General features: G+C 64.5%; 200 protein-coding genes and 9 pseudogenes (2 of these 209 only partly in view). 88 read left to right on the forward strand and 121 right to left on the reverse strand.

The features are described from left to right. The 14 genes from EJ073_RS06505 to EJ073_RS06580 all read right to left on the reverse strand — a co-directional run. Positions 1-525, reverse strand: partial view of a bifunctional diguanylate cyclase/phosphodiesterase gene (locus EJ073_RS06505; RefSeq protein WP_245455688.1) — the 5' end (the start) only. Its footprint begins 1,341 nt before the window's first position; 525 of the gene's 1,866 nt are visible here — the first part of the coding sequence; the start codon lies at positions 523-525; its stop codon lies beyond the left edge, outside the window. A 111-nt stretch (positions 526-636) separates the two neighbouring features. Continuing rightward, on the reverse strand, positions 637-1,164 hold the full coding sequence (locus EJ073_RS06510; RefSeq protein WP_126054998.1) for a molybdopterin-dependent oxidoreductase: 528 nt from the start codon (positions 1,162-1,164) through the stop codon (positions 637-639). A 208-nt stretch (positions 1,165-1,372) separates the two neighbouring features. Then, complete coding sequence (locus tag EJ073_RS06515; protein ID WP_126054999.1) at positions 1,373-4,318, reverse strand: nitrate reductase; 2,946 nt, start codon at positions 4,316-4,318, stop codon at positions 1,373-1,375. Positions 4,319-4,322: 4 nt separating this feature from the next. Next, positions 4,323-4,652, reverse strand: coding sequence for a nitrite reductase small subunit NirD (gene nirD, locus EJ073_RS06520; RefSeq protein WP_126055000.1), 330 nt, complete (start codon positions 4,650-4,652; stop codon positions 4,323-4,325). A 237-nt stretch (positions 4,653-4,889) separates the two neighbouring features. After that, positions 4,890-7,340: a nitrite reductase large subunit NirB gene (gene nirB, locus EJ073_RS06530; protein WP_126055001.1), complete on the reverse strand. Its 2,451-nt coding sequence runs from the start codon at positions 7,338-7,340 to the stop codon at positions 4,890-4,892. 20 nt (positions 7,341-7,360) lie between these two features. Further along, positions 7,361-8,656: a nitrate/nitrite transporter gene (locus tag EJ073_RS06535; RefSeq protein ID WP_126055002.1), complete on the reverse strand. Its 1,296-nt coding sequence runs from the start codon at positions 8,654-8,656 to the stop codon at positions 7,361-7,363. Between the two features lie 56 nt (positions 8,657-8,712). Continuing rightward, complete coding sequence (locus EJ073_RS06540) at positions 8,713-8,910, reverse strand: hypothetical protein (RefSeq protein ID WP_126055003.1); 198 nt, start codon at positions 8,908-8,910, stop codon at positions 8,713-8,715. Between the two features lie 402 nt (positions 8,911-9,312). Then, positions 9,313-10,110: an ABC transporter ATP-binding protein gene (locus EJ073_RS06545; RefSeq protein ID WP_126055004.1), complete on the reverse strand. Its 798-nt coding sequence runs from the start codon at positions 10,108-10,110 to the stop codon at positions 9,313-9,315. Positions 10,111-10,120: 10 nt separating this feature from the next. Beyond that, entirely contained in the window at positions 10,121-11,011 is an 891-nt protein-coding gene (gene ntrB, locus EJ073_RS06550) for a nitrate ABC transporter permease (RefSeq protein WP_126055005.1), read from the reverse strand. Between the two features lie 132 nt (positions 11,012-11,143). Beyond that, the gene (locus tag EJ073_RS06555; protein WP_126055006.1) at positions 11,144-12,460 is read right to left on the reverse strand and encodes a CmpA/NrtA family ABC transporter substrate-binding protein; all 1,317 of its coding nucleotides are present in this window, start codon (positions 12,458-12,460) and stop codon (positions 11,144-11,146) included. 577 nt (positions 12,461-13,037) lie between these two features. Continuing rightward, positions 13,038-13,931 carry an FHA domain-containing protein gene (locus tag EJ073_RS06560; protein WP_126055007.1) on the reverse strand — a complete coding sequence of 298 codons (894 nt, stop codon included), beginning with the start codon at positions 13,929-13,931 and terminating at the stop codon, positions 13,038-13,040. Positions 13,932-14,035: 104 nt separating this feature from the next. Then, positions 14,036-15,277: a CmpA/NrtA family ABC transporter substrate-binding protein gene (locus EJ073_RS06565; RefSeq protein ID WP_190233835.1), complete on the reverse strand. Its 1,242-nt coding sequence runs from the start codon at positions 15,275-15,277 to the stop codon at positions 14,036-14,038. 2 nt (positions 15,278-15,279) lie between these two features. Next, entirely contained in the window at positions 15,280-15,882 is a 603-nt protein-coding gene (locus EJ073_RS06570; protein ID WP_006325302.1) for an ANTAR domain-containing response regulator, read from the reverse strand. A 789-nt stretch (positions 15,883-16,671) separates the two neighbouring features. Next, a complete protein-coding gene (locus tag EJ073_RS06580; protein WP_126055010.1) occupies positions 16,672-17,448 on the reverse strand; it encodes a DpnI domain-containing protein in 777 nt (258 codons plus the stop codon). An 81-nt stretch (positions 17,449-17,529) separates the two neighbouring features. Between EJ073_RS06580 and EJ073_RS06585 the strand changes: the two genes are divergently transcribed. Next, positions 17,530-17,811 carry a hypothetical protein gene (locus EJ073_RS06585; protein WP_126055011.1) on the forward strand — a complete coding sequence of 94 codons (282 nt, stop codon included), beginning with the start codon at positions 17,530-17,532 and terminating at the stop codon, positions 17,809-17,811. Positions 17,812-17,913: 102 nt separating this feature from the next. Here EJ073_RS06585 and EJ073_RS06590 read toward each other — a convergent pair whose 3' ends face one another. Then, the gene (locus EJ073_RS06590) at positions 17,914-19,347 is read right to left on the reverse strand and encodes an aldehyde dehydrogenase family protein (protein WP_126055012.1); all 1,434 of its coding nucleotides are present in this window, start codon (positions 19,345-19,347) and stop codon (positions 17,914-17,916) included. 339 nt (positions 19,348-19,686) lie between these two features. Here EJ073_RS06590 and EJ073_RS06595 point away from each other — a divergent pair, with 339 nt between their 5' ends. Further along, entirely contained in the window at positions 19,687-20,697 is a 1,011-nt protein-coding gene (locus tag EJ073_RS06595; RefSeq protein ID WP_245455690.1) for a YeiH family protein, read from the forward strand. Between the two features lie 50 nt (positions 20,698-20,747). Here the strand turns inward: EJ073_RS06595 and EJ073_RS06600 are convergent, their stop codons facing one another. Both EJ073_RS06600 and EJ073_RS06605 read right to left on the reverse strand, forming a co-directional pair. Further along, positions 20,748-21,245: a GAF domain-containing protein gene (locus EJ073_RS06600; RefSeq protein ID WP_126055013.1), complete on the reverse strand. Its 498-nt coding sequence runs from the start codon at positions 21,243-21,245 to the stop codon at positions 20,748-20,750. Positions 21,246-21,349: 104 nt separating this feature from the next. Then, positions 21,350-21,958 (reverse strand): hypothetical protein, encoded by a 609-nt coding sequence (locus EJ073_RS06605; protein ID WP_126055014.1) that lies wholly within the window; start codon positions 21,956-21,958, stop codon positions 21,350-21,352. Positions 21,959-22,220: 262 nt separating this feature from the next. Here EJ073_RS06605 and EJ073_RS06610 point away from each other — a divergent pair, with 262 nt between their 5' ends. The 8 genes from EJ073_RS06610 (at position 22,221) to EJ073_RS06650 (ending at position 31,480) form a co-directional block, all read left to right on the forward strand. After that, complete coding sequence (locus EJ073_RS06610; RefSeq protein ID WP_245455692.1) at positions 22,221-23,117, forward strand: GlxA family transcriptional regulator; 897 nt, start codon at positions 22,221-22,223, stop codon at positions 23,115-23,117. Positions 23,118-23,293: 176 nt separating this feature from the next. Continuing rightward, positions 23,294-24,589, forward strand: a complete 1,296-nt coding sequence (locus tag EJ073_RS06615; RefSeq protein WP_126055016.1) for a Xaa-Pro peptidase family protein — start codon at positions 23,294-23,296, stop codon at positions 24,587-24,589. A gap of 280 nt (positions 24,590-24,869) precedes the next feature. Next, positions 24,870-25,547, forward strand: a complete 678-nt coding sequence (locus tag EJ073_RS06625; RefSeq protein WP_126055017.1) for an isochorismatase family protein — start codon at positions 24,870-24,872, stop codon at positions 25,545-25,547. A gap of 39 nt (positions 25,548-25,586) precedes the next feature. Continuing rightward, positions 25,587-26,630, forward strand: coding sequence for an alpha/beta hydrolase (locus EJ073_RS06630; protein WP_126055018.1), 1,044 nt, complete (start codon positions 25,587-25,589; stop codon positions 26,628-26,630). Between the two features lie 230 nt (positions 26,631-26,860). After that, positions 26,861-28,501, forward strand: coding sequence for an ABC transporter substrate-binding protein (locus EJ073_RS06635; protein ID WP_126055019.1), 1,641 nt, complete (start codon positions 26,861-26,863; stop codon positions 28,499-28,501). A gap of 126 nt (positions 28,502-28,627) precedes the next feature. Continuing rightward, positions 28,628-30,313, forward strand: a complete 1,686-nt coding sequence (locus EJ073_RS06640; RefSeq protein ID WP_126055020.1) for a hypothetical protein — start codon at positions 28,628-28,630, stop codon at positions 30,311-30,313. A gap of 81 nt (positions 30,314-30,394) precedes the next feature. Further along, positions 30,395-31,228, forward strand: coding sequence for a hypothetical protein (locus tag EJ073_RS06645; protein ID WP_126055021.1), 834 nt, complete (start codon positions 30,395-30,397; stop codon positions 31,226-31,228). 24 nt (positions 31,229-31,252) lie between these two features. Beyond that, the gene (locus EJ073_RS06650) at positions 31,253-31,480 is read left to right on the forward strand and encodes a hypothetical protein (protein WP_189347322.1); all 228 of its coding nucleotides are present in this window, start codon (positions 31,253-31,255) and stop codon (positions 31,478-31,480) included. A 110-nt stretch (positions 31,481-31,590) separates the two neighbouring features. Here EJ073_RS06650 and EJ073_RS31990 read toward each other — a convergent pair whose 3' ends face one another. Further along, positions 31,591-31,905, reverse strand: coding sequence for a hypothetical protein (locus EJ073_RS31990; RefSeq protein WP_245455478.1), 315 nt, complete (start codon positions 31,903-31,905; stop codon positions 31,591-31,593). Next, complete coding sequence (locus EJ073_RS31995; protein WP_245455479.1) at positions 31,887-32,459, reverse strand: hypothetical protein; 573 nt, start codon at positions 32,457-32,459, stop codon at positions 31,887-31,889. Before EJ073_RS31995 ends, EJ073_RS31990 begins: the two co-directional genes overlap by 19 nt. Before the next feature lie 60 nt (positions 32,460-32,519). On the opposite strand from EJ073_RS31995, the gene EJ073_RS06660 reads away from it, so the two are divergent. The 6 genes from EJ073_RS06660 to EJ073_RS06685 are packed head-to-tail and all read left to right on the forward strand — an operon-like array spanning position 32,520 to position 38,458. Continuing rightward, complete coding sequence (locus EJ073_RS06660) at positions 32,520-33,152, forward strand: DUF4129 domain-containing protein (protein WP_210211272.1); 633 nt, start codon at positions 32,520-32,522, stop codon at positions 33,150-33,152. Next, positions 33,149-34,345, forward strand: coding sequence for a DUF4350 domain-containing protein (locus tag EJ073_RS06665; RefSeq protein WP_126055023.1), 1,197 nt, complete (start codon positions 33,149-33,151; stop codon positions 34,343-34,345). The genes EJ073_RS06660 and EJ073_RS06665 overlap by 4 nt, the downstream gene beginning before the upstream one ends. Further along, positions 34,332-35,288 (forward strand): MoxR family ATPase, encoded by a 957-nt coding sequence (locus tag EJ073_RS06670; protein WP_126055024.1) that lies wholly within the window; start codon positions 34,332-34,334, stop codon positions 35,286-35,288. Before EJ073_RS06665 ends, EJ073_RS06670 begins: the two co-directional genes overlap by 14 nt. Beyond that, on the forward strand, positions 35,285-36,589 hold the full coding sequence (locus EJ073_RS06675; RefSeq protein WP_126055025.1) for a DUF58 domain-containing protein: 1,305 nt from the start codon (positions 35,285-35,287) through the stop codon (positions 36,587-36,589). Before EJ073_RS06670 ends, EJ073_RS06675 begins: the two co-directional genes overlap by 4 nt. After that, positions 36,586-37,605, forward strand: coding sequence for a stage II sporulation protein M (locus EJ073_RS06680; protein ID WP_126055026.1), 1,020 nt, complete (start codon positions 36,586-36,588; stop codon positions 37,603-37,605). The genes EJ073_RS06675 and EJ073_RS06680 overlap by 4 nt, the downstream gene beginning before the upstream one ends. Next, positions 37,592-38,458 carry an RDD family protein gene (locus EJ073_RS06685; protein WP_126055027.1) on the forward strand — a complete coding sequence of 289 codons (867 nt, stop codon included), beginning with the start codon at positions 37,592-37,594 and terminating at the stop codon, positions 38,456-38,458. Before EJ073_RS06680 ends, EJ073_RS06685 begins: the two co-directional genes overlap by 14 nt. Positions 38,459-38,721: 263 nt before the next feature. Here EJ073_RS06685 and EJ073_RS06695 read toward each other — a convergent pair whose 3' ends face one another. Continuing rightward, complete coding sequence (locus EJ073_RS06695) at positions 38,722-39,408, reverse strand: D-lyxose/D-mannose family sugar isomerase (RefSeq protein WP_126055028.1); 687 nt, start codon at positions 39,406-39,408, stop codon at positions 38,722-38,724. A 154-nt stretch (positions 39,409-39,562) separates the two neighbouring features. Between EJ073_RS06695 and EJ073_RS06700 the strand changes: the two genes are divergently transcribed. After that, positions 39,563-40,621, forward strand: coding sequence for a D-TA family PLP-dependent enzyme (locus tag EJ073_RS06700; protein ID WP_126055029.1), 1,059 nt, complete (start codon positions 39,563-39,565; stop codon positions 40,619-40,621). Between the two features lie 108 nt (positions 40,622-40,729). Here EJ073_RS06700 and EJ073_RS06705 read toward each other — a convergent pair whose 3' ends face one another. From EJ073_RS06705 to hutI, 8 genes and pseudogenes are all read right to left on the reverse strand, one after another. Then, on the reverse strand, positions 40,730-41,533 hold the full coding sequence (locus EJ073_RS06705) for a heme ABC transporter permease (RefSeq protein ID WP_126055030.1): 804 nt from the start codon (positions 41,531-41,533) through the stop codon (positions 40,730-40,732). Between the two features lie 235 nt (positions 41,534-41,768). After that, a complete protein-coding gene (locus EJ073_RS06710) occupies positions 41,769-43,538 on the reverse strand; it encodes a glucan ABC transporter ATP-binding protein/ permease (protein WP_126055031.1) in 1,770 nt (589 codons plus the stop codon). Between the two features lie 353 nt (positions 43,539-43,891). Then, positions 43,892-52,482, reverse strand: a pseudogene (locus tag EJ073_RS06715) (glucoamylase family protein). Between the two features lie 270 nt (positions 52,483-52,752). Then, positions 52,753-53,340: a HutD family protein gene (locus EJ073_RS06720; RefSeq protein WP_126055032.1), complete on the reverse strand. Its 588-nt coding sequence runs from the start codon at positions 53,338-53,340 to the stop codon at positions 52,753-52,755. A 4-nt stretch (positions 53,341-53,344) separates the two neighbouring features. Further along, entirely contained in the window at positions 53,345-55,015 is a 1,671-nt protein-coding gene (gene hutU / locus EJ073_RS06725) for a urocanate hydratase (RefSeq protein ID WP_126059096.1), read from the reverse strand. Positions 55,016-55,043: 28 nt separating this feature from the next. Then, positions 55,044-55,862 (reverse strand): N-formylglutamate deformylase, encoded by an 819-nt coding sequence (hutG, locus tag EJ073_RS06730; RefSeq protein ID WP_126055033.1) that lies wholly within the window; start codon positions 55,860-55,862, stop codon positions 55,044-55,046. Beyond that, positions 55,862-57,403: a histidine ammonia-lyase gene (gene hutH / locus EJ073_RS06735; protein ID WP_126055034.1), complete on the reverse strand. Its 1,542-nt coding sequence runs from the start codon at positions 57,401-57,403 to the stop codon at positions 55,862-55,864. Before hutH ends, hutG begins: the two co-directional genes overlap by 1 nt. Then, positions 57,400-58,635, reverse strand: a complete 1,236-nt coding sequence (gene hutI / locus EJ073_RS06740) for an imidazolonepropionase (protein WP_126055035.1) — start codon at positions 58,633-58,635, stop codon at positions 57,400-57,402. The genes hutH and hutI overlap by 4 nt, the downstream gene beginning before the upstream one ends. 96 nt (positions 58,636-58,731) lie before the next feature. Between hutI and EJ073_RS06745 the strand changes: the two genes are divergently transcribed. Further along, on the forward strand, positions 58,732-60,087 hold the full coding sequence (locus EJ073_RS06745; protein ID WP_126055036.1) for a formimidoylglutamate deiminase: 1,356 nt from the start codon (positions 58,732-58,734) through the stop codon (positions 60,085-60,087). Between the two features lie 24 nt (positions 60,088-60,111). After that, entirely contained in the window at positions 60,112-60,858 is a 747-nt protein-coding gene (gene hutC, locus EJ073_RS06750) for a histidine utilization repressor (RefSeq protein WP_126055037.1), read from the forward strand. A 46-nt stretch (positions 60,859-60,904) separates the two neighbouring features. Here hutC and EJ073_RS06755 read toward each other — a convergent pair whose 3' ends face one another. Further along, a complete protein-coding gene (locus tag EJ073_RS06755) occupies positions 60,905-61,249 on the reverse strand; it encodes a RidA family protein (protein ID WP_126055038.1) in 345 nt (114 codons plus the stop codon). A gap of 233 nt (positions 61,250-61,482) precedes the next feature. Here EJ073_RS06755 and aztA point away from each other — a divergent pair, with 233 nt between their 5' ends. From aztA to EJ073_RS06775, 4 genes are all read left to right on the forward strand, one after another. Further along, positions 61,483-62,316 (forward strand): zinc ABC transporter ATP-binding protein AztA, encoded by an 834-nt coding sequence (gene aztA / locus EJ073_RS06760; RefSeq protein WP_126055039.1) that lies wholly within the window; start codon positions 61,483-61,485, stop codon positions 62,314-62,316. Further along, entirely contained in the window at positions 62,316-63,191 is an 876-nt protein-coding gene (gene aztB / locus EJ073_RS06765; RefSeq protein WP_126055040.1) for a zinc ABC transporter permease AztB, read from the forward strand. The genes aztA and aztB overlap by 1 nt, the downstream gene beginning before the upstream one ends. Positions 63,192-63,216: 25 nt before the next feature. Then, on the forward strand, positions 63,217-64,158 hold the full coding sequence (gene aztC / locus EJ073_RS06770; protein WP_126055041.1) for a zinc ABC transporter substrate-binding protein AztC: 942 nt from the start codon (positions 63,217-63,219) through the stop codon (positions 64,156-64,158). A 169-nt stretch (positions 64,159-64,327) separates the two neighbouring features. After that, on the forward strand, positions 64,328-64,666 hold the full coding sequence (locus tag EJ073_RS06775) for a TIGR01244 family sulfur transferase (RefSeq protein WP_126055042.1): 339 nt from the start codon (positions 64,328-64,330) through the stop codon (positions 64,664-64,666). A gap of 50 nt (positions 64,667-64,716) precedes the next feature. Here the strand turns inward: EJ073_RS06775 and EJ073_RS06780 are convergent, their stop codons facing one another. Continuing rightward, positions 64,717-65,184, reverse strand: coding sequence for an Lrp/AsnC family transcriptional regulator (locus tag EJ073_RS06780; RefSeq protein WP_126055043.1), 468 nt, complete (start codon positions 65,182-65,184; stop codon positions 64,717-64,719). 137 nt (positions 65,185-65,321) lie between these two features. Between EJ073_RS06780 and hppD the strand changes: the two genes are divergently transcribed. Then, a complete protein-coding gene (gene hppD / locus EJ073_RS06785; protein WP_126055044.1) occupies positions 65,322-66,437 on the forward strand; it encodes a 4-hydroxyphenylpyruvate dioxygenase in 1,116 nt (371 codons plus the stop codon). A gap of 20 nt (positions 66,438-66,457) precedes the next feature. Here hppD and EJ073_RS06790 read toward each other — a convergent pair whose 3' ends face one another. The 5 genes from EJ073_RS06790 to hmgA are packed head-to-tail and all read right to left on the reverse strand — an operon-like array spanning position 66,458 to position 70,562. Next, a complete protein-coding gene (locus EJ073_RS06790; RefSeq protein ID WP_126055045.1) occupies positions 66,458-66,994 on the reverse strand; it encodes a DinB family protein in 537 nt (178 codons plus the stop codon). Continuing rightward, entirely contained in the window at positions 66,991-67,284 is a 294-nt protein-coding gene (locus EJ073_RS06795) for a hypothetical protein (protein WP_126055046.1), read from the reverse strand. Before EJ073_RS06795 ends, EJ073_RS06790 begins: the two co-directional genes overlap by 4 nt. A 4-nt stretch (positions 67,285-67,288) precedes the next feature. Further along, positions 67,289-68,302 (reverse strand): fumarylacetoacetate hydrolase family protein, encoded by a 1,014-nt coding sequence (locus EJ073_RS06800; protein WP_126055047.1) that lies wholly within the window; start codon positions 68,300-68,302, stop codon positions 67,289-67,291. Next, entirely contained in the window at positions 68,299-69,258 is a 960-nt protein-coding gene (locus EJ073_RS06805) for an MBL fold metallo-hydrolase (RefSeq protein WP_126055048.1), read from the reverse strand. The genes EJ073_RS06800 and EJ073_RS06805 overlap by 4 nt, the downstream gene beginning before the upstream one ends. Beyond that, positions 69,249-70,562, reverse strand: a complete 1,314-nt coding sequence (gene hmgA, locus EJ073_RS06810) for a homogentisate 1,2-dioxygenase (protein WP_126055049.1) — start codon at positions 70,560-70,562, stop codon at positions 69,249-69,251. Before hmgA ends, EJ073_RS06805 begins: the two co-directional genes overlap by 10 nt. Positions 70,563-70,688: 126 nt before the next feature. On the opposite strand from hmgA, the gene EJ073_RS06815 reads away from it, so the two are divergent. Beyond that, positions 70,689-71,165, forward strand: a complete 477-nt coding sequence (locus EJ073_RS06815) for a MarR family transcriptional regulator (RefSeq protein ID WP_126055050.1) — start codon at positions 70,689-70,691, stop codon at positions 71,163-71,165. Between the two features lie 15 nt (positions 71,166-71,180). Then, complete coding sequence (locus EJ073_RS06820) at positions 71,181-71,822, forward strand: suppressor of fused domain protein (RefSeq protein WP_126055051.1); 642 nt, start codon at positions 71,181-71,183, stop codon at positions 71,820-71,822. A gap of 47 nt (positions 71,823-71,869) precedes the next feature. Here the strand turns inward: EJ073_RS06820 and tdh are convergent, their stop codons facing one another. Together tdh and EJ073_RS06830 are read right to left on the reverse strand one after the other, a co-directional pair. Further along, positions 71,870-72,904, reverse strand: coding sequence for an L-threonine 3-dehydrogenase (gene tdh / locus EJ073_RS06825; protein ID WP_126055052.1), 1,035 nt, complete (start codon positions 72,902-72,904; stop codon positions 71,870-71,872). Positions 72,905-72,949: 45 nt separating this feature from the next. Further along, positions 72,950-74,137: a glycine C-acetyltransferase gene (locus EJ073_RS06830; RefSeq protein ID WP_126055053.1), complete on the reverse strand. Its 1,188-nt coding sequence runs from the start codon at positions 74,135-74,137 to the stop codon at positions 72,950-72,952. A 301-nt stretch (positions 74,138-74,438) separates the two neighbouring features. Between EJ073_RS06830 and EJ073_RS06835 the strand changes: the two genes are divergently transcribed. Next, a complete protein-coding gene (locus EJ073_RS06835) occupies positions 74,439-76,508 on the forward strand; it encodes an EAL domain-containing protein (RefSeq protein ID WP_126055054.1) in 2,070 nt (689 codons plus the stop codon). A gap of 128 nt (positions 76,509-76,636) precedes the next feature. Here the strand turns inward: EJ073_RS06835 and EJ073_RS06840 are convergent, their stop codons facing one another. After that, positions 76,637-77,035: a MarR family winged helix-turn-helix transcriptional regulator gene (locus EJ073_RS06840; RefSeq protein WP_245455480.1), complete on the reverse strand. Its 399-nt coding sequence runs from the start codon at positions 77,033-77,035 to the stop codon at positions 76,637-76,639. Between the two features lie 141 nt (positions 77,036-77,176). Here EJ073_RS06840 and EJ073_RS06845 point away from each other — a divergent pair, with 141 nt between their 5' ends. After that, a complete protein-coding gene (locus EJ073_RS06845; RefSeq protein WP_126055056.1) occupies positions 77,177-77,584 on the forward strand; it encodes a hypothetical protein in 408 nt (135 codons plus the stop codon). A 223-nt stretch (positions 77,585-77,807) separates the two neighbouring features. On the opposite strand, the gene EJ073_RS06850 is transcribed toward EJ073_RS06845, so the two are convergent. Then, entirely contained in the window at positions 77,808-78,545 is a 738-nt protein-coding gene (locus EJ073_RS06850) for an HD domain-containing protein (RefSeq protein WP_126055057.1), read from the reverse strand. Between the two features lie 383 nt (positions 78,546-78,928). On the opposite strand from EJ073_RS06850, the gene queF reads away from it, so the two are divergent. Then, entirely contained in the window at positions 78,929-79,390 is a 462-nt protein-coding gene (gene queF, locus EJ073_RS06855; protein ID WP_126055058.1) for a preQ(1) synthase, read from the forward strand. A gap of 19 nt (positions 79,391-79,409) precedes the next feature. Here queF and EJ073_RS32870 read toward each other — a convergent pair whose 3' ends face one another. From EJ073_RS32870 to EJ073_RS06870, 3 genes are all read right to left on the reverse strand, one after another. Beyond that, positions 79,410-79,634: a hypothetical protein gene (locus tag EJ073_RS32870; RefSeq protein ID WP_348627238.1), complete on the reverse strand. Its 225-nt coding sequence runs from the start codon at positions 79,632-79,634 to the stop codon at positions 79,410-79,412. Positions 79,635-79,991: 357 nt separating this feature from the next. Beyond that, complete coding sequence (locus EJ073_RS06865) at positions 79,992-80,471, reverse strand: DUF3828 domain-containing protein (RefSeq protein WP_126055059.1); 480 nt, start codon at positions 80,469-80,471, stop codon at positions 79,992-79,994. 112 nt (positions 80,472-80,583) lie between these two features. After that, entirely contained in the window at positions 80,584-82,620 is a 2,037-nt protein-coding gene (locus EJ073_RS06870) for an NADH:flavin oxidoreductase (RefSeq protein WP_126055060.1), read from the reverse strand. Between the two features lie 144 nt (positions 82,621-82,764). On the opposite strand from EJ073_RS06870, the gene EJ073_RS06875 reads away from it, so the two are divergent. The 3 genes and pseudogenes from EJ073_RS06875 (at position 82,765) to EJ073_RS06885 (ending at position 84,762) form a co-directional block, all read left to right on the forward strand. After that, the gene (locus tag EJ073_RS06875; RefSeq protein ID WP_126055061.1) at positions 82,765-83,394 is read left to right on the forward strand and encodes a TetR/AcrR family transcriptional regulator; all 630 of its coding nucleotides are present in this window, start codon (positions 82,765-82,767) and stop codon (positions 83,392-83,394) included. Positions 83,395-83,409: 15 nt separating this feature from the next. After that, positions 83,410-84,197: pseudogene (locus tag EJ073_RS06880) on the forward strand (pyrroline-5-carboxylate reductase dimerization domain-containing protein). A 49-nt stretch (positions 84,198-84,246) separates the two neighbouring features. After that, positions 84,247-84,762, forward strand: coding sequence for a hypothetical protein (locus EJ073_RS06885; RefSeq protein ID WP_189347300.1), 516 nt, complete (start codon positions 84,247-84,249; stop codon positions 84,760-84,762). A 70-nt stretch (positions 84,763-84,832) separates the two neighbouring features. On the opposite strand, the gene EJ073_RS06890 is transcribed toward EJ073_RS06885, so the two are convergent. The 4 genes from EJ073_RS06890 to EJ073_RS06905 form a co-directional block, all read right to left on the reverse strand. Further along, positions 84,833-85,942, reverse strand: a complete 1,110-nt coding sequence (locus EJ073_RS06890) for a mandelate racemase/muconate lactonizing enzyme family protein (RefSeq protein ID WP_126055062.1) — start codon at positions 85,940-85,942, stop codon at positions 84,833-84,835. Positions 85,943-86,042: 100 nt separating this feature from the next. Continuing rightward, positions 86,043-86,735, reverse strand: coding sequence for a B12-binding domain-containing protein (locus EJ073_RS06895; RefSeq protein WP_126055063.1), 693 nt, complete (start codon positions 86,733-86,735; stop codon positions 86,043-86,045). A gap of 97 nt (positions 86,736-86,832) precedes the next feature. Then, positions 86,833-88,482 (reverse strand): ABC transporter substrate-binding protein, encoded by a 1,650-nt coding sequence (locus EJ073_RS06900; RefSeq protein ID WP_126055064.1) that lies wholly within the window; start codon positions 88,480-88,482, stop codon positions 86,833-86,835. Positions 88,483-88,523: 41 nt separating this feature from the next. After that, positions 88,524-90,074 (reverse strand): trimethylamine methyltransferase family protein, encoded by a 1,551-nt coding sequence (locus EJ073_RS06905; RefSeq protein ID WP_126055065.1) that lies wholly within the window; start codon positions 90,072-90,074, stop codon positions 88,524-88,526. Positions 90,075-90,165: 91 nt separating this feature from the next. On the opposite strand from EJ073_RS06905, the gene EJ073_RS06910 reads away from it, so the two are divergent. Together EJ073_RS06910 and mutL are read left to right on the forward strand one after the other, a co-directional pair. Beyond that, the gene (locus tag EJ073_RS06910; RefSeq protein ID WP_126055066.1) at positions 90,166-91,068 is read left to right on the forward strand and encodes a LysR substrate-binding domain-containing protein; all 903 of its coding nucleotides are present in this window, start codon (positions 90,166-90,168) and stop codon (positions 91,066-91,068) included. Positions 91,069-91,193: 125 nt separating this feature from the next. Then, positions 91,194-93,062 (forward strand): DNA mismatch repair endonuclease MutL, encoded by a 1,869-nt coding sequence (mutL, locus tag EJ073_RS06915; protein WP_126055067.1) that lies wholly within the window; start codon positions 91,194-91,196, stop codon positions 93,060-93,062. 180 nt (positions 93,063-93,242) lie between these two features. Here the strand turns inward: mutL and EJ073_RS06920 are convergent, their stop codons facing one another. Further along, positions 93,243-94,136, reverse strand: a complete 894-nt coding sequence (locus EJ073_RS06920) for a DMT family transporter (RefSeq protein WP_126055068.1) — start codon at positions 94,134-94,136, stop codon at positions 93,243-93,245. 90 nt (positions 94,137-94,226) lie between these two features. On the opposite strand from EJ073_RS06920, the gene EJ073_RS06925 reads away from it, so the two are divergent. From EJ073_RS06925 to EJ073_RS06935, 3 genes are read left to right on the forward strand one after another with little or no spacing between them, the layout of a single operon-like run. Beyond that, complete coding sequence (locus EJ073_RS06925; protein ID WP_126055069.1) at positions 94,227-95,153, forward strand: LysR family transcriptional regulator; 927 nt, start codon at positions 94,227-94,229, stop codon at positions 95,151-95,153. A 38-nt stretch (positions 95,154-95,191) separates the two neighbouring features. Continuing rightward, the gene (locus EJ073_RS06930; RefSeq protein ID WP_126055070.1) at positions 95,192-95,824 is read left to right on the forward strand and encodes a hypothetical protein; all 633 of its coding nucleotides are present in this window, start codon (positions 95,192-95,194) and stop codon (positions 95,822-95,824) included. Positions 95,825-95,875: 51 nt separating this feature from the next. After that, positions 95,876-96,109, forward strand: a complete 234-nt coding sequence (locus tag EJ073_RS06935) for a DUF2093 domain-containing protein (RefSeq protein WP_126055071.1) — start codon at positions 95,876-95,878, stop codon at positions 96,107-96,109. 6 nt (positions 96,110-96,115) lie between these two features. Here the strand turns inward: EJ073_RS06935 and lpxK are convergent, their stop codons facing one another. From lpxK to EJ073_RS06965, 6 genes are all read right to left on the reverse strand, one after another. Next, positions 96,116-97,141: a tetraacyldisaccharide 4'-kinase gene (gene lpxK / locus EJ073_RS06940; protein ID WP_126055072.1), complete on the reverse strand. Its 1,026-nt coding sequence runs from the start codon at positions 97,139-97,141 to the stop codon at positions 96,116-96,118. A 1-nt stretch (position 97,142) separates the two neighbouring features. Next, positions 97,143-98,459 carry a lipid IV(A) 3-deoxy-D-manno-octulosonic acid transferase gene (waaA, locus tag EJ073_RS06945; protein WP_126055073.1) on the reverse strand — a complete coding sequence of 439 codons (1,317 nt, stop codon included), beginning with the start codon at positions 98,457-98,459 and terminating at the stop codon, positions 97,143-97,145. After that, entirely contained in the window at positions 98,456-99,238 is a 783-nt protein-coding gene (locus EJ073_RS06950) for a lysophospholipid acyltransferase family protein (protein ID WP_126055074.1), read from the reverse strand. Before EJ073_RS06950 ends, waaA begins: the two co-directional genes overlap by 4 nt. A gap of 5 nt (positions 99,239-99,243) precedes the next feature. Continuing rightward, a complete protein-coding gene (locus EJ073_RS06955) occupies positions 99,244-99,489 on the reverse strand; it encodes a DUF4170 domain-containing protein (RefSeq protein ID WP_126055075.1) in 246 nt (81 codons plus the stop codon). Positions 99,490-99,563: 74 nt separating this feature from the next. Next, positions 99,564-100,370, reverse strand: coding sequence for a 3'(2'),5'-bisphosphate nucleotidase CysQ (locus tag EJ073_RS06960; protein WP_126055076.1), 807 nt, complete (start codon positions 100,368-100,370; stop codon positions 99,564-99,566). Then, complete coding sequence (locus tag EJ073_RS06965) at positions 100,357-101,700, reverse strand: TldD/PmbA family protein (protein WP_126055077.1); 1,344 nt, start codon at positions 101,698-101,700, stop codon at positions 100,357-100,359. Before EJ073_RS06965 ends, EJ073_RS06960 begins: the two co-directional genes overlap by 14 nt. A 169-nt stretch (positions 101,701-101,869) precedes the next feature. Between EJ073_RS06965 and EJ073_RS06970 the strand changes: the two genes are divergently transcribed. After that, entirely contained in the window at positions 101,870-102,286 is a 417-nt protein-coding gene (locus EJ073_RS06970; protein ID WP_126055078.1) for a VOC family protein, read from the forward strand. Between the two features lie 224 nt (positions 102,287-102,510). Here the strand turns inward: EJ073_RS06970 and EJ073_RS06975 are convergent, their stop codons facing one another. The 3 genes from EJ073_RS06975 to EJ073_RS06985 form a co-directional block, all read right to left on the reverse strand. Continuing rightward, positions 102,511-103,026: a hypothetical protein gene (locus EJ073_RS06975; protein WP_126055079.1), complete on the reverse strand. Its 516-nt coding sequence runs from the start codon at positions 103,024-103,026 to the stop codon at positions 102,511-102,513. Positions 103,027-103,201: 175 nt separating this feature from the next. Next, on the reverse strand, positions 103,202-104,452 hold the full coding sequence (locus EJ073_RS06980) for an FAD-dependent oxidoreductase (RefSeq protein ID WP_126055080.1): 1,251 nt from the start codon (positions 104,450-104,452) through the stop codon (positions 103,202-103,204). Between the two features lie 7 nt (positions 104,453-104,459). Beyond that, the gene (locus tag EJ073_RS06985) at positions 104,460-105,848 is read right to left on the reverse strand and encodes a PLP-dependent aminotransferase family protein (protein WP_126055081.1); all 1,389 of its coding nucleotides are present in this window, start codon (positions 105,846-105,848) and stop codon (positions 104,460-104,462) included. A 282-nt stretch (positions 105,849-106,130) separates the two neighbouring features. Here EJ073_RS06985 and EJ073_RS06990 point away from each other — a divergent pair, with 282 nt between their 5' ends. Genes EJ073_RS06990 through EJ073_RS07005 form a run of 4 tightly spaced genes read left to right on the forward strand, consistent with a single transcriptional unit; the run spans position 106,131 to position 110,480 of the window. Next, on the forward strand, positions 106,131-107,309 hold the full coding sequence (locus EJ073_RS06990; RefSeq protein ID WP_126055082.1) for an ABC transporter ATP-binding protein: 1,179 nt from the start codon (positions 106,131-106,133) through the stop codon (positions 107,307-107,309). Further along, positions 107,306-108,361, forward strand: coding sequence for an ABC transporter substrate-binding protein (locus EJ073_RS06995; protein WP_126055083.1), 1,056 nt, complete (start codon positions 107,306-107,308; stop codon positions 108,359-108,361). Before EJ073_RS06990 ends, EJ073_RS06995 begins: the two co-directional genes overlap by 4 nt. Before the next feature lie 8 nt (positions 108,362-108,369). Then, entirely contained in the window at positions 108,370-109,650 is a 1,281-nt protein-coding gene (locus tag EJ073_RS07000) for an ABC transporter permease (RefSeq protein WP_126055084.1), read from the forward strand. Between the two features lie 2 nt (positions 109,651-109,652). Next, positions 109,653-110,480: an ABC transporter permease gene (locus EJ073_RS07005; protein ID WP_126055085.1), complete on the forward strand. Its 828-nt coding sequence runs from the start codon at positions 109,653-109,655 to the stop codon at positions 110,478-110,480. Between the two features lie 36 nt (positions 110,481-110,516). Here the strand turns inward: EJ073_RS07005 and epmA are convergent, their stop codons facing one another. Continuing rightward, entirely contained in the window at positions 110,517-111,605 is a 1,089-nt protein-coding gene (epmA, locus tag EJ073_RS07010) for an EF-P lysine aminoacylase EpmA (RefSeq protein WP_126055086.1), read from the reverse strand. 89 nt (positions 111,606-111,694) lie between these two features. Between epmA and efp the strand changes: the two genes are divergently transcribed. Beyond that, positions 111,695-112,264, forward strand: a complete 570-nt coding sequence (gene efp / locus EJ073_RS07015; protein WP_126055087.1) for an elongation factor P — start codon at positions 111,695-111,697, stop codon at positions 112,262-112,264. Between the two features lie 126 nt (positions 112,265-112,390). On the opposite strand, the gene EJ073_RS07020 is transcribed toward efp, so the two are convergent. Together EJ073_RS07020 and EJ073_RS07025 are read right to left on the reverse strand one after the other, a co-directional pair. Further along, positions 112,391-113,047: a glutamine cyclotransferase gene (locus tag EJ073_RS07020; protein WP_126055088.1), complete on the reverse strand. Its 657-nt coding sequence runs from the start codon at positions 113,045-113,047 to the stop codon at positions 112,391-112,393. Positions 113,048-113,128: 81 nt separating this feature from the next. Next, a complete protein-coding gene (locus EJ073_RS07025) occupies positions 113,129-114,349 on the reverse strand; it encodes a helix-turn-helix domain-containing protein (protein ID WP_126055089.1) in 1,221 nt (406 codons plus the stop codon). Between the two features lie 110 nt (positions 114,350-114,459). Here EJ073_RS07025 and EJ073_RS07030 point away from each other — a divergent pair, with 110 nt between their 5' ends. The 6 genes and pseudogenes from EJ073_RS07030 (at position 114,460) to EJ073_RS07055 (ending at position 122,451) form a co-directional block, all read left to right on the forward strand. Further along, positions 114,460-115,209, forward strand: coding sequence for a DUF899 domain-containing protein (locus EJ073_RS07030; RefSeq protein WP_126055090.1), 750 nt, complete (start codon positions 114,460-114,462; stop codon positions 115,207-115,209). 148 nt (positions 115,210-115,357) lie between these two features. Further along, positions 115,358-115,552: pseudogene (locus tag EJ073_RS32000) on the forward strand (hypothetical protein); the annotation flags it as partial. A gap of 336 nt (positions 115,553-115,888) precedes the next feature. After that, positions 115,889-116,983, forward strand: coding sequence for a branched-chain amino acid ABC transporter substrate-binding protein (locus tag EJ073_RS07040; protein ID WP_126055091.1), 1,095 nt, complete (start codon positions 115,889-115,891; stop codon positions 116,981-116,983). A gap of 76 nt (positions 116,984-117,059) precedes the next feature. Beyond that, a pseudogene (locus EJ073_RS07045) lies at positions 117,060-119,510 on the forward strand (adenylate/guanylate cyclase domain-containing protein); the annotation flags it as partial. 659 nt (positions 119,511-120,169) lie between these two features. Then, positions 120,170-121,629: pseudogene (locus EJ073_RS07050) on the forward strand (phospholipase D-like domain-containing protein). Between the two features lie 24 nt (positions 121,630-121,653). Beyond that, positions 121,654-122,451, forward strand: a complete 798-nt coding sequence (locus EJ073_RS07055) for an endonuclease/exonuclease/phosphatase family protein (protein WP_126055092.1) — start codon at positions 121,654-121,656, stop codon at positions 122,449-122,451. A 9-nt stretch (positions 122,452-122,460) separates the two neighbouring features. On the opposite strand, the gene EJ073_RS07060 is transcribed toward EJ073_RS07055, so the two are convergent. The 5 genes from EJ073_RS07060 to EJ073_RS07080 form a co-directional block, all read right to left on the reverse strand. After that, positions 122,461-124,440, reverse strand: a complete 1,980-nt coding sequence (locus EJ073_RS07060) for a glycoside hydrolase family 127 protein (protein ID WP_126055093.1) — start codon at positions 124,438-124,440, stop codon at positions 122,461-122,463. Positions 124,441-124,483: 43 nt separating this feature from the next. After that, positions 124,484-125,341 (reverse strand): carbohydrate ABC transporter permease, encoded by an 858-nt coding sequence (locus EJ073_RS07065; protein ID WP_126055094.1) that lies wholly within the window; start codon positions 125,339-125,341, stop codon positions 124,484-124,486. Next, the gene (locus EJ073_RS07070) at positions 125,341-126,270 is read right to left on the reverse strand and encodes a sugar ABC transporter permease (RefSeq protein ID WP_126055095.1); all 930 of its coding nucleotides are present in this window, start codon (positions 126,268-126,270) and stop codon (positions 125,341-125,343) included. The genes EJ073_RS07065 and EJ073_RS07070 overlap by 1 nt, the downstream gene beginning before the upstream one ends. 413 nt (positions 126,271-126,683) lie before the next feature. Continuing rightward, on the reverse strand, positions 126,684-127,925 hold the full coding sequence (locus tag EJ073_RS07075) for a sugar ABC transporter substrate-binding protein (RefSeq protein ID WP_126055096.1): 1,242 nt from the start codon (positions 127,923-127,925) through the stop codon (positions 126,684-126,686). A gap of 58 nt (positions 127,926-127,983) precedes the next feature. Beyond that, positions 127,984-129,024, reverse strand: coding sequence for a LacI family DNA-binding transcriptional regulator (locus tag EJ073_RS07080; RefSeq protein WP_126055097.1), 1,041 nt, complete (start codon positions 129,022-129,024; stop codon positions 127,984-127,986). Positions 129,025-129,267: 243 nt separating this feature from the next. Here EJ073_RS07080 and EJ073_RS07085 point away from each other — a divergent pair, with 243 nt between their 5' ends. Beyond that, positions 129,268-130,458, forward strand: a complete 1,191-nt coding sequence (locus EJ073_RS07085; RefSeq protein ID WP_210211273.1) for a TIR domain-containing protein — start codon at positions 129,268-129,270, stop codon at positions 130,456-130,458. Further along, positions 130,455-131,276, forward strand: a complete 822-nt coding sequence (locus tag EJ073_RS07090) for a hypothetical protein (RefSeq protein ID WP_126055098.1) — start codon at positions 130,455-130,457, stop codon at positions 131,274-131,276. Before EJ073_RS07085 ends, EJ073_RS07090 begins: the two co-directional genes overlap by 4 nt. 53 nt (positions 131,277-131,329) lie before the next feature. Here the strand turns inward: EJ073_RS07090 and EJ073_RS07095 are convergent, their stop codons facing one another. The 4 genes from EJ073_RS07095 to EJ073_RS07110 form a co-directional block, all read right to left on the reverse strand. Continuing rightward, positions 131,330-132,052, reverse strand: a complete 723-nt coding sequence (locus EJ073_RS07095; protein WP_245455694.1) for a hypothetical protein — start codon at positions 132,050-132,052, stop codon at positions 131,330-131,332. Then, positions 131,943-132,422, reverse strand: coding sequence for a TIR domain-containing protein (locus EJ073_RS07100; RefSeq protein WP_126055100.1), 480 nt, complete (start codon positions 132,420-132,422; stop codon positions 131,943-131,945). The genes EJ073_RS07095 and EJ073_RS07100 overlap by 110 nt, the downstream gene beginning before the upstream one ends. Before the next feature lie 87 nt (positions 132,423-132,509). Beyond that, positions 132,510-133,178: a uracil-DNA glycosylase gene (locus EJ073_RS32875; protein WP_126055101.1), complete on the reverse strand. Its 669-nt coding sequence runs from the start codon at positions 133,176-133,178 to the stop codon at positions 132,510-132,512. After that, a complete protein-coding gene (locus tag EJ073_RS07110) occupies positions 133,175-134,347 on the reverse strand; it encodes a nucleoside triphosphate pyrophosphohydrolase family protein (RefSeq protein WP_126055102.1) in 1,173 nt (390 codons plus the stop codon). Before EJ073_RS07110 ends, EJ073_RS32875 begins: the two co-directional genes overlap by 4 nt. 493 nt (positions 134,348-134,840) lie before the next feature. On the opposite strand from EJ073_RS07110, the gene EJ073_RS32005 reads away from it, so the two are divergent. Further along, on the forward strand, positions 134,841-134,939 hold the full coding sequence (locus EJ073_RS32005) for an Hpt domain-containing protein (protein WP_245455696.1): 99 nt from the start codon (positions 134,841-134,843) through the stop codon (positions 134,937-134,939). A 90-nt stretch (positions 134,940-135,029) separates the two neighbouring features. Here EJ073_RS32005 and EJ073_RS07120 read toward each other — a convergent pair whose 3' ends face one another. After that, positions 135,030-135,317, reverse strand: coding sequence for a hypothetical protein (locus tag EJ073_RS07120; RefSeq protein ID WP_126055103.1), 288 nt, complete (start codon positions 135,315-135,317; stop codon positions 135,030-135,032). Positions 135,318-135,472: 155 nt separating this feature from the next. After that, the gene (locus EJ073_RS07125; RefSeq protein ID WP_126055104.1) at positions 135,473-136,366 is read right to left on the reverse strand and encodes an NAD(P)/FAD-dependent oxidoreductase; all 894 of its coding nucleotides are present in this window, start codon (positions 136,364-136,366) and stop codon (positions 135,473-135,475) included. Between the two features lie 200 nt (positions 136,367-136,566). Between EJ073_RS07125 and EJ073_RS07135 the strand changes: the two genes are divergently transcribed. Beyond that, entirely contained in the window at positions 136,567-137,214 is a 648-nt protein-coding gene (locus tag EJ073_RS07135; protein WP_126055105.1) for a TetR/AcrR family transcriptional regulator, read from the forward strand. 116 nt (positions 137,215-137,330) lie between these two features. Here EJ073_RS07135 and EJ073_RS32880 read toward each other — a convergent pair whose 3' ends face one another. The 4 genes from EJ073_RS32880 to EJ073_RS07150 all read right to left on the reverse strand — a co-directional run bounded on the left by EJ073_RS32880 (position 137,331) and on the right by EJ073_RS07150 (position 143,783). Continuing rightward, positions 137,331-139,394, reverse strand: coding sequence for a hypothetical protein (locus EJ073_RS32880; protein ID WP_348627239.1), 2,064 nt, complete (start codon positions 139,392-139,394; stop codon positions 137,331-137,333). 50 nt (positions 139,395-139,444) lie between these two features. Then, positions 139,445-140,704, reverse strand: coding sequence for an adenylate/guanylate cyclase domain-containing protein (locus EJ073_RS32885; protein WP_348627240.1), 1,260 nt, complete (start codon positions 140,702-140,704; stop codon positions 139,445-139,447). Between the two features lie 73 nt (positions 140,705-140,777). Then, the gene (locus EJ073_RS07145; RefSeq protein WP_126055106.1) at positions 140,778-141,425 is read right to left on the reverse strand and encodes a class I SAM-dependent methyltransferase; all 648 of its coding nucleotides are present in this window, start codon (positions 141,423-141,425) and stop codon (positions 140,778-140,780) included. Positions 141,426-141,671: 246 nt separating this feature from the next. Next, complete coding sequence (locus EJ073_RS07150; RefSeq protein WP_126055107.1) at positions 141,672-143,783, reverse strand: ABC transporter ATP-binding protein/permease; 2,112 nt, start codon at positions 143,781-143,783, stop codon at positions 141,672-141,674. 202 nt (positions 143,784-143,985) lie between these two features. On the opposite strand from EJ073_RS07150, the gene EJ073_RS07155 reads away from it, so the two are divergent. Further along, the gene (locus tag EJ073_RS07155) at positions 143,986-144,237 is read left to right on the forward strand and encodes an Hpt domain-containing protein (RefSeq protein WP_245455482.1); all 252 of its coding nucleotides are present in this window, start codon (positions 143,986-143,988) and stop codon (positions 144,235-144,237) included. A 30-nt stretch (positions 144,238-144,267) separates the two neighbouring features. Here the strand turns inward: EJ073_RS07155 and EJ073_RS07160 are convergent, their stop codons facing one another. The 7 genes from EJ073_RS07160 to EJ073_RS07190 form a co-directional block, all read right to left on the reverse strand. Then, a complete protein-coding gene (locus EJ073_RS07160; RefSeq protein WP_189375180.1) occupies positions 144,268-145,695 on the reverse strand; it encodes a glycosyltransferase in 1,428 nt (475 codons plus the stop codon). Next, positions 145,692-146,711: a HEAT repeat domain-containing protein gene (locus EJ073_RS07165; protein ID WP_245455483.1), complete on the reverse strand. Its 1,020-nt coding sequence runs from the start codon at positions 146,709-146,711 to the stop codon at positions 145,692-145,694. Before EJ073_RS07165 ends, EJ073_RS07160 begins: the two co-directional genes overlap by 4 nt. Positions 146,712-146,731: 20 nt before the next feature. After that, a complete protein-coding gene (locus EJ073_RS07170; RefSeq protein WP_126055109.1) occupies positions 146,732-148,489 on the reverse strand; it encodes a YaiO family outer membrane beta-barrel protein in 1,758 nt (585 codons plus the stop codon). Further along, complete coding sequence (locus EJ073_RS07175; protein ID WP_126055110.1) at positions 148,489-148,875, reverse strand: response regulator; 387 nt, start codon at positions 148,873-148,875, stop codon at positions 148,489-148,491. The genes EJ073_RS07170 and EJ073_RS07175 overlap by 1 nt, the downstream gene beginning before the upstream one ends. 268 nt (positions 148,876-149,143) lie before the next feature. Beyond that, positions 149,144-149,524: a response regulator gene (locus tag EJ073_RS07180; protein ID WP_126055111.1), complete on the reverse strand. Its 381-nt coding sequence runs from the start codon at positions 149,522-149,524 to the stop codon at positions 149,144-149,146. A gap of 5 nt (positions 149,525-149,529) precedes the next feature. Further along, positions 149,530-151,971, reverse strand: a complete 2,442-nt coding sequence (locus EJ073_RS07185; protein WP_126055112.1) for an ATP-binding protein — start codon at positions 151,969-151,971, stop codon at positions 149,530-149,532. A gap of 124 nt (positions 151,972-152,095) precedes the next feature. Further along, entirely contained in the window at positions 152,096-152,383 is a 288-nt protein-coding gene (locus tag EJ073_RS07190; protein ID WP_126055113.1) for an alpha/beta hydrolase, read from the reverse strand. A 4-nt stretch (positions 152,384-152,387) separates the two neighbouring features. Between EJ073_RS07190 and EJ073_RS07195 the strand changes: the two genes are divergently transcribed. After that, positions 152,388-152,558 (forward strand): dihydrofolate reductase family protein, encoded by a 171-nt coding sequence (locus tag EJ073_RS07195; RefSeq protein WP_245455484.1) that lies wholly within the window; start codon positions 152,388-152,390, stop codon positions 152,556-152,558. A gap of 64 nt (positions 152,559-152,622) precedes the next feature. Here EJ073_RS07195 and EJ073_RS07200 read toward each other — a convergent pair whose 3' ends face one another. From EJ073_RS07200 to EJ073_RS07220, 5 genes are all read right to left on the reverse strand, one after another. Continuing rightward, a complete protein-coding gene (locus EJ073_RS07200; RefSeq protein WP_126055114.1) occupies positions 152,623-153,495 on the reverse strand; it encodes a patatin-like phospholipase family protein in 873 nt (290 codons plus the stop codon). A gap of 26 nt (positions 153,496-153,521) precedes the next feature. After that, the gene (locus EJ073_RS07205) at positions 153,522-154,892 is read right to left on the reverse strand and encodes a pitrilysin family protein (RefSeq protein ID WP_245455698.1); all 1,371 of its coding nucleotides are present in this window, start codon (positions 154,890-154,892) and stop codon (positions 153,522-153,524) included. A gap of 26 nt (positions 154,893-154,918) precedes the next feature. After that, positions 154,919-156,274 carry a pitrilysin family protein gene (locus tag EJ073_RS07210; RefSeq protein WP_126055115.1) on the reverse strand — a complete coding sequence of 452 codons (1,356 nt, stop codon included), beginning with the start codon at positions 156,272-156,274 and terminating at the stop codon, positions 154,919-154,921. A gap of 82 nt (positions 156,275-156,356) precedes the next feature. After that, positions 156,357-156,911, reverse strand: coding sequence for a 16S rRNA (guanine(966)-N(2))-methyltransferase RsmD (gene rsmD / locus EJ073_RS07215; RefSeq protein ID WP_126055116.1), 555 nt, complete (start codon positions 156,909-156,911; stop codon positions 156,357-156,359). Next, positions 156,908-158,959 (reverse strand): pseudouridine synthase, encoded by a 2,052-nt coding sequence (locus tag EJ073_RS07220; protein WP_126055117.1) that lies wholly within the window; start codon positions 158,957-158,959, stop codon positions 156,908-156,910. The genes rsmD and EJ073_RS07220 overlap by 4 nt, the downstream gene beginning before the upstream one ends. A 180-nt stretch (positions 158,960-159,139) precedes the next feature. On the opposite strand from EJ073_RS07220, the gene EJ073_RS07225 reads away from it, so the two are divergent. Then, positions 159,140-159,592, forward strand: coding sequence for a nucleoside deaminase (locus tag EJ073_RS07225; RefSeq protein ID WP_126055118.1), 453 nt, complete (start codon positions 159,140-159,142; stop codon positions 159,590-159,592). Positions 159,593-159,673: 81 nt separating this feature from the next. On the opposite strand, the gene EJ073_RS07230 is transcribed toward EJ073_RS07225, so the two are convergent. From EJ073_RS07230 to EJ073_RS07245, 4 genes are all read right to left on the reverse strand, one after another. Further along, positions 159,674-160,348 carry a hypothetical protein gene (locus tag EJ073_RS07230; RefSeq protein ID WP_126055119.1) on the reverse strand — a complete coding sequence of 225 codons (675 nt, stop codon included), beginning with the start codon at positions 160,346-160,348 and terminating at the stop codon, positions 159,674-159,676. A gap of 249 nt (positions 160,349-160,597) precedes the next feature. Next, complete coding sequence (gene ileS, locus EJ073_RS07235; protein ID WP_126055120.1) at positions 160,598-163,573, reverse strand: isoleucine--tRNA ligase; 2,976 nt, start codon at positions 163,571-163,573, stop codon at positions 160,598-160,600. Between the two features lie 231 nt (positions 163,574-163,804). After that, on the reverse strand, positions 163,805-164,572 hold the full coding sequence (locus EJ073_RS07240; RefSeq protein ID WP_245455485.1) for a MipA/OmpV family protein: 768 nt from the start codon (positions 164,570-164,572) through the stop codon (positions 163,805-163,807). Positions 164,573-164,834: 262 nt separating this feature from the next. Further along, complete coding sequence (locus EJ073_RS07245; RefSeq protein WP_126055122.1) at positions 164,835-165,068, reverse strand: hypothetical protein; 234 nt, start codon at positions 165,066-165,068, stop codon at positions 164,835-164,837. A gap of 484 nt (positions 165,069-165,552) precedes the next feature. On the opposite strand from EJ073_RS07245, the gene EJ073_RS07250 reads away from it, so the two are divergent. Further along, positions 165,553-167,064 carry an inorganic triphosphatase gene (locus EJ073_RS07250; protein ID WP_348627241.1) on the forward strand — a complete coding sequence of 504 codons (1,512 nt, stop codon included), beginning with the start codon at positions 165,553-165,555 and terminating at the stop codon, positions 167,062-167,064. A gap of 101 nt (positions 167,065-167,165) precedes the next feature. On the opposite strand, the gene EJ073_RS07255 is transcribed toward EJ073_RS07250, so the two are convergent. From EJ073_RS07255 to EJ073_RS07265, 3 genes are all read right to left on the reverse strand, one after another. Next, a complete protein-coding gene (locus tag EJ073_RS07255; protein ID WP_126059103.1) occupies positions 167,166-169,091 on the reverse strand; it encodes an adenylate/guanylate cyclase domain-containing protein in 1,926 nt (641 codons plus the stop codon). Between the two features lie 160 nt (positions 169,092-169,251). Further along, positions 169,252-170,244 carry a bifunctional riboflavin kinase/FAD synthetase gene (locus tag EJ073_RS07260; protein WP_126055123.1) on the reverse strand — a complete coding sequence of 331 codons (993 nt, stop codon included), beginning with the start codon at positions 170,242-170,244 and terminating at the stop codon, positions 169,252-169,254. A gap of 9 nt (positions 170,245-170,253) precedes the next feature. Then, on the reverse strand, positions 170,254-171,114 hold the full coding sequence (locus tag EJ073_RS07265) for a TIGR01459 family HAD-type hydrolase (protein ID WP_126055124.1): 861 nt from the start codon (positions 171,112-171,114) through the stop codon (positions 170,254-170,256). A gap of 323 nt (positions 171,115-171,437) precedes the next feature. Here EJ073_RS07265 and EJ073_RS07270 point away from each other — a divergent pair, with 323 nt between their 5' ends. The 4 genes from EJ073_RS07270 to EJ073_RS07285 all read left to right on the forward strand — a co-directional run bounded on the left by EJ073_RS07270 (position 171,438) and on the right by EJ073_RS07285 (position 177,716). Then, positions 171,438-173,354: a TadE/TadG family type IV pilus assembly protein gene (locus EJ073_RS07270; RefSeq protein WP_245455486.1), complete on the forward strand. Its 1,917-nt coding sequence runs from the start codon at positions 171,438-171,440 to the stop codon at positions 173,352-173,354. 47 nt (positions 173,355-173,401) lie between these two features. Continuing rightward, the gene (locus tag EJ073_RS07275; RefSeq protein WP_189347726.1) at positions 173,402-175,366 is read left to right on the forward strand and encodes a pilus assembly protein; all 1,965 of its coding nucleotides are present in this window, start codon (positions 173,402-173,404) and stop codon (positions 175,364-175,366) included. 321 nt (positions 175,367-175,687) lie between these two features. After that, positions 175,688-176,320 carry a LysE family translocator gene (locus EJ073_RS07280; RefSeq protein ID WP_126055125.1) on the forward strand — a complete coding sequence of 211 codons (633 nt, stop codon included), beginning with the start codon at positions 175,688-175,690 and terminating at the stop codon, positions 176,318-176,320. 172 nt (positions 176,321-176,492) lie between these two features. Continuing rightward, complete coding sequence (locus EJ073_RS07285; protein ID WP_126059106.1) at positions 176,493-177,716, forward strand: TadE/TadG family type IV pilus assembly protein; 1,224 nt, start codon at positions 176,493-176,495, stop codon at positions 177,714-177,716. Positions 177,717-177,767: 51 nt separating this feature from the next. Here EJ073_RS07285 and EJ073_RS07290 read toward each other — a convergent pair whose 3' ends face one another. After that, a complete protein-coding gene (locus EJ073_RS07290; protein WP_126055126.1) occupies positions 177,768-178,472 on the reverse strand; it encodes a glutathione S-transferase family protein in 705 nt (234 codons plus the stop codon). A gap of 112 nt (positions 178,473-178,584) precedes the next feature. Between EJ073_RS07290 and EJ073_RS07295 the strand changes: the two genes are divergently transcribed. Both EJ073_RS07295 and EJ073_RS07300 read left to right on the forward strand, forming a co-directional pair. Further along, a complete protein-coding gene (locus tag EJ073_RS07295) occupies positions 178,585-178,935 on the forward strand; it encodes a helix-turn-helix domain-containing protein (protein WP_126055127.1) in 351 nt (116 codons plus the stop codon). A 71-nt stretch (positions 178,936-179,006) separates the two neighbouring features. Continuing rightward, positions 179,007-179,522 (forward strand): CAP domain-containing protein, encoded by a 516-nt coding sequence (locus tag EJ073_RS07300; protein ID WP_126055128.1) that lies wholly within the window; start codon positions 179,007-179,009, stop codon positions 179,520-179,522. Between the two features lie 7 nt (positions 179,523-179,529). On the opposite strand, the gene EJ073_RS07305 is transcribed toward EJ073_RS07300, so the two are convergent. The 5 genes and pseudogenes from EJ073_RS07305 to EJ073_RS07325 all read right to left on the reverse strand — a co-directional run bounded on the left by EJ073_RS07305 (position 179,530) and on the right by EJ073_RS07325 (position 186,586). Next, positions 179,530-182,268, reverse strand: coding sequence for an EAL domain-containing protein (locus tag EJ073_RS07305; protein ID WP_245455487.1), 2,739 nt, complete (start codon positions 182,266-182,268; stop codon positions 179,530-179,532). A gap of 311 nt (positions 182,269-182,579) precedes the next feature. Then, positions 182,580-184,112 carry a DHA2 family efflux MFS transporter permease subunit gene (locus tag EJ073_RS07310; protein ID WP_126055129.1) on the reverse strand — a complete coding sequence of 511 codons (1,533 nt, stop codon included), beginning with the start codon at positions 184,110-184,112 and terminating at the stop codon, positions 182,580-182,582. 331 nt (positions 184,113-184,443) lie between these two features. After that, on the reverse strand, positions 184,444-185,667 hold the full coding sequence (locus EJ073_RS07315) for an HlyD family secretion protein (RefSeq protein WP_126055130.1): 1,224 nt from the start codon (positions 185,665-185,667) through the stop codon (positions 184,444-184,446). Continuing rightward, positions 185,664-186,142, reverse strand: a pseudogene (locus EJ073_RS07320) (MarR family winged helix-turn-helix transcriptional regulator). Before EJ073_RS07320 ends, EJ073_RS07315 begins: the two are co-directional and overlap by 4 nt. A gap of 132 nt (positions 186,143-186,274) precedes the next feature. Further along, positions 186,275-186,586 carry a hypothetical protein gene (locus EJ073_RS07325; RefSeq protein WP_126055131.1) on the reverse strand — a complete coding sequence of 104 codons (312 nt, stop codon included), beginning with the start codon at positions 186,584-186,586 and terminating at the stop codon, positions 186,275-186,277. Positions 186,587-186,595: 9 nt separating this feature from the next. Between EJ073_RS07325 and EJ073_RS07330 the strand changes: the two genes are divergently transcribed. From EJ073_RS07330 to EJ073_RS07350, 5 genes are all read left to right on the forward strand, one after another. Further along, entirely contained in the window at positions 186,596-187,735 is a 1,140-nt protein-coding gene (locus tag EJ073_RS07330; protein ID WP_126055132.1) for an efflux RND transporter periplasmic adaptor subunit, read from the forward strand. Continuing rightward, complete coding sequence (locus EJ073_RS07335; RefSeq protein ID WP_210211274.1) at positions 187,732-189,306, forward strand: FAD-dependent monooxygenase; 1,575 nt, start codon at positions 187,732-187,734, stop codon at positions 189,304-189,306. The genes EJ073_RS07330 and EJ073_RS07335 overlap by 4 nt, the downstream gene beginning before the upstream one ends. A 119-nt stretch (positions 189,307-189,425) precedes the next feature. After that, positions 189,426-192,527: an efflux RND transporter permease subunit gene (locus EJ073_RS07340; RefSeq protein WP_281033053.1), complete on the forward strand. Its 3,102-nt coding sequence runs from the start codon at positions 189,426-189,428 to the stop codon at positions 192,525-192,527. A 75-nt stretch (positions 192,528-192,602) separates the two neighbouring features. Continuing rightward, positions 192,603-193,013, forward strand: coding sequence for a hypothetical protein (locus tag EJ073_RS07345; protein WP_126055133.1), 411 nt, complete (start codon positions 192,603-192,605; stop codon positions 193,011-193,013). A 29-nt stretch (positions 193,014-193,042) separates the two neighbouring features. Next, a complete protein-coding gene (locus tag EJ073_RS07350) occupies positions 193,043-193,375 on the forward strand; it encodes a hypothetical protein (protein ID WP_126055134.1) in 333 nt (110 codons plus the stop codon). Between the two features lie 14 nt (positions 193,376-193,389). Here EJ073_RS07350 and EJ073_RS07355 read toward each other — a convergent pair whose 3' ends face one another. Beyond that, positions 193,390-194,889, reverse strand: a complete 1,500-nt coding sequence (locus EJ073_RS07355) for a winged helix-turn-helix domain-containing protein (RefSeq protein WP_126055135.1) — start codon at positions 194,887-194,889, stop codon at positions 193,390-193,392. A gap of 149 nt (positions 194,890-195,038) precedes the next feature. Between EJ073_RS07355 and EJ073_RS07360 the strand changes: the two genes are divergently transcribed. Then, complete coding sequence (locus EJ073_RS07360; RefSeq protein WP_126055136.1) at positions 195,039-195,872, forward strand: AraC family transcriptional regulator; 834 nt, start codon at positions 195,039-195,041, stop codon at positions 195,870-195,872. Here the strand turns inward: EJ073_RS07360 and EJ073_RS07365 are convergent. The 4 genes from EJ073_RS07365 to EJ073_RS07380 all read right to left on the reverse strand — a co-directional run bounded on the left by EJ073_RS07365 (position 195,869) and on the right by EJ073_RS07380 (position 200,591). Beyond that, complete coding sequence (locus tag EJ073_RS07365) at positions 195,869-196,804, reverse strand: bifunctional helix-turn-helix transcriptional regulator/GNAT family N-acetyltransferase (protein ID WP_126055137.1); 936 nt, start codon at positions 196,802-196,804, stop codon at positions 195,869-195,871. The two genes, EJ073_RS07360 and EJ073_RS07365, sit on opposite strands and share 4 nt — an antisense overlap. A 181-nt stretch (positions 196,805-196,985) precedes the next feature. Continuing rightward, on the reverse strand, positions 196,986-198,119 hold the full coding sequence (locus EJ073_RS07370; RefSeq protein WP_126055138.1) for an alanine racemase: 1,134 nt from the start codon (positions 198,117-198,119) through the stop codon (positions 196,986-196,988). Further along, positions 198,116-199,396: a D-arabinono-1,4-lactone oxidase gene (locus EJ073_RS07375; RefSeq protein ID WP_126055139.1), complete on the reverse strand. Its 1,281-nt coding sequence runs from the start codon at positions 199,394-199,396 to the stop codon at positions 198,116-198,118. The genes EJ073_RS07370 and EJ073_RS07375 overlap by 4 nt, the downstream gene beginning before the upstream one ends. Positions 199,397-199,409: 13 nt before the next feature. Then, positions 199,410-200,591 (reverse strand): MFS transporter, encoded by a 1,182-nt coding sequence (locus EJ073_RS07380; protein ID WP_126055140.1) that lies wholly within the window; start codon positions 200,589-200,591, stop codon positions 199,410-199,412. Between the two features lie 128 nt (positions 200,592-200,719). Between EJ073_RS07380 and EJ073_RS07385 the strand changes: the two genes are divergently transcribed. Further along, positions 200,720-201,346 carry a TetR/AcrR family transcriptional regulator gene (locus EJ073_RS07385; protein ID WP_189347653.1) on the forward strand — a complete coding sequence of 209 codons (627 nt, stop codon included), beginning with the start codon at positions 200,720-200,722 and terminating at the stop codon, positions 201,344-201,346. A 4-nt stretch (positions 201,347-201,350) separates the two neighbouring features. Here the strand turns inward: EJ073_RS07385 and EJ073_RS07390 are convergent, their stop codons facing one another. Next, positions 201,351-202,247, reverse strand: a complete 897-nt coding sequence (locus EJ073_RS07390) for a LysR family transcriptional regulator (protein WP_126055141.1) — start codon at positions 202,245-202,247, stop codon at positions 201,351-201,353. A gap of 107 nt (positions 202,248-202,354) precedes the next feature. On the opposite strand from EJ073_RS07390, the gene EJ073_RS07395 reads away from it, so the two are divergent. Then, a complete protein-coding gene (locus EJ073_RS07395) occupies positions 202,355-203,116 on the forward strand; it encodes an SDR family oxidoreductase (protein WP_126055142.1) in 762 nt (253 codons plus the stop codon). On the opposite strand, the gene EJ073_RS07400 is transcribed toward EJ073_RS07395, so the two are convergent. After that, positions 203,113-203,964, reverse strand: a complete 852-nt coding sequence (locus EJ073_RS07400; protein WP_126055143.1) for a hypothetical protein — start codon at positions 203,962-203,964, stop codon at positions 203,113-203,115. The genes EJ073_RS07395 and EJ073_RS07400 overlap by 4 nt on opposite strands. A 72-nt stretch (positions 203,965-204,036) precedes the next feature. On the opposite strand from EJ073_RS07400, the gene EJ073_RS07405 reads away from it, so the two are divergent. The 5 genes from EJ073_RS07405 (at position 204,037) to EJ073_RS31830 (ending at position 208,013) form a co-directional block, all read left to right on the forward strand. After that, positions 204,037-204,831, forward strand: coding sequence for a class I SAM-dependent methyltransferase (locus EJ073_RS07405; RefSeq protein ID WP_126055144.1), 795 nt, complete (start codon positions 204,037-204,039; stop codon positions 204,829-204,831). A gap of 232 nt (positions 204,832-205,063) precedes the next feature. Further along, entirely contained in the window at positions 205,064-205,360 is a 297-nt protein-coding gene (gene groES / locus EJ073_RS07410) for a co-chaperone GroES (protein WP_006203049.1), read from the forward strand. Positions 205,361-205,429: 69 nt separating this feature from the next. Then, on the forward strand, positions 205,430-207,073 hold the full coding sequence (gene groL / locus EJ073_RS07415; RefSeq protein WP_126055145.1) for a chaperonin GroEL: 1,644 nt from the start codon (positions 205,430-205,432) through the stop codon (positions 207,071-207,073). A gap of 359 nt (positions 207,074-207,432) precedes the next feature. Beyond that, on the forward strand, positions 207,433-207,702 hold the full coding sequence (locus tag EJ073_RS31825) for a cupin domain-containing protein (RefSeq protein WP_245455700.1): 270 nt from the start codon (positions 207,433-207,435) through the stop codon (positions 207,700-207,702). 26 nt (positions 207,703-207,728) lie between these two features. After that, complete coding sequence (locus EJ073_RS31830; RefSeq protein WP_210211275.1) at positions 207,729-208,013, forward strand: helix-turn-helix transcriptional regulator; 285 nt, start codon at positions 207,729-207,731, stop codon at positions 208,011-208,013. Here EJ073_RS31830 and EJ073_RS07430 read toward each other — a convergent pair. From EJ073_RS07430 to EJ073_RS07465, 9 genes and pseudogenes are all read right to left on the reverse strand, one after another. After that, positions 208,010-208,621 (reverse strand): LysE family translocator, encoded by a 612-nt coding sequence (locus tag EJ073_RS07430; RefSeq protein ID WP_126055146.1) that lies wholly within the window; start codon positions 208,619-208,621, stop codon positions 208,010-208,012. The two genes, EJ073_RS31830 and EJ073_RS07430, sit on opposite strands and share 4 nt — an antisense overlap. A 107-nt stretch (positions 208,622-208,728) precedes the next feature. Then, positions 208,729-209,010: pseudogene (locus tag EJ073_RS07435) on the reverse strand (YkgJ family cysteine cluster protein); the annotation flags it as partial. A gap of 89 nt (positions 209,011-209,099) precedes the next feature. After that, positions 209,100-209,258 carry a hypothetical protein gene (locus EJ073_RS31425; protein ID WP_189347697.1) on the reverse strand — a complete coding sequence of 53 codons (159 nt, stop codon included), beginning with the start codon at positions 209,256-209,258 and terminating at the stop codon, positions 209,100-209,102. Between the two features lies 1 nt (position 209,259). Further along, positions 209,260-209,667: a hypothetical protein gene (locus EJ073_RS07440; protein ID WP_126055147.1), complete on the reverse strand. Its 408-nt coding sequence runs from the start codon at positions 209,665-209,667 to the stop codon at positions 209,260-209,262. Further along, complete coding sequence (locus EJ073_RS07445) at positions 209,667-209,921, reverse strand: hypothetical protein (protein WP_126055148.1); 255 nt, start codon at positions 209,919-209,921, stop codon at positions 209,667-209,669. The genes EJ073_RS07440 and EJ073_RS07445 overlap by 1 nt, the downstream gene beginning before the upstream one ends. A gap of 293 nt (positions 209,922-210,214) precedes the next feature. Then, entirely contained in the window at positions 210,215-210,994 is a 780-nt protein-coding gene (locus EJ073_RS07450; protein WP_126055149.1) for an SRPBCC domain-containing protein, read from the reverse strand. Between the two features lie 14 nt (positions 210,995-211,008). Continuing rightward, positions 211,009-211,314 carry a metalloregulator ArsR/SmtB family transcription factor gene (locus EJ073_RS07455; protein WP_126055150.1) on the reverse strand — a complete coding sequence of 102 codons (306 nt, stop codon included), beginning with the start codon at positions 211,312-211,314 and terminating at the stop codon, positions 211,009-211,011. An 85-nt stretch (positions 211,315-211,399) separates the two neighbouring features. Then, a complete protein-coding gene (locus EJ073_RS07460) occupies positions 211,400-212,059 on the reverse strand; it encodes a glutathione S-transferase family protein (RefSeq protein ID WP_126055151.1) in 660 nt (219 codons plus the stop codon). A 99-nt stretch (positions 212,060-212,158) separates the two neighbouring features. Next, a pseudogene (locus EJ073_RS07465) lies at positions 212,159-213,291 on the reverse strand (metallophosphoesterase). 122 nt (positions 213,292-213,413) lie between these two features. Here EJ073_RS07465 and EJ073_RS07470 point away from each other — a divergent pair. Beyond that, the gene (locus EJ073_RS07470) at positions 213,414-214,001 is read left to right on the forward strand and encodes a hypothetical protein (protein ID WP_126055152.1); all 588 of its coding nucleotides are present in this window, start codon (positions 213,414-213,416) and stop codon (positions 213,999-214,001) included. A gap of 316 nt (positions 214,002-214,317) precedes the next feature. Then, positions 214,318-215,580, forward strand: coding sequence for an ABC transporter substrate-binding protein (locus EJ073_RS07475; RefSeq protein ID WP_348627243.1), 1,263 nt, complete (start codon positions 214,318-214,320; stop codon positions 215,578-215,580). Between the two features lie 164 nt (positions 215,581-215,744). Here the strand turns inward: EJ073_RS07475 and EJ073_RS07480 are convergent, their stop codons facing one another. Continuing rightward, positions 215,745-216,362, reverse strand: coding sequence for a TetR/AcrR family transcriptional regulator (locus EJ073_RS07480; protein ID WP_189347944.1), 618 nt, complete (start codon positions 216,360-216,362; stop codon positions 215,745-215,747). Positions 216,363-216,510: 148 nt separating this feature from the next. On the opposite strand from EJ073_RS07480, the gene EJ073_RS07485 reads away from it, so the two are divergent. Then, positions 216,511-217,284, forward strand: coding sequence for an NIPSNAP family protein (locus tag EJ073_RS07485; protein ID WP_126055153.1), 774 nt, complete (start codon positions 216,511-216,513; stop codon positions 217,282-217,284). On the opposite strand, the gene EJ073_RS07490 is transcribed toward EJ073_RS07485, so the two are convergent. Together EJ073_RS07490 and choX are read right to left on the reverse strand one after the other, a co-directional pair. Next, on the reverse strand, positions 217,285-218,112 hold the full coding sequence (locus EJ073_RS07490; RefSeq protein ID WP_245455488.1) for an alpha/beta hydrolase: 828 nt from the start codon (positions 218,110-218,112) through the stop codon (positions 217,285-217,287). Between the two features lie 11 nt (positions 218,113-218,123). Then, positions 218,124-219,062 carry a choline ABC transporter substrate-binding protein gene (gene choX, locus EJ073_RS07495; RefSeq protein WP_126055154.1) on the reverse strand — a complete coding sequence of 313 codons (939 nt, stop codon included), beginning with the start codon at positions 219,060-219,062 and terminating at the stop codon, positions 218,124-218,126. A gap of 110 nt (positions 219,063-219,172) precedes the next feature. Here choX and betI point away from each other — a divergent pair, with 110 nt between their 5' ends. From betI to EJ073_RS07520, 5 genes are all read left to right on the forward strand, one after another. Further along, positions 219,173-219,787, forward strand: a complete 615-nt coding sequence (betI, locus tag EJ073_RS07500; RefSeq protein WP_245455489.1) for a transcriptional regulator BetI — start codon at positions 219,173-219,175, stop codon at positions 219,785-219,787. A gap of 88 nt (positions 219,788-219,875) precedes the next feature. After that, positions 219,876-220,652, forward strand: a complete 777-nt coding sequence (locus tag EJ073_RS07505) for an SDR family oxidoreductase (RefSeq protein ID WP_126055156.1) — start codon at positions 219,876-219,878, stop codon at positions 220,650-220,652. A 262-nt stretch (positions 220,653-220,914) separates the two neighbouring features. Beyond that, positions 220,915-222,312: a class II fumarate hydratase gene (gene fumC, locus EJ073_RS07510; protein ID WP_126055157.1), complete on the forward strand. Its 1,398-nt coding sequence runs from the start codon at positions 220,915-220,917 to the stop codon at positions 222,310-222,312. A gap of 113 nt (positions 222,313-222,425) precedes the next feature. Next, positions 222,426-222,848, forward strand: coding sequence for a DoxX family protein (locus EJ073_RS07515; RefSeq protein WP_126055158.1), 423 nt, complete (start codon positions 222,426-222,428; stop codon positions 222,846-222,848). Positions 222,849-223,060: 212 nt separating this feature from the next. After that, a complete protein-coding gene (locus tag EJ073_RS07520; protein WP_126055159.1) occupies positions 223,061-223,483 on the forward strand; it encodes a DoxX family protein in 423 nt (140 codons plus the stop codon). 4 nt (positions 223,484-223,487) lie between these two features. On the opposite strand, the gene ppx is transcribed toward EJ073_RS07520, so the two are convergent. Continuing rightward, positions 223,488-225,023, reverse strand: a complete 1,536-nt coding sequence (ppx, locus tag EJ073_RS07525; RefSeq protein ID WP_126055160.1) for an exopolyphosphatase — start codon at positions 225,021-225,023, stop codon at positions 223,488-223,490. Then, positions 225,020-227,215, reverse strand: a complete 2,196-nt coding sequence (locus EJ073_RS07530; RefSeq protein ID WP_126055161.1) for an RNA degradosome polyphosphate kinase — start codon at positions 227,213-227,215, stop codon at positions 225,020-225,022. Before EJ073_RS07530 ends, ppx begins: the two co-directional genes overlap by 4 nt. 252 nt (positions 227,216-227,467) lie before the next feature. Between EJ073_RS07530 and EJ073_RS07535 the strand changes: the two genes are divergently transcribed. From EJ073_RS07535 to EJ073_RS07550, 4 genes and pseudogenes are all read left to right on the forward strand, one after another. Next, positions 227,468-227,713: a zinc-finger domain-containing protein gene (locus tag EJ073_RS07535; RefSeq protein WP_126055162.1), complete on the forward strand. Its 246-nt coding sequence runs from the start codon at positions 227,468-227,470 to the stop codon at positions 227,711-227,713. A gap of 13 nt (positions 227,714-227,726) precedes the next feature. Then, positions 227,727-228,953 carry an FAD-dependent monooxygenase gene (locus tag EJ073_RS07540; protein WP_126055163.1) on the forward strand — a complete coding sequence of 409 codons (1,227 nt, stop codon included), beginning with the start codon at positions 227,727-227,729 and terminating at the stop codon, positions 228,951-228,953. Between the two features lie 65 nt (positions 228,954-229,018). After that, a pseudogene (locus EJ073_RS07545) lies at positions 229,019-229,241 on the forward strand (BrnT family toxin). Continuing rightward, entirely contained in the window at positions 229,219-229,542 is a 324-nt protein-coding gene (locus EJ073_RS07550; protein ID WP_126055164.1) for a BrnA antitoxin family protein, read from the forward strand. Before EJ073_RS07545 ends, EJ073_RS07550 begins: the two are co-directional and overlap by 23 nt. Here EJ073_RS07550 and EJ073_RS07555 read toward each other — a convergent pair whose 3' ends face one another. Then, on the reverse strand, positions 229,543-229,842 hold the 3' end of the coding sequence (locus EJ073_RS07555; protein ID WP_126055165.1) for a TIGR02117 family protein. 366 nt of this gene lie beyond the right edge of the window; 300 of the gene's 666 nt are visible here — the last part of the coding sequence; the start codon falls outside the window, past its right edge; the stop codon is at positions 229,543-229,545. It lies immediately after the preceding gene.

The raw sequence follows: 229,842 nt of genomic DNA on the forward strand, positions 1-229,842 counted from the left end.
TTCCCGTCGGCCGATGAGCAGCACGGCGGTTCCGATCGCAAGCGCCGACAATACCGTCAAGGCAAAGGCAATCTGGTAGTTGAACCTGTTGAGGTTCTTCTCGGCCGCATAAAGATCGACGTTAACTTCTTCCCCATATTTGTAGTATTCGTCGTTCATGCGAGCGACGATCTGGTCGAGCTCAATTCCCAGTTCTTTCAGGCTGTTTTCATCGAAAGGCAAGCCGGCCGCAAGGATGGCATCGATCCGCTTCACAGCGTCATTGACCTGCGGCACGATACCGGCGTAGGCAGGGATTTCGCTAATCGTGTCGCCGCCGTCGATCCGCTCGAAACGGATGTAGACCAGATCGTTTGCGGCCGCCAATTGCTCAAGACTTTCAGGCGAACCGCCGGCCAGCTGGGCAAGTGAAACCATATCCCGCAGATGCGTCACGTCGCGTATCGCAATGTGGAACTCGCGAATGGCGAAGAAGCCGAAACGCGGCATCGCGCTCTCTATCTTGCTGACGCTCGTGAACAGCACCGCGATCAAGATAGCTGAGCAGACGGCTGCCGATGCAGCCGCGGCTACGTAGGTTACAGGAAGCCGCCAGGCTTTGCTTCTAGACCACATGGCTGGACGTAAGGCGGAAGTTCAATTGCCAGGGGCCATCGTTTTTATCAGCCAGATCCATCGAGGTTTGCGAACTGGCGTATCGAAGGCTGGATAGTCATCGAGAGGGTAGATCAGCCGCGTGGGACCTTGCGTGCGCCGCGTCAACAGCTTGCCGTCCTGGCGAGTGGCAAGAAGCAGGGGACCTTCGATCCAGTCTTCCTTCGGGATTACCTGCACATAGTCGTCCACCGCCCGCAGGACGACTGACGATTCACCCTCCAGTCCGACCAGCTTGACCACATCCCGGAACAGAACGCCCTGAAACGCAAGTTGCCCTTTTTCAAAGGGACTTGGGGTGGAAACGCTGTAAAGGCCGAGCTTTTCCAGCTGTCGCAGCGTGACCGGGATCGATTCGCCGTTCTTCTCGACATTGAAAGCAACGGTATCGGGAGGATCCGGATATTTGGCCGGTTCCATGGCGAATGCCGGCAGCATGCCGATTGCCGAAATGACCAGAACAATCAGGATCCGATCAAGTGCAGATAAACTTCTCTCGAGGATCGACACAACGCAGTCCTTTCCATTTCCATGGCCAGTACCAACCGTTGCCGGCTCGCCGATACTGTCGGCGGAGCTGCCATCCTTCCATCGAATGTTTATTTTTCAGTTAGCTTTTGGTTGCAGCGGGCGTCGTTGCTGATGGCCGATGCAGGCTAACCAACGCCCATCGAAAGCATATCAAGGAGCTGGGCGCCAAGCCGGGCCGCCTCGCACGCTACTCCGCCGCCTGCACCCTGCCCGCTCCGATGATGGCGCGAATTTCGGCGCGGCAGGAGCCGCAATTGGTGCCGGCCTTGAGCGCTTCGCCAACGGCCTTGACGGTCGAGCAGCCAGCCCCCACAGCCGCCGCGATCTGGTTGGCGCCGATGCTGAAGCAGGAGCATACGATCGCGCCGATATCCGGCCGGTCGGCGCCGGCGCGGCCGGCGACAATGCGGAAGCGCTCACGCTGGCCGGCGTGGGCGGTTTTGAGCTGCTCGGCCGCCCAGCCGCGTGAGACAGCGACTGGACCGGGTGCGACGAACAGGGCGCCGGCAAGGCGCTCGCCTTCAAAGGCGGCGATGCGGTGCTGGCCGGCGTCGCGGTCGTGATAGGCGAGCAGCTCGGCCTCAGGCGACACAAACAATGACTGGGCAAAACCCGGCCAGTCGATGTTTTCGTCGGCAAAAGCGAGTTCCACCCGCCAGCCGCCCTTGCAGCGGGCCACCGCCCAATAGTCGGCGGCGATGACCTCGGGGCGTTCTCGCATCACGGCGAAGCCGAAGGCTCTGGCGGCGAATTTCTCGATGCGCACCGCGACATGCTTCAGCGCCGGCTGGCCGGAAACAGGGTCGGCGAGCGCCGCGGTCAGGGCGTCGAGACGTCCCTTGGCCGCGAACTGGTCGGTCCAGTGCATCGGCGCGAAGACGCTGCCCTGGCGCTGGCGGGTCGTGATCAATGCGCGAACCAGGACGGCGCCGCGCGGGCTGGATAGGCGCACGATGTCGGCGTCGCCGATGCCATGGTGCTGTGCATCGGCCGGATGGATTTCGACGAAGGGCTCGGCGATGTGCTGGGAAAGACGCGGGCTTTTGCCGGTGCGCGTCATCGTGTGCCAGTGGTCGCGGATGCGGCCGGTGTTGAGGATCAGCGGGTAGTCGGGCGTGGTGCGGATGTCGGTTGAGACGCGGATCGGGATGAAGCGGGCCTTGCGGTCGGGCGTGTAGAAGTTGCCGTCGGCGAAGAAGCGAATGGGCTGGCGCCCAGTCGTACCGACCCCCTCTGGCCTGCCGGCCATCTCCCCCTCAAGGGGGGAGACTAGCGGCACTGCGGACTGCGCCCACTCTCCGACTTTGGAGATTGGCGAAGGTCGAGGTGCGGGCTGATCTCCCTCCTTGAGGGGGAGATGGCCGGCAGGCCAGAGGGGGTCGCCTGCGACAGTCTCGGCCTCGTTGGCAGAGACTGAGACTTCACCTCCGACCCCTCTCCGGCTCGCTTGTCTCGCTCCGCTCAACGCGCTCTCCGACCCTCCCCTCAAGGGAGAGGATAAGGCCGGTGCTGGCCATTGGAATGGCGCCAAATCCTCATAGCCCTCAGCATTGATCCCGGCATAAGCGCCGATATCAAAATCCCGCGCGCCATCATTTTCATAACCCGACAGCGCGGCGTGCTCGGCGAAGATCTCGCCCGGCCCGGCATGCGCAAACGCCTCGGCAAATCCCATCCGCTTCGCCACCTCGGCAACGATCCACCAGTCCGGCCTCGCCTCACCGGGCGCCGGCAGGAAGGCGCGCTGGCGCGAGATGCGGCGTTCGGAATTGGTGACGGTGCCGTCCTTCTCGCCCCAGGCGGTGGCGGGCAGCGACACATGGGCATGACGAACGGTATCGGTGCTCGCCAGCACGTCGGAAACCACCACAAACGGGCAGGCCTTGATCGCGGCTTCCACCGCATCGGCGTCCGGCATCGAATCGACCGGGTTGGTGGCCATGATCCACAGCGCCTTGACGCGCCCGTCGGCCACCGCCCTGAACATGTCGACGGCCTTCAGGCCAGGGTTCGCGGCCATTGCCGGCGCATTCCAGAAACGGCGCACGCGCGCCCGGTGCGCCGGGTTCTCGATCTCCATGTGGGCGGCGAGCATGTTGGCGAGGCCGCCGACCTCGCGGCCGCCCATGGCGTTGGGCTGGCCGGTGACCGAGAACGGCCCTGCCCCGGGCTTGCCGATGCGGCCGGTGGCGAGATGGCAGTTGATGATGGCGTTGACCTTGTCGGTGCCTTGCGACGACTGGTTGACGCCCTGGCTGTAGACGGTGACGGTTTTTTCCGTTGCCGCGAACAACGCGTAGAAGTGCGAAAGCTCGTCCTCGCTCAAACCCGTGGCGGTGGCAATGCCGGCGAGATCGAGCGATGCGATGGCCGCCAGCGTCTCCTCGAAGCCTGAGGTATGTTCGGCAATATAAGCGCGGTCGAGCGCATCGTTCTTCGCGAGATGGGCAAGGACACCGGAAAACAGCGCGGTGTCGCCATCCGGCGCGATCGCCAGATGCTGGTCGGCGATGTCGGCGGTCATGGTGCGGCGCGGATCGACCAGCACGATCTTCATCCCGGGCCGCTTCTCGCGCGCCGCCGCGATGCGCTGGTAGAGCACGGGATGGCACCATGCGAGATTCGAGCCGACCAGCACGATGAGATCGGCTAGCTCCAGATCCTCGTAGCAACCCGGCACCGTGTCGGAGCCGAAGGCGCGGCGGTGGCCGGCGACCGAGGAAGCCATGCAGAGCCGCGAATTGGTATCGATGTTGGCCGAGCCGACAAAGCCCTTCATCAGCTTGTTGGCGACGTAATAGTCCTCGGTCAGCAGTTGGCCTGACACATAAAAAGCGACCGCGTCCGGACCGTGCTCGGCGATGGTCTGCGAGAAGGTCGAGGCGACGAGGTCGAGCGCCTCGTCCCAAACGGCGCGGCGGCCGCCGATTTCGGGATGGACCAGCCGGCCATCGAGGTCGATGGTCTCGGCGAGCGCCGAACCCTTAGAGCAGAGCCGGCCGAAATTCGCCGGATGATCGGGGTCGCCGCGGACGGTGACTTCACCGTCCGCGGCGACCTTCGCCAGCACGCCGCAGCCCACCCCGCAATAGGGGCAGGTGGTCCTCACCTCGCGTGCTTCGTCGATCTCCATGGGGTCAGGCCGCGCGGCTGGCCAGCGCTTCCAGCGCCAGGAACAGGCGCTCGCCTTCCCGCTTCACCGGGATGGTGCGCACCCCGCCCTCGTCGGCACCGAGCGCCTTGCCGGTCTCGAGCGAAATCACCCAATTGTGCAGCGGGCACGTCACCGCGGCGCCATGGACGATGCCCTGACTGAGCGGCCCGCCCTTGTGCGGGCAATGGTCGTCGATGGCGAAGACTTCGTCGTCGGCGGTGCGGAAGACGGCAATCTTGCCTTGCGGGGTGGCGACGCAGCGCGCGCCACGGCGGGGGATGTCGGTGATGGTGCCTATAGCGATCCAGGTCATTGAGTGAGGGCCTTTTGCTGCAAGTCGAGCCTGGTTGATCCGACCCGTTCTGGCCTGCCGGCCATCTCCCCCTCAAGGGGGGAGATTCCCAAGCCGCCTTGCTTTCGCCAATCGCCAAGGTTGGAGGAAGGGCGCCAAGGCCGAAGCTGCTGATCTCCCCACTTGAGGGGAGATGGCCGGCAGGCCAGAGGGGGTTGGTACGACCGGATACCGACATCCTATTCGCAAGCATCTCCATCATTCCGCCGCCTCCGCGAACCCGACCGAGGCCATCGGCCGGAACTCGTGCTTGTCCTTGCCAGAAACGCGTTCCGACCACGGGTCGACCTGGGCGAATTTCTGGGAGAAGACGAAGCGCTCGTAGTAAGCCCTGCGCTTTTCGCCGTCGTCCATGATCTGGCGCTTGATCTCCTCGATGCCGACGCGCTTGGCCCATTTGTAGATGCGCTCGAGATAGCGGGCCTGCTCGCGATACATCTGCGTCAGCGCCACGATATGCTCCAGCGCCTCGTCCTCGGTCCTGACCAGGCCGAGCACCTCGGTGCCCTTGATGTCGAGGCCGGCCGCCCCGGCGAAATGGATCTCGTAGCCACTGTCGACGCAGATGACGCCGACATCCTTGCAGGTCGCCTCGGCGCAGTTTCGCGGACAGCCTGACACCGCCATCTTCACCTTGGCCGGCGTCCACGAGCCCCACATGAACTTCTCGATGCGGATGCCCAAGCCGGTCGAATCCTGCGTGCCGAAGCGGCACCAGTCGGAGCCGACGCAGGTCTTCACCGTGCGCAGGCCCTTGGCGTAGGCATGGCCTGAGACGAAACCGGCCTGGCCGAGATCGGCCCACACCGCCGGCAGGTCCTCCTTGCGGATGCCCAGCATATCGATGCGCTGGCCGCCGGTGACCTTGACCATCGGGATCTCGAACTTGTCGACGACGTCGGCGATGGCGCGCAGTTCGGAGGCGCTGGTGACGCCGCCCCACATGCGCGGCACCACCGAATAGGTGCCGTCCTTCTGGATGTTGGCGTGGACACGCTCGTTGATGAAGCGCGACTGGTAGTCATCGGCATATTCGTCCGGCCAGTCGCAGACGAGATAGTAGTTGAGCGCCGGCCGGCATTTGGCGCAGCCGCAGGAGGTCTTCCACTCCAGCTCCTGCATCACCGCCGGAATGGTCTTCAGTCCCTTGGCCTTGATCAGCCGGCGCACCTCGTCGTGGCCGAGCGCGGTGCAGGAGCACATCGGCTGCACGGCGGCCGGGTTGTACGTGTCGCCGAGGGTCAGCACCATCAGCTTCTCGACCAGCCCCGTGCAAGAGCCGCAGGAAGCCGACGCCTTGGTATGCGCCCGGACATCGTCGAGCGAGGTCAGGCCCTTGCCGGTGATCGCACCGGTGATCTTGCCCTTGCAGACGCCGTTGCAGCCGCAGATTTCCGCATCATCCGGCAAGGCTGCAACGGCCGCCATAGGGTCCAGGGGGGCACCCCCCTGGTATGACTGGCCGAAGATAAGCGTGTCGCGCATCTCCGAAATATCGGTCTGCTTCTTCTTCAGGTCGTTGAACCAGGCGCCATCGGCGGTCTCGCCATAGAGCACGGTGCCGATGATGCGGTCGTCCTTCAGCACCAGGCGCTTGTAGACGCCGGCCGAGGCATCGCGCAGCACGATCTCCTGGCGGTCGTCGCCATCGGCGAAGTCGCCGAGCGAGAACAGCTCGATGCCGGTGACCTTGAGCTTGGTCGGCGTGTCCGAATGCACGAAGGCGGCCGTCTCGTCGCCGGCAAGCTGGCTGGCGGCCACGCGCGCCATCTCGTAGAGCGGCGCCACCAGACCGTAAACCATGCCGTTGACCTCGGCGCATTCGCCGAGCGCGAAGATGTCGGGGTCGTTGCTGCGCATGCCGGCATCAACGACTATGCCGCGATTGACGGCGATGCCCGCCTCCTTCGCCAGCGCCGCGTTCGGCCGGATGCCGACCGCCATGACAACCAGCGTCGCCGGGATAATCGTGCCGTCGGCAAGCTCCACCTGCTCGACCTTGCCGTTGCCGGTGATGGCCTGGGTGTTGGCCTTGGTGATCACCTTGATGCCGCGCTCCTCCACGGCGCGCTGCAGGAGGTAGCCGGCGGCAGGATCGAGCTGACGCTCCATCAGCGTCGGCATGACGTGCAGCACGGTGACGTCCATGCCTTGCGCCTGCAGGCCGGCCGCGGCTTCCAGGCCGAGCAGGCCACCGCCGATGACCACGGCCTTGGCCCGCGACTGGGCGGCCAGCATCATGGCGCGGACGTCGTCCAGATCGCGATAGGTCAGCACGCCCGGCAGGTTGTTGCCCGGCACCGGGATGATGAACGGCACCGAGCCGGTGGCGATGACCAGCTTGTCGTAGGGTTCCGTCACGCCATGATCGGAGGTGACGGTCTTCGCCGCGCGGTCGATGGCGACTATTCTGTGGCCCTTGTAGAGCGTGATGCCGTGCTTGATGTACCAGCCGTCGCCGTGGATGATGATCTCTTCATAGGCCTTTTCGCCCGACAGGACCGGCGACAGCATGATGCGGTCGTAGTTCACGCGCGGCTCGGCGTTGAAGATGGTGACCTGGTAGCGATCCGGCGCCTTTTCCAGGAGATGCTCCAGCATGCGCCCGGGGGCCATGCCGTTGCCGATGATGACGAGTTTCTCGGTCATATTGCTGATCCGTTCCGGTTTCACTCGGCCGCGTAGGAAAGGGCTGGCGTCTCGGCCATCGAGGCGCGCTCCATGCGGCGGATGCTGAGGTGCATCCAGGCAAGGCAGCCGACGACGATGACGAAGAGCAGCATGAAGCAGCTCGACCAGACGCCGGTGAGATCGTTGAGCGCGCCGAAGGCGATCGGCAGGACGAAGCCGCCGAGCCCGCCGATCATGCCGACCATGCCGCCGACCGCGCCGACATTCTTCGGGTAGTAGACCGGGATGTGCTTGTAGACCGCGGCCTTGCCGAGGCTCATGAAGAAGCCGAGCACGCAGGCGACGGCGATGAAGGCGAGCGGGCCGATCTCGAAATGGAAGGCGATCGGCCCGCTGATGCCGCGCACGACGTAGTCTGCCGAGGGGAGAGACAGAACGAGAGTCGCGACGGCACAGACCGTGAAGGTCCAGTAGAGCACGGTGCGGGCGCCGATGCGGTCGGATAGCACGCCGCCATAGGCACGGAAGATGCTCGCCGGGATCGAATAGGCGGCCCCAATCATGCCGGCGGTGGCGATGTTGAAACCATAGACGCCGATCAGGTAGCGCGGCAGCCACAGCGACAGCGCCACGAACGCGCCGAAGACGAAGAAATAGTAGAAGGCGAAGCGCCACACCTGCAGGTTCTTCAGCGGCGCGAATTCCTGCCAGAAGCTCCTTGGCGGTGCCGCCCTGCCGGCACGGCGCTCGCGGATGACCGGATCGTCGCCGGTGGTAAACCAGAAGACGACGGCCATGACGACGAGCGCCGCCGCCCAGATTTGCGCCACCGTCTGCCAGCCCCAGGCGAGCAGCACGAGCGGCGCCAGGAACTTGGTGACCGCGGCGCCGACATTGCCGACACCGAAGATGCCGAGCGCCGTGCCCTGCCTGCCGGCGGGGAAGAAGCGCGAGACATAGGCGACGCCGACGGCGAAGGAGCCGCCGGCGAGACCGACGCCAAGCGCGGCGATCAGCATCTGCTCATAAGTATGCGCAAAAGAGAGCAGTAGGGTCGCGACCGCCGCCGAAAGCATGACGGCGGTGTAGACCAGCCGCCCGCCATAGCGATCGGTCCAGACGCCGAGCAGCATGCGCACGAGCGAGCCGGTGAGGATCGGCGTGCCGATGAGCAGGCCGAACTCCGTCTCGCTCAGCCCAAGCTCCTGCTTTATGCGCACGCCGATGATGGAGAAGATCGTCCACACCGCGAAGCAGACGGTGAAGGCGATGGTGGACATCACGAGCGCCTGCCTGGGTTCCTGGCTGGGCGCGGCTGGGAGAATTGCAGTCATGTCGGCTCCGGTTTGCGGCGTGGGAGGCGCCGCTCTTGTCTGTTCGTTCGCGATTGTCAGCGACGCGCCATCGGCGTGCCGGTCGAAACCTCGCTGTGCGCGGTCACTGCCGGCTCCTTGCCGTCCGTCTTGGTGCCGACGGGAAAGAGCAGCAGCGCGGCGGTGAACAGCGCGGCGGTCAATGCGCTGCTGGCCAGGAAATCGCGGCGGGTGAAGTCCTCGAGGGCCGCGCCAGTTCCGATCCGTTTCGTCATCGTCGTCTCCGGTTTGGCACCGCCTGGGATCGGCGCCGTCGATTGCGTGTTCGGTCAAAACAAAAAAGCTGCCGGCCAGGTCGCCCGCGTCCGTCCATCCGGGATCGCGTGTTGACCTGATCGGCAGCTTTGCCTGTGGCGCCCGCCATTGGACGCCGTGTCTCTTGGCCCCGAGGGACCTACATTCCTAAAAGCAGGAAGCGTGCCAGTTCGACAGCGCTCAAAATTATCAAATAATATCAATGCGAAACCGCAGCCGCGCGACTTTTGACGAGCCCGGCGGAGGATCAAAGATTAGTCAGAACGCCTTGCACGGCAGCATAAAATTTGTGCAGTGCGGCAGATTGCCTACTGCCGATGCATTGCCTATTGCCGACGGAAACGCGCTTTCCGGTCATGGCGCTACTCCGCGGCCTCAACGAAGCGGTGGCGCTCATAGAGGAACTTCAGCACAGCCTCGCGGCAGCGCAGGAAGGTGCGGTCCGAGGCAAGCTCGATGCGTCGGCGCGGCCGGGCCAGCGGCACCGAAAGCACCTCGCCGATGGTTGCCGCCGGGCCGTTGGTCATCATCACGATGCGGTCGGACAGAAGCACCGCCTCGTCGACATCGTGGGTGATCATGATCATGGTCGTGCCGAGCCGGGCGTGGATGTCCATCACCGCGTCCTGGAGGTGGGCGCGGGTCAGCGCGTCGAGCGCGCCGAACGGCTCGTCGAGCAGCAGGATCTTCGGCTGCATGGCGAGCGCGCGGGCAATGCCGACGCGCTGCTTCATGCCACCGGATATCTCGGCCGGGCGCTTGTCCCTGGCATGCGCCATCTGCACGAGATCGAGGTTGCGCATGATCCACTCATGCCGCTCGGCCCGGCTTTTGGTGCGGCCGAAGACCTTGGAGACGGCAAGGTTGATGTTCTCGTAAACGGTGAGCCACGGCAGCAGCGAATGATTCTGGAACACCACGGCGCGCTCAGGTCCCGGGCTGTCGACCTCCTTGTCCTCGAGCAGCACGGCGCCCGAGGAGACCCTGGTCAGCCCGGCGATGAGGTTGAGCAAGGTCGACTTGCCGCAGCCGGAATGGCCGATGATGGAGACGAACTCGCCCCTGTCGATGGTGAGCCTGATATCCTTCAGCACCTCGCTGACCTGGCCGCCGCGGGCGAAGGATTTGTCGATATGGTCGAGCTTCAGATAGGCGGTCATGGCGCCCTCCTCACTTTGCCGTTGTGCCGCGGGTGACGAAGGCGCCGACCGCCGCGACCAGCCGGTCGAGGCAGAAGCCGGTGACGCCGATATAGGCGAGCGCGACGATGATGTCGGGCAGCCGCGAGGAGTTCCACGCGTCCCAGATGAAGAAGCCGATGCCGACGCCGCCGGTCAGCATCTCGGCGGCGACGATGGCGAGCCAAGAGAGCCCGACGCCGATCCTCAGGCCGGTGAAGATGTAGGGGGCGGCCGCCGGCACCATGATCTTGACGAAGAACTCGAGCTGGTTGAGCCGCAGGATGCGGGCGACGTTGCGGTAATCCTCCGGGATGTTGCGGACGCCGACGGCTGTATTGATGATCACCGGCCAGATCGAGGTGATGAAGATTACGAACAGCGCCGACGGATTGGAATCGCGGAAGGCGGCGAGCGACAGCGGCAGCCAGGCGAGCGGCGGCACGGTCCGCAGGATCTGGAACACCGGGTCGAGACCGCGCATCGCCCACACCGACTGGCCGACCAGCGCGCCCAGCGCCACGCCGACCACCGCAGCCATGCCGAAGCCGATGGCGACGCGCTGCAGCGAGATCAGCACTCGCCAGGCAAGGCCGATGTCCTGCGGGCCGTTGTCGAAGAACGGATGCGCGATCAGGTCATAGGCCTCGTTCCACACCTGGCTCGGCGGCGGCAGGCTGGCCGTCGGCGACGAGCAGGCGACCTGCCAGACGACGAGCAGGACGAGGATGACAACGGCCGGCGGCACCAGAGCCGTCGCCAGCTTGCCGGCAACGGCCAGCGGGTCGATGCGGCGCCTCGCCTTTGCGGTGAAGGCGATCACCTCGGCGGGCTTTACGGGAAACGCCTTCACCTTGGTGTCCTCGACGGTTTGGATGGACATGTCTTCGCGAAGCTCCGTGGGGTCAGTGGCGACAACGGCGCGAGCGCCGTTGCGCTTGGGGCGGTGCCGGCGACAAACGGCGCTTTGGCGCCGTTTGCGCTTTGGCGACGACGGCGTGCTGCGCCGTCGCGCCTAAGCAGAAGCCTTGATCTTCAGGCTGTCGAGATAGGCTGACGGGTTGGCCGGGTCGAAGGTCTTGCCGTCGAAGAAGGTCTCGACGCCGCGCGACGAGGAGGCCGGGATGTCGCTTGCCGCGACGCCCAGATCCTTCGCCGCCTCGCGCCACAGATCCTCGCGGTTGACCTGGTCGACCAGCGCCTTGATGTCGGTGGTCGGCGCGAACTTGCCCCAGCGGATGTTCTCGGCGAGGAACCAGGCATCATGGCTCTTGAAGGGGTAGGAAACCCCGCCGTTCCAGAACTTCATGTGGAGGTCGGTGCCCTTGGCGACGCGGTCGTTGCCGTAGTTGATGTCGCCCTTAAGGCGGCCGATGATGTCGGCGAGCGGCACGTTCATCCATTGCCGCTTGCCGATGATGGAGGCCATCTCCTCCTTGTTCTCCATCGCCTCGCACCATTGCTGGGCTTCCATGACGGCCATCAGGATGGCCTTGGTGGCGTTGGGATATTTCTCGATGAAGGCGGCGCGCAGGCCGAGGGCCTTTTCCGGATGGCCCTTCCACAATTCACCCGTGGTGGCGGCGGTGAAGCCGATGCCCTGGTGGACGAGCTGCTCGTTCCACGGCTCGCCGACGCAGAACACGTCCATGTTGCCGACCTTCATGTTGGCCACCATCTGCGGCGGCGGCACGACGATGGTCGAGACGTCCTTGTCGGGATCGATGCCGCCGGCGGCCAGCCAGTAGCGTATCCAGAGGTCATGCGTGCCGCCCGGGAAGGTCATGGCGGCCTTGACCTCGTTGCCGGCGGCCTTCTTGGCCGCAAAAGCCTCCTTCAGCTTGGAGGCGTCGAGGCCGACGCCGGTGGCGGCGTATTCCTGGGCGACTGAAATGCCCTGGCAGTCGTAGTTCAGCCGCGCCACGATCGCCATCGGCATCGGCTGCTTGTTCTGCGTCACCTTGCCGGTATGCATGAGGTAGGGCATCGGCGTCAGGATATGGGCGCCGTCGATGCCGTTGGCCTCGCCGCCGAGCACCAGATTGTCGCGCGTCGCGCCCCAGGAGGCCTGCTTCAGCACCTCGACATCGGGCATGCCGTATTTGGCGAACAGCCCCTTCTCCTTCGCGATCATCAGCGGCGCCGCGTCGGTGAGCGCGATGAAGCCGAGCTTGGCGCCGGTCACTTCCGGCGCGGCGGTCGCCGCATAGGCGCCCGAAGGCAGGAGCTTGCGCGCCGCCACCAGCAGCCCCGCCGTCAGCGCGCTTCTGGCGAGGAAGTCGCGACGCGACATGCCCTTGAGGGTGGTTCCAGTTCCGATCCGTTTCGTCATCGTCATCTCCGGTTGGACGCCGCTTGGGACCGGCGCCGTCGATTGCGTGTTCGGTCAAAACAAAAAGCTGCCGGCCAGGTCGCTCGCGTCCGTACATCCGGGATCGCGTGTCGACCTGAGCGGCAGCTTTGCCTGTGGCGCCCGCCATTGGACGCCTGTTCCGTGACTCCGCGAGGAGCCTGGTTATTGCAATGCAGAAACCGTGCCAGTTTCAGATGAGATGACGAACACCAATTAAATCAACTGCATAGAACAAGGATCGGCACGCCGACCCGCAGGACGCACAGGCCAAAGATTGTTCATTAGCACAAGCGCACGCACAATTATTGTGCAATGCACAAGAGTGGCGCAAAAATAATCAGGTCCGCAAAACCAGCTCTCGACACGGTGATTTTGACAGATTGGGACGTCACGGCGCGGATCCTGGGATCTGCGCCGCGTCGCTTCGCTCCAGGATGACGACGACATGGCGCTTCGGCTATCTCCAAGGCGTCCGATCCGGCACCCCGCCCTATCGACATGTCAGAACGTCTGCGCCAGGGAACTAGCCGATTGCGGGTCGGCAATATAGGCAGGGTCAGCCTGAGACAATTTCGTAGTGAAGAACCTGGACGTCGCCGAGGGTCGATCTTCGTCCAGGCGAGATGACGCCGGAGCCGAAGAGGAGAATATCTTCGCGGCGCACGAATACTTCATGGTCGGGTCCCATCGACACAAATGTGCCCGACGAGCTTCGCTCGATAAGCCGGGCCTTGCCATTTGAAATGGTGAAGGTGGCGTGGTGCCTTGAGACCCAGGGCAGATCGACGACGATATCGCATTCCGGAGATCGGCCGAACGTCACGAATTCGTTGTTTCGGCAGGATCGCAACTGATCTCCATAGCCGATGACTAGCTTGATCTGCGGGGGCGGGACGGAGCGCCTATCGACAATGGTGCCCCGGCTGGCGATGTGCGTATTACTGAGGGTCCCGTCGTCGCTCCTCAGAGTATAGACATCGAAGAGTTCTTGCTTCCCCTTGAAAGCCATCTTGTCGAGGAGCCGCAGGCCACTACGGCTCCCCGCGGTAAGGCCTTCGAAGAAGCTCTGGCTGATCAGCACCTCCCCGGGGTTGGCCGTGCTGGACAACCTGGCGGTGACGTTGATAACGTCGCCGAATACCGCGCCCCGCGCGCGAATGACCGCCCCGAAATGTAATCCGATACGGGCGCGCAACGGCCCTTTCGTCAATTGGTGGCTGATTTGGCAGGCGGCCCTCAGTGCGGTCTCCGGGCTCTCGAACAGGCTGAGTACGTCATCGCCCTTCGAGTAAATGAAATCGCCGCCGTGCTGGGCGACGATCGCTCCCATTGCGTCCAGGCAATCCGAAACCTGCTGCAGAGCGGCATCGTCGCCGATGCGCTCATAGAGAGGCGTGCTGCCCACGACATCGGCCAAAAGGACTGCGGCCAGAAGTCTTTCCTGATCCATCGATCTCGTATCCGCCCGAGAACGCAGCGTATATAGCACACCAAAATTGCCTTTGACTTATCAACTTGCGCGCATTGGCGATCCGCTACCCCGGCACGTCGGATCTATTGCGCCAAGGAACCAGCGTGTTTCTGGCCGGCAATGTAGGCTTCGATCTCGTCGGGATCGAAGATCTGGCCGTCGAAGAACCCGTCCGGGCCCAGCACCAGGCTTGCGCCTGCCGAACCGACAGGGGTCGCGGCCTTCAGCGCGCCTTCGACCTTGGCATTGGCGCCGGGCAACGCCACGCCGAGCGGCTTCAGCGCCGAGCGATAGAGGTCGGGCCGGTAGCAGTTCCAGGCGATGGCGAGGTTTTCCGGCGTGTGCGCCAACTGCCCCCAGCGCACCATCTGCGTGTAGAACCACAGCGCATGGCTCTTCCACGGAAAATTCGCCGCCTTGTCGAAGGGCACGAAGAAATCCGCGATCGCCCGCTCGGCGCCGCCGCCGAGCCTGAGTTGTCCGGTCAGGATCGGCATCTGCACCGCAGCCGGCAGGCCGAGGAAGCCCGGCCCGGCCATCAGCGCCGCCAGTTCGGCATGGTTCGCCGGGTCCTGACACCAGCGCGCCGAATGATGCAATGCACGCAGCAGCGCCGCCAGCGCCTCCGGATTCTCCTCCGCCCAGGCCTTGCGCACGCCGATCACCTTCTCCGGGCTGTTGCGCCACAGCAGCGCCTTGACGGTGACGATATGGCCGATGCCGACGGCGACCGCGGCGCTGTTCCAGGGCTCGCCGACGCAGTAGCCGTCGATGCGGCCGGCGGCCAGCGCATCGGCCATGAAGGGCGGCGGCACGATGACGATCTCGATGTCGCGCTCGGGATCGATGCCGCAGGCGGCGAGCCAGTAGCGCAGTTCGTAGTTATGCCCGGAATGCGGATGCACGACGGCGAAGCGCAGCGGCTCGCTCCCCGTGGTGGCCCGCCCGCGGATCAGCGCGCCAAGAGCGGCCCCTGCCCGCGCGGGATCGAGATCGGGTTCCGCGCCATGCGCCGCCATGCCGTCCCAGACGACATTGGAGACTGTGACGCAATTGCCGCCGAGGCTGAGCGAGAACGGAACAATGGTTTCGGAGGCGATCGGCGTGAGGCCGAGGCTGCAGGCCAGCGGCATCGGCCCCAGCATGTGCGCCAGATGGAAATGGCCGATGGCGATGCGGTCGCGGATGTTGGCCCAGGAGGTCTCGCGATGCAGCGTCAGCTCGATACCCTCGCGCGCGGCAAAGCCCAGTTCGCCGGCCGCCACCAGCACGGCGCTGTCGAAAAGCGGCATGAAGCCGGCGGTGATCTGGTGCGTCGCTGCCATGCCTATTCGTCCTCCAGCGGCCCGAGCAGTCCGGCGGCGGTCACCAGGCTCTGGGCGATGTCGCTGATCTTGCGGTTCTGGTTCATCGCCGTCTTGCGCAGCAGCGTGTAGGCCGCCTCCTCGCTGAGACCCCGCGATTTCATCAATATGCCTTTGGCGCGATCGATGACCTTGCGGCTCTCCAGCTCGCTGCGGGCCTCCTCCAGTTCGCGCGCCATGCGCGAGAAGGCGTTGAAGCGGCTCACCGCCATGTCGAGGATCGGCTTGACCCGCTCTTGCCTGAGACCGTCGACGACATAGGCCGACACGCCGGCATCGACCGCCGCCTCGATCGAGGCCTGGTCGGAACGGTCGACGAACATGGCGATCGGCCTCTTCACCGCGCGCGACAGCTGGAACATGTTTTCGAGCATGTCGCGGTTGGGGTTTTCGAGATCGATGACGATGACGTCCGGTTCGATCTCGGCAATGCGCCGCGCGATGCCGGCGACATCATGGATGACCGTCACCCGCTCATGCCCGGCCTCCCGCAGCCCGGCCTCAATAATCGAGGCGCGGATGCGGTTTTCGTCGATCACAAGAACGGCGAGCGAGGAACGGACCATCGCTCCAATATGTCGAAGCGGGGGGATTGTGCAATGCGGGATGGCGAGCCGCCATGCCTTGGCAGGCCTATGGAGGCGGACGCTGGAAATGGACAGCTGTGATTTTGGAGGCATCGAAACAAACGTTTCGCGTGGTTTTTTGTTAGCCGCATCTACAAGTTGCGTGCGCCGATCGAACTCCCCTTGCGCGCGCAGATAGGTCGCGCCATGAGTGCTTTGGGGGAAATCTCAAATGAAGCTGAGCGTTGGTGGCCGCTATTTCTGTTTTCTGGCTGCGCGTCGGTAGTGCGCGGAGCTACAGAGAAGTCTCTGTAAATTCAGAACCGTCGGACGCGGGGATAAGAACGTCTGTAGGGCATTCATGCCCCCTTTTCTCCGTGCACCGTCGAAGTAAGTCGAAAAGAAGGTTTTGCGGCCTTTGAATGGGCAGCAATAGGATCGAATCGAACCTTCCTTTCGACTGTTGTTGTTCGCGGACGACGCCTTAGTTCGCTATAGCCTCGATAAATCGCTTCGCTAACGCGTCGCTAGCGAAGCGCCCGATCTCTTCGTAATCGGGGCGATCTTCTGCAATATCTGGAGACCTTAAGACGACGAAAGCACCCGCATCCGGCACAATGAGAAGCGTGAGGTCTTCACTTTCGATTGGAGCAGCATGACGAGCGCCGCAGCTTGGACAGTCGTCATCGCACATGCATGACCACTCGTCGACCCAATGTTCGCCGCAGCCGTTGCATTCATAATGGTTTGCGTACCAAGACATTTAGGCGTTGTCCCTTTGCTCGGTCTTCAAAAGCTCTCTTTCCTCAGGCGATAGCGGCCGCGGGCCACAAACTCGAGATATCCGTTGTCTCTGAGGAACTGCAATTGCTGACGAATCTTTGGTCTCACATTTCTGTTGTTTGGGTATAGAGCGCTCAGTTTCCTTTCGAACGCATAGACTTGTTCGATATCGAAATCAGTCGCACCGATCATATCGACACATCTCATTACTTCAATTAGCCAGCCACGAGCATCTGCCTTTTCCTCACGAAGAAAAAGGGTGTGCTGCCATTTTGCGACAACGACCTCTTTAGGGATCGGAATGCTGTTCCTAACCAAAAATATTCGGCCCGCATCCGGAATGCGGTCGAGCAAAATATTGGAACCAACCCAACCCGCTCTCCTCGCTGTCGGCGCCAGTGGGTTCCTTTTCTCGATGATGTCTGGTACGAAAAAATGCTTTGGAACAACGCAAACATGCCTTACTGCTTTTTGCGTCAGATCATAATTCAGCAATATCAAATTCGGGTTGGTCGATGATGCCAATCTGTCAATTTTGGTAAAATAGGCTCCGTCGGCGACCTTCGTGCCGAATGCCTTCTTTTGGCTTTTCAGCTCGAATTGATCACTGCAACTGCTGCAGAAAAAGTCGGCAACAGGTAAATTAGCAGCGAATTTTTCTAGACGGGAGCTTCCACAATTGGGGCAATAAATCCATTGGGAGGCCCACTGCTCAGTCCAAATTCTGGCTTGTTGTGATCCACTGTTATATTTTGCTTGTGTCTCTTCAAAACCAAATTTCATTCGCGATCAAAGCCATCTGTTAGCAGACGCCAATAAACCTGAACTTACAATTCGGCAATGGACGATCAAGAGCAAGCCGGAATGATCACCGCCTTCGCCGAGAAGGAAGGCTACAAGCCAGGCAGCAAATACATCGCTACCAAAATGAGTGGAAACAGTGCTGCCGGGCTCGCCGGAAACATTTTGGTCGGAGGCTTGATTGGCGTCGGTGTTGATGCGGTGACCGGCGCAACGTTGGATCATTTTCCGAACCCTCCGGTGATAACCTTGGTTCCCGTCGACGCCGTCCGCCAGAGCACCAAGGCGGTGGTGCCGCCTCCGCCGCCGCCGCGAGAAACAACAGTGCGCCGAACTGGAGTCTGAGAGAAAGGCACATGAGCCTATCCGGCAGTGGCAAAGCCGGTACCGATGACGCCGCATTGGTATCACCGGTGTTGATCACCGATCTGCAGATGTAGCCGAGTTCTACTCCGCCGCCTCGTACCCCGCGATGCCCTTGATCTCGAGAAAATCCTCGAGCCCATACTCGGCGTATTCGCGGCCGTTGCCGGACTGCTTGTAGCCGCCGAAGGGCAGGCCGGCGTCCCAGGTCGGGTAGTTGATGTAGACGTTGCCGGAGCGCATGCGGGCGGCGACGGCGCGCGCCTTCTCGATGTCCCTGGCCTGGATGTAGGAGGCAAGGCCGAAGACGGTGTCGTTGGCCTGCTCGACCGCCTGCTCGACCGTGTCGTAGGGCATGATCGCCAGCACCGGCCCAAAGATCTCTTCGGTGGCGATGCGCATGTCGTGCGTGACGTCGGCGAAGACGGTCGGGCGGACAAAGTAGCCGCGGTTGAGCTCGGCCGGGCGGCCGGGGCCGCCGGCGACAAGCGTGGCGCCCTCGTCGATGCCGCTCTGGATCAAAGCTTGGATCTTGTCGAACTGGAGCTGGCTCACCACCGGGCCGAGCTTCGAGCCCGGCGCGTCGGCCGGGCCGACGGTGAATTTCTCGGCCGCCGTCTTAGCATAGGCGGCCGCCTCGTCGTGACGGTCGCGCGGCACGAACATGCGGGTCGGCGCGTTGCAGGACTGGCCGCTGTTGCCGAAGCAGCCGGCGACTCCCTTGGTGACGGCCCTTTCGAGGTCGACATCGGGGAACAGGATGTTGGCCGACTTGCCGCCAAGCTCCTGGTGCACGCGCTTGACCGTGTCGGCGGCGGCCTTGGCGACCAGGATGCCGGCCCGGGTCGAGCCGGTGAACGACATCATGTCGACATCCGGGTGGCTGGCCAGCGCCTGGCCGACGGTCGGGCCATCGCCGTTGACGAGATTGAAGACGCCCTTCGGCACGCCGGCCTCGTCGATGATCTCGGCGAAGATGATGGCGTCGAGCGGCGCGATCTCCGACGGCTTCAGCACCATGGTGCAGCCGGCGGCGAGCGCCGGGCCGACCTTGCAGGTGATCTGGTTCAGCGGCCAGTTCCATGGCGTGATCAGGCCGACGACGCCGATCGGCTCCTTGACGATGAGCGAGGAGCCTTTCACGTGGCGGAACTGAAAACTCTTCAGCACCTCGGCCATCTTCTCCAGATGCGCCTGGCCGACGCCAACCTGGCTGTCCAGCGCCATCTGGCGCGGCGCGCCCATCTCGCGCGAGATTGCCAGCGCCAGGTCCTTGCTGCGCTTCTTGTAGACCTCGATGACGCGGTTGAGGATATCGAGGCGCTCCTCAACCGAGGTGAAGCCGAAGCTGTTGAAGGCGCGCCTGGCGGCGGCTACCGCCTTGTCGACATCGGCCTTGGTGCCGAGCGAAATCTGCGCGAAGGCGTCCTCGGTGGACGGATCGATGACATCGAGATTATTGGGCACCACCGGATCGACCCAGGCGCCGTCGATGTAGAACTGCAGATTGTGAGACATGCTTTTCGCTCCCTGTGGGCCAGCGGGCTTCGCTTGTGGCGAGTGATCGTCGTATACGGCCAGAAATAACGATGCGGCAGCCGCCCTGTCAAACGCAAGCGGCGGTGATTGAGCCAGCGTGTGGAATTCGCCATCGATACCGCCCAAGACAATGCGGCGGTTTCGGGAAAACGACGTCTATTAAGACAGGACCGTGCTCAATCGTTCGGAAAACTCGATCATTATAACTCAAACAATTCGTTGGAAAGATTGGTTTCGGAATGGCATTCCCACGACGAAGGCGCCTGGAGAACCCCTTTGCCCGTCCTGCCCGCCACCGCGAACAATCTTCCAAACGGCCTGACCTCCACCGGCAGTAGCTCTGCCCTGACTTCGATCTCGTCCGGCGTCGTCCCGGGGCTTGTGCTGGCGGCGATGATCACCAGCGTCGCCTATTCGGCGCGCAATGTCTCCGGCTTTGCCCTGCTCAGCCCGATGATCCTCGCCGTGGTGGCCGGCATGATCTATTCCAACGTGCTCGGCACGCCCGCCCATGCCAAGGCCGGCATCGCCTTTGCGCAGCGCCGGCTGCTGCGCTTCGCCATCGTGCTGCTCGGCTTCCAGCTGACGCTCGGCCAGGTCGCGGCGATCGGCATTGGCGGCGTCGGCATCATTGCGGCCACACTCGGCGCCACCTTCGTCTTCACAATCACGCTCGGCCGGCTGATCGGCGTCGACCGCAAGCTGGCGCAACTGATCGCCGCCGGCACCTCGATCTGCGGCGCCTCGGCGATCGTCGCCACCAACATCGTCACCGAGGCGCGCGACGAGGACGTCACCTACGCGGTTGCCGGGATCACGCTGTTCGGCACCGTCGCCATGCTCGGCTTCCCGCTGCTGGCGCCGGTGCTCGGCCTCGACCAGCACGCTTTCGGCTTGTGGGCCGGCGCGTCAATCCATGAGGTGGCGCAGGTTATCGGCGCCGGCTTCCAGGACGGCGCCCAGGCCGGCGAGACGGCGACCGTCGCCAAGCTGACGCGCGTCGCCATGCTGGCGCCGATGGTGATCACGCTCGGCCTGATGGCACGCCGCGGCAACGCCGACGGCTCGGCCGCGAAGCCGCCGATGCCGTGGTTCGTCGTCGCCTTCGTCGCGGTGGTGGGGCTGAACAGCCTGGTCGCCATGCCGGCCGCAGTGCATTCGGCGATTGCTTTGGCCACCCAGATCATGCTGACCATGGGGCTCGCCGCCATGGGCCTCCAGGCCGACATCTCGCAGCTCCGCTCGCGCGGCCTGCGCCCACTCGTCCTGGCCTTCTCGGCCTTCCTGTTCATCGCGGCGTTTAGTCTGACGCTGGTGAAGTTCGCCTAGTGGGCATGTTGAGATTCAGGTCAGGCCGGCCTCATCTAAATATCAATGCCCTAATCCTCGAAGGAGCTTGCCGCGACAAAGATCGCGGCCAGCTTCTCGATGCCGGCCTGGTCGTCCTTGTCGAAGCGGCCGGGCAGCGGGCTGTCGAGGTCAAGCACGCCGAAGACGCCGTCATTGTCCCTGAGCAGCACCACCAGTTCCGAGCGCGAATCCGCGTCGCAGGCGATGTGGCCGGCAAAATCGTGGACGTCCTTGACCAGCATCGACATGCCCAAATCAACCGCCGTGCCGCACACGCCCTTGCCCACGGCGATGCGTACGCAGGCCGGCTTGCCCTGGAAGGGGCCGAGCACTAGCTCTTCGTCCGATTGCAGGAAGTAGAAGCCGGCCCAGTTGAGGTCGGGCACCATCTGGTAGATCAGCGCCGAGGTGTTGGCGGCGTTGGCGATCGGGTCGCGCTCGCCGTCGAGCAGCGCCTTCATCTGCGCGGCGAGTTCATTGTAGAAGGCCGCCTTGTCCGTGCTCTCGATGGTCTTTGCCGCAAACATCGCCATGCCTCCGTTGCCAGGGCGCAGAAGTGCCCGCTCGGCTCTCTCTGCCACCAAGCGAGCGGCGAGACTATCATGAATTCCGCCGCGATTTCGGACACGTGTCAGTTTTGCCGGCGTCCAAACACGCGGGCGACGCGGGCAAACGGGCCGGACGTCGGTGCGGCCGGCTTGACTGGCGGCGGCGGCGCGGCGGGCTCGGCGGCGGGATGATTTCTCTCGTCGCCCGCCATCGCCATCAGCGCCTTGTAGATCTCGAAGCCGGATGCCGGCCGCGCGCCCTGCATTCGCTGCCGGGTCAGTTCCGAACAGGTCGGGCTGCCGTCGGCGCCGATGATCTCGCCCATGGTCAGCTTCTTGGTGAAGCCGAAGAGATCAAAGACCGCATATTTGGCGGCGTGGGCATCATAGGCGCGGCTTTCAGCCTTGGCATGGATCTCCAGCAATTGCGGGATCAGGAACTGCGCCTTTTCCGGCGAGGCTTCGCCTTCATAGGGCAGCAGGCTCCAGCCGGCCCCCAGCATCATCGTCCTGATCTTGTCGGGCTCGCGCCGAAGGGCGACGATGGTCGCGGGATCGACAAAGGCCGGGACATGGTTTCCCTGGACGTTATGGGCGATACCAACCTCGTCCAGCAAACGCTTGCACTCGGGAACGAGCCAGACGGCCTTCGGAAAAATCGATTGGAATTCGAAGTCGTAGTTCAGTTCCATCGGAAAGCCTCCGGCGTTTCATCACCTTGACCTTGCGTCAAGTCTCGCAATTTCCGCTTAAGGTTTGCCTATCTTGCTTGGTGAACGGCTGGTTGACTGGCGTCCCCGTTGCCAGCCGGCCGGGCCACCCGCTACAGTTCCAGCCGCCTCAGGAAAGAGCATCGTGACTTCCAATCCCGCCAACCGCAAACGCGACCGCGCGCAGCCGGCGGCGGGCGAAGCCCCCCTCGCCTTCGCCGTGCTGGTCTTTCCCGGCTTTCCGATGATGGCGTTTTCCTCGCTGATCGAACCGCTGCGCGCAGCCAATGTGCTCGCCAAGCGCGAGTGCTACCGCTGGGTGATCGTCGGCGCGGATCCCGGCACGGTCGAGGCCTCTAACGGCGTCGTCATCCAGCCCGGCTTTTCGGCGGCCCATGCGCCGAGGGTCGACCGCATCGTCGTCTGCTCGGGCGGCGATGCCGACCATCTCGTCGCCGATGAGGCGGTGAGCTGGATCCGCAAGAGCCTGCGCGGCGGCGCGCACATCGGCGCGGTGGCGGATGCAGCGTTCTTCCTCGCCCGCGCCGGCCTGCTCGACGGCCATGCCTGCACCCTGCACTGGACCAGCCAGGCCGCTTTCACCGAGGCTTTCCCGGACATCGAGCTCAGGCGCGATCTCTTCGTCATCGACCGCAAGCGTTTCACCTCGGCCGGCGGCGTCGGCAGCCTCGACATGATGCTGGAGATCATCACTGGCGACTATGGCGCCGAGCTCGCGGCGGGCGTCGCCGAATGGTTCGTGCACAGTCCTTTGCGATCGAGCGTCGACCGCAAGCTGATGCCGCTCAGGCTGCGCACCGGCGTGCAGAACGAGCTGGTGCTGTCGGCCATTGCGATCATGGAGGATGCGGTCGAGGAGCGGCTCGGCATGGCGGAGCTGGCGACAAGGCTCGGCGTCTCCTCCGACAAGCTCGAGCGCAATTTCCGCGCCGAGCTGGATATCTCGCCCAACGGCTATTACCGGCGGCTGCGGCTGAAGCGCGCCGCCGACCTGCTGGCGCATTCGACACTTATGGTGCGCGATGTCGCGCTGGCGTGTGGGTTTGCCTCGATGTCGAGTTTTGCGCGGGCATTTCGGGAGGAGCATGGGCACGCGCCGAAGGCGATGCGGCGGCAGTAGCTTCTTCGCTTGTGCTGAAATGGTGAGACGCTGGCGGGACCGAGGGGGCGCGAAAGGATCACGGTGCTATCGTTTCCCATCCGCCACGCCTGCGGCATCCGGCACGACATTTGCGGGAATTCGCACACACTTCCTGTGACGCATAGCCCATGTTCTCCCCTTCAGGAGGCACCGCCATGAGCATCGTCGTTTTCGACCCCGACAGCACCGAGGATGTGGACTTCAAGGATCGCATGCGCCATCCGGCGGCGGCCGATCCGGCGGGCGGCATGTGGCTCTCCGACACCGAGCCGTCCTTCATCGATGCGGATGCGCTGCGCAAGGGCCGTCTCGCCAAGCTGCGCGGCTGGATGCGCGAGGCGGGCTATGGCGCGGTCGTTTTGTTCGACCCCTACAACCAGCGCTACGCCACCGGCTCGCGCAACATGTTCGGCTACTTCCTGCGCAACTCGACGCGCTATTTCTTCATCCCGACCGAAGGGCCGGTGATGCTGTTCGAATATCCGCAGAGCTACCATGTCTCGATGGTGCTCGACACGATCGACGAGGCGCGGCCGTCGAAGCTGGTGTGGTCATCCGTCTCCGGCCGCGACGACGAGACCGCCGGGCCGTTCGCCGACGAGATCGCCGAGCTTCTGAAGAAGCATGGCGGCGGCTCGATGAAGCTCGGGCTCGACCGCTGCAGCCATCTGCAGGCGCTGGCGCTCGAAAAGCGCGGCTGCGAGGTGCGCGATTGCCAAGGCGAGATTTTGGCGGTGCGCGCGGTGAAGACGCCGGAGGAAGTCAAATGCCTGCAGGCGTCGATGGCCGGCGCCGAGGCCGCGGTGGCGGCAGTGCGCGAGGCGATCAAGCCCGGCGTCTCCGAAAACGAGCTGTTCGCCATCATGTATGGCGAGGTGATCCGCCAGGGCGGCGAGTTCATCGAGACGCGGCTGCTCACCTCCGGCCAACGCACCAATCCGTGGTTCAGCGAGGCGAGCGGCCGCAAGATCAGGCCGGGCGAGCTGGTCGCGCTCGATACCGACACGATCGGCTGCTACGGCTATTATTCCGATTTCTCGCGCACCTTCCGCTGCGGGCCGGGCAAGCCGACCGCCTACCAGAAATCGCTCTACCGCATGGCGCACGACCAAGTGCAGCACAATATCGGCATCGTGAAGCCCGGCATGGCTTTCCGCGAGATCGCCGAGAAGGCCTGGAAGATCCCGGACCGCTTCGTCGACCAGCGCTACACTTCGGTCATGCACGGCGTCGGCATGCATGGCGAGACGCCGTTCATCGCGCACTCGATGGACTACGAGACCTATGGCCGCGACGGCATCATCGTGCCCGGCATGGTGGTCAGCGTCGAAAGCTATATCGGCGAGAAAGGCGGCCGCGAGGGCGTCAAGCTGGAGGACGAGATCCTGATCACCGAGACCGGGACGGAGTTGCTGTCGCGGTTTCCGTATGAGGACGAGTTCTTGGAATGAGCGATTTGATGCCGATACGCTCTGTTGGCGCCGCCCATACGCTATCGCAGGCCTTCGAGATTGGCCGCAGCAAATGTGACGTCGTCATCCTAGGGCGAAGCAAGGAGCGAAGCGACGCGGCGCAGACCCTAGGATCCATGCCGTTACTTCGGAGCGTTGCATCGGTGCAGAATTCTGTTCCGCTGCATTTTTCGTTAGAGGTAACGGCATGGATTCCAGGGTCTTCGCAATGCCGCTTCGCGGCTGCTTCGCCCTGGAATGACGAAGCGCGAGCATCCGCATGAAAAGCCCGATCTCCATCCGGCGCGGCAAGGTGGCCGCAGTGTTCATCGATCTCCAGGAAGAGCATCGCAAGGACGAGCGCTATCTGGTCGACGGCTTCGGCGACATCCTCGCCAATGTCCAGCGGCTGCAGGCGGCGGCGCGGCGCAATTTCGTGCCGCTCTACCACTTCGCCTACATCGTCGACCTTGCCGAGGCGCGGCCGTTCCATCCGGTGGACGCCAGCGGCAAGTCGGCCTTCTCCGACAAGGACGATCCGCTGACGGCGATCTGCGCGGAAGTGGCGCCGGCCGAGGGCGAGACGATGCTGGTCAAGACCGAGGCCAGCGCCTTCGGCAACGGCGCCTTCACCGACCGGCTGAAGACGGCGGGCATCGAATGGCTGGTGATTGCCGGCGTCTGGACCGAGGCCTGCATCGACGCCACGGTGAAGGATGCGGTGGCGCGTGGTTTCCGCGTGCTGCTGGTCAAGGATGCCTGCGGCAGCGCGAGCGCCGCCATGCACCAGACCGCCATCCTCAATCTCGCCAACCGGCTCTATGGCGGCGCCGTCACCGGCACGCTCGATGCCTGCCGGCTGCTGGCGGGCGACACGGTCGATGCGTGGCAGGTCGAGGGCTCGGTGCCGCTGCGCTTCACCTACGACAATGCGGCCCGGCTCTACGACGAGCTCTGACGGCAAGCCGATGGGCACGAACCAACTCGAAGCGGCCAGGTGGGGAAATACGCCACCCTGCTCGACCCGGAGCTGTGGGACTATATCGACCAGGTCAATGCCTGGTTCCCGCCCGCGATCGTGGCGCAGCCGATCGCGGAGCAACGGGCGGTCTACAACGCGATGTGCCGGGCCTTCCATCCAGGCCGTCCGGCTGATGTCACGGTGAGTGACGGCGTGGTCGCCGCCGACGGCCGCGACATCGCGATCCGGCGCTACCGTTTGGCCGGCAAGGCGTCGCGGGCGATCGTCGTCCACTATCACGGCGGCGGCTTCGTGCTCGGCGACCTCGACAGCCATGACGACATCTGCGCCGAGATCTGCGCCGCCACCGGCTTCGAGGTGATCTCGGCCGATTACCGCCTGGCGCCGGAGCATCTGCATCCCGCCGCCTTCGAGGATTCACTCGCCGTGTTCGAATGGATGGCCGCGACAACCAGCCTGCCGATCGTGCTCTGCGGCGAGAGCGCCGGCGGCAACCTCGCCGCGGCCGTCGCGCACGCGACGCGCCACAGCCAGCGCCGCGCCGCCGGTCAGGTGCTGATCTATCCAGAACTCGGCGGCGAGACAGGCCGCTCCTATATCGAGCACGCCGAGGCGCCGCTGCTCAGCCTCAGCGATATCGAGTTCTACCGCCGCATCCGGTCCGCGCCGGGTCAATCGCTGGACGATCCGACCTTCTCGCCACTGCGCGACAGCGATTTTACCGGCCTGCCGCCGACCTTCATCATCACCGCCGAATGCGATCCGCTGTCCTCCGACGGCGAGGCCTATCGCGGCCGCATCGTCGCCGCCGGCGGCTCGGCCTGGTGGCAGGAAGAGCCGCTGCTGGTGCACAGTTTCCTGCGCGCCCGCAACAGCGTGCCGCGCGCCGGCGAGGCGTTTGCGAGGATTATTGCCGACATTGCCAGGCTGGGCGCCGGCGATGAGGCGCCAATCTCCCCCAAGTGGGGGAGATGGCCGGCAGGCCAGAGGGGGCGCGAAGGATCGCGGCCCCTCAGAATCCTTAGGATTCAAAACCATTCGTCATCGCAGCGGCGCTGAATAGCCGAGATGCTGGGCGGGACAGCGCCCCCCTCTGCCCTGCCGGGCATCTCCCCCACAAGGGGGAGATTGGCGCTACCCTCGTGCGGAACAGCGCACAAGAACTGCGGAAAAGCGAACATTTCCCGGCGTAACCCCGCCCTATCATCGCCGCAGGCCAAGGGCGCTCCGGCGGTCGCATCCGTCCCCGCACTGTGACAGGCCGGGGCGCCCAACAGGAGGGAACGACGATGAAATTCATGCTGACCGACAGGAAACTGCACCCGCGAGCCGAGCCGATCGCCGCCGACTTCCGGAAAGGCGGCATCAGCCGGCGCGAATACTTCGCCATCATGGCCGGCTTCGGCGTCAGCGCAGCCGGAGCACTGGCACTCGGCGTGCTTACCCCCTCGCCGGCCCGAGCCGAGGAGCCAAAAAAGGGCGGCACCTTGCGCGTCGCCATGAACGTCAAGGGTTTCAAGGATCCGCGCACTTTCGACGGCGTCGAGATGTCCAACGTGGCGCGCCACTGCAACGAATATCTGGTGCGCTGGAACACAGACTTCAGCTTCGAGCCGTGGCTTTTGGAAAGCTGGGAGACCAGCGACGACGCCAGGACGATCACGCTGCATGTGCGCAAGGGCATCACCTGGTCGAACGGCGACACCTTCAACGCCGACGACGTCATCCACAATCTCACCCGCTGGTGCGACGCCTCCGTCGCCGGCAACTCGGTCGCCGCGCGCATGGGCGCACTGGTCAACGCCGACACCAAGAAGCCGGTCGATGGCGGCATCGACAAGGTCGACGACTACACCGTCAGGCTCAACCTGCCCAAGCCCGACATCTCGCTGATCGCCGGCATGGCCGACTATCCGGCGCTGATCATGCACCGCTCCTATGAGGGCGACGGCGACCCGAAGAAGGCTCTAGCCATCACCACCGGCCCTTGCGAACTGGTGAGCTGGGATGCCGAGACCGGTGCGGAGGTGAAGCGCAAGGACAAGCCCTGGTGGAAAGGCGAGTTCCATCTCGACGGCATCAAATGGGTCGACTACGGCTCCGATCCCAACGCCATGCTGTCGGCCTTCGAATCCGGCGAGATCGACACCGACCACGAGACGGCTTCAGACGCCGTATCGCAGACCGAAGAGATGGGGCTCGAAAATTCCGAGATCGCCACCGGCTCGACCATCGTCGCCCGCTTCAATGTCGGCAACGCGCCCTATGACGACGTCAAGGTACGCCGTGCCGCCCAGCTTGCCGTCGACAACTCGGCCGTGCTGAAGCTCGGCATCGACGGTCGCGGCAAGCCCGCCGACAACCACCATGTCGGCCCGATGCATCCGGAATTCGCCGATATCGGCCCAGCCAAGCGTGACGTGGATGGTGCCAAGAAGCTGCTCGCCGAGGCTGGCAAGGCCGACCATGAATTCGACCTCATCTCGGTCGACGTCGAATGGCAAAAGAGCACCGGCGACGCGATCGCCGCGCAGATGCGCGAGGCGGGCCTGAAGATCAAGCGCACCGTGCTGCCGGCCGCCACCTTCTGGAACGACTGGAGCAAATACCCCTTCTCCTGCACCGAATGGCTGGGAAGGCCGCTCGGTGTCCAGGTGCTGGCGCTGGCCTACAAATCGGGAGCTGCCTGGAACGAAAGCGCCTATGCCAACAAGGAGTTCGACGAGCTCCTCGACAAGGCGCTGGCAATGCCGGACGCCAAGGCGCGCAAGGAGATCATGGCCAAGATCGAAGAGAATCTGCGCCAATCCGGCATCATCATCCAGCCATACTGGCGCTCGGTCTATCGAACCTACCGCAAGGGCGTGCATGGCTGCGAGCAGCACCAGTCGCTAGAGCAGCATTTCGAGAAGGTGTGGCTGGAGTCCTGATCCCTCCCAGGGTGGCAACCCCGGCCGGCGTGGCTCAACCGGGGCCGCGCCGGCCGTTGCCATGTGCGCCCATTCATCACAGATTGCATGCGGCCTCAGACCGGCGAACGCGAGAAACAGTCAGGGATGGATCACTTCGACCTCGGCACCTACCGCCGCCCAATCTCCACATCCTCGGCGGAGACGCAGCGCTGGTTCGATATCGGGCTGAACTGGTGCTACGGTTTCAACCACGAGGAAGGCATAAGATGCTTCGCGAAGGCGCTGCGGACTGATCCCGATTGCGCCTTCGTGCACTGGGGCATCGCCTATGCCGCGGGGCCTTTCTACAATCTGACCTGGAAGGAGCATGGCGAGGCCGAGGCCGACAGGGCCACCAGGCTTTGCTTCGACCATGTCCAGCTTGCGCTCGCCGGCAGCGCTCGATCCAGCGCTATTGAGCGGCGGCTGATCGAGGCACTCGCCCACCGGTTCCAGAAGCCGCATCGCATGGCGCCGGCGGAATTCGCGCTGTGGGACGACGCCTATGCCGCCGCGATGCGACAGGTCTATCGCGATTTCCCAGACGACCATGACGTGATGGCGCTCTTCGTCGAGGCGCTGATGATGCGCACCGTCAGGCGGCTATGGGATCTCAAGACCGGCAAGCCGGCGCCGAATTCGGACGTGCTGGAGGCTCTCGAGGTCTGCGAACGCTCTATCAGGCGCTCGGACGAGGCCGGCACGACGCCGCATCCGGCGGCCCTGCATCTGCACATCCACCTGCTCGAAATGTCGACCCAGCCCGAGCGTGGCATGCGCTCGGCCGAACGGCTTGGCACGATGTGTCCCGATGCCGGCCACATGAACCATATGCCCGGCCATATCCATGTGCTGTGCGGCGAGTATGAGAAAGCAAAACTCGCCAGCGAGAAGGCGGTGCGCGCCAACGACCGCTACCTCGCCCATGCCGGCGAGACGACCTATTACCTGCTCGGCTGCTGCCACGACCTGCATCTGATGATGTTCGCCTGCATGTTACTCGGCCAGTACCGCCCCGCGCTGTGGGCGGCCGACAAGGTGCGCGGCCTGGCGACGCGCGATGTCGTGAGCATTCCCGACCGGCCGAAGCTGACGCAGACGGTGGAAGGCTACCATGCGATGAAATCGCATGTTCAGGTGCGCTTCGGCCGCTGGCGGGAGATCATCGACGAGCCGATGGTTGTCGAGCCCGAACTCTATGTGCTGACTACCGCCATGCAGCACTACGCCAAGGGCGTCGCGCATGCTGCGCTGCGTGCGTTCGCGGCGGCGGAGCACGAGCGCGAGCGCTTCCACCAGCATCTAAGCCGCATCCCCGCGGAACGGCGCTTCCTCAGCAACCCGACGCACGCATCGCTGGCCGTGGGCGCCGCCCTGCTCGACGGCGAGCTCGCCTACCACCAGGGGCGGCATGACGAGGCCTATGTTCATTTGCGACAGGCGGTCGGGCTCGACGACAATCTCTCCTATACCGAGCCGTGGGCATGGATGCATCCGCCGCGCCATGCGCTGGCGGCGCTGCTGCTCGACCAGGGCCATGCCGAAGAAGCCGAGCAGGTCTATCGCGACGATCTCGGCCTGAGTGGCGCGGTTCAGCGCTGCGCCCAGCATCCGGACAATGTCTGGGCGCTGCACGGGCTGGTCGAATGTTTGAGGCGGCGCGGCGAGACCGACCAGTTGCCTGGGTTCCAGGCCAGGCTCGCCACCGCATTGGCAAAGACCGACTTGCCGATCACCTCGTCTTGCCTGTGCAGGACAAGCGTGCATTCAGGGCCCGACTGCTGCCATTGAAGATGGCCCGCCCCTGTGCGCCGTCACCATTCTCGCGTACACAAGTCCTGATCCAACCCGGCCCCGCGACGTGAGAACCCCATGCGATTGCTGCTAAGTAGTCTCTTCCTCGGCATCGCCGCCGCCAGCCTGTCGCCCGCCCGGGCCGCGGCGGACGATTGCGGCGATGCCGCCGCGCTGGTGCAACTGGCCTATCCCGGGGCCCAGAAGAGCGCCGACGAAAGATCGTTCACGCTGGAACCCCATACCAGCATCTCCCTGACGCTGCGGGAAGGCGACAATTCATTCGGCCTGGTCTGCAAGGTCTGGCCCGCCCATGACGACCTGCTGCTTGTCGCAGTGCCCCTGATCGACAGCGCCAAGTCCGGCGACGGCCAGCATGTCGGTGATATCGAGATTCTCGTCCTCGACATGAACAGCCTGCGGGTGCGCCAGCGCCTGCTCCAGCCCGGGCTGATGAATGATGATGCCATCTACATCCGCAAGATCGAGTTCGATACCGGCCGATACAGGCTGGCGACCGATGTAAGCGCCTTCGGCCTGCGCATCGAAATGGCAAGCGATTCTCGGCCCAATCCCTTCCGTGAAACCGACCTCAGGCTCTATGCCCTCACCCGCGATGGGCTGCGACTAGTGCTCGACGGCCTCGTCGTCGACAGTTTTGGCGGCGAAGGCGACGCCAGTTGCGCCGGATCCTTTCACTCCAGCAAGGCCAGCCTGTCGATGCGATCGGCGAGCCATCGCGGTTATCGCGACATCACCGTGGTCGAGCGGAGGGATACCGACGAGCCCGCCCTCGACAAGAACGGCGAGTGCCAGCCGCACCCCGGCAAACCGGTGAAGCGGACCTACCGGCTGCGCTTTGATGGCAGCCGCTATCCGGTTCCGGCGGCGCTCAAGGCCTCGGAGCCGTGAAAGAGCCGCTCGCGCCATGATCGGGTGGCAGCGCATCTCAAGAGCCGTGCCGGCAACGGCAGGCCGACGCGGATCGGTGAGGCGATCCTCGCCGGGCTCAGCCGCGACGGCACGCTCACTGTCGCGGCCAACGTGCCCCATGTCATCGGCCGCAAGGACGATATGCCGTGCCGATCCATGGCGACGATCGCGGCATCCCGGCCGTGCTGGTCGGGATGCGGCAGGACCTGCCGGCTGACCACCAGGGCGTAGAGGCCTGGGCCAAGCGGCTCGCCGCCGCGCTGCCGGCCGGGCAGACGGCCTGAAGCGACCCCGACGTTGCCTACTTCATGATGTGATAGGCCTGCAGACCGCCTTCCCGGTCACGAGAAGATTTCCGCCAGTTCCTCGACGCTGGTGCCTTCCTTGACCTGGCGCAGCTCGATGTAGCCGACCGCCGTGGCCGTGGACATCACCATCGAGACCACGCTTTGCACCAGCGCAGCCAGAATGGCGGCAAGGATTCCGTGGAAGAAGACGACAACCACCGCCGTGATCGACTGGATCACCATGGCTATGATGAAGAGGATCACGAACAACCCGAACAGCGCCCAGCGGCTGCCCTTGGTCAGGACACGGCTGCGCGACATAGAGCCGAACACACCGAGCCGCTCCTGGATCAGGACCGGCACCGCCACGGACCAGCCGAGCCATAGGATGATGCCCGGAACGAGCAAGGCGATGCGGCAAACCCGGCGCCAAGACCGACCAGAATGCCTATCCCCAGGGTCGGCAGCAGGTAGCGTATCGCGATCGTGATGCAATCGCCGAAGGATGGTGGCTTGCCGTTCAGATCCTCGATAGTTGCCCTCACAAGCGCCGACTGAAGCAGCAGCGCGCAAATGAAGGATACCAGTCCGGCGACGATGCTGACCCAGGAATTGCGGAACATCGCTTCAGGATCGGCCGCCGCGCCAGGGTCGGTCTGCAGCATCACGTCCACGCGCGATTCGGTCCAAAGTTGCGCGAGAAGCGCCGGCAAGCCGGAGAACAGCGCGGCAAGGCCGACATATAGTCCTATGTTGCGGCCAATCACGGAAAAGGTGTTGTTGAACACCCTGCCGATCTGGAATTTCTCAGGCCGTGTCAGTGTCGTTGAAGTCATAAGGCACCCCCTTTTAACCACCACCGCATAATGGCTGGTTCTCACGATAGTAGATGTGACAAGATTAACAGTTGGCGTCCAGCCCACTTGCAATTGTCTTGCCGCATTGCCAGTGTCGGCGCTGCGGGTTTGCAGGGGAGCAAATGGGTGGCAGTTGCACAGCCGGGCAGAGTGGACGCCGAATGGCTGGCGAAAGTGCACAAGCAGCTGCTGGCCGACACGTCCATCCAGTTCGACCTGCCGGCCTTCGCGCAGCCCCAACCTCCGGCCTGGCTGAAGCCGCTGCTGGATTTCCTGGCGCAGCTTGGCCCCTATATGATCTACTTGTTCTGGGGCGCGGTGATATCGGGCGCCGCGATTATCCTGTTCCTTATCGTCCTGGAGGTGAAAGGCGTCGCCTGGCGCCTGCCGTGGCGGCGCGCGCGCAGCGAAGCGGATACGGAAGAGCAATGGCGCCCCGATGCCGCAGCGGCGCAGATCCTGCTGTCGGAAGCCGACGCGCTTGCGGCGCGCGGCGACTATGACGAGGCGGTCCATCTCCTGCTTCGCCGCAGCGTCGCCGACATAGCCGGGCGCCTGCCCGACTTCCTGCGTCCCTCGCTGACGGCGCGCGACATCGCCAATGCTCCTTCCCTGCCGGCGCGGCCACGCGGCGCGTTCAGCGAGATCGCGCGAATCGTCGAGGCCGCGCTGTTCGCCCGCCGGCCCGTCGGCGCCGAAGGCTGGCAGCAAGCGCGCGGCGCCTATGAGCGGTTCGCCTTCGGGGATGCCTGGGCATGAGCGCGCCGGCGGCCGAAACGGCACAGGAACCGTTCAGCCGCAGGACGCTGTTCTGGGGCATTTTCGCGAGCCTGTTCGCGGCGGCGGGGTTCTTCCTGCTGTCGACCTATGCGCCGGATTTCCGTACGCCCGGCAATGGCGGCGCGACGCCGCTCTCCAAGGGCGGCTCCGGCTATGCGGCATTGGTGGAATGGGTAAGACTGACCGGCGGCCTGCCCTTCATGGCGCGGACCGAGGCGGACCTCTCCAGGCACATCTTGCTGATCGTCACCATCGCGCCAGAAAGCGATCCGGCGGCGCTCAAGAACATCATCGATCTTCGAGAAGAGCTGCCAACGCTCTTCGTGCTGCCCAAATGGCAAACCATGCCGATGGAAACGCACGAAGGCTGGGAGATGAAGATCGAGCGGCTGCCCACGCTTGTCGTCAATGAATGGCTTGGCCGCATCGCCGGCATGAAGCTTGGCGAAGGCAAGGCCGCTGTCGGGCAGCTCGACATCGAAGGCCACATGGTTGCCGCGCCGGCGGATCTGCAATGGGTGGCGGATGACGATCCGATCATCGCGGCAGGCAATGGCAAGTCGGTGCTTACGAAGCTCGCCGACAAGCCGTTCTACGTCTTGACCGACCCCGACCTGATCAACAATGCGGGATTCAAGGATCCTGAAAAGGCAATCGCGGTGTTCGAGCTGTTGGCGTCGCTGGACAGAATCGGGGTCATGTTCGACCTGACACTGCATGGCGCCGGGCGCAAATACGATCTCGCCAAGCTTTTGGTCGAGCCGCCCTTCCTGGCGCTGACGCTGTCGATCCTTGCCGCCGCGGCGCTGGCCTTCCTGCATGGTCTTGGCCGCTTCGGCCCGCCGCGCGCCGAAGGCCGGGCGATCGCCTTCGGCAAGCGGGCGCTGGTCGACACCACGGCGATGCTCTTCAAGCGCGCCGGACGTCTGGAGGAACTGGGCGATCGCTATGGCGCCCTGATGCGGCAGCGTGCCGGCGCGCTGCTTGGCGCGCCACACGGGCTGCAGGGCGAAGCGCTCGACCGCTGGCTCGATTCCCGCGACAAGGGCGAGGCCCAGGGGTTCACGACGCGGCTCAAGGCCGCGAACAATGCCAGTTCGCTGGCGGATATGCATGAGGCAGCCGAGCGGCTGCACGACTGGACGGCAAGGAGGCTCGGTGAACGTCGATGATGTGAAGGCCCTGGCGACAGCGATCAGGGAAGAAGTGGCGAAAGCGATTACCGGCCAGCACGACACGGTCGACCTGATGCTCACCGCCCTGTTCGCCGGCGGGCATATATTGCTCGAAGGACCGCCGGGGACCGCCAAGACCATGACCGCGCGCTGCTTCGCGCAGGCGCTCGGTGTCGCCTATGGGCGCATCCAGTTCACGCCGGACCTGATGCCCGGCGATATCGTCGGCTCCAACATCTACAATTTCCAGAGCGGGCAGTTCACGCTGACGCGCGGCCCGATCTTCTGCGATCTTCTGCTTGCCGACGAGATCAACCGCACCCCACCGAAGACCCAGGCCGCCCTCTTGGAAGCCATGCAGGAGCACGCTGTCACCTTCGACGGCACCACCCATTCGCTCGGCCGCAATTTCATGGTGGTGGCGACGCAGAATCCCATCGAGCATCAGGGCGTCTATCCGCTGCCGGAGGCACAACTCGACCGTTTCCTGTTCAAGCACCGGGTGAGCTATCCGGACCTGCAGGACGAGCGCGCCATCATCGTCCATCACGGCGGCGGCTCCGCCTCGCACGACATCGCGCAATACGGCATCAAGGCCCGGACCGACCGCAAGACGCTGGAAAAGGCGCTCGAAACCGTCGGCTCCGTCACCCTGGTCGACGACGTCGTCAACTATATCGCGGCGCTGGTGCGCGCCACACGCGAGAGCCCGGACCTGGAGGTCGGCGCCAGCCCTCGCGCGGGCGCCATGCTGGCGCGGGCGGCGCGGGCACGGGCCACGCTCGACGGTCGCGCTTACGTGATCCCGGACGACGTCAAGGCGCTCGCCGTGCCGGCGCTGCGCCATCGCGTCATCCTTTCGCCGGCCGCGCAGATCGATGGGCGGCTGGTGGAGCAGATCGTGTCCGATCTCGTCGACCAGACGGAAGCGCCGCGGTGATCTATCCGAGCGGCAGAGCGGTCTGGGCGGCGGCGGTGGGAGCGATCCCGGCGTTCCTGATCGCGCTTGCGCTGCCGTCCTTCTGGTATCTCGGCCTGCTCTGGATCTGCCTACTGCTTGGCTTCCTGGCGGTGGACGCGGCCGCCGGACGCGGGCGCGCCTCGCTCAGCGCCAGCCTCGACGCGCCGCCGCAGGTCGGCGTCGGCGGCCGTTTCGCTGTCCATGTCGCCGCCAGTCTCGGCAAGCAGGCGCGCAAGCTGCAGGCGCGCGTCGGCCATGATCAGCGGCTGGAGCCGATCAACGGCACCGGCGGCGTGCTGCCGGCGGATGGCGGCACGCTCGACCTCGAATTCACGGCGCTCAGGCGCGGCATGGCCAATTTCGACCGGCTATGGTTGCGCTGGCGCGGGCCGTTCGGGCTGGTCTGGAACCAGGTCGTGCTGCCGATGGACGAGAAGGTGGCGGTGCTGCCCGATGTCAGCCACGCCCGCGACGAGGCGATCACGCTTTTGCAACGCTCGGCGCAGGCCGACGGCCACGCACAAAAGCGGGCCGGCCAAGGCCGCGAGTTCGAGGCGCTAAAGGACTACCAGCCCGGCATGGGCCGGCGGATGATCGACTGGAAACGCAGCGCCCGCCACGGCAAGCTTCTGGCGCGCGAGTTCCGCATTGAGGAGAACAACAACGTCGTGCTCGCCATCGACAGCGGACGCCTGATGTGCGAGCCAGTCGACGGCGTGCCGAAGGTCGACCGCGCGGTGACGGCGGCGCTGCTGTCGGCGTTCATCGCGCTGAAGGGCGGCGACCTCGTCAGCCTGTTCTCCTTCGATGCGCGGCCGCGCGTCTCCAGCGGCGCGGTGCGCGGCTCCGCCAGCTTCCCGATGATCCAGAAGCGGGCGGCAGAGATCGACTATTCCAGCGAGGAAACCAACTTTACGCTGGCGCTGACGACGCTTTCGGGCAAGCTCGACCGGCGCTCGCTGGTCATCATCTTCACCGATTTCGTCGATCCGATCAGCGCCGAGCTGATGCTGCGCACCGTCGGCCGGCTGACCGAGCGCCACCTGGTGCTGTTCATGATGATGAAGGATGTCGAGCTGGAGAGCCTGGCCGACATGCCGCCGGCGACGCCGGAGGACGTGGCGCGCGCCGTCACCGCTGGCGGCCTGCTTAGGGAACGGCAGGTCGTGATCGGACGGCTGAGGCTGCTCGGCGCGCATGTCATCGAGGCCGATCACCAGCGGCTGGGCCCGGCGCTGGTCGAGCGCTATCTCGAGCTCAAGCAGGAGAATCTTTTGTGACGACGCCGGCCGGCACCGATGCGGTACGCCAGACGCTCGCCAGCTTCCGCCAGGAGCGCGAGGCCGACTGGCTGGCATTCGAGGCGCTCTTGGCGCGGGTCGAGAAGCGAGCGCCGCGCACGCTGTCGGAAGACGAATTGCTGTCGCTACCGCTGCTCTACCGCTCGGCGCTGTCCTCGCTGTCGGTGGCCAGGGCGACGTCGCTCTACAATGCGCTCGTCTCTTATCTCGAAGCGCTCTGCCTGCGCGGCTATTTCTACCTTTACGGCGCCCGGCGTGGCTTGCGGCAGCGCATCGGCGATTTCTTCCTGCATGACTGGCCAAACGCTATCCGCGTCCTGTGGCGTGAAACCCTTGTTGCGGTCGGACTGACGGCAGTCGGCGCCGGCGCCGGCTACTGGCTGGTGGCGTCCAACAAGGGCTGGTACGACGCCATCATCGCACCAAGCCTTGCCGGCGGGCGCAATCCGGACTCGTCGGCCGAGATGCTGCGCAGCGTGCTCTATGGCGGCGCCGACAGCCAATTCCTGTCGAGCTTTGCCGCCTATCTCTTCACCCACAACACGCAGGTGGCGATCCTGGCCTTTGCGCTCGGCTTTGCCTTTGCCGCGCCAAGCGTGCTGATCATCCTGATGAACGGCTGCATGCTCGGCGCGATATTCCAGATCTACGCCGCCAAGGGACTGGGCTTCGGGCTCGGCGGCTGGCTCGCCATCCACGGCACCACCGAGCTGTTCGCCATCGCGCTGGCTGGGGCCGCCGGCATGCGCATTGGCACGCGCATCGCCTTTCCCGGCGAGCTGACCCGCATGGCGTCCGCCGCCGAGGCCGGACGGATCGCGGCGACCGTCATGGTCGGCGTCGTCGTGATGCTGCTGTTTGCCGGCCTGCTCGAAGGCATCGGCCGGCAGACGATCAACGGTGACGGCGCCCGCTACGCCATCGGCGGCGGCATGCTGGCCTTTTGGTGCGCCTATTTCTACCTGTTCCGAATGGTGCGGCATGGCGATCACTAGACGCGCCGCGTTCGCGCCGACACGGCCGCTGATCACACCGGAAGGCGTCGATCTCAGGATCAGGCTTGCCGACGCCGGCACGCGGGCCTCGGCCTTCCTGCTCGATGTGGTGATCATCGCCACCACCGCGGTCCTCATCACCATTGTCGCCCTGTTCGGGCTACGCGGCATCGGTTTCGGCGGGCTGCAGCCGCTGTTCGTGGTCTGGATCATCCTGATCTTCCTGCTGCGCAACGCCTATTTCATCGCCTTCGAGGCCGGCCGACGCGCCGCGACACCCGGCAAGCGCATCGTCGGCATAAGGGTCGCCTCGCGCAGCGGCGCGGGTCTCACAGTCGACCAGGTTATCGCGCGCAACCTGATGCGCGAGATCGAGATCTTCCTGCCGCTGTCGATCATCGCCGGACGCGGCGGCGCCGGCGTCGCCGACACGCTGACCACCGTCTTCGGACTGGTGTGGGCGCTGCTCTTCGCGCTCTTCCCGCTGTTCAACCGCGACCGGATGCGCATCGGCGACCTGCTCGCCGGAACCTGGGTGGTCGAGGCGCCGAGGCTGAAGCTGGTCGAGGACCTGTCGCGGAGCAAGGATCCAGTCGCGGCCCGTTTCAAGTTCAGCGCTGCGCAGCTCGACGCCTACGGCATCGCCGAGCTACACAAGCTGGAGGAAGTGCTGCGCCGCGACGACTATTTCGCGATGAAGGCCGTAGCCGAAATGATCGGGAAGAAGATCGGTGTGACGATCGAAGCGCCGGATTCCAGGGCGTTCCTGACCGCCTACTACGGCGAGCTCAGGGCGCATCTCGAACGCAAGCTGCTGCTCGGCAACCGCAAGGCGGATAAGTACGCGCAGTAGGCCGGAGCGGTATTCTCGATAATCACGAGACGTTGGTGCTGCCCCTCATCCGCCCGCCGGCACCTTCTCCCCGTATAATGACGGGGAGAAGAGGGCTGATCACAATGCCGGCGCCTGTGCTGCAACGTGGCGATTGGCGAAGCCAGCCGCGACAGCGTCTTTCTCCCCGTCACTATACGGGGAGAAATGCCCGGCAGGGCAATGAGGGGCAGCGCCGGCTCACGATACACTTGAACCGAAACCTGGCTCGCCGGGCTGATCTATTACCCCACCCACTTCTCATAGTCCGACACCAGCAGATGCAGTGGCGCGACGTCCTCGTCGATATTGGAGAAGCGGCCGATCGGCTCCCGAAAAACGTTGTCGGTGAGGTCGTCATTGACGGTGGAAACCTCGCCGATCAGCACATCCTTGCCCTCGGCCCAGAAGGCGTGCCAGACGCCCGGCAGCAGCGTGACGCTCTGGCCCGGATCGAGCTTCAAGAGCCCGCCCGCCGGCAGTCTAGTGATGGTGCCGTCGACCGGCACCGACACTTCGGCCTTCGGATCGATCCCGCCGTCGCGATCGTGCATGAAGAGTTCCAGCACCAGCTTGCCGCCGCCGCGGTTGATGATGTCCTCGGCCTTGATGTTGTGGCGGTGCATGGGCGAGAGCTGGTCCTTGCGCGAGATCATGATCTTCTCGGCATAGAGCATGCCCATGCCGAGCTTCATGTCCTCGTAGCGGCCGTTGCGAACGGTGAACAAGAACAGGCCGAGCTCGTCGAACTTCTCCTGGCCGTAGTCGGTGATGTCCCAGCCGAGGCGCGAGGTGAAGATGGCTGACGAGTCTCCCTTATGCGCCTTCATCTCGTCCGGCGACCAATAAGCAAAGGGCGGCATGATATAGCCGAAGGAGCGGATGAAGGCGTCGGCTTCGCGGATGATGTCGTTGATTCTCGAGCGCTTCATGGGTTCTCTTCCTTCCGGCCGCTGCCTGCTGAAATGTGCCCATCCGAATAGCTCAATGCCGGTCCGCTGTCGACGCAAAGTGACGGCTCTGGCCCGTGACATTCGGCCGGATCGGGGCCATAACGCGACCGGTTCTTATGGTGGTGACAATCTCATGCCGAGCATAGACGACCTCGATACGCCGGCGATCGTGATCGACGCCGCCCGCGCCGAAGCCAACATCAGAAAGGCGCAGGCGCATGCCGACGCCCATGGGCTGAAGCTCAGGCCGCACATCAAGACGCACAAGCTGCCCTATTGGGCGAAGAAGCAGATAGCGGCCGGCGCGGTCGGCATCACCTGCCAGAAGATCGGCGAGGCGGAGGTAATGGCCGATGCAGGGCTGACCGACATTTTTCTCCCCTACAACATCCTCGGGCGCGCCAAGCTCGAACGGCTGAAGGCGCTGCACGGCCGCGTGACGCTGTCGGTAACCGCGGACAGCCTGGTAACGCTGGAAGGCCTTGCAGCGACCTTTGCCGATGCCGGCCACCCGCTACAGGTACTCGTCGAGTGCGATACCGGCATGGGCCGCTGCGGCGTGCAGACGGCAGATGAAGCGGTGGTGCTGGCGAAAGCGATCGACAGCGCCACGGGCCTCACCCTCGGCGGGCTGATGACCTATCCGGCCGCCGGCAAGCAGACGCAGGCAGAGAGCTGGCTGGCAGGGGCGAAGCAGGCCCTTGCCGCGGCAGGCCTCGACTGCCGGCGCATCTCCAGCGGCGGCACGCCGGACATGTGGCGCTCGGGCGAGAACAGCGTCGTCACCGAATACCGGCCCGGCACCTATATCTATCTCGACCGCTACCAGGTCGCCAAAGGCGTCGGCAGCCTTGACGATTGCGCGCTGACGGTGCTCGCGACGGTGGTCAGTCATCCAACGCCGACCCGTGCGATTCTCGATTCAGGCAGCAAGGCGCTGTCCTCCGATACACTGGGGCTGTCCGATTTCGGCGAGTTGCTCGGGGTGCCGGGCGCGAGGGTCACCGGCCTCAGCGAGGAGCATGGCAATGTCACGCTTTCCGACGGCGCGAAGCTTCGCATCGGCGAGCGCGTTCGCGTGGTGCCCGATCACTGCTGCGTGGTGACGAATTTGTTTGACCAGGTGCATCTTATCGACGGCGACAAGGTGCTGGAGACGCTGCCGGTGGCGGCGCGGGGGCGGATGGGGTGAGTGGCCTTTCCTTCTCCCCTTGTGGGAGAAGATGGATCGGCGCGCAGCGCCGAGACGGATGAGGGGTGTTCCAGCGGAGTGTACCGTTGGCGTTACCTGGAACACCCCTCATCCGTCGCCTTCGGCGGCACCTTCTCCCACAAGGGGAGAAGGGGGAGCCCGCTCCGCCTGCCTGGCGGCAACCCTGCGCATGGCGATCACCCGGCGGCGGAAAATCTCCGTGCGCATCGCCATCAGGTGCAGCGCAAAGAACAGCACGGTGAAGCCGAGCGCCATCACCAGCAGCGGCCTCAGCATGGAGGCGTCGATGGTCGAGCCGCCCATGCGGAATACCGAGGCCGGCTGGTGCAGGGTGTTCCACCAGTCGACCGAAAACTTGATGATCGGGATGTTGATGAAGCCGACCAGGGTGATGATGGCGGCGGCCCAGGCGGCGCGGCTGACGTCATCCAGCGCACGCGTCAGCGCGATGATGCCGAGATACATCAAAAAAAGTACGAAGACCGATGTCAGCCGCGCGTCCCACACCCACCAGGTGCCCCACATCGGCTTGCCCCAGATCGAGCCGGTGATCAGCGCAAGTGCTGTGAAGGTGGCGCCGATGGGGGCCGCCGATTTCAGCGCGACATCGGCCAGTGGATGGCGCCACACCAGCGTGCCGAGCGCCGAAACCGCCATCAGCGAATAGCACATCATGGCGAGCCAGGCGAAAGGCACGTGGATGTACATGATGCGCACGGTGATGCCTTGCTGGAAGTCCTCCGGCGCGGTGAAGCTCATATAGAGACCGGCGGCAAGCAGGAGCACGGCAGCCGCGGCCAGCCAGGGAACCAGCCTGTCGGCCAGCCCGACGAAACGCGTCGGGTTGGCGAGGTCGGCCCAGCCGCTCAGGCGTGAAGTGGTGTCGCTCATGCGGCCCTACATAGACCGGCGGCGCGTTTGCGGCAATCGAGCGGTTGTCGCAGCCTTCCCTTCTCCCCTTGTGGGAGAAGGTGGATCGGTGCGCAGCGCCGAGACGGATCAGGGTGTTGGAAGGCATGAGGCGGTTCACCGCAAGGCTATGCCAAGGTGGAACACCCCTCATCCGAACGAGCTTCGCTCGGCCACCTTCTCCCACAAGACAAGGGGAGAAGGAAAGACCTTGAGACTACGCGGCCTCGTTCACAGTACGGCTGAGGCGGCGGACCTCCTCGTCGTTGAGCAGGCCACCGGCGCGCAGCAGGCTGGCGAAGCGGCCATTGCGCAGCGACAGCTCGGCGAAGCCACCCTGCTCGACCACCCTGCCCTTGTCCATGAACACGACCAGGTCGGCGTCACGCACCGTGGTCAGCCGGTGGGCGATGATGAAGGTGGTGCGGTTGCGGCGCAGCTCATCGATCGCTTCCTTGACGCGATCCTCGGTCTCGACGTCGAGCGCGCTGGTCGCCTCGTCGAGCACCAGGATCGGTGCGTCCTTGAGCACGGCGCGGGCAATGGCGATGCGCTGGCGCTCGCCGCCCGAAAGCTGGCCGCCACGCTCGCCGACGACGGTGTCGTAGCCGCTGCTCTTCGACAGGATGAAATCCTGCGCGGCGGCGGCGTTGGCGGCGGCGTGCACCTCGTCATAGGTCGCCTCGGCGCGGCCGACACGGATGTTGTCCTCGATCGAACGGTTGAGCAGACCGGCATCCTGGAACACGGTGGCGATCGAGTGGCGCAGCGACTTGCGGGTCACCGAACGGGTGTCGATGCCGTCGATCAGGATACGGCCGCTCGAGGGCGTGAAGACGCGCTGCAGCAGGTTGATGAGCGTCGTCTTGCCGGCGCCGGTCGGACCGACGATGGCTACCGTCTGGCCGGCCTGAACCTCGAAGGAGACGTCGTCGACGCCCTGCCCCGAATTGGCGAATTCGAAGCCGACATTCTCGAAGCGGACGTGGCCGGTGACGTTGGCCAGCTCACGCAGACCTTCCGGCTCGGCAGTGTCGGCGGCCGAATCTTCGAGACGATAGAAGTCCTCGAGCTTGGCCCGCGCCTCTGAGATCTGGGTGGAGAAGGCCGACATCTGATCGAGGCGGGCGATCAGCATCCCTGCAAAGCCGATGAAGGCAACGACGTCGCCGACGCGGAGCTCACCGCGAGTGACGAGGTAGGCGCCGATCGAAAGCACGATCATCATCGAGATGGTCGACGACAGCCGGTTCAACGCACTGGCGATCGCCCACCAGTCGAGCACCGGATTCTGCGCGTCGAGCAGGTCCTTGACGTAACGCTTCAGCGTCGCGGTCTCATGGCCGATGCGGTTGTAGCTCTGCAGCACGGCGACATTGCTGACGCTATCGGTCACATGGGCAAACACGGTGTGGTAATGGCGCTCGACAGCGGTCTGCCCGGACTTGGTGCGGCGCATGACGATACGGCCGATGCCGACATAAAGCACGCCAAGGCCAAGCAGCACCAGCGACATGCGAATGTCCATGGCAAGCGCGGTCGGCACCAAAAGCACCAGCGCGATGGCCGTCGAGAGATGCACGCGCATGAATTCGAGCCACAGGCTGAACAGGGTCTCGACGGCGCGCAACAGCGTTTGTAGTGAATTGGACGTGCCGCGCTGATGATGCCAGGCGAGCGGCATGGTGATGACGCGCTCGAAGGACTGGCACAGCACCTCCGAGCGGCGGGCATGGGCGAAGCGGTCGGCGCCACGCGCCACCAGCACGACAGCAACGACGTTGAACGCGCCGAGAGCTGCCCAAACGGCGAGCGTCGAAAACACCGGGCCTTTTTCAGCGATGGCACCGATCACCCGGCCCAACAGGATCGGCTCGAGGATCGCGATCGCGGCGAGCGCGACATTGGCGCCGCAAATCAGAGCGACGCGCTTCTTGTCGGCAGCCAGATAACCCAGAGCTCTCCAGTAGATCTGCAGAAGTGACACTTCAGCTACTCCGCCAAACTTTCATTGTGCAGTGCACCATTTCTTGACACGTACCGGTTAACGGGTCGCAAAACAATGCCCGTCTAGCTCTTCCGTTCCCATTCTGCGAACAAAAGATGACGACGTTGCGAAATCTGCCGTGATCACCTAACGGTTTGAGATAAAAGGTGAAATGTCAGCCTTGCGGCAAAATCATGGCAGCGGCCAGGAGCTGCCACATTTTTAATCACCTAGAGCTTGCGTAGCGGAAGCTAATGCGCCCGGCCGGATGCCGGCAAAAAGCATGCGCAAATAACGCTCCAACATAACACGCGCCCCGAAGGGCGCGCGCAGATGGCTTCAAGTCATTGATTTTACGCAGGTATCTTGACGACAACCTCGGCCATCTCACCGGCCTTCGGCTCGAAAGACGAGGATTTTGTCTTGGTTCCATTGACTTCGAGCGAGATGGATTTGGTCTTTTTGTCGCGGATGACACGAACCTTGACTTCCGCCCCCAGCATCTTGAGCGTTGCCGCGTAGCCATCCCAGTGGCCAGGCAGTTTCGGCCGGAATGTGATCTGCTTGCCGCGCCGCTCGATGCCGAGAATGCCCTCGACCGCCGCGCGGTACAGCCAGCCGGCGGAACCCGTGTACCAGGTCCAGCCGCCACGCCCGCCCTTGCCTTCGCCGGCATAGATGTCGGCTGCCACGGCATAGGGCTCGACCCTGTAGTGCTCGGCTGCCGCCTCGTCCGACGCGTGATTGACCGGGTTCAGCATCGAGAAGCAGCGATAGGCGTCGTCGGTGCGGCCCATTTCGGCGAGCGCGATGACGAACCAGGTGGCCGCGTGGGTGTACTGGCCGCCATTCTCGCGCACGCCGGGCGGGTAGCTCTTGATGTAGCCGGGATCCTTCTCCGTCTTCGAGAAGGGCGGCGTGAACAGCTTGACGATCTTGAGCTCGTCGTCGACCAGCATCTTGGTCGCCTGGTGCATGGCCGTGGTCGAACGCGCCGGATCGCCCTCGCCCGAAAGTACGCTCCACGACTGGGCGATGGAGTCTATCTTGCATTCCTTGGCGTCATGCGAGCCGAGCGGCGTGCCGTCGTCGAAGCTGCCGCGCCGGTACCACTGCCCGTCCCAGGCGGTGGCCTCCAGCGCCCGCTTCAGCACGTCGGCATGCTTGTTCCAGGCCTGCGCCCGCTTGGCGTCGCCTTGCGCCTTGGCCACCGGGGCAAAGTCGCCCAGCGTCTTTAGCAGGAACCAGCCCAGCCATACGCTCTCGCCTTTGCCGCCCTCGCCGACGCGGTTCATGCCATCGTTCCAGTCGCCGCCGAGGATCAGCGGCAGGCCGGCGGGGCTGCTGCGCTTGATGGCGAGATCCAGCGCCCGCGCGCAGTGATCGTAAAGCGAGGCGGTGGTCTTGGAGACCTCCGGCGTGAAGAAGGCATCGTGCTCGCCCTCGCCGAGCGGCTGGCCGTCGATGAAGGGAAGCTGCTCCTTGAGGATCGCCGCGTCGCCGGTCACGTCGATATAGCGGGCCGTTGCATGGGCCAGCCAGACGACGTCATCCGAGATCATGGTGCGCACGCCGGCGTCGGTGCGCGGCAGCCACCAGTGCTGCACGTCGCCCTCCGGGAACTGCCGGCGCGCCGCGTTGAGGATCTGGTCGCGCGCCAGCTTCGGATCATGTGCCAGCAAGGCCAGCGTATCCTGCAGCTGGTCGCGGAAGCCGAAGGCGCCGCTCGCCTGGTAGAAGGCGGAACGAGCGCGGATGCGGCAGGCAAGGCTTTGGTAAGGCAGCCAGTGGTTGACCATGGCATCCATCGCCTTGTCCGGCGTCTCGACCTGGATGGTGTCGAGGAAGCCGCGCCAGACGCGCTCGTTGTCGGCCAGCCGCTGGTCGAAGTCCTTGCCGCGATGGGCCTGCACCAGCGCGCTCGCCTCGGCGGGCGAAGCCGCGTCGCCGAGCACCCAGAGCAGCGTCACGTCGCCGCCGGCGGGGATGTCGATGTCGCTGGCGATCGCCGCGCAAGGGTCGTCGCCCGCCTCCACCCGGCCGGACAGGGCGGCGCCCGCAAGCACGGCCTGCGGATATTCGCCGCTGCCGTGGCGGCCGATGAACTCGCCCCGGTCGGTCGTCGCCGACTGGACCTCGGTCGAGGCCGCGAGGAACGCCACCCGCTCACTGAAGTCGAGCCCGTAGGGGTTCTGGGCCAGTAGCGCGCCAGTCGCAACGTCCCGCGCCGGCACGATGGTCGCCGCCGTGCGCGAGCGATGGCCGCCCAGCACCCATTCGGCATAGGCATAGACGCGCAGCCTCGCCGGCACCGGGCCCGCATTCTGGATGCGCAGCCGGGTGATCTTCACCGGATCGGCCGGATCGACCACTTGGGTCAGGTCCATCGACAGCGGCCCGCGCTTCGTACGGAAGGTCGAAAAACCCTGGCCGTGCCAGGTCTCGTAGGTCATGGCGGGGTCGCGCACCACCGCGGCCATCGGCGAGAAGGCCTTGCCGCTGGCGTGGTCGTAAATGTAGATGCCCTCGCCCGGCCGGTTGGTGACAGGATCGTTCGACCACGGTGTCAGCTGGTAGTCGCGGCTGTTGCGGCTCCAGGTGAAGCCGGCGCCTTCGGCCGAGACGTGGAAGCCGAACGAGGCGTTGGAGATGACGTTGATCCAGGGCTGCGGTGTCGTTCGCCGGCCGGTGAGACGCGTGACATAGTGGCGGCCGTCGCCATCGAAACCACCAAAGCCGTTCCAGAGATTCAAGCCGCTGCCGTCGGCTTTTGCGCTGGTTGAGGCCGGGGCGGCAAAAGCCGGTTGCGCAATGGCCGGCAAGGTTGACACGGCCGCGACGCCGCCGGCCTGCTGCAGGGCGTCTCGCGCCTGCAGGGCAGCCGCTTCGGCGCGCTCGATCTGGTCGAAGATGGTGCCGTTGCGCGTATGCAGCGCGACGCGGGCGACCGCCAGCAGGGTCTTGTAGGTCGCCTCGTCCATGAGGTCGCGGCGCACGGCGAAAATGTGCTGGCGCGGACCGAGCTCCTTGCCGCGCAGGCGGCTGTTCTCGCACAGCGTCTCGACCGCGCGCTGCAGGTCCTGAACATAGGACGATGCCTGCTCGTTGACGACAACGAAGTCGATCATCATGCCGCGCGCTCGCATATACTCCTGGAAGCGCAGCGCCTGGGCGACGATCTCCAGGTCGGCGACGTCGCCGATGCGGACCAGGAAGATCGGGAAATCGCCGGAGATGCTGGTCGGCCACAGGCTCGACTGCTTGCCGAGCCCGGAGGCGATGGAGTCCGCCGGCAGGCGCAGGAACGGATCGGGATAGATCAGGTAGCGCGCCAGCTTCTGTACATTGGCGGCGTCGGTCAGGCTGAGGCCGAGATGGCGGGTCTGCACCTGGCTGCGGGTCCAGGCCAGCATCGCCTGGCGAGCGAAGCTTTCCGGATGGTCGAGCCGGGCAACGGCTTCGTCGAGTTCCGCGCGGTTGGCGCCAACGATGGTCCAGAAGGTCAGCGAGATCTTCTTGTTGGCGGGCACGCGCACCTGACGGCGCAGCGAGGCGATCGGGTCCAGCGTGAAGCCGGAATGGCCGCCGAGCTTGGCGCCGGGATCGAAGGCGGCTGCGTCGACGATGGTGCGGCCGCGGCCGATGAAGGCGCGCCGGTCGGTCTCGGCCTCGGCATCGCGCGACGGCCCCGACGGATCGGTGACGAAATGCGCCACGGCGATATCGGGGTCGTTTTTGTCGCGCTTGCGCCTGACGGCGAAGATCGCGCTGTTGTTCGAGGCGATCTCGGTCTCGACGAACATCTTCGAGAAGGCCGGATGGGCATTGTCGGAAGCTTCGTTGCCCAGCACCAGCTCGGCGAACGACGTCACCTCGATGTGCCGGTCGGTGGCGCCGTCATTGTAGAGCGTGACGCGGCGGCCCTCGCCATTGCCTTCCGAGATGACGATGCATTCGACCTCCGAGCGCAGCGACCCGACCGATTTGATGAAGCTCGCCTTGTCGTCGGAGAACAGGGTCTGGACGCGCTCATGGTCGGTGCGCCGCGGCTCTGAGGTCGCCGACCACCAGTCGCCGGTGCCGGCATCGCGCAGGAAGATGTAAGAGCCGAGCCGGTCCTCGCTCGGGTCCGGCTGCCAGCGGGTGACGGCAAGTTCGCCGAAACGGCTGTAGCCGGAACCGGTGGCGGTGACCATGACCGAATAGCGGCCATTGGACATGACGTTGGTCGCACGCAGCGCCTTGGCCGGGTCGAGGATGATGCGCGTGTCCGGGCTCTCTGTCTCGGTCTCGTCCTTGGAGCGCTCGTCGGCTTCGGTCCTGACGGTGGCGGTCGGGATGTCGCGCGGCGCCCTCTCCTGCAGCAGGAGCTCGGCCGACTCGATCACCGGGTCGCTGTGGAAACGGTCGCGCAGGCGGCCTTCGAAGATGGCGTCGGCGACGGCTGCGATCGACATGCCGGAATGGTGCGCCATGTAGTTCAGCACTACGGCGTGGTCGGTGCCCTCGGGCACGCGCTGCGGGGTGAAATCGACGGCATCGTAGAAACCGTGCCGGCCAAGCGCGCCGATCGCCTTCAGCCGGGCCAGATTGTGCACCGCCTCCCGCGGATTGAACTGCGCCGCCAGGATCGTGGCGTAGGGCGCAATCACGGTGTTCTGGCCGAGACCGCGCTTGAGGCCGAGGCCGGGTACGCCGAAATTGGTGTACTGGTAGGTCAGCTCGCGGTCGCGGGCATTATAGGCCGCTTCCGAAATACCCCAGGGCACATTCTTGGAGCGCGCGTACTGGATCTGGCGCCTGATGATCAGCTTGCTGGTCTGGTTGAGGATCGAGCCATGCGGCTCCTTCATCACCAGCGGCGGCATCAGGTATTCGAACATCGAGCCCGACCAGGACATCAGCGCGCCCCGGAAGCCGATCTCGACGATCGGCCGGCCAAGCCGGAACCAGTGCTCGGTCGGCAGGTCGCCCTTGGCGATGGCGAACAGGCTGGTGAGCCGCGCCTCCGAGGCGAGCAGGTCGTAACAACTCTCGTCGAGCTGGTGCTCCTCGACCCGGTAGCCGATCGACAGAAGCTTGCGCTCCTGCCGCATCAGGAAGGAGAAATCCATCTCGAAGGCGTAGCGGCGGGCACGCTCGCGCAGGGCCAGAAGCTTGGCGCGCAAGGCCTCGACCGCGTTCTCGTCGTTGTGCGAGTCGTGCACATGCGCCTCGCAGGTGGCTTCGAGCCGCGCCGCCCAGTCGGCGATGACGTCGCTCTTCGGCGAGGCCGCCTCGGTGTGGATGGCGGCGGCGAGCTTGCGTATCTCTCCGGCCAGCACCGCCAGGTTGATGGTGCGGATCGACGCCATCTCGGGCTGTGCCTTGATGGTCATGACGGCGCGGCGCATGCCGTCGAGACGGTCGGCAAGTCGCTGGCGCAGCGGCCTCAGCTGCCGGCGGTCGTCCGGCAATTCCTCAAGGCTCTCGTCGAGGATGGTCACCGTATCGAGGATGCCCTCGAAATCGCCCTGCAGACGGAAGGCGCTTCCGCCCATTCGGCGCAAGCCGCGGCGACCGCCACCAGATGGCCGGCGAGATTGCCGCTGTCGACGGCCGAGATGTAGAGCGGATAGAGCGGCTTCAGCGTCGTCGTGTCGTACCAGTTGTAGAGATGGCCGCGGTCGCGCGGCATGCTCTCGATGGTCGTCATCGTCGCGTCAATGCGCGTGATGGCGTCAGACAGGCTGATCCAGCCGAAGTCGCGCGCCGACACCACCGACAGCAGGTAGACGCCGATATTGGTCGGCGAAGTGCGCGGCGCCACCACCGGCGCCGGGCTTTCCTGGAAATTGTCGGGCGGCAGATGGTGATGCTCGGCCGTCACGAAAGTCTCGAAATAGTGCCAGGTGCGCCGCGCGATGGTGCGCAGCGTATGGATGTCGGCGGCCGAGATGCGCAGCCGGTCCTCGGTCTCGGCCGAGCGGCTGATCCAGCAGGCGACAGCCGGCGAGCCAATCCAGAAGATGGCGAAGAAGAAGGCGACGAAGGCGCCGGTGGAATCGGCCAGCACCGGGATGGCAAGGCCGACGACGCCGATGATCACCGCGCCATACATCATGCCGTAATAGGCGCCGAGGTCACTGCCGCCGCTCTTGTGCGCCTGCGAGGCGGTGCGCCATTCAAGCAGGTTCTGCCGGCTGACGAACAAGCGATAGAGGGTGCGGATGATGGCATCGCCCATCATCCAGGCGAGATGCGCCATCAGCAGCACCTTGAGCGCGACCAGGGCGGTGCCGAAGATGGTGTCGCGCGCCAGCGCCGAAAAATGGCCGCGCGGGGTCTGGTCGCCGCTCTTGGGCAGGATGCCATTGACGATGTCAAAGGTGGGCGCCATGAACAAAGTGAGGATCAGTAGCGCCTGCCATTGAGCGGCTTGCGTGAAGGGCAGCAGGGTCCAGCCGGCGATCGCCGCCATCACCCAGAAGATCGGCGTGAGCGAGCGGCGCAGATTGTCGACCATCTTCCAGCGCGACAGCGCCGGCACGCCGGAGCGCGGGTCGAGGATGAAGCCGAGAAGCTGCCAGTCGCCGCGCGCCCAGCGGTGATGGCGTGATGCGTCTACCGAATAGCGGGTCGGGTAGTCCTCGACCAGTTCGACATCGGTGACCAGCGCCGAGCGCGCCAGCGCCCCTTCGAGCAAATCGTGGCTGAGGATGGTGTTTTCCTCGATGCGGCCCTTCAGCGCCGCCTCGAAAGCGTCGACATGGTAGAGGCCCTTGCCGGTGAAGGAGCCGTCGCCGAAGACGTCCTGATAGACGTCCGAAACGGCAAAGACATAGGGGTCGAGGCCGCGGTTGGCGGAGAAAACGCGCTGGAAGAAGGAGGCGTCGTCGCCGCTGGTCAGCGAAGCGGTGATGCGTGGCTGCAGAATGGTGTAGCCAGCGGTGACGACGCGTTTTGAGGCGTCGAAATGCGGCCGGTTGAGAGGGTGGCTGAGCTTGCCGGCCAAGCTGGCCACTGCATCGCGTGTGGTGCGCGTGTCGGCGTCCAGCGTCATCACATGGACGACGTTTTCCGGCAGCGGCACGTCAAGCGGCAAATAGGTGGTGTCGCTGTCACCGCGCAGCAGAAGGTTCAGCTCATGCAGCTTGCCGCGCTTGCGCTCCCAGCCCATCCAGCAGCCCTGCGCGGCGTTGTAGAGCCGGCGCCGGTGCAGGACATAGAAGAGCGGCGCACCTTCGGTCGGATAGCGGGCGTTGAGCCTGGCGATCTCGTCGCGGGCAAATTGCAGGATCTCGATGTCGGCGGCGTCGATCTCGGTCTTCGAGTCCGGCCAGTCCGAAAGCAGCGCGAAATGGATTTCGCCCGCCGAATTGGCGAGGTGATGTACCTCGATGTTGCGGATATTCTCCTCGACATCGTCGCGCGAGCCGATCAGCGAGGGCACCACGACCAGCGTGCGCGCCTCGGCGGGCACGCCATGCTTGTAGTCATAGCCGACGAGCCGCGTCGGCTTCAGGAACAGCGAGACGACGGTGTTGAAGAAGGCGAGCGCGCCTTCCGAGGCCGGCACGGCGAACAAGGCCAGCATCAGGACGATCGACGGCAGCGCCAGGCCGAGGTGGTCGAGCGCGTTGCCGGCGAGCGCCAGCAACAGCACCGTCAACGCAAAGACCGGCACGACGACGCCCAGCCAGCCGGTGGCGGAGAAAGCGCGTTTGACCGTGACGCTGATGGTTGGCCGATAGCCGATCGCCTTTTCCAGCTCCAGCCGGCGCGGGCCGACCAGAAAGAAGCCGACATCGGTATGCACCGTGGCATCGGTGTCGGGCGCCTCGGCCTGGGGAACCTCAGCGCCGGAGGCATCGGCGATCAAAACATGGCCGGCAAGCTCGATCGCCTTTTCGGCGACGCGGAATTCAGAGAGCTCCGACCGGCGCGCCAGTTCCTCGATGGCGGTGCGGTACTGGTCGCGTGAGAAGAAGTCGAGCGCGGCGAAGTCGGTCTTCTCGCGCAGCAGCGTGTCGATGCGGCTGACGCCCTCGAACCAGACCGTCCAGTCGACGTCATTGATGAGGCGCAGGCCGCGGATGATGTTGCCGGTGGTGACGTTGCCGCTGGACAGTGTGTGATGCTCGGAGATGATGATCTCCTCGGCATCGGAGCCGGTCTTTTCCAGCTCGCTTTCCAGCCATTCCAGCGCCCGGCCGGCGTTCTGCGAGCCGTCGCGCAGGCGGTAGAGCAATTGGGTGGCGAAAGTGGTGTCCTGCGCGTGGCTGCCATAGTGCGACAGGATCTTCTGCCGGTCGGCATTGTCGTCTGTCGCCAGCACCCGGTCGGCGACCTCGTTGGCGATCTGGCGCATCTGCCTGGTGCGGTTGACGCGCACGGCGATGCGGCGGAGATTCTCGATCAGCACGAAGCGCAACAGCGACGGCAGCGCCCAGAGCTCGCCGATCTTGAGCGGCTCGACCGACTGGAAGCCCTCGACGATCGCCTTGAACATGGTGGCCGAGACCGAGCTGTCGGAATGCGCGACATAGGTCCAGGCCAGCGCCAGCGCGCGCGGCACGGTGGTTCCGTCGGCCAGCTTCAGCGTCGGCAGCTGGCGATAGAAGCGGCGCGGCAGGTCGCGCTTGACCTGGAAGATGGTCTCCTCGACCAGGTAGTTGTTGTCGAGCAGCCATTGCGCCGCCGGGGTGATGGTTTCGCCCTTGGCCTGCGCGGCATTGGTCGAGCGGTAGACTTCGAGGATTCGCTTGGCGCTGTCGCGGATGCGGGCCTGGAACTCGAACGGCGCCAGACCGAACAGATCCTTGACGTCCCCTTTGGCAAGGCCGGCACCCAACTCGCGTAGCCGGTCTTCCGGCATGAAATTGGAACGTATCGGCGCTTCGGTGATGACCGGGAAGCTGGCGCTCGTGAGTTCGATCTTGGCGGGATTCGTCTGTATGTTCATTTATATTTCCGTATGGCGGGCACGGTGCGGCGTCCCCGCCACGGCAATGGCCCTAAAACCTGCTCAAATGCAATTGGTTGCATGTCAACTTAGGCCGAAAGTTCGTTCTCCGCACCACGACAGGGCGTCATCTCTCAGCAACTCGATGGACGAGCGCCCCACGCTCCCCGTCCCATATCTGATCGATGGAAGGAATCCGGCTTTTTCGTGATGCGGGCAAGAGCTTACGCCAATTTTCGCCGGCGCCGCGATCATGTTTGGCAACAGGCGTTAATGGTTGCTGCCAGCCCGATCGATGCGGATCACGAACAGGATCGTGCCGGCGGCCGGCTCCAGGCGCTGTCTCGGGGTGCCCAGATCCAGCACCAGCGCATCGAGCGGGCCGAGGCGCTCGGGCGCGTCGCCGGCAAGCACGATCTCGCCATCGAGAGGCAGGACAAGGGTCGTGTCCGCCCTGGCCTCGATTTCCAGAGGCGCCGCGACCGTCAGGCGCTCGACGGTGTGCGTCATGCGGCCGCGCCGGGTCATGACATTGAGGTCGGTGATCGGGCCGGAGATCAGCGCGGCCGCGGTCGGCACATCGGCTGCAAAGGAAAAAGGGGCGGAGGCCGCGGTCAGTTCGGCCGGCGCGCGGCCGGCGACGTCGAGTACGATCCCCTGCCCTGCCAGCACGCAAAGCGTGCGGTCGATGCCGGCGAAGCTGGAGAACGGGCCGCCGGCCTCGACGCGCGCCATCGAGATGCGCCAGTCGAAATTGTCGAACCCGGCGCCGCCGGGCGAAACAGTGATTTCGGTCGTCGTGCCGCCGCCGTTCTTCCACGGCATGACGCGGTAGCCGGCGGCACGAAGGATGCGCATCGGCTCAGCCCAGGATGCCCGGCAGGTTGAGCTGGTGCTCTTTGGCGCATTCGATGGCGATATCGTAGCCGGCGTCGGCGTGGCGCATGACGCCGGTCGCCGGGTCGTTCCACAGAACGCGCTCAAGGCGCTTGGCGGCCGCCGGCGTGCCGTCGGCGACGATGACCATGCCGGAATGCTGCGAGAAGCCCATGCCGACGCCGCCGCCATGGTGCAGCGACACCCAGGTGGCGCCCGACGCGGTGTTGAGCAGCGCATTGAGCAGCGGCCAGTCGGAAACGGCGTCGGAGCCGTCCTTCATCGCTTCGGTCTCGCGGTTGGGCGACGCGACCGAACCGGAATCGAGGTGATCGCGGCCGATGACAACCGGCGCCTTGAGCTCGCCCCTGGCCACCATCTCGTTGAAGGCGAGGCCCAGCCTGTGGCGGTCGCCGAGCCCAACCCAGCAGATGCGCGCCGGCAGGCCCTGGAACGAGATGCGCTCGCGCGCCATGTCCAGCCAGTTGTGCAGATGGGTGTTGCCGGGGGTCAGCTCGCGCACCTTGGCGTCGGTCTTGTAGATATCCTCGGGATCGCCCGAAAGCGCTGCCCAGCGGAACGGGCCGATGCCGCGGCAGAACAGCGGCCGGATGTAGGCCGGCACGAAGCCAGGGAAAGCGAAGGCGTTCTCGAAGCCCTCTTCCTTGGCGACCTGGCGGATGTTGTTGCCGTAGTCCAGCGTCGGCACACCGGCGTTCCAAAACGCGACCATCGCCTCGACATGCTCGCGCATCGACGCGCGCGCCGCCTTCTCGACCGCCTTCGGGTCCGAGACGCGCTTCTCGCGCCACTCGGCCATCGTCCAGCCCTTGGGCAGATAGCCGTTGATTGGGTCATGCGCCGAAGTCTGGTCGGTGAGGATGTCGGGGCGAATGCCGCGCTTGAACATTTCCGGTACGATCTCGGCAGCGTTGCCGAGCAGGCCGACCGACTTCGCCTCGCCGGCCTTGGTCCAGCGCTCGATCATTTCCATTGCTTCATCGAGCGTCTCGGCCTTCTCGTCGACATAGCGGGTGCGTAGGCGAAAATCGATCGAGTCCGGATTGCATTCGATGGCCAGGCACGAGGCGCCGGCCATGACGGCGGCCAGCGGTTGCGCCCCGCCCATGCCGCCGAGGCCGGCGGTCAGGATCCACTTGCCCTTGAGGTTGCCGCCATAGTGCTGGCGGCCGGCCTCGACGAAGGTCTCGTAGGTGCCCTGGACGATGCCTTGCGTGCCGATATAGATCCAGGAGCCGGCCGTCATCTGGCCGTACATCATCAGGCCCTTCTTATCGAGCTCATTGAATTTCTCCCAGTTCGCCCAATGCGGCACGATGTTGGAGTTGGCGATCAGCACGCGCGGCGCATCGGCATGCGTGCGGAAGACGCCGACCGGCTTGCCGGACTGCACCAGCAGCGTCTCGTCATCGGCGAGCGTCTTCAGCGAGGCGACGATGCGGTCGAAATCGTTCCAGGTGCGCGCTGCGCGGCCGATACCGCCATAGACAACCAACTCGTTGGGGTTTTCGGCGACGTCGGGATCGAGATTGTTCATCAGCATGCGCAGCGGCGCCTCGGTCAGCCAGCTGCGAGCGTTGAGTTCGGCGCCGCGCGGGCTGCGGATCTCGCGGATGTTGTGGCGAGGATTGGTCATCATTGTCCCTTTCGAGTAAGGCGGCGCGTCAGCGCCCGGCCCAGTCAATGGTGGTTTCGAGGATGGTCTTCAGCGTGGCGCGGATCGGCGCCGCGTATTCGGGATCGTAGGGCACCGGCCAGTTGTCCGGCGCGCCCCTTCCTTCGGGCTCGCGCATGTAGCCGCGGTTGGAAAGCTCCATCTGCAGCGCATGGACACCGTTTTGCGGATGGCCGAAACTGCGCGTGATCCAGCCGCCCTTGAAGCGGCCGTTGACCACCCATGTCTGACCGGTTGCGGCCATGATCTCGGCGACCTTGGCCTGAAGGGCCGGATCGGTGCTTTTGCCGTCATTGGTGCCGAGGTTGAACACCGGCAGCGTGCCCCCGAACAGGCGCGGCAGCACCGAGCGGATCGAGTGGCAGTCGTAGAGGACGATTCTTCCGTGCATGCCGTGCAGGCGGTCGATCTCGGCCTGCAGGGCGGCATGGTAAGGCTTGAAGTAGGTCTCGCGGCGCTCGTCGATTTCCGAAGGCGTCGGCTCCTCACCCATATGGTAGAGCGGATCGCCGTCGAAGGTCTCGGTCGGGCAAAGGCCGGTCGTCGCCTGGCCGGGATAGAGCGAGACGCCGGACGGGTCGCGATTGACGTCGATGACGGTGCGCGAGATCGCGGTGTGCACCACCGTCGCGCCGAGGTCGGCCGCAAAATCGTAGAGCTTGTCGATCCACCAGTCGCAGTCGCGGCGGCCGAGCCAGGGCGAGACCAGCCGGCTGTCGAGACCGGCAAGGTCGATGCCGGTGTGCGGGATCGAGACCAGCAAGGGTGCGGTGCCTCGGGTTACGGTGAGCCAGGAAGGCGCGGCCATCACACCGCTCCCGCAATCGCCGGCAAGGCCACGGCGCTCGCCGCACTCACCGCGGCGCCGCTGCGCACCATGGCGATGGCCTTTTCCATGTCGGGATGGAAATGGCGGTCATTGTCGAGATGCGGCACTTCGGCCCGGACCAGCTTGCGCACCGCTTCAAGAGCTTCGCTCGACGCCAGCGGCGCATGGAAATCGCAGCCTTGAGCGGCCGCCAGGAGTTCGATGCCGATGACGGCGGTCGCATTCTCGATCATGCCAAGCAAGCGGCGGGCGCCGTGCGCGGCCATCGAGACATGGTCTTCCTGGTTGGCGGAGGTCGGGATCGAATCGACGCTTGCCGGATAGGCCTTCTGCTTGTTTTCGGAAACCAGCGCCGCCGCCGTCACCTGCGGGATCATGAAGCCGGAATTCAGTCCCGGCTTCGGCGTCAGGAAGGCCGGCATGCCGGACAGCGCCGGATCGACCAGCATGGCGATGCGGCGCTCCGACAGCGAGCCGATCTCGCAGACGGCAAGCGCGATCATGTCGGCGGCGAAGGCCACCGGCTCGGCGTGGAAATTGCCGCCCGAAAGCGCCGTATCGTCCTCGGCGAAGATCAGCGGATTGTCGGTGACGCCATTGGCCTCGGTCTCAAGCGTGTCGGCCGCCTTGCGCAGCACATCGAGGGCGGCGCCCATCACCTGCGGCTGGCAGCGCAGGCAGTACGGATCCTGCACGCGCTCGTCGCCCACGCGGTGCGATTCACGGATGGCGCTGCCGGCCATCAAATTGCGCAGCGCATCCGCCGTCTCGATCTGGCCGCGATGCTTTCTGAGCAGATGGATGCGCGGGTCGAAGGGCGCGTCCGAGCCCTTGGCGGCGTCCGTCGACAGCGCGCCGGCGACCAGCGCCGACTGATAGAGGGTCTCGGCCTCGAACAGGCCGGCCAGCGCGAAAGCCGTCGAGAACTGCGTGCCGTTGAGCAGCGCCAGGCCTTCCTTGGCACCCAACGTCACCGGCTCCAGCCCGTGCGAGACGAAAGCGACCTTGGCCGGGAAACGACCGTGCGGGGTAAAACATTCGCCGACGCCGATCATCGCTGCCGTCATGTGCGACAGCGGCGCGAGGTCGCCGGAGGCGCCGACCGAGCCTTGCGCCGGCACCACCGGAATGACGTCGTTGGCGAGCATCGCTTCCAGCAGCGCGATGGTCTGCGGCCGCACGCCGGAGGCGCCCTGCGCGAGGCTGGCGAGCTTCAGCGCCATCATCAGCCGGGTGACGGCAACCGGCATAGGCTCGCCGACGCCGGCGGCATGCGACAGCACGATGTTGCGCTGCAGGGTTTCGAGATCGGCGGCGGGTATGCGCACGCTGGCCAGCTTGCCGAAGCCAGTGTTGATGCCATAGACCGGCTCGCCCTTGGCGACAATCCGCTCAACCGCCTCGGCGCTGGCCTTGATCCTCGGCTTGCAGGCGGCGTCCAGCTTCGGCACCGCGCCGCGGTAGATGGCGCGCCAGTCGGCCAGCGTTGCGTTGCCGGGCTTCAGAACGAGTTCGGTCATTGTCCTCTCCAGATGCGGGCATGCAGCGGGTTGAAACCCATGCGGTAGACGAGTTCGGCCGGGCGCTCGATGTCCCAGATGGCGAGGTCGGCGGACTTTCCCGCCTCCAGCGTGCCGGTGTTTTCCAGCAGGCCAAGCGCACGCGCGGCTTCGCGGGTAACGCCGGCAAGGCATTCCTCGACAGTCAGCCCGAACAAGGTGGCCGCCATGTTCATGGTGAGCAGCAGGGACGTGAGCGGCGAAGTGCCAGGATTGCTGTCCGTGGCGACCGCCATCTTCACGCCATGCCGGCGGAACAGCTCGACCGGCGGCCTCTTGGTCTCGCGGATGAAGTAATAGGCGCCGGGCAGGATCGTCGCCACGGTTCCGGCCCTGGCCATCGCCGCCGCGCCCGCCTCGTCGGTGTATTCGAGATGGTCGGCCGACAGCGCGCCGTAACGCGCGGCAAGCTCGGCGCCATGCAGGTTGGAGAGCTGGTCGGCGTGGAGTTTTACGGGCAGACCGAGCGTCTTGGCCTTGTCGAAGACGCGCGCCATCTGCTCCGGTGAAAAGGCAATGCCCTCGCAGAAACCGTCAATCGCGTCGGCCAGGCCTTCCGCGGCCACGGCGGGCATGATCTCGCTCGCGACGAGATCGATGAAGGCGTCCTTGTCGCCCTTGGCCTCCGGCGGCAGAGCATGGGCGGCGAGGCATGTCGTGCGGACCGTCACCGAGCGTTTGTCACCGAGTCGCCGCGCGGCACGCAGCGACTTCTTCTCATTGTCGACGTCAAGGCCATAGCCCGACTTCACTTCGATCGTGGTGACACCCTCGGCGATCAGCGCGTCGAGGCGCGGCAATGTCTGGGCTACCAGTTCGTCCTCGCTGGCGGAACGCAATGACTTCACCGAGGAAACGATTCCGCCGCCGGCTTTGGCCACCTCTTCATAGGTGGCGCCGGCCAGCCGCATCTCGAACTCGTTGGCGCGGTTGCCGGCGTAGACGAGATGGGTGTGGCAATCGACCAGGCCGGGCGTGACCCAGCGGCCTTCGCAGTCGGTGATGTCAGCGCCCTGGGCAAGCGCCGCCGGCAGATCGGCTTCCGGCCCGGCATAGGTGATCAGGCCGTCGCGCGCGACGACTGCGCCCCTTTCGGCGATGCCCAGTCCCGGCGCGCCTTCGGCCATCGTCGCCAGGCGCGCATTGCGCCAAAGGTGAAGGCCCCCTGCCCGGCTTTTGATTTCTGCCGCCATCATCTTTTCCGTTTGATTGGATAACAATTATGTATATACATATTGAAGCGCACTGCAAGTGCTATTGTCATCGGAAAGCGGGATTCGGAGAAAATCGTGACGGCGATCTTCGCGGAACAGGCACTTCTGCCGGACGGCTGGAACAACAATGTCAGGATCACGCTGGCGGGCGGCCGCATCGCGGCGGCCGAGCCCGGCGCCTCACCGCTGACCGGCGACGAGCGCCATGCCATTGTACTCTCCGGCATGTCCAATCTGCACAGCCACGCGTTCCAGCGCGGCATGGCGGGGCTCGCCGAACTGCGAGGCCCCTCGACCGACAGTTTCTGGAGCTGGCGCGAGGTGATGTACCGCTTCGCTCTGTCGATGACGCCGGACCAGGTCGAGGCGGTGGCGGCACAGCTTTATGTCGAGATGCTGGAAGCGGGATTTTCGCGCGTCGGCGAGTTCCACTATCTCCACCACGACCGCGACGGAAAACCCTATGGCAACATCGCCGAGATGGCGGAGCGGATCGCGGCGGCCGCGGCTGAGACCGGCATTGGGCTGACGCTGCTGCCCGTCTTCTATGCCCATTCCTCCTTCGGGGGTGCGGCACCCAATGAGGCCCAGCGGCGATTCATCAATGATGTCCAACGATTCGGACGCTTGCTTGAGAAAAGCCGCGAAAGCGTTCGCTCGCTCGATCAGGCCGTTGTCGGCGTCGCCCCGCACAGCCTGCGCGCCGCGACGCCGGAGGAACTCGACGCGGTAACCGCGATGGCGCCGGACGGCCCGATCCACATTCATATCGCAGAGCAAACAAAGGAAGTGGAAGACTGCATCGCCTGGTCGGGCGCGCGGCCGGTCGAATTCCTTCTTGACCATGCCAAGGTGGACCGGCGCTGGTGCCTGATCCACGCCACGCATATGACCGAGGCCGAGACGGTCCGCATGGCCAGGAGTGGCGCGATCGCCGGCCTCTGCCCGATCACCGAGGCCAATCTCGGCGACGGCACCTTCACCGCGCCGCTGTTCGTCGAACATGGCGGCCGCTTCGGCGTCGGCTCAGACTCTAATGTGCTAATCGGCCTGCCGGACGAGCTCAGGCAGCTGGAATACTCGCAGCGCCTGACGCACCGCGCCCGCAACGTGCTGGCGGTAGCGGGCGGCTCGGCCGGCCGCGCCTTGTTCGATGCCGCGCTCGACGGCGGCAGCGCCGCGCTCGGCGCCGGCCCGGCGCGGATCGCAGCCGGCGCCCCGGCCGATTTGGTGTCGCTCGACCCGAACCATCCGTCGCTCGCCGGCAAGACGGGAGACTCCATCCTCGATGCCTGGATCTTCGCCAACGGCGCCAGCGTCGACAGCGTCTGGGTGCACGGCAGGAAGCAGGTCAGCGGCGGCCAGCATGCCAGGCGCGAGCCGATCGCCGAGAGGTTCCGCGCTGTCATGACCGCGCTGTCGGCAGCCTAGCTCGTTCAACAGGCGAACCGCGACATGAGCATGATCGAGACAATGGAAGCGGAAGGTGGCGAGGCTGTTTCGCTGCACCAGCGCATCCTGTCCGACATTAGCGAAAAGATCCTGTCCGGCGCCTGGGCGCCCGGACACAGGATTCCGTTCGAGCACGAGCTGACAGCTGAATACAATTGCTCGCGCATGACGGTAAACAAGGCGCTGTCGCAGCTGGCCAAGGCCGGGCTGATCGAGCGCCGCCGCCGTTCCGGCAGTTTTGTCCGCCAGCCGCAGTCGCAGGCGGCGGTGCTGGAACTGCACGACATCCGGATCGAGGTCGAAGCGCTCGGCCTGCCCTATCGCTATGAAAGGATGGCTCGGCTGAAGCGGCGCAGCAGCGCCGAGGACCGGTCACTGCTGGGGCTTTCCGCCCCAGGCTTGGTGCTTTCGCTGGAATGCCTGCATTTCGCCGGCCAGCGGCCCTTCGCGCATGAGCAGCGGCTGATCAATCTCGCCGCGGTCGCGGAGGCCGGCGAGGAGGACTTTTTGGCCATCGCGCCCGGCCCCTGGCTGATCGGCCGCGTGCCGTGGAGCGAGGCCGAGCATCGCATCCGCGCCACCGCCGCGGACGACCATGTCGCCGACACGCTCGATATAGACCCCGGCGCGCCGTGCCTGGTGGTCGAGCGTCGCACCTGGAGCGCCGAGCACCCGGTGACGCATGTGCGCTTTATTTATCCGGCCGAGAGCCACACGCTGGTGGCGCGGTTCACGCCGTCGCAGGGATGAGTGATCTCCCCCTCGTGGGGGAGATTGGCAGTTCGGGCGCCGCGCCTTAAATCGCCGCCGTAATAATAATCTCGACCAGATATTCCGGGCCGGCCAGCTTGGCCTCGCCGGTGGCGCGGGCGGGCGTATGGCCCTGCGGCACCCACTTGTCCCATTCCGCGTTCATCTCGGCGAAGGTGCTCATGTCGGCCAGCCAGATGATGGTCTGCACGATCTTGGTCTTGTCGGTTCCGGCCTTGGCCAGCAATTCGTCGATGGTCTTCAGGATGTCGCGGGTCTGCGAGGCGACATTGCCGCCGGGCTCGCCGACCTGGCCGGCCAGATAGACGGTGTTGCCGTGGATGACGATCTGGCTCATGCGCGGGCCAACATCGATGCGACGAATGCTCATGGGGCGTTCCTTCCTATTATCGGTCGCGCCTCTTTAGAGTCCGCGCCGGTTTCGGGCAAGGCCGGCAGGGACGAAACCAATTGAGCCAATTGTGTGGCCCCTGCCCGTTGCGTACACGGCGAGTTGACCGGCCGTGACCAAATTGCGTCGGGCCATCTTGTTGACTAATGTAATAACATCACATATCGAGTTGAACCGCTCGAACAATGGGCTACCGCCCCAACGGACCACCGATGACCAATGCCTGCCTGACCTTTCGCGACCTGACGCTCGGCTATGGCAGCCACCCGGCGATCCATCACCTCGATGGCGTCATCCGCAAGGGGTCGCTGACGGCTGTCGTCGGCGCCAACGGCTCGGGCAAGTCGACGCTGATGAAGGGCATTGTTGGCGTGCTGAAGCCGATGGAAGGCGCGGTCACCCGCGCCCCCGGCGTGCGCACCGCCTATCTGCCGCAGCAGTCCGAACTCGACCGCTCTTTCCCAGCGCGGGTGGTCGACCTGGTTTCGCTCGGCTTGTGGCCGAAGCGCGGCCTGCTCGGCCGCTATACGAAGGAGGACCGCGAATCCGTCAGCAAGGCGCTGTTGGCGGTCGGCCTCGGCGGCTTCGAGACGCGCCCGATCGACACGCTGTCCGGCGGACAGCTGCAACGCACGCTGTTTGCGCGCGTGCTGCTGCAGGACGCCGACCTCATCCTGCTCGACGAGCCGTTCAACGCCGTCGACGCCAAGACGGTCGGCGACCTGATCCAGTTGATCAAGCGCTGGCATGGCGAGGAGCGCACGATCATGGTTGTCGTCCACGATCTCGACCTCGTTCGGCACAATTTCCCCGAGACGCTGCTGCTTGCGCGCCAGCCGGTCGCCTGGGGCGAGACCAAGGAAACGCTGCGGCCGGAAAACCTTCTCAAGGCGCGGCGCTTCCATGAAGCATGGGAAGAGAACGCGCCCTGGTGCGAGCCCGACGACCATCATCACGACCATCACGGGCACGACCATCACGGCCCTGCCCATACCCATGCGCATGATCACCATCATGACCACGGCTCCGGGCCGAGGGCCGCCTGATGGACTTTCTCTACGGCCTCTTCATCGCGCCCTTTGCCGATTTCGCCTTCATGCAGCGAGCGCTGTTCGGCTCGCTGCTGCTGTCGCTCGGCGCCTGTCCGGTCGGGGTCTTCCTGATGCTGCGGCGCATGAGCCTGTCGGGCGACGCCATGGCGCACGCCATCCTGCCGGGTGCGGCCGCAGGCTTCCTGCTCTACGGGCTGGAAATCCTGCCGATGACCATAGGCGGGCTGATCGCCGGCATTATCGTCGCGCTCGGCGCCGGCGCTGTCTCGCGTTTCACCGTCCAGCGCGAGGACGCTTCGATGGCGGCCTTCTATCTGATCTCGCTCGCCGTCGGCGTGCTGATGGTGTCGATCCGCGGCTCCAGTGTCGATCTCATGCATGTGCTGTTCGGCACGGTGCTGGCGCTCAACAACGAGGCTCTGACGCTGATCGGCGGTATCGTGCTGGTCACGCTGGTCGCCCTCACGATCTTCTGGCGGGCGCTGGTCGCCGAATGCCTCGACCCGCTGTTCCTGCGCTCGGTGAGCCGCATGGGCAGCCCGGTGCATTTCATCTTCCTGGGGCTGGTGGTGCTCAACCTCGTCGGCGGCTTCCAGGCGCTAGGCACGCTTTTGTCGGTCGGGCTGATGATGCTGCCGGCCGCCGCCGCCCGCTTCTGGACGGTGCGCGTCGAGCCTATGTGCGTGCTGGCGGTGCTGATCGGCTTCGCCTCCTGCACCGCCGGACTGCTGCTTTCCTACCACGCCTCGCTGCCGTCCGGCCCGGCCATCATCCTGTCGGCCGGCGTCGTCTACTTCTTCTCGATCGTGTTCGGCTCGCGCGGCGCGCTGCGCGCCCGCATCGTCCACCATCGCCACCGGACCGCCTGATCCCCCAAGCAAGGAGACCTGCCCAATGCTGAAATCCTTCCGCGCCGCCCTGGCCCTGAGCGTTATAACATTTACCGCGCTTGGCGCTTCTTCGGCCTTCGCCGCGCCGCTCAAGGTGGTGGCGAGCTTCACGGTGATTGCGGATTTCGCCAAGAATGTCGGCGGCGACCGGGTCAGCATCACCACCATCGTCGGCCCGGATGGCGACGCCCATGTCTACGAACCGAGCCCGGCCGACGCGGTGGCGATGGCTGGCGCTGATGTGGTGCTGGTCAACGGGCTGCAATTCGAAGGCTATTTGCAGCGCCTGGTCGACGCCAGCGCCACCAAGGCCTCGATCGTTACCTTGACCAAGGGCGTCACCCCCATCGACTTCAAGCCGGAATTCGCCGATGCGGACGCGGCGGAAGGCGCCGCCACCGGCGGCGGCAAGACGGTCACCGACCCGCATGCCTTCCAGTCGATCGCCAATGCCAGGATCTATGTGAAGAATATCGCCGAGGCCTTCTGCGCCGCCGACAGCGATGGCTGCGTCGGCTACCAGACCAATGCCGCGGCCTACACCAAGAAGCTGGATGCGCTGGAAGGCGAGGTGAAGGCGGCGATCCAGTCGATCCCCGAGGAGAAGCGCGTCGTCATCACCTCGCACGATGCCTTCGGCTATTTCGAGCACGAATATGGCCTGGCCTTCCTGGCGCCGCAGGGCATTTCCACCGACTCCGAGCCATCGGCCGCCGACGTCGCCAAGCTGGTCGAGCAAGTGAAGCAAGACAAGGCGGCTGCGATCTTCGTCGAAAACATCACCAATCCGCGGCTGATCGAGCAGATCGCCAGCGAGACCGGCATCAAGGTCGGCGGCACGCTCTATTCGGATGCGCTGTCGCAGCCCGACGGACCAGCCTCGACCTATATCGACATGATGCACAACAACATCGCCCAGATCAAAGGCGCGATCCTCGGCAGCTGAGGTCCGCTCATCCAGCCGGATTGTGATGGTCCGGCTGGATTTTCCGCCGCGAATGTCTATCTGCAAAGACGACGCCGGCGGCGTGCGACGATACGCGATCGGCGGGAGCAGTTGCCGGCTCGCTCCGGGAGTGGCAAGACTGCCGCGCGACCAGATTGCGAGGACGACCATGGAATACCGAGAGATCAGCGACGACTATTCGGTCTCGGGCCAGATCCAGCCCAGCGATATCACCGCCATCAAGGAAGCCGGCTTCAAGAGCGTGATCTGCAACCGGCCGGACAACGAGCAGCCCGGCCAGCCTTCGGCCGAAAGCGTCAAGGCAGCGGCCGAGGCGGCCGGCCTCGCCTTCCGCTTCATCCCGGTCATCAGCGGCCAGATCACCTTCGAGAATGTCCAGGACCAGGCCGCGGCGCTCGACGAGCTCGAGGGCCCGGTCTTCGCCTACTGCCGCTCCGGCGCCCGCTGCACCAATCTCTATGGGTTGATTCAGCAGTCGAGGGGCTGAAGTGTGCTGAGATTCAGGTCAGGCCGGCCTGACCTGAACATCAGCGCACCCTAGATCGGCAGCGCGCCGGTCTCCTTCAGCGTCTCCAGCACGATTGCCGTCTTCACATGCTGGACGGATTCGTGCGGCAGGAGCACGCCGTTGACGAACTCCGACAGTGATTTGAGATCGGGCGTCACCACTTTCAGAATGTAGTCCATCTCCCCGGTCAACGCGTGCGCCTCCTGAACCTCAGGCAGCCGCGCCACCAACTCGCCGAAGCGCCGGGCGTTGTCACGATTGTGGGTGGCCAGTGTCACCGAGATGACGTTGACCAGCGAGAAGCCCAGCCGGTCCCGGTCGAGCACCGCGCGGTACCCCTTGATATAGCCGTCCTCCTCCAGCCGCTGGCGGCGGCGCGAGCATTGCGAGGCCGACAGGTTCACCCGCTCCGACAAATCGTTGTTGGTGAGCCGCGCGTCGCCCTGCAGCAGAGCCAGTATCTTGCGATCGAATTGATCAAGGCGCGCATTATCCACGGATTTTCCTCCAATCATGCACGTTCTACGCATGACATGAGCATTTCAGGCGTTCGAATGCAAGCACCGTGCGGCCCTCCGGCGTTATCATGAGCGAAGATGGCCAAGACCGGCCGCAACAGCTTCGGAGAACCGCCATGGGCCCCTTCCCGCACGACGCCCCGCCCGCCAGGATCAGCAAGGCGAACCCCGCCGGCACCGACGGTTTCGAATTCGTCGAGTTCGCGCATCCCGAGCCTGCCAAGCTCGCCGAGCTCTTCGCCCGCATGGGCTATGTCGCGGTGGCGAAGCACCGCACCAAGGCGATCACCGTCTGGCGGCAGGGCGACATAAACTACATCGTCAATGCCGAGCCCGGCTCGCATGCGATGAAATTCGTCGACAAACACGGCCCCTGCGCCGCCTCGATGGCGTGGCGCGTTGTCGACGCCAAGCACGCCTTCGACCATGCCGTGTCGAAGGGTGCCACGCCTTATGAAGGCACCGACAAAGCGCTCGACGTGCCGGCCATCGTCGGCATAGGGGGCTCGCTGCTTTATTTCATCGAGACCTATGGGGAGAAAGGCTCGGCCTATGACGCCGAGTTCGAGTGGCTGGGCGAGCGCGACCCGAAGCCGGAGGGCGTCGGCTTCTACTACCTCGATCACCTCACCCACAATGTCTATCGCGGCAACATGGACAAGTGGTGGGACTTTTACCGCGACCTGTTCGGCTTCAAGCAGATCCACTTCTTCGACATTGACGGCAAGATCACCGGGCTGGTCAGCCGCGCCATCACCTCGCCCTGCGGCAAGATCCGCATTCCGCTGAACGAGTCCAAGGACGAGACCAGCCAGATCGCCGAATATCTGAAGAAGTACAATGGCGAAGGCATCCAGCACATCGCTGTCGGCACGGACGCGATCTACGAGGCCACCGACCTGCTTGCCGCCAACGGGCTGAAGTTCATGCCTGGCCCGCCCGACACCTATTACGAGATGTCGCAGGACCGTGTGCATGATCACGACGAGCCGATCGGGCGGATGAAGAAGCACGGCATCCTGATCGACGGCGAAGGCGTCGTCGACGGCGGCATGACCAAGATCCTGCTGCAGATCTTCTCGAAAACCGTGATCGGCCCGATCTTCTTCGAGTTCATCCAGAGGAAGGGCGACGAGGGCTTTGGCGAGGGCAATTTCCGCGCCCTGTTCGAATCGATCGAGCAGGACCAGATCAAGCGCGGCGTGATCAAGCTGGACGGCAAGGCGGCGTAAGGCCGAGGAGGGCGAGCGGTTCAAAGACCGAGCCGCTCGACCTCGTCCTTCCGCAGCTTGATGTCGTAGTCGAGCAAAAACTCATCCAGTTGCGGCGGCGGAACGGAAGTGCCGGAGAGCATCGCGTGCACCTGCCCGCGGTGGTGGATGTCGTGCAGGAAGACATGGGCGAGGATGTCGCCGATGCGCTCGGGGATCATACCGTCTTCGCGTCTATCGGTGATGACACGACGGTCTAGATCGGCCTCCGACAAAGCATCGCAGAAGGCGATCAGTTTGCGGTCGAAGGTGATCTGCGCCACTACCAAATCGGCGACATTGTCGAACGGCACGAAATCATCATAGGCGGCAGCGCCGACACCACCCTCCGTCAGGAAGTCGAGATAGAGATGGTCGACCGCGAGGATGTGGTTCAGCGTCTCCTTGATCGACGGAAAGAAGCTGGTGCGCGCGGCCTCAAATTCTCCAGGCTCGAGGAACAGCACGGCGCGGTACAGGCGGTCGTTCGACCAGCGATTGTTGCGCGCCATGCGGCGCAGGTGATCAATCAGCGTCATGGCGTCCTGTCGACAAGGCCGATGCCGACCGCCAGAACCAGGAAGCCGCCGACAACGATCAGCAGCAGCCGGATCATTTTTCGCCGCAGGCCTTGTGTTTCCTCGTCCCGCGCGACGCTGAGATTGGTGACGGTGTGGAACAGCATCGCCTTGCGCGGAACGCCGCTGCGGTTGGCGAGATCAGGCGAGCGCGCCTCGATGCGGTAGCTCAGCCGGGTTGCCTGGACGAAGACCACCAGAATGGCCAGCGCCCACACGCCAAACAGCAAATAGACGGCTTCGCCTGGCATCCCCTCACCCCGCGTATTTCTCGACCTTCTGCTCGATGGCGCCGAAGATCGAATGGCCGGCCTTGTCCTTCATCTCGATGCGCACCGTGTCGCCGAAATGCAGGAATGGCGTCTTCGGTTCGCCCGCCTCGATGGTCTCGATCATGCGCAGTTCGGCAATGCAGGAATAGCCGGCGCCGCCGGCCGAGACAGGCTTGCCCGGCCCGCCGTCCAGCTTGTTGGAGACGGTGCCCGAACCGATGATGGCGCCGGCGGCGAGCGGCCGCGTCCTCGCGGCATGCGCGATCAGCGCCGGGAAATCGAAGGTCATGTCGACCCCTGCGTCCGCACGGCCGAACGGCTTGCCGTTGAGATCGGCCAGCAGCGGCAGGCTGACCTTGCCGCCGTCCCAGGCGTCGCCCAACTCATCCGGCGTCACCGCGACGGGCGAGAAGGCGGAGGACGGTTTCGACTGGAAGAAGCCAAAACCCTTGGCAAGCTCGGGGCCGGTGATGGCGCGCAGTGTCACGTCGTTGACCAGCATGACCAGCCGGATCGCGTCCCGCGCCTGGTCGGGGCCGGCGCCCATCGGCACGTCGTCGACGATGACGGCGACTTCCGCCTCCATGTCGATGCCGAAGGCCTCGTCGGCCATGCGGATCGGATCGCGCGGCGGAATGAAGCTGTCCGAGCCGCCCTGGTAGATCAGCGGATCGGTCCAAAAACTTGCCGGCATTTCGGCGCCGCGCGCTTTGCGCACCAGTTCGACATGGTTCACATAGGCCGAGCCGTCGGCCCACTGATAGGCGCGCGGCAGCGGCGAATGCGCGTCATGCTCGTGGAAGCGCGCCGAAGGCACCGCATTGTTCTCCAGCGATTCCGCCATTGCCGCGAGGTGCGGCGAAATCCGCCGCCAGTCGTCGAGCGCGGCTTGCAGCGTCGGCACCAGGAAGGAGGCGTCGGTGAACCGCGTCAAATCGCGCGAGACGACGACCAGCTTTCCGTCGCGGGTCCCGTTCTTCAATGTGGCAAGCTTCATGCGGTTTCCTCTCCTTGCGCGGCTTGTTCGCCGCTTTGGTCTTTGTCTGTCGCATGATCTTTTCCGAAAACCGGGTCCCACTTTTCGGGATCATGCCCTAACCCCACAACAAGGCCGTCGCGGGCGATCGTCAAGTCGCCGGCCCAAGTTTTCCTGACGGCGGCGATCCAGTCGGCCTCGCCGATCGCGGCATCGTCGGCCGGAATGAGGTGGTTCAACACCAATCTGTTGACACCGGCATCGCTGGCGATGCGGCCGGCCTCCTCGGCGAAACTATGGCTGGCGAGCAGATGTTCGCGCAGCCGCGCGCCGTTGCCGGTCTTCGCCACCAGCCGCTCGATCCCTTCCTCCAGCATCGCTTCATGGACGAGGATATCGGCGCCTTTGGCGAAGTCGGCCAGCGGCGGGAAGAAGGCCGTGTCGGCGGAGAACACGATGCTCCTGCCGCCATGCTCGATACGCAGCGCAAAGCAGTCGGTCACCGGCGGATGGTCGACGCGCAGCGCCGTCACCTTCAGCCCACCCTCCTCCACAACCAGTCCCCCGCCGAACTCCCCGACCGAGACCAGATCCCTGATATCCGGCCGGCCTTCGTCGACGATGCGGATTTCGATGTCGAAATCCATCGCCTGGCAGAAGCGCTGCCAGTAGTGGCCGGTGCCAGGCGGACCGAAGATGGTCACCGGCGTGGCGAGGCCCGCCGTCCAGGCGGTGTGGATCAGCGGTCCGAGTTCCAGCACATGGTCCGAATGCAGATGCGTGATGAAGACTAGGTCGAGCGTCTTCAGGCTGAGCCCGGCATCGGTCAGCGCGCGGGTGACGCCCAGCCCGCAATCGACGACGATTGCGCGGCCGCCGATCTCGAGCAGCGAGGAACTTGGCCACGGCCCACCCGGCCGGATCGCCGGGCCGCCCTTGGCGCCGAGAAGAACGAGGCGGTCCAAATTCAAGACCAGTCGCCCTCGGGCGTGCCGTTGAAGCGTTTTTTCAGCCCGGCCCAGCAGTCGATGTAATTGTCCTGCCTGGTTTCGACCTCGGCGGCGTAGCGGGTCAGCATCTGCGGGAATCGGGTCTCGAACATGAAGGCCATGGTGTTGTCGAGCTTGACCGGTTTCAGTTCCGTGCGCGAGGCCTTTTCGAAACCAGTCGCGTCAGGCCCGTGGGCCAGCATCAAATTGTGCAGGCTGATGCCGCCGGGGACGAAGCCCTCCTCCTTGGCGTCGTACTGGCCGTGGATCAGGCCCATGAACTCGCTCATGATGTTGCGATGGTACCAGGGCGGGCGGAACGTATCCTCGGCCACCAGCCAGCGCGGCGGGAAGATGACGAAGTCGATGTTGGCGGTGCCTTCCTCGCCGCTCGGCGCCGTCAGCACGGTGAAGATCGACGGATCCGGGTGGTCGAACAGGATGGCGCCGACCGGCGAAAACGTCGCCAGATCATATTTGTAGGGCGCGTAGTTGCCGTGCCATGCGACCACGTCGAGCGGCGAATGGCCGATCTCTGTGACATGGAAGGAGCCGCACCATTTGACGATCAGCCGGCACTGCGTCTCCTTCTCCTCGAACCAGGCGCAGGGCGACTTGAAGTCGCGCGGATTGGCGAGGCAATTGGCGCCGATCGGCCCGCGGTCGGGCATGGTCAGCTTGGCGCCGTAGTTCTCGCAGACATAGCCGCGCACCTCGGCATCGGCGAGCTCGACCTTGAAGACGAGGCCGCGCGGCAGCACGGCGATCTCGCCGGGCCTGAGCTCGATGACGCCCATCTCGGTGACGAAGCGCAAGGCGCCGACCTGCGGCACGACAAGCATCTCGGCGTCGGCGTTGAAGAAATGATCGTCGGTCATCGAGCGGTTGGCGACATAGACATGCGCCGCCATGCCGGACTGCCCGAGCACGTCGCCGGCGGTGGTGATGGTGCGCATGCCCTCGATGAAGTCGGTCGGCTCCTTCGGCATCGGCACCGGGTTCCAGCGATACTGGCCGAGCGCCAGTTCGTGGTCGCCGAGATTGGGTGCGGTCTTCCAGAGCGGATAGAGGGTGGACTTGAAGCGCCCGGTGTGGCGGACGCTCGGCCGGATCCGATAGAGCCAGGAGCGCTCGTTGGTGCCGCGCGGCGCGGTGAAAGGCGAGCCCGAAAGCTGCTCGGCATAGAGCCCGTAGGCCGGCCGCTGCGGCGAGTTTCGCCCCTGCGGCAGCGAGCCGGGCAGCGTCTCAGTCTCGAAATCGTTGCCGAAGCCCGGCATGTAGGAAAAGCCCATCCGATCCTCCCTGATCACCGTCTTAGCCTCGCATAGCGCGGCCTGCCGGCGATGTTGACCAAACTGGTTTCATTTGTAACCATCGAAAATGTAACTATCAACGGCTGACGCGACAGTGGTGCGCCTATGGAACCGGAAATCCTCGAGTTGGAAAACTTCCTGCCCTACCGGCTCTATCGGCTGGCCGACGCGGTCAGCCGCGAATTCTCGAAAATCTACCGGGATCGCCATGACCTGACCCGGCCGGAATGGCGCACGCTTTCGGGCCTCGGCCAGCACGGCACGATGACGGCGACGGCGCTCGGCGAGCAGTCGGCCATGCACAAGACCAAGGTCTCGCGCGCGGTGGCGGAGTTGGAGCGGCGGCGCTGGCTGACGCGCACGCCCGACGAGAAAGACCGCCGCGTCGAGCATCTGGCGCTGACCAAGGCGGGGCTTGCCGCCTATCGCGAGATGGTGCCGCTGGCGAAGGCGTTTGAGAGGGAGTTGCTGGGGAAACTCGGAGCGGAAGAGCGAGGAGCGATTGTGAAGGGCGTAGCGGAGCTCGAAACTTGTTTGGGACCAGACAAAGTTGGTGCTAATCACGTTGGGCTAAAGGGCTGAATCAGGAGCATATGGATGGCTTGGCTTCCAAAGAGATTTCTCGCCGGAGGGCCGCCCGGATCCGGTAACTCCAACAACCTCTATCGAAAATCGGTCTACACCAAAGAGCTCGGCGAGCCCGATCAACTCTTTCCAAGCAAAGGGCCTGACGATGTTGAGGTTCTTGCGTTTCGTAGAGACTTCTCGCTCATTGATCCCGCCGGCAACGGCTTTGTACTCCTAACCAACGGTATGAGCGACCGGCGCATGGCTACCCCGTCAACGGCAGGCGAGAACATTGAGCGGCGAGCCGAACTGATGTGGTATGTTCGCGAGCCTGACTCAAACATCATCAGCAATCTCAAATGGCTGGCGGAGTATCCCTTTATCGACAATACATGGTTGGGCTTTGGTCACCGCATTGAAATGCCTTGGTCGCCCGTCTCGGGCACGGATTTCAGAATTTTCATGTTTTTGACCCCTGTCATTGCACCCGATAAACGCATTGCAGAAGCGCTGACCATTGACCACGATGACGTCACCATCCTTTGCGCCCATTTGATCTCCGCTGCCGAGTATGAATTCATCAAGACGGTCGGGTTGGACCCATTCTTGGACATGCTCGACGAGCGTCATTATCCCACCGTTTTAGACCCCAAACGGACGTCCTATGTCTAGCGGCAGGTGCCTGCGGCGCTTTGCTTTCGCTTTCGCCCCGGTAGCGCTCACCAGTCCATCACAACCTTACCCGAATTGCCGCTCCGCATCGCATCGAACCCGACCTGAAAATCGTCGATGCCGATGCGGTGGGTGATCAGGCCCGAGACGTCTAGCGGCCCCTGCACCAGGGCGATCATCTTGTACCAGGTCTCGAACATCTCGCGGCCGTAGATGCCCTTGAGATGCAGCATCTTGAAGATGACCTTGTTCCAATCGATCTCGAAGCCGGTCGGCGCGATGCCGAGGATGGCGATCTTGCCGCCATTGTTCATGGTGTCGATCATGTCGCGGAAGGCGGGGGCGGCGCCGGACATCTCCAGGCCGACGTCAAAGCCCTCGGTCATGCCGAGCTTCGGCATGACGTCGCGCAGCTTTTCCTTCGAGGCGTCGACGACGTGCTGGACGCCGAGCTTGCGCGCCAGGTCCAGCCGGACCGGATTGATGTCGGTGATGACCACCTTTCGCGCGCCGACGCATTGCGCCACCAGCGCGCCCATGATGCCGATCGGCCCGGCGCCGGTGACCAGCACGTCCTCGCCGACCAGATCGAAGGACAATGCGGTGTGGACGGCATTGCCCAAGGGATCGAAGATCGCCGCGATCTCGTCGGGCACGTCGTCGGGGATCGGCACGACATTGTGCTGCGGGATCGCCACGTATTCGCCGAAGGCGCCGGGCCGGTTGACGCCAACGCCGAGCGTGTTGCGGCAGAGATGCCCTCGCCCCGCCCGGCAGTTGCGGCAATGGCCGCAGACGATGTGGCCTTCGCCCGAGACGCGCTGGCCGAGCTTGTATTCGGTGACCGCGGCGCCGAAATCGGCGACCGTGCCGACGAACTCATGGCCCGTCACCATCGGCACCGGCACCGTCTTCTGCGCCCACTGGTCCCAATTGTAGATGTGCACGTCGGTGCCGCAGATCGCGGTCTTCCTGACCTTGATCAGCACGTCGTTGGGACCGATCTCCGGCACCGGCACCTCTTCCATCCAGATGCCCGGCTCGGCCTTGGCCTTAACCAGCGCCTTCATCATGTTGGACATTCTTTTGTTCCTTGAATCTCTTGATCCGGAATCGTTTTTCGGCGCTCAGGAAATCACGCCGAGCTCCCGTCCCACTGCGCCGAACGCCTCGACCGCGCGATCGATATCAGCGATGGAATGGGCGGCAGACATCTGGGTGCGGATGCGCGCCTGACCCTTCGGCACCACCGGGAAGGAGAAGCCGATGACGTAGATGCCGCGCTTCAGCATGCGCGCGGCCATCTCCTGTGCCAGAGCCGCATCGCCCAGCATCACCGGGATGATCGGATGGTCCGCGCCGGCGAGCGTAAAGCCGAGCTTGCCCATTTCGGAGCGGAACCGTTCCGCATTGGCATAGAGGCGCTCGCGCAAGGCGCCGCCATTGCGGATCATGTCGAACACCTTGATCGAGGCGCCGGCGATCGCTGGCATCAGCGTGTTGGAGAACAGATAGGGCCGCGAGCGCTGGCGCAGCCAGTCGACCACCTGGGCTTTGCCCGAGGTATAGCCGCCGGACGCGCCACCCAGCGCCTTGCCGAGCGTGCCGGTGATGATGTCCACCCTGCCTTCGACGCCGCAATGCTCGGCCGAACCGCGGCCATGTTTGCCGACGAAGCCGACCGCATGGCTGTCGTCGACCATCACCATGGCATCGTATTTCTCGGCCAGGTCGCAAACCCCCTGCAGGTTGGCGATGATGCCGTCCATCGAGAACACGCCGTCGGTGGCGATCAGCCGGAAGCGGCAATCTTTCGCCTCCTTCAGCCGGGCCTCGAGATCAGCCATGTCGTTGTTGACGTAGCGGAAGCGCTTGGCCTTCGACAGCCTGACGCCGTCGATGATCGAGGCATGGTTCAGCGCGTCGGAGATGATGGCGTCCTCCTCGCCGAGCAGCGTCTCGAACAGGCCGCCATTGGCGTCGAAGCAGGAGCCGTAGAGGATGGTGTCGTCCATGCCGAGGAAGGACGAGATCGTCGCCTCCAGCTGCTTGTGCTCCTCCTGCGTGCCGCAGATGAAGCGCACCGAGGCCATGCCGTAGCCGTAGCGGTCGAGCGCATGCTTTGCCGCGTCGCGCAATTCGGCGCTGTCGGCGAGACCGAGATAGTTGTTGGCGCAGAAATTCAACACCTTTTGGCCGGCAACCTCGATCTCGGCCGATTGCATCGAGGCGATCACCCGCTCGGACTTGTAGAGTCCGGCCGTTTTCAGCCCCGCAAGTTCGCTGTCGATGTGGGAAAGGAATGCTGTGGTCATGATCCAACCCTGTTCGGTTTGACGCGGACTGTCGCCCCGCGTGGCTGAAAAATCCACCGCAAAAGCGACGGCTTCGGTGGTGCGGCGAAAGCTGGATGACATCCCGTTTTGGCGGCGCGTTCGACGATGCGTTCAAATGCATGGTTGCGGCGAAAGGACATGATAACCATTTCCGCAGCTTTCCCCCTCTGCGGGCGCAACAGGCGGGGCTGCTTGCCTGCCTGTTAACCCTTTCAAGTCAATGGTCTTCGCATAACGAAAACGAGGGCGGGAATCCGTCGGCGGGAGGGGTCACCCACACATGTCGCAGCAGCCGGTGCAAAGCGTTTCGCGCAAGCTGACACTGCTGATCAAGAGCGGCTACTGGCTGGCCCTGTTGATCATCGCCGCCATGGTGATGGGATCGTTCGTGCTCTTGCAGCAGATGATGGCGGCGCAGCAGAACAATGACACGCTGCTCAACATCGTCAGCACGCAGAAGGCGCTGTCGCAGCGGATCGTCTTCCTGGCCGGCGCGACGGGTGCGGCCTCGCGCGACAAGCAGCCGGCCCTCGTTGCCGCGCTCAAGCAGGCGACCGCGGAATTCGAAACGAATTACGATTTGCTCCTGGACAAGACGGGAGCCGATCCGATGTCGCCGGCGCGCTTCAATCCGAAGTCGATCGAGAACGTGCTGTTCGCCAAGCCGTTCCATCTCGATTACTTCTCCGTCGGGCTGATCGCCAATGGCAAACGCCTCATCTCCTCGTTCGAGACCAAGCTGACGACCGGCCTCGACGGCTACAAGGGCGGCGCCGACCGCGTCGATCTCGACGCCTCCGTGGCCAATGCCACGCTGTCGGGCTATGCCGCACTCGGCCAGCGCATCAGCGCGTTTGCCGACGAGCGCTCGGGACAGCTGCTCGATCTCCACCGCACCCTGTTCTTCGCCACCATCGGCGTCATAGTGCTGGTGGCGCTGTTCATCTTCCGGCCGATGTCGAAGGCTATCCTGCGCAAGACGCATGAGCTGGTCGACGCGCGCAACTCGATGGCCTTCATCGCCGTGCATGACGGGTTGACGGGCCTCCACAACCGAACCTTCCTCACCGATCATTTCGACACGCTGATCAAGGGCGCGCATCGCCGGCGCGAGCGGCTGGCGGTGATCCAGCTCGACCTCGACCGTTTCAAGCAGATCAACGACACGCTGGGCCACGCTGCCGGCGACTATGTGCTGGTCGTCACCGCTCAGCGCATGCGCGACTCCTGCCGGGCCTCGGACCTGTGCGCCCGACTCGGCGGCGACGAATTCGTGATGATCCTCAACGGCGCCGGCGGCACCGAGGACATCAACATGCTGGCCCGGCGCATCCTCGAGCAGATCAACGAGCCGATCACTTTCCAGGGCACGACCATTCTGCCGGGAGCTAGTGCCGGCATCGCGGTCTACCCGGTCGACGCCGACAATGCGGCGGACCTTTTGGTCCATGCCGATCTTGCGCTCTACTCGGCCAAGAAGCTCGGTGGCGGCAATTTCTCGTTCTTCTCCGAGGAACTGCGGCGCGAGCTCGACTACCGCAAGCAGCTCGAGCAAGACATCCGCTCGGCCATCGCCGACAAAACGTTCGAAGTCTATTTCCAGCCACAGGTGTCGCTCACCAGCGGCAAGATCAGCGGCATCGAGGCGCTGGTGCGTTGGAAGCACGCCGAACGCGGCATGATCTCGCCGGGCGAGTTCATTCCGGTCGCCGAGAAATGTGGCTTCATGCCGGACATCGGCCGCATCGTCATCACCAAGGCGATCAACGAGGCGGCGGAGTGGGACCGGGCCGGCATCGATTTCGGGCGGCTCGCCGTCAATGTCTCCGGCACCGAACTGCGCGAGCCAGACTTCGACAGGTTCCTGTTCGGCACGCTGGAAAAGGCTGGGCTGGCGCCGCAGAAACTGTCGCTGGAGATCGTCGAGTCGGTCATCCTCGACGATGAAAAGACCGGCATCGCTGCCAAGCTCAGGCAGATCCGCGCGGCCGGCGTCCATCTAGAGCTCGACGATTTCGGCACCGGCTATGCCTCGCTCAGCCACGTCAACCCGAACGAGATCGACCGACTGAAGATCGACCGCCGCTTCGTCCAGAACATCAACGAGAACGGCGACAACTCCAAGATCGTGCGCGCCATCACCGAGCTTGCACGAGGACTGGGCATTTCGATCGTGGCGGAAGGTGCAGAGACCGAAGCCGAGCTCGATTCGCTGATGGCGATCGGCTGCGACCAGGTGCAGGGCTATTCCATCGCCTTCCCGATGCCGCAAGACAAGGCGCGCGAATGGCTGACGGCGCGCAGTCCGAAGAAGGCGAAGCTGAAGGTGCTGCAGGGCAGCCTGGCCTGAGGTGCATTGACATTCAGGTGATGCGGGCCGGCAAATGGCGGCTTCCTGCGCTGATCACCGCGCTCAAGCAGTGCCGCTACGCCTTCGGCGCGATCGCCGGCTATGACCGGTGAGGCGGCGGCGCTCCGCTAGCCACCCACATTCGCCCGCAACGCCGCAAGCACCTCCGCGAATTCGGCCAGCCGGTCGTCCGGCAATCCCGCCCGCAACCGCTTGTCGAAGGCGACGGCCGCCAATCGCAATTTCTCGAACATCGCTTCGCCGGCCTCGGTCAGCGCCACCTGATGGACCCGGCGGTTTTGCGGATCGCGTCGCCGCGTCAGCAACCCCTGCGCCTCCATGGCGTTGAGATGATGGGTCAGCGTCGCGCCCTGGATGCCGATCATGCCGGCAAGCTCGCGCTGGTTGGCGAGTTCCTTCGACTTGACTGAAAGTAAGGTCACCCAGACCGGCAGCGTGCCACCAGCCTCCACCAGCGCAGCGTCGAAGGCTTGCGCCACCAGCTTGGAGGTGCGGGCCAGATTCATTCCGACGGGCGGGCGGTCAAAGGGTGTCATGATACGACAGTAGAACAAGGGATTGGGCGTTGGAACGTGCCATCATAGATTGACATCAAATCATTTGATATCTAACTATTTGGCCAGCGGTGGGAAGGAAGGAATGCGGTCATGCAATATGTCTACATCATCGTCATCGGCCTTCATGTCATGGCCGGCGTGTTCTGGGCCGGCACCACCATCACGCTCGCCCGCGATCCCGAGATCAGGGCTGAGCGCTTCATCCGGCCGCAACTCGGCGCATCGGGCATGGTGTTCCTGACCGGCGCGCTGCTCTGGTATTTCTTCCACGAGGGCAGCTTCGGCTCGATGGAGATTGTGCTGGCAATCGGCATCGTGGCGGCCATCGCGGCCGCCGGCGTCCTCGGCGCCATGGTGCGCCGGCCGAGCAGCCAACTTGCCGGTGCCGATGCAGCCACCGAACCAATGCTGCGCGCGAAGATGGCCAACGGCGAACGCATCGCCGCCTGGCTGCTGGTGCTCACCGTGCTGTGCATGGCCACCGCAAGGATGTTCTAACTCGGAAAAATCGCTCGGCGCCGGCGCCAAGCCGGTGTCGGGCGTGGCGCGCACCGGACCGGCGCGGCAGGTGGCTCTCCTTGCGAAGATCCGGTGCGCGTGCCTCGCTAGAGCGGTTCATCGTTTCACGGAAACGCAGAACCGCTCTATCTCTTTGTTTGGCGCAACTCCGGACGGAAAACCGCTACGCACTTTTCCTGGAATTGCGCTGGTGGCGCGGCCGTCAAAGCACCTCCACCCTACCTCCGCGCAACTTGTCCCGACGCAGCTTGAGGTAGTTGCGCACATTCGGCGCAATGCGAAAACCTTCCAGCCTGGTATCCTCGAGTGCCGCCGCCCACCCCAACGCCCCGTAGCGGCTGCCATAGGCTTCGATCGTGGCCGCAAGGCTCTCGCGGCCGATGCGCCGGGCCAGAATGGCGCAGGCAGCAACCCGCGATTCAATCGACCGGCCATATTTGGGCGCGAATGCCAGCCCGCCATCCGCCAGATCGTCGACATCATGCGCAAGGACAAGGAAAAGGATGTCCTCATCGCCGGCTGGCACGCCTTTCTCCACAAGGCGCTCGGGGTCTCCGGTGTCGAACTTCATCGCCCCTACCCTGGCGACAAGACCTTCTACCCGGGGTCCGAGCTTCTGCTCCAGCCACTTGCGGTGGGTTTCGGTGCGCCGACTGGATTTGCCGTCAGGATATTGGGCGCTGTCATAGGAGGCGTGGAACATCGCCGCGAGAACAAGATCCAGATCCTTGTCGAAATGCGCAACCGATGATGCGGCGCCGACGGCATGGCAGATGAAGGGCCGCCCCGTTTTGCGGTAGCGGCCATTGAACATCGCGCAAGCCACGCGGTAGGCCTTCTGGACGCGAAGGATATCGTCTACCGCATGCCCGGCGTCGTGCAGTTGCATGTAAAGCGCCGTATTGGTCTGGCGCGGAACGAACAAGTCTTGTGCGGTCAAGCAAGCCCCCGACTGTGCGGACCCTTCGGCACGGGTTGTGCCGCCCCCGGATCGGCGACAGAAAATTGCAAATATGACCGGCCAAGTCCAGTCAGGCCGACTTGGCGGCCGCGGTCAGATCCGCAAGCCGAATCGTATGCCGTCATTGATGGCGGCGTGGATGGAGAAGCGGACCCTGCTGGTCTTTGTCTTCCTGCGCATTCAAGTCGCGGGGGAGCGTCGTCCCGCTTCCATTTCACGCATCGGATTGGTCCGAAAACCGCTGCGCGGCTTTCAGTCCGGTGCTAATGAGCGGCGCAAATCCGCCGCGTCCGAGGGACCGCGGCGCTATTTCCGTTTTTGTTTGCGCCTCCGGAGCATCCGGCGGCAGCAAGGAGCCCCCAATGACCGACACCAAGAACCTTAGCCAGCTCGGCAAGCACGTCGAGACGCCACAGAGCCCGGAACAGGCGGTGCTGGAGACTGTGCCGTTTTCGCGCGGTGACGGGCCGCCGGCGATCGTGCGCTTCACCTGCCCGGAATTCACCTCGCTCTGCCCGGTCACCGGTCAGCCGGATTTCGCCCATATCGTCATCGACTACGCGCCCGATGCCTCGCTGGTGGAATCGAAATCGCTGAAGCTGTTCATGACCTCGTTCCGCAACCATGGCGCCTTCCACGAGGAATGCACGGTCATGATCGGCCGCCGCATCGTGGAGGCGACCAAGCCGCTCTGGCTGCGCGTCGGCGGCTACTGGTTCCCGCGCGGCGGCATCCCGATCGACGTGTTCTGGCAGACGGGCGCGCCGCCCAAGGACGCCTGGCTGCCCGACACCGGCGTCGCGCCCTATCGCGGCAGGGGCTGAGCAGGCTCGATGATATCGCCTATTCGCACTGGTATTGGCTGAGAGCCCATTCGCCGGTGACCGACAGAAGGTCCGATATCTTCCAGGCGCCGCCGACCTTCCTGAGCTTCCATTCGAGCCGGTGCGCATTGTTGGCGACGACGAAGGCGACGACCACCTTGGCGTCGTCACCCTTGACCGCCTCGATGGTCTTGAGGCTGCCGTCGATCGCGGGCTTGTCGTAGTCGGCATTGTCCAGCGCCATGTTGGGATCGAGGCACTCCCCTGCCCCGACTTGCGCAGCGCATCGCTCTTGTCGAGCACGGTCCTGGCCGGATCGATGAAGTTCTTGCGCTCAGCCGGATCGAGCTCCAGCCCGAGATGCTCGTAGAAAGGTTTTACAACCGCCGTCGGCGAACCCGGCAGCACGGGTGCTGCCGGCGCACTTTCAGCTGGCGGCGATGCGGCCGCCGGGGGTGCTGGCGATGTGTCGTCGGAAGGCGCATTGTCGGCCGGAGCATTTGCCGGTGGCGCGCCGAACAGGCCCTGGGCGCTGACGCTCAAGCCAGTCGCCAGCATCGAGATGGTCGCAAGCGCCAGGGCAATACGGCGAACCATCGCTTCACTCCGGCGCCTTGCCGGGCATGCATTCCAGCGCGCTCAGCGTCCAGCCACCGGTCTTGGAGGCGATGTCGGCGATCTTCCACTTGCCGTCGACCTTCTTCAGCGACCAGACCATTTCACGTTTGGAATCATCGCCTTCCGGGAAAAGGCTGAAGGTCGCCGTCACTTCGGCGCTATCGCCGTTGACGGTCTCGGCAAGCTTCAGCGTCTTCGACAGGGTTTTCTGGTCGAAGTCCTGCGCGTCGAGGCCCGGATCGAAGTCGAGGCAGGCGACCTCGTCCGGGTTGTTCTTGGCGGCCTGGTCGTTGAGGGCGAACAGCTTGGTGACCGGCTCGGTGAAACGGTCGCGATACTGCTCGTCGCCCTCGAACCTGACCTCAGGCACATAGAAGAACTTCACGACATTGGAAGCCGGCCCGGCCAGGGCGGCCGCAGGCACTGCGATCGAGAGGGCGGCGGCAAGCGCAGTCAGTTTCATCCGAAAATCTCCAGGCTTTCGTGGCGCGAACCATTCAATACCACGAATCCTGTATCTGGTTATGGCTGAACCCTTGATATGAATGAGCGGAGCGTTCGTCCGCTGCCAGCCATCAGATATCCTTCGCCAGGCGCAGCGCGTCATAGATCGCGGCGTGGGTGTTGCGCGCTGAGACCGCGTCTCCGATGCGGAAGAGCTGGAACTGACCCTCCGGATTGCGCACCACCGACTGCGGTTGCCCGGCGATGAGCTCGTCGTGCGAAACCTCGCCGTGATTGGTCGATTTCGGTTTCAGTTCGAAATAGATGTCGTCGAGCGGAATGGTGCCGTGATTGACGACAACCTGGTCCACGATGCGCTGTTTGGAGACGCCGCCGTAGTCGCTGCCGACATGTGCAATGAGCTGGTTACCGTTCTTTTCAACAGACTCGAGCCGATAGGTAACCGTGAAGGTCACATCGAGTTTTTGAAGAGATCTCATGTAAGGCACGAGATTCATAGCCATGACCTCGGGTGAGAAGGACCGGTCCGGTGTCATGATCTCGACCTTCGCTCCGGCGCCCGCGAGGAATTCGGCAGCCTGGAGTGCAGCGTGGTCACCCGCATCGTCGAAGATGAGGACATTGGTCCCCGGCTTCGCGTCGCCGGAGATGATGTCCCATGAAGACACCACGAACTCGTTGCCTTTGGATAGGACATCGGTGTGCGCCACTCCGCCGGTGGCAATGATGACGACGTCCGGATTTTCAGCCTCGATGGTTTCGGCTTCCGCCCAGGTATTGAACTGGATGGACACTCCGTGCTTTTCGCACTGAGCCATTCGCCATTCGATGATGCTCATCATCTCCCTGCGACGCGGGCTCTGCGCCGTCAGGCGGATCTGCCCTCCCGGACCGCTTGCGGCCTCGAAGACCACCACCTCATGTCCCCGCTCGCCGGCAACGCGCGCGGCCTCGAGGCCAGCCGGACCGGCGCCGACGACGACAACTTTCTTGCGGGTCGCGGCCTTGGCGACGATGTGCGGCATGGTCACCTCGCGACCGGTCGCCGCGTTATGAATGCAGTATGCCGCTCCGCCCTGGTAGATACGGTCGAGGCAATAATTGGCGCCTACGCAGGGCCTGATTTCGTCTTCGCGCTTTTCGATGATCTTGCGCACGATGTGCGGGTCGGTCATATGAGCGCGCGTCATGCCGATCATGTCCACCTTGCCCGACGCGATCGCGTGGCGCGCAGTCGCCACATCCGGTATTTTCGCCGCGTGAAAGGTCGGGAAGTTGGTCGCAGCGCGAATCTCGCCCGCAAAATCAAGGTGCGGCGAGTTCGTCATTCCCTGAATTGGAATGACGTCCGTCAGGCCGGCGTCGGTGTCGATGTGGCCGCGGATCACGTTGAGGTAGTCGATAAGTCCGCTTTCCTTGAGGCGTCTGGAGATTTCAAAACCCTCCGCCTTGCCGGTGCCGCCGGGGAGACATTCATCCGCGGTATATCGAACGCCCAGGATGAAATCCTCGCCAACCCGAGCGCGGATCGCCTTCAAGACATCCATGCAGAAGCGCATGCGGTTGTCGAGCGAACCGCCGTAAGGACCGTCAAGATCGTTCGTCAGTGGAGACGTGAACTGATCGAGCAAGTGGCCGTAAGCCTCGAGCTCGACGCCATCCATCCCGCCTGCCTTCATTCGCTCGGCGGCATCCGCGAAGTCCTTGATGATGCGCTCGATATCCCAGTCTTCAATCTTCTTGGGAAAGGCGCGGTGTGAGGCTTCACGCTGATGGGACGGAGCCACGACGGGAAGCCAATCGCCTTTGTCCCAACGTGTGCGCCGTCCAAGATGGGTCAGTTGGATCATGATGGCGGCGCCCTCTTCGTGGACCGCATCGGTCATTTTCCTGATCCACGGCACGATCTCGTCCTTGTAGGCGAGCAGGTTATTGAAAACCGGAGGACTGTCCTTCGAAACCGCCGCAGACCCCGCCGTCATCGTCATCGCCACACCGCCCCTGGCCCTTTCCACCGTGTAAGCAAGATAGCGCTGCTTCGGCATCCCATCCTCCGGATAAGCCGGCTCGTGGGACGTCACGATGATGCGATTGCGAAGGGTCAAATGCTTGAGCTTGTAAGGCTGCAGAAGGGGATCGTTCGACATCTGACGGACTCCGGCTGGGGGCACATGCGACGCTATTCGAAAATGTACAGATATGTCAAGTTTGAGTTCTGTCAGGTCGACTAAATCGACATAAGTGTACATTTTGCTGGTTTTCATTCCGACATTTTGATAGGCAGGACGCTCATGGAGCAGATTTCGAACGATAGCGGTTGGCGCGGATCGCCGGAGGGGTGGCTTGGAGCCGCCTACGACCTGCTTCTGGAATCCGGCGTCGATACGGTGCGAATTTCGCCGCTTGCCAAGAAGCTGGGCCTGTCGCGCACCAGCTTCTATTGGTTCTTCAAGGACCGAGAAGAACTGCTGGCTGCCCTCGTGACCCGTTGGCGGGACAAGAACACCGGCAACCTCGTCAAGCAGGCTGAGGCATATGCCGAGACGATCGCCGAAGCGATGCTGAACGTCTTCGACTGCTGGCTCGACAAGTCCCTGTTCGATGCCCAGTTCGAGTTCGCGGTCAGAAGCTGGGCGCTTCAGTCGCCTGAGATTCTGGCAGAGGTACACAAAGCCGACCAGACGCGTCTCGACGCAATGAGCCAGATGTTCGTCCGCTTCGGCCACGAGGAAAGCTCAGCCGACGTCCGAGCGCGCACCATCTACCTCGTGCAGATCGGCTACATCTCGATGCAGACCAAGGAGGATCTCGCGATCCGGATGAAGCGCATCCCCGGCTACGTCGAGATTTTTACAGGCCAGGCCCCGCACAAGCGCGAGTTGGACCGGTTCTTCGCCAGGCATGGCTATTCGGCGGATTGAGGAAGAGCTTCGACAATGGGCGAGCCCGTGAGGATCGGAATAATCGGTGGAGGCGGCTGGCTTGGGCGCGCCATCGTCGAGGCCATCATCGATGCCCAAATAGTCGCCGCCGAGCACCTCACGCTGTCTTATAGAAGCGGGCAATCCGGCTTTCTGCCAAATGCTACATGGACGAGGGACAATCAGGAACTGGGGGATCGATCCGAGGTTATCATCGTATCGGTCCGCCCCCAGGATTGGCCATCGACATTTCTGCGCATGGCAAGCTCGCCATGTCGGTCATGGCCGGGATTCCCATCGACCAATTGGCGTCACGTCTCAAGACCGATCGTATCGTCCGCACGCTTCCGAACGCGGCGGCGGAGGTGCGCAATTCCTATACTCCCTGGATAGGCTCTGAGGGCATCACCCCGGATGATCGCAATCTGGTTCGTCGAATTCTAGCGGCCTGTGGCGCTGCCGATGAAGTCAAAAGCGAAGCAGATATCGACTACCTGACGGGCCTCACAGGATCCGGCCCGGCGTTTCCGGCGCTTTTGGCGGCGGCGATGATGGACGATGCCATCGGCCGAGGAATGAGCCCGGACATGGCCCGCAGGAGCGTCAGCGCGGTCCTGATTGGAACTGGAAAGCTGCTCGAGGCGCGGGGAGAAAATCCCAAAGACATTGTCCAGACCTTCCTCGACTACCGTGGCACCGCGGCGGCAATCGAGGCAATGCGCGCATCTGGGTTTGAAGCAGCCGTGCGAGACGGCCTCGCTGCCGCGCTTCAGAAATCCGTGAGTATGGGCCAAGCCTCCTGACCGCCGCACCAGGCGGGTAACGCCGTCAACCGACCGCTGGGGAGATACGATGTCAAAGCTGCCGGCAATGCCTAGCCTGCCAGGCATAGAGAAGGGCAACGTCTTCTCGATCGAATCCGTCATGGCCCGTCATGCGCGCCCAGGCAGGCATGTGCTTCTGCTCGATGAAGGCGGCGGCTGGCGCGGCTGCCGCACGGCCTGGAAACTTGCCGAGGATGGCCACCAGGTGACCATTCTCACGCCCGATCCGCTGGTTGGCAAGGAACTGCAGCGGACGGCCGCCGATTTCCCGCTGCGACGGACACTGCGCCAGCTTGGCGTCAAATGGTTGGTGGATGTCAGCATCCTGGAGTGGCATGGGGACGGCGTGACCATCGTCGACCACAACACCCGTGACGAGAGCTTCGTCCAGGGCGTTTGTCTTGTTCTCGCAACGACCAACGTGGCGACGGATTGGCTGGCGAAGGAGTTGGAGGGTTCGTCCCAGCCGGTGATGGAAGTCGGCGACGGAGTCGCCCCTCGCCAGGCGCCCTATGCGTTCCACGAAGGACGGAAAATTGCCTAGCGGCTATGATCCGCGCGCGCTCCGCTTGCGCTTCATGAACGTTCTCTCTGCAATGCTGCGGCGCGACCCCTCAGCCTCCGAAAGTCGCGACAGGCGTTTTGAGTTGGGATCGCTCAGGCTTGATACCGAGCCCCGGTATCTGGGGGACGCGTATATGCCCGTTTTCGATAACGACGGGGTTTACGGGATCCGTATGCCCTTCGATGTATTCCTGCGCGATCCAGGCCCCCTCAAAACGTCTCGGCTCGACGGTCGCGGCGAGGTGTACGCATGCCGCGGCGATGATGTCACCACCCCAGGCATCGTCGCAGCTGTGCGGAAGCGATCGTATCGCGCACAGGTCGCGGACCGTGACCATCTTGGTGAGACCGCCAAGGCGGGTGACCTTCAATCCGAATCCGTCCGCGATGCCTGAAGAGACTGCCCGCAGGACGGCATTCAAATCCTCGGTATTCTCATCGAGGTAGACCGGATGGGTCACGCGTCCCTTGAGGCTCGCGACTTCCTCCATCGTGTTGCAGGGTTGTTCGAACACGAACGGTATTGCCTGGCAAAGCCGATCGATGTGCAGCGCCGCCGCGGTGGTGAGGCCACGATTGGCGTCGACGGCCATCCGGGCCTTGAAGCCAACGGCTTCCCATACCTTGTGCACGGTGGCGACGTCTTGTTCGAGATCCCGTCCGCCGATCTTGACCTGAAGCCGCCTGTATCCGGCCTTGACCTTGTCGATGGCGATACGCGCGGTCTCGTCCGGTGCCCCGACGACAGTCGAGTAGTAGGACGGCACACGGTCGGTCAGCGCGCCGCCCAGAAGCGTTGAAACCGGTACGCCCAGCCGCTGGCCGGCGAGGTCCAGGAAAGCTATGTCCAAAGCTGCCTTGGCATAGTTGTGGCCGTTCAGCCGCTCGTCCATTCTTTTCGCAAGGCGGCGCATGGACGTCGTGTCCTCGCCGACGAGCCCGGGCGCCATTTCGGCGATTGCCGCTCTCGCCCCCAGAGCATGTTGAGGCTGATAGACAGGGCCGACCGGGCAAGTCTCGCCCCAGCCTGACAGTCCGTCCTCGGTGGTGACTTCAACGAGCGTGCTGTCCAGATTCCGCACGGTATCGCTGGCCATCCGGTAGGCACCGCCTTTGATGGGCAGAAGCACCTGATAGACTTTGATCGACTCGATGCGCATGCGGACCTTAGCCCCCTTCGAGCCCAGCGATTCTGGCCATCTTGCTATCCCGGTGCATGACGGCGCTCCCGGTCACAAACCTGGATCGCATTTGCCGTGGTCAAGCCCGCACATTGTGCTTGCGCTTCATGAAGTCCTTGGCGGTCTCGACCGCGACCGCCGCGTCGCGGCAGTAGGCGTCGGCGCCGACAGCCTTGCCGAACTCCTCGTTGAGCGGCGCGCCGCCGACCAGCACGACATAGTCGTCGCGGATGCCCTTTTCCTTCATCGTGTCGATGACGACCTTCATGTAGGGCATGGTGGTGGTCAGCAGCGCCGACATGCCGATGATGTCGGGCTGGTGCTGCTCGATCGCCTCCAGATACTTCTCGACCGCATTGTTGATGCCGAGGTCGATGACGTCGAAGCCGGCGCCCTCCATCATCATGCCGACGAGGTTCTTGCCGATGTCGTGGATGTCGCCCTTGACGGTGCCGATCACCATCTTGCCCTGCTTGGGCGCGCCGGTGGCGGCAAGCAGCGGGCGCAGGATGGCCATGCCGGCCTTCATGGCGTTGGCCGACAACAGCACTTCCGGCACGAACAGGATGCCGTCGCGAAAATCCTCGCCGACGATGCGCATGCCTTCGACCAGCGCCTCGGTCAGCACCTTGTAGGGTGCCCAGCCGCGCTCGAGAAGGATATGCGTGCCTTCCTCGATCTCTTCCTTCAGCCCGTCATAAAGGTCGTCGTGCATCTGCTGCACGAGCTCGTCGTCGGAAAGCTCGGAAAGGATGATCTCGTCGTCGGACATTTTTTCTCGGCGCCAATTGCTCATGAGTGATTTACGGACCGCCGGCACCTTTGTCAGAGGTGCCGGCGGCAGTTGCTTGCAAGTCTCGGGAGTTATTTCAGGCGTCCAGCCAGACGTTTTGGAAATCCATTTCGTAGGTCTGGTGCATTGAATAGTTCTTCACCTTCTTGCTCATGTGACAGTAGAGCTTCTGCCAGAACGGCTGGATGATGACGCCGGAATCCTGCAGGATCTGCTCGACGTCCTTCATGACCTCCTTGCGCTTGGCGGGATCGGCCAGCGAGAGCGCCTCCTTGAGTTTGGTGTCGAAATCCGGGTTCGCGAACGCCGTCTCATTCCAGGCCTCGCCCGAGCGATAGCCGAGCGCCAGTACCTGCACGCCGAGCGGACGCATGTACCAGATGGTCATCGAATAAGGATACTTCGTCCAGTCGTTCCAGAAGGTCGAGCCCGGCAGCACCGTACGCTTCACCTTGATGCCGGCATCGCGCAACTGGCCGGCAATCGCATCGCCGGTGTTCTTCTGCCATTCGTCCTCGACGGTGATCAGCTCATGCTCGAAGTCGGCCTGCCCGGCATCGGCCATCAGCTTCTTGGCTGCGGCGGCATCGCGTGCCTTCTTGGGCAGCGGATAGTATTCGGGATGGATCGGGCTGACGTGGTGGTTCTCGCCGACCGTGCCGCGCCCGGCATAGCCGAGCTGCATGACGGCATCGTTGTCGACGGCCATCTGCAGCGCGTTGCGCACCCGCTGATCGTCATAGGGCTTGTGGGTGATGTTGGTGCGGGCAACGAGCGTGGTCGCCGTCGCGACCTCCGATTTCACCAGATCCATCTTGTCGAGGGCGTCGATGAAGTCGGCCGGCGTTTCGAAATCGAGGTCGATCTCGCCGGAATCGAAGGCATTCAGCGTGGCGTTGAAGTCAGTGCCATAGTCGATGAACTCGACACCGTCGAGCGGCGTTTCGCCTCCCCACCACTTGCCGTTCTCGCGACGCTTGACGATCGCCTTCTGGCCGACATCGTAGGAGACCAGCTCGAACGCTCCGGTGCCGATCGGCTTCTTGATCGGGTCGGCGCCATCCTTGTCGAAGTCGCGATGCACGACCAGCGCCGGATAGTCGGTGAAGCCAGGTATGATCGCGATATCGGCTTCGCTGAGCTTCAGCTTGACCGTATGGTCATCGACCTTGGTGATTGCGCCATCCCTTGCCTTGCCGGTCTTGGCGTCGACCAACGCGCCGACGCGGGCGGCCATGGAATTGCCGGAAGCCCCCTTCTCGCACCAGCGATTCAGGTTGAAGACCACGTCGTCGGCGTTGAAAGCATCGCCATTGTTCCAGGTAACGCCCTTGCGCAGGTGCAGCGTGTATTCGGTGGCGTCGTCATTGACGTCCCAGCTTTCGAGCAGCACCGGCTCGAAGGTGAACTGGTGCGTGTAGCGGACGAGCGGCTCCAGCCAGCAACGGGTGACGTTCGCCATTTCGGTCCAGTCATAGGTACGCGGATCCTTCTGCGCCTTGACCGACATCGAGACATGAAGTGTGCCGCCTTTCTTCGCCTCGTCGGCCAGCGCCTTGGTCGGCGCGGCAAGGCCGATCATGCCATAGGCGAACGCCGTCGACGCGCCGAACGCACTGGCCAGCGCCAGGAATTCCCGCCGGTCCATGCGGCCAGCGCGCGTTTCATCCGCCATTGCCTCGATGGCGCCCGGGACGCGGTCGCCATTGCTTCTGAAGAGCGTCATTTTTTCCTCCCTTATGGTTCGTCAGGTCTTCGCCTGTCTTACTAACTAACGCTGTCCGGCAGTTTTTCCTCACGCCGCGCGATCAAATCCTTGAGACCCTCGGCGATGCCCTCGTCGAGCTTCGGCTCCTCATAGTCGGCCAGCATGTTGCGCGCCTTCTCACGGCCGCGCGTGTCGTGGTCCTTCGCGCCTTCGGCGTTCCATTGCTCGTACGAATTGAAGTCCATGATGGTGGGCATGAAGAAGGCGGACTCGAAATGTTCGAGCGTGTGCTGGGTGCCGAGGAAATGGCCCTGCGGCCCCACCTCGCGGATCGCCGCCATCGCTTCCTTGAAATCGTCGAAGGGAAGGCCGCCGGCATATTTGTACCAGCCGACAAGCTGCTCGCAGTCGGTGGCGAATTTCGAATAGCCGCAGGTCAGCCCCGCCTCCAGCCATCCGGCCGAGTGCCAGATGTAGTTGGCGCCGGCAAGGATGGCGGCATGCATCAGCATGTTCGCCTCGTAGCCGGCCTGGGCATCGTTGAGCTTGGAGCCGACATGGAAGCCGGACGTGCGCCAGGGCAAGCCGTATTTCCTGGCCAGCGCGCCCATCAGATACATCATCTGCGCCGCCTCAGGCGTGCCGCCCATCGGCGCTCCGGTCTTCATGTCCACCGTCACCATGAACTGGCCGTAGATCTGCGGCGAGCCCGGACGCAGCAGCTGGGTGAAGGCGACGCCGGCCAGCGCTTCCGCATTGACCTGCGCCACCGCGCCGACGGCGGAGGCCGAGGTCGAGGCGCCGCACAGAGCGAAGGGCGCCAGGATCAGCGGCTGGTTACTGCGCGCATAGACCTTCATCGCGTCCAGCATGGTGGCGTCCCACACCAGCGGCGAGTTACAGTTGGTGATCGAGACAAGGACCGAATTGTCGCGCACATAGTCCTCGCCGAAGACGATGCCGGCCATCGCCATCGTGTCTTCGGCGCGTTCCTTCGACGTCACGATGCCCATGAAAGGCTTGTCGGAGTGCTTCAGGGCCGAATGGATGATGTGGAGGTGACGCTTCGGGACCGCAATTTCCATCGGCTCGCAGATGACCGAGCTCGACGAGTGCAACGCCGGCGCCATGTAGGCGAGCTTGTGGAAATTGTTGAGGTCGGCGAGCGAGCCGTAGCGCCTGTTGTTGTCGAGGTCACGCACATAGGGCGCGCCATACATCGGCACGAAGATGGAATTCTTGCCGCCGACGCGAACGGTGCGCTCGGGGTTGCGGGCGTTGAGGGTGAATTCCGATGGGACCTTGGAAACCAGCTCCATCAACAGCGCACGGTCGATACGGACGCGTGTTTCCGAGACATCGGCCCCTGCGGCCTTCCACAGGGCGATCGCCTCGTCGTCGCGGAACTCGCAGCCCACCTCTTCGAGGATCGCGAGCGATTCCTGGTGGATCAGTTCCACCGCCTCGTCGGGGACCATCTGATACGCCGGGATCTGGCGCACCAGCGTCGTAAACGAGGCCACGGGAGCTCCCCGTATCGCCTTGCGCCCCAGGCGGCCGCCGCTTCTGCGATTGGCATGTTCGGTCACTGCAACGGCCGGTGCATTCATGGCAATTCATCCTCCAACAGCCCGTCAACTTAACGAGGCGAAACATCGCTGTGACGCTGGAAAATCCTGATCGCTTGTATAAACTCTGCTTATGCGAAGCCTGCGCCACCTCCTGCCCTCCGCGGGCAGCCTGATCGTCTTCGAGGCGGCCGGCCGGCTGTCGAGCTTCACCGCCGCCGGGCGAGAGCTCGGCATGACGCAGGCGGCCGTGTCCTATGCCGTGCGCGGGCTGGAGGAACAGCTCGGCGCCAAGCTGTTCCAGCGCCGCCACCGCCAGGTTGTCCTGACGGAGGCCGGCGAGCGCTTCCACGCCGATGTCTCGCTCGGCCTTTCGCATATCCGCAAATCGGCGGAGGATCTGCGCCTGCAGGCGACCGGCGGCCACGTCACGCTGGCCGCGTCGACCGCCTTCGGCTCGTTCTGGATGATGCCGCGCCTGCAGCAATTCCGCGACGAGCTGCCGGGTATCGATCTGCGTATCCAGACCGCCGATCGCGACCTCGACATCATCGCCGAGGGAATTCCGCTCGGCGTGCGCGGCGGCATGCCGCGCGACTGGCCGGACTATCATTCATTGTCGCTCTCCGACGAGGAGATCTTCCCGGTCGCAGGCCCCAGCTACCTCGCCAAATTCGGCAAGCCGAAAACGGTCGAGGAACTCGCCACGCACCGGCTCATCCATCTGGAGGAGCCCTACCGCGAGGCCCCGAACTGGGACGAATGGTTCGCGTCAGCCGGAACCAGCCTGCGCAACGCCGAGCGCGGCTTGCGCATCAATGATTATGCGCTGGTGATCCAGGCGGTGATGGAAGGGCAAGGCATCTCGCTCGGCTGGCGGCACCTGGTCGAGCGCCTCGTGGCATCGGGGCTGCTGATGCCGGTGACGGATCATGTGCTGAGAACCGGCATCGGGTTCTACGTCATCTGGCCAAAGAACCGCGAACTCAGCGACAATGCGCGCAAGGTAAGGGACTGGCTGGTGACACAGGCGTGAGGTCGCCAGCTTCTGCGCTGCCACGCCGGCAGGCCAAAGCGGAGCGCGAGGGATCACGGCGGTGGCTGTTGCCAACGTCATTCCACCCCTCCCCCAATGCTGTCGAATCCGCCTATAATCTCCGGATGCCCATCCGCCAGCTTTCCGAAACGATGATCAACCAGATCGCCGCTGGCGAGGTCATCGAGCGTCCGGCGAGCGTGGTGAAGGAACTGGTGGAGAATGCGCTCGATGCCGGGGCGTCCCGCGTGGACATCGTCACCGCCGGCGGCGGGCTGAACCTGATCCGCGTCACCGACGACGGCTCCGGCATCCCGGAGCGGGAACTGGCGCTGGCAATCGCACGCCACTGCACTTCCAAGCTTTCAGACGACATCCTCGACATCCGCTCGCTCGGCTTCCGCGGCGAGGCGCTGCCCTCGATCGGCTCGGTGGCCAGGCTGTCGATCCGCTCGCGTACGGCAAGCGGCGACAATGCCGCCGAGATCGGCATCGAGGGCGGCCGCGTCTCGGCGGTGAAGCCGGCGGCCGCCAACCGCGGCACGACGGTCGAGGTGCGCGACCTGTTCTTCGCCACGCCCGCACGGCTCAAATTCATGAAGGGCGAGCGGGCCGAAAGCTCGGCGACCAGTGATGTGGTGAAGCGCATCGCCATCGCCTTCCCCGGCGTGCGCTTCACGCTTGCCGGCACCGACCGCTCGACGCTGGAATTGCCCGCGACCGGCGACGATCCGGAGGGCCGGCTGCAACGCGTGGCGCAAGTGATGGGCGCCGACTTTCCCGACAATGCCATCCCCATCGATGCTACGCGCGATGGCGTGCATCTTGCCGGCCACGTCTCGATTCCATCCTTCACGCGGGCGAACGCGCTGCAGCAATATGCCTATGTCAACGGAAGGCCGGTGCGCGACAAGCTGATCGCCGGCGCAATCCGTGGCGCCTTCGCCGACGTGCTGCCGCGCGACCGCCATGCGGTGACCGTGCTGTTCCTTTCGCTCGATCCGGCGACCGTGGACGTCAATGTCCATCCGGCCAAGGCCGATGTGCGTTTTCGCGATCCGGGCCTGGTGCGTGGGCTGATCGTTGGCGCCATCCGCGAGGCGCTGGCCGGAGCCGGCATCCGCGCCGCGACGACGGGAGCCGCCGGCATGATGGCGGCGTTCCGGCCCGGCAGCGCGCCCTACGCGCATCCGGGCCCGGCCAATGGTCACCGCAGCTACGAAGCGGCCTACCGCGCGTCGGGTTTCGCCGGCTTCGAGCATTCGCCGCAGCGGCCGCTCGACATGGGATATGGCGACGCCCAGCAGCAAAGGGCCGGCTTCGGCGAAAACGACCAGGCTGCGTTCGAGACCGGGCCGCTTCACAGCGCCGACGCGCGCGCCAGCCAGGACGAGCCGGCCGTGACGTTGCTCGGCACGGCGCTGGGCGCGGCGCGGGCGCAGGTACACGAGAACTATATCGTCGCCCAGACCAGGGATTCGCTGGTCATCGTCGACCAGCACGCCGCGCATGAGCGGCTGGTCTACGAGGCCCTGAAGAACGCGCTGCACTCGCGTGCGGTGCCCTCGCAGATGCTTTTGCTGCCGGAGATCGTCGACTTGGCCGAAGAAGACGCCGAGCGGCTGGCCATGCATTCCGAGACGCTGGCCAGATTCGGCCTCGGCCTCGAGCGCTTCGGCCCGGGCGCGGTGGCGGTGCGCGAGACGCCGTCGATGCTCGGCGAAACCAATGTGCAGCAACTGGTGCGCGACCTCGCCGACGAGATCGCCGACAACGACACGGTCGAGACACTGAAGGAGCGGCTGCACCACATCGCGGCGACCATGGCCTGCCATGGCTCGGTGCGTTCGGGGCGGCTGCTCAAGCCAGAAGAGATGAACGCGCTGTTGCGCCAGATGGAGGCGACGCCCGGCTCCGGCACCTGCAACCACGGCCGCCCGACCTATATCGAGCTGAAGCTTGCCGACATCGAGCGGCTGTTCGGGCGGCGGTAGGATCGTACGGCGCAGCCCCGCCCCGCTGCTTCGCGGCGACCCTCCCCACAAGGAGCAGGTAAGCGCGGTGCCCTACCCCCCTTGCCGGGAGGTCGGACCGAAGGTCCGGGTGGGTGGGGGACATGAAAAGAGCCGCTCGATGCGGCTCTTTTCCTGACTCGGGAACGCTAGATCCCTGACTTACCGCTTCAAATTCACCACGATGACGCCGCCGAGCGCTAGCGCGCCGCCGAGGATGCCGAGCATCGTCGGCACTTCGCCCAGCCAGAAAAAGCCGATCAGGGCGGACATCGGCGAGACCAGATAGAGGAAGTTCGAGGCACGCGCAGCCGGCAGGCGCGACAGCGCGGTCGCCCAGGCGGCGTAGGCGATCAGGCTGGGCACGATGCCAAGGTAGATGACGGCGCCGAGACCGGCTGTGTCGGCAACCGCCGCCTGCGAGATCGCTTCCGGCAGGAAGGGCGCCAGGCAGAGCGCGCCGAGCACCATGTTGGAGGCGGCGATGGTCAGCGGATGATGGCGGGCAAAGAGCGGCTTCTGGACGATGGTGTTGACGGCCGAGCAGAGCGCGGAACCCAGCACCAGCAGCGCGCCGGTGTTGAAGTGCAGCCCCTGCCCGTCGGCCATGGCGATGATGCCGATGCCGGCAAACGAGATCAGCGTGCCGAGCCAGGCCAGGCCAGAAAAGCGCTCGCCGAGCAGCGCCATGGCCATGATGGCGGTGAAGATCGGGCTGACGTTGATGATGAAGCCGGCGGCGCCCGCCGACACGGTCAGCTCGCCGAAATTGAGCATCGCCGTGTAAAGCGCGACGAAGATGGCGCCGCCGAAGCCGAAGCGCCACAACTCGTCGACCTTGGGCAGCGCCGGGCGCTTGACGGCCAGGAAGATCGCCGCCGGCACAGCGGCGATGGCAAAACGCAGCGCGCCGAGCTCCAGCGGCTGGAAGGCCTCGAGGCCTGCACGGATCGCCGGGAAGGCGGAGGCCCAGCCGACCACTGTGAGCGCGACCGCGATGGCCGCCGTGGTGTCCATTCGCTGTGTCTGATTCAACGTACCGGCATAGGCGGTCATCGCTATATCCTCGTTGCTTGGCTCCATGAGGCTAGAAGACCGCATCAACCGTCGATTGACAAACGACCAATTCGAGGGTCACCTGTGAGCATGGATCACAGCTCGAACCAGTTACTCCCGTTGGAGACCTTGCGCGCTTTCGATGCTGCGGCGCGAACGGGGAGCTTTTCGGCGGCGGCCGAGAGGCTGAACCTCACCCATGGCGCCATCAGCCGGCAGATCGCCAAGCTGGAGGACTGGCTGGGGCTGAAAGTGTTCGAGCGCAACGCGCGCGGCGTGACGCTGACCAATGAGGGCAACCGCCTGCATCTGAGAACCACCGAGGCCTTCGCGCTGATCTCGGTCAATTCCGACCGCTGGGTGGAGCCGCGCGGCACCGCGGTGGTGCGGCTGGCCTCGATCCCCTCGGTCAGCGGCCTGTGGCTGATGCCGCGCATGGCGGCGCTCGAGAATAGCCCGACCCGGCTGCGCATCGTGCTCGATGTCGACAACCGCCAGGCGGATCTCGCCGACGAAGGTATCGACCTTTCGGTGCGTTGCGGGCGCGGCCGCATTCCCGGCCGTGTCTCGGTGCAGCTGTTCGAGGAGTACATCTTCCCGATTGCTTCGCCGGAACTGGCGGGGGAAATAGGGCACGGCGACCCTGCCCGGCTGCTCAAGTTCCCGCTCATCAACGATTCCGACGCGTCCGCCTGGCGCGCCTGGCTCGCGGCGCAGGACATCGACTACCGGCCGCGCCCGCAGGACCGACGCTTCGAGGACTACAATCTGGTGCTCGACGCTGCGGCGCACGGGTTGGGCATCGCGCTGGCGCGGCCGCCACTGACGCAGGCGCAACTCAAGACGGGCCGGATCGTCGCCGTCGATGACCGCACCGCGCTCAATCCGGTGTCCTACTGGCTCGACCGGCCCGTCGGCCGCCCGCGCGCCGCCGCGGCAGACCTTGCGCGGCGCATTGCGGCACAGGCAGGCCTTGCGACTGAAAAACTCGAAGCCTTCCTGCAGGACGACGCGTAGAGCCGGTCAGACCCGGTCAGCGAAGCAGCAACAGCGCGATGGTGGTGATCGTCGCCGAGAGCAGCGCCGTTAAGATCGACATCATCCACAGCGGCGGTTGGGTGGGTTCCGACGATCGAGCGTTGCCAGGTCGGACGGCCGCGCCACGTGGCCTGGGCGCGTTGGAATTGGCCGCAACCAGCACAGAAGAGGAAACCGCGATCGTCGACACCGGCAATGACGGTGGCGCCGTGGTCCTCGCCATGCTGTCGGCGATTGGCGGCTGGAGTGAGGTCAGGCGGCGCGGACCCTGTTCGGCTTCCGCGGCCGGCCTGCCGGACCGGAACACCGGCCGGGCTAAGATCTGCATCCGGTTCAATGACCGCCCGGTAGGCATCCTCGATCTGGTCGGAAGACAGGTGTTGGGTCGGGTGAGCGGGAGGCCTCGCCAACGAGCCGTTCAAGGCCTGCGCGGCGAGCTGCGCCGAAGACGCGGCCGACGGCGCCGGCGGCTGGACGAGCGCCTTGACCAGCGCGGTGGTCGCCGGATCGGCCTTGGCCGATGGCACCGGCTGCGGCGTCAGCGCCTGCTTCAGCAGCGACGTCAGGCGGGTGGAGGAAATGTCCATGCCGGCTCCCAGCAACCATTATGCTGTTGGAGCGATACTCCACGAGCATTGCGTCAGGCTTGACCTTGCCTGCGATTTGTGGCGATTGAATCCCATGAACCCAAGCGTCATTTCATGATGAACCGTTTTGAAGGCCCGGGCGGCAAGGAAGCCCGCATCCGCTATCTCGACGGCGACTTCCAGGTCACCAGTCCGGGCGCGTTCGTGCGGTGCGCCGTGACCGGCGAGAGCATTCCGCTGGACGAGCTCAAATACTGGAGCGTCGCCCGGCAGGAGCCTTACGCCAACGCCACTGCCTCGCTGCGCCGCGAGATCGAGATGCACCCGGAAATGCGCAGCCGGGGATAGCACGTCTCACCGCCGCAGCTTGCGCTGCCGCCACGCATCAAGCGTCTCGTCGATGATGCGCTCGGGCACGTGGTCGAGCTCGAACACAGCGTCGATCTCCAGTACCTCGAGTTGATCCAGGAACTCTTGCGACGCGCCATGACGCAGCCGGGCCGCGTCCTTGGCCGTGGTGACGAGGCGAAGACCGTCGCGCTTCGCTGTCGCCGCCAGTTCGGCAAGCTCGTCCTCGGCATAGAAATGGTGGTCCGGGAAGGATTTGGCGAGCACGACGTCGCCGCCGGCCTGGCGCAGCGTGCCGAAGAATTTCTCGGGATGGCCGATGCCGGCAAAGGCGAGGAAGCGCTTGCCGGCGAAGCGTTCACGGGCGCGAGGCTCGGTATGCGCCTCGAAGATCGGCCGGCCGGCGCGCGCCGCTTGGCGCACCACCGGATCGGCCGCCGTCCCCTCGCCCATCTTGAGCAGTGCGCTGGTGAAGACCAGTTGGTCGACGATGTTTGCCCTCAACGGTCCGCCGGGGATGACGCGGCCATTGCCGATGCCGTAGCGCGTGTCGACGACGACCAGCGCGAAGTCGATATGAAGGCGCGCGCTTTGGAAGCCATCGTCCATGATGAGGAAGTCGCAACCGAGCTTTTCCATCAGCAACCGGGCGCCGGCAGCACGGTTCGGCGTCACCGCCACCGGCGCATGCTCGGCCAGAAGCAGCGGCTCGTCGCCGACATGCCTGGCGGCGTCGTGATGCAGATCGACGATATGCGGCTCACCAAAAGAGCCGCCATGGCCGCGCGACAGGAAGCCGGGACTGAGCTGCATGCGCTTGGCTTGCCTCGCCAGTGCGATCGCCACCGGAGTCTTGCCGCTGCCGCCGACGGTGAAGTTGCCGACGCACAGCACCGGCGCCTCGACCTTTTCGCGCGGCGCATGCCGCATCCGGCGGCCGGCCAGGAGCGCGTAGGCCGCCGACAGCGGCGACAGCGCCAGAACGCGCCAGTCCGGTTCTTCCCACCAGAAGGGCGGTGCTTCGGAGGTCACGCTACCTCCCGTTGGCGCCCTTCAGGCGCGACTTCACGATCAGGGGCTGGATATAAGGCTCCAGCGACTTCAGCGTGCGCGCCAGCGCGCCGCGCATCTCGTCGACGGTGGCGGCGCCGGCCGCCATCATCTCGTGGCGCGCCACCTCGTTGCTCAGCAGGAAGTTGACGGCGCCGGCCAGCATGTCGCGATCGCGCACCAGCTTGGCGCCGCCACTGTCGAGCAGGCGCTGATAGGCCTCGCGGAAATTCTGCACGTTGCGGCCGGCAAGCACCGCCGTCTCCAGCATCGCCGGCTCGAGCGGGTTCTGGCCGCCCTCGGAGGTCAGCGAGCGGCCAACGAAGGCGATTTCCGTCAGCCTGAGATAGAGACCCATCTCGCCGATCGTGTCGCCGAGCAGGATGTCGGTATCGGCCGTGATCCTGTCGCCCTTGCTGCGGCGGGCGAGCTTCAGGCCCATGCCGGAAATCTGCGCGGAGAGCGCCTCGGCGCGATCGGGATGGCGCGGCACGATAATGGTGAGCAGCCCAGGGTGGCGCCGATGCAAGGTGGCGTGCACTTCGGCCGCCACGACCTCCTCTCCGTCATGGGTCGAGATCGCCGCCCAGGTCGGCCGCTCGCCGATCTGCCGCCTCAGCGAGGCGAGCGCCCGTTCGTCGACCGGCGGCGGGGCGGTATCCACCTTGAGGTTCCCCGACACCGTGACCGGCCGGGCACCGAGCGTGCGGAAGCGCTCGCCGTCGACATCCGACTGGGCAACGACATGGGCAAGGTTCTCGAATAGCGCCTCGGCGATGTTGGCGCGCTTCTTCCAGGACGAGAAGGAACGGTCGGACAGCCTGCCATTGACCAGCACCTGCGGCACGCGGCGGGCGCCGAGCTCCAGCATGGTCATCGGCCAGATCTCCGATTCGGCGATGATCGCGAGGTCGGGCCGCCAATGGTCGAGGAAGCGGCTGACTGCGGGTTTCAGGTCGAGCGGCACGTATTGGTGGATGATGCGGTCGCCAAGCCGCTCGTCGACGACCTGCGCGGAGGTGACCGTGCCGGTGGTGAGCACGATGTTGACGCCGTAGTCGAGGATGCTCTCGACCAGCGGCACGACTGCGAGGGTCTCGCCGACGCTGGCCGCGTGGATCCAGATCATCGGCCCTTCAGGGCGTGGACGGCCGGCGACGCCATAGCGCTCGCGCCGGCGCACGCGGTCCTCCTTGCCCCTGGACGTGCGCCAGGCGACGTAAGGACCGATCAGCGGATAGGCGGCGGCGCCCGCGTAGCGGTAGGCCGACAGCATGGTGCGCGCCCAGCGCTCGCTCATTTCAGGCCGTCCACGAGGCGATAAACCTCGGTCGTTGCCGCGTTGATCGCGGCGGTGACTTCCTGGCGCTTGCGTTCCATCTCGGCGTCGTCGGCATCGGCCGGCACGAATACCGGCGGCCCAACGATAACCGCTGAGCGGCCGAAAGGCAGGTTAATGGTGGTTTTGTCCCAGCTTTTTTCAAGCACCTTGCGGCGGCTGGTGGCGATCGCCGAAGGCAGGATCGGCCGGCCGGACAGTCGCGCCAGAAGCACGATGCCCATTCCGGCGTCGCGCGGCGTGCCGTGCGGGATGTCGGCGATCATGGCCACGTTCTTGCCGGTGCTAAGCGATTTCTTCAGGGCAATCAAAGCCTTGGCTCCACCCTTGTCGAGATGCCTTGAACTGTCGCGCCCCCCCGAGCCGCGCACCGCCTCGATACCGAACTTCTCAAGCATCAGCGCGTTGAGCTCGGCGTCGGCGCTGCGCGAGACCATGGCGACCAACGGCCTGCCCTTGGGATAATACGCAGGCGTCAGCAGATGCTGGCCGTGCCAGAGCGCGATGATGCCGGGCTCCAGATGCGCGTAGGCGCCGCCGGCGACCTGAGTCGACCCCTTGACCAGCGGGCTGGTCAGGCGAACCAGACGGACGAAATTGGCGAACAGGCCGGCGATGAAGTTCTTGACGAATCGCGATTGGGCCAGCGGCTCGCGGATCCGGCGCCAGAGCGTGCGGGTCGTGCCGCCGCGCCGCACCGCGGGGCTGGTGACCGGCCCTTTCACCGCTTCATGCTCCATCGGTCTCAACCGGCGGCCCTGCTGTCCGGATCGAGCAGCCGGTGCAGGTGAACGACGAAATAGCGCATGTGGGCATTGTCGACGCTGGCCTGCGCCTTGGCTTTCCATGCCGCGTGCGCGGATTGATAGTCCGGATAGATGCCGACGATGTCGAGCCCATCGAGGTCGCGGAATTCGGTTCCGCCCAGCTTTTTCAGCTCGCCGCCGAACACCAGGTGCAAAAGCTGCTTCTTTCCGTCTTCCACGGCCATGTCGGTCCTTCACATATCGTGAGTTTGCAAAGGTCTAGACCAAAGCCGCCGACTTTGGAACCTTTGATGATGGTTCAACTCTCCAGCCCGGCGATGACGCCGGCAAGCACGTCGAGCAAGGCGCCGCTGCCGGCGGCCAGCGCGCCGTGGTGAATCACCGAGCCGGCATACCGTGGCGGGCGGCCGTGCCGGTCGAGCAAGGCGCCGCCGGCCTCGCGCAGGATGAGGTCGGCGGCGGCGATGTCCCAGTCGTGCGCGTTGGGCTTGACGAAGGTGGCGTCGAGCTTGCCTGCGGCGATCATCGCCAGGCGGTAGGCCAGCGAAGGAATGTAGGGCGTGCGATGCAGCCGGCCCTGCCAGGCTTCCGGCAACAGGTCGACCAGCGGCTTCGGCCCGCCGATATCCACGGTGTCCGCCAACGCCCGCACGCGGATCGACTCGCCGTTCAGGAAGGCGCCTTCGCCGGGCAGCGCCCAATAGGTCTCGTGCTTGGCCGGGCATTCGAGGACGCCGGCGAGTGTTACGCCGTTTTCCACGACCGCGACGCTGACGCACCAGGAATGCAGGCCATCGAGAAAACCGCGCGTACCGTCGATCGGATCGACAACGAAGGTGCGGCGCGCGGCGAGCCTGGCGTGGTCGTCGGCGGTTTCCTCCGACAGCCAGCCATAGTCCGGCCGCGCCTTGAGCAAGGTCTCGCGCAGATAGGCATCTGCCGCATGGTCGGCCTCGCTGACCGGCGAGGTGCCGCCCTTCATCCAGACTTGCGGGCTGTTGCCGAAATAGCGCATGGCGATCGCGCCTGCCTCGCGGGCGGCGTCACGCAGCAGGGCGAGGTCCCCGCGCGCTCCGGCCAGGATGAGCGGGTCACGCGCCGGCAAGGGTCATGCCTTCGATGAGCAGCGTCGGCGCGGCGGTGCCGAAATTGCGGTCGAGGTCGCTTGCCGGCACCATGTTGAGGAACATGGTCTTCAGATTCGAGGCAATCGTCACCTCGGCGACCGGATAGGCAAGCTCGCCATTCTCGATCCAGAAACCGGAGGCGCCACGGCTGTATTCGCCGGTGACCATGTCGACGCCCTGGCCAAACACTTCAGTGACATAGAAGCCGCTCTTCAACGACTTAATGAGATCCTCCGGCGCCCGTTCGCCCGGCTCGATGGCAAGATTGGTCGAGGATGGCGAGACCGAGGAGCCGCTGCGCGCGCCCCGTCCGTTGGTGACCAGGCCGAGCTCGCGGGCCGCCGAGGTCGACAGGAACCAGTGGTTCAGCACGCCCTTGTCGACCATCAGCAGCTTCTGCCCCTCGACGCCTTCGCCGTCGAAGGGACGCGAGGCTTGGCCGCGTCGCCTGAGCGGCTCGTCGGTGATAGTAACTGCAGCCGATGCCACCTGCTTTCCCATCATGTCGCGCAGGAAGCTGGTCTTGCGCGCCACTGCCGCACCGTTGATGGCGCCGGCGAGATGGCCGGCGATGCCGCGCGCGACGCGCGGATCGAACACCACGTCGACCGGCCCGGTCGCCGCCTTGCGCGCGCCGAGGCGGCGCACCGCGCGCTCGCCCGCCTTGCGGCCGATTTCTTCGGGCGCGTCGAGATCGGCGAAATGTTGGCGGGAAGAAAACTCATAGTCGCGCTCCATGCCGGTGCCCGCACCGGCGATGACGCTGGTCGAGCGCGAGAAGCGCGAGGCGACGTACTGGCCAACGAAACCATGCGAGGTGGCGAGCACCAGCCCGCCGAGGCCGGCGCTGGCGCTGCTGCCGGCCGAATTTGTGACGCCGTTCACCGCAAGCGCTGCGGCTTCGGCAGCAAGTGCTGCCTCCTTCAACGCGTCGGCCGGGACCTCGGTGGCGTCGAACAGGTCGAGGTCGCGTGGCTTGCCGGCCAAAAGCGCGGGATCGGCAAGGCCCTGATAGGGATCCTCGGGCGACACCTTGGCCATGGCGACGGCGCGTTCTGCCAGCGCCTTGGGGTTCGAGGCTGCGGTCGCGGAGACGCTCGCCACCCGCTGACCGACGAACACGCGCAGCGCGACATCCTCGCTCTCCGACGATTCGGTGCCCTCGACCTTGCCCAGCCGCACCGAAACGCCGGCCGAACGGCCGCGCACGGCGACTGCGTCGGCGGCATCGGCGCCGGCGCGCTTCGCAGCCTCGACGAGCGCCGCGACGCGGTCGGTCAGTTTCGCTGCGTCGAGCTGGTCGGTCATGCACTTGATCCTGTCTCTTCGGCCCGATTGGGCGGCTGCCGCACCATCTATTGTTCCCCTGTCGCTTGTGCAATGGCAGAAGGGCAATCAGGATGCCGCGACCCATTCGCGCCCGAACCGGCCGGAACAACCGGGCCGGAGCATCGTCAAACTGCCAGGAGCCTTCGCCATGACGCCTTTCCATCTCGCCTTTGCGGTGCGTGATCTCGATGAAACCCGCGCTTTCTATGGCGAGGTGCTGGGCTGCGCCATCGGTCGCTCCTCGGCGACATGGGTTGATTTCGACCTCTACGGCCACCAAATGTCGGCGCATTTGCGGCCGCGGGCATCCGGCGCCGCGCGCGACGGCCAGGTCGACGGCGTCGCGGTGCCGATTCCGCATTTCGGCGCGGTGCTCACGATGGACGAATGGCAGCGGCTCGCCGCCCGGCTGGAAGCCCGCGACGACATAGACTGGCTTGAGCGACCGATGGTGCGCTTCAAGGGCGAGCCCGGCGAGCAGGCGACGCTGTTCATCCGCGACCCTTCCGGCAATGCGCTGGAGTTCAAGGGCTTCCGCTCGCTGGAGCAGATCTTCGCGCGTTGAGCCGACCGGGCCACGCCACGCGCTGAGCCGCCGCGCTAGTTCGCGCCCGCCTCGTACTGGCCGGCGATGAAAATTTCGAGGAAGCGCCGCCCGTCGCGGCGGGAGGCCTCCTGGCCGGCATCGTAATTGGCCATCGCCGTTTGCCTTTGCCTGAAGACGTCGTTGGCGCGGCGTGGCGGCTTCATAGGAATTGGTCTTGCTCACGATCATACGCACCGCCGTGGTCAGGACATATTCGGCAACTTGCGGGTCGTCCCGCGAGACGTCCAGGCGCTGTCATGCTTGCCGACGGCCCAGACGAAGATGTGATCGTGCCCGGCAAGCATCAGCAGCAGGCCCTCATCGTCGTCCAGCAGGGCCTGCACATCGGCCACCGACAGCGGTTTGGTATGGGCAAGGTCGGCATAGCGCGGAAAGGATTCGGAAAGCCTGGCGTCGACGCCAGCCAGTTCGGCGCGCAGCGAATCGATCTCGCCGCGCAGGCGCACTAGCGCGTCGGCATGATCGGCACCTGCCGAACCAGCCTGCCCCAGCGCCTTTTCCTTCCCGGCGACCATGGCCACGAGATCCTGGCGCTCGCGCACAATGCCCGCCAGCTCCGGCGAGCCGGCGGCGGCGCGCAGGCCAAGCTGCTGCAAGGCGTTGCCGGCGGAGGAAAGCAGCGCCCATTGCGCCGCCTCGAACGCGTCCTCGAGGGCGGTCGGCCGCCTGCACGACCGCTGACGCGATGAAGAATGCAAGCCCGGCCGCCACCACACAGATGCGCGCCAGGCGCCAAGGCGCCCTCGGCGATTTCAGTTCAACCAGCCCCAATGACAACCCCTGCCCGCCGATCGCCACGCAGGGATACGCGGCGATCACGCCATCATTGTGATGGGGAGGAATGGATGCAAGGGGCCGGAGCTTGTGCCTCGATCAGGCACCGAAGCGATCGGCGGCAAAAGGAGCGAGGCGAGAGGCATCGATCCGGCGGCCGATCAATTCGGCGACCAAGCGTGCCGTGATCGGCGCCAGTGTCAGGCCGAGATGACCATGGCCGAAGGCGTGGATCACCCTGGAACTGCCCCGCGACCAGCCGATGACCGGCCGGGAATCGGGCAGCGATGGGCGAAAGCCCAGCCACTCGGACGACGCTCGGCCAAGGTCGGGGAAGAACTGCCTGACGCCGCGATCGAGCAGCGCCAGACGGCGCGCATTTGCCGGTGCGGCATGCCCGCCCAACTCGACCGTGCCGGCGACGCGCAGCCGGCCAGCCATCGGCGTCATGTAGAAGCCGAGATCGACAGGACAGACCGGGCGATTGAGTAGAGGTGCGTCGGTCAGGAATTCGAGATGGTAGCCGCGTTCGGTTTCCAGCGGGATGCTGTCGCCGGCTTGCGCAGCCAGAGCGCGCGAGCGTGCGCCGGCAGCGATTACCACTGTCTTCGCTTTGACGCGGAAATCGGAACCGCCTAGCTCAACGCCGCCAGCGTCAGCCCGCAGGCTGGTCACTTCGGCTCTGACCAGCAGCGCGCCGCGGGCCGCGGCCGCATCGAACAGCCGGCGCATCACGAGGCTCGGATCGGCGACATTCATGGAGTGAGGGAAGTAAAGGCCGCGGGCGTGGGTTGCCTGCAGGCCGGGCTCCAGCCCGGCCACCTCTTGCGACGTCAGCACCTCCTGACGAACGCCAAGCTCGGCGCGCAGTGCCCGCCCGCCGGATGCGGCGGCAAAATCGCCCTCTCGGCGGTAGAGATAGAGGCAGCCGTTGCGGCGCAAAAGATCCTGCAGGCCGGCTTGCTGCGCCATCTCGGTCCAGGCCGGCAAGGCTTCGGCCAGCAGCCCCGCGAGCGCCAGTGCGTTGGCTCGGGTGGCCGCCGGCAGCGATTGCCTGACAAAGCGGACCAACCATGGCGCAAGCTGGAAAAGCGCTGTCCAGCGCAATGCGAACGGGCTGTCCGGGTCAAGAAGCAGTTTCGGCAGCGCGCGCAGGACGGCCGGATTGCCGACCGGCATGCAGGCATATTCGGCAATCGTTCCGGCATTGCCGAACGAGGCGCCCGAGCCCGGCTCGTTGGGATCGATGAGAAGGACCTCGCGGCCTTCGCCGGCAAGCCGCAACGCCGTCGCCAGCCCGACGACACCGGCGCCAACGATGGCGATTTCGACAGTCCTGGACGCTGCCACCGATGACCTACACAAAACCCGGCAGTTGCAGATGGCCGGCCGACAACAGTTCGGCCATGATGGCGAGTGCCGTGCGCAGATCCTCCTGCGAGCGCGCCGCGCCGACATTGATGCGCACGCCGTGCTGGACCGGCTCGCGGCCGACCGCGAAGGCATCGCCCGGCAGCACGGCGACGCCGCGCTCCAGGCAGGTGCGGGCAAAGCCCGCGCCGCGCCAGGGCTCCGGCAGGCGCAGCCAGGCATGGGTCGACGTCGGATGTGCCTGGATGTCGAAGCGGCCGAGGATTTCGCTCAGGATCGCCTGGCGCTGGCGCAGTTCCTGCTTCTGGATGTCGATGATGCGGGCAGCAGAGCCTTCCTCGATCAGCCTGGCACCGATCAGCGCCGTCAGCGGGCTGATGCTCCAGCAGTTGATGCGCAGCGCCGCCGCGACTTGGCCGGCGATGGGGCGCGGGGCGATGACGAACCCAAGGCGCAGGCCCGGCGCCAGGCATTTCGACAGCGCGCTGAGATGGATGGTCAGTTCGGGCTCGAGACAGGCGAAGGGGGGTGGCGGGTCGTCGGCCAGCGGCCGGTAGACGTCGTCCTCGATGATCAGCACATTGTAGCGGCGGGCAACCGCCGCAAGCTCATGCCGGCGCTCCGCGCTCAGCGTGATCGTCGTCGGGTTGTGCAGCGTCGGCACCAGGAAGACCGCGCGGGGCCGAAGCTGGGCGCAAGCCGCATCGAAGGCGTCGGGGCGCATGCCGGCGCGGTCCATGGCGACGCCCCTGAGATCCAGCCCATGCACGCGACAGAGCGCGTTTATGCCCTGGTACGTCACCTCGTCGGCAAGCACGACCTCGCCCTGCCTGGTCACCGCACCGAGGACACCGTCCAGTCCGTGCTGGGCGCCAGCGGCGAGCACGACGCGGCCGGGATCGCCGTCGCCGGCGACGGATTTGAACCAGTCGGCCACCGCCACGCGCGCCCAGAGCGGTCCTTCCGGCGGGTGGTAGTCCTGAAGCGCGGCGTAGTGCCGGTCCTTGGGCAGACGCGGCAGCAGCGCGGCAACCGCATCGAGATAGGCGGTGGTGGCCGGCCGGTTGACGGAAAGGTCGATGATGCCGCTCTGGTCGCTCGGCGACGACACGAAGCCCGGCTTCTCGCCGACGTCACGGGCGGCGACCGTCGTGCCGCGTCCGGGCCGCGCTTCGAGCAGCCCCTGCTCCTGAAGTGTCGACAAGGCCCGCGTGACGGTCGTGACATTGATGCCCAGTGCCCGCGCGATCTCGCGCTGCGGCGGCAACCGGTCACCGACCGCGAGCGTGCCGGCGGCGATGCGTTCGGCGATCGCGTCGGCAAGGCGACGGTAAACCGGACTTTCGTCGTCGGGGAGGCGAAGATCTTGCAGCATGCGGGAATCGACTACGGCTGATGTCTTACTGTTGGCGCATCTAGCATAAGACAATACTCCGGACAATAGAGCTTGTCTGGCGTACAACCGCAAGACATCCTGTTAACAATCTCACACAATCCGCCAAAAATCGGCTTGACGGACAAAGTTGTCTGCATCTATGGTCGATTACAGGTTAATTGTGTGACCATACAAGTCACATGACCTGCCGGGCAGCCGGTTTCCGGGAGGACGAGGCATGGATCGCAAGCCGCATCTCAGCCGCATCAAGGATTGCGGACTATGAACGCCAGCCAGGCCGCATTGCCGGCCGCCCCGGCCACGATCGCGCCGGCCGCGCAAGCCGGTCCCGGCAAGGGTTTCGTCGAATTCGCCGACGTCGAAAAATCCTACGACGGGCGGACTTTCGCCGTGACGCGGATGAACCTCACCGTTGCGCGCGGCGAATTCCTGACGCTGCTTGGTCCTTCCGGCTCCGGCAAGACAACGACGCTCAACATGCTTGCCGGCTTCGAGCGGCCGACGCATGGCACGATCACGCTGGAAGGCCAACCGGTCGACCGCTTGCCGCCTTATCAGCGCAACATCGGCATGGTGTTCCAGAACTACGCGCTGTTCCCGCATATGACGGTCGAGGAGAACGTCGGCTTCCCGCTCTCGGTCCGGCAGGTCGGCAAGGCCGATATCGCATCCAGGGTAGCGAGCGCGCTCGACATGGTGCGGCTCAGGCAATTTGGCGACCGCCGGCCGACCCAGCTTTCCGGCGGCCAGCAGCAGCGCGTGGCGCTTGCCCGCGCCCTGGTGTTCAAGCCGAGCCTGGTACTCATGGACGAGCCGCTGGGCGCGCTCGACAAGAAGCTGCGCGAACACATGCAGCTCGAGATCAAACAGATCCACACCATGCTCGGCGTCACCATCGTCTACGTCACGCATGACCAGAGCGAGGCACTGACGATGTCGGACCGCGTCGCCGTCTTCAACAATGGCGGCATCGCCCAGCTCGGCTCGCCCGATGATCTCTACAACACCCCGCAGAGCTCGTTCGTGGCGAGCTTCATCGGCGAGAACAACACGCTGGAAGGCGTGGTCGACCGCGTCTCCGGCGCAGAATGCAGGGTCCGGCTGAGCGGCGGTGGCGAACTCACCGCGCTGGCGATCGGCGTCGCGCAGGGCGCTCCCTGCCAGGTCGCCATCCGACCGGAACGGCTGACCCTGACGCCGATGGCGGCCGGCGGCAACGCCCTGCCCGCCACGGTGGACGGGCGGATCTATCTCGGCGACCACCTGCGCCTCGTGGCCAGGCTCGCCAACGACCAGGTGCTGACCGTCAAGGTCGGCCCCGAAGCGACGATGGCAAACGGCGAGGCCGTGACGGTCTCCTGCGCGCCCAATGATTGCCGCGCCTTTCCGGCCGATGCCGGGACGGGCGGCGCCATTCCGAAACAGGGGAAAACGACATGAAATACACAAAGCAGACTCTGCTCGCGCTTGTGGCCGCAACTGCCTTCACGACGACGATAGGCCACGCCGCCTTTGCGCAAGAGCTTTCCATCATGGCGAGCGGGGGCGCTTGGCAGGACGCCCAGCGCAAGGCCTGGTTCGAGCCGTTCAGCAAGGAGACCGGCGTCAAGATCCTCGAGCAGGAATATCTCGGCGACCTCGGCAAGGTGAAGGCCATGGTCGACACCGGCAACGTGCCGATCGACCTGGTGACGGTCGAGACGGCGACCGTGCTGCAGGGCTGCGACGCCGGCATCCTCGAGCGGCTCGACTATTCCAAGATCGGACCGCGTGACAAGTTCATCGAGGGCTCGGCGCTCGATTGCGGTGTCGGTCTCGATGCTTACGGGGATATCCTCGCCTATGACCCGACCGTGCTGAAAGAGGCGCCAACATCGGTGCTCGACCTCTTCGACACGACCAAGTTCCCGGGCAAGCGAGCCATGCGCAAGTTCCCGGCGCAGAACCTCGAATGGGCGCTGATGGCCGACGGCGTGGCGCCGGCCGACGTCTACAAGGTCCTTGCAACGCCGGAAGGCGTCGACCGCGCCTTCAAGAAGCTCGACACGATCAAGAAGGACATCGTCTGGTGGGATGCCGGCGCGCAGCCGGCGCAGCTTCTGGCCTCCAAGGAAGTGGTGATGACGACCGCCTGGAACGGCCGCATCCAGAACGCTATCGACACCGACGGCAAGCCGTTCAAGATCGTCTGGAACAACCAGATCCTCGAATATGACATGATCGCCATTCCAAAGGGCGCCAAGAGCCCGGACCTCGCCTACAAATATCTCGCCTATATCAGCGAGCCGGAAAACAACGCCAAGCTTGCCAGCTACATCACCTACGGACCGGTGCGCACCGATGCCGCGTCCTTCGTCGCAGCCGACGCCTTGCCGAAACTGCCCAACGCGCCGGACCATCTGGGCGGCGCCTATCTGGTCGCCGACACCGAGTTCTGGGGCGACTACGGCGAGGATCTGGTCAAGCGCTTCAACGCCTGGCTTGCGCAGTAGGAACGGGCATGTCGGCGCTCCAGCCCAGCGAAGTCGACCGGCCCGCGCTGGCCCGCGGCCGGCCAGCCGCCGACGCGGACCTCAAATCCGTGTCGGCGGCGCTCCGGCGCGCCGAATTCGGCGACCGGCTGCGCTCGCTGCTGTTGGCGGCGCCGCTGCTCATTCTCCTGGCGTTGAGCTTCGGCATACCTATCGTGCTGCTGCTGTCGCGCGCCGTCTATGATCCGACAATCGCAGATGCTTTGCCCAAAACGACCGTGGCCCTGGCCGGCTGGAACGGCCAGGGCCTGCCGGTGGACGATGCCTTCGCGGCGCTGGCCGCCGACCTGAAGGACAACCAGGTCAAGGGCACGGCCTATGAGCTGGCCAAGAGCCTGAACGCCCGCCTGCCCGGCGCGCGCAGCCAAGTGCTGAAGACGGTGCGCAAGCTCGAAAACGCCGACGGTCAGGCCGCGCTCGAGGCCATGAAATCGGTGCCGTTCTGGTCGGCGCCGTCGACCTGGCCGGCAATCCGGAATGGCACTCACAGCCTCACCTCGTTCTATCTGCTGAGCGCGCTCGACATGCGCTGGAATGCCGATGGCGGCATCGAGCGGGTGCCGCCGGAGCAGGCGATCTTCCTGCAGGTGTTCGTGCGCACCTTCCTTGTTGCCGCGGCGGTCACGCTCGCCACGCTGCTGCTCGGGTTTCCCCTCGCCTACCTCATCGCCAGCGTCCCGAAAGGCCTGGCCGCCGTGCTGATCGTCGCCGTGCTCCTGCCGTTCTGGACCTCGATCCTGGTGCGCACCGCCGCGTGGACGGTGCTTTTGCAGAAATTCGGCCTGGTCAACGACTTCCTGCTCTTCATCGGCATAGCCAGCGACCGGCTCGACCTGATGTACAGCCGCATCGGGCTGATCATTGCCATGACGCATATCCAGCTGCCGTTCACGCTGCTGCCGATCTACAGCGTCATGCGCACCATCCAGCCGTCGCAGATGAAGGCGGCCTATTCGCTTGGAGCCAAACCCCTCACCGCCTTCCGGCGCGTCTACCTTCCGCAGGTGTTTCCCGGCGTGATGGCCGGATGCCTGCTCACCTTCATCCTGTGCCTGGGTTACTACATAACGCCGGCACTGATCGGTGGCGCCAGCGACCAGCTGATCAGCAACTTCATCGCCAACTACGTCAATGTCGAACTGAACTGGGAGATGGCGGCGGCCTTGAGCTTCATCCTGCTCGTCTTCACGTTGGCGCTGTTCGGCATCTTTGCTCGCATCCTCGGCCTCGACCGCCTGAAGCTGGTGTAGCCATGCTGTTGTCTCCCTTCCCAACCCTTGGCGAACGCATCCGCATCGCGCTGCTCTGGATCTGGTGCGCGCTGGTCATCCTTTTCCTGCTGGTCCCGATCCTCATTCCGGTTCCGCTCTCCTTCAACAGCGGTGCCTTCTTCATCTTCCCGCTGGAGGGCCTCTCGACGCGCTGGTACGAGATGGTGCTCGGCACCCAGCGCTGGCAGTCGGCGATCGGCAACAGCCTGATCGTTGCCTTCGGCACCACGCTGATCGCAACGACGCTTGGCACGCTGACGGCGATCGCGCTTTCCGACGAGAAATTCCCAGGCCGACGCATCGTCATGCCGCTGCTTCTGTCGCCGCTCATAGTGCCGGTGGTGATCACCGCCGTCGGCTCGTATCTGTTCTATGCGCGCATCGGCCTGGCCAGCACCTACGCCGGCATCATCCTGGCGCATACCGCTCTAGCCAGTCCGTTTGTCGTCGTGACGGTGGCGGCGAGCCTCACCGGCTTCGACCGCAATTTGATGCGTGCCGCCGCGATCTCCGGGGCGAAACCGCTGACCGCGTTCTTTCGGGTGATGCTGCCGCTGATCCTGCCCGGCGTGCTCTCTGGCGCGGCCTTCGCCTTCGTCACGTCCTTCGACGAGGTCGTGGTCGTGCAGTTCTTGGCCAGTGCCGGCCAGCGCACCATGCCGCTCGAAATGTTCATCGGCCTTCGCGAAAAGCTCAGCCCGGCGATCACCGCCGCCGCGACGCTGATGATGGCGCTGTCGATCGTGCTTCTGGTGGTGGCCAATCTTTTGGCGCGGCGCGGTCAGAAACGGCCGGGCGCAGCGGCATAGGTTCTTCAGGACCGGCGAGGCCGGCGGCTGAGGTCTTCACGCGTCGGCCACCGGCGTCCAGATCACGTCGTCGATCCGCGCCGCGCCCGTCGCCAGCATCACCAGCCGGTCGAAGCCGAGTGCCGAGCCGCTGGCCTGCGGCATGGTGGCCAGAGCCGCGAGAAAGTCCTCGTCGATCGGGTAGCGCTCGCCATAGATGCGCTCCTTCTCGTCCATTTCGGCGGTGAAGCGGCGGCGCTGCTCGGTTGGATCGGTGAGCTCGCCGAAGGCGTTGGCGAGCTCGACGCCGCAGCAATAGAGTTCGAAACGCTCGGCAACGCGCGGATCCTCCGCGCTCGGCCGGGCGAGCGCGGCTTCCGAGACCGGGTAGCCGTACAGGATGGTGGCCCGCCCCTGCCCCAGCGCCGGTTCGACCTTCTCGACCATCACCCGGCTGAACAGGTCGGCCCAGTGGTCGTCGCGCGCAGTGCGCAGGCCGGCACGGACGAGGGCATCGTGCAGCGCCGCGCGATCGGTGCCGCCGTCGGCGGAGACGGTCGCGAGAAGATCGATGCCGGCATGGCGCGAAAAGGCTTCGGCGACACTTAGCCGCTCCGGCTCGGCGAAAGGGTCGGCCTCGCGGCCGCGGAAGCGAAAGGTTTTCGCGCCGGCCTTCTCCGCCGCGAGAGCCAGGAATTCGGCGCAGTCCGCCATCAGGCTCTCATAGGTCTCGCCGACGCGATACCATTCGAGCATGGTGAATTCCGGATGGTGCAAGGGCCCGCGCTCGCGGTTGCGCCACACCGCGCCCAAACTGAAGATGCGCCGCTCGCCGGCGGCAAGCAGCTTCTTGCAGGCGAATTCCGGCGAGGTGTGGAGATAGAGCGGCTGGCGCGCGCCATCCGTCCCGATCGCCTCGGTGGCGAAGGCCGCCAGATGCGCCTCGTTGCCGGGCGAGACCTGGAGCGCCGATGTCGTGACCTCGATGAAATCGCGACTGGCGAACCAGCCGCGCAAGGCGGTGGCAATGGCGTTGCGCGCCAGCAGCCGCGGCCGGCGGTCGGCATGGACGTCGGGCGTCCACCAGGGGAAGCTTCGCTGGTCATCGGCAGGAAAATCGCCGAGAAGGCTGGCGGTTCGGCGCAAGATGCGCTAGGGCGCACGCGGTGGCCGCCGTAGCCGATTTTTGGCAATCAGCGCTCGCAGGCCGAAAAACTCGATTGGGATTGAACACCGTGGTCAAGGTCATCGCCAGCTCCTTACGCAAAGGCAACGTCGTCGATAAGGACGGCAAGCTCTATGTCATCCTCTTTGCCGAAAACATCCACCCTGGCAAGGGCACGCCGGTGACGCAACTCGACATGCGCCGCATCGGCGACGGCGTGAAGGTTTCGGAGCGCTATCGCACGACAGAGATGGTGGAGCGCGCCTATGTCGAGGAGCGCGAGCACACTTTCCTCTACTCCGACGGCGAAGGCTTCCATTTCATGAACCCGGAAAGCTACGACCAGGTCGTGGCGCCGGAAGGCGTGGTCGGCGACATGGCCCCCTATCTGCAGGAAGGCATGGCGGTGCAGCTGGCGCAGTTCAACGGCGTGCCGATTTCGCTGGTGCTGCCGCAGCGCGCCGTGTTCGAGGTGGTCGAAACCGAACCGGTCACCAAGGGCCAGACGGCGTCCTCGTCCTACAAGCCGGCCATGCTTTCCAACGGCGTGCGCACGGCGGTGCCGCCGCACATTTCCGCCGGCACGCGCGTGGTGGTGATGACCGCCGACGGCTCCTACGTCGAGCGCGCCAAGGACTGAGACCAGACGCACGGTCTACCAGAGCTCGCCGGCGATGTTGCGGGCCGCCTCCTCGTGAACGCGCGAGATGGGGGCGCCCGGCAGGCGCCTCGATCACGAAGTTCAGAACGCGCCCGGCCCCGGCTTCTATTTGTTCGCCACCGTGGGGGCATAGCCGGGCCGGCGCACCGCCCTCACCTTGCCGCTGTTGCCGCCGCCGCAGAAGAAGCAGCCTCCGCCATCGGATTCCAGCCCGGACACACCCATTCCCGCCGGCATGTCCAGCGTCTGAAGCACCTCGCCGGTACCAGGATCGATGCGCCTCAGATCGCTCTCGTCGCCTTCCCAGGTACCGTGCCAGAGCTCGCCGTCGACCCAGGTGACCCCGGTGACGACGCGCTTGGACTCGATGGTGCGGATCACCGTGCCGGTTTCGGGATCGATCTGATGGATCTTGCGGGCGCGGTATTCACCAACCCAAAGCGAGCCCTCGGCCCAGGTCAGGCCGGAGTCGCCGCCATTGCCGGGAGCCGGGATCGTGGCGATGACGTCGCCGGTCTGCGGATCGATCTTCTGGATGCGCTCTTCGGCGATCTGGTAAAGATGCTTGCCGTCGAAGGCGGTTCCGGCATCGGCTGCGACATCGATCGAGCGCAGTGTCGCTCCTGACCCAGGATCGAGCGCATTGAGCTTGTCGCCCGAGGCAAACCAGACTTTCTCGCCGTCGAAGGTCACGCCAGCCACGGTCTTCACCCCCGGAAAGGGTCCGTACTCACGCAGGATTTCGGCAGTCGCTCGTTTCATCGCGGTCTCCATCGATCTGGACAATACACCTGGCACTTAGTTCCTGGGCATGTCTCTTTCCCGAAACTTTCGCCAGCATGCTTAGTCGCTCGGCAGCGGGCCCGGGAGTAACAAGACAGTCGGGAATCCGGTCACCGGCGGCATCATCCAGCGGCGCGCCCGGCCACGGCCGATGGCCTGAACCTTTCTCTCGGCCGAAAGCTCCTCCAGCGCCCGCTGCACGGTGCGAGCGCTGGCGCCAAGCGCGATCGCCAGCGCCGAGCTCGACCAGGACTCGCCGTCGGCGAGGAAGGCCAGCACCGCGCCATGCTGTTCCTCGACCGGCGGCGCCAGCACGACCACCTCGCCGGCGCCAAGCGGCGTCAGCGCAAAGCCGGCGGCCGTCGCGTTGATTTCGGCCAGCGCGCCGAGTTCGGCGCGCAGCCGGCCCATCTCGACCCGCAGCCTCGCGCGATGCGACTCATCGGCATGCCTTGCCCGAAAAGCGCGCCTGAGCAGCGTCTCGCGCGAGGCATCCCCCGGCCAGGCCTCGGCGAGCGTGCGCGCCAGGACAAACAGCACCGGCCGGCTGGCCAGCGAGACAACCTTATCGGCTTCACGCACGACATTGCGGCAGGCATCGATAACGAACGCGCCGGACGCCAGCAGCGTCTCGACCTCATCGAGCGGCAGCAATTTCTCCGATCCCTGCGCAATCTGCCGGCCTACGGGCGTGTTCAACACCAGGGAGGCCGCTTCGACCTCCGCCCTCAGCGCCGGAATCTTGGCCTCGTAGGCGGCGAGCGATGCCCGGCCGAACGCCGAGCGCGCCGCCTTCGTCCGCAGTCGCCGGACCGCGATGCCGGCGGCCGCGAGCTCATGTGCGACACGCGCGACCGGCGGCAGCGGCCCCGGATCGAAACCGGCAAGCAGGCGCTCGGCCTCGTCGAGGCGGCCGATCAGGATCAGGCGGCGCGCCTCGATACTGCCGGCATAGGCGGCGTTCACCCGGTCGCCGTGCGCGTGAAGCGTCGCGCGCGCCGCCCGCAGCGCCTTTTCCGGCCAACCAAGATCGCGCGACACCAGCGCGATTTCGGCCTCGGCGACGACGCAGCGGGCGCGCGCCACCGCCTCCCTGGGGCTGAAGGCACGGGCCGCGCTCTTCAGCAGCGTCTTTGCCTTGGCGAAGTCGCCGAGCTGCGCCATGGCGATGCCGCGCAGCGCCAGCGCGGCCGGGTCCTGGCGCAGCGCGACGCGCTTCAGGGCGCCGAGCGGATCCCCCGCGGCCAGCGCGCGGCCGGCGGCGTTGATCAGCGAGTCCATTCACAGCCCGCCGACAGAAATCCCGCCACACTTGTAACTCTCACCATCACGCCATCCGGCCCTATGTCTGTCCTGCACCCCAACCAAACCGAAAGAACGGGACAAGAGCAATGACCCAGCACATGAAGACACCGCCGATCGTTTCGCAGGACGCCTGGGAAGGCGCGTACGAAGAGATGCTCGTAAAGGAAAAGGCCCTCACCCGTGCCCGCGACGCGCTGGCCGCGGAACGTCGCCGCATGCCATGGACGCTTGTCGAGAAGGACTATGTGTTCGACGGCCCAAACGGCAAGGCGAGCTTGCTCGACCTGTTCGAAGGCCGCCGGCAACTGATCATCTATCGCGCCTTCTTCGAGCCGGGCGTCTATGGCTGGCCGGAGCACGCCTGCCGCGGCTGCTCGCTCGGCGCCGACATGGTCGGCAATCTCGCCCATCTCAACGCCCGCGACACCACGCTCGCCTATGCCTCGCGGGCGCCGCAGGCCGACATTCAGCGGGTGAAGCAGCGGATGGGCTGGGAGCTGCCCTGGTACACCATCACCGACAGCTGGGATAAGGATTTCGGCGTCGACGAATGGCATGGCCACAACGTCTTCATCCACGACGGCGACCGCATCTTCCGCACCTATTTCGTCAACAACCGCGGCGACGAGGCTTTCGGCACCGTGTGGAGCTACCTCGACGTCACCCCGCTCGGCCGCCAGGAGGTGTGGGAGGACTCGCCCGAAGGCTATCCGCAGACCCAGACCTACAAATGGTGGAACTGGCACGACAACTACGAAGAGGGTGCCGCCCCCGACCAGAGATGGGTCGAAGTGTCGGACGTCGGCGAGGCGGCGTTCCGCAACAAGAGCGCCTGAGTGTGAAGCGACTCTGGCGGTGCCAGCCGCACCGCCGGAGCCGATCTCTCTCCACGCGTCCGCAGGAATCCCGCCAGTTTGAAAGGTGGCAAAGATGAGCATCGACAATCCCGCCCCTGGCCCGGCCGTCCCGAGCGGCTTCGGCCTCGCCGACTGGCTCAGCCTTGCGGCGGCGCCGACCTTCGCAATCATGGCGCTGCTGACAGCCGCCTATGGCGGCCATGACATGATGTGCATGCCCGGCCCCGGTGCCTCGATGCTGAGCGGCATGGTACCGATGTATCTTTTGATGGCCGCCTTCCATCTGGCGCCCTGGCTGCGGCTAGTGGCGCGGCGGGCGTGAGATTTCGCATCGCGGCCAATGACCGCCGTACCGGCCCAAGTGCCCGCTAAGCGCCAGCGACGAGTTGCCACCGGGTCTCGAATGACCGGAGTGGGGCCGACAGCGCACTGACAGCTTCAGGCTGCAAATCTTCAAGAGCGGACATTACGCTAGGCGTTAGCATTGTCATGACCTGACCCCATCACGATGTTCACTCCGGCCAGTGGATGTCGGGATTTGGCGTGCGATTACCTCAGCCAACTGCACCGCAACAACATCCAAGACACTCGCGCTTGCCGAAGGGGCTGTCGGCACTGACTGGATTAGCGTAAGCTAATGTCCACAAGGGGTGCGCACATGCACCGTGTCATCGCCATAGCGATCGTGGTTCTCGCGGCCGTGTTCGGTTCCGCGAGGGCTGAGGTGCTGATCGGGGTCTCGTCTGCGATGACAGGACGGCTTGCCTGGATCGGCGAGCAGGGACAGCGCGGCGCCGAGATGGCGGTGGCCGACGTCAACGCCGCGGGCGGCGTGCTTGGCCAGAAGGTGAGGCTCATCTCGGTCGACGATTTCTGCGATCCCGAGCAAGCGGTCGCGGCCGCCCGGAAGCTGGTGGCTGACGGGGTGGTGCTCGTCGTCGGGCATTTTTGCTCCGGGGCCTCGATCCCCGCATCAAAAGTGTACGAGGAGGCGGGCATCGTCGAAATATCCCCAGGCTCGACCAATCCGCAACTGACCGAACAGGGCCGTCGCAATGTCTTCCGCACCATTGGCCGCGACGACGCGCAAGGGTTCATCGCCGGCAACTACCTTGCCGATCGCTGGGGCGACAAGAAGATTGCAATCCTTCACGACAATTCGACCTACGGGAAGGGTCTCGCCGACGAGACCAGGAAGCAGCTGAACAAACGGGGCGTGACCGAAGCTGTCTACGACGCATACGCGCCCGGGAAGGACGACTATTCAGCCGAGGTCGCTGCATTGCAGAGCGCCGGCGTCTCAGCCTTGTATGTGGGTGGTTATCATGCCGACGTTGGGCTGATTGCTCGCGCCGCACACGACCGCGGCTACACGGTTCAGCTCATATCAGGAGATGCCTTGGCTACCGAGGAATTCGCCCTGATCGCAGGCCCAGCGGCGGAGGGAACCCTGTTCACCTTCCCGGCGGACCCGCGGCGAAATGCCGGCGCAGCCGCGATCGTGGAGCAGTTCCGTGCGGAGAACTTCGAGCCGGCGGGCTACACGCTGTTGAGCTACTGCGCGGTCCAGGTCTGGGCCCAGGCGGTCGCGAAGGCAGGTTCGCTGGAGCCGAAGGCGGTCATCGCGACACTGCGCGAACAGGAGTTCGACACCGTCATTGGCCGCGTCGATTTCGACGACAAGGGTGACCTCACGAGGCAGAGCTGGGTTTGGTACGTCTGGCGCGGCGGGGAGTACGTGCCGGTTGAATAGGGTTCGCCGAATGCGTGCCCCTGAGACGTCTAGTCCGATGCAGACCAGTGTGGCTGGATTGTACCGACTCACAGCGATGCTTGAACGCCTCGGCATACGCGGCCGGCTGCTGTTCGCCTTTTTCGGGATCAGCGCCCTTGCGGTGCTGGCAACTGCTGCGGCGCTTTATGCCTTCCTCCAAGTCGGCGACGTCGTCGACCGAATCACCACGGATCGGGTGCCGTCGGCGCTAGCCTCCCTCCAACTGTCGCGCCAGGCCGAGCGGGTCGCTGCTGCCGCGCCATCGGTGCTGGCGGCGACGAGCAGGTCTCAGCACAGCGAGGTCTCGGCTGCCGTCGCGCTCGAGATGTCCCGCCTCGAGGCGCTGCGCACCGACCTCAGGGACGCCACGCTGGGCACAGTGCCTTTGGCCGAAATCGAGGAAGCCGCGGTTGTTCTGAGGCGCAATCTGAAGGAGCTCGACTCCCTGGTCATCGCCCGGCTCGATGTGGTCGCCCGCAAGGAGGAACTCCTGAACCGCCTCGCCGCGACGACGACCGGGAGCCACCGCCTTCTTGCCACCGGCATCCTGGTGATGGATTCCAGGCTGCCGCAATGGCGGGCGGTCGCGGCCGACACGTCACTGTCGCCCGATCGACGCGCAGCGGCAATGGCCGACATGGTCCAGGCGATTGCGGCTTACATCCCCCAGCAAAAGGCGCTGCTGGATATTTCGGCGGTCAACGACGCGCTGGTGAAGGCCGCGACCGCGCCGTCGCAGGGCGACCTGGCGTTGATCCTGTTTCCGCTGCGCCGCTCGCTTGCCGCTCTCGAAACGGCTTCCTCGGAGATCGACGAAAAGCTGCGGACCCGTTTCCGGCAACGGGTGGACGAACTCAAGGCACTAACCGATGGTGAGAACAGCATCCCGAAGGCCCGGGAAGAGGAACTTGCGGTCCTCGCGCAGGGCGAAAAGCTGCTGGCCGAAAACAATCGGCTGTCGCGCAGTCTCACCGCTGCGGTCGACCGTCTTGTCGCAGCAGCGGACCGCGAGATCGCTGCCTCCGGTCGCGAAGCCGCGCTCGTCCAGCACTACGGCACCGGAGTTGTCCTCGGCTCCGCCTTGCTCAGCCTGTTGAGCTCGGTTCTGGTCGTCTGGCTCTATGTCGACCGCAGCCTCCTCGCCCGTCTGGGCGCGGTGAGCCAGGGCATGCTCGCCATCGCGGGCGGCGATCTTCGTGCGCCGCTGCCGGCCGCGGGCAGCGACGAAATCGGGCGCATGGCCGAGGCGCTGAGGCTCTTCCGGGATACCGCCGTCGAGGTCGAGGAAAAGAACCTGCGCGACGTTGCAGAAGCACGTCAGCGGCTGGTCGATGCCATCGAAAGCATTTCCGAAGGTTTCGCTCTCTATGACAGAGAGGACCGGCTTGTCCTCAGCAACAGCCGCTACCGCGAACTGCTCTACGCCGGCCTGGAGGCCGAGCTAACCCCTGGCACGGCATTCGAGGAGATCATTCGCCGATCCGCCGAGCGCGGCTACATCAGGGATGCCGAGGGGCGGGTCGATGAGTGGGTTGCCGAGCGCCTGTGGCGGCACCGCAACCCTGGCGAACCATGGGTGCAGCGGCGGGGCGACGGGCGATGGATCATGATAAGCGAGCGGCGGATCAGTGCCGGCGGCACGGTCGCCGTCTATTCCGACATCACCGAGCTGAAGCAAAGGGAGGAGAACCTCGCCGAGAAGTCCACTGCCCTGGAGGCGCTTTCCAACAAGCTGGCCAAATATCTGGCGCCCCAGGTGTACAGCTCGATATTCACCGGCCGCCAAGATGTTAGAATCGCCAGTCAACGCAAGAAGCTGACTATATGCTTCTCCGACATCGCCGGCTTTACCGAGACCACCGACAAAATGGAGTCCGAGGATCTCACCCAGCTCCTCAATCACTACCTGACGGAAATGTCGAAAATCGCGTCGGATCATGGTGCCACGATCGACAAGTACGTCGGCGACGCGATCCTGATGTTTTTCGGCGACCCTGAGACGCGCGGCGTCAAGGAGGACGCGCTGGCTTGCGTGCAGATGGCGCTTGCCATGCAAAACCGGATCAGCGAGCTCACCGAAGTCTGGCGGGACATGGGGATCGAAACACCGCTGCGCTGCCGCATCGGCATCCATACCGACTACTGCACCGTCGGTAACTTCGGCAGCGAGGACCGGATGGACTACACGATAATCGGCGGCGCCGTGAATCTCGCCTCGCGTCTGGAACAGGAGGCGGCACCGGGGGCCATCCTCATTTCCTACGAGACGTTTGCGCAAGTGAAGGACACGATCGATTGTGCGGAGATGGGGCACGTGCAGGTCAAGGGGATCGCCTACCCCGTCGCCACCTACCGCGTCATCGATCTGAAGGCCAATCTAGCGGGCGCTTGTCGCGCCGTTCGAACCGAGCTGCCGCACTTCAGGCTGGAACTTGAACCGGAGCTGATGTCCGCCGACGAGCGTGGCGGTGCCGCCACTGCGCTTCGAGATGCGCTGGATCGGCTTTCGCACGAGCCCGGGCAGCAGGGCTTGGTTCGACCCCTCCCCCTTAGGCGCGCCAGCGGTGGCGCGCCGCGCACCGCCATAATCGAGTATAATTCCTGGCCGATCGCAGACGGAGGAGGAAAAGAGCAAATGTCCGTGGACGCGGGACCGAGAAAAGTGGACGCCGAATATGCGATTGAGTACCTCCAGGAGCATCCGCAAGCCGGGCTTTGCTGCGAGGATCGTCGCTGCTGGATCACGCCGAACGCAAACGAGACCGATCAGCGGATCCTGCTTCTCGATGTGGTTGAGGCCGACCGGCTCAAGGATGATCCTCGCCTTCGACTCGTGTCCGGAATCGCTCATGCGGGCCGGTCGCTCTGGGTCGTTCGGAGAATGACATGATTTGACGCAGGCCCTCGCCCTGGAGGACCGGTGGCGGCGCAGCCACAGGGTGGACATTTCAGCCCACATGGAAATGATCATGTTGCCATGCACAACACTGCAGTGCGCTGATCTCGACTAAAAGTTTGAGTGTAGAAGCGGATCAATCGACCTCCAGGTCCAGCCAGCGACGCAGATGGACATCCCAGAGAATTTCCGGACCGCCACGCGTTTTTCACGGATCGCCCTGACCTAACGCATTGCCTTCCGCGGCAGCTCGCACAATAGTCGGGCCGATGTTGCAGGCGATTGCGAGTCACTGGTCTACGCTGATCCTCGCCCTCTCCCTAGCGATGGCGGCCGTCGGCATCGTCCACGCCATCATGACGAAGGAAGACGTGCGCGCCGCCACCGGCTGGGTGGGCGTGATGCTGCTGTCGCCCTTCCTGGGCGCCATCATCTACGCCATCGCCGGCATCAACCGCATCCGCAGGGCGACGATCAGCGCCATGCGGCCGCTTTCCGGCGAGGCCGCCCTGACAAAGCAGGAGCGCGACATCGCCGCCGAAGACCTGATCACGGCCGAGTTTGGCTTACGCTTCGTCGGGCTGAAGACGCTGGGCGACAGGGTGACACGCCGCGCCCTGACATCGGGAAACGCAATCGCCGTGCTGGAAACAGGCGACGAAGCCTACAGCGCGATGTGCCACGCCATCGACGGGGCGGAGCGCAGCGTCCTTCTCGAAACCTACATCTTCGACAATGATGCGGTCGGGGCGATCTTCGTCCAATCGCTTGGCAACGCCGTCAAACGCGGCGTCAGCGTGCGCGTGCTGATTGACGCCGTCGGCGTGCGCTACTCCGTGCCCAGCATCCTCAAGCAACTCAAGGAAGCGAACGTCACCACCGACCTTTTCAACGGCAACATCGTCATGGGCTTGAGACTTCCCTATGCGAATCTGAGGACCCACAGGAAGATCCTTGTCGTCGACGGCACTGTGGCGTTCACGGGAGGCATGAATATCCGCAAGGGATTCTCCGCCGAATTCGTCGGCTCCGACAGTTCACGGGACACACACTTCAAGGTCACCGGCCCGGTGGTGGCCGACCTTTTCTCGGTCGCCGCCGAGGACTGGCGCTTCGCCGGCAACGAGGCCCTGAAGGGCGAAACCTGGCAAGTGGCAGCCCCCTTGTCGGCGCCCGGCCAGCCGATGTTGGTGCGGGCCGTGGCGTCGGGGCCGGATGCCTCGAACGAAACCAACCACAAGCTGCTGATGGGGCGTTCTCGGTTGCCCGCAAGTCGATCCGCATCATGTCGCCGTACTTCCTGCCGGACCGCGAACTGATCAGCGCGCTGACCACGGCGGCGCGGCGCGGCGTCGAGATCGACATCGTCGTGCCGGCGGTAAACAACCTCTTCCTCGTCGACCGCGCGATGACGGCGCAGTTCGACCAGGTGCTGAAGCATTATTGCCGCGTCTGGCGCCACGAAGGCGCCTTCGACCATTCGAAACTGATGGCGATCGACGGCGTCTGGGCCTATATCGGCTCCTCCAATCTCGACGCCCGGTCGTTGAGGCTGAATTTCGAGATCGACATGGAAGTTCTTGATGCGGACTTTGCCGCCGAGATCGAGACACGCATCGGATCGGCCATCGCCTCCGCGCAGCCGGTGACGCTTGAGACGTTGAAGGCCCGCCCCTTCGTCATTCGCGTCTTCGACCGGTTGCTGTGGCTGGGATCGCCCTATCTATAGCGCAAGGAACAGAGCAGCAGGACCATGGAGATAAACGGACGCAACCTGCCGGAGACCGTGCTCCTGTCGATCCGCCACCGAAAGGCGCGGAAGGCGAAGGCGACGCCGCGCAAGCGGGTCGACGGCGCCGAGATGGTGGTCGCCTCCTACAACGTCCACAAATGCATCGGCACCGACCGCAAGTTCGATCCCGAACGGACCGCCCGCGTCATCCGCGAAATCAGTCCCGACGTCATCGCCTTGCAGGAGGCCGACAACCGCTTCGGCGACCGTGCCGGGCTGCTCGACCTTGCGCGGCTCGAACACGAAACGGGGCTGGTGCCGGTGCCGGTGTCCGGAAACGGCAAGGGCCATGGCTGGCGCGGCAATGTGCTGCTGTTCAAGCGCGGCACGGTGCGCGACGTCCACCAGATCAAGCTTCCGGGGCTGGAGCCGCGTGGCGCGCTGGTCGCCGAAATCGATCTCGACGAGAAACGGCCGCTGCGGGTGATTGCCGCCCATCTCGGCCTGCTGCGACGGTCGCGCTCCGAACAAGCGCGTGTCGTGCTCGACATCATGAGCAGCGCGGATGAGAGGCCAACGCTGCTGCTCGGCGACCTCAACGAGTGGCGGCTGGGCAACCGCTCTGCGCTGAACACGCTGCACACCACCTTCGGCCCGCCGCCAGCCGTGCCCACCTTTCCCTCGGGCCTGCCGGTGCTTGCGCTCGACCGGATCATGGGCAACCGCAACGGCATGGTCTCGGCGGTGGAAGCGCATGACACGCCGCTGTCGCGGGTCGCGTCGGACCACCTGCCGCTCACGGCTTTTGTGCATCTTTGACGCGGTGGATCAGCCCTCCCGCAGCCAGACCAGCATCTCGCCGGGATCGCGGTTGTCCCAGGCATAGTAGGGAACGGCCTTCACCCTCGCCTTATCCAGAGCCGGCGGCGCGGCGCGGTAGAGGCCGTTGCGCCAATCCTCCGACGCCTCCCTGTTGCCGGTGGCCGAAAGCGTGACGATGCCGCCGAGCAGGTTCGGCTCGTGATGCGCCTCGATCTCCGCCATGCGCGGCAGGCTGATGCGGTGCAACTGGCCGGGATTGTCGGTCGCCTCGACGCAGTAGATCAGCGGGCCGCGCGCCAGCGCGACACGGCCGATGTCATGGCGCACTTCCGGATTGGCGAAGAGGCGGGCGATCGACATGTCGAGGTCGAGCTCGACGCAGTCGCCCTTTTGCCATTCGCGCTGGATCGCCGCGTAGCCGTCGCTCAAGACGGCATCGAGAGCCACCGCCTTGCCGTTGACCTTGAGCGCCGCCTTGCGGCACCAGGCCGGCACGCGCAGGTGCAGGGTGAAGGCGACCGGCGCCGCCGGCTCGACGCGGATCGAGACGGCGCCCTCCCAGGGATAGTTGCTGGTCTGGACCAGGCTCACCGGCTTGCCCGATATCTCGAAGCGGGCCGTCGAATCGCCATAGAGGTGGACGGCCAGCGCGTCGTCGGCGAGGCCGTAGAAATAGCTGCCGATCGACGCCACCATGCGGCCGATATTGGGCGGGCAGCACGGGCAGCGGTGCCATTTCCAGCGATTGTGCCGGCCGCGGCTTTCCAGCGGGTTCTCGTAGAAGAACAGCGAGCCGTCGAGCGACAGGCCGGAGATCGAGCCGTTGTAGAGCGCCCGCTCCATCATGTCGGCATAGCGCGCGTTGGGCCCCATGCCGAGCATGCGGCTCGACCAGAACACCAGGCCGACCGCGGCGCAGGTCTCGGCATAGGCGGTCTCGTTGGGCAGGTCGTAGTCGCTGGTGAAGCCTTCATTGTGCGCCGACGGGCCGAGGCCGCCGGTGACATAGAGGCTCTTGGTGGTCAGATCGTCCCACAGCCGGTCGAGTGCTGCGCGCAGCGTGTCGTCGCCATATTCGGTGGCGACATCGGCCATGCCTGAGAACAGATACATCGCCCTGACCGCGTGGCCAACGACCTTGTCCTGCTCGCGCACCGGTCTGTGCGACTGGTTGTATTCGTAGGTTTTGAAATGATAGGCCTTCGGGTCGGTGCCGCGGGCGCCCGCCTCCTCGTCGAAATAGTGCGGCTGCTGGCCGCGCTGGTCGATGAAGTACTTTGCCAGGTCCATGTATTTCTGCTCGCCGGTCGCCCGCGACAGCTTGACCAGCGCCAGCTCGATCTCCTCATGGCCGCAATAGCCCTTCTTCTTGCCGGGCTCGGGGCCGAATGTGTCGGCGATGTGGTCGACATAGCGGCACATGATGTCGAGCAGCTTGCGCTTGCCGGTGGCCTGGAAATAGGCGACCGCGCCCTCGATCAGATGGCCGGCGCAGTAGAGCTCGTGGCAGTCGCGCAAATTGGTCCAGCGCAGGCCGGGCTGGATGCGCTGGTACCAGCTCGACAGGTAGCCGTCGGACTGCTGCAGCCTGCCGTAGAGGTCGATGACGGCGTCGATCTTTTTCTCCAGCGTGTCGTTGCGGCGCCTGTAGAGCGAATAGGCGGCGGTCTCGATGGTCTTGCCCCAGTCGGAGTCCCAGAACATCTGCGTCGTCACCGTCGAGCCGGTGAAGCCGGGATTGGCGGCCTCGTCCGGTGACGGCGAATGGAACGGGATGACGACGCCCGGCGACGGCCGGTCGGGGTCGATCTGCTCCAGCATGCGGGCCTCGACGCAGCGCTCGTAGAGGATCTCGGCGGTGCGCGCGGCAACCGCGTCGACCCGGTCGCCCCAGAAGCCGCGCACGTCGACCTGCGGCACCGGCAGCGGACGGAAGGCGAGCTTCGGCTTGCCGGTGTGCTGCGCGGCGGATTTCAGTGCGGTCATCGGCTAACTCCATTCAATTTCGAAAGTGTCGGTTCAGCGCGGGTCATTTCACGGCGCCGGCCATCAGGCCGCGGATGTAGAAGCGCTGCAGCGCCAGGAAGAGGATCAGGCACGGCACCATCATCACGGTGACGCCGGCCTGCACGGCACCCCAGTCGATGGCGCCGAAGCGGCCGGACTGCAGCGCCGTCATCATGATCGGCAGGGTGAACTTGGACTGGTCGGTCATCAGCACCAGTGCGGCCAGGAACTCGTTCCAGGCGCCGAGGAAGGCGAACAGCGCGATGGTGACGATGCCGGGCCACACCAGCGGCAGCATGACCTGCAACAGCATGGTGACGTTGTTGGCGCCGTCCATGCGGGCGGCCTCCTCGATCTCGCGCGGCACCGCGTCGAAGGCGTTGCGCATCATGAAGATCGAGAACGGCAGCTGCAGCGTGACATAGACGCAGACCAGCCCGGTCAGCGTGTTGTGCAGGCCGACCTTGGTCAGCACCAGGAAGATCGGCGTCAGGATCGACTGGAACGGGATCATGATCGTCGACAGGATGACGACGAAGAGCACGTCCTTGAAGGGAAAGCGGAAGCGCGAGAAGCCGTAGCCGGCAAGCACGCTGACGATGACGGAAAACACCACCGTCATCACCGAGACGTAGATGCTGTTTTGCGCCGGCAGCCAGAGCCCGTCGCCGAAGGTGTTGAGCGTGCCGTAATTCTCGACCGAGAAGCCGGTGGTCGGCCACGGCGGCAGCGGCGGCAGGCGCGCCTCCTGCGACGGCTTGAAGGCCGACAGCACCGTCCAGACGATCGGCGCCAGGAACAGCAGCGAGGCGGTGATGCCGGTCAAGTGCTCGGCGATGCCGAGCCGGATGCGGCTGTTGCGGCTGCGGGCCTGCGCCATCAGTCGACCCCCTCCGGTTTGCGCAGCAGCCAGAGCTGGACGAGGCTGAGCACGACGAGGATCAGCAGCAGGATCATCGAGAGCGCGGCGCCATAGCCGAGCTTGAACGACACGAAGGACTGGTTGAAGATCCAGTAGACGGCGGTCAGCGTCTGGTTGCGCGGGCCGCCGCGCAGGATGATGTAGAACTGGTCGAAGGCGAGGATGGAGCCGGCGACCGACAGGATCAGCGCCAGCGCCAGCGTGCGGCGCATCAGCGGCAGGGTAATCGCGCGAAAGCGCGCGAACGGCCCTGCCCCGTCGATCATCGCCGCCTCCTGCAGCTCCGACGGGATCGACTGCAGGCCGGTCATCAGGATGATCATGGTGAAGCCCGCCACCTTCCACACGACCATGGCGATGATCGACCAGAAGGCCGGCTGGAAGGTGGCGAGCAGATTGAACTTCTTCTCGGTCAGGCCGAGCGCGTAGGCGGCCGGGCTGAACAGGCCGGAATCGACGTTCAAGAGCCACGACCACAGCAGGCTGGCCGAGGCGAAGCCGATGACGGCCGGCATGAAGAAGGCGGTGCGGTAGACATTGGTCATCGCCCGCGGCCGCTCGATGAAGATCGCCAGCGGAAAGGCGACGGCGAAGATCGCGATCGTCACCACCAGCGTGTACCAGCCGGTAAAGCGCAGCGCGTTCCAGAAGCGCGTGTCGCGCAGGATCGCCCAGTAATTGCCGAGGCCGATGTAAGAGTGCTCGCCCATCAGCGGCCAGTTGTTGAGCGACATCCACGCCGTCATGGCGAGCGGCACGATGAAGAACACCGTGACCAGCGCCACCGCCGGCGCCACATAGAGCAGCCCGATCCACTGCCGACGCCCGGCGCCGACCAGCTTTCGGCGACGCGCGGGGGCGGAGGTTTCTGCGGTGATGGCGGTCATGGGTAAGCGCTCACTTCCCCTTCTCCCCTGTGGGAGAAGGGGGATCGGCGCGCAGCGCCGAGACGGATGAGGGGTGTTGGAAGAAACGAGGCGGCGGCGATTTCGAACTTGTCGCCATGCTGGAACACCCCTCAACCGTCGCCTTCGGCGACACCTTCTCCCACAAGGGGAGAAGGGGGAGCCTACCTGCTGACGCCCCGCTGCATTCCGGTTAGATGAGTGCTTTCTCAACGCGATAGTCCTGCTGTTGGCGCTGCGTCCCCTCCCCCTCGAGGGGAGGGTCCGGCCGAAGGCCGGGGGTGGGGTCCGCCGCGACGCGCGCCGACGGGGAGATAACGTCGAGCACTGCCGGGGCGACCCCACCCGGACCCTGCGGGTCCGACCTCCCCTCAAGGGGGAGGTTGAGGGCGGCGCTACTTCTGCGGCGCCTGGTCGATGATCGACTGCATGGTCTCCTGTGCATTCGATATCGCGCCGTCGACATCGTCGCCGAAGAAGACCTCGTTGACCATCTGCGTCCACGGACCGTTGGCGGAGTTGATCAGGTCGTTGAACACCACCGTGTAGGGCGTGCGGCCCTTGGCCATCGCCTCGGCGGCGATCTGGTAGCGCGGATCGAGGTCCTTCAGCGCCTCCTTGGCGATGTCGCCACGCACCGGCAGGCTGCCGTATTTGGCGAGCAGCGTCTGGCCTTCGAGCGAATAGGCGAAGTCCAGAAACTCCTTCACCACGGCGAGCTTCTTGGTGCCCTTGGTGACGACGAAATTGTCGCCGCCGGCGAAGGACGACCAACCGCCATCCTTGCCAGGCAGGAAGGTGACGCCATAGTCGACATTCGGATACTGCGTGTTGAGCGCGCCGATGGCGAAGGCGCCGGACGGCGAGATGCCGATATTGCCGGCGGCGAAGGCGGCGAAGAAGTTGGCGCCGGTGTCGGTCTGCGCGCCTGATGGCACCAGGTCCTTCTTGACCATCGAGCGGTAGAGGTCGATGGCGCCGCGCAGCTGCGGGCTGTCCAGCGTCGCCTTGGTGCCGTCCTCGGAGAGGATGTCGCCGCCCGAAGCCCAGATCAGCGGCGTGAAGGTGAAGATGTTGCAGCCGCCGCAATTGCCGGAGAAATAGAAGCCCTTGATATCGCCGCCGAGCGCGTTGACCTTCTCGGCGTCGGCCTCGATCTCGGCCCAGTTGGTCGGGCCTTTTTCCGGATCGAGCCCGGCCTGCTTGAACAGCTTCTTGTTCCAGATCAGCACCGAACTGTCGGCCGAGAACGGCAGGCCATAGATGCGGCCCTTGTAGGTGCCGGTCTTGACATGCGCCGGCGACAGGCTGGCGAAATAGGGCAGCGACTTCGCCCAGTCGGTGATGTCCTCGAGCTGGCCGGCGGCCGAGAAGGACGGCGTGTAGATCAGATCGAGCGACAGCGCGTCGGGCGCGGTGCCGCCGGCGGCGGCAGCGCCATATTTCGGGATGATCTCGGCATTGGGGATGATGTCGAGCTTGATCTGGTTCTCGTGGCCCTTGTTGAAGGCGTCGACGATGCGCGGCATGAAGTTCGAGCCGTCGGCGCGCACCCAGATGTTGGCGGTGTCGGCCGCGAAAGCAGGCAGAGCAAAGATGCTCGCGGCGAGCGCGAGCCCGGCAATCATGGTCTTCATGGTTCTCCTCCTCATTGGTTCTCCTCCCAGTTCGGCCGCGCTTGGTAGCGCAGGCCCGTTAGCCGCCCACTGTGCGGCCGCATGACTGACGCACCACCAGCCGGCACGGCAGTTTTCGAATGCCCGGCGCGGCCGCCTGGCCGCCGACGAGCGAAAGCAAAGCGAGCCCGGCCTCGCGGCCGAGCGTCGCCAGGTTCATGTCGACCGAGGTCAGCGGCGGGCGCGTCGCCTCGGCCACGATCTCCCAATTGTCGAAACCGACGACGCCGACCTCCTCGGGCACGCGGATGCCGCGCTCGCGCAGCGCATCGATGACGCCGCGCGCGATCTGGTCGTTGCCGCAGAAGACGGCGTCCGGCGTCTCCGCCCTGCCCTTGCCGTCGAACAGCTTCGCCACCGCCTCATGCCCCCAGCCTTCCGACCAGGCGCCGAGCAACGGCTCGGCGGCCGGCAGGCCGTGCTCGACAAGGACCTGGCGATAGGCGCGGGCGCGCTCATGCACGACAGCAAAACTCGCCGGCCCGCTGACATGGGCGATGCGCCGGCGTCCGAGCCCGCAAAAATGCTCGACCGCCAGCCGCGCGCCGCCGGCATCGTCGGAGACGAAGGCGACCGAGCCGGGATCGGGCTGTGTGAAGGCATAGATCACCGGGATGCGCAAATTGGAGAGGTCGATCGGCAGATGGCGGTCGATGCGTTTTCCCGTGGCGATGATGCCGTCGACGCGCTTGTCGAGCATGGCCTCGACATGCAGCTGGCCAAGCCGCGGATCGTCCTCGACATTGCACAGGAACACCGAGACACCGGCATCGACCAGCGCATCGGAAACGCCGGCCATCAGCGGCAGCGAGAAGCGGCCGTAGGTATCGTTGGTGAGCAGCCCGACGGTGAAGGAGCGTTTTCGCAACAGGCTCTGCGCCAGGCTGTTCGGCCGGAACCCCAGCCGCTGCGCCGTCTCGCGGATACGCTCGCGCGTCTCCGCCGTCATCCGCCCCTGCCCGTTCAGCGCCTTTGAGGCCGTCGCCACGCTGACGCCGGCGGCCGACGCCACCTCACGCAGGGTGACCGGGGCTGGCGCTGGCAAGGCGTTGGAGGACATGTGGCGAGGCGCATCCCTTGGTTGAGAAAAGGTTTTCTCTTATCGCCCTGCGCGGTGATGACGGGTGAGGGTCAACGAGCGAAGGGGATTTGGGAAAAGGTTTTCTCAGAGGGAGATTAGGGGAAGGTGGGGAGGTTGGCAAGGGGGGAGAGCGTTGCTCTTTCGACTTGCTATATGACCTCGCCCTTGTTGCCAAAGTCCGTGGCGAGCCATAGTAACAAGGCAACGCTTCCGAACAATCCAATGGTAGTCGATATGCACGATACCGCACGACCGTTCCTGGTCATCTACGTGGCATGGCATCCTGACTTTGAGGACGGAGAGCGGCTTGCCCGTGTCTTGTATGATCACTACCGCCGAAAACTCTATGAGAATGTAGCCGGCGGATCTGGATTGCCCGTGGTATATCGGTTCCTTCCTGCTCCGGACGCCGCAACTCCAATCGACATTGACCTGATCGATGCTGAAACTTCAGCCGTTGTCTTGCTAATTGACGACCACTGGGTACATGACCCGGATTGGGTAGCTTGGGCCCAAAAACTAGCCCAACAGGCGGACGCCAAGGGTTTGGCCGCCCGCGTCTTCCCGGTTGCGATAGACGGTTCCGCAACGCGGATCGGCCTATTCGAACAGGCCTCGCGATGGGACAAATGGGACGGTCTTTCGTTCGAAGAGCGTCAGCGGCGCCTCATTATTGACCTAACCCACCAACTCTGCCGCATGTTAAGATCTTATCTAGAGCATCTAAGGCGACCGAAAGAAACTGGGGACATCCTTGCCAGATATCTGAGGAAAGTGGAGATATTTATCAGTCACTCGAAACACGACGAAGATGGGGAACGAATCGCCAAACTAATTCGGAGATATGTCTATGAGGGCGACGGCCTGTCGAGCTTCTTTGATGTCCATGACATACCAATCGGCCTACAATTCAACAAGGTTCTATTACAAAAGGTAAAATTGAGCGCAGTTGTCGCCATCAACACCGACAGTTATTCGTCAAGAGAGTGGTGTCGCCGTGAAATTATAGAAGCAAAGCGATGGAACGTCCCACTGGTAATTGCCAATTGTATGAGTGACATGGATGAACGAGGGTTTCCCTACCTTGGAAACGTTCCAGTCGTACGCATGGATCCTATCACTTCGGACCGCATCGACGTGATCGTCAGCAAATTGCTGGACGAAGTTCTTAAGGACTTCCTTTGGCGGTGCTGGGTCCAGTCGGCCGCCTCGGATCGGGATGATGTCGTCTTTGTTCCACGCCCTCCCGAACTCATCACTTTGGTCGGTTTGGAAGGCAAGGCTCAAGCAGACGTGACATTAGTCTATCCGGAGCCACCTATCGGCGCAGAGGAGCAGCGCCTCTTTGAGATTATTGCACCGAAGGTGCAGTTACGCAGCATGACTGAGTGGCTGGCCGGGAGATCCATATGAACTACAGAGAACCTTTGAGTCAGCGCGCCGTCGCGATTTCAATCTCGACAAGTCCTGATATGGCGTTGCTTGGACTGGGTCCGGAACATCTCGATGACGCGATGACGGAAGTCGCGAGGCATTTGCTGGCGATGGGTGCACGTCTTCTCTACGGAGGCGACCTTCGTGAGCATGGTTTTTCACGCCTGTTGTTCGAATTGGTTGCACGACATCGGCGGGACGCAGACTTGGGAGACGAGCGTGTTGGCGTGAGCAACTATTTGGCTTGGCCCGTTCATGCCCATCTATCCGCTGACAGGCTCATCGAGTTGTCTAACGCACTTAAAGGAAGCGCTGAAGTTTTGTGTATGGGGCCGGATGGTACAGTTGTGTTACCGGAGGCGCGCGGACCCGCAACTACGGCGCCTGCAACGGATAAAGAATGGGCTGATGGATTGACAGCAATGCGCATGGCCGTGCGCAGCGCGAGCGACGCTCGCATTGTATTGGGTGGAACCGTCGAGGGTTTCAAGGGAAGGATGCCGGGGGTGGCCGAAGAAGCACTACTCTCACTTGAGAACGAGCAGCCTCTGTTTCTTCTAGGCGGCTTCGGTGGCTGCACCTTCGATATTGCCGTCGAGCTAGGCCTAACTCCTAACACAGGCCCTAACCGTAGCTGGCTCGGTAGGGGCCGTTTTTCCGGATTTTCGGTCGATAGCCTTCGGAACGGCCTAACAGCGAATGAAAACAAAGCGCTAGTCGCAACCGCACACATCGATCAAGCGGTGGCGCTTGTGCTACGTGGCTTCCTCCGTCAAGAGAAGATTGCCGGAAATTAACTTCAATATGAAAGGGCGATATTCCAAGGTCGCAGCTTTGTGCGGCGGGGCCTTCAAGCGGTCCTGACCCAATCCAGAGGTCGAGCCATGTACCCGTGGGCATCTAGAGACCTTATCCAATCGATGAATTGGTCTCGATGTTCCTCGGAGAAATGATTCCGATGGCCGCGACGAGCGCAAATATCAGCTCCATTGAAATCGCGATACAACTGCGGAATTTCTGGCCCTCCTCCGCCCCAATAGGCATAGTCGTGCCCAATGAGGACCTTCTCCGATTTAGTGTCATGGTCTACATTAATTGGGTTTAGCGCACCATTTCGCTCGCTGTGGAGCGAGCTGGCCTGCAGCCATTCACCGCTATTAGGATTGCGATGATAGATATTATCGCCAAAAGCTTGCATCTTGCTGCCACGAAGAAAGGGACGCTTCGTCATGAAGCGCGGGTCGTTCCAGTAGTGATCATACGTTGTGATTTCGTCGACGACCATGAAATAGACTAGAAAGCCTCGCCGTCTACGTTTGGCGCAACCTGTCCCGACAACGTAATCGCCAATCTCCGCGTGCTCGCGAATGCTGGGTTTGCAAGTTGCAAGAGTACATACTCCGTGGAATGGGTTCGGAGCGAACCCATAGTCGTGATCCAGGACGTAAGAATGTAGCCGCACTCTAGCTCGCGCACCTGTATCGAGCGATTGGTCGCTCCGCCCGAGGCTCGCCTTTGGGGTCGCGCCATTCTTCGATCTTCCCGAAGATAGCGTCGATAATCTGCTCGGCACGCCAAGGGACGACTGCATTTGCATACTCATCGAGCGCCTCTGGCGGCTCGCATCCGTGCTCCCCGTGGTCCCACACTCCTACGATACGTTTGCCAAGTTTATGGGCATACTCGATTTCCCAATTAACCCAATCGCTATGTTTCGTATCTGGCGTAATAAGGACGACGACCGTACCCGCCCATTCTATGCGAGGGCTAAGTATGTCGCGTTTGATGTAGTCGGGGTCTTTCGCGTTGTTGGGTCTATCGCTGTTGATTGAACTGTCACGAGCGGAGCAGCCATTTTTGGCGAGAAGATCTTTCAGCGCCTGTAGCCGTGCGTCATCCTCGTGGACATGGCTAATAAAGACGTTGCAAACTTTGTCGCTCACGGTACTGCTCCGGCGGTCTAGTTCCCATGAAGTACTTATAGAGTATCCCCGACCGTCAAGGCTAGAGCCATCCAACGTTATACCCAGTTACAAAAGCCTCAAGGTTTGCCCCTCGACACGAGGCGATACGCAATAATGCGAATACACACCCGCCCTGAACTCATTGTGACCACCGTAGCTAGGATGCCGCACCTGCTCGGCCGCGACATCCAAATCAGCCAAAGCGGCCTGTGCGTCACGACCGATCGCAACCACTGATCGTGGTCGCAATCTCTCTATTAGCCACTGCAGCAGATGGCTGCAGGCATATCGTTCGTCGCGAGTATGGCAGCGATTCGAAAGTGGAGAATCTTCCTCGAAAGGATGGAGAGGAAAGACGTTCCAAAGGAATATCGGCCGACGAAGTTCACGGAGGACTTCCCAGATGACCGTTGCCGTTCGCTCCGCCACCGCAGGCCCACGAGTAGCACGCTTCAGTGGTGCCGTGCCAAGGAGCGCAGCGTGTGCCCCAAGATGGACCTCGTCGGTCAATGCGAGCCCCGTCCGCCGACCACCACGATAGCCGAGGTCACGTGCGATCCATATTGACTCCACTCCGCGGTCAAGGGCTGCATCCAGAACCATCTTAAGGTTGTGCCGGCGGACCGCAGGCGCCTCAACAAGGTCGTACGCTTGGCAGGTCTCAGCGTACGGATTAAATGCATTGTTGAAACGCAAACCCCGGAGGGCCTCTATAAAACCCGAGGTGTCAATCATGGTAGTGTCTCTGCCGACAGGCTGCGGTTGGGGCGATCAAGAATAAGTCGGCCGCGCCTATGCGTTCTAAGGAACCGAAAAGCTTCATTGCCCTTGAGAATCGCCTCCTCCCATAGCCACAGCGGACAGTCCTCCGACTCGTATCCTCGTACAAATTGCCGCACAGATTTTAGAAATGTAAACCCCAAATCTCCTGCACTTTGGCCCTCAAAGAAGTCCAGCTGTTTCGCCTCCCCAAAGACATATGTCGCGACCCCTTCTTCAATCAGGATGGCTCTGGCGCCATCCTGGCCTTCATCAACCTTTGTTTCGCTTTTTCGCTTCAGACGAAAAAGGGCGCGTGTAACGGGAGACCATCCCAGTATCGCCGCATAGGCATAGTGGAAGGCATCGTGAAACCGATAATCATCTGGCTTCATAATATTGTCCGTTAGGCTGTCTCCTATGAAAATCCCGTTGCACTTCTGCACTACATAAGTCTTTCCGTTCTTGGCGACTCTTTCAAAGATTTCTATCTCTAGATTCTTTGGAAGTTGCTCCTCTTCGGGATATTCTTTGTCAAAGTCAGTTCCAAAATTTCGGTCCTCAGGCCATCTGTCAGCAGCCTTCTTCAAATTGTGATCGGCGGCTTGATCCAGAGTGATGCCTGCTTCGTTGGCAGCCGAGAGCAGGAACCGGAAGATTGCCGCAAGATGGTCAAGAAGGCCCGCTCGATCTAATGGCAAACCACCTTCTGCGCTTAGCGCAGCTAGGCGCCCGACAGCCCCAGCAAGCTGCAAAAGGGTACGCTCAAACGCGGCGGTGGGAGCGTTCAACGGCAAGGTAGGCTGAGGCTGCAAACTAAGGAGTTCGACATCGTTTCCATCGAACATGCGCTCCTTCGCATCGCCTTGGGCTGTCGTCGCTACTGCCGAGAGTGGCAATTCAGCATGATCGGCGATCACAGCGAGATACCAGAGGGCATCTCCCATTTCCTCGATTACGCTGGCCTCGTAGCCAAGGTAAGATCGGGAGTCGCGCTGCTTCTTCTTAACTTCACTTAGAAGGCTCCCAATCTCGCCGACCAAGCCGAGCACTGGGAGATCGAATCCATTACCCAATTGGTTGGTTCGATCCGTGCGTATTGCGCGCAATTGATAATTGTCGAGGGTAATTGACCGCTGATTCATCCGCTTTTCCGCCACCTGATTCACTGAGGATCATTATCATCTTGTTTGAGTTAACGGTCGAGCGGGAAGACAGCGCAAACGATAGCATTTTCGCATTGCTTCAAACCACTGAACTTGGAGAACGCCCCTGACCAGTCATCACTGCCGTGACTTCCGACGTCATAGAAACCTTTAAGGCAGGTGAACTTCGATCTTGATACGGTCGAGAATTGGCACCCAACATCAGTTTGGTGAAGCTTGTGATGCGCCTTCGCGCAGGTGTTCTGGCATGCGAGCACGGCTTCTGACGAGTGAGGTGACCGATGAGCAACACAGGTCGCCATTCCACCCCACACCGCTTTCTGCTTGAATACCCCCAACCAGCCCCGGAGCACCCCCATCCCCACCGACCCCTTCGCCCCCCTCCGCCAGCGCTTCCTCTCCAGCTGCGCCGATCGGCTCGCGGGAGCTGAAGGCCGCCCGTGAGGCTCCCCTGCCCGGCAACGATCCGCTGATCCGGCTCGCGCACTCGCTCGCCGGTGCCGCTGGAACCTTCGGCTTTCCGGCGATCAGCGGGCGGGCGTCGGCGCTGGAGACGTTGCTGGTCGAGTAAGGGGATGGCGGGGCCGGTGGCGCGGCGCTCGGTGCGTTGATCGCGGCGATCGAGCGCACGCTGGCATGACGCCAGCGCCAGCGCCTGGCTCTACGTTCCCTTCACGATTCTCGGCTTGGTCGGCCGGCGGGGTTGAGCCGCGCTCTCGATGGCCAAGGCCAGCCGCTTCTCGTCTTCGATGGCGCGATCGACTGCCTCGATTTCCTCCTGAAGCGCCTTCAGCTGGGCGCCGTAGCTGGAGCCATCGCTGTCTCCGATCTGGAAGCCACTTGCCCGCATTGCGTCGCGCGTATGGTGCACGTTACGGACGCCTTCGCGCCGAGTCGCGACGAGGATCTCCCTGAACTCTCCAAGACGTTCAACGTGACTGCGAGTCATTGCGTTCTCCTATTTCGTCGTCGCCGACGGCGATGCAAAACGGCCAAACTTACGGCGCAGAAGGTCTAGGAGACTAAAGGAGATACTCTCGACAAAGCATGAGTGCGGAAGCTCAAATTTGAACGTTTGCAACAAGGTGATTCCAGGCGCGCCTCTCAAACCAGCATCGACTGCTGGGCGAAGATGCCCGCCATCGCGCCTTGCCACGATGCCGTGGTGACCGAGGGGATCATGGGGTTAGTGAGGTCGCCCGCGGCGTAGATGCCGGGCATGCTGGTTTCGCGGCGCTCATCAACCTTGAGGACGATGCCAAGGGGCGTAGCGGCCGTGGCGAGGCCCAGTGATTCATGCAGGCCGGCGGACGGCTTGTTGCGCGGATGCGCGAACAGAATGTCGACAGCGACATCACGGCCGGAAGCGAGCTTGAGGGTGGGATTACGGCTGCCATGACGGGTGATTTCAGTGATCCGGCCATCGACGATAGGTGTGTTGCGACGCTCCAGATCGGCCCGGATATCGGTCGGGATGTCGTGACCATCGGCGAAGACCGTCAACCTGTCAGTCCAATCGTGGAACAGCCTGACCTGATTGTGCGACTGCGGGCCGGACCAGACGAGGCCCCAATGCTGGCCGGCGACTTCAAAGCCGTCGCAATAGGGACAGGGCACGATGGACGTGCCCCAGCTTTCGGCAAACCCCGGCACATCGGGCATCTGGTCCGTGATGCCATAGCTCAGGATCAGCCGACGCGCCCCAAGGCTTTCGCCATCGCCCATGAGGACGGAGAAATCGTCGATGCCGCCGGAGACTTTGTCGGCCCGAGCGTTGACCAGACTGATCGCAGGATAACGCGCCAACTGCCGGCGCGCCTCGGCCAGGATGTCCAGCGGCGGCTTGTGATCGTGACCAAGCATACCATGCGAGTGGCCGGCGAAGCGGTTGCGCGGCAGGCCGGTGTCGAGAACGGTGACCTTGCGGCGGGCACGGCCGAGTTGCAGGGCGGCGGCAAGGCCAGCAAAGCTGCCGCCGATAATGATGACGTCATCCATGGTGATGGGCTCCGTGTTGCGGATGAAGCGGGTTGGGCTGAGCCTGGCGCGCAGAATCGTCCAGCGATGCGCATTCGATATCGGTGGGCGGCCAAGGCAATCCTGATTTGGAGGACACGATAAAATCCACTCTTGGAATTTCTGAAACTGCGTAGTATCGTAATTCATGAATAACGATACTGTCAAGGACTGTAATTGCGATGACCGAAAATAGTCGAGGCCGGCGTGGCCGGCCCGCCAATGAGGCGCTTGGCCAAACCATTGTCGACACCGCAGGCGAACTCTTTGCAGAATTGGGTTTTCAAGCGACGACATTGGACAAGGTCGCCCAGCGAGCGAAGATATCGAAGCTCAGCATTTACAAGCACTTCGAGAACAAAGAGGCGCTGTTTGGCGCGGCCTTTGCGGCCCGCTGTCAGCAGTTAGTCCCACAGGCGCTTTTTGAAGGCGTCGATGGCTCGGCCGAGGATCAGCTTATGGCGGTGGGATCATCGCTGCTTCGCACGCTGCTGCGCCCAGACGTCCGCAACGTCGAAGCCATGGTCATGGCCGACACGCCGAACCAAAAGTCGTTGAGCAAAGTCCATTACGAAGCCGGCCCCGCCCATATCGTCGCCCAAATCGAGACCCTGTTACGTCAGTTGCACGCGAAGGCGGTGCTGAACGTACCCGATCCTCTCCGGTCCGCCCGCTTGTTTGCCGCACTTTTCAAAGGCTCCGATCTTCTGATTATTGCACGCTTTGATGAGGCGAGAGCAGAGGACGATGACGAAATCGAATCCTATTGCCGGTCGGCTGTCGCCATGTTCATCGCGGCTCACGGTCGCAACGAACACGCGGGCGGATAGCCGGGACGAGGCCGCGATGGACTACTCGCTTGATATTTTGAACGCGTGCACTGACTCAGCGCGAGATCGGTGTCCGGAATGCGCCAGGACCGGACATTGCATGGCTGGCATGTGGATCATGCCCCCAGCTTGTCGAGCAAGGCCTTGGCCTCTTTCAGATCGAGCGTGTCGAAGCCCTCGGTGAACCAGCCGTAGGTCGGCGCCAGCAGGTCGTGCGCCTCGGCGCGCTTGCCCTGTTCGGCCAAAAGGCGCGCAAGCGATGTGGCGGCGCGGAGCTCCCAGGATTTGGCACCTTGCTCGCGAGACCGCTCGATCGCCTGGCGGAACGAGATTTCAGCCTCGCGGCAATCGCCTGGTTCCGCGGCAGCGCATAGGGCACCGCGGAGCCGCAGCAATTCGGCATGGCACCACTGCTCGCGGGTCCGGTTCACCTGGTCGAGGGCCCGATCGATCAGACGCACGCCGTCGGACGCGCGATTGACACTGCCTAGCACCTCGCCGAGCAGTCCCATCGCGTATGCCTGCGTCACGTGCGTTCCGACGGCCTGCATCCGGGCCAGGCTATCCTCAATCTGGGCGATCGCCCGCTCCTTATGGCCCTGCTTCGCCGAGAGCCAGCCCTTCTGCTGGGCGGCCATGGCGGTCCAAAAGGGATACGCCTGCTCGGTCGCGAAGGTGAGCGCACGGTCGATCCGCTCCTCGGCTTCGGCCACCTCGCGTCGGAACAGTCGTAACCATGCTGCCCATGTCAGCACATAAGCGCGGCTGAAGGGGTGCGCCAATCGCTCGGCCAAGACAAGGGCGTCTTCCATCCGGGCCAGCGCCTGGTCGGGGTAGCCGAGGTGCCAAAGCACCGCCGACCCACGACACAGGCAAATCGGTCCGGGATCCTGGCCGTAGAGGGCGAGATGCGCTCGATGTCGCTGTGGGCGATACGATTCAGAGGCCAGCTCCAGATGTTTGCGTGCCTCCCTGAAGTCGCCGCGCCAGGAAAAGCCGACCCCCCGAGCATAGTGGGCTTCGACCACCCACACGGGATCGTTGCTCTGCCGGGCAAGGTCGAGAAGCCGTCCGCTCAGCTCGTGCGCCGACGTGAGTTCGGCGCGCGTGGCCGAGTAGATGGCCAGGCCGAGCAGAACCGGGAAGAGGTCCGCATCTTCCGGCATCAGCTCGCAAAGGCGGCGCGCGCGAGAATATACCTGCTCGACCTCGGGATTTGCGTAGCCACTCCTGGCGGCGAGCACGCGGCCCAGCACCGTTAGCGCTGCGAGCTCGCGCCGCTGGCGCTCCGGGCCCGCAGGGAGCGTTTCGATCAGGTTCAGCGCTTTCTGCAGATGGCTCTGGGCCTCATCGTTGGCCGAACGGTCGTTGGCGCTCTCTCCCGCGCGCTGCCAATAGCCGATGGCCTGAAGCGAGAGGCCTGCAGCCGTATAGTGCTGAGCCACGATCTCGGGCTCGTGTTCGACGACCTCGCCGAAATGCTGCTCGAGCGCGTGGGCGATCCGGGTGTGCAGTTGCTGGCGCCGACTGCGCAGCAAGGTGGCATAGGCGGCATCTCCCACCAATGCGTGCTTGAAGATGCACGTCGCGTGCGGCGGCCGACCGCGCGCGATCACGAGCTCGGCGCCGATCAGCTGGTCGAGGGCGCCCTGCAGTTCCCGTTCCCCGCGCTGCGCGACAGCCGCCAGCAGCTCATAAGAGAATTCGCGGCCGATGGCGGCGCCAATCTGCGCAACCTCCCGCGCCGGCGCCACCAGCCGATCGAGCCGCGCCACCAGAGAATCCTGCAGGGTTGCAGGGATCGCCAACGGTGGCAGCGGGCCCGCGAGCGCGTAACGGTCGCCTTCATCGGTCAACACGTCGGATTCGATGACCGCCTTGGTCACCTCCTCGAGGAACAGGGGCACGCCGTCTGTCTTGGCCACCATCTGCTCGAGCAACCCGCCCGGCAGCGCCTTGCCACCGGTCAACCGCTGCACCAGGGCGGCACCCTGCCGGTGGCTCAGGCGGTTCAGCGCGAGCGAGGTGACCCGCGGGTGGCCGATCCACCGCGGCTCGAACTCAGGGCGGAAACTGAAGATCGCCAAGACTGCAAGGCGGGGGATCTGCGGGACCAATCGGTCGAGGAGCTCCAGCGACGTTGGATCAATCCAGTGGATATCCTCGAAAACCAACAGCACGGGCTGGCGGGCCGCCAGGCCAACAAGCTGCCGGATCAGCGCCTCGAGGGTCAGCTCCTTCTGGCGCTGGGGCTGAGGTTCAGGGGTGCGTAGCGGCTGCCCACCGGAAGCGAAAGAAACGCCGACAACAAAGGGGCGTCGTCCCGGACCTTGTCTGTGGACCGCGCCAGGAGCCGCTCCAGCTTATCGAGTTTCACGCTCGGCGGATCGTCTGGGTGGAAGCCAGCCGCGCGGGTGAGTTGGACGATCGACGGGCGAAGGGCGCTGTTTGCGTGGAACGGCGAGCACTGGCAGCGGATGCGGATGTGCGGCCGGTCGCGCAGGCGCTCGCGCAGCGCCTGAATCAGGTGCGACTTGCCGATGCCGGGCTCACCGGCGAGCAGGACCACTTGCCCCTCCCCGGACGCGGCCTTGCTCCAGAGCTCCGCGAGCAGAGCAAGCTCGTGCTCGCGCCCGACCGTGGGGGCGAGGCCGCTCGTCGCGCGCGCTTCGAACCGGGTCTCGGCGGCACTCTCGCGAAGCACTCTCCACGCGCGGATCGGGGCGTCGAACCCTTTCAGCTCGTGCAAGCCGAGGTCGGCGAACTCGAACAGCCCGCCGAGCAGTCGGCGCGTCGCGAGCGGGATCACGATCTCGCCAGGCCCCGCCAATGCCTGCAGCCGCGCCGCCAAGTTCGGCGACTCGCCGACCACCGCTTCCTCCTGCGCTCCTCCTTCGCCGATGAGATCGCCCACCACCACCAGCCCCGTTGCGATGCCGACGCGTACCGCAAGCCCACCTTGTGCCGGGATCGCGAGCCTTGCGATCGAATCAACGATCGCCAGCCCAGCCCGCACGGCTCGCTCCGCGTCGTCCTCATGCGCCTTTGGATAGCCAAAATACACCAGCACGCCGTCGCCCATGTATTTGGCCACAAACCCGCCAAAGCGACGCACCGCCTCGGCAACGCACTTCTGATAGGCCGCAATCACCTCCCGCAAATCCTCAGGGTCCATTCGCGCCGAGAGTGCCGTCGAGCCGACAAGGTCCGAGAACATCACGGTGACCTGCCGGCGCTCAGCGGTGTCCTTCGCGGCATTGTCGATTGCCAGAGGCGCATCGGATAACAGTGGCGTTGGTGCAGCTACCTGAGCGCGCAAGGCTGCGATGGCGTCGAGCAGCTTACGACGATGTCCGACAAATCCGACGCCAAGATCCTTCAAGTCCTCGGCCGTCAACGTCGGCAGGACCGTGTCGTCGATCTTATTCTCGCGGAAGGCGGCCTCATACTGTTCGAGGCCATGCCTCCGCAGCCAATCTCCGACGTCCATGGCGGCGCCCCTGGCTTGCCTACCCACGCATGATCCACCAGGGGAGACAGGCTGTCTAGGACCGGGAACCCACCTACAACTTCCTAAAGAAGCCGGACAGAATATTCGGACCCGCTTCGCCGGGGCGCAGCCTGATGCCGTCCTCGAATGAGTTCAGCGTCACGCATTCGAAGCCGTTGTGCGCGAGCAGCGCCACCAGCGAGTCGCGATCGAAGTGGTGCAGGTGCTCGTTGGGAAGACGCATACGCCACGTTCGGAACCACGCGTCGCCGTCGGCGCCGAGCTCGCGCCAGCGGCAATAGGGAACGGCGACGGCCAGGTGCCGGGTCTTAAGGCGGCCGAGGAAACCCAGATCCGGGATGTGTTCGAGCACGTCGAACATGGCGACGAGATCCCACTGGCTGGCGAGCGCCTCATCCCAATCGACGAAGCGAACGCCCTTGGGCAGCGGAAACTCGGCGATGTCGCAGCCGGCGCAATCGGCGACCCCGGTTATCTTCGCGGCTTCGACGAAGGTGCCGGTGCCGTATCCGATTTCCAGCAGGGACCGAGGAACCTCGCCGGTGATGCCCAGCACCCAGCCAAGCCGCTGGTATCCGAGCTTGATGGTCCGGTCACTGAGGTCCTCGTAATAAGAAATGTACTGCTTGTCGTACTTGATCGGTGTGAAGTCGATCTGGTGGATCACGCCAAACCGGTCCACCTCGTAGTTGTCCAACATGAGCCAGCCGCCTCCGGATGCCGCATTCCTTACACGGCGGAGCTGAACGCGAGGTAACCGGCCGGGCTGGCCCAAATCCCGGCAAAAATGGCGGCGCCAGCCCCCACACCGGCCGCTGCGCGGCCGCCTCTCCCCAAATTTATGGGGGAGAGGAAACCCAAGCCTTTCAGGGCCGCGACCACGGTGGTTGGCGTTTCCTCTCCCTCACAAAGCGGGGGGAGTACCATATGCGATTGCCCTGCCACCTCACTCGACCTCACGCCGCGCTCCACCCCGCGCGCCGCTTCCCCACAGGGCGCGCTGGAACACATTCCGCTTGACCTTGCGCGGCACGAGCTCGATGTCGCTGACCAGCTTGGCGCCGCCCTTGCGGCGCTCGAGCGTGATCTTGCGGCTGTGGAAGGCTTCCAGCTCGGCGCGGTGCGCCACGCTGATGATGGTGACCTTGGGCAGTTCGTGGATGATGGTCTGCATCATCTTGTCCTGGCTCTTCTCGTCCAATGCCGAGGTCGCCTCGTCGAGCACGATGATATCGGGGCTGTGCAAGAGCAGGCGCGCGAAGGCGAGGCGCTGCTTTTCGCCACCCGACAGCGTCTGGTCCCATGGCGCGTCTTCCTCGATCCTGGCGGCCAGATAGGCGAGGCCGACCTTGTCGAGGGCGGCATTGATCTCCTCGACCGTCCAGTTGTCGGCGGCGGCGGGATAGGCGACGGCGCGGCGCAGCGTGCCGGAAGGGATGTAGGGCCGCTGCGGCAGCATGAACAGCCGCCTGTCGGCGTGGAAATTGACGCTGCCGCCGCCCCACGGCCACAGGCCGGCGACGGCCCGCACCAGCGTCGACTTGCCCGAGCCGGATTCGCCGGCCACCAGCACCCGCTCGCCCGGCTCGATCGCGACCTCGGTCTCCTTGACCACCGAGGTGCCGTCGTCGAGCGTCACCGAGAGATTATCGAGGCTGAGCATGGCGCCATCTTCAGTCTCGCCGCGCTGGATGCGTCCCAGCGCATCGCTCAGTTCGGCGCGCTCCAGCCCGTCGAGCGACATCATCAGCGAGGCGACGCGTCGCGCGCAGGCGTTCCAGTCGGCGAGGCGCGGGTAATTGTCGACCAGCCAGCCGAAAGCGCCCTGCACAATGCCGAAGGCGGAAGCGGCCTGCATCACCTCGCCAAGCGACATGTTGCCTTCGAGGAATTTCGGCGCGCACAGCAGGATCGGCACGACGGGCGCAAACAGGCTCGACCCCTGCGACACGAGCGCCGTGCGCATGTGCTGGCCGGTCAGCAGCGCCCATTGCCTCAGAACATGGCCGAAATTCCTGTCGATGCCGCTGCGTTCCTCGTCCTCGCCGCCGAGCAAGGCGATGCTCTCGCCGTTCTCGCGCACGCGCGTCAGCGTGTAGCGCAGCTCGGCCTCCGCCTGGTTCTTGCGCTCGGAGAGCTGGACGAAGTTGCGACCGATGACCACCATCGAGGTCGAGGTGATGGCGGCATAGATGACAGCGGCGATGACCAGGAAGCCGGGAATGGTGATGGTCTCGCCGGCGATCGGCAGGGTGAGCGCCCCACCGATCGTCCACAGCACCACGATGAAGGTCGAGGCGGCGAGAAACGCCACCAGGACGCCTGAGATGAAATCGACGGGCGAATCGGTGGCGATGCGCAGATCCTCGGTCATGCGGGCTTCGGGGTTCTGGTGGTCGCCGCTGACCAGGTTCAGCTGATAGTAGCGGCCGCTGGCCAGCCAGCGCGAGATGACCGCGGTGGTCAGCCAGGAACGCCAGCGGCGCTGGATCGTCATGCGCAGATAGACCTGCGCAACGACAAGGCTTCCGTTGGCGAACACGAGCGGCAGGAAGACGGCGGTGAGGAGATAGACGGTGCGGGCGTCGCGCTGCTCGAGGGCGTCGAAGATCGAACGGTTCCAGACATTGATGCCGTACTGGACGCCGACATTGATGCAGATCAGGATCAACAGCCCGATCGTGAACGGCCAGGCGAGCCTGTCGCCGCGCCGGCTCCAGTAGCCGCGGGCGCTGATCCAGAAACGCCGCAGCAGATATTTCTTGCGCGCCTGCTCGGCTTCTTCGGGGGTCAGCTTCGGATCGGGTTCGACGGCCTCCGGCGGCGGCGCGGCCTCGCCGTTGACCTCGGGAGCCGAGGCCTTCTCTTCGCGCGACTTCTCTTGGCTCGATTCCTCCTGGCGCGATTTCTCTGCCCTCGTTTTCTCTGGACGCGCCTTCTCTCCGCGCGACTTCTCTTCGTCTGGCGTCCCTGGGCGCGACCGCTTCTGGCGTGACTTCGGGGCACCGCGCGGTTTGGCGCCGGCGGCCGGCTTCGGTTTGGAATCAACTTCTGACATCAGCCGACAACGGCTTCAAAATCAGAAGGTTTCATGCCGTCGGCTCGATAGTCCGGCTGCCGGCAGCCCTGACCAGCACTTGCAACGGCCTGACGCCACCCAGCAATCCCGCCCCGGCCATTCCAACACGCCCGACTTTCTGTTTGAATGCCGCCGACATTCGAATGGAGTGCGGCCCATTTCAAACGATCCCTTCGCCCCCTTGCGGGAGCGTTTCCTGGCCCGGTGCGCCGATCAGCTCGCGGAGCTGAAGGCCGCGCGGGAGCAAGGTCCCCTGCCCGACGTGACCAAGCTCGCCCACTCGCTGGCGGGAGCCGGCGGAACATTCGGCTTTGCGGAGATCAGTGCCAAGGCAGCGGCGCTGGAGACGCTGCTGGTCGAACAGGCGGATGGCGGTGCCATTGACGCAGCGCTCGATGCGCTGATCGCGGAGATCGAGCGCACGCTGCAATGACGCGAATGGCCGGGCGCGAACCGGCCGCGCCTATTTCTTGGCGCCGCCGAGGCCGGTCCTGGTCATCTCGCCCCAGCCCTGGTTGCCGCGCAAAAACTGCCACCAGCCCTTCACGCGCCAGAAATTGTTGAGCTGGCGGTAGCCGAAATTCTCGATCACGGCGACCGCCGTCAGCACGGCCAGGTCCCTGGCGCGAGGAAAGCGTTGCAACTCGGCCTCTTCGAGGACGAGCGAGCAGACGCTGACGCAGACGCCATAGGTGAAGACGAGTGAAGTGAAGGCGAGCAGATATTCGCCCGACAGGATGCCGAGCAGCCAGAAGGCCGGGATCAATATATAGCCCAGCACCTCGGCCACCGGCCCCAGCACGTCGACGATCAGTATGTGGCCGAAGCCGAGGAAGCCGACGCGGCCGTAGCGCGGGTTGAACAGCATCGCGCGGTAGCGGAAGAAGCATTCGAGCGCGCCGCGCTGCCAGCGCGTGCGCTGCCTGCCCAGCACGCTCAGCGTCTCCGGCGCCTCGGTCCAGCACACCGGCTCGGGAACGAACTGGATGCGGTATTTGCGCCTGGTATCGCGCATGTGGCGGTGCAGCTTGATGACGAGGTCGAGGTCTTCGCCCATCGAACCCTGGGTGAAGCCGCCGACCGCCACCACTTCGGCGCGGCGGAACATGCCGAAGGCGCCGGAGACCAGCATCAGCGTGTTGATGCGGCTCCAGGCAAGCCTGGCCATCAGGAAAGCGCGCAGGTATTCGACCACCTGCAGCAGCGGCAGCAGGCGCCACGGCAGGCGCACCTCGCGCACCCTGCCCGCCTCGATCCGCGAGCCGTTGGCGATGCGGATCGTGCCGCCGACAGCGATGGTGCGCTCCGGATCGTCGATGAAGGGTTGCGCCGCGCGCATCAGCGCGTCGGGTTCGAGGATGGAATCGCCGTCGATGACGCAGAACAGCGGCGCGCGGCAGACATTGATGCCGGCATTCTGGGCATCGGCCTTGCCGCCATTCTCCTTGTCGACCACGAACAGCCGCTCGGTCATCGGCGAGGAATAGAGGCCGCGGATCGGCTGGTGCGCCAGTTCCTCCTCGTAGGGCCGGTGGAACTTCACCAGCCTGAAGGCCTCGATCAGGCGCTGCAGCGTGTCGTCCTTCGAGCCGTCGTTGATGACGATCACCTCGAAATTCGGATATTCGAGCGCCAGCATGGAATGGACGCTCTCGACCACGTTCAGTGCCTCGTTGTAGGCGGGCACCAAAAGCGCGATCGGCGGCGCGACGTCGCCATAGCGGTGCCAGAGCAGCGCCGAGCGCGCCACCGGCGGGCGCATGGACAGCGCGTAGGCGGCGACGATGAGCTGCAACAGGTAGATCGCCGTTTGCGCCAGCCCGGCCCCGATGATGAACCAGGACAGGATTGAGGCTGTCAGAACGATCTGGTGGCTCCAGTCGGCGATCATGTGGCAGGGCCCTCGGCAAGGATGAGCGAGGCGGTGCGCTGGCTGCGCGAGACGTCGCTGGCGGCCATCGCGCGCAGCATCTTTTCGCCGGGCTGGCCGAAGGAGCGCAGCGCGTTGGCGGCGGCATAGCGCACGGTCCACACCTCGTCGTCCATCAGCCCGGCGAGCGTCGCAGCGAGTTCGCTGAGGCCGAGGCGGCCGGCGGCGTCGGCGGCGTCGGCGCGCACGTCGAGGTCGTCGCTCGCCATCGCGCTCGCCAGGATGGACGGCGCGTCGGCATGGCCGGTCAGGCCGAGCGCGCGGAGCGCGGCGGCGGCGACCTCGGGTGAGGCATCGCCGGCGAGGCTGGCGAAGAAATCGGCGAAGCCGAAGCCGCCGGCGCGGGCCAGCGCTTCGATCGCGGCCGCCCTGACGACTGGCACGCCGTCCGCGCGCGATGCATGCACCGCAAGCTCGTTGAAGCGCGTCCGCGGAAAGCGCCTGAACAGCTCGATGACGCGCCGCGAGCGCTGCCCCGCCACGCCGATATTGTCCAGTACGAAGTCGAGCAGCGGCAGGCTGCCGAGATCGCTGAGCGCGATGGCCGCGGCGATCCTGACTTCGCGCGAGCGGTCCTCGGCCAGCGCCGAAAGCAGGCGTGCCGACGCATCCTCCGAATCCAGCGCCGCGAGCATCTCGGCGGCGTGGATGCGTTCGGCGACGTTGCCTCGTTCAAGCTGCCTGCCGACACGGGCCGGCATGCCGCATTCCTTGAAGGCGGCAAGGACGTCGTCGTGCTCCGCGCCGCGCAGCAGCGACAGGAATTCGAAGCCGGCATTGATCGCCACCCCGGCCGGCACCGCGAGGATGGCCGCCTTCAGGGCCTCGCGGTCGCGGTTTTCGGTGAAGGCGATCAGCGCCGTCAGAAGCTGGCGCCGCTGATCGGCGGCGGCAGTGCTCCGGCGCTCCTGCAGCACCCGGCGCGCGATCAAAAGCAGCATGATCACCAGCGAAAGGGCGCTGAGCAGAATGGACATGTCCCAGACCAGCCACATGATCAGAACCGCGCGGTCAGACCGAGCCCGAATATGGTCCGGTCGAAGGTCGGGCGTTGCTCGTGCGCCAGGCTGGCGCGCAGCGTCAGCGGATCGCTGACATCCCAGGAAAGGCCACCGAAGACGGTGCGCGTCGGCACCAGCGTGCCGTCGGAGATTTCCGGCGCGTCGGCGTAACCGCCGAACAGGTTGAAGCGGGGCGTCACCACAAGATCGGCGCGCAGCACATAACCGTCGGCGCGCGTGCCGATATCGTCCTCGGCGTGCACCCAGCGGGCGGAAAGCCCGAGGCGGCCATCGAGGATGTAGCCCTGCACCCGGGGCGAGATGGTGGTGACGCCGGCATTGGCGAAATCGTCGTAGCGGGCGTCGATGTTGAGCGAGACCGGACCGAATTGCCTGGCCGGCGCCATGACCTGCCAGGACGCGCCGGCACCGATCGAGTAGCGCGCCAGGAAATCGGCGTCCGGGGTCGCTGCCGCCAGCGCATAGGCGGAGAAGGCGGGCGAAAAGGCCTGGTCGATGCGGCCCTCGACCTGGACGTCGGTATGGCCGTAGCGGGTCGCCACCCGGCTGCGGCCCGAAATGGTCGTTGCCGGCGACAGCCGATAGGCAAGACCTGCCGAACTGTCGGTCCAGTCGCCGAGCCCGTCGCTGAGATCGCTCATCTCTGTGCCGATATCGAGCCGCCATTTGCGCGGCGGCGGCACGGCCAGCCTCTGCTCGATGTCGGCGGAGCCGGGCTCGATGGCCAGCGCCTGTCGGTAGGCCAGCCGCGCGGCGGCGTCGTCACCCTCGGCGCGGCGCACATCGCCGATGCCGACCAGCGCCTCGGCATTGCGCGGATCGACCGCAAATGCGCGCTGGAACGACTGTTCGGCCCGCCTGTAATCCGCTTCCAGCAGGGCAATCCTGGCGTCGAGGTTCAGCACCTCGACATTGTCCGGCGCCGAAGCCAGCGCCTCATCGGCCAGCGCGCGGGCGCGCGGCAAATCGCCCTGCCAGATCGCCAGGCGCACCTTGCCGAGGCGAGCGTCGAGCAGGCCGGGATCGATGGCCAACGCCCTGTCGAAAAAATGCCCGGCCTCGTCGAAGCGCTGGCCGGAGCCGACGACAAGGCCAAGGGCGACCAGTATGTCGGTGTTCTTCGGCGCCAGCCTTAGCGCCCGGCGATAGGCCTGCTCGGCCTCTGGCAGCTTGCCCGCCGCCCTGAGCCGCCTGCCCTGCTGCATCAGCCCGGCGACGGGATCCGCCCGCCGCGGGGGCGCCTTCTTCGCGGGCACTGCAGCCGCCGGAGCGGGCTTCATCTTGCTGCCGGCGGCGGCCTGCTTTGCCTTGCGAATGGTCTCGACCAGCGCCGCGGCGTCGGCATTGCCGGGCTCGGCGCGGACCACCGATTCGGCCAGCGGCAGTGCCGCATCCAGATTGCCGGAGCGGAACTCAACCTCGGCCAGGCCGAAGCTGGCATCCTGATAGGCCGGGGCAAGCGAGAGCGCCCTGGAAAAGGCCTCGCGCGCGGCCGGCAGATCGTTGCGGCCGAGCTCGGCAAAGCCGAGCTGCACCAGAACATCGGCATTGCCGGGTTTCAGCGCCAGCGCGCGCTTGAGCAGGTCCGCCGCCTCATCGAAATGCTGGGCTTGCCTTGCCTTGACGCCGGACGCGTAGAGCTCGTCGGCGGTCTGGGCCAATGAGACGCCGGGAGATGCGGCGATTGCCAGGAACATGCATGCGGCAATGGCGGCGCGCCGGCTTCGCTGCATCAGCGCTTGTTCCGCGCGATCAGACGCGCAAGCCGGGCCAGGAGTTCTTCGGGGATGAACGGCTTCACCAGGTAGTCGTCGGCACCCTTTTCGAGCGCCGAGACGATGTCCTTTTCGGCCTTGCGCGCGGTCAGCATGACGACCGGAGTTTCGGACAGAGCCGGATCGCCCTTGATGCGCGCCAGCACCTCGATGCCGTCAGCCTTGGGCATCATCGCATCGAGCACGATGATGTCGGGTGCGTCCCGCTCCGCCTTGGAGAGCGCTTCGGCACCGTCGACCGCTTTGATGACCTCGTATCCCTTCGCCCTCAGCCTGAATTCCATCAGCTCGAGCAGCAACGGATCGTCATCGCAGATCAGAATTCTTGCCTTCGCTCCGTTCACCTGTCCTGCTCCGGTTCCGTCGCCCCCCGGAGTGATCAATCCATGGACCGCCATCCGCCAATGCGGGTCCATGCCATAGTTCCGCGCGGGTGTTCCCCGCGCCCGCCAACGCCGCGTAATCATAGATAAAGCCGATTCGCGACGGCCGCATTTCGATACAATCAGTAGATGAATATGAGGGCATGGTATAGGAGCCGTAAACGGCGCCGCACAGCTTCCGCAGCAGCTTATCGCCTATGCCGGCCGCGTGGACATCCGAAGCAGGCCGTCAGCCCGTTCGTAGCGCAAGCAGCTTGCTGACTTCACCGGCAAGCGCCAGCGGGTCGAAGGGTTTGGCGATGACCCCGACTGCCCCCATGGCCAGATAGTGTTCGACCTGATGCGTCTGGGTGCGCGCCGTGATGAACGCCACGGGTATCGATGCCGTAAGCGGCGAGGCGGCCAGCCGCTTCAGCGTCTCCGGCCCGTCCATGTCCGGCATCATCACGTCGAGCAGGATGAGGTTGGGCTGCCAATCGGCGGCGACCGCCAGTGCTTCGGCGCCAGAAGAGCAGGACCGCACCTCGAACCGTGGCTCGAGCTCGAGCGACATTTGGGCGATCTCGCGAATGTCGTCCTCGTCATCCACATAGAGTATCCTTGTCGACATCAACCTCACTCCCTTGCTTGCACGGTGGGTCCCGCTGCGTTGCGGGACGCAACCAACATGCGTCGGACCAGCTTGGCCACATCGATCTCCGACGCCCTGGTCTTGGTCATCATCGCCTGCACCCGGTCGCCGAGTTTCTCGTCCATCTCCGCCGCCGAGAACACGATAACTCCGGTCTCCTGCGGCAGATCGATGAGCAGATCCAGCCCCGATCCGTCAGGAAGCGCGATGTCGAGGATGACCAGGTCGTAGCGATGCTTCGCGACCGCCCGCCGCGCCTCCTGCAGCGTTTTCGCCGAAGCGATCAAGACGTCCGGACCCAGCCCCGCCGACATTACGGCAAGCACACCTTCGTCGTCCTCGACGTGGAGGATCCTCGGCCTCCGCTCGACCTTGCCGGCGACGATCTTGGCGAGAGCGGCATGAAGCCGCGTCGAATCCACCGGCTTTTCCAGCCAGTCGACGATGCCGACGGCGGTGCCGTTCAGCGAACGCTTGGCCTCATCGGCGACGGCGGAGATGACGATGACCGAAATGTCGGAATTCACCGGTGACGCCCTGATGTCGTGAAAGAGCTTGATACCGGATTCCCCGGCAAGCTTGATATCGAGCGTCAGCGCCACATAGTCGCGGGTGCGCAGGAGCGCCATGGCGGTGTCGATGTCGGGGGCGACGTCGCTGGAAAAGCCTTCCGCATCGAGGAGTGCCGCGATCACCGCCGCGACATCGGTCTCGTCCTCGCAAATGAGAACACGCAGGCGGCCATCGCGCGGCCGCGATCGACGCTCCGTCGCAACCGGCTTCTCGGCCTGCCTTTGCGCTTCGGCAAGGTCGACGTGGAACGAGGTTCCCTTGCCTTCCTCGGTTTCGAAGGAAACGGCGCCGCCCAGCTTTTCCACGATGGTCTTGACGATGCTCAAGCCGAGACCGGTGCCGCCCTGCTTGCGGGTGCTCGACGCGTCCGCCTGCTCGAACTTGCCGAATATGCGGCTGCGGAATGCCTCGGGAATGCCAGCGCCCTGATCGATCACCGAGATGCGCAGCATGTCACGATCGCGGCGCTCCAGTTTCACCGTCACGGTGCCGTCGGCGTCGGAGAACTTGATTGCATTCGACAGGAGATTGGCCATCACCTGATGCAGGCGATCCTCATCGATGTTGGCCTCGGCGCGCGGGGCATCGTCGACCAGGACGATGCGGATTCGGCCATCGGCCCTATAGTTGGAACTGGCGGCAATGGCCTGCTCCAGCAGGGGGCGAACAGGCATCTGCCTGATCTTGAAGGCGATCACGCCCGATTCGATCTTCTCCATGTCGAGGATGTCGTTGATGAGAAGAACCAGCCTCTCGCTGTTGTTGTGGGCGATGTTGATGAGGTTGGCGGCCTTTGGCGGCAGTTCGCCCGCCACTCCGGCCGCGATCAGGCCAAGCGAACCGCGGATTGATGTCAGCGGGGTGCGCAATTCATGGCTGACCGTCGAGATGAAATCGTTCTTGAGCTGGGCATTTCGTTTCTGCTCCGTGATGTCGCGATTGTAGGTGATGACGCCGGTGATCTTGCCGGCCTCGTCGCGGAACGGCGCCTTCAGCGTGTAGAGCCAGCCCTGCCTGCCGTCCGGGAAAACCGCCGGCTGGTCGATGCGCAGCGTCTGCCCGGCCTCCAGCGCGCCCATCTCGTCCTGCCGGAAGCGCTCAGCCACATCCTTCGGATAGAAATCGAAATCCGTCTTGCCGATAAGGTTCTCGACCGAAGTGGCTCTCACCATTTCGGCGGTCGCCGGATTGGCCGCGATGAAGCGGCCGTCGACATCCTTTATGTTGAGGCAATCCGGCAGCTCGCGAACCATGGCCCGGTAGATCATGTTGGACATTGCGAGTTCGCGCCGTCGCTCCTGGCGGTCGAGCAGCACGCTGATGATGATGGTGCTGAGGAAGCGGAAAACGAGGGACGGGAACGTGCTCAGCTGCACCATGCCGGCGACGACCTGGGGTGGGATGACCAGAAGCGTGATCAGCCCGGCGAGAGCGACCGACACGCCGAGGCCGAAAATGTCGAAGATGGTGCGCGTTCGGGCGGCGACGATGTGATGCCATGCAATGCCAACGACAGCCGTGATGAGGATGCCCACGATTCCGATGCTCGCGCCCTGCCCGCCGAGATGAATGCGATAGGCAATCGAACCGGCGGTGGCGATGATCATTGCAGGCCATCCGCCAAAGAACGCGGCGGCGGCGATGAAGGCTGCGCGCAGATCGACGATGAAGCCGGCGACAGAGAGCGCCGTCGCCATGGAAATGATCGCGCCGGCGCACATGACCACGCCGAGAATCAGCGACCGCCTCCGCCGCGAAAGTCGCCCGGTGAAATCCGCCACAAGGTCCCAGGCGACCACCAGGATGGAGACCAGCGCAAGATTGGCGAGGAGTGAGCGCCAGATATCGGTCATGACTTTCCGGCTCCTTTTCTCCGATAGATACCGGCAAAACCTATCCGAGGTCTAAAGAGCCGTGGACCGGTCTGAGCGACAATGGGACAGGCCGAAACGCCGAATCGGCGACCAGTGCGAAGCGTCAGGCCGACGCGATCATCGCCCAGCGAACGGCATATGTCGACGACCTCCGGCCGCAGGCTAGGTGGCGGAAGGTCGATGGTGGCTGCGCCACCCAGGCCTCGATCTGCTGCGTGACGAAGGCAGCCGCCTGGTGGTGGATGAAATGGCCGGCGCCAGGCAGCGCCACCACGGAAGAGACGTTGTCGACCTCGCGGAACGTGCCGTCGAAGGCACTGGCCGGAACATAGCGGCCGTCGGCGCCGAAGATCACCAAAGTCGGCGTACCAAAGGCAAATGGCGTCGCCAAGCAGTTGCTGGGGCATGGCCTGGTCGACCGCATCCGCCTGCTCAGCTATCCCGGCGTCGTCGGCCACGGCAAGCCGCTGTTTGCGCCCGGCGGGCGAGTGCCGCTCGAGCTGATTTCGGCAACGCCGTTCAGCAACGGCGTGGTGGCGCTGGAATATGCAACCGCGAAGTCTTGATGCAGCTTCGCAGGGGACGGCGATGATGGCCACCTCACCCGCTTGGGAGATCGGCAGCTTTCCCTCACCCGGCCTTCTTGCCCCGCTTGCCCTTCACGGCAGCCCTGCCCTCCAGCACCCGCTCGACCTCGCGCTTCAGCTGGTCCTTGATCTCGACCGTCTCGGCCATCAGCGTGTCGATCTTGAGGAAATCGAGCACGCGGTACTTCGACACGTTCGGGCGGATCAGTATGTCGGGCGGGCACTGCCGCAGCTTGTTGGCGATGATCGACTGCATCATCAACTGCGTGGCGCCGTACATCAGATCGACGGTGGTCGGGTGCCGGCGCTCGGCCTCGCTCGGCGCGCCGACGACGTCGATGGCGATGATAATGTCGGCGTCCTTTTCGATGAGGTCAAAGGGCACGGGGTTGTAGATGCCACCGTCGATCAGCACGCGGCCGTCGCGCGTCACCGGACGGAACACCGCCGGAATGGCGGCGGAAGCGGCCAATGCCGAATGCAGGTCGCCGTCCTCGAAGACGGCGAGCTTGTGGCCGAAATAGTCGGTCGCCGTCACTTTCAGCGGGATCTTCAGCTGTGCGAAGGTTTCCGGGATGGCGTCGGGCAGGAAGGATTTCAGGATGCGCTCGACATTGAATTGGCTGACGCGGATGCCGTTCTGCATAGCCTCGGCGATGGTTCCCGGTCTTGCCCGCCACATGCGCGAGGCCACCTCGGCGCGGCTGCCGAGGATAGAACGGGCATAGGCGTGGATCTCCGCACCGGTCATGCCGGAGGCCATGCCGGCGCCCATGATGGCGCCAATCGAGGAGCCGGCGATCGCCGCCGGCCTGATGCCGAGCTCGTCCAGTGCCTCTATTGCGTGGATGTGCGCGAGACCGCGCGCGCCGCCGCCACCGAAGGCAACGCCGAAGGTGGGACCGCCGCTAGCCATTGCTCACCATCTTCCCGCCCCGGGCCTCATCCCTTGCTTCCTAGCGGTGGACCGACGACCATGATGGCGGGATCGGACGACAAAAGCTTCTTCGCCGCCGCCTTGACGTCGGCGATCGTCACCGCGTTGATGAGGGCCGCGCGACGCTGCAGATAGTCGATGCCGAGATTGTCGAGCTGCAGTTCCAGCAGCGTCGCGGCGATAGAAGCCGAAGAGTCCAGATTGTTGATGGCATAGGCGCCGATCATGTATTTCTTGGCCGCCTCGAGTTCGACTTCGGTCGGACCCTGCTCCGCCATCCCCTTCACCACCTGGCGCACCAATGCGAGCGTCTCGGCGGCACGGTCCGAGCGAGTCGCGGTGGTGATGACCAACGCGTTGGAATGCTCGTGGTCGACCAGGTTGGAATCGACGCCATAGGCAAGGCCGCGCTTTTCGCGCACCTCTTCATAGAGGCGCGAGGTGAAGGTGCCGCCGCCGAGGATATCGTTCACCAGCACGGCGGCGAAGAAATCCGGTGCGCTGCGCTTCACGCCGGGATAGGCGAACTGCAGCGAGGTCTGCGGCAGGTCGTAGTCGACTTCCAGCTGCTGGCCGAGCTTCGGCTGGGTGTCGGCGATCGGGGCGAGCGCCTGCTTCTGCGGCAGGTCGCCAAACAGCTGGTCGAGCTTCCGCCTCAGGGTTGCCGCGTCGATGTCGCCGACCACGGCGACATGCAGGCCGTCGCGGGCGAAACTTGCCTTGTGGAAAGCGCCGAGGTCCTGCGGCGTGATCGCGGCGATGCTCTGCCTGGTGCCTTCATCGGGCCTCGAATAGGGATGCTCGCCATAGATCGCGCTTAGCCATTTGCGCTGGGCGATCGCGTTCGGGTCGCGCTCGTTGGCGATGATGCCCGACAGCACCTGGGCGCGCACGCGGTCGAGCGGCGCCTGGTCGAAGCGCGGTCTGTTGACGGCAAGCGTCAATAGGTCGAAGGCGGCGTCCTTCCCTTCCGACAGCATGCGCATCGAGCCATAGGTGCCATCGCGCTGCGCGTCGAAGCTCATCTCGGCGCCGGCATCGTCAAGTTTCACCTGGAAGGCGTCGCTGTCGAGGTCGCCGGCGCCCTCGTCGAACAGGCCGGTCATCAGGTTGGCAAGCCCTTCCTTGCCAGCCGGGTCCTGCGCCGTGCCGCCGTCGAAGACGAAGCGGATGGCGACGATCGGCACCGTATGATCCTCGACCAGCCAGGCGGTGATGCCCTTTTCAGACTTCACCTCCTGGATGTTCATCGCGGCACGGGCGGCAAGCGCCGGCAGGACGAGGAAGAACAAGGTAAAGCAAAGGGTGGCGAAGGCGCGTGCCAATTTCCCGTCTCTCCTTGAAGGAAAATGGTGAGCCTGGTGGGGAAAAGGCATCGTGCGGCTGTGCTGGTGCGTCATCATCAATTCCCCGCCTGTTGCTGCGGCAGAAGATAGCCGGTCGTCGAATGATCGAGCACAAGATAGCGAGCGGCGACCGTCTTGACCTCCTCGGCGGTGACCTTGCGGATGCGGTCCGGCCATTCCAGGACGTCGCGCACATTGCCGCCCGTGGCCAGCGTCGCGCCGTACATGTTGGCCATGTCGTCCTGCTTGTCGCGGGCGAAGATCATCGAGCGGACATAGCGCTGCTTGGCCTTTTCCAGCTCGTCATCGGTGACGCCGTCCCTGGCGATGCGGGCGACCTCGGCGTTGACCGCCGCTTCGACATCGGCGAGCCTGGCATCGCCGCGCGGCGCGGCGTAAACGGTGAAGTTGGTGGCGTCGAGCATGGTGCCCTGGAAGAAGGCGCCGGCTTCCGCGGCAATGCCCTGCTTGACCACGAGCTGCTGGTAGAGCCGGCTGCGGTTGCCACCGCCAAGGATCTCGGCCAGCAGGTCGAGCGCCTCGGCCTCGCCTGGCTGGGCCGTGTGATAGGACGGCACCACCCACTGCGTCGAGAAGCTCGGCACGGAAACGCGCGCGTCCGTCAGCGTCACCGTCCGTTTGGTGTTCTGCTCTGGCTCGACCGGGCGAATGCGCGGCGGCAGGTCCGGGCCGCGCGCGACCTTGCCGTAGGTCTTCCCGGCCAGCGCCTTCACCGTGTCGGGCTCGACATCGCCGGCCACCACCAGCACGGCGTTGTTCGGCCGGTAATACTTGTCATAGAAGGCGATCGCGTCGGTGCGGTTCAGTTGTTCCATCTCCTGCATCCAGCCGATGACCGGGATGCGGTAGGGCTGGTTCTGCCAGAGCGTGGTGTCGACTTCCTCGTCCAGCACCGCCTGCGGGTTGTTGTCGATGCGCGAACGGCGTTCCTCAAGGATCACGTCGCGTTCGGTCTTGATGACGTCGTCGGTAAGGATGAGATTGCGCATGCGGTCGGCCTCGAAGGCCATCATCTCGCCCAGCGCCGACGGGGCCACCGTCTCGTGGAAGGCTGTGTAGTCGTAGGAAGTGAAGGCGTTGTTGGAGCCGCCGATCTCCGAGACGGCGCGATCGAACTCGCCGGCGGCGTGGTTGGTCGTCGCCTTGAACATCAGGTGTTCGAAGAAATGCGCGATGCCGGACTTGCCGGCCGGCTCGTCGGCGCTGCCGATCTTGTACCACACCATATGGGTGACGATCGGCGCGCGATGGTCGGGGATGACCACCACCTCCATGCCGTTGTCGAGCAGGAAATCCGTGACCTTGCCGTCATCGGCGGCGAGTGCGGGGTCGGTCAGGAACAGCGAAGTGGTGAGCAAGACTCTCCGCAGCCATTCAGTATGGGGTGTCATTGATGGCTCCGGTTCTCATTGCGGGACGATAGGCAAGGTTGCCAGCCGAGGCAAAGTGAATTGTTCGTCATTTTCGAGGCGCTCACCCCGCCTTGATGAACCGGATCACCGTTTCGCCGTAGCCGCGCTCGTCGACCACGGCGAACCCCTCGCCGGCATCGAACGGGGCGGAAGCCACTTCCTCGACCACGCAGAGCGCGCCGGGCAGCAACCAACCGCCTTGTCTCGCGGAGCGCAGGGCGCGCTCGCCCAGGCCCTTGCCGTAAGGTGGATCGGCGAAGACGAGGCCGAAGGCGGCAAGCGTGCCGGCCTCGCCCAGAGCGGTGGCGTCGCGCCGAAAAATCTTGGTGCGGCCGGTCAGCCCGAACGTCTCGACATTGCTGCGGATCAGGCCGCGTCCCTCGGCCGATTCCTCGATGAAGACGCCATAGGAAGCGCCGCGCGACAGCGCCTCGAGGCCGAGCGCGCCCGTACCGGCGAAGAGGTCGAGCACGCGTGCGCCATCGAGCTTATCTGCAAAACGGTGCGCCAGCACGTTGAACACCGCCTCGCGGGTGCGGTCGGTGGTCGGACGGATGGCATTGCTGCGTGGCGTCGCCAGCGGACGCCCGCGAAACTCACCACCGACGATCCTCATCTGGTGCGGGAACCCTTGGGGCCACCACGTGGCCTGTCACCACCAGGCCTGCCGCCGCCTTCCGGCCGGTCGCCTCGCGGCTTGCCGTACGGCTTGGCGCCACCTGGCTTGCCGCCAGGCTTGCCATATGCCGGCTTGAACGAGGCCTTGCGCGCCTTGGCGTCGGCCGCCTTGGCCGCATCGGCCTCCGCCCTGCCCTTGCCGATCGGACGCGCGCCTGGCGCCATCCAGACATTCGCCTTGCGCTGACCGGGCGGCTCGATCGGCCGCTGATCGCGTTCGGCCTTCTTGCCGCCGAAACGGGGCTTGTCGCCAAAACCGCCACGAGGTTTGTCGCCGAAGCCGGAACGCTCCGGCTTCGCGCCGCGCTCGCCGAACGCCCGGTCGGGCTTGGTCGAAAGCTTGCCCAGCGCCTCGTCGCGGCTGCCCTCGCGGCGCTTGCGCGCCTTGATCAGGCCGCCCTCGCCGATCGGCCGGCGGTCGCCGTCGCGAGAGAATTTCGGCGGTTCGGCCCCTTCGCGGCGCGGCTCGGTGCGGCGCACCGGCCTGTTGGAGAAGGGTTTTGCAATCTCGGCATCGAAATTGGCGCCGGATTCCTCGATCAGGCGCTCGCCGAGCTGCTCACGCAGCACGCGGCCCTTGATCTCCAGCACATGGCCCTCCGGCAGATCCTCGAGCTGGAACGGCCCGTAGGAAATGCGGATCAGCCGCGTCACCTCGAGGCCGAGCGCGCCCAGGATGTTCTTGACCTCGCGGTTCTTGCCTTCGCGCAGGCCGATCGTCAGCCAGGCATTGGTGCCCTGTTCGCGGTCGAGGCTGGCTTCGATCGCGCCATAGAAGACGCCGTCGACGGCGATGCCTTCGCGCAAGCCCGCGAGCGCGCTTTCCTCGACCTTGCCGTGGACGCGCACGCGGTAGCGCCTGAGCCAACCGGTGGCCGGCAATTCGAGCACGCGCGACAGGCCGCCGTCATTGGTGAGCAGCAGCAGCCCTTCGGTGTTGATGTCGAGGCGACCGATGGTCATCAGCCGCGGCAGTTCGGCCGGCAGCACGTCGAAGACGGTCTTGCGGCCCTCGGGATCGCGGTTGGTGGTGACGACGCCGGCCGGCTTGTGGAACAGGAACAGCCGAGTGCGCTCGATCTTGGGGATTTCCATGCCGTCGAGATGGACGATGTCGTCGGGCATGACGTTGAAGGCCGGCGAGGACAGCACCCGGCCATTGACCTTGACGCGGCCGGCGGCGATCAGTTCCTCGGCGTCGCGGCGCGAGGCCAGGCCGGCGCGGGCAAGCCGCTTGGCGATGCGCTCGCCGGCTTCCTCAGCGGCTTCGGCGGGACGCGGGCGAGGCTTGAAGCCGCCGCCTGATGCGCCTTGCGGCCGCTCGCCAAAGTCACGCTTGGGGCGATCGCTGAAGTCGCGCTTGGGACGATCCGCGAAGTCGCGTTTCGGACGGTCCGCGAAATCTCGCTTCGGGTGGTCGCCAAAATCACGCTTGGGCCGTTCGAAACGTTTTTCGCCGCCCTCGCCTGACGCGGCCATCGGCCGGTCGCCGCGCGGGGCGTAGGGCTTGCGCGGTCCCTTCTCATAAGGCTTGCCCTCGGGGCGCGGTCCCTTGCGGAACGGCTTTTCGCCGCGCGGGCCAGCGCCCTCGCTCGCCTCACGCGGCAAGTATTCGCGCTTAAAGTCGCGCGCCGGCCGCTCACCGTCCGCTGCCATCGGCCGATCACCACGCGGCGCATAGGGCTTGCGCGGTCCGTCGCGCTTCTCGAAGGGCTTGCCCTCGGGACGCGGCGCCTTGCGGAACGGCTTTTCCGCCCGCGCCGCACCAGCCTCACGAGGCCGGTCGCCGCTTTTGAAATTGCGCTTTGGCCGCTCGCCTTCGGCGGCTATCGGCCGGTCGCCACGCGGCGCGTAGGGCTTCTTGGCGCCGAAGGACGGCTTGCCGCCTTTGCTGGCGGCGCCGTCGCGGCTGCGCGATCCCGCGGCTTTCGGACCGCCCCTGACCGGACCCTTTTTAGCCCGGAATTTCTTGTCGTTGTCGTCCATGTGGCCTTTGCCTGTTTGCGCTGCTACAGCGTGGCGCATCCTTTCGGGCGCGCAAAGGACGCTGTAGCACTTTGATTTGGCGCATGATCGTTTCCGAAAACCGAGTCCGATTTTCGAGGTTAGGCGCTAGATAACAGGATCGCTGTCGGGTGGCGAGGAGATAATCGGAATGGAAACCGCGTGAAGCGGCCGGATTTCATGGCATTGGCGCTTGAGGAGGCGGCAGCCGCCGCGCAGCGCGGAGAAGTGCCGGTGGGCGCGGTCATCGCCAGCCGCGGCATCGTCGTGGCAAGAGCCGGCAACCGCACCCGCGAGCTTGCCGACCCGACGGCGCATGCCGAGATGCTGGCGATCCGCCAGGCCTGCGAAAAGCTCGCCAGCGAGCGGCTCACCGGCCACGATCTCTATGTGACGCTGGAGCCCTGCGCCATGTGCGCGGGCGCCATCTCCTTCGCGAGGCTGCGCCGGCTTTATTTCGGCGCCGTCGACGAGAAGGGCGGCGCGGTGGTCAACGGCGTGCGCTTCTTCGCCTCGCCGACCTGCCACCACGCGCCGGACATCTATCCGGGCATGGGCGAGAGCGAGGCATCGCTCATTCTCAAGGATTTTTTCCGCGAGCGGCGCGAGGTCTAGCCACGATTTTTGGACGATGGCGGGACCGAGGAGGCGCGAAAGATAGCTACCGCTGTCGTTGTGCAGCGATGCGCTGAAACCTTACCACCAGTCGAACCAGCCGCCGCTCTTGCTCTTGGCGGCCGCCTCCTTCTTGAGGCGGCGTTCCTTCTTGTACTCGTCCTCGCCGAGTTCGCCCTGCGGCGCTGTGCCGGCTGCGACGCGATAGGCCAGCGGCGGCTCGCTGAGATATTTGCGGGTGTTCGGGTCGCCCTGCTTGCCCTCTGCCATGCGACGCTGGATCTCGGCGGCGCGGCCCTTGTCGGAGTCCTCCGGCGACCAGCGCGGCGGATGGCTCGAAGCCGAGTCCGCCAACGCCTTCTTCACCGCGGTCGGATCGGTCTGCACGTCGTCGACGATCTGCGACTGATAGGACGGATCGTCCTGGTGGGCGGTGGCGTCGGCGCGCAGGCGGGCGCGGCGCTGCTCCGGCGATTCGGGCCAATCGGCGCTCGCCGTCTCGATGCTCTCCTGCGGCGGCGGCAAGTTTTCCTTTTGACCCGGCGCCGGCTTCACCAGATCGGGACGCGGCTTGTAGTCGATCGGATCCTTGCGCTTCGGCGCGATCGAAAAGGCGCTGGAAAGGTCGCCGGCAAGCTGTTCGCCGGCGGTCTTGTCGGTGCCGTAGGTGGGCGAGCTCATGCAGCCCGACAAGGCAAGTCCGGATGCGACCAGCGGCGCCAGCAGTGCGGCGCGCACACAGATTCTCTCGGTCATGCCAAAAAGTCCCACACTAGACAGCCTCTCGATCGCCACCGGCCAAAAGATCCGGTCCCCATCGACGATGCACTTGCGACGGAAATCCGGCGACAATTTGTCGTCCGGAGTTTCGCGTGTTTACCTCAACCACCCGTTAAGGGCAACGCGCCGGCGGATTTGCATTGCCCGGCGTGGCATTTGTGCACTTATTTGATTGGGTGCATGTCGTTTTCCCAAAACCGCGGCACACTTTTGGGCGACATGCACCTAAAGCCGCCCAAGCGCTTTCAGTTCATGCAGCACGGCCGCATCCCTGGCCGAAACATCGGGGAATGCCCCGTCCTGCCCGACATCGGCCGTGTAGCGCCACGACCGCGCGCACTTAACGAGCCCGCGGTCCTCGGCCTTCTCGACCACCACCGCCACGCCCTTGACGTCGTCCAGCGTGAACGCGCCGTCCGGCGCCTTGCCTTTGGCGATGACGAGATCGCTGGTGATCGCCATCTCGGCCATATCGACATCCGATATCGCCGCTTCCAGCGCGGCATCGTCGAGGCTCACGACCGGCACGGCCTCCAGCGAGGAGCCGATCAGTTTCTCGGCGCGCGCGATCTCCAGCGCGCCGGTGACGACGCGGCGCACCTGCCGGACCTTGCGCCATTTCTCGGCCAGCGCCTCGTTCCGCCAGTTTTGCGGAATGACCGGGAACTGGTCGAGATGCACCGAGACGGCATCCGGGTGACGATCGAGCCAGGCCTCTTCCATCGTGAAGGGCAGCATCGGCGACAGCCACTTCACCAGGCATTCGAAGAGGTGGCGCACGACCTGCACAGCCGCCTTGCGGCGCAGGCTCGATGGCCCGTCGCAATAGAGCGCGTCCTTGCGGATGTCGAAGTAGAATGCCGAGAGCTCGACCACCATGAAGTCGAGCAAAGCGCGCGTGATGCGCTTGAACTCGAAGGCGTCGTAGCCCTGGCGCACCACTTCGTCGAGCTCGGACAGCCGGTGCAGCATCAGCCGCTCCAGTTCCGGCATCTCATCCAGCGGAACGTCCTCGCCATCGTCGTGGGCAAGCGTGCCCAGCATCCAGCGGATGGTGTTCCTGAGCTTGCGGTAGGCGTCGATATTGGTCTGCAGCACGTTCTTGCCGAGGCGCTGGTCTTCCCAATAGTCGGTCGTCACCACCCAGAGCCGGAGGATATCGGCGCCGGACTGTTTGATGACGTCCTGCGGCACCACGGTGTTGCCGAGCGACTTCGACATTTTCCGCCCCTCTTCATCCATGGTGAAGCCATGGGTGACGACGGTGTCGTATGGCGCCCTGCCCCGGGTGGCGCAGCTTTCGAGCAGCGAGGAGTGGAACCAGCCGCGATGCTGGTCGGAGCCTTCGAGATAGACGTCGGCCGGCCATTTGAGATCCGGACGGTCCTCCAGCGTGAAGACATGCGTCGAGCCCGAATCGAACCAGACATCGAGGATGTCCATCACCTGATGCCATTTCGCGGCATCGTGATTGCCGAGGAAGCGCTCCTTGGCGCCGGGCGCGAACCAGGCGTCGGCGCCCTCGGCCTCGAAGGCCTCCATGATGCGCTGGTTAACCGCCTCGTCCTTCAGCACGTTGCCGTCCACGTCGGCGAAGACGGCGATCGGCACGCCCCAGGCGCGCTGGCGCGATAGCACCCAGTCGGGGCGCTCCTCGATCATGGCGCGGATGCGGTTCTGGCCGGCGGATGGCACGAAGCGGGTGTCGTCGATCGCCTTCAGCGCGCGGCTGCGTAGCGTCGTGCCGTCGCCGAGGTCCTTGTCCATGTAGACGAACCATTGCGGCGTGTTGCGGAAGATGATGGGTTTTTTGGATCGCCAGGAGTGCGGATAGGAATGCTTCAGGCGGCCGCGCGCGAACAGCGCGTTGCGCTTGATCAGTTCCTCGATGACGGCCTGGTTGGCGTTGCCCTTCTTGCCATTGTCGTCGATGACGCGCGCTGCCCCACCTTCGCGGTCCGGACCGAAGCCCGGCGCGTCCTTGGTGAAGAAGCCGGCATCGTCGACCGGGAACGGGATCGCGGTGTCGACGCCGCGCTTGAGCAATTCCGCCACGGCGTCCATCCAGGCGTCGAAGTCCTCGCGGCCGTGGCTGGGCGCGGTGTGCACGAAGCCGGTGCCGGCATCGTCGGTGACATGTTCGCCACCGATCATCGGCACCGGGAACTGGTAGCCGTCGGCCAGCCCCCTGAACGGGTGCGAAAGCGTCAGGCTGGCAAGCTGTTCGGCCGAAACGTCGTGAACGCGCGCCAGCGTCACCTTGGCCTTGGCGGCGGCGTCCTCGGCCAGCGCGTCGGCGAAGATCAGCTTCTCGCTAGGCTGTGGACCGAACGCGTTCTCGGCCGCGGTCACCTCGTAGAGACCGTAGGCGACGCGCGGCGAATAGCTGACGGCGCGGTTGCCGGGCAAGGTCCAGGGCGTCGTCGTCCAGATGACGACATGGGCCTCGAGCAGATCGAGCGACGATTCCGACAGCGCCGCCGCGGCGGCGTCCTCGGCGCCGACGACCGGGCGCGCGAGGCTCGCGACCGGGAATTTCACCCAGATCGTGTCGCTCTCATAGTCCTGGTACTCGACCTCGGCCTCGGCCAGCGCCGTGCGCTCGACCACGCTCCACATGACCGGCTTCGAGCCACGATAGAGCTGGCCGGACATGGCGAATTTCAACAACTCGCCGGCGATGCGCGCCTCGGCGTGATAAGCCATCGTCGTATAGGGATTGTCGAAATCGCCGACGACGCCGAGGCGCTGGAACTCGCCGCCCTGCACCTTGATCCAGTGCGCGGCGAAGTCGCGGCATTCCTTGCGGAATTCGTTGACCGGCACCTCGTCCTTGTTCTTGCCCTTGGCGCGGTACTGCTCCTCGATCTTCCACTCGATCGGCAGGCCGTGGCAGTCCCAGCCCGGCACGTAGTTGGCGTCGTAGCCGCGCATCTGGAAGGAGCGGTTGATAACGTCCTTGAGGATCTTGTTCAGCGCATGGCCGATATGGATGTTGCCGTTGGCGTAGGGCGGGCCATCATGCAGCACGAATTTCTCGCGGCCGGCGGCCTCCTCGCGCAGCGTGCGGTAAAGGTCCATGTCCTGCCAGCGCTTGACCAGCGCCGGCTCCTTCTCGGGCAAGCCGGCGCGCATCGGGAAATCCGTCTGCGGCAAGTAAAGCGTGCGGGAATAGTCGATCGTTTCAGCGGTATCGGTCATTGGTCTGCCATGTGCATTGCCCGGCGGCGGAAAAGCTCGGGCGTTGAACTATCATCATCTGGAAAAGCGCGAGAGCCACGCGCAAAAGTCCCGGCGGCTCCGGCGGCGCTCAGGCCACCCGGAACACCGGGCTCGTAATTCGTATCGCGATCGCAAACAGGCGCGAAAAGCTCGTCATGGCCGGGCTTTTAGCGGATTAGTCAGCAGGAATAAAGCGCCGAGTTCAGGCGGCTACATTGAAAAGTCGAAGCGATAGGTGGTCGACACGCCGACGGTCCACTGGTTGCGGTCGCCGCGCTCCTTGACCAGGCTGGAATCGGCCGCCGGCCCCATCAGGCGCGAATACTCGGTGAAGACGCTGGCCGTCATCGGCTCGGTCACCTTCCAGGTGATCGCGCCGCCGAGGCCGGTCGACTTCAGGCCGCCGTCCGGATGGTATTCGCTGAGGCCGGAGGCCGCCGCCTCGGTGGCGTTGACGCCGTAGTAGGCGTCGAAATAGCCCGACGAGGCGAAGGAAACGCGCGGCCCGCCGGAGATGCGGACCGTCGGCGTGACGTCGTAGAAGGCATCCGCCGCGATGTCGGCGACGAAGCCGTCATGGGCGCGGATGCCATGCCTGAGCTCGGCCCGCGCCCGCACCCAGTCGAGCGGATAGAATTCGAAAAAGCCGCCGACCTCGCCGCCCCAGCGCACCGGATCAAGGCCTTCCAATTCGTCCTTGCTGGCACGCGAGAACAGGAGCTTGCCGGTGAGGCCGGCGCGCACGCTGCCGTCGTCGATCAGCGCCAGCGAGATGTTGTCGTTGCGCGAGGTGAAGCGCGCTTCCGGACCCACCTTGCCGAGCGAGATGATCGGCTGGGCGCTGAGCATGTACTTCTTGCCGCCCTCGAAATTCGGCGCGATGAGGCCGGTTGCGCCGAGCGTCAGGTACCAGTCGCCGGATATCCAGCTGCCCTCGCCCGCCCCGGCGGTCGGGACACCCAGCAGGACGGCGGTCATTACCAGCGGAATCGCCCGGACAATACGCATCGTTACCCCATACGCGAAACACGCCGGCGCAAACAACCGGCAGTGCTCAAGCCATGGCGCGGGTTCGGTAAAATTTGACTTAAAGTCGTAACATCGGAAGCTGGACTGGTTGACTCCCAACCAATTCAACGACCCGCACTGTCGCAAACTCGAGATGTCCGAAACGCGCTTAGGGTGTGAATTGGGAAGCATCGACAACGGTTGCAACGGGACATTCGGGTTGCTCGCCTCACTAAGCGTCGCCGCTCACTCGGCCTGCGATGGCGAATGCCTGTAGGTTTTTGACCTTTCCGTGGTCCTGGTCGGCGTTAGCGATGATCGAAAAGAACGCCGCGCGGGCGATGTCTTTCTTGGATGCATCGGGGTGTTCCTTCCTTGCCGCCTTCAACAGTTGTTTCGGCGTCATATCCGGCGTCACAATCCGCATCAGAGTATCGCTGATCGTCCGCAATTCCGTGGCATCCATTGGGAAACTCCCTGGCCCCCACTAACAAACTTTAGCAGAGCGACTTTGGTAGCTGAATCTAAATTCACGTTACAAAGCAGACAAGAGCCAGCGCGTGCGGGCTGGGTCGGCTGTCTCATAAGGGCGAAAGCGCATGGCTGCAATCGGCGGCAACCAACCGGCCGGCTCGTGCCGCTAGGAATTGAGGAAGCCGACAGATCAGTCTTCCTTCAAATTTCCGGCTTCGTCCTTGAGCCAGTCGGCACCATGCTTCCACAGCAAGGCACGCGCCTGTTTCGGCGTGACGTCGGCAATTTCCGTCAGATGCTGCTCTTGCCCGGCTCACATTCCTCCTTTTTTCTTTGGTAGCCATCTCCTGTGTCCTTTTCCTGCATCATCGGATGAACGAGGACTGACAGGTATGGTACCGGCCCGCATATCGTCGTCAGCCGGCTTGAGGTCCGGCCACAGATGGTCAAGGCGAGCGGTTGTTTGTGACAGCTTTATGACGCACCATGCAGGGAGGGTCCCTTCGATTGTCGTGAAGTTGCGCGGCGCCGAGGACATCATGCAGGAAACGGAACTGAAGTTCGAGCTGTCGCGGTCGGGTGCGGGATCGCTCCTCAAGAAGAATCCGTTCGGGTCCTCGCCCACAATTCTTCAGCAGAAATCCATCTATTTCGATACGCTCGGATGGGACCTGTCCAAGCGCGGTCTATCGCTTCGCATCCGGCAATCGGGTGATAAAAGGATCCAAACCCTCAAAGCCGGCGATGGCACCGCCGCCGGATCGTTCACGCGCGAGGAATGGGAGCGCCCGGTCGACGGCGATACACCGATACTTGACGATCCGCAGATCAGAGACCTGCTTGCAGAGGATGGCGCAAAGCTGGCGCCATTGTTCGAGGTTCATGTCAAACGGCATTCTTGGAATGTGTCGGATGGCGACGCCACGATCGAGGTTGCCCTGGATCTTGGCAAGGTCGTCGCAGCCGGTCGCGAGGCACCGCTCTGCGAGATCGAGTTGGAGAAGAAGGCGGGCTCGCCGGCAGCTCTGTTTGCGCTCGCTCGGAAAATTGACCTGGTCACGCCGGCGCATCTCGGGGTGCTAAGCAAAGCTGAACGAGGCTATCGTCTGCTTGGCCCTGCACCGGGTGCTGTGAAATCAGTTGCGACCCCGCTCACGTCCGAGATGAGCGTGGCAATGGCTTTCGCGCGCATCGCAGCGGCCTGTCTCAAACAGTTCCGTCTCAATGAGATGGCGCTGGGATGGTCTCGCGATGCCGACTCCCTGCACCAGGCTCGCGTGTCGCTGCGACGGCTGCGCTCCCTATGCTCGATCTGCAAGTCGCTATTCGACGACAGCCGTTTCGACTACATGCGAGGAGAATTGAAATGGCTCGCAGCGGAACTTGGCGATGCACGCAATATCGACGTGATGATCGATCACGCTTCCAGCAGGATTCTTGCAAGCCGTCTTCAGGAAGTGCGCGACGACGCCTATGCGGCGGTCGCAGCATCGTTCTCTTCAATTCGCGCCCGCTCCTTGATGATCGATGTCACCGAGTGGATTTCCATCAAGGACTGGCGAACCCAATCGGATGAAATGTTGTCCGAACAGTCGTCGAAGGATTTCGCCTCGGATGTATTTGATAAACTTTGGAAGAAGGTGGCGAAGGGCGGCAACAATCTTATCGACGCCGATGACGATACCCGCCATAAAGTACGGATCGCCGCAAAGAAACTGCGCTACGCGGCCGAGTTCTTCGAGCCGCTCTACAACGGCAAGGCCGAGGCCAAACGCCATCGACGGTTCATCGAGGCGATGAAGGGCCTGCAGGATCATCTCGGCAGCCTCAACGATATTGCCACCGCCCCCGATATGCTGGCAGCGCTGGAGCTTTCGGACGTAACTGGTGCGGACGATCTCTTCAGCGGCGAGGACAAGTCCAAGCTTCTCAAGGACGCCGCGGAAGCACACGACACCTTTGTCAAGACCAGGCGCTTCTGGCGTTGAGGCAGCATGCGGAGGGAGCGACGAAGCTCCAATGCCCACTTCCGGTGTCACCGCGCTCGCCGGCCTAGCCATCGCCATGGGCTGGCCGGTGCGGAGCTGTTCTATGGCTGCCCGAGAGGCTGCGCCTCGCCCGCCTCGCATTCCGGCAGTCGCACAGGTTTGGCGAGTTTCGCCAGCGCCTCGGGCTTGGCGCAAGCCGGAAAACCGGCGAGCGGCATCGTTTCAATAAACCGGCTGCGCTCACTAGTGCTCAAGCCGACTTCATTGATCATGCTCTCGACGGTCAGGTCGGGGTACTGCTTGAGAGTTTCCCTAACCGCGGCATTCGCCTCATCCATCCGACCCAGAGCCGCAAGGGAGCCGCTAAACACCACCCACCTCCAATGGTCGTAGTTGTCAGGTGTCATGCGCTCCAGCATCTTCAAGGCGTCCTCATACCGGCCGGCCATAAAATAGGCAGGGCCGAAGAAGTTGGACGTCCACATCGGATAGTTCGGGTCGAGCCGCATTACCTGGTCGACCATCTGAGCGCCGCGTTCGGGTTCACCGAAGCGTGCCGCATAGCCGGTATAGAACGTCAGGATTTCGGACGAACCGGGAGCAAGACGAAGGGCCGTATCCAGTTCGGCCTTGGCGCGGGCGTTGTCGCCCTTGTGGCTGAGACTCATCCCAAACACGGCGTGTGCCTCAGCGTCGCCTGGATCGAGCCGCACCGCGTGTTCGGCCACATCGGCAGCCGCCTTGATCTCGCTCTCGGGATTGATACCGAAGCCAGCCAATATGCCATGCGCATGGTAAAGTTCTACCCAGGCGCGAGCCAGCCCGGGGTCCAGCTCAATGGCGCGGTTGAGAAGCGCGATTGCCTCCTGCTCATCGGCTACGGTGATCTCTTCAATCTTCTCGGTCCCGAGCAGATAATAGTCGTAAGCATTTAGGTTTTCAGGTCGTTTGCGTTTGGCCGCGGCCCGCCCGGCCGTCTGAATCAACCCTACGCCACCGCCCAGCCGGTTGGAGACTTGCTCTGCGATCTCGGTCTGGACGGCGAACACGTCCTCAGCGGGCCGGTCCCAACGATCCGACCAAAGGTGGTTGCCGGTTAGTGCATCGATCAACTGTGCGGTGACCCGCACCCGCCCATCTTGCCGCTGGATGGAGCCTTCCAGTACGAAGCCGACATGGAGCGCACGCGCGACCTGGCGGGCATCCACCGGCTTGCCCTTGTAAACTTCCGTCGAATTCCGGGCCACGACGTCAAGTTCGGGAAACCGCGCGAGGTCGGTGATGATATCCTCAGTCAAGCCATCGGCCAAACGCCCGCTGGCCTCGTCGCCATAATTATTGAAAGGCAGCACCGCGACCGACGGCTTGGCCCCCAGTAACGCGGGCTGAAAGAACCACCAGGTCCCCACACCCACCAAAGCCAGCACCACGATCGCCGCCGCAGCCGTCCTGGTCCAGTGCGGCATCGCCTGGCGTAAGGTCCGGCGCAGCCGCTTGCCATCGAGCCTCACCCGGTACATCCGCACGGGGCGGTTGATATTCTTGACGTGCTGCTCGCCGACGAAATCGAGTGGCCAATCAAGCTTGCCCTGCAAATGGTCGTAGGCCGTACCTGACACCATCACCCCGCCCGGCTCGGCAAGCTGCTCTATGCGAGCGGCGATATTGACGCCGTCGCCATACACATCGCCATCCACCAGCGCCACATCGCCAAGATTTATCCCGATGCGGAACACGATCCGCTCTTGCTCCGGCAGTCCACCATTGCGAACGGCCACAGCTTTTTGAATTTCGGCTGCGCAGATCACCGCATCGACCACGCTGTCGAAGACGACAAGTGCGCCATCTCCCAACAGCTTGACAATTCGACCCTGATGCAGAGCGATCGCCGTATCGGTTACGTCGGCCCGGATAGCTCTCAGGCGCTCGATTGTGCCAGCTTCGTCAATCTCGGTCGCCTTTGAATAGCCGACCATATCCACTGCAAGGATCGCCAGCAGTTTCCGGTTCATTGGAGGGACGATCATCATCCTGCCCCGGACCCATCATTGCCAAAATGGTACACCTAACCCAGCATGCTGACGAGAGGCCCGACCCACCAGGCCAGGATGTCGTCCATTGGTCCGGCGGTCGGAAAGGTCGCTTCCACACTGCGCTGGGCCACCGGAATGGCGCTGAAGAGATAGTTCAGAACGCCACGGCTGCGTCCAGCTCCGAAAGCGGGCGCACGCCTGCCAGCAGCGCCCTCGCCTCGGCCTCGTCGCGCTTCATCTGCGCGACCAGCGCATCCAGCCCGTCGAACTTCAGCTCCGGCCGCAGGAAGCCGAAGATCGACACCTCGCAGGCCTCGCCATAGAGGTCGCCGGAGAAGTCGAAGACGAAGGTTTCGAGCAGCGGCGCGCCATTGTCGTCGACGGTCGGACGACGGCCGAAGCTGGCGACGCCGTCATGCAGCGTGCCGTCGGCGCGGCGGAAGCGGACGGCATAAATCCCTTCCTTGAGAGAAGCTTCCGGCGAAAGCCTCATGTTGGCAGTCGGAAAGCCAAGCGTACGGCCGAGCTTCTGGCCGCCGATCACCTCGGCCTCGACGGTGAAGCGGTAGCCGAGCAGGCCGGCGGCCTCGGCCACCGCGCCTTCGCCGAGAAGCGCGCGGATGCGGCTCGACGAGATCACCTCGGCCCCCTCGTCGCGAAAGGCGTCGACCAGCGTCACGCCAAAGCCGTGGCGCTCGCCCGCCGCCATCAGGAAGGCGGGGCCGCCCTGGCGGTCCTTGCCGAAATGGAAATCGAAGCCGGTGACGGCGTGCGTGACGCCGAGATTCCTTTCCAGAACCCCGGTCACGAAGTCTTCTGCCGAGAGCGCGGCGAAATCGCGCGTGAAGGGCTGCTCGACCAGCGCGGCGAACCCGAGAAGCGACAGGAGCCGGGCCTTCATCGGCGGTGGCGTCAGCACGAAGAGCGGAACCTCGGGCCGGAAGACCTTTCGCGGATGCGGCTCGAAGCTCAGCACCATGGCCGGCGCGCCGCGGCGCCGCGCTTCGGCCAGCGCGCGCTCCAGCACCGCCTGGTGGCCGCGATGGACGCCGTCGAAATTGCCGATCGCCACCACGCCGCCGCGCAAATGGGTCGGCAGCGGCGATGTCGCCGAGATGCGCGCGAAGCTTTGTGAGGTTTCCGTCATGGAACGCCCCTATTGCAGCCTTGGAATGACCGCGACCGGGCGGTAGCCGTGCTTATCGAGAAAGGCGGCGAGCCTGTCGGGATCGGGCTGCAGCGGATCGCCATAGTCGCGGGCATGGATGCCTCCCGAGACATAGAGCACGTCGAATCCATTGTCGGCCGCGCCCTTGATGTCGGTCATCAAGCCGTCGCCGATGGCCAGCACCCGCGAGCGTTCGACGGGACGCCCGAGCAGGCCGGCAACCTCCTTCATCGCGACGTCGTAGATCGGCGCGTAGGGTTTGCCGGCGATCAGGGTTCGCCCGCCAAGCTGGGCGTAGTCGCGGGCAAGCGCACCGGCGCACCAGATCAAGCGTTCGCCGCGCTCCACCACGATGTCGGGGTTGGCGCAGATGAACGGCAGGTCGCGGGCGCGCAGCCGCTGCAGCAAGTCGGCATAGTCGGAAGGCTTTTCCACCTCGTCGTCGAACAGGCCGGTGCAGACCACGCCGGAGGCCTCGAACTCCTCGACCAGATCGACGCCGAGGCTGTCATAGAGGGTGAAATCGCGGTCGGGGCCGATGTGGAAGATCTTTCTCGGGCCCTCGGCGATCAGATCGCGGGTGACGTCGCCGGAGGTGACGATGCGGTCATAGGCGTCGGTGGGAACGCCTATCGCGTTCATCTGCGCAACGACATCGGCGCTGCGGCGCGGCGAGTTGGTGATCAGCACGATCGGGACGTCCGCCGCGCGCGCCGCGGCCAGTGCCAGCGCGGCCTGGGGAAAATGCCATTCGCCATTGTGCACCACGCCCCAGACATCGCACAGGATGGCCGAATAGGCACCCGACAAATCCGCGAGCGAGCCGATGATGTCTGGCAGATCCGCCATGCTGTCTACCCTGCCGATCGTTGCGAAAGCCGCCGCCGACGGTCCGCCGCGGCCGGTCCCGCATTAACCGAAGCGCCTCATCCTGTCACCAGCTTTCGGCAGACAGCACCCGCTACCGCAGGACTGATACCGTGGGCAGGACACGCGTTCGTGACTGAATTCCCAGGCCCCTCGGCACCCTCGCCGCGAGCCCGATGGTTAACGGGCCTTGAAAACGCAGGTTGAGGTTGGATGCATTCGCGCAACCTGAAATTTAATGATCTGTGACCATGGTTGCAGATCAACTACGACCTTGGTCGTATATTAGTGGGGGACTAAAGGCTATGATCCGCAAGTTCGGAGCGATGATCCGCAGCTTCGTGCACAACAGGCGGGGCAACTATGCCTTGATTGCCGTCATCACGATGGTGCCTGTGATGGGCGGCGTGGCATTGGCGGTCGACTATACGGAGCTGGTTCGCCAAAAACAGGAAACGTTGAACGCGCTCGATGCCGCCGGCGTCGCCACGGCGCAGCAGATCGTCGCCAATGTAAGCGATGCCGATGCCAAGGCTTATGCGAAGAACTTCTTCGAAGCCAATCTGTCGCATGTCAGCCCGGCCGACACCACGCTGAGCGTCACCTTGCCCAACAACAATAGCGGTGGCGGCACGCTGAAGCTTTGCGCGAACCTGCGCTACCATCCGTTTTTCCTGCCGGCTGCCGCAATGCTGATCGGCAGGACGGCCAGCGACCGAAGCTTGGCCGCGTGCTCGGAAGTCCGACTGAAGAACACCCTGGAAGTCGCCCTGGTGCTCGACAATTCCGGCTCGATGAGCACGAATGGATCCGGTACCGGCCAGCAGCGAATAGAGTTGCTCAAGACCGCCGCGACAGAACTCGTCAACACGTTGGCCCTGCAGGCAGGCCAAATGAAGCAGGTCACCAAGCCGGTGCAATTCGCCCTGGTACCGTTTTCGGCCTCGGTCAATGTCGGCTCAGCCAACAAGGACAAGACCTGGATGGATCTCGGCGGCATCTCGCCGGTGCATCATGAGAATTTCGACTGGACGCAGATGAACAAGACCGTCTCCGGCGTCGATCCGAACAAATACATCGAGAAGGTTGGCGACGCCTACTACCAGAGGGGCACCGGCTGGGGCGCCGACGCGGGCAAGGCAATGACCCGCTTCACCCTCTACCAGGATATGATGGCCACGACGCGAACCTGCACCAAGAAAAACCACGGCACGTGTCAGACTTATGTCGACACGACCGCCCAATACCAAGCCTGGAAAGGCTGCGTGGAAGCAAGGCCGTATCCTTACAATGTGGACGATACGACGCCGGCAACGTCCACACCCGCCAGCCTGTTCGTCCCGATGTTCGCTCCGGACGAGGCCGGCAATTTCTGGACCGACTCCACCCACGCCAGCACGACGTCATGGGGTTACACCAACAATTGGTGGGTGGATTCGGCCGACAGCCTGGCCGTCGCAAAACGCCAGTCGGATATGCGCAAGTATTTCGTCACAAAGCCCTACAACGCGGCGGCGGAGCCGGCTGACGGCGGCCCCAACTCCGGGTGCACGACTGCCGCCATCACGCCGTTGCAGGACATAACCACGACCACGGGCAAGAACACCATCACAAGCGCCATCAGCGCGATGACACCAACAGGCAATACCAACGTGCCGGAAGGGCTTGCCTGGGGCTGGCGGGCATTGTCGAGCAATGAGCCTTTCACGGACGGCCGGGCCAACACCGAAAGAGGCAACGACAAGGTCGTCATCGTGCTGACCGACGGCGCCAACACCTACAGCCCGATCGCCGACGCCACCTACGCCAAGAACATGTCGACTTACGCCGCGTATGGCTACACGGGCCTGACCTATCCGGGCTCCGGCACGTTGACCCGACTGTTCATGAACACCAGCGCTTCCGTTGGCAAGACGACCTACACCGCCGCCAACTACACGACGGCGCTCGACGAGCAGATGCAGACGCTTTGCGCCAATGCAAAGAATTCGAACGTCATCGTGATGACGGTTTCGCTTGACCTCGTGGAAACCAAATCCGCGGAAAAGGCCGCAATGGCTGCGCTGAAGACCTGTTCCTCGGACTCGAGGTTCCGAAAAGACCCGGCCGACCCGACCGGCAAGACAGCGGCGAAATTGTACTGGAACGCGACCGGCGCCACGCTGTCGAAAAGCTTCAAGGAAATCGCCGACGAACTGTCGAACCTGCGCATCGTCAGCTGACCGATGAAAGCGCCTTGCAGCCCCCCGCCCAGGGCCGCTTACGCGATATGCGTGACTTCTGGCGTGACTTCTGCCGCGACCGGCGCGGCAACTATGCCCTCATGACCGTGCTCGCCATGGTGCCGCTGATGGGAGCCGTGGCGCTGAGCGTCGACTATTCGAGCATGATCAGCGAGAAACAGAAGGTGGTGAACGCGCTCGACGCCGCCAATTTCGCCACCGCCCGCCGCCTTGCCGAAGGCGCCACCGATGACCAGCTGAGGGCCTATGCGCTGGAGTTCTTCAAGGCCAACCTCGGCGACAGTATCGATCCGGCCAACACCACGCTCAGCGTCACGCTGCCCAGCAGCACCACCGGCGGCGGCCTGGTGAAGCTCTGCGCGGCGCTGGTCTACAAGCCCTATTTCCTGCCGGCGGCGGCGATGCTGATCGATAAACAGTCTTCCGACGTCGACTACTCGGTATGCTCGGAAGTGCGGTTGAAAAACACGCTGGAAGTCGCCATGGTGCTCGACAATTCCGGCTCGATGAGCAACCTCGGCACCGGCGCGGGGCAAAAGCGCATCGACCTGCTCAAGCAGGCCGCCAAGCAGCTCGTCGACACGCTGGCGCAGCAGGCGGCCGCAATCAAGCAGATCGACAAGCCGGTCCAGTTCAGCATCGTGCCCTTCGCCGCCTCGGTGAATGTCGGGACGCAGAACGACAACGCTTCCTGGATGGACACCTATGGGCTGTCGCCGGTACACCACGAGAATTTCGACTGGACGACGCTGAACGCCACCAACAAATACGCGCAGAAGTTCAACGGCATCTGGTACAAGAAGGGCTCCGACTGGGGCGAGCAGGAAGGCCAGATGCTGACCCGCTTCTCGCTCTACCGCGACATGAAGGTGGTCACCAGCCATGAGCGCATCGTCGGCTCCAAGCGCGTGGTCTGCGACGAATATCGTTCGAACCATACCTGCAAACGCAGCCACGACGAATACGACTACAACGACACCTACGGCCCGTTCGCCAGCTGGCAGGGCTGCGTCGAGGACCGTCCCTACCCTTACAATGTCAATGACGCGCCGGCCTCCGGCGGCCCCAACAACACCGGCACCGGCGTCGGCGACCCGGCAACCATGTTCGTCCCCATGTTCGCGCCGGACGAGCCGGGCAACCACTGGTATCTGACGCAGGATCCCGACGAGGCGAAACCGGTCACCTATGGCGCGGCCAACAGCTGGTGGAACGACGATCCGTCGAGCACCACCGGCAAGACACGGCAATCCAACATGGCCAAGTATTTCCAGCCGCGGCCGATCAATGCGCCCGTGCTGTCGACCGGTGCCGGTCCCAACTACAGCTGCACCACGACGCCGATCACACCGCTGACCGATGTCACCCAGGCGGCAGGGCTGACGGCGATCAAGGCGGCGATCGACCTGATGCAGCCGAACGGCAACACCAATGTGCCGGAAGGCATGGCCTGGGGCTGGCGCACCGTATCGAGCACCGAGCCCTTCACCGAAGGGCGGCCAGAGAGCGAGCGCGGCAATGACAAGGTCGTCATCGTGCTCACCGACGGCGAGAATACCTATTCGACGGTCAGCAGCGACCCGGCCGGCAACAAGTCGACCTATGCCGCCTATGGATACACCGGCCTCGCCTATCACGGCACGGCCTTGACCCGGCTGTTCACCGGCACGTCGAGCGCCATCGGCCAGTTCAACTATACGTCCAGCAACTACACCGCCGCGCTCAACGAGCAGATGGCGAGCCTGTGCGACAACGCCAAGGCGGCCAACATCATGGTGATGACCGTCGCGCTCGACATGTCCTTGACGGATTCCGGCGACAAGAAGGCGATGGACGCGCTGAAGGCCTGCTCTTCCGACTCTCGCTTCCGCAAGGATCCGATCGACCCCAGCAAGCCGGCCAAGCTGTTCTGGAACGCGACCGGCGCTACGCTGTCGGACAATTTCAAGGAAATTGCGAACGAATTGTCGAATTTGCGCGTGGTGGGGTAAGGCACATCAAAGGATGCCGGTGCGTTGAAGATCGTCCTTCGCCATGCCGATCCTATAAGCTCGCCTCGTCCGGCGGCCTCGTCGTCGGTAAGTAGAAGGCTACAAAAGCCTTGGAGATGAGTGCCTTCGTTTGAGACTGTGCAGCGCACGTCCATTTGGACGTGACCGCGGAGGCAGGCCGAGACTACCCACCAACCTGCGGCATGCCACCCTGGCGCAACGGCCGGCGCCGGCAAGCCCTTGTGCGCGTTCGCGGCGCAAGGCACAAGTCGGTGCTCGCCGGCATCGGACCGTCCCTGCCGCATGCGCTGGAGTCAAGCAATGCCCGACGTCGCCAACCATCTGACCTTCGCGCTGGTCTGCCTCGGCATGGTGCTGACGCCGGGGCCGAACATGATCTACCTGATCTCGCGTTCGCTGTCGCAAGGGCCGAAGGCCGGGCTGATCTCGCTTGGCGGCGTCGCCTGCGGTTTCCTGTTCTACGTGGTCTCGGCGGCCTTCGGCATCACCGCGCTGCTGCTTGCCGTGCCCTTCGCCTATGACGTGCTGCGCATTTCCGGCGCGCTCTATCTTCTGTGGCTCGCCTGGCAAGCGGTGAGGCCCGGCGGGCGCTCGCCGTTCCACGTCCGCGAGATGCCGAAGGACAGGCCGCGCAAGCTGTTCGCGATGGGGCTTATGACCAACCTGCTCAACCCCAAGGTGGCGGTGCTCTACCTTTCGCTGCTGCCGCAGTTCATCAACCCGGCCAAGGGCCATGTCCTGTCGCAGCTTCTGGTGCTGGGCGTCACCCAGATCTCGATCAGCCTCACCGTCAATGCCATCATCGCGGTGACAGCCGGCTCGATCGCGACCTTCCTCGCCGGACGACCGCTGTGGATGGTCATCCAGCGCTGGATGATGGGCACGGTGCTGGCGGCGCTGGCTCTGAGGATGGCAACCGAAGCGCAGCGCTGACGGGGCGTGCCGATATTCAGGTCTTGTTGCGCGCCAGCTGCCGCTGTGGCCTGGCAGGCTTGGCCAACCATTTGTGCAGCATTTTACAATTCAAGCATTTTATCATTTGCTTAAATTGCTCGTAGAGACCCCTGGCGTATCACTTGAGCTTTACAGAGTTCGGCGAGGGGCAATGTTCGCATTGAAACGCTTCCGGGCCTCCGAGCGCGGCAACTTCGCCATGGGGACCGCCATAGCGATGCTGCCGATAATGCTTGGCGTGGCCGGCACCATCGATCTGGTGGGCACCAGCGACGACGCAGCGCAGTTGCAGAACTCGCTGGACGCGGCCGGGCTTGCCGTCGCCACGAAGTACTCAGCCGGGATGACAGCCGGTGACGTCCAGTCGCTTGGGCTGACATTTTTTGCGGCCAACATGAGCGCCGCCGACCAGCAGGAATATTCAGGCAGCGTCTCCGCCTTTTCGGCAGCCGCCAGTGGGAGCCCGAGCGCCTATTACATCTCGCTTTCGTCCAGCATCAGCCGGCCAAGCTTCCTCAGCGGCGCGGCCTCGTGGCAGGCCAACCGCTCGGCCAAGGTCAAGATGAACCCGGGTGCACAGGCCTGCGTGCTGGCGCTCGATCCGCATGTGTCTTCAGCGGTGAGCCTGCAAGGCTCGACCAATGTCACGATGAGCAGTTGCGTGATCGCCGCGAACTCCGACGCGTCCGATGCCGTCAGCAGAGGTGGCTCCGCCCTGGTCTCGGCGGCATGCGTCTCGACGGTCGGCGGCACTTCCGGCCTTTCGCCACCAAGCGCCAATCTCACCTGCGGAACGCCGCTCGAGCATCAATACGCGTCTTTCGATCCCCTGGCCGACGTCGTTCCCCCCGACTACACGTTGTGTTTGCCGGTCCCCAAGGGCAAGACCTACACGCTGGCGCCCGGCACCTATTGCGACAAGACATTGTCGGGTAACATCACGCTTGAGCCTGGCGTCTACATAATGCGCGGCACCGCCATCAAACCCGGGGGCAACGGCAGCCTGACCGGCCAGGGGGTGACGATATTCCTCATGGAGGGCGCGCAGATTTACATAAATGCCAATGAGCAGGTGAACCTTTCCCCGCCCACCAGCGGTCCCTATGCCGGCATCACCATCTTCGAAAACCACGAAAACACGTCGGCCTTGACGTTGAATGGCGGCGCCAATTCCGTGATCAGCGGTTTCGTCTACGCGCCGGACGCGCCCGTTAGCTATGCCGGCAACTCCGACATGAGCGGCCAGGGAGACTGCCTGAGGCTTGTCGGCAAGACCGTGCAGATGACCGGAAACTCATCCATCAAAACGGACTGCTCAGCCGTGCTTGGAAGTCGCGAGATGTATGCCAGCCGCCTCATCACGCTCGTGAAATAAGGAGTATTCGTTGGGCGGCGCCAGGCGCGCTGGCGCCGCACAATAGCAGCTCTAGGCCGCGAAGCGTTCGATCACCTCGGCCAGCGGGACATGCCCAAGGCAGGCACCCGAACCCACAGGCTTTCTGCCATCCTCTACGGCGAGCGCGTATTGCACGACCGGATCGGCCTGGATGCGCTCGCGCAAAGCGGCAAGCCTGGGATAGTCGGCGCCCTCGATCGCCTGGTGGAACTCGGCCCAGCGCGCCACGCCGATCAGCGTGGTGTCGGCCAGCGTCAGCCGATCGCCGACCAGGAAGTCGGTCCCGTTGATCATCGCCTCGAGCCGGTCGTGGCGTTCGGCAACGGCCTTGCGACCAAAGTCGCGCAAGGTTGCCTGCAAGACTGGGTCCGGCGACGTCATTTCCAACGCCGCCCAGAGCGGCATGAAAGCGGCGGTAAATCCGGTGTTCACAAAAGCCATGAGTTGATGCATCCGATCGGCTTCCTGCGTGCGCGGGTCGAAGCTGATGCGCCGGTTTGTATCGCGGGCCTCGAGCCATGCGGCGATCGCCATGGTCTCGGTCAGCACCTTGCCTTCGTCGGTGATCAGCACCGGCGTTTCCTGCCGGCCGTTGATGCTGGCATAGGCTTCGTTCTTCATGTCGGCCAGCATGTCCACCCGGCACAGCCGGTAGGGTAGCCCGAGGCGTTCGAAGGCAGCGACGAGCCCCATCGAGCTTCCCGCCGGGAAGCCGTAAAGGAGGATAGGTTCCATTTGTTGTCTCTTCCATGTTCGAGGATCACGCCGCGCAGCGAAACTTGACCCTAAACGCTGGTCGCCCCATGTAAATTACGCACTATTCTGTAACCACGCCCCCAGGTCCCCAATGAAAGATGTCATTTCGTGCTGCCCGATCGAAGAGACCATGCGCGTGCTCAGCGGCCGCTGGCCGACCTTGCTGCTCTATTATCTGAAGGACGGGACCAAACGCTTCAGCGAGCTCCGGCGTGACAATCCGACCGTGTCGCATCGCATTCTGGCGCTGGAGTTGCGCAAGCTGGAGGACGCCGGCATCGTGCGGCGCACGGCGCATCAGGGCTATCCGCTGCGCGTCGACTACGACCTCACGGAAGCGGGCCGCGGGCTTGTGCCGCTGATCGATGCGCTCGGCGCCTGGTGGGAGCATACGCAAGACGACCGGATCGGCCAAGGTTCGCCCGCCGCGAAAGCCGCCTAGGACCAGGCGCGTCGGGAGATTTTCGTCGCCCTGCCCGGCAAAAGCCATGATCGCCATTATGTCAGGCGGGCATGACCGTTGCTAGAATCGAAACCCACCAGATCCCGGACCTGAACAGGCGCCTGCTGCTCAAAGGCGCTGGCATAGCCGCTTTGGCCGGGCTCGCCGCATGCTCGACCACTGTGCTGCCGACCGGAGAAGGCGCCGGGGTCTCCTCCTCCGCCACCGGGACGCTCGCCGGCATCCGGTCTTCGGCCGGGCTCCCGCCACTGGCGGCCGATGCGCAGCTCGAACAGGCGGCGCTGCAGCAGGCCGGCTATATGGCGTCACGTGCCCGCATGAGCCACACCACCGGCTGGGGCAAGGACTTCGCCTCGCGCATGAAGGACAACGGCGTACGCGGCGCCGCAGGCGAGAACATCGCCGAGGGCCGCTTCGACCTGCAGAAGCTGTTCGACATCTGGATGCATTCGGACGGCCACCGCCGCAACATGCTCGACCCGGACTTTTCCCGCTTCGGCCTCGCCTATGTGCGCGACGGCCGCGATCCGAGCCTGCGCTACTGGAGCCTCGTGCTCGGGAGATAGGCCTCGCCTATCCCTGTTTTGTCGTCAGAGTTCCCGACGCCGGAACGCCTTGGCCGTCATCCGCCACGCTCGCCGTGTGGAGCAGTTTCTCGATGCCCTGGGCAGAGACCGGCTTGCTGAAATGATAGCCCTGCATTTCATCGCAATTGTTCTTGCGCAGGAAGGCCACCTGGTCGTCTGTCTCGACTCCCTCGGCAATGACCCTAAGATGCAGATTCTGACCCAGTGAAATCACGGCGCTGGCGACAGCCTGATCGTTCTCGTCGGCGGCGAGATCCTTGATGAATGACTTGTCGATCTTCAGCCGCGCCACGGGAAAGGTCTTGAGCGCGCTGAGGCTGGAATAGCCTGTTCCGAAATCGTCGATCGAAATCTGAACCCCCAGGCTCTGCAAGGCGTCCATCGTCGCGACCGCCAATTCGACGTCCTGCATGATAAGGCTCTCGGTTACCTCGAGCTCGAGATGTCTGGCCTCCAGGCCGCTGTCCGTCAGCGCGTTCACGACACGGCCAATCAGGTTCGGTTCCCTGAATTGCCGCGCCGAGACGTTTACGCATACGGTCAGGGGTGGCAGACCGGCATCCTGCCAGGCCTTGTTCTGCCGACAGGCTTCGTGCAGGACCCAGTCGCCGATCGGTACGATCAGCCCGGTCTCCTCGGCGGTCGGAATGAACGTGTCCGGCGCCACCATGCCTCGCGTCGGATGCTTCCAACGCAGCAAAGCCTCGACCGCAAAGACGTCTCCTGAGCGAAGATCGACCTGCGGCTGATAGAGCAGAATGAATTCCGAGCGAGCCAGGGCATTTCGCAACTCCTCCTGAAGCAGGAATTTCTCATGCGCCCTGGTGTTGAACTCGGGAGCGTAGAACTGGAAATTGTCGCGGCCGAATTCCTTCGCGCGGTACATGGCAGCATCGGCATTGGCCAGCAGCTGATCTGGATTCGTCCCATCCTTGGGATAGTTGGCGATGCCGATGCTGGCCGTCGCCCTCAGCCGATGCCTTCCCAGATGAACCGGCTCCGCGATCGCTGCCCGGATCTTTTGCAGGGTCTCGGAGATCAGATCGACATTCGTCGGCTGGTCGAACAGGACTATGACGAACTCGTCGCCGCCAAGCCGCACGACTGTGTCGGTCGGCCTTACGCATTCGACCATGCGGTTGGCGACGGTCTTCAGCAGTACGTCGCCGGCGTTGTGGCCGAGCGTGTCGTTGACGAGTTTGAAATTGTCGAGGTCGATGAACACCACCGTCACCCAGCGATCGTACCGCTGCGCATAGAGCAGAGCCTGCGAGAGCCGGTCCTCGAGCAGAGCGCGATTTGGAAGCCCTGTCAGCACATCATGGTTGGCCATGAAATGAATCTGGTCTTCAGCCAGTTTGCGCTCGATGGCGATCCCTGCAATCCGTGTCGTGAAGTCGATCAGCCGCGTTTCGGCCTCGGTCGGTTCGCGCACCGTCATCGAATACATCGCAAAGACACCGAGCACGGCGCCTTGATGCGATAGGATCGGGGTCGACCAGCAGGAACGATAGCCGAAGGGCGCCACCACCTGACGGTATTCTTCCCAAAGCGGGTCCTGCATGATGTCCGCGACGATGACCGGCTCCCGCCGGTAGACGGCGGTGCCACATGATCCAACCTTGGGGCCGATGGCGATCCCGTCGATGGCATCGGTATATTCTTTCGCCAGGCTCGGCGCGCCGCCGTGCCGCAAATGGCTGCCGTCCTTGTCGAGCAGCAGGACGGAACCGAATATCCCCGTCAACTGCGACTCGACGAGGCGCATCAGACGGTCGAGCACGTCTTCGAGCAGGGCGCTCATTGCGATCATTTCCAGGATATGCGCCTGCCCGTCCCGAAGGACGTCCGCCTGCTTGCGTGCGGTGACATCGTGAGCGATGCCAACCAGTCCGATGACGTCATTCTGGGCATTGCGCAGCGGCACCTTTGTCGATGACACCCACTTGCCGGCGCCCAATGCATCGACAATGAACTCTTCCTTGTCGATCATTGGTTGCCCGCTGCTGAGCACGTTCTGCTCCACAGCGCGAAATTTCCGAGCAAGTTCCGGGGCATGGAGATCAAAATCGGTCAAACCGACCATGTCGCTGGTCTTCTCCCTTCCGCTGTCGAGCGCGAGAGCCCTGTTCGCCACGATGAAGCGGCTTTCCGTGTCCTTGACCCAGAGATAGTCGGGCACCCAGTCGATCAGCGTTTGCAGCGAGATGCGCTCAGCGGCGATCTGTCGATTGGCAGCGAGCGCCGTAATGTCCTCATGCGTGGCCACCCAACTGCCGTCGGGCATAGGCTGGTGGCAGACCTGAATTGTCCGACCGTCGGCGAGGTTGGCGGTCCATACTCTTGGTGCCGTGCCCGAATTGGCGGAGCGGGCCAATGCAAGATAGGCGTCGGCATCGGTCGCGGAGGTTCCGACAGCGACGCGAAGTGCGACGATTTCCCGGAGCGTTAGCCCCGGCCGCAATTGCTCAGGCGCAATGTGGTAGATTTCCGCATAGCGGCGGTTGGACAGGATCAGCCGTTCACCGGCGTCGAAAAAGCAGATGCCCTGCGAAACGTTGTCGATCGCCGTCTCAAATCGCAGCGCCTGCCCTTCGAGCGATGCGATCCTGGCTCGAAGATCGCGCTCGAGCGTTTCGTATGAAGCCATCGTCAGCTTTGCCAGCGCCGCAAGATTGGCCGACTCGGGTGCTTCGGCGGCTTTCCTGGATGATTTCGTGCCCAAACAGAGTTCCTCCAGTTTGGTGCCGGCGCAAAGCAACACGGCTCGCCTTCAACCCAAAAGCGACCGCATCGTGATCGATATATACTAATGGTAGGTGAACCGGGAGCGGTAGGTTGTGTCTATCTGAAAATCCTGGCGCTGTTCCCTAGCCACGATTTTTTGAGTCCCGGATGCAGGCGCGGCCGCTACGCCGCGCCGGTCAGAGCAGTTTAGCGTCTGGTAGAACCGCTGAACTGGTCTGACTATTTGTTTGTACGCAATTCCGGACGGAAAACCGTTTCACACTTTTCCTGGAATTGCGTCAGCAAACGTCAGTCCATATGCGCTGCTGACGCGCCGCCCGCCGGCGCCGCCTTCGGCTTGCGCAGCAGGAAGACGAACGGAATGGCAAGCAGCGTCATCACCATCAGGATTTTGAAATCGTTGACGTAGGAGATCATCATCGCCTGGATGTTGACCAGCCGATCGATCTGCGACAGCGCCGTCGGATCGCCGCTCGCCGCCGCCGGCGAAGCGGCCCAGAGATTTGGGTTGAACGGGTTGATGAAGGCCGAAAGCTCGGTGTGGTTGATCTGGGTGTTGCGCACCATCAGGACCGTCACCACCGACACGCCGATCGAGGAGCCGAGATTGCGCACCAGGCTGAACAGCGCGGTGGCATCGGTGCGGTAGCGCGCGTCGAGCGTGGCGAAGGCGACCGTCGACAGCGGCACGAACACCATTCCCATGCCCAGCCCCTGGATGACGCCGGAACTGAGGATGAGCCAGTTATCCATCTGCGGCGAGAAGCTGGACATGGTGTAGAGCGATTGCGCGGTCAAAAGGAAGCCGATGACGACGAGGATGCGGGCGTCGATCTTGCTCATGAGCCGCCCGACGACGAGCATCGAAATCATCGTGCCTACGCCGCGGGGACCGATGACGACGCCGATGGTCATGGTGGGATAACCGAAGATGGTCGACAGCATCGGGGGCAGCAGCGACATCGAGGCCAGGATGAGCACGCCCATGACGAAGATGAACGCCAGGCCGGTCACGAAATTGCGGTCGAGGAAGATCTTGGGATCGATGAACGGGTGCTCGGCCGTCACTGTGTGGATGGTGAACACCCAGAAGCCGGTGATGGCCAGGCCGAGCTCGATCCAGATCTCGACCGAGGAAAACCAGTCGACCTCGCCGCCGCGATCCAGCATCAGCTGCAATGCGCCGACGCCGAGCGATATCATGGCGAAGCCGAAGAAATCGAAGCTGCGCACCCGCCGGGCAACGGCCGGCAGATAGGCGGCCATGCCAAGGAAGGCGAGGATGCCGACCGGCAGGTTGATGAAGAACACCCAGCGCCAGTTGAAATTCTCGGTCAGCCAGCCGCCCAGCGTCGGGCCCAGGATCGGCCCCAGCATGATGCCCGCGCCCCAGATCGCCATCGCCTGGCCGTGGCGCTCCTTCGGGTTGATGTCGAGCAGGAAGGTCTGCGACAGCGGTACGATCGCGGCACCGAACACGCCTTGCATCAACCGGAACAGGACGATGGTCTCGAGGCTCCACGCCAGGCCGCACAGCATGGAGAAGATGGTGAAGCCGACGACGGCCGTCAGGAACAGTTCCTTGCGGCCGAGGCGGTCGGCCAGCCAGCCGGTGACCGGCGTCATGATCGCGGCGGCGACGATGTAGGAGGTCAGCACCCAGTTGATGTTGTCCGGCGAGGCGCCGAGATCGCCGGTCATGGTCGGCAGCGCGACGTTGGCGATGGTGGTGTCGAGCGCCTGCATGACCGTCGCCAGCATGAGCGCGACCGTGATCAGGCCGCGGTGCGGCACGTCTCGAAAGGGCTCTGGGCTGCTCATGATGCCAATCTTCCAGCAGGTAACAAAAACGTGTACACGAAGGTTTCCGGGCGGCGAGGCCTTGGAGAGACCCTCATCGCGGTGGGACGCGACTATCGATGTGGGGGTTACATCGACCGAGCGTCTCGTTTGTACGGGCGCCGCCGCCCGGAAACCTGAGGACCGAAGGATCCCATGCCGAAGGATCGGAGGTTTCGATCAAGCCGCAACGCCGGCCGGCTCCAACCTCTCCTTCCCACTCCTCCCACGGCCCCTGCCATTCACATCCACCGCCGGTCCGGGGGGCTTCCGGCATTGTTCAACCGGCCGCCAAGGCGCCCGGGATCGTCTTTTACTCAGCCGCCTCGCCGGCCGTGGCGTGGCCGAAGATCTTCGGCAGGCCGCGCGCAACGCCTGTGTCGACGGTGACGGTGGCGCTCATGCCGGTGCGCAGCGCCATTTTTGCGTCAGGATCGGTCAGTTCCAGGCGCACCGGAATACGCTGGGTGACCTTGACCCAGTTGCCGGTGGCGTTCTGCGCCGGCAGCAGCGAGAACTCCGCCCCGGTGCCGGCGCCGATCGCCTTGACGGTGGCCTCGAAGGTCTTGCCCGGATAGGTGTCGACGATGATCTCCGCCTTCTGGCCCGGCTTCATGTGGGTAAGCTGGGTCTCCTTGAAATTGGCGTCGATCCAGGTGTCGCCGGTCTCGACCAGCGTGAACAGTGGCGTGCCGACGGCGACATATTGGCCGGGCTTGAACGAGGAAGCCTGGCTGATGACGCCATCCGCCGGCGCCGTGACCGTGGTCTGCGCCAGGTCATAGGCGGCCTTGTCGCGCGCGGCGAGCGCTGCCATCACCGTCGGGTGCTTGTCGGTCTCGATATCCGGGTTGCCGCCGAGTGCCGCCTTGGCGCTGATGATGCCCTGCTCGGCTACCGCGAGCTGCTGCCTGGCCTTGTCGAGGTCATTCTTCGCCTCGTCCAGCGACGATTTGGCGTTGATGCCCTTCTGGGCAAGGTCGGCGGCGCGGTCATATTGCGACTGCGCGTAGGCGACTTCGCTGGTGTCGGACTTCTCCTGAGCCATCGCCTGGCTGTAGGCGGCGCGCAACTGCTCGACATTGAGGCGCGCGGTGGCGACCGCCGCGTCGGCCTGGGCGAGCGCGATCCGGTAGGATTCGGGATCGACGGCGAACAGCACGTCACCCTGCTTGACGAGTTGGTTGTCAGCGATGCCGACCTTGACGATGCGGCCCGCCGTGTCGGACGCGATTGACACCTTGGCCTGCTGCAGGTTGGCGTTCTCGGTCTCCTGGTAGCGGCCGCCGGTAACCCAGACGTAAGCACCGCCGGCAAGGAGCGCCGCGGGCAGCGCGACCATCAGGAGAAAACGGCCGGCGCGGCGCTTCTTCTTCGGCGCCACTGGTGCCGGCTGCGGCGTTGGGGTCACCGCCACCGGGGCGGGCTGCGCCGGGGTTTCGGCGACCGGCTGCGCCGGCGCCTCGGCGACCGGCTGCGCCGGCGCCTCCATCTCCAACCTGGCGGCCTTCTCGTCTACCTTGGCTACCGCGTTCATGCTGCTGCGCCTTCCGTACTTTTCACTTTTCCGAGGACGGCGTCTCGCCGTCCGCAAGATTCTGCACGATCGCGTCCAGTGCCCGGATCAGGGCCCGGCGATCTTCCGGCGAAACGCCGACCAGCGATTCCTCATAGACCTCGCCGGCAAGGCTCTTGACGTGGGCATAGGCCTCGCTCGCCTTGGCGGTCGGGAAGATCATGCGAACGCGGCGGTCGGCCGCGTCGGAACGGCGCTCGATCCAGCCGCCCTCCTCCATCCGGTCGACGAGGCGCGAAACGCTGATCGGCTCGATTTCGAGCAGTTCAGCCAGTCGCGCCTGCGCGACACCCGCCTCCTTGGCGACGCGGACCAGAAGCCGCCATTGCGCCGAGGAAAGGCCGAAGCCGCTGGCGCGCGCCTCGAAGCGCTTGCGCATCAGGCGCTGCACGTCGTGGATCAGGAAGCCCAGTCTGTCGATGCCGTCGGAAACCATGAGCGGCATATATAATAAGCGTGCTTACTATTCAAGGCAGCGGTGTTGATCCAGAAGCCGGCAACTGTGGATGGCAGACCCGCGACGCCGGCATGGTTAGCGGCTGGTGAACGTCCTGCGAGGCTCGCGCCCTCAGCCGGAGCCCATCGACGCCGGCAACGGCTTTTTGATTGAGTTTGTTCGCATGCGCCGCATCTGCCAGTTCTGATATGTCATAACGTTACGTGCCAATCTCTGTTTTGTGCTGTCAACCGGCCTCGACGAGCCTGGCAGGGCGCCGATCCCAAAACATCGGAAAATTTTCAGAAACCGTTCGGGATTTCGCGGACCTGAAACGCGAAAAGGGATCGGGCTGGCAAACGACAGGCAGCAACGCCCGATCGCTCCCAGCCAACGCATTTTTTCGGTCGCCGCATCGTCGCGCGCGGCCGCAACCTTGGTCATGGAGACAACATGATTGCTACCCTTCTCCACAACAGGCCGCTGAGGCGCCGCCTTCTCGCCGGATCGATCGCCGTCCTTGCCTGCGGCGCCGCGATGGTCTGGCATGGCGCCAGGAGCGAGGCCTCGAACGCAAAGCCCGACGCGCCAGAGACGAAGCTCGTCAAGACGATAGCGGTGGCGCCGGTAGCCAATGCCGACACCCGCACCGCCATCGGTGAAATCCGCCCACGGCTCGAGAGCGACCTTGGTTTTCGCGTTTCCGGCAAGCTCGTCGAACGCATGGCGGAGATCGGCTCGACCGTGAACAAGGGCGAGGTGCTCGCCCGCATCGACGACCAGGACTACCGCAACCGGCTGCTTAGCGCCGAGGCGGATGTCGCGGCGGCGCAAGCCGTGCTGGTCGAGGCGAGTGCCGCCGAGGCCCGCATCGGCGCGCTGCTGGCCAAGGGTTTTACAACGCGCGCCAGCTATGACGCGACGCTGAAGAATTTGCGCTCGGCCGAGGCGAAGCTGAAGTCGGCGAACATCGCTTACGAAATGGCGAAGGACCAACTCGGATATACCGAACTGCATGCCGATTTCGACGGCATCGTCACCGCGACCGGCGCCGAAGCCGGCCAGTCCGTCAATGTCGGGCAGATGGTGGCGCGCGTCGCCGATCCAAACAGCCGCGACGCGGTATTCTCGATCGCCGAGGCCGCCTTCGCGAACACGCCTGATACGAAGCGGCCGCCGAAGGTCACGGTCTCGCTGCTCAGCAATCCGGCGATCACGGCGACGGGCACCGTGCGCGAGATCGCGCCGGTGGCCGATGCCGCGACCCGCACCTTCGAGGTCAAGGTCTCGCTCGAGGGCGCGCCCGACGAAATGCGCTTCGGCGCAAGCGTCGCCGGCCGCGCCGAAATCGCCGGCGCGCCGGTCGTCATGCTGCCGGGAAGCGCACTGTTCGACAAGGACGGCAGGCCGGCCGTCTGGGTCGTCACCGCCACATCCGCCGTCGAGCTCAGGCCCGTCGCCATTGCCCGCTACGAGACCGACCGCGTCGTCGTCCGCGATGGGCTGGCCAAAGGCGACATCGTCGTCACCGCCGGCGTCAACCGGCTGCGGGAACATGAAAAAGTCCGTATCGTTGAAGGGGAAGAGAAATGAGCATGTCCAAGACCAAGGTCCTGATCGCCGGTGCCGGCCCGACCGGGCTGACGCTCGCGCTGTGGCTGACCAGACTCGGCGTGCCGGTGCGCATCTTCGACAAGGCCGCCGCTCCCGGCGAAACCTCTCGGGCGCTTGCCGTCCAGGCGCGCACGCTGGAGTTCCACCGCCAGATCGGCATCGTCGACGACGTGCTCGCCGCCGGCGTGCGGCTGGAGCGGCTGACCCTCCACACGCCGGCCGGCGTCGCGGCGAGGCTGCCGCTGTCGGATTTCGGCCGCGGCATCAGCCTCTACTCCTTCGCCTTCGCGCTGCCGCAGGACATCCACGAGCGCGTGCTGATCACGCATCTCGAGCGCGCCGGCGTCGAGGTCGAGCGCGGCACCGAGCTTGTCGCCTTCCAGGACAAGGGCGAAGCGGTCATCGCCACGCTGTCCCGGGACGGCCGCCCCGAGACCGTCAGCGCCGCCTATCTCGCCGGTTGCGACGGCGCCCGCAGCGCCGTGCGCCATGGGCTGAACATCGGCTTCCCCGGCGGCACCTACGAACAGTCGTTCTACGTCGCCGACGTCAAAGGCAGCGGCGAAATCACGCCCAACGGCATGGACACGACGATCAGCAGCTATGGCTTCGCCATCGTTATGCCTGTCCGGCAGTCGGGTTCGGTCAGGCTGATTGGCATCGTGCCGAAGGCGCATGAGGCCGACGAGACGATCACCTTCGAGGCGATCCGCGCCGATGTCGAACGCGACACCGGCGTCAAGGTCCATGAGGTCAACTGGTTCTCGACCTACCGCGTCCATCATCGCGTCGCGGAACGCTTCCGCGCCGGCCGCGTGTTCCTGTGCGGCGATGCCGGCCACATCCACAGCCCCGCCGGCGGCCAGGGCATGAACACCGGCATGGGCGATGCGGTGAACCTCGCCTGGAAGCTCGCCGCCGTGGTCCAGGGCCGCGCCGATGCCCGCCTGCTCGACAGCTATGAGCCGGAGCGCATCGCCTTCGCCCACAAGCTGATCGAAAGCACCGACAAGGTGTTCCGCTTCGTCACCAGCCGCTCGCGGCTCGTCGGTATTTTCCGGCGCTACCTGATGCCGAAGATCATGAACGTCGCGCTGCATACCTCGTTCGGCTCGCGTGCCTTCTTCGGCGTGATCTCGCAGGCGGCGATCGAGTACCGCGCCGGGCCGATCAGCGCGGGCACGGCCGGCAAGGTCAGCGGCGGCGACCGCCTGCCTTATGTGGTCGGCGCGAGGGGCGACAATTTCGAGCCGCTGCGCTCGCTGGACTGGCAGGTCCATGTCTATGGCGAGGTCAATTGCGATTTCCGGGCGATGCTCGCGCCGAGCGGCATTCCGGTCCACGCCTTCGCCTGGTCCGAAGCGGCCGGCAAAGCCGGCTTGCTGCGTGACGCCGCCTATCTGGTGAGGCCCGACGGCCATGTCGCGCTCGCCTCGCCCATCCAGGAGGCGGCGACTTTCCAGCGCTATCTCGCCGGCCTCGCCATCAGGCCGAGGACCGCCGAGCGCGCGCCTTACCGTGTGGCCGGCACCATGCACAGCCTGGCCTGAACCTCACGGCGTCCGCCTGACCGGCGGGCGCCGAGCATAACCCCGATCGTCATTTGTCCGCCAGCCGGCGCAGCCGGCCGCGCGCCGGGATGGCGCGCGCCATTCAACGGAGTTGCATCATGACCAGCTTCAACCTTTCCGAATGGGCGCTGCGCCACCGGAGCTTCGTCATCTACCTGATGATCGCTGCAGCACTTGCCGGCCTCTACGCCTATCAAGGCCTCGGCCGCGAGGAGGACCCGCCCTTCACCATCAAGACCATGGTGGTGAAGACGATGTGGCCCGGCGCCACGACCAGCGACACGGTCGAGCAGATCACCGACCGCATCGAGAAGAAGCTCGAGGAACTGCCCGATCTCGACTACGTAAAGAGCTACACCAAGCCCGGCGAATCCGTCGTGTTCGTCAACCTCAAGGACACGGTCGCGGGCGACCAGGTGCAGCCGCTCTGGTACCAGGTGCGCAAGAAGCTCGACGACATCAAGCCGACGCTGCCGTCCGGCGTCCAGGGCCCGTTTTACAATGACGAGTTCGGCGACACCTATTCGCTGATCTACGCGCTCACCTCCGACAGTCTCAGCCATCGCGAGCTGAAGGACTTGGCCAGCAGCCTGCGCGCCGGACTGCTCACCGTGAAGGATGTCGCCAAGGTCGACCTGGTCGGCCAGCAGGACGAGAAGATCTACCTCGAATTCTCGACGCGGAAGGTGGCGGCGCTCGGCCTCGACGTCGGCACGCTGTCGCAGGCGCTGCAGGCGCAAAACGAGCTGACGCCGAGCGGCACGGTCGATGCCGGTCCCGAGCGCATCGCCATCCGCGTCTCGGGCAGCTTCACCTCCGAGGAGAGCCTGAAGGCGATCAATTTCTACGCCAACGGCCACTATTTCCGGCTGGGCGACGTCGCCGAGGTCAAGCGCGCCTATTCCGATCCGCCGCAGCCGCTGTTCCGCTTCAACGGCAGGCCGGCGGTCGGCATCGCGATCTCGATGACTGCTGGCGGCGACGCACTGGCGCTCGGCGAAAACGTCAAGGAGAAGATGCACGAGATGGAGGCCGAGCTGCCGCTCGGCGCCGAGCTCGGCCTGGTCGCCGACCAGTCGCATGTGGTGGAAGAATCCGTCGGCGAGTTCACCAAAAGCCTCGGCGAAGCGATCGCTATCGTGCTTGCCGTCTCGCTGCTGGCGCTCGGCTGGCGCCCCGGCATCGTGGTCGCCGTCGCCATCCCGCTGGTGCTGGCGATCACCTTCGTCACCATGGAGTATTTCGGCATCTCGCTGCAGCGCATCTCGCTCGGCGCGCTGATCATCGCGCTCGGCTTGCTGGTCGACGACGCCATGATCGCCGTCGAGATGATGATCTCGCGCATGGAGGAAGGCCACGACAAGATCTCGGCCGCCACCTATGCCTATACGTCCACCGCCTTCCCGATGCTCACCGGCACGCTGGTGACGATCGCCGGCTTCGTGCCGGTCGGCTTCGCCAAGAGCGGCGCCGGCGAATACTGCTTCTCGCTGTTCGCGGTCGTCGGCATCGCGCTGGTCGTCTCCTGGATCGTGGCGGTGCTGTTCACGCCGCTCACTGGCGTGTTCCTTTTGCCCGATCGCATCAAGGGCCACGGCAGCCATCAGCCTTCGCGCATCGCCCGCGTCTTCCAGGCACTGCTCGAGATGGCGATGCGGGCGAAATGGCTGGTGCTGTCGGCGACCGCCGGGCTGTTCGCGCTGTCGGTCGTTGCCATGGGCTTCGTCGGCCAGGAGTTCTTCCCGAAGTCCGACCGGCCGGAGGTCATGGTCGACCTCACCCTGCCGCGCACCGCCTCGATCAAGGCGACCGGCGCGGTGGTGGAGCGCGTGGAAAAGCTGCTCGCCGCCGATCCGGACATCGACCATTGGAGCTTCTATGTCGGCCAGGGCGCGGTCCGCTTCTACCTGCCGCTCGACGCGCAGCTCGCCAATGACTTCTTCGCCCAGGCGGTGGTGGTGACCAAGGGTCACGCCGTGCGCCAGGCCGTCATCGACCGGCTGGAGAAGAAGCTGTCGACCGGCTTCGACGACGTCATGGCTCGCGTCACGCCGCTCGAGCTCGGCCCGCCGGTCGGCTGGCCGCTAAAATTCCGCGTCAGCGGTCCGGACCCGGACAAGACACGCAGCCTCGCGCAGCAGTTCGCGCAGGTGCTGGGGAGCGATGCCGCGGTGCGCAACATCAACTACGACTGGAACGAGCCGGCAAAGGTCATCAAGGTCGAGGTCGACCAGGACCGGGCGCGCGCACTTGGCATCTCCTCGCAGCAGCTTTCCGAGACGATCAACGCGGTCCTGTCGGGCTCGAAGATCACGCAGATGCGCGACGACACCTACCTCGTCGACATCATCGCCCGCGCCGTGGAACAGGAACGCGCCAGTATCGACACGCTGCGCGGCCTGACGATCAGCGCGTCGGGCGGACGCCGCGTGCCGCTCGAGCAGGTGGCGACGCTCTCCTACCAGACCGAACCGCCGCTGATCTGGCGCCGCGGCCGCCTGCCGACGGTGACCGTCCAGGCCGACGTCGCGCCGGGCAGCGATGCCGTCTCGGTGGCGCGCAAGCTCGGCACGGCGATCGACGCCTTCAAGGCGGAGCTGCCGGCCCGCTATAGCGTCGAGCAGGGCGGCGTCACGGAAGACAGCGCCAAGGCGCAGGCCAGCATCTTCGTGGTCTTCCCGCTGATGCTGTTCATCATGGCGACCGTGCTGATGATCCAGCTGATGAGCTTCCAGCGCCTGGTGCTGGTGCTGCTCACCGCACCGCTGGCGCTGATCGGCGTCGCCGGCGCGCTGCTCATCTCCGGCGCACCGATGGGCTTCGTCGCCATCCTCGGGGTGATGTCGCTGATCGGCATGGTGATCCGCAACTCGGTGATCCTGATCGCGCAGATCGACCAGCATATAGCCGCAGGCGAAGAGCCCTGGGCGGCAGTGATCAGCGCCACGACGCACCGGCTGCGGCCGATCCTGCTGACGGCGGCGGCCGCCATCCTCGGCATGATCCCGATCGCGCCGACCGTATTCTGGGGGCCGATGGCCTATGCGGTGATGGGCGGCCTGATGGTGGCGACGGTGCTGACGCTGGTCTTCCTGCCGACGCTCTACGTCACCTGGTTCGGCATCAAGGCGCCGACCGGAGCGACAGCCGCCACCGAGCCCGCCATGGCTATTGCCGAGCCGCAAGCCATCGCCGCCTGAGGCGGCGACGCGTTCCGACAAGCCACGGCGGAATGCCGCCGTGGCAGCCAAACACGAAACCGAAGGAAAACGACCATGACCCCGTTCTTTGGAAACCTGCTCATCCGCGTCAACGCCTGCTTCCTGATCGTCGCATCGGCCGGCGGGCTCGCCACCGACATTGCCGGCTCCTTCTTCGGGCGCGGCGCCGAAGCCATACTGCTCGCCGACGCACCCGGCACCGGCATCGGCTTCATCGAGGCGCACGGACTGGCCCTGATCATCGGGGCCACGCTCTCGCGCATCGCCTATTCGCGGACCTGGCATGCCTTCCTGGCTGCCGTCCACATGCTGCTCGGAACGGCAAACCTGTTGTTCTGGCAGTTCTTCATCGCCGCCGACGTGCTCGTCGTCGGCTACGTCACAACCGCGGCGCACTTTCTGTTCGTGGTTGCTCACCTCGCGGCTCTGGCGGGCACCGCCCGGCTTGCCGCGTCCCCCCGTTGAACTTCGATCGAGCCTTAAGGAGAGAGAAAATGCGTTTGAAATCCATGACGAAAATTCGTTCGGCCGCGGCCCTGCTCGCCATCGGCATGGCCGCCGTCGAGATCATCGGCGGCACGGTGCCGGCGCTGTCGCTGGTCGGCACGGCCGAGGCCCGCGTCGGCCATCCCTGGACGCCGCGCAGCGCCGCCGGTGTCGCCCGCCGCAATACGACATGGCGGGTGCTGAGGCACACCACTGCCTGGGTCGCGACCTTGCCGGCCGGCTGCGTCCGCACCAAGGTCAACGGCTTCGACGTCTGGCGTTGCGGCGGCACCTACTACCGGGCCTATCAGGGCCGCTACATCGTGGTCGTCGTCGATTGACGATCGGCCTCAGGCTAAACCTCGCCGAGGGCAAGTCGCACGCCTTCGGCGAGATGCTCGGCATCGGCCCGGTTCTCGAAGGGCACGCCGCGCAACGCGTAGTCGAGCGGCGCAAAAGCATCGCCCTCCTCGATGAGGGCGATCTGCCGCCGCGCCCTTTCCATGTCGCCCATCTGGGCATAGCAGGCCGCCAGCCGCGTCCGGATCCAGGGCGCCGGACGCGTGGCCAGCTCCAGCGCTTCCGCCGCCTGCCGGTATTCCCCCATCATGTAGAGCGCCAGCGCACGGTCGAACTGGTACCAGTGCGGGTGCAAGGGATCGATGCGGATGCCGCGCGCCAGCCAGGTCAGCGCCTCCAGCGGCCGGCCGCGCATGGTCAGCAGCATGCCCATCTGCTCGATGCTGTCGGCATCGCAGGGATTGAGCTGCAGCGCGATGCGCATGTGGTGCTCGGCCGCCTCGTGGTCGCGCATGTAGAGGCGGATCAGCGATTGCACGCGGTGGCCGGTCGGCTGGTCCGGCGACAAGGCCAGGCCCTTGTCGGCAAGGTCACGCGCGTTCTGCAGCACCGCGTCGCTGGCGCGGCCGAACTCCCCGTCCAGCGAGCGCGCCAGGGCGAGATAGGTGTAGGCCAGCCCATAATTCGGATCCTTGGCGATGGCCGCCTCGAACAATGCCTCGGCGCCGCGCTGGTCGGTCTGGGCCGGATCGCGCAGCAGCGCAAAACCGCGCAGCAGAAGCTCATAGGCGGCGAGGCTGGTCACCGGCTTGCGTGAGGCCTGTTCCAGCCCGGCATTGGTGACCCGCGTGACCAGCCGGCTGACGATCTGCTCGACGATCTCGCCTCCGGTCGCGAACAGACCAGCGCCCTGCGACTGGTAGCGGTCGCCCCAGAGCTGGCTGGCGGTCGCGATGTCGACCAGGCTGACGGCCACCACGACATGCTCGCCTTGCCGGCGCAGCGACCCTTCGACCAGGTAGTCGGCGCCGATGCGGGCACGGATCTGCGGCCACTCGCCACGGCCGAAGGAGGAGAAGGAAAAGCTCGAATTGCGCGCCAGCACGGTGACTGTACCGAAGCGGGCCACGCCGTTGATCAGATCCTCGGCAAAGCCGTCGACCATCGCTTCGTCGGCCGGATTGCCGCTCTCGTTGCGAAAGCGAACGACCGCCACGATCGGCTGGGAGCTCATCTCGGGCGGGGGTTCCGCCTCCCCGGCAAGCATGTAGCCGCGCTTGGAGACGGTGCGCACCATTTCCTCGCCAAGCACCTTGCGGATTTCGCGCACCGACTGCGTGAGCGAGTCCTCGGTGACGTAGACGCCCGGCCAGACAACGTCCATCAACTCCGCTTTCGGCACGACACGGCCCATGTTTCGGGCAAGATGCGAAAGCAGGGCGTAGGCCTTCGGGCGCAGGAACAGCGGCTCGTTGACGCCGCGCAACGTGCCCATGGCGAGGTCGAGCGTGAACCCGCCAAACCGGTATACCTGATCGGCAGCCGCCGTGGTCATCGGGACGCCCCTTCCCCGGACACTGGATCATGCCGCTTCGATTCCCACATCGACGGGGCATGACCGACGCATTATTGCGCAGTGCGCAATTTGGATCAAACTGACTGTCCGCGCGGGCATTATCGTCGGCCGGCCAAATGCGAGGAACCATGCACCCGACCGAGAAAGCGCTGTGGTTTGTCGAAAGCCATCTGCCGGACGCGATTTCGCTTGACGATGTCGCGCAAAGCAGCGGCGTGTCGCGTTTCCATGTGACGCGCGCGTTCGGCGCCGCCACCGGGCGCTCGGTGATGGGCTACATGCGCGCGCGCCGCCTGAGCGAGGCGGCGCGCAAGCTTGCCGGCGGCGCGCCCGATATTCTTTCGGTCGCGCTCGAAGCTGGCTACGGCTCGCATGAGGCTTTCACCCGCGCCTTCCGCGACCAGTTCGGCACCACGCCGGAACTGGTGCGCGCGCAAGGCTCGACCAACACCCTAGACCTCGTGGAGCCGATCCTGATGGACCAGTCGTTTCTCAGCAATCTCGAACCGCCGCGCTTCGAGACCAGCCGCCCCTTCCTCATCGCCGGGCTCGGCGTACGCTATAGCTGCGAGACAAGCGCCGGCATTCCGATGCTGTGGCAGCGTTTCGGACCCTATATCGGCAACATCCCCGGCGAGACCGGCGACGTCGCCTACGGCGTCTGCGTCAACGGCGACGACGCCGGCAATTTCGACTATGTCGCCGGCGTCGAGGTCGCTGACTTTTCGGAGCTGCCTAAGGAGTTCTTTCGCGTGCGCGTGCCGGCGCAGAAATACGCCGTCTTTGCCCATCGCGAGCACATCTCGACCATCCGCCGCACGGTCAACACGATCTGGAACAAATGGTTGCCGGCCTCCGGGCACGAGGTCGCCGATGCCCCGGAATTCGAGCGCTACGGGCCCGAATTTGATCCGCGCAGCGGCAATGGCGGGCTGGAAATCTGGATACCGGTGAAGGGCTAGAGCGCCAAATTCCAGGTCTGGCCGACCAGATCCTTGCCGAAGGAATGGTGGCGCTCTTCTTCCGCCAGTTCGAAGCCCGCCGCCTGATAGATGCGGCGGGCCGAGACGAGGATGTCGTTGGTCCACAGCGTCAGCGTCCTGTAGCCTTTGGCGCGGGCAAAGCCGATGCATTCATCGACCAGCCGCTTGCCGATACCGAGGCCGCGCGCGGACGGCTCGACATAGAGCAGGCGCAGTTTCGCCACAGCGTCCGACTTGCGCACGAGGAAGACCGAGCCGACGACCTCTCCTTCCCGCTCGGCGATCCAGGCACGCTCCCATTTCGGGTCGAACTTCCTGACGAACTCAGCCAGGATCTCGGCGACCAGCGCCTCATAGGTTTCGTCCCAGCCATAGTCCTGCGCATAGATGAGGCCCTGGCGCCGCGTGACCCAGCCGATGTCGCCGACCTGCAAGGGCCGCAATACATACGGAACCCTGGGTTCCGGCAGATCGCCGAGCAGACGCTGCACGGTGCCCATCGCCTTGACCAGCCTGTCCTGCTCGGCCGGCGGGAGCTTGTCGAGCAAGGCCTGGACCTGCGCATGCGAGTCTTTGTTGAGCGGCGCGAAAGCATCCCTCCCCACCTGTGTCAGCGCGATCGATGAGCGCCGGGCGTCGGCTTCGGTAGCGGCGCGCTCGGCGAGACCGCGTTCCTCGAATTTCTTCAGGAGACGGCTGACATAGCCGGCGTCGAGGCCGAGGTCGCGAACAAGGTCGCTGGCGACGAGGCCATCGTGATGGGCGAGTTCATAAAGCACCCGCGCCTCGGTCAGCGAGAACGGGCTCTTCAGCAGGCCTTCGTCAAGCAGGCCGATCTGTCGGGTGTAGAAGCGGTTGAAGGCGCGCACCGCGTCGGTGCGTTCCTTGCCGGGGTGATCGTGGATGGTCATGGCGCTTCTCCTGTCAGGGAGAAGATCGGGCATTTAGTTGACTGAGTCAAGTAAATGCTTGCAGGTCGAGGCGTGATACGCGTTCGTCATCCTACGGCGAAGCAAGGAGCGGAGCGACGCAGCGCAGACCCTAGGATGACGATGTCGCGGAGGCCTGCGCCAATGGCGAGCGCTTCGCACCTCACCCCATCGGCAACGCCGGCCAGCGCTCGACAATATGTCCGGCCGAAAACACCGCGATCGAGCCGAAATGCTGCAGCACGGCCTCGCTCTGCGTCGGACGCAGGAAGGCGCAGTCGCCGGGCTTTACGTCGGCTCCGGCCGGCAGGGCCATGAACTGCTGGTTGGAGGACAGGCCCATCAGGCTGTTTACCTTCATTCCCTCCGGGAACACCGGCCCGGCCATCCACTTGCCGCCGTAGAGATAGCAGCCCTTGCGCGGGAACAGGCCAAGCGCCGTGAGCATGCGGGACACCGAGGCCGGCCCCGGCAGCACCGGCTCCACCACCTTCAGGATCGGCGTCGCGATGAAGGCTGCAGGCTGGAGGCCATCCAGGCCGGGGACGTCGAAATCGCTGGGCAGCACGAAAGCGGAGCCGATCGAGACTTCGTTGGCGACCCCGCCATGGTGCAGCAACGCCGTCTTCGAGCCGCCTATGTTCAGGATGCGGCGCTGGTCCTCGCCGAGGCTGTCGGCGAATTCCTCGGCCAGCGCCTGGGCTTTCCCCAGCGCGCCGGCCTGGCCGCCGAACAGGCCGGGAATCTCCGGCGCATGCGCCTCGTAGGCCATGATACCTTCGCAGCGCAGGCCGTTCGGGATGGTCAGCGCCTTTATGTCTTCGGGGCTGGCGAAGCCGCCGCGATGCAGCCCGACATCGACCTCGAAGGCAAAGCGCAGTTCGGTGCCAAGTTCGGCCGCCAGCGCGCCATACTCGGCCAGCCGCTGGTCGGTGTCGATCAGCCAGCAGACGCGCGACCAGCCGGCGCCGCCCTTGGTGAGCGCGGCTCTCGCCGCGCCGACCGGCATCGGCTTGCCGTAAAGCAGATCCGCCTCGGGAAAGGCGTCGAGCACGGCCTGCGTAATCGGCGGATGGAAAGTCATGAAACGGCTGGAGCCGAGCGCGCCGGCAATATGCTGGAGCAGCGGCATGGAGGCGAGCGACTTGTCGACCAGCCGCACGGCGAGGCCCGGCGCCAGTCTGTCCTTCACCAGCGCGATGTTGCGGTCGAGCCGGTCGCGGTCGAGCACGAGCGCGGGCTGGAAGATGCCGGCTTGCCTCAGCGCCTCGGAGAGATCGGCGAAATAGGCGCTCATGTGTCGATGCCGAACAGGCTGGCCATGTAGGGCGACACGAAGCGGTTTTCGGGATCGATATCGCGCCGCACCGCCATGGCGTCATCCCAGCGCGGATAGAGTTTCTTGAAATCCGCGGCCTTCAGGCTGTGCATCTTGCCCCAATGCGGCCTGCCGCCATACTTGCGGAAGATCGGCTCGGCCGCCCGCATGAAGGGCTCGGGACCGTTGGCCGCATCGTGGTGGATGGCGATCGAGCAGGTGAGCCTTTTGTGGAAGGGCGAAAGCCAGAATTCGTCCGGCGCCACCGAACGCACCTCCATCGGGAAGTAGACTTCCGGAAAGTGCTTCTCGGTCAGCGCGATGATCTCGGCCAGCGCCTTCGGCCCCTCCTCGAAAGGCAGGTGGTACTCCATCTCGTTGAATTTGGTGCGCCGGTCGCTGACATAGACGTTGAGCCAGTCCTGCACATAATCCTCGGCCGGCACCTTCTTGACCGCGCCCTTGATCAGCGCGCGGCGCAGCGACGGCAGCCAGCGCAGCACGGTGCGCAGCTTGCGCAGTGTCGCCAAACCCTTCTCGTCGTCCTCGGTCGGCCGTTGCGTCGGCTGCGCATCGCTCAGGTCGCTGGCGATGAACTGCGCATAGCCGGAAAACGGGATGTAGTAGAATTCGGCCGAACGGTGCGCGGCCAACATCGTCTCGAAATCGCGCAGCATGTCGCCGATCGGCAGCACCCATTTGCGGCGGCGCAGGCGGTAGGCCGCGATATTCTTCATCGTCACTTCGGTGAGGATGCCGAAGGCGCCGAGCGCGACGCCGGTGGCGTGGATCATGTCCTGGTCCCCTGCCCGGCTGTATTCGCGCAGTTTCCCTGTCCCGTCGACGAGTTGCACCGTCTCCAACTGCGTGTGATAGGCGCCGAGCTTCGGGCCCGAGCCATGCGTGGCGGTGCCCAGCGCGCCGCCGATCGCCTGCTTGTCGATGTCGCCCATGTTGGGCAGGGCCTGGCCGATGCCCTGCAGGATGTGCATCAGAGGCCCAAGCCGAGTGCCAGCCCGCAGCCGCGCCCGATTGGCCGCGGTGTCATGCGAGACCAGCCCCTCGATCTTCTCCAGCGAGACGATGGTGCCATCCGACCGCACCAGTGGCGTGAAGGAATGGCCAGCGCCGGCGACGCGGAGCGGACCGGGCGCCGAGCGCACCAGATCGGCAAGCTCGCCGGCATCTGACGGAGTGGCGATAAGCTTGGGTGCGGCCTGCACCAGGCCCGACCAGTTGCTCCAGGCTTTCTGCATCGCGCTTCTCCGCTCAGGCAATGGCGCGGCGATGCCGCGTCACGAGGATGAACAGGCCGAGCAGCGCGACGCTGGCGGCGGCGCTGGCGGCGGCGAATTCCGGCACCGGCCGGAAATCCTTGTCGATCAGCAGCGAGGCGGCAATCGGCCCGATCGCCAGGCCGAAGAGCTGGGCCGCCGGCACCAGAAGCACCGCGGTGCGGGTCTCGTCGGCGGTGATCGCCAGGCGGATCTGGTAGGGAACGATGAACAGCAGGATGAAGCCCATCACCAAGGCGGCGACCCAGAATATCGTCGGGCCAGGTCCGCTGGCGAAAATCAGCGAGCAGACAAGGGCGACGGCGCCGACGGCGGTGATCGCCAGGCGATAGTCGATGCGCGCCTCGATGGCGGTCGCGGTCATGGCGCCAACCACCTGCGCGGCGAGGCTTGCCGACACCATCAGGCCGACGGTGCGGCCATCGATGCCGAACTGCGCCCCGAGCGGCTCGAGGAAGGCCCAGATCGCGCCGAAGAACATGAAGTAGCAGAAGATCGAGAGCAGCGCGGCGATCGATCCGGGCGTCAGCACATTGGCGAAATGCTCTTCCTTCGGCAGGTCGGCATAGTCGTCCGGCACGATCCAGGCGACCGCCAGCGAGGCGAGGCAGACCACGCCGAGGGCGAGGAAGCCGCCGGACGCGCCGGCGACCGGGACGACATAGAGCGCCAAGGTCAGCGCCAGCGCGCATTGCGCCAAGGTCTGCACGGTGACGAAATAGCCGCCGATGCGCTCGGCCCGGCGCGAGCGCGCAATCAGCTCGGTGGCGATGGCGACCAGCCCGCCCTCGGCAAGCCCGGCCAGGCTGCGCGCGCCGATCAGCGCGTTGGCGCCGGCGGCATGGGCCGTCCACCAGTTGGCCGCCGCCAGCAGGAGCAGCAGGATGGCGCTCTTCCAGCGCATGTTGCGGGCGGACAGGGCCATGGCCACGACGCCCGAGCCGATGGCGATGGCGATCATCTCGGCGGTGGCGACCAGCGCCAACTCGTCGCCGGTGACATGGCCTTCGGTGTAGAGCGCGCCGAGCAGCACCGGCTGAAGCCCGAGGATCAGCAGGCCGACCGAGCCGATCCACAGCGCCGAAGCGAGCTGCAGGCCGCTCGGATTGCCGACCAGCCAGTCGCCGCCGTCCGTCTCGCCGGCTTGTGTAACCAAAGGCGCCTCCTCAACGTCCTTGCCGCATCGCCAAAAAACTGACAATCTGTCAGCATTTCTGGAAACTGATAGTTAATCATGTTTCTTGTCAACCGGAATTTTGGACCTCTCGCGAGAGATCGGGCGCAATGAGCGAAGCAAGGCGATTGGCGACGGAGCCCAGGCGCAGGCCAAAGCAGGAGCGCAGCCGCGAGCGCATCGACGCGATCCTTTCGACGACCATGCGACTGATTGGCGAGAAAGGCATCGATGCCGTCACGATGAAGGAAGTGGGTGCGCTGGCCGGCGGACCGATCGCCACCGTCTATCACTATTTCCCCAACAAATCGGCGATCCTGGCGATGCTCTACGAGCGCTTCGCGGAGGAGAGTCGCGCGCGCTTCGGCGCCATCATCGCCGGGATCCGCGGGGTGGACGATGTGACGTCGGCCGCGGATCGACTGCTCGACGACTACTACAACCGCGTGGCGGCGGATCCGGCCATCCAGGACCTGCAGAACGCGATCCAGGCTGATAAGGCACTGCAGAACCTCGACATCGCCGAGACCAGGCAGCAGGCGAAAATGTTCTGCGACCATGTCGGTCCGATGCTTGAGCCGGAGCGGCGCGAGGCGTTCGGACGCGTGGTCTTTCTCATCTTCCAGCTTGCCGGCGGCGTGGTGCGGCTGGCGCTGACGCAGGACGAGGCCGAGAGCCGGCGGACGATCGATGACTACCGGTCGATCATTCACACGCAGTTGCGGTTGTTTCTTTGAGCGATCAGGCGTCCAGCTTCGGCCCCAGAATCTCCACCAGCCAGTCGACGAAAACCCGCACCCTTGGCGACAGCTGGCGGCTGCGCGGATAAAGGACCGAGATCGGCGTCGGCGTGGGCGGATTGTCCGGAAGCACCTCGACTAGCCGACCGGCCTCGATGTCAGCGGCAAAACGGCGGCGCGGCGCCTGGTAGAGGCCGAAACCCTGGAGCACCAGCGTGGCGGCCGTGTCGGAGTTGGAAACCGTAACCCGCGACGGCAGGACGATCTCGTGCACCTTGCCGTCGACGGTGAGTTCCAGCGGCATCACCTGCCCGGTGCGCGACGAGACGAAGCCGATCATCACATGGCCGGCCAGCTCGTCCAGGTCACGCGGCAGGCCGTGGCGCTCGACATAGTCGGAGCTGGCGAGCGTCGCCTCGCGCGCCGTGCCGATTCGGCGCGCGATCATGTCGCTGTCCGGCAGCGTGCCGGCGCGCACCACGCAGTCGACGCCCTCGCGCACGAGATCGACGAGGCGGTCGCCCTCGCCGATATGCAAGCTGAGCCCAGGATAGCGGGCGAGCAGCGCCGGCAGTTCCGGGATGACGACGGTACGAGCCAGGTTGCCGTTGATGTCGATGCTGAGCCGTCCACGCACCTCATGCGCGCCGAAGCCGCCCTCGGCGTCCTCGATGTCGGCGAGGATGCCGATGCAGCGCTGGTAATAGGCGTCACCATCGAGAGTGGTCGTGACGTGGCGGGTGGTGCGCCTGAGCAGTTGCACGCCGAGCCGCTCCTCCAGCTGCTTGATCGCGGCGGTGGCGCTGGAGCGCGGCAGGCCGAGATCGGCGGCGGCAGCGGTGAAGCTGCGCCTTTCCACAACGCGGGTGAAGAGCCGCATGCTGTCGAACCTGTCCATCGGTGATTGTTCGCACAGGATGAATAGTGTTGGCAATCCGTGCCCGATTATATCGTCCAGCAAGGCGAGTATATGCATCTCCATCCAAAACAGAAGGAGTTCTCGCCATGACCACTCGCCCCATCGCCCTGATCACCGGCGGCAGCCGCGGCCTCGGCCGCAACACCGCGCTCCACCTCGCCCGCAAGGGTGTCGACGTCATCGTCACCTATCGCTCGCGCGCCGACGAAGCTGAGGCGGCTGTCGCCGAAATCGAGGCCGCCGGCGGCCGCGCCGCGGCGCTCCAACTCGATGCGGGAGCCGTCGCCACCTTCCCTGCCTTCGCCGCGGCATTGAAGAATACGCTTGAGGAAACCTGGCAGCGCGATCGCTTCGACTATCTCGTCAACAATGCCGGCACCGGCCTGCGCAAGATGATCGCCGAGACGACTGAGGAGGAATTCGACACGCTGATGAACACCCATCTCAAGGGCGTGTTCTTCCTCACCCAGGCGCTGCTGCCGCTGATCAACGATGGCGGCCGCATCATCAACATCTCCAGCGGGCTGGCCCGCTTCGCCGCTCCCGGCTCGTCGGCCTATGCGATGATGAAGGGCGGCATCGAGGTGTTCACGCGCTATCTCGCCAAGGAACTCGGCCAGCGCGGCATCGCCGCCAACACCGTGGCGCCGGGCGCGATCGCCACCGACTTCAACGGCGGTCATGTGCGCGACAATGCCGAGATCAACCGCATGGTGGCCGGCGTCACCGCGCTCGGCCGCGCCGGCGTGGCCGACGACATCGGCCCGATGATCGCCTCGCTGCTGTCGCAGGACAATCGCTGGGTCAACGCCCAGCGCATCGAGGTATCGGGCGGGATGAATATCTAGGTAACCTGGCGGATCAGCCCTTCGAAGCCGTCGGCGAGATTGGCATTGCCGGCGGCGACGAAGCTCGAAAGGCGCCTGGCTCGCCCGGGGGTCTTGTTGGCATCGAGCAGCACTGCCCTGCCCTCATGCATGACAAAATCGAATTTCCCGTAGTCGAAGCCAAGTTGGCGCCTTAGCGCGCGAAGCTCGTCGGGAACCGGAACAGGTTCGCGGCGGATCGTATCGTCGCCCTTGACGAGACTTTGCGGCGAGACGTGGCGGGTGCAGCGTTCGCGTTCGCCGCAAAACAGCCAGAAGCGGGCTCCAAAGCCGTCCGGCTCCGGTTCGGGAACGAATTTTTCCACCACCAGATCCTCGCGGTCGAACACCGTCGTCGGAACATCGGCAAGCGAGCCATGGACACGATAGCTGTCCAAGGCTTCGAGGCGGGGAAACGGCTCCGGCTTGCCGGCGCGTCGCGACCGCCGGTTCAGCGAGCGCTCGCGCGTCCCCAGGTTGTTCAGGCTGCTCTTCACGATGACGGGCCCCTGCCAACCGTCGCCCCTGCCGATCACGGCACCGCTGACGCGACGCTTGGAGATGTCGGTGGCGCCGATGTTGAGGCAGAAGGGAAAGGCGCGCGCGTATTCGACATATTCGGCCGGCGTCACGGTCGCGTCGACATGCAGTACCGCGATGTCGGCTTCCGGCCTGGCCGCCGTGCCGGCAAGGATCCGGACCGAATGGCCACGGCGCTTCAGCTCTTCCAGCAGGTCGAAGAGCATATACGGGCTGTCGCGGCGTAGCAGCAGCCCACGCCGGCTCTGAAACCGGTCGAACTCATGCGTGATGACCGCGATGCGTGCCATGCGCCCCATTGGCTTCTCGAGCGTCCTCGATTACTCGATCGAATACAATGCGCTAACCAACCCAGGGTTTGCATGACAGAGCACTGGAATGCAATTCGCAAACACTGGCAGTTGCTCGGCTCGCCGTTGCGGCCGCCGGCTCAGGTGGTCGAGGCCTATGAACGCGAGCTCGAGCTTGCGCAATCGCACGTCGTCATGCTCGGCGTGACACCGGAGCTCGCCGGACTTGGCGCCACAATGATTGCGGTCGACGAGTCCGCCGACATGATCGCCGGCATCTGGCCGGGCGACACCGATATGCGCAAGGCGGTGCGAGGCGACTGGTTCGACCTGCCGTTTCCCGGTGCGAGCATCGACGCGCTGATCGGCGATGGATGTCTCTCGGCGATCGGCGACGCCGAAGCAAGACGGGCGCTTTTTTCGGCGATCGCGAGCGTGCTCAAGGCCGACGGCCGCGCCGGCATAAGGCTTTACGCCTCTCCCGAAACCCCGGACGACCCGAAGGATGTCCGCGCCCTGGCGCTGGGCGGTGGCGTCTCGACCTTCCACGAGCTCAAATGGCGCGTGGCCATGACCGCAATCAGCGGCGTGCCCGACTACATCATACCGGTGACGAGAATCTTCGAACAATTTGAAGCGATTTTCCCCGATCGCGTGGAGCTTTCGGCGCGCACCGGATGGGACCTGCCGGTCATCGGCACCATCGACGTCTACCGCAACTCTTCGGCTATCTACAGCTTCGCCCCGGCTGACGCGGTGATTGGCGAGGCGCATGCGTTCTTCGACAATGTCGGCGTCGTTCCGACCGGCACCTACGGGCTCGCCGAACGTTGCCCGCTGCTGGCGCTGCGCTCGCCAAGGCGCTAAGGGGCACCTATGAAATTCCTTCGCGATCCCATCAGCGAAAGACCGCGTTCCTGATGCGAATCCAGGCCGGGAAAAATTTCGCGCGGTTCGTTCCTTGCGCGCGCCTTGACTCTCGAAACCCTCCGGCCTATCTCAGCGCCACGTTAGCACTCGCCTTGCGTGAGTGCTAACTCATATCCGGCCTCGCCGGATGGAGGAACAGTTCTCACCGTTCTCATCGAGGAAGACACTTATGGCAAAGTCCAAGTTCCGCCCGCTTCATGACCGCGTGGTCGTTCGCCGGGTCGAATCCGAATCCAAGACCGCCGGCGGGATCATCATCCCGGATACGGCGAAGGAGAAGCCGCAGGAGGGCGAGATCATCGCCGTCGGCTCCGGCGCTCGCGACGAAGCCGGCAAGCTCGTGCCGCTCGACGTCAAGGCCGGCGACCGCATCCTGTTCGGCAAGTGGTCCGGCACCGAAGTCAAGCTCAATGGCGAAGACCTTCTGATCATGAAGGAATCCGACATCATGGGCATCATCGGCTGAACATCGGCCTCACCGTCAACTGAATCTTGAATCTGCGGGTTCGCCCCGAACCCCTGCCAGGAGCTTACAATGGCTGCAAAAGACGTAAAATTCTCCCGTGATGCCCGCGAGCGCATGCTGCGCGGCGTCAACATCCTCGCCGACGCGGTGAAGGTGACGCTGGGCCCCAAGGGCCGCAACGTCGTCATCGACAAGTCGTTCGGCGCCCCGCGCATCACCAAGGACGGCGTCACCGTCGCCAAGGAGATCGAACTTGAGGACAAGTTCGAGAACATGGGCGCGCAGATGGTCCGCGAAGTCGCTTCGAAGACCAACGACATCGCCGGCGACGGCACCACGACCGCGACCGTTCTCGCCCAGGCGATCGTCCAGGAAGGCCACAAGGCGGTTGCCGCCGGCATGAACCCGATGGACCTGAAGCGCGGCATCGACCTCGCCGTGACCGAAGTCGTCGTCGCTCTCGGCAAGGCCGCCAAGAAGATCAAGACCTCCGAGGAAGTCGCTCAGGTCGGCACGATCTCGGCCAATGGCGACGAGTCGGTCGGCGCCATGATCGCGGAAGCGATGCAGAAGGTCGGCAACGAAGGCGTCATCACCGTCGAGGAAGCCAAGACCGCCGAGACCGAGCTGGAAGTCGTCGAAGGCATGCAGTTCGACCGCGGCTACCTGTCGCCCTACTTCGTCACCAACGCCGACAAGATGGTCGCCGATCTGGAAGACGCCTACATTCTCCTCCACGAGAAGAAGCTCTCCAACCTGCAGGCCATGCTGCCGGTGCTCGAGGCTGTCGTGCAGACCTCGAAGCCGCTGCTCATCATCTCGGAAGACGTCGAAGGCGAGGCGCTGGCCACGCTGGTCGTCAACAAGCTGCGCGGTGGCCTGAAGATCGCCGCCGTCAAGGCTCCGGGCTTCGGTGACCGCCGCAAGGCCATGCTGGAAGACATCGCCATCCTCACCGGTGGCCAGGTCATCTCGGAAGATCTCGGCATCAAGCTTGAGAATGTCGGCCTCAACATGCTCGGCCGCGCCAAGAAGGTGTCGATCTCCAAGGAGAACACCACCATCGTCGACGGCGCCGGCAAGAAGGCAGAGATCCAGGGCCGCGTCGCCCAGATCAAGCAGCAGATCGAGGAGACCACCTCGGACTACGACAAGGAGAAGCTGCAGGAGCGTCTGGCCAAGCTCGCAGGCGGCGTCGCGGTGATCCGCGTCGGCGGCGCGACCGAGGTCGAGGTCAAGGAAAAGAAGGACCGCGTTGATGACGCCCTGAACGCGACCCGTGCGGCCGTGGAAGAAGGCATCGTTGCCGGCGGCGGCGTGGCCCTGCTGCGCGCTTCTGGCAATCTCAAGGCTACCGGCGCCAACTCCGACCAGGCCGCCGGCATCAACATCGTGCGTCGCGCGCTGCAGGCTCCGGCCCGCCAGATCGCGGCCAACGCCGGTGCTGAAGCCTCGATCGTTGCCGGCAAGATCCTCGACAACAAGGGCGCCACCTTCGGCTACAACGCCCAGACCGGCGAGTATGGCGACATGATCGCCATGGGCATCGTCGACCCGGTCAAGGTCGTGCGCACCGCCCTGCAGGACGCGGCCTCGGTCGCTGGCCTGCTGGTCACCACCGAAGCCATGATCGCCGAAGCTCCGAAGAAGGAAGCTGCCGGCGGTATGCCGGGCGGTATGCCGGGCGGTGGCATGGGTGGCATGGACTTCTAAGAAAGTCCATAAAGCACGCCCATCACCTTACGTTGCTCAAGCCCGCAAGCGGGCTTGAGTGGCGGCATGGACTTCTAAGAAGTCCATAAAGCACGCCCATCACCTTACGTTGCTCAAGCCCGCAAGCGGGCTTGAGTGGCGGCATGGACTTCTAAGAAGTCCTGTCCCATCACGAATAGTGAAGGGCGGCAGAAATGCCGCCCTTTTTCGTTAGGCTCGCTTGATTTTGCACTCGGTGACCTTCGCCACGGAATCGACTCCCGCCCGCATCGTCGAGACCATGGTTATGTGAAGGAATAGGGCCTGGCGCGAAAAGCCGCCGCGCTGAGGCCCAGCCCGGCGAAGCGCTGCCGCCAGTCATCAAAGCCGGGGACCCGAAGGGCGACGGCGGCTGGCTCGGCCAGTTCATAAAGCTGGCCGTGTCGGAGGTCGCGGAAAAGCGGGCCGGCAGCGAGACCGTCCTCACCAAGCTCAGCGAGCTGATGTTCGTCGATGTTCTGCGCCGCTATGTGGAATCGCTGCCGCCGCAGCACACGGGCTGGCTGGCCGGCCTGCGCGATCCGCACCTGGGCAAGGCGCTGGCGCTGATCCATGATCGACCGGCGCATAACTGGACGGTGGGGCGCTAGCGAGGGAAGCCGCGCTGTCACGCACCGTGCTCGCCGAACGCTTCACCAGGCTCGTCGGCATGCCGCCGATGCACTATCTCGCCAAATGGCGGATGCAGATCGCTTCGGAATTGCTCAGCGCCGGCAACAGCAGCGTCGCCAACATCGCGGCGGAGATCGGCTACGAATCCGAGGCAGCGTTCAGCCGCGCCTTCAAGAAGGCGATCGGCGTCCCGCCCTCGGCCTGGCGGCTTGGCGTTCGGCCTACGCCCGGTTCCGGAAGCCATGAGGCTTCCGAACCCGAAGGCGAACCGGCCGTGGCAGCGAACTAGCGATCCGTCAGCGCCAGCTTGGCGCCTAGCATGACGAAGGCTCCGGCGAAGGCGCGGCGCATCCAGGTCAGCACCTTAGGCCGCGACACGACATGGCTGCGGATCGACGCGGCGAAGATGCCGTAGCCGACAAAGACGATGAAGGTGACGAGCATGAAGACGCCGGAGAGCTCCAGCATCATCGACAAGGCGTTCGGCTCGGTGGTGCTGACGAATTGCGGCAGGAAGGCAAAGAAGAAGATCGACAGCTTCGGGTTGAGGATGTTGATGAGGATGCCGGACGTGATCACCTTGCCGGCCGAGCGCGGCGCGAGGTTCTCGTCGACGCTGAGACCGCCCCCCTCCTTCAGTGTGTTCCAGGCCATGTAAAGCAGATAGGCGACGCCGAGATATTTCAGCGTCTCGAAGGCGACGGCGCTGGTGTGCAGCACGGCGGCGAGGCCGGTGATGGCGGCGGCCATATGCGGGATGATGCCCAGCGTGCAGCCGAAGGCGGCGATGATCGAGGCGCGCGCGCCACGCGAGAGGCCGGCGCTCAGCGTGTAGAGAACGCCAGTGCCCGGCGAGGCGACGACGATCAGCGTCGTCAACAGGAATTCGATGCTCAAGGCTTGTTCCTCCGCGGCCCCTGCCAGGCGGGAAGGTACCGAGCCGATTGAGGCGGGGCAAGCGGGGTAGGAGAGCAATCTCCCGCCTTGTGGGGGAGACCAACAAGCGGCAGCCCATGCGCCTGGCGAGCCATCAGGCAGTCGTCGCCGCCGGGCACGCAGGCACGGCAGACGTCGGGGCGGAGTTCGTAGATGCCGCAGGCCGTGTGCTTGCCGATCTCGCCGGTCAGCGCCGCACAGCGCACGCCGTCGCAACGCATGCCGGACAGGTCGGCCGACACGTATTTCTCGGGAATGCGGTCCAGCTGTTCATCCGCCTCGGTGGAGAAGCGCGGCCATGCGGCCGAATAGGAACAGCAGGCGCCGCAGCTCTGGCAATCGAAAAGCATGCCATCGACGGCGAGCGGCCAGGCCAGACCGGCGGCCGCGCCGGAGGGCCGGCTCAGGTCTCCACGATCCGCGTCACTCGGCAAGGCCGCTATTTCTTCCCTTTGGTCTTGCGGGGCGGTGTTTGCGCCGGCGCGTCGAACAAATCGGATGCGCTCGGCTTGTCGACCTTCGGCGCGGCAGCCGGCTTGGCCGGCTTTGCGGCGGCGGGTGACGCCGGCTGGTGCTTGGCGGAGAATTTTATGGCCATGTCAGTCCTCGTCAGCAAAACGCGATGACGGCGCCCGCGGATTGCGCAGGCGGCCGATGAGCGCCGAAACCGCCGTGATGTTCATTTCCTCCGGCGACCAGTTCCTGGCTTCCACGAGGTGATGCGGCGCCAGTTCGCGATGCGTGCTGCCGCTATAGGCGGCGTCCGGATGTGTCACGCGCTCATGGGTTTTGCCGTCCTCGCGCACATATTCGATCAGATAGTTGGGGCATTCGGCGCGGCTGCGCACACCGACCCGCACCTGGGCATCGCCATGGGCGCGCTTGCAGCGTTCCAGTTTTTCCAGCACGCGCCGGACATATTCGACCGGCTTGTCCAGGACATCGACCATATCGGCAATCGTCGAATCGGCGGCGATCGGCGTTGGCGGGACGCGCTTGGTGGCCATCAGCGTTTGCCCGTGCGTTTCGGCAAAGCGGCAAGGGCGGCGGCGGCCACCCTGTGCTCGGCTTCCTTTTCCAGCCGTAGCTCGCGCAGCCGCGCGGTCTTGGCCTCGCGGGCCTGGCTGGCGGCATCCTGCTCGGAAACGATGCGACTGAGCGACATCGACTGGGTCCTGGCCCGGCTGAAAAGCGATTCAGCCTGGTCGCCCCGGGTCTTCGAAGTGAGGGACAAAATCTTCTCCTGGTCCGGCGCATCCATAGGCCGGCGCGACGGTGCTTTAGCACATCCCAATCGGCCTGCGACGCACAATTCAGTCCCCAAACGCAAAAAAGGGCGTAAGCATTGCCCTCTTCGTCGTGGCGGTCCATGCTGGCGCACCGTCAGGGTTGAATTGCGACCCAAAAAAAATTGCAAAATGCGGGAACCATCTTGGCATCCGCGCATTTTGGTACGGTCAGCAATTCATGAAAGCAATTTCAGGAAAAGGCTGGCACAAAGGACGCCTCCCGCGCGATAAAAGGTGCGAGGGGCGTTCTTTTTTGTCTGGCGCCTCACATGATCACGCTCATCATCGGCAGGACCTCGTAGCGGAAGCCGCGCCCCGAAAGCACGACCGGGTCGGCGTCAGTCACTGCTCGTGCCTCGGCCTCGCCGCCGACGCGCAGGATGCAGAGGCCCCAGGGCCCGGCCGGGTCGGCGACCGGACCGGCGATCAGCATCGTGCCCTGACGAAGCTGATCGCGCAGGTATTCAGCATGGCGACCCATCAGCGCCCTCTCCTCCTCGGTCAAGGTGAAGGCGAAATCCGGGCGCGGCGGGATCAGCCGGCAATGGAACACGCCGGGCGCCTTGACCCCGGCCTCGCCGGCGAGGAAAGCGCCGAGCCAGCCGAGCACACGCTCCCAGCCCTGGCCGTGATCGCGGCAGGAGTCGTGACGCGGGCCAAAACCTTCGTGGCGCAGGGTGAGCCAGGTCCCGGTCCCGATCGCCTCCAGCGTGTAGGTGACGGTCGTCACGTTGTCGCCGTCCCATGGCGCCTTCCAGGTCATCACAAGGCGGTGCGGCGGCTCGACCTCGAGATATTCGCCCTGGACGTGGAAATCACGGCCGTCGGCGCCCTTGCCCTCGGAGCGCCAGGCGCCGCCCGGCCGAACGTCGGCAGTGTGCTTTGTGGTGCGGTACATGTTGTCGGCACCCCACCAGAGCGGGATCTGGTCCGCGGCGGTGATCGCGCGGAACACCCGCTCCGGTGGCACGGCGATCGTCACCGTCGCCAGGATGGTGCCCGCCGAAACGTCGGCTATTGCGCGTGGTCTCTCATTGCCCGCCATCACTCGTCCTCCAGTTAGGATTTCAGGTTGCCGAGGCTCGCCTGCCAGAAGTCGCGATAAGGCATGATCCAATCGGCGACGTCCTTCAGTTCCGCCGGCTCCAGCCTATAGAGCCGCTCGCGGCCGCGCTTCTGCTCGGAGACGACGTTGAGCTCGCGCAGGATGCGCAGATGCTTGGAGATCGCCGGCCGGCTCTGCGAGAAGGCAGAGGCCAGTTCGTTGACGGGCGCCGGCCCCTGCCGCAAACGGTCGAGGATGGCGCGACGCGTCGGATCGGCGATGGCGCGGAAAACGGAGCGGTCGGGATCAGCCTGCGGCATGATACGTATCCATTTGGTTACGTATTATGCCGGACCGGCGCTGCGGTCAATTCTCTTGAAGAGATATGGCATGCCGCCGTCGTGGTCAGTCCTGTTCGTGAGGGCCTGGCTCCGGCCACGTCTCCTTAGCCGCCTCCGTATACCAGTGCCGCATCGCAGGCGTGGAAAGCACGGCGTCGACATAGGCGCGGATATCCGGCGCCAGCTCGCCGCCATAGGTGTCGAAACGGGTGACGATCGGCGCGTACATGGCATCCGCGGCGGTGAAATGACCGAACAGGAACGGGCCGCTCACGCCATGTTCAGCCCGGCATTGCCGCCAGATCGCCTCGATGCGTGCCCGTTGCGTGTCGCCCTCGGCGTCGAGCGGCTTGTGGCTCTTCGGTCGACGCAGGTTCATCGGCCAACCGTAGCGGACCTCGCGAAAACCGGAATGCATCTCGGTCGCCACCGAGCGTGCCAGCGCGCGGGCACCGATGTCGTCCGGCCAGAGCTTTTTCTGCGGAAAGAGATCGGCAAGATATTCAAGGATGGCAAGGGTTTCCCAGACAATCCTGCCATTGTGATTCAAGACCGGCACCAGACCGGTTGGCGACACTTTGGCGAGATTGGCAAAGGTCTCGGGCGTGCGCAGGCGCACGAAACTCTCCTCGAACGGGATCTCCAGATGCCGCATCGCCACCCATGGCCTGAGCGACCAGGAGGAAAAGCATTTGTTGCCGATGAAGAGCGTGAATTCAGCCATGGTTGTTCCCATATTGCCCGCGCATTCGCAGGCGCACCCTACCCCGCCTGCTTGCCGGGCCGATCCCGAAATTACGACCAGGGCCGCTGTCCCGCCGCCTCAGAAACTCAGGCTCTTGGAAAAAGCGTTGGTGAAGACCACCTCGCCGTGGTCGCCGCCGCCTCGCCGAGCACCACATCCATGCTGTCGCCGGTCACCCGCGCCAGCGCGAAGCCGCCCATGTAGGCGGCCTTCGGCTTGAACAGGTCGAGCCCGTCGCGGCGGTAGATCATCGGCGCCTCGTGCTGGTGGCCGTGGAAGATTGCGATGACATTGTAGCCCTTGAGAGCCGAAAGCAGGGCCTGGCGGTCCGCCTCGCCCCACCAATGCGGCGAGCCGGTGCCCTCGTCGTCATAGGTCCTTTTCGCCGGATCCCAGCGCTCGATCGAGAAAATGTCCCAGCCATAGTGCTGGAACAGGATGACCGGGCGGCCGTCGCCGGCATAGGTCGCCAGGTCCTGCTTCAGCCATGGCAGGCTGCTCAGCGCGGCATGGCCGGTGTCGCCGGCGAAACGGTGCGTCTGGACGAGATGCAGGCCGCCCCAATCCCAGGAATAGCAGTCGGTGTCGACGTCATAGTCGGTTGCCGGCACCGGCGGCTTGAAGAACACGCCGGCGCGATGGTTGACCTCGACATAGTCGCGCAGCTCGCGGCGGTACCAGTCGACATGCGGCGGCGAGCCGTTCTGGTCGAGGTCGTGGTTGCCGAGGCCGACGTAGACGGGCACGTGCACGCGGTCGGGGCCTATGCCCTGCTGGTAGCGCTGGCTGAACTGCAGCAGCTGCGTGCCCTCGCTGGGCTCGGTGACCTGGCCGCCGCCGTCGTCGGTGATGTCGCCGCCGGTGACCAGGCCAAGCGGCGTGCCGATGCGGCTGCCGGCCGAACGCAGGCCGGTGGCGACGCCGCCGATCTCGGCCGGCCAAGCCTTGTCGGCGATGCCGTTCAGGGCGGCGACGCTGCGCAGAAGCGCGGCATCCGTCTTGCCCTCCTGCAGGCAATTGGGGCTCAACCCGCTCGCCATGCGGCAGGCATGGATATCGGCGATGAACAGGAAAGTCGCGTCGACCGGCTGGATTCGCTTTCCGGTCTGACCGAATGCCGGATGGGCAAAGGCCGCGGCAGACGCAAGGCTCGCCATCTGCGCCAGGAAAGCGCGACGGGATATCGAACGGGCTTGCCAGCTATTCATCATGGCCGAAATTCAGCACAGGCGGCGCCCGGCCGTCCAGTTCCTCCCGATCCGCCAAGCATCGACATGGCGGTATGGGTCTGGCAGTCTTGCGCCTTCAACTTGAGCGGGAAGAGGAGGATGCGATGAAGGCCGCAACGATCGGCATGGCCCTGCTTGCCGCGGCGGGCACCGCGCATGGCGCCGAATGCGTCGACGCCAAGACCGCCAAGACCGGCTTCGTGCTGGAGATGCCGGGCATCCGCAGCGAGTTCCGGCCGGCGGCCGGCGGCATGGTTTCGGTCGCCAACACATACCAGTCGGAATCGCCGCAGACGCAGTTTCTCTATGCCGGGCTGATCGAGGTGTTCCGCGACAGCACGACCGGCCATCTGGCGATGATCCCGCTCGGCGACCTGAAAAAGCTGTTTCCGCTGAAGGCAGGCGCGAAGAGCACGACGCAGTTCGTCGAGCTGTCGCCGAAGAAGCAGCCGAAAGGCACCAAGACGCTGGAACTGGCGGTGAAGGGCAAGGAGACGTTCAGCCTCGGCGGCTGCAAATACAATGTGCTGGCGGTCAAGGAGACATTCAAGAACCAGGCCGGCGAGACGCTGGACACGTTCACCGCGCTCTACGCGCCGGATCTCGGCGCATCGCTGGCCCGGCGCTATGACGAGGGCACGAATTCGGAGAGCGTGGTCGGCTACGAGACGATCAAGCCGCTGGCGAATTAGACTAGGTCCAATCTAGACTCAACGCTGGCGCGTTGGTGCATGGCGTTGCGGAACCTCCGATTCGTGCGCCAGTGTCGTGATTTTGAAGTTCGCATTATTGCGACATCGCGGTCCGAGCGAACTCGAAACGACACTGGAACAGATTCGACGTATTCGGGTCATAATCGCGCATATCGCCCACTTCCCCAATATGCCATAGTCGCTCAGAGGCGTCGCCAACCGGTGTTCGCCCCCACCTTCAGGACCGCGATCGATACCAAGACGATCGACGCGGAGGAACTTGCATCGACCGCAAGCCGACGGAGGAAATTGGGCCATGAAACATGGATCATCAGAAGAACACCCAACGAGGGTTGAACCTGCCGCTGGTCAGCGAACGATGAATCGCCGCGACGCGCTCAAGGCAGCAGGTCTGGCTGGAGCCGCCCTATCAACGGGTGCCGTGTCGGTCTGTGCCGTTGCAGCGCCGGTCGATGCAATGGAAGACCTGGTTGCGGCCGCCAAAGCGGAAGGGCAGCTTACCGTCATAGCATTGCCTCGCGATTGGTGCGAATACGGCGTCGTGATAGACGGGTTCAAGGCGAGATACGGTCTGACAATCAACGAACTCCGGCCCAATGGCAGCTCAGCCGATCAGATTGAGGCGATCAGGGCTGGGCGAGCCAAGACCGACTCCCAGACCCCGGATGTAGTCGACATTGGCATGTCCTTCGCCTCATCGGCTAAGGAGGATGGCTTGCTGCAGCCGTACAAAGTGTCAACGTGGGACACAATTCCGGAAGCCGCCAAGGATGCGCAAGGGTATTGGTGCGGCCGCTATTACGGAGTCCTTGCGTTCGAGATCAACGCTGACCTCGTCACCAAGATGCCACAGGATTGGGCGGATCTTGCCGCGCCGGAGTATAGGAATTCGGTCGGCCTCGCCGGCAATATTTCTTCAAATCAAGCAGTCCAGAGCGTGTTCGCCGCAGGCTTGTCGGCGGCTAAGGGTGACGTCGAAGAAGCCGCTGCTCAGGGACTGAAGTTCTTCGCCAATCTCAATGAAAAGGGCAATTTCGTTCCCATCATCGGTGATACCAACTCACTTGCTGACGGCCGCACGCCGATCCTCGTTCGCTGGGACTACCTCGCGCTCGGCGACCGCGAACGGCTCAGGGGGAAAACGAGGATCGAAGTCATCAGGCCAAGGACCGGCGTCGCTGCGGGTGTCTATGTCCAGGCGATCAGCGCCTATGCTCCGCATCCAAACGCTGCTCGGCTGTGGATGGAGTACCTTTATTCAGACGAGGTGCAGATCGCATTGTTGAAAGGCCATTGTTATCCGATCCGGTTCGCGGACCTCGTGCGCAGAGGATCGGTCCCTGTCGATTGGCGCGAAAGGCTCCGGCACCTCGACCATGAGGGGTACGATGTCGACCCGATATTCCCAGCACTCAAGGACCAGGAGAGGGCGAGAGACGTCATAACCAACGGCTGGGACGATATCGTTGGTGTCAAGGTACGTTGCCTGCCTGCTGACGGGTACCTTGGCCCGGTATCCTTCAACAGTAGCATGGCTAGCGGAGCAAACGGTTCCTAGTTCACGAGTTTGAGGTCAGCAACGGCCTCGTGTGTCGTGATTTCGAAGGTCGCATTGTTTCTATATCGCGCTCCGAGCGAACTTCGAAATCGAAACGACACAGGAAATCAATGAGTTACCAGGATGTTTGATGCCGTTGGGACAGAGCGGGCGGCGTTCCGGCATCAAGGTGGTCTGCGCAGCACCCTGCGGCGCCGCCTCGCTGCCAATCCGCTCTGTGGGGACGGGGCGCCCTGCTCCAACCCCGCCAGGCAATCCCGCAGCAGACCCGCATCCTGCGCCGTCTTGGCCATCGACATGGCGCCCGAATAGGCGGCGACCGCCAGCGCGGCATAGCGCTCGGGGTCCATGCCCTCGTCCCGGCCCGCTTGCCGGTCGACCCGCAGCTTGTCGGCGATCGCCAGCCGCCACCCGGCAAAAATGCCGGCAAGCGCGATGCGGAAGTCCGGGTCGGCGAGCGACAGTTCATGCGCGAGGTTGTTGAGCGGGCAGCCGCGCACAAAGCCTTGCCGTTCCAGTTCAGCCGCCACCGCCTCGAACACGGCGCGGACGCCTTCGCGCGCCGTGGATGCGGCGCGCACCGGCGCGATCCAGGTCTGATCGACGGCGGCGGCCACCCGCTCCTCGATCACCGCCAGCGCCAGCGCCTTCTTGGTCGGGAAATGGTGGTGCAGCGCGCCGCCGGTGACGCCCGCCGCCGCCATCAGGTCGCCGAGGCTGGAGGCGTGATAGCCGCGCGCCTGGAAGGATTCCTCCGCCACGTCGAGCACGCGGCGGCGCATGCCCTCCGGGTCGTTGGTGCGTTTTTGGCGACGCGATTTCGGCTGGGCGGCAATCTCTCCTGACATCTGGGCACGATACCAGATTGACAAAACAGGACAACCGGTCTGTTTTACAAAACAGGACGATCACCCTGTTTTGGTGCCGACAATGGACCTTGCTCGAAACGAAATCTCTGCACGCCTTGCTTCACCGATCGTGGAACTCAGGCAGTACACGCTGAAGCCCGGCCGGCGCGAAACGCTGATCGACCTCTTCGATCGCGAGTTCATCGAGAGCCAGGAGGCGACCGGGATGACCATTATCGGCCAGTTCCGCGACCTCGACCGGCCCGACATATTCGTCTGGATGCGCGGCTTCGAGGACATGACAGCGCGAAAGGAGGCGCTGAGCGCCTTCTATGGCGGGCCGGTCTGGGCGGAGCATCGCGACGCCGCCAATGCGACGATGATCGATTCCGACGACGTGCTGCTGCTGAAACCGGCCTGGCCGGGCGCCGGGTTCGACATCCAAAGGTTGCGCCGGCCAGCTCCCGACAAAGTCGAAAACCAGAGCGAGAATAATCGCTTACCTGGTATTATTGAGATCCAGATTCATCATTTGCGACGCGGCGCTGAAGCCGGTTTCGCAAACCGCTTCGAGACCGAAGCCGTTCGGCTGCTCGCGGAAAACGGCATGCGCCTGCTTGGCGCCTTCATCAGCGAGCATGCCGAAAATACCTTCCCGCGCCTGCCGGTGCGGTCGGGCGAAAACGTCTTCCTCAGCGTCACCGGTTTCGACGACGAAGGCGCGCGCCGGCGGTCGCAAACCGCCCTCGCCGCTTTGCCGTCATGGCAGGCGTTCCGCGATACCACGCAGGCCGATTGCACAAAGCCTGCCGAGACGCTGCGCCTGACGCCCACGGTCCGATCACTGTTGAGGTGATTACCCGCCCAGGCCCGGCATCATTTCCAAGATCGCGTCGGCGATGGAAACCGGATCCTCCCAATGCGGGTTGTGACCGCAATCTTGCGCCCACACCAGACGTGAGCCCACCAGCGCCTGAGCCAGCGCTCGCTGGTGCACCGCGCCGAAAAGCGGATCGCGCCCACCAGCGATGATCAACGCCTGCACCTGCACGGCTCGCCCCACGGCGGTCAGATCGGCGCGACGGACTTCTTCGAGAATGGCGCGCCAGCGCGCCGCGGGAATCGCGGAGGCGTCTTTTGCGAGACCGGCGAGAAAAGCCTGCGGCACACCTGGCTGGCAGGCATGCCACCAGTCATAGAACGGATCGGCTGGCGAAATCGGATCGCGCAACGCCGCGACCCTGTCGGTCAATTGGTGATCCCGTCCGAAATCGGGCTTCAGCGTGCTGGCCACAATCACCAGCCCGCCGATCAATTCGGGATGCCGCGCGGCCAGCATCATCGACACCATGCCACCCAGCGAATGGCCGACGACGACCGGCCGATCGAGCCGCAGGCTGCGGATCAGCCCGGCAATGTCCTCTGCGAAGTCAGCAATGCGATAACCATCGCCCGCCTGTGAGGCGCCGTGGCCGCGCAGGTCCGGCATGATCAGTCGGCGCCCGGAAAGATGCGGCGCCAGCAGCGAAAAACTGCGGCTGGTGTCGGTGAAGCCATGAACCAGGAGCAGCGGCGGCTCCGAACCGGCGACCTCGACATAGGCAAGATCGAGACCGCCGACACCGGCGATTTGCTTGCGGCCGGCCCAGGGGTCCTGCTCGGCCTCCTGATGCGCCAGTTCCAAAGCTGCCGGCCTCACAGTCCGAGCTTTTCCTTGACCGCGGCGAGGCCTGGCTTGCCGTCGAAAGTGGCGACACCGGCGAGCCAAGCGTCGAGACGATCCTTGTGCAAGGCGATCGACTTCAACGCCCCCTCCTCCGGCTTCATGCCGTCATTGATCAGGTAGCCCATGCCGACATTCTCCATATCGATGTCGAATGCGAGGTTCTTCAGGAACTGCGCCACATTCGGGCATTCCTGCAGAAAACCCTTGCGCACCTGCGTCGTCACCGTCGCGGCGCCGAAATTAGGGCCGAAGAACTTGTCGCCGCCGGTCAGGTACTTGAAGTCGTACATCGTGTTCATGGGATGCGGCGCCCAGCCCTGGAAGACAATGAATTGCTTCTCCTTGATCTCGTAGCCGACCTCCGAGAGCATGCCAGCTTCGCTCGACTCGACCACCTGCCAGCCGTCGAGGCCGAACTGAGGATCGGCGATAGCGTCCATCATCAGCTGGTTGGAGCCCGGCTCGATGCCGTACATCTTCTTGCCGAACTTGTCGGCGAATTTGTGCAGGTCGGACAGGTCCTTGACGCCGGCGTCCCAGACATAGGTCGGCACGGCGAAGGTGTATTTGGCGCCGACCAGATTGACGCGCACATTCTCGATCGAGCCGTCCTTCTTGTAGGGCTCATAGTAGGTGACCATCGCCGGGTCCCAGTAGCCGAGGAATAAATCGAGGTCCCTGTTCTTCATGCCCTCGTAGATGACGTTGATGCCGAGCACCTCGCTCTGCGGCTCGTAACCAAGCGCCTGGAGCAGGACGTAGGCGACCCCTGTGGTGAAAGCGAGATCGTTCCAGCCGGGTTCCGCCATGCGGACCGCCTTGCACTGCTCGGCCTCGGCCGCTCGGGCCGCCTGGGTACCCAGCATCAACGCAGCCAGACAGACCCCGTTCGCAAGCACTCGCAACATATCGGCTCTCCTCTGATTGACCATTTAGTCAAATTATTGTCCCATTGGTCAATTGTTGATCTAGGTGGACGAAAATGTCAACATGGAATCGCCATGCTTGGATCGATCCGATGAAACTCACGCGTCTCAGCGACATACGCCGCAAGGAGTTGCGGCAGGCGGCCTTCGCGGTGCTGGAGCGCGAGGGCATTGCCGGTGCGACGCTGGAAAAGGTGGCGGCCCAGGCCGGCGCCTCGAAAGGCATCGTGCTGCACTATTTCCGCAGCAAGCAGGAGCTGTTCGAGCATGCCATGCGCGAGGCGAATGCGGTCCTTTGCCACGCGGTGATCGCCAGGCTCCGGCGAGCGCGGACGCCGATGGAACGGCTCAACGCGGTGATCGAAGGCAATTTCGAGGAGCATCTGTTCCGGCCGCCGCTCTGCCATGCCTGGCTGTCGCTCTGTGCCGAGGTGCCCCGCGACGAAAAGCTGGCGCGCATCCAGAAGGTCATCCACGCGCGCATGCGCTCGAACCTGTTGTCCGGCTTGCGCGGCCTGACATCGCCGGACGTGGCCGACGAGATAGTGATCGGCGTCACCGCACTGATCGACGGGCTGTGGGTTAGGCTTGGCCTGCGGCCGGGCAGCGTATCGCGCGAGTTGGCGGTGCGCCAGGTCAAGGACTACGTCGTGGGACGCCTCGCCCTGCGCCAGACAGCGCCCGCCGGGATGGCGTCGGCCGGGTAAGTTTCATACCGGGCGATAGGCCGACGGGTTGACCCTCCGCGCCATTCGGCGCTGCATCCCTGCGCGGCACATTGCAAGGAGCCTGGCGATGAGACTTCAGGGCAAAAGGGCGCTGGTCACCGGCGGTTCGGATGGCATCGGCTTGGCAATCTCTGAAGCCTTCGCTCGCGAAGGCGCCGATGTGCTGATCGTTGGCCGCGATGCCGGCAAGCTAGAGGCCGCGCGGGACGCGCTGGCGGTGGAAGCAAAAGGTAACGCCACGGTAGAAACGCTGTCGGCCGACCTCGCCACCAGCGCCGGCATCGACGCGGTGGCTGCCCGGGTCAAAGGATCCGGTCGGCCGCTCGACATCCTCGTCAACAATGCCGGCGTCGCTTATCTGGTGCCATTCGAGACGGTCAGCGAAGAACGGTTCCAGCATTCCTTCGCGCTCAACGTGACGGCGGCCTTCTTCCTGACGCAGCGGCTCCTGCCGCAGCTCGGCGCCGGCGCCTCGATCATCAACATCTCGTCCTATTTCGCCAACAAGATGATCCCGAAGCGGCCGTCCAGCCTTTACTCGCTCTCCAAGGGCGCGCTGAACTCGCTGACCAAGTCGCTCGCCTTCGAGCTCGGCCCGCGAGGCATCCGGGTCAACGCGATTGCGCCCGGCACGATCGACACCGCCATGCGGCGCAACTCGATCGAAAACCTGCCGCAGCAGGCACAGGACGACCTCAGGGCCTATGTCGAGCGCTCCTATCCGCTCGGCCGCATCGGCCGCACCAGCGACCTCGCTGGCATTGCCGTCTATCTCGGCAGCGACGAGGCCGCCTGGACCAGCGGCGGCATCTTTGCGATCGACGGCGGCTATACGGCGGGGTGAGAGGCTCTCTCTTCCCCTTCCTCCCTTGTGGGAGAAGGTGTAGCCGAAGGCGACGGATGAGGGGGCTCCAGCTTGGCGCCGACAGCGATACGTCACGCACCTCTCAACCGTGTCGGCGCTGCGCCCGATCCACCTTCTCCGACAGAGGGAGAAGGAAGAGGCGCTTCAACCGATTTGCATCTTCTTGGCCCGCAATCTCTGCTTGATGCCATTTGTGCAACGCGATACGCCGTTGCCGAATTCGACAACCGGAGACCCTCCAGTGAGCGCTGAGAAGAGCAGAACCGAAACCGACACATTCGGTCCCATCGAGGTCGCCGCCGACCGCTACTGGGGCGCGCAGGCGCAACGTTCGCTGGGCAATTTCAAGATCGGCTGGGAAAAGCAGCCGGCCTCGATCGTGCGCGCGCTCGGCATCGTCAAGCGCGCCGCGGCCGAAGCCAATATGGAGCTGAAGCGCCTCGATCCCGCGCTCGGCAAGGCGATCATCGAGGCCGCTCAGGAGGTGATCGACGGCAAGCTCAACGACCATTTCCCGCTGGTGGTGTGGCAGACCGGCTCGGGCACGCAGTCCAACATGAACGCCAATGAGGTGATCTCCAACCGGGCGATCGAGCTGCTCGGCGGCGTCATGGGCTCGAAGAAGCCGGTGCACCCGAACGACCACGTCAATATGAGCCAGTCGTCGAACGACACCTATCCGACGGCCATGCACATCGCCTGCGCCGAGCGCATCGTGCACGATTTGCTGCCGGCGCTGAAGCACCTGCACAAGGCGCTGGAGGCCAAGAGCCAGGCGTTCGCGCATATCATCAAGATCGGCCGCACGCATACGCAGGACGCCACCCCGCTGACGCTGGGCCAGGAATTCTCCGGCTATGCCGCGCAGGTCGCCTCCTCGATCAAGCGCATAGAGATGACGCTGCCCGGCCTGCAGGAGCTGGCGCAGGGCGGCACCGCGGTCGGCACCGGCCTCAACGCGCCGGTCGGCTTCGCCGAAAAGGTGGCGGACCGCATCGCCGCCATCACCGGCATAGCCTTCGTCACCGCGCCGAACAAGTTCGAGGCGCTGGCCGCCCATGATTCCATGGTGTTCTCGCATGGCGCGATCAACGCGGCGGCGGCGGCACTCTTCAAGATCGCCAACGACATCCGCTTCCTCGGCTCCGGCCCGCGCTCCGGCCTCGGCGAACTCTCGCTGCCGGAAAACGAGCCGGGCTCCTCGATCATGCCCGGCAAGGTCAACCCGACCCAGTGCGAAGCGCTGACGCAGGTCTGCGTGCAGGTGTTCGGCAACAATGCCGCGCTGACCTTCGCCGGCAGTCAGGGCCATTTCGAGCTCAATGTCTACAACCCGCTGATGGCCTATAATTTCCTGCAGTCGGTGCAGTTGCTCGCCGATGCCTCGGTCTCCTTCACTGACAATTGCGTGGTCGGCATCGAGGCGCGCGAGGACAACATCAAGGCAGCGCTCGACCGCTCGCTGATGCTGGTCACGGCGCTGGCGCCGACCATCGGCTACGACAACGCCGCCAAGATCGCCAAGACGGCGCACAAGAAGGGCACAACCCTGCGCGAGGAAGCACTGGCGACAGGCCTGGTCAGCGAGGCCGACTACGACCGGCTGGTACGGCCGGAGGACATGACGCATCCGGGGTAAGCTAGTATCACCGGCGTAACCGGGTGAACAATCTGTCGCCACATCGGCATCTTTGGTGAACAGTCTGCCTGCTCTATCTGGGTTGTCATTCCAATCCTCCCGGAGAGAGTCCCATGTCCATCAACACTTCTGTCGCCGGTTCCGGCGTCGCTTCCAACAGCTCCACCACCATCCTGCTCGGCCGCATCCTGCTGGCCGTCATCTTCCTGCTTTCGGGCTTCGGCAAGCTCACCGCGATTGCCGGCACCGCAGGCTATTTTGGCAGCCTCGGCCTGCCGCTGCCGACCGTGACCGCCGTCCTCGTCGGCCTCATCGAGCTGCTCGGCGGCCTCGCCGTCCTCGTCGGCTTCCAGACCCGCATCGTTGCCTGGGTGCTGGCGATCTTCACGGTTGCCACCGGGCTGGTCGCCCACACCGGCTGGGCCGACCAGATGCAGATGATCCAGTTCCTCAAGAACCTCGCCATCGCCGGCGGCTTCATCGTGCTGGCTTCGTCTGGCGCCGGTTCCTACTCGATCGACGCCAAGCGCGGCTGAGCCTTCCCTCGCAAGCGCAGACCTGGGCGGCGCGGAATTTTCCGCGCCGCTTTTTCGTTGTCGAACTGTGCGGACGCGCCAGGTCTGCGACTCTGCTAGACTGGGGCGCAATCTAGGCTTGGCCAGTGGCCGGCTTTCGCTCTTTGTTCTGACGCAATTCCGGACGGAAAACCGTTACACACTTTTCCTGGAATTGCTCTCGGGAGGTGACGATGCCCCGCAATGCGCTGCTTCTATTGTCCCGCCTGCTGCTTGCCGCCCTCTTCGTCCCGTCCGGCTTCCACGCGCTGGCCAATATTTCCGGCACGACCAGCTATTTCGCCGGCCTCGGCCTGCCATTGCCGGCGCTCGCCGCCTGGGGCACCGGCCTGTTCGAGCTGATCGCCGGATTGCTCGTCCTCGTCGGCTTCCAGACGCGAATCGTCGGCCTGCTGCTCGCCGCCTTCTGCGTGGCAGCAGGCCTCATCGGCCACTATGGTCAGGGTGGCGACGACGCCATGCTCGCCTTCCTGCACCAGCAGATGCTGATGAAGGACATCGCGATCGCAGGCGGCTTCCTGGCGCTGGCAATGGCCGGCGCCGGCGCCTGGTCGATCGACGGGCGTAGCTTCGGCGTTGGCGCCGACATCACCTGACGCCCTATTTGACCGAAACGCTCGGCCCATTCTCGACCGCCAGCACCAGCCGGCGGTTGGTGATCCGGGCCAGTTGCGCCAGCCTGCCGGCCGGGCGCTCGCCATAGAGGTCGGCAAGTGAGGCCGGCAGCACCAGCGCCAGCATGCCGTTGCCGCGGTTTTCCCATTTCAGCCTGGGCATCACGCCCGGCATCGCCGCCGTCATCAGGTAGACGACGCGCATCATTGCGGCGAGAACGCGGGCGCGCTCGAGGATGCGCGGCGGCGCCAGCGCCTTGATCTCGGGCGCGATGCCCTCGTTGAAGATGCCGTCATGGCGGTAGGCGCCGGCCAGCGCCAGATAGGCGCGGCCGGGATGGTCGACGCCGATGAAAGAGGCGTGCGCGATGATGTTGAGAGACTGCCTGCCGCGGTATTCGGGATGCGCGCGCCAACCAATATCGGCGAGCAGGCAGGCGGCCTGGCGGTAACGCGCCTCGTCCTCTGTCTCGTCGATGCCGAAAGCGGCAAAGGCCTTGCCGGTCCAGTCGACCAGCTCATGCGCATGGTGGACCGAGCGCGAGCGCAATAGCGCGAGTTCCTCGGCGGCCGAGATCAGCGGATCGGCCTTCTGCTCGGCCGCGTCGAGCAGCGAGTAGAGAAAGCCCTCGCGCACGCCGAGCGCCGAAACGACGATCTTCGACGGCTGCATCGCCGACATGATCTCCTGCAGCACGATGGCGCCATAGGGGAGCAGCGAGCGGCGGTTCTTGGAAACGCCTTCGATGCCCTTGACCTTCTCGATCTCGGCCTTCGTCACCTGCTTCAGGAAGCTCTGCGCGCTGTCGGCCGAGATCTCATAGTGATGCATGACGCCGAGCGGGTAGTTGGTCATTTCCATGTGCAGCCGGGCGAGGTTTCGCCAGGTGCCGCCGACGGCGTAGAAGGCCCTGCCCTGCCCACCCTTCAACAGCTTGGCCCGCGCCAGCTCCTGGCGCGCGATCTTCTGAGCCTGGACGAGCGAATTCTTCGCCATGTCCTGCAGGCGCAGGCCGCCGAGCGGCAGCGTGATGCCGTCGCCGATCGCCTCGCCGTTGATGTCGATCAGTTCGAGGCTGCCGCCGCCGAGGTCACCGGCGATGCCGCTGGCCGGGTGGAAGCCGGAAATCACGCCGAGCGCCGAATAATGCGCCTCCTGCCGCCCGGAGAGCACCCGGATCTCAGTCTTCAGTACGTCCTCGGCGCGGTGGATGAAATCGGGGCCGTTGACCGCCTCGCGGGCGGCGGCGGTCGCCAGCACATACATGTGCTCGGCGCCGGCCTGGTCGGAGAGCGCGCGGAAGCGGCGGAACTCCTCCATCGAGCGGGTGACCGCCTCGGGATCGAGCTTGCCGGTCGAAACGATGCCGCGGCCGAGGCCGGCCAGCATCTTTTCGTTGAACAGCAAGGTCGGCGAGCGCGCCAGCCCTTCATAGACGACGAGGCGGATCGAGTTAGAGCCGATGTCGATGATCGACAGCGGCCGCCGGTCCTGGAGCCGGCCCTGGGAAGCAGAAATCACGCGGCGGCGTTCTTCTTGCGGCGCTTGAACTGGGCGATGCGCCTGGGCGCATGCGACTTCAGCGCGTCACCCCGTCCGGACAGACTCGGATTGGTCATGAAATATTCCTGCGCGTTGAACGGTTCCTCGCCCTCCTCCAGCACGACGCGCCGGGAGGTGCCGTCAGCCAATACGTCGAAACTTTGCTGGTTGTCCATGATGTTGCCCAGCATGATCTGGCCAAGCACCTGTTCATGCACAGTTGGATTGGTGATCGGCGCCATGGTCTCGACACGGCGGTCGAGATTGCGCGGCATAAGATCGGCCGAGGAGATGTAGACGATCGCCCCGTCCGAGGGCAGGCCGTAGCCGTCGCCAAAGCAGTAGATGCGGCTGTGCTCGAGGAAGCGGCCGACGATCGATTTCACCCTTATATTCTCCGACAGGCCCGGCACCTGCGGCCTCAGGCAGCAGATGCCGCGCACGACGAGGTCGATCTCGACGCCGGCGCGGCTGGCATCGTAGAGCGCGTCGATGATGATCGGGTCGACCAGCGCGTTCATCTTCATCCAGATTCGCGCCGGCCGGCCCTCGCGCGCGTGGACGACCTCGTTCGAAATATGCTTCAGGATGCGTTTGCGCAGCGTGAATGGCGAAACGGCGAGCCGCATCTCCTCGGTGGGCTCGGCATAGCCGGTGATGAAGTTGAACAGCTGGGCGACATCGCGGGCAATCGTCGGATCCGTGGTGAAGAACGACAGGTCGGTATAGATGCGCGCGGTGACCGGATGGTAGTTGCCAGTGCCGAGATGCACATAGTTGCGCAGCTTGCCGTCCTCGCGCCGCACCACCAGCGACATCTTGGCGTGGGTCTTGAGCTCGAGGAAGCCGAACACGACCTGGACGCCGGCGCGCTCGAGGTCGCGGGCCCAGCGGATGTTGGCCTCCTCGTCGAACCGCGCCTTGAGCTCGACCAGCGCCGTCACCGATTTGCCGGCCTCGGCCGCGTCGACCAGCGCGCGCACGATCGGGCTGTCGTTGGAGGTGCGGTAGAGCGTCTGCTTGATCGCCACCACTTCCGGGTCGGCCATCGCCTGACGCAGGAACTGCACCACCACGTCGAAGGATTCGTAGGGATGGTGGACGATGATGTCCTTCTCGCGGATGGCGGCAAAGCAGTCGCCGCCATGCTCGCGGATACGCTCGGGAAAGCGCGGATTGTAGGGCGTGAACTTCAGATCGTCGCGGGCGACGGCGACGATCTCGGAGATCTGGCTGAGCGCCAGCGGACCGGTCAGGACGCTGATGCGGCTCGACGAGACGCCAAGCTCGCCGGCGACGAAGTCGCGCAGTTCCGGCGGCATCAGCATGTCGAACTCGATGCGGATCACCGAACCGCGGCGGCGCCGCTTCAGCGCCGTCTCGAACAGGCGAACCAGGTCCTCGGACTCTTCCTCGACCTCGATATCGCTGTCGCGGATGATGCGGAAGGTGCCGGACCCCTTGACCTCATAGCCCGGGAAGAGCTTGCCGATATAGAGGCCGACCGCCTCCTCCAGCGGGATGAAGCGGACATGATTCTTGCGGTCGGGTAGACGGATGAAGCGCTTCAGCGCCACCGGCAGGCGCAAAAGCGCGCTCATCTCCTCGCCATTCTTGCGGTGGCGCAGTTGCAGCGCCATCGAGAAGCCGAGATTGGGGATGAACGGGAACGGATGCGCCGGGTCAATCGACAGCGGGGTCAGCACCGGAAACACCTGATCCTGGAAATGCTCTTCCAGCCAGGCCTTCTCGTCCTTGGTCAGCGCGTCGCGGGTGATGCTTTCGATGCCTTCCTTGTTGAGCAGCTGCATCAGTGTCGAAAGGCTCTTCTGTTGGTCCTCCTGCAGGCGCTCGACCTCGCGCAGCAGTTGTTCAAGCTGCTGTTCGGGCGTGCGGCCGTCCGGACTCTTCAGGACGATGCCCTCGCGCACCTGGCCTGCCAGGCCCGCGACACGGACCATGAAGAACTCGTCGAGATTGCCGGCCGAGATCGACAGGAAGCGGATCCGCTCCAGAAGCGGATGGTGCGGGTTCAGCGATTCCTCCAGTACGCGCCGGTTGAACTGCAGCCAGGAGAATTCGCGGTTGACGAAGCGATCGGGATTGCCGCTCTCGGCACTTGCCGCCTCGATGGTGATGAATTCGCTGTGCACCGGCTTCAGTTCGTTCATGATTCCCGCTCTTGTCCTGCGCCCATCGCTTTGAAGCGCTGCATTCCGGATGGGCTACGGACGCTCTAACATGTTTTTGTGACGCACGATCCCTCACGAATCCCGCAGCGATCCAGGGTCATGCGCTTAACCGGCTCAACTTATCCTCTGACAGGCTTTTGCGACAGTTTCATTTCATCGATCTTGCAAACAGGCCGGTTATGATCCAGATGCAGACTGGCCGAAACAAGCCGAGACCAATTGGAGACGACGATGGCAGGCGGTTCCATTCCCCATTTCCAGAACGATGCGGGCCATCCGGCGATCGACATCGGCGTCAAGGAATTCATGTGCACGGGCGCCAACCCGCCCTTCGACCATCCGCACGTGTTCCTCGACATGGGCGACGACAATGAGAAGGTCTGCCCCTATTGCTCGACGCTCTTCCGCTATTCGGCGAAACTGAAGGCGACCGAAACGGTCCCCGCGGGCTGCCTCTATATCGACCAGGCCGCCTGATCCTCTTCCGACGATGAGCGAGGCGCGGTCCCGGCAGGTCGTCATCGCCGGGGCCGGCATAGCAGGACTGACGGCGGCGCTTGCCTTCGCCGAGCGCGGCTATCCCGTAACGGTGTTCGAACAGGCCAGGCAACTCGAGGCAGCCGGCGCCGGTATCCAGCTTTCTCCCAATGCGACGCGAATCCTCAGGCAGCTCGGCGTGCTGGAGCGGCTCCTGCCGCATGCAGTGCGGCCGGAGGCGGTGGTGCTCAAGGATGCCGCCGCGCTCAGGGACCTGGGACGCGTGCCGCTCGGACAGGCCGCCGAGAGGCGCTGGGGAGCGCCCTATCTTGCCGCCCATCGCGCCGACGTGCAGGCGGCGCTGACGGCGCAGGTGACGGAACGCCCGGATGTCGAGCTCGTCACCGGCGCGCGGGTGACCGGCGTCGCCGCCGGACCGCAGGGCATTGCCGTGACGGCTGAAACGGACGGCCGCACGATCGAGGCCAGCGGCCAATTGCTGGTCGGCGCCGATGGTGTCTGGTCGTCGATTCGCGAGAACCTCGCCGGCAAGCAGCCCGGCTTCGGCAAAAGCCGCTTCTCGGGCGAACTCGCCTGGCGCGCCACGGTCGCGGCGGAGAGCGCCGCAGGAAAGGCCTTTGCGACGATCGGCGCCGCGGACAGCGTCACCACCTTCCTCCATCCCGGTTTCCACCTGGTGGCCTATCCGGTAAGCAAAGGCAGCGCCTTCAACCTCGCGGCCTTCACCAAGGGCGAGCGCATCGCGGAAGGCTGGTCCGGCCATGCCGACCCGGCCATCCTCTCGGGCGCCATGCGCGGCACGGCACCGGCGCTGGCAAGGCTTGTCGCGCTGGCCGGCCCGTGGACGGCGTTTCCGATCCACACGGTCGAGCAACAGCGCTGGACGATGCAAGACGGGATCGCGCTCATCGGCGATGCAGCGCATGCAATGACGCCGTTCGCGGCGCAGGGCGCCGCCATGGGAATAGAAGACGCCGCCATGCTTGCCGGCGTGATCGCCGACTTCCCTGCCGACTTGCGACAGGGGCTTGCCACCTGGGAGAACCTCAGGCGGCCGCGCGTCGAGAAGGTGCTGAGGCGCGGCGCGCTCAACCGGCTTGCCTGGCACGCCTGGGGGCCGTTGGCGATCGCGCGGAACCTGGTGCTGGCGACGCGGCCGGCGGAGAAACTCGCGGCGGATCTGGACTGGCTGTACGGGTGGGAGGTTGTGAGGCGGTAGGACTTTGAGACCCGCCGACCTTGACGTAATGACTATTTGTAGTTACATTTTTGCGGTTACACCACATGGCAGAATTGCGATTTGAATGGGATACGGAAAAGGCTAGGTCAAATCTGCGCAAACATGGCGTGAGTTTTGAAACTGCCGTTCGCGTTTTCTCAGATCCCTTCGCGCTGGTGGAGCAGGACAGAGTCGAGGATGGCGAATACCGCTGGCAGCCGGATCATTTCCGCGCGGCGCGCCACGCCGGGAGAAAGAAGACGTTATGCGCAAAGTCGTTCGATATAATTTTGATCCGACAAATCCGCCTCCGCTGACGGAAGCCCAGAAGTCAGAAATCGCGGCTTTGAAGGCGCGCCCGGAGAACGATGTCGATACAAGTGATATCCCAGAACTAGCGCAAGAGTTCTGGCAGAACGCTGTTCGAAATCCGTACTTCAAACCGATCAAGCAGCAGCTGACTCTTCGTCTCGATTCCGATCTCGTTGCCTGGTTCAAGAGGCACACGCCAGATGGGCGCGGCTATCAAAGCGCTATCAACAAGGCATTGCGCGAATATGTGACGAAGCGGGGCCGTAAAGCCGGCTAGCTAATCATACAACCTCATCGACCACCCCAGCGACACCGGCAGCGGGTTCCACCAGCCGGTGCGCAGGCCGGCGGTGCGCAGCGCGGCCGCCGTCCAGGTGTTGCAGCCGACCAGCGCGTTGAAATGGCCGTTGGCCTCGTAGAAGCGGTCGAAGCGGGAATAGCCCGCATTGTCGATGACCATCGGGCCGTCCGGTCCCCGGCGGAAGCTCGCCGCGATGTAGTCGAGGAGCGCGGCGAAGCGATCCTCGCCGATGTCGAAGCCAGCGACGTCGGAATGCGGCTCGGCAATCGTGCCGGC

Origin of the sequence: Mesorhizobium sp. M4B.F.Ca.ET.058.02.1.1 (assembly GCF_003952505.1) — a bacterium.
GTDB lineage: Bacteria > Pseudomonadota > Alphaproteobacteria > Rhizobiales > Rhizobiaceae > Mesorhizobium.

Coding starts and splice junctions, on each gene's coding strand:
- EJ073_RS06515 (WP_126054999.1), bottom strand. CDS start 4,318: ATGGAGATCGACGAAGCACGCGAGGTGAGGACCACCTGCCCCTATTGC.
- nirD (WP_126055000.1), bottom strand. CDS start 4,652: ATGACCTGGATCGCTATAGGCACCATCACCGACATCCCCCGCCGTGGC.
- nirB (WP_126055001.1), bottom strand. CDS start 7,340: ATGACCGAGAAACTCGTCATCATCGGCAACGGCATGGCCCCCGGGCGC.
- EJ073_RS06535 (WP_126055002.1), bottom strand. CDS start 8,656: ATGACTGCAATTCTCCCAGCCGCGCCCAGCCAGGAACCCAGGCAGGCG.
- EJ073_RS06540 (WP_126055003.1), bottom strand. CDS start 8,910: ATGACGAAACGGATCGGAACTGGCGCGGCCCTCGAGGACTTCACCCGC.
- EJ073_RS06545 (WP_126055004.1), bottom strand. CDS start 10,110: ATGACCGCCTATCTGAAGCTCGACCATATCGACAAATCCTTCGCCCGC.
- ntrB (WP_126055005.1), bottom strand. CDS start 11,011: ATGTCCATCCAAACCGTCGAGGACACCAAGGTGAAGGCGTTTCCCGTA.
- EJ073_RS06555 (WP_126055006.1), bottom strand. CDS start 12,460: ATGACGAAACGGATCGGAACTGGAACCACCCTCAAGGGCATGTCGCGT.
- EJ073_RS06560 (WP_126055007.1), bottom strand. CDS start 13,931: ATGGATCAGGAAAGACTTCTGGCCGCAGTCCTTTTGGCCGATGTCGTG.
- EJ073_RS06565 (WP_190233835.1), bottom strand. CDS start 15,277: ATGGCAGCGACGCACCAGATCACCGCCGGCTTCATGCCGCTTTTCGAC.
- EJ073_RS06570 (WP_006325302.1), bottom strand. CDS start 15,882: ATGGTCCGTTCCTCGCTCGCCGTTCTTGTGATCGACGAAAACCGCATC.
- EJ073_RS06580 (WP_126055010.1), bottom strand. CDS start 17,448: ATGAAATTTGGTTTTGAAGAGACACAAGCAAAATATAACAGTGGATCA.
- EJ073_RS06585 (WP_126055011.1), top strand. CDS start 17,530: ATGATCACCGCCTTCGCCGAGAAGGAAGGCTACAAGCCAGGCAGCAAA.
- EJ073_RS06590 (WP_126055012.1), bottom strand. CDS start 19,347: ATGTCTCACAATCTGCAGTTCTACATCGACGGCGCCTGGGTCGATCCG.
- EJ073_RS06600 (WP_126055013.1), bottom strand. CDS start 21,245: ATGTTTGCGGCAAAGACCATCGAGAGCACGGACAAGGCGGCCTTCTAC.
- EJ073_RS06605 (WP_126055014.1), bottom strand. CDS start 21,958: ATGGAACTGAACTACGACTTCGAATTCCAATCGATTTTTCCGAAGGCC.
- EJ073_RS06610 (WP_245455692.1), top strand. CDS start 22,221: ATGATGGCGTTTTCCTCGCTGATCGAACCGCTGCGCGCAGCCAATGTG.
- EJ073_RS06615 (WP_126055016.1), top strand. CDS start 23,294: ATGAGCATCGTCGTTTTCGACCCCGACAGCACCGAGGATGTGGACTTC.
- EJ073_RS06625 (WP_126055017.1), top strand. CDS start 24,870: ATGAAAAGCCCGATCTCCATCCGGCGCGGCAAGGTGGCCGCAGTGTTC.
- EJ073_RS06635 (WP_126055019.1), top strand. CDS start 26,861: ATGAAATTCATGCTGACCGACAGGAAACTGCACCCGCGAGCCGAGCCG.
- EJ073_RS06640 (WP_126055020.1), top strand. CDS start 28,628: ATGGATCACTTCGACCTCGGCACCTACCGCCGCCCAATCTCCACATCC.
- EJ073_RS06645 (WP_126055021.1), top strand. CDS start 30,395: ATGCGATTGCTGCTAAGTAGTCTCTTCCTCGGCATCGCCGCCGCCAGC.
- EJ073_RS06665 (WP_126055023.1), top strand. CDS start 33,149: ATGAGCGCGCCGGCGGCCGAAACGGCACAGGAACCGTTCAGCCGCAGG.
- EJ073_RS06685 (WP_126055027.1), top strand. CDS start 37,592: ATGGCGATCACTAGACGCGCCGCGTTCGCGCCGACACGGCCGCTGATC.
- EJ073_RS06695 (WP_126055028.1), bottom strand. CDS start 39,408: ATGAAGCGCTCGAGAATCAACGACATCATCCGCGAAGCCGACGCCTTC.
- EJ073_RS06700 (WP_126055029.1), top strand. CDS start 39,563: ATGCCGAGCATAGACGACCTCGATACGCCGGCGATCGTGATCGACGCC.
- EJ073_RS06705 (WP_126055030.1), bottom strand. CDS start 41,533: ATGAGCGACACCACTTCACGCCTGAGCGGCTGGGCCGACCTCGCCAAC.
- EJ073_RS06720 (WP_126055032.1), bottom strand. CDS start 53,340: ATGCGCATCCTTCGTGCCGCCGGCTACCGCGTCATGCCGTGGAAGAAC.
- hutU (WP_126059096.1), bottom strand. CDS start 55,015: ATGACCAATCCTCGCCACAACATCCGCGAGATCCGCAGCCCGCGCGGC.
- hutG (WP_126055033.1), bottom strand. CDS start 55,862: ATGGCCGCGCCTTCCTGGCTCACCGTAACCCGAGGCACCGCACCCTTG.
- hutH (WP_126055034.1), bottom strand. CDS start 57,403: ATGACCGAACTCGTTCTGAAGCCCGGCAACGCAACGCTGGCCGACTGG.
- hutI (WP_126055035.1), bottom strand. CDS start 58,635: ATGGCGGCAGAAATCAAAAGCCGGGCAGGGGGCCTTCACCTTTGGCGC.
- hutC (WP_126055037.1), top strand. CDS start 60,112: ATGAGCATGATCGAGACAATGGAAGCGGAAGGTGGCGAGGCTGTTTCG.
- EJ073_RS06755 (WP_126055038.1), bottom strand. CDS start 61,249: ATGAGCATTCGTCGCATCGATGTTGGCCCGCGCATGAGCCAGATCGTC.
- aztA (WP_126055039.1), top strand. CDS start 61,483: ATGACCAATGCCTGCCTGACCTTTCGCGACCTGACGCTCGGCTATGGC.
- aztB (WP_126055040.1), top strand. CDS start 62,316: ATGGACTTTCTCTACGGCCTCTTCATCGCGCCCTTTGCCGATTTCGCC.
- aztC (WP_126055041.1), top strand. CDS start 63,217: ATGCTGAAATCCTTCCGCGCCGCCCTGGCCCTGAGCGTTATAACATTT.
- EJ073_RS06775 (WP_126055042.1), top strand. CDS start 64,328: ATGGAATACCGAGAGATCAGCGACGACTATTCGGTCTCGGGCCAGATC.
- hppD (WP_126055044.1), top strand. CDS start 65,322: ATGGGCCCCTTCCCGCACGACGCCCCGCCCGCCAGGATCAGCAAGGCG.
- EJ073_RS06790 (WP_126055045.1), bottom strand. CDS start 66,994: ATGACGCTGATTGATCACCTGCGCCGCATGGCGCGCAACAATCGCTGG.
- EJ073_RS06795 (WP_126055046.1), bottom strand. CDS start 67,284: ATGCCAGGCGAAGCCGTCTATTTGCTGTTTGGCGTGTGGGCGCTGGCC.
- EJ073_RS06800 (WP_126055047.1), bottom strand. CDS start 68,302: ATGAAGCTTGCCACATTGAAGAACGGGACCCGCGACGGAAAGCTGGTC.
- hmgA (WP_126055049.1), bottom strand. CDS start 70,562: ATGGGCTTTTCCTACATGCCGGGCTTCGGCAACGATTTCGAGACTGAG.
- EJ073_RS06815 (WP_126055050.1), top strand. CDS start 70,689: ATGGAACCGGAAATCCTCGAGTTGGAAAACTTCCTGCCCTACCGGCTC.
- EJ073_RS06820 (WP_126055051.1), top strand. CDS start 71,181: ATGGCTTGGCTTCCAAAGAGATTTCTCGCCGGAGGGCCGCCCGGATCC.
- tdh (WP_126055052.1), bottom strand. CDS start 72,904: ATGTCCAACATGATGAAGGCGCTGGTTAAGGCCAAGGCCGAGCCGGGC.
- EJ073_RS06830 (WP_126055053.1), bottom strand. CDS start 74,137: ATGACCACAGCATTCCTTTCCCACATCGACAGCGAACTTGCGGGGCTG.
- EJ073_RS06835 (WP_126055054.1), top strand. CDS start 74,439: ATGTCGCAGCAGCCGGTGCAAAGCGTTTCGCGCAAGCTGACACTGCTG.
- EJ073_RS06840 (WP_245455480.1), bottom strand. CDS start 77,035: ATGAATCTGGCCCGCACCTCCAAGCTGGTGGCGCAAGCCTTCGACGCT.
- EJ073_RS06845 (WP_126055056.1), top strand. CDS start 77,177: ATGCAATATGTCTACATCATCGTCATCGGCCTTCATGTCATGGCCGGC.
- queF (WP_126055058.1), top strand. CDS start 78,929: ATGACCGACACCAAGAACCTTAGCCAGCTCGGCAAGCACGTCGAGACG.
- EJ073_RS32870 (WP_348627238.1), bottom strand. CDS start 79,634: ATGGCGCTGGACAATGCCGACTACGACAAGCCCGCGATCGACGGCAGC.
- EJ073_RS06865 (WP_126055059.1), bottom strand. CDS start 80,471: ATGAAACTGACTGCGCTTGCCGCCGCCCTCTCGATCGCAGTGCCTGCG.
- EJ073_RS06870 (WP_126055060.1), bottom strand. CDS start 82,620: ATGTCGAACGATCCCCTTCTGCAGCCTTACAAGCTCAAGCATTTGACC.
- EJ073_RS06875 (WP_126055061.1), top strand. CDS start 82,765: ATGGAGCAGATTTCGAACGATAGCGGTTGGCGCGGATCGCCGGAGGGG.
- EJ073_RS06885 (WP_189347300.1), top strand. CDS start 84,247: ATGTCAAAGCTGCCGGCAATGCCTAGCCTGCCAGGCATAGAGAAGGGC.
- EJ073_RS06890 (WP_126055062.1), bottom strand. CDS start 85,942: ATGCGCATCGAGTCGATCAAAGTCTATCAGGTGCTTCTGCCCATCAAA.
- EJ073_RS06895 (WP_126055063.1), bottom strand. CDS start 86,735: ATGTCCGACGACGAGATCATCCTTTCCGAGCTTTCCGACGACGAGCTC.
- EJ073_RS06900 (WP_126055064.1), bottom strand. CDS start 88,482: ATGACGCTCTTCAGAAGCAATGGCGACCGCGTCCCGGGCGCCATCGAG.
- EJ073_RS06905 (WP_126055065.1), bottom strand. CDS start 90,074: ATGAATGCACCGGCCGTTGCAGTGACCGAACATGCCAATCGCAGAAGC.
- EJ073_RS06910 (WP_126055066.1), top strand. CDS start 90,166: ATGCGAAGCCTGCGCCACCTCCTGCCCTCCGCGGGCAGCCTGATCGTC.
- mutL (WP_126055067.1), top strand. CDS start 91,194: ATGCCCATCCGCCAGCTTTCCGAAACGATGATCAACCAGATCGCCGCT.
- EJ073_RS06920 (WP_126055068.1), bottom strand. CDS start 94,136: ATGACCGCCTATGCCGGTACGTTGAATCAGACACAGCGAATGGACACC.
- EJ073_RS06925 (WP_126055069.1), top strand. CDS start 94,227: ATGGATCACAGCTCGAACCAGTTACTCCCGTTGGAGACCTTGCGCGCT.
- EJ073_RS06930 (WP_126055070.1), top strand. CDS start 95,192: ATGGTGGTGATCGTCGCCGAGAGCAGCGCCGTTAAGATCGACATCATC.
- EJ073_RS06935 (WP_126055071.1), top strand. CDS start 95,876: ATGATGAACCGTTTTGAAGGCCCGGGCGGCAAGGAAGCCCGCATCCGC.
- waaA (WP_126055073.1), bottom strand. CDS start 98,459: ATGAGCGAGCGCTGGGCGCGCACCATGCTGTCGGCCTACCGCTACGCG.
- EJ073_RS06950 (WP_126055074.1), bottom strand. CDS start 99,238: ATGGAGCATGAAGCGGTGAAAGGGCCGGTCACCAGCCCCGCGGTGCGG.
- EJ073_RS06955 (WP_126055075.1), bottom strand. CDS start 99,489: ATGGCCGTGGAAGACGGAAAGAAGCAGCTTTTGCACCTGGTGTTCGGC.
- EJ073_RS06965 (WP_126055077.1), bottom strand. CDS start 101,700: ATGACCGACCAGCTCGACGCAGCGAAACTGACCGACCGCGTCGCGGCG.
- EJ073_RS06970 (WP_126055078.1), top strand. CDS start 101,870: ATGACGCCTTTCCATCTCGCCTTTGCGGTGCGTGATCTCGATGAAACC.
- EJ073_RS06985 (WP_126055081.1), bottom strand. CDS start 105,848: ATGCTGCAAGATCTTCGCCTCCCCGACGACGAAAGTCCGGTTTACCGT.
- EJ073_RS06990 (WP_126055082.1), top strand. CDS start 106,131: ATGAACGCCAGCCAGGCCGCATTGCCGGCCGCCCCGGCCACGATCGCG.
- EJ073_RS06995 (WP_126055083.1), top strand. CDS start 107,306: ATGAAATACACAAAGCAGACTCTGCTCGCGCTTGTGGCCGCAACTGCC.
- EJ073_RS07000 (WP_126055084.1), top strand. CDS start 108,370: ATGTCGGCGCTCCAGCCCAGCGAAGTCGACCGGCCCGCGCTGGCCCGC.
- EJ073_RS07005 (WP_126055085.1), top strand. CDS start 109,653: ATGCTGTTGTCTCCCTTCCCAACCCTTGGCGAACGCATCCGCATCGCG.
- EJ073_RS07020 (WP_126055088.1), bottom strand. CDS start 113,047: ATGAAACGAGCGACTGCCGAAATCCTGCGTGAGTACGGACCCTTTCCG.
- EJ073_RS07025 (WP_126055089.1), bottom strand. CDS start 114,349: ATGGACTCGCTGATCAACGCCGCCGGCCGCGCGCTGGCCGCGGGGGAT.
- EJ073_RS07030 (WP_126055090.1), top strand. CDS start 114,460: ATGACCCAGCACATGAAGACACCGCCGATCGTTTCGCAGGACGCCTGG.
- EJ073_RS07040 (WP_126055091.1), top strand. CDS start 115,889: ATGCACCGTGTCATCGCCATAGCGATCGTGGTTCTCGCGGCCGTGTTC.
- EJ073_RS07055 (WP_126055092.1), top strand. CDS start 121,654: ATGGAGATAAACGGACGCAACCTGCCGGAGACCGTGCTCCTGTCGATC.
- EJ073_RS07060 (WP_126055093.1), bottom strand. CDS start 124,440: ATGACCGCACTGAAATCCGCCGCGCAGCACACCGGCAAGCCGAAGCTC.
- EJ073_RS07065 (WP_126055094.1), bottom strand. CDS start 125,341: ATGGCGCAGGCCCGCAGCCGCAACAGCCGCATCCGGCTCGGCATCGCC.
- EJ073_RS07070 (WP_126055095.1), bottom strand. CDS start 126,270: ATGACCGCCATCACCGCAGAAACCTCCGCCCCCGCGCGTCGCCGAAAG.
- EJ073_RS07075 (WP_126055096.1), bottom strand. CDS start 127,925: ATGAAGACCATGATTGCCGGGCTCGCGCTCGCCGCGAGCATCTTTGCT.
- EJ073_RS07080 (WP_126055097.1), bottom strand. CDS start 129,024: ATGTCCTCCAACGCCTTGCCAGCGCCAGCCCCGGTCACCCTGCGTGAG.
- EJ073_RS07085 (WP_210211273.1), top strand. CDS start 129,268: ATGGTAGTCGATATGCACGATACCGCACGACCGTTCCTGGTCATCTAC.
- EJ073_RS07090 (WP_126055098.1), top strand. CDS start 130,455: ATGAACTACAGAGAACCTTTGAGTCAGCGCGCCGTCGCGATTTCAATC.
- EJ073_RS32875 (WP_126055101.1), bottom strand. CDS start 133,178: ATGATTGACACCTCGGGTTTTATAGAGGCCCTCCGGGGTTTGCGTTTC.
- EJ073_RS07110 (WP_126055102.1), bottom strand. CDS start 134,347: ATGAATCAGCGGTCAATTACCCTCGACAATTATCAATTGCGCGCAATA.
- EJ073_RS07120 (WP_126055103.1), bottom strand. CDS start 135,317: ATGACTCGCAGTCACGTTGAACGTCTTGGAGAGTTCAGGGAGATCCTC.
- EJ073_RS07125 (WP_126055104.1), bottom strand. CDS start 136,366: ATGGATGACGTCATCATTATCGGCGGCAGCTTTGCTGGCCTTGCCGCC.
- EJ073_RS07135 (WP_126055105.1), top strand. CDS start 136,567: ATGACCGAAAATAGTCGAGGCCGGCGTGGCCGGCCCGCCAATGAGGCG.
- EJ073_RS32885 (WP_348627240.1), bottom strand. CDS start 140,704: ATGGACGTCGGAGATTGGCTGCGGAGGCATGGCCTCGAACAGTATGAG.
- EJ073_RS07145 (WP_126055106.1), bottom strand. CDS start 141,425: ATGTTGGACAACTACGAGGTGGACCGGTTTGGCGTGATCCACCAGATC.
- EJ073_RS07150 (WP_126055107.1), bottom strand. CDS start 143,783: ATGTCAGAAGTTGATTCCAAACCGAAGCCGGCCGCCGGCGCCAAACCG.
- EJ073_RS07160 (WP_189375180.1), bottom strand. CDS start 145,695: ATGATCGCCGACTGGAGCCACCAGATCGTTCTGACAGCCTCAATCCTG.
- EJ073_RS07165 (WP_245455483.1), bottom strand. CDS start 146,711: ATGTCCATTCTGCTCAGCGCCCTTTCGCTGGTGATCATGCTGCTTTTG.
- EJ073_RS07170 (WP_126055109.1), bottom strand. CDS start 148,489: ATGCAGCGAAGCCGGCGCGCCGCCATTGCCGCATGCATGTTCCTGGCA.
- EJ073_RS07180 (WP_126055111.1), bottom strand. CDS start 149,524: ATGTCGACAAGGATACTCTATGTGGATGACGAGGACGACATTCGCGAG.
- EJ073_RS07185 (WP_126055112.1), bottom strand. CDS start 151,971: ATGACCGATATCTGGCGCTCACTCCTCGCCAATCTTGCGCTGGTCTCC.
- EJ073_RS07200 (WP_126055114.1), bottom strand. CDS start 153,495: ATGGCTAGCGGCGGTCCCACCTTCGGCGTTGCCTTCGGTGGCGGCGGC.
- EJ073_RS07205 (WP_245455698.1), bottom strand. CDS start 154,892: ATGCCTTTTCCCCACCAGGCTCACCATTTTCCTTCAAGGAGAGACGGG.
- EJ073_RS07210 (WP_126055115.1), bottom strand. CDS start 156,274: ATGACACCCCATACTGAATGGCTGCGGAGAGTCTTGCTCACCACTTCG.
- rsmD (WP_126055116.1), bottom strand. CDS start 156,911: ATGAGGATCGTCGGTGGTGAGTTTCGCGGGCGTCCGCTGGCGACGCCA.
- EJ073_RS07220 (WP_126055117.1), bottom strand. CDS start 158,959: ATGGACGACAACGACAAGAAATTCCGGGCTAAAAAGGGTCCGGTCAGG.
- EJ073_RS07230 (WP_126055119.1), bottom strand. CDS start 160,348: ATGACCGAGAGAATCTGTGTGCGCGCCGCACTGCTGGCGCCGCTGGTC.
- ileS (WP_126055120.1), bottom strand. CDS start 163,573: ATGACCGATACCGCTGAAACGATCGACTATTCCCGCACGCTTTACTTG.
- EJ073_RS07240 (WP_245455485.1), bottom strand. CDS start 164,572: ATGACCGCCGTCCTGCTGGGTGTCCCGACCGCCGGGGCGGGCGAGGGC.
- EJ073_RS07245 (WP_126055122.1), bottom strand. CDS start 165,068: ATGGATGCCACGGAATTGCGGACGATCAGCGATACTCTGATGCGGATT.
- EJ073_RS07250 (WP_348627241.1), top strand. CDS start 165,553: ATGACGCACCATGCAGGGAGGGTCCCTTCGATTGTCGTGAAGTTGCGC.
- EJ073_RS07255 (WP_126059103.1), bottom strand. CDS start 169,091: ATGATCGTCCCTCCAATGAACCGGAAACTGCTGGCGATCCTTGCAGTG.
- EJ073_RS07260 (WP_126055123.1), bottom strand. CDS start 170,244: ATGACGGAAACCTCACAAAGCTTCGCGCGCATCTCGGCGACATCGCCG.
- EJ073_RS07265 (WP_126055124.1), bottom strand. CDS start 171,114: ATGGCGGATCTGCCAGACATCATCGGCTCGCTCGCGGATTTGTCGGGT.
- EJ073_RS07270 (WP_245455486.1), top strand. CDS start 171,438: ATGATCCGCAAGTTCGGAGCGATGATCCGCAGCTTCGTGCACAACAGG.
- EJ073_RS07275 (WP_189347726.1), top strand. CDS start 173,402: ATGCGTGACTTCTGGCGTGACTTCTGCCGCGACCGGCGCGGCAACTAT.
- EJ073_RS07280 (WP_126055125.1), top strand. CDS start 175,688: ATGCCCGACGTCGCCAACCATCTGACCTTCGCGCTGGTCTGCCTCGGC.
- EJ073_RS07285 (WP_126059106.1), top strand. CDS start 176,493: ATGTTCGCATTGAAACGCTTCCGGGCCTCCGAGCGCGGCAACTTCGCC.
- EJ073_RS07290 (WP_126055126.1), bottom strand. CDS start 178,472: ATGGAACCTATCCTCCTTTACGGCTTCCCGGCGGGAAGCTCGATGGGG.
- EJ073_RS07295 (WP_126055127.1), top strand. CDS start 178,585: ATGAAAGATGTCATTTCGTGCTGCCCGATCGAAGAGACCATGCGCGTG.
- EJ073_RS07300 (WP_126055128.1), top strand. CDS start 179,007: ATGACCGTTGCTAGAATCGAAACCCACCAGATCCCGGACCTGAACAGG.
- EJ073_RS07310 (WP_126055129.1), bottom strand. CDS start 184,112: ATGAGCAGCCCAGAGCCCTTTCGAGACGTGCCGCACCGCGGCCTGATC.
- EJ073_RS07315 (WP_126055130.1), bottom strand. CDS start 185,667: ATGAACGCGGTAGCCAAGGTAGACGAGAAGGCCGCCAGGTTGGAGATG.
- EJ073_RS07325 (WP_126055131.1), bottom strand. CDS start 186,586: ATGACCAAGGTTGCGGCCGCGCGCGACGATGCGGCGACCGAAAAAATG.
- EJ073_RS07330 (WP_126055132.1), top strand. CDS start 186,596: ATGATTGCTACCCTTCTCCACAACAGGCCGCTGAGGCGCCGCCTTCTC.
- EJ073_RS07335 (WP_210211274.1), top strand. CDS start 187,732: ATGAGCATGTCCAAGACCAAGGTCCTGATCGCCGGTGCCGGCCCGACC.
- EJ073_RS07340 (WP_281033053.1), top strand. CDS start 189,426: ATGACCAGCTTCAACCTTTCCGAATGGGCGCTGCGCCACCGGAGCTTC.
- EJ073_RS07345 (WP_126055133.1), top strand. CDS start 192,603: ATGACCCCGTTCTTTGGAAACCTGCTCATCCGCGTCAACGCCTGCTTC.
- EJ073_RS07350 (WP_126055134.1), top strand. CDS start 193,043: ATGCGTTTGAAATCCATGACGAAAATTCGTTCGGCCGCGGCCCTGCTC.
- EJ073_RS07355 (WP_126055135.1), bottom strand. CDS start 194,889: ATGACCACGGCGGCTGCCGATCAGGTATACCGGTTTGGCGGGTTCACG.
- EJ073_RS07360 (WP_126055136.1), top strand. CDS start 195,039: ATGCACCCGACCGAGAAAGCGCTGTGGTTTGTCGAAAGCCATCTGCCG.
- EJ073_RS07365 (WP_126055137.1), bottom strand. CDS start 196,804: ATGACCATCCACGATCACCCCGGCAAGGAACGCACCGACGCGGTGCGC.
- EJ073_RS07370 (WP_126055138.1), bottom strand. CDS start 198,119: ATGAGCGCCTATTTCGCCGATCTCTCCGAGGCGCTGAGGCAAGCCGGC.
- EJ073_RS07375 (WP_126055139.1), bottom strand. CDS start 199,396: ATGCAGAAAGCCTGGAGCAACTGGTCGGGCCTGGTGCAGGCCGCACCC.
- EJ073_RS07385 (WP_189347653.1), top strand. CDS start 200,720: ATGAGCGAAGCAAGGCGATTGGCGACGGAGCCCAGGCGCAGGCCAAAG.
- EJ073_RS07390 (WP_126055141.1), bottom strand. CDS start 202,247: ATGGACAGGTTCGACAGCATGCGGCTCTTCACCCGCGTTGTGGAAAGG.
- EJ073_RS07395 (WP_126055142.1), top strand. CDS start 202,355: ATGACCACTCGCCCCATCGCCCTGATCACCGGCGGCAGCCGCGGCCTC.
- EJ073_RS07400 (WP_126055143.1), bottom strand. CDS start 203,964: ATGGCACGCATCGCGGTCATCACGCATGAGTTCGACCGGTTTCAGAGC.
- EJ073_RS07405 (WP_126055144.1), top strand. CDS start 204,037: ATGACAGAGCACTGGAATGCAATTCGCAAACACTGGCAGTTGCTCGGC.
- groES (WP_006203049.1), top strand. CDS start 205,064: ATGGCAAAGTCCAAGTTCCGCCCGCTTCATGACCGCGTGGTCGTTCGC.
- groL (WP_126055145.1), top strand. CDS start 205,430: ATGGCTGCAAAAGACGTAAAATTCTCCCGTGATGCCCGCGAGCGCATG.
- EJ073_RS31425 (WP_189347697.1), bottom strand. CDS start 209,258: ATGGCCATAAAATTCTCCGCCAAGCACCAGCCGGCGTCACCCGCCGCC.
- EJ073_RS07440 (WP_126055147.1), bottom strand. CDS start 209,667: ATGGCCACCAAGCGCGTCCCGCCAACGCCGATCGCCGCCGATTCGACG.
- EJ073_RS07445 (WP_126055148.1), bottom strand. CDS start 209,921: ATGGATGCGCCGGACCAGGAGAAGATTTTGTCCCTCACTTCGAAGACC.
- EJ073_RS07450 (WP_126055149.1), bottom strand. CDS start 210,994: ATGGCGGGCAATGAGAGACCACGCGCAATAGCCGACGTTTCGGCGGGC.
- EJ073_RS07455 (WP_126055150.1), bottom strand. CDS start 211,314: ATGCCGCAGGCTGATCCCGACCGCTCCGTTTTCCGCGCCATCGCCGAT.
- EJ073_RS07460 (WP_126055151.1), bottom strand. CDS start 212,059: ATGGCTGAATTCACGCTCTTCATCGGCAACAAATGCTTTTCCTCCTGG.
- EJ073_RS07470 (WP_126055152.1), top strand. CDS start 213,414: ATGAAGGCCGCAACGATCGGCATGGCCCTGCTTGCCGCGGCGGGCACC.
- EJ073_RS07475 (WP_348627243.1), top strand. CDS start 214,318: ATGAAACATGGATCATCAGAAGAACACCCAACGAGGGTTGAACCTGCC.
- EJ073_RS07480 (WP_189347944.1), bottom strand. CDS start 216,362: ATGCGCCGCCGCGTGCTCGACGTGGCGGAGGAATCCTTCCAGGCGCGC.
- EJ073_RS07485 (WP_126055153.1), top strand. CDS start 216,511: ATGGACCTTGCTCGAAACGAAATCTCTGCACGCCTTGCTTCACCGATC.
- choX (WP_126055154.1), bottom strand. CDS start 219,062: ATGTTGCGAGTGCTTGCGAACGGGGTCTGTCTGGCTGCGTTGATGCTG.
- betI (WP_245455489.1), top strand. CDS start 219,173: ATGAAACTCACGCGTCTCAGCGACATACGCCGCAAGGAGTTGCGGCAG.
- EJ073_RS07505 (WP_126055156.1), top strand. CDS start 219,876: ATGAGACTTCAGGGCAAAAGGGCGCTGGTCACCGGCGGTTCGGATGGC.
- EJ073_RS07515 (WP_126055158.1), top strand. CDS start 222,426: ATGTCCATCAACACTTCTGTCGCCGGTTCCGGCGTCGCTTCCAACAGC.
- EJ073_RS07520 (WP_126055159.1), top strand. CDS start 223,061: ATGCCCCGCAATGCGCTGCTTCTATTGTCCCGCCTGCTGCTTGCCGCC.
- EJ073_RS07530 (WP_126055161.1), bottom strand. CDS start 227,215: ATGAACGAACTGAAGCCGGTGCACAGCGAATTCATCACCATCGAGGCG.
- EJ073_RS07535 (WP_126055162.1), top strand. CDS start 227,468: ATGGCAGGCGGTTCCATTCCCCATTTCCAGAACGATGCGGGCCATCCG.
- EJ073_RS07540 (WP_126055163.1), top strand. CDS start 227,727: ATGAGCGAGGCGCGGTCCCGGCAGGTCGTCATCGCCGGGGCCGGCATA.
- EJ073_RS07550 (WP_126055164.1), top strand. CDS start 229,219: ATGCGCAAAGTCGTTCGATATAATTTTGATCCGACAAATCCGCCTCCG.